The 230,686-nt window shown below is 71.2% G+C and carries 178 protein-coding genes, 2 tRNA genes, 3 rRNA genes, 7 pseudogenes and 1 riboswitch (2 of these 191 only partly in view); of the genes and pseudogenes, 84 read left to right on the top strand and 106 right to left on the bottom strand.

Features of this window, described 5'->3' with window-relative positions:
• From AC6F7H_RS17400 to AC6F7H_RS17390, 3 genes are all read left to right on the top strand, one after another.
• Positions 1-858: the 3' portion of an ABC transporter ATP-binding protein gene (locus AC6F7H_RS17400; protein ID WP_500757873.1), read on the top strand. It extends 102 nt beyond the left edge of the window; only the last 858 of its 960 coding nucleotides appear in the window; its start codon lies off the left edge, out of view; its stop codon occupies positions 856-858.
• A 99-nt stretch (positions 859-957) separates the two neighbouring features.
• Positions 958-3,234 carry a CDP-glycerol glycerophosphotransferase family protein gene (locus AC6F7H_RS17395; RefSeq protein ID WP_500757872.1) on the top strand — a complete coding sequence of 759 codons (2,277 nt, stop codon included), beginning with the start codon at positions 958-960 and terminating at the stop codon, positions 3,232-3,234.
• On the top strand, positions 3,234-4,916 hold the full coding sequence (locus tag AC6F7H_RS17390) for a glycosyltransferase family 2 protein (protein ID WP_500757871.1): 1,683 nt from the start codon (positions 3,234-3,236) through the stop codon (positions 4,914-4,916). The genes AC6F7H_RS17395 and AC6F7H_RS17390 overlap by 1 nt, the downstream gene beginning before the upstream one ends.
• Before the next feature lie 9 nt (positions 4,917-4,925).
• On the opposite strand, the gene AC6F7H_RS17385 is transcribed toward AC6F7H_RS17390, so the two are convergent.
• The 4 genes from AC6F7H_RS17385 to AC6F7H_RS17370 form a co-directional block, all read right to left on the bottom strand.
• Positions 4,926-6,476: a hypothetical protein gene (locus AC6F7H_RS17385; RefSeq protein WP_500761887.1), complete on the bottom strand. Its 1,551-nt coding sequence runs from the start codon at positions 6,474-6,476 to the stop codon at positions 4,926-4,928.
• Positions 6,477-6,655: 179 nt separating this feature from the next.
• Positions 6,656-11,581 (bottom strand): NAD-glutamate dehydrogenase, encoded by a 4,926-nt coding sequence (locus AC6F7H_RS17380; RefSeq protein WP_500757870.1) that lies wholly within the window; start codon positions 11,579-11,581, stop codon positions 6,656-6,658.
• Positions 11,582-12,052: 471 nt separating this feature from the next.
• Positions 12,053-12,718: an HAD family hydrolase gene (locus tag AC6F7H_RS17375; RefSeq protein ID WP_500757869.1), complete on the bottom strand. Its 666-nt coding sequence runs from the start codon at positions 12,716-12,718 to the stop codon at positions 12,053-12,055.
• A 215-nt stretch (positions 12,719-12,933) separates the two neighbouring features.
• On the bottom strand, positions 12,934-13,434 hold the full coding sequence (locus tag AC6F7H_RS17370) for a DUF6912 family protein (protein WP_500757868.1): 501 nt from the start codon (positions 13,432-13,434) through the stop codon (positions 12,934-12,936).
• A 351-nt stretch (positions 13,435-13,785) separates the two neighbouring features.
• Between AC6F7H_RS17370 and AC6F7H_RS17365 the strand changes: the two genes are divergently transcribed.
• A complete protein-coding gene (locus AC6F7H_RS17365; RefSeq protein ID WP_500757867.1) occupies positions 13,786-14,427 on the top strand; it encodes an Rv3235 family protein in 642 nt (213 codons plus the stop codon).
• A gap of 105 nt (positions 14,428-14,532) precedes the next feature.
• Here AC6F7H_RS17365 and secA read toward each other — a convergent pair whose 3' ends face one another.
• Positions 14,533-17,370, bottom strand: coding sequence for a preprotein translocase subunit SecA (gene secA / locus AC6F7H_RS17360; RefSeq protein ID WP_500757866.1), 2,838 nt, complete (start codon positions 17,368-17,370; stop codon positions 14,533-14,535).
• 278 nt (positions 17,371-17,648) lie between these two features.
• Between secA and AC6F7H_RS17355 the strand changes: the two genes are divergently transcribed.
• Together AC6F7H_RS17355 and AC6F7H_RS17350 are read left to right on the top strand one after the other, a co-directional pair.
• Positions 17,649-18,218, top strand: a complete 570-nt coding sequence (locus tag AC6F7H_RS17355) for a GNAT family N-acetyltransferase (protein ID WP_500757865.1) — start codon at positions 17,649-17,651, stop codon at positions 18,216-18,218.
• 86 nt (positions 18,219-18,304) lie between these two features.
• On the top strand, positions 18,305-19,492 hold the full coding sequence (locus AC6F7H_RS17350; RefSeq protein ID WP_500757864.1) for a winged helix-turn-helix domain-containing protein: 1,188 nt from the start codon (positions 18,305-18,307) through the stop codon (positions 19,490-19,492).
• Between the two features lie 2 nt (positions 19,493-19,494).
• Here the strand turns inward: AC6F7H_RS17350 and AC6F7H_RS17345 are convergent, their stop codons facing one another.
• The 7 genes from AC6F7H_RS17345 to mtnA form a co-directional block, all read right to left on the bottom strand.
• Positions 19,495-20,277, bottom strand: a complete 783-nt coding sequence (locus tag AC6F7H_RS17345) for a response regulator (RefSeq protein ID WP_500757863.1) — start codon at positions 20,275-20,277, stop codon at positions 19,495-19,497.
• Between the two features lie 209 nt (positions 20,278-20,486).
• Positions 20,487-21,179, bottom strand: a complete 693-nt coding sequence (gene hpf / locus AC6F7H_RS17340; RefSeq protein WP_109378276.1) for a ribosome hibernation-promoting factor, HPF/YfiA family — start codon at positions 21,177-21,179, stop codon at positions 20,487-20,489.
• A 312-nt stretch (positions 21,180-21,491) separates the two neighbouring features.
• Entirely contained in the window at positions 21,492-22,523 is a 1,032-nt protein-coding gene (locus AC6F7H_RS17335) for a ComF family protein (protein WP_500757862.1), read from the bottom strand.
• 88 nt (positions 22,524-22,611) lie between these two features.
• A complete protein-coding gene (locus AC6F7H_RS17330) occupies positions 22,612-24,474 on the bottom strand; it encodes an LpqB family beta-propeller domain-containing protein (protein WP_500757861.1) in 1,863 nt (620 codons plus the stop codon).
• On the bottom strand, positions 24,464-26,638 hold the full coding sequence (mtrB, locus tag AC6F7H_RS17325) for an MtrAB system histidine kinase MtrB (RefSeq protein WP_500757860.1): 2,175 nt from the start codon (positions 26,636-26,638) through the stop codon (positions 24,464-24,466). The genes AC6F7H_RS17330 and mtrB overlap by 11 nt, the downstream gene beginning before the upstream one ends.
• Position 26,639: 1 nt before the next feature.
• A complete protein-coding gene (mtrA, locus tag AC6F7H_RS17320; RefSeq protein WP_193478414.1) occupies positions 26,640-27,329 on the bottom strand; it encodes a two-component system response regulator MtrA in 690 nt (229 codons plus the stop codon).
• A 4-nt stretch (positions 27,330-27,333) separates the two neighbouring features.
• Entirely contained in the window at positions 27,334-28,482 is a 1,149-nt protein-coding gene (mtnA, locus tag AC6F7H_RS17315) for an S-methyl-5-thioribose-1-phosphate isomerase (RefSeq protein WP_500757858.1), read from the bottom strand.
• A gap of 156 nt (positions 28,483-28,638) precedes the next feature.
• On the opposite strand from mtnA, the gene AC6F7H_RS17310 reads away from it, so the two are divergent.
• The 5 genes from AC6F7H_RS17310 to AC6F7H_RS17290 are packed head-to-tail and all read left to right on the top strand — an operon-like array spanning position 28,639 to position 34,252.
• Complete coding sequence (locus AC6F7H_RS17310) at positions 28,639-29,964, top strand: DUF7847 domain-containing protein (RefSeq protein WP_500757857.1); 1,326 nt, start codon at positions 28,639-28,641, stop codon at positions 29,962-29,964.
• 4 nt (positions 29,965-29,968) lie between these two features.
• Complete coding sequence (locus tag AC6F7H_RS17305) at positions 29,969-30,757, top strand: DUF4129 domain-containing protein (protein WP_500757856.1); 789 nt, start codon at positions 29,969-29,971, stop codon at positions 30,755-30,757.
• Positions 30,754-31,953 carry a DUF4350 domain-containing protein gene (locus AC6F7H_RS17300; protein WP_500757855.1) on the top strand — a complete coding sequence of 400 codons (1,200 nt, stop codon included), beginning with the start codon at positions 30,754-30,756 and terminating at the stop codon, positions 31,951-31,953. Before AC6F7H_RS17305 ends, AC6F7H_RS17300 begins: the two co-directional genes overlap by 4 nt.
• Positions 31,953-32,942, top strand: a complete 990-nt coding sequence (locus AC6F7H_RS17295; RefSeq protein WP_500757854.1) for an AAA family ATPase — start codon at positions 31,953-31,955, stop codon at positions 32,940-32,942. Before AC6F7H_RS17300 ends, AC6F7H_RS17295 begins: the two co-directional genes overlap by 1 nt.
• Positions 32,942-34,252, top strand: coding sequence for a DUF58 domain-containing protein (locus AC6F7H_RS17290; RefSeq protein ID WP_500757853.1), 1,311 nt, complete (start codon positions 32,942-32,944; stop codon positions 34,250-34,252). Before AC6F7H_RS17295 ends, AC6F7H_RS17290 begins: the two co-directional genes overlap by 1 nt.
• A gap of 94 nt (positions 34,253-34,346) precedes the next feature.
• Here the strand turns inward: AC6F7H_RS17290 and rrf are convergent.
• The 4 genes from rrf to AC6F7H_RS17270 form a co-directional block, all read right to left on the bottom strand.
• A 5S ribosomal RNA gene (gene rrf / locus AC6F7H_RS17285) occupies positions 34,347-34,463 on the bottom strand.
• A gap of 86 nt (positions 34,464-34,549) precedes the next feature.
• Positions 34,550-37,670: ribosomal RNA gene (locus AC6F7H_RS17280) — 23S ribosomal RNA — on the bottom strand.
• Between the two features lie 321 nt (positions 37,671-37,991).
• Positions 37,992-39,519: ribosomal RNA gene (locus AC6F7H_RS17275) — 16S ribosomal RNA — on the bottom strand.
• The 16S, 23S and 5S rRNA genes sit together here, the layout of an rRNA operon.
• Positions 39,520-40,083: 564 nt before the next feature.
• The gene (locus AC6F7H_RS17270; protein WP_500757852.1) at positions 40,084-41,091 is read right to left on the bottom strand and encodes a stage II sporulation protein M; all 1,008 of its coding nucleotides are present in this window, start codon (positions 41,089-41,091) and stop codon (positions 40,084-40,086) included.
• 188 nt (positions 41,092-41,279) lie between these two features.
• Here AC6F7H_RS17270 and AC6F7H_RS17265 point away from each other — a divergent pair, with 188 nt between their 5' ends.
• Complete coding sequence (locus AC6F7H_RS17265; protein WP_500757851.1) at positions 41,280-42,200, top strand: RDD family protein; 921 nt, start codon at positions 41,280-41,282, stop codon at positions 42,198-42,200.
• Positions 42,201-42,232: 32 nt separating this feature from the next.
• On the opposite strand, the gene AC6F7H_RS17260 is transcribed toward AC6F7H_RS17265, so the two are convergent.
• The 9 genes from AC6F7H_RS17260 to AC6F7H_RS17220 form a co-directional block, all read right to left on the bottom strand.
• Positions 42,233-42,847, bottom strand: coding sequence for a hypothetical protein (locus AC6F7H_RS17260; RefSeq protein WP_500757850.1), 615 nt, complete (start codon positions 42,845-42,847; stop codon positions 42,233-42,235).
• A 152-nt stretch (positions 42,848-42,999) separates the two neighbouring features.
• Complete coding sequence (gene ahcY / locus AC6F7H_RS17255; RefSeq protein ID WP_500761885.1) at positions 43,000-44,457, bottom strand: adenosylhomocysteinase; 1,458 nt, start codon at positions 44,455-44,457, stop codon at positions 43,000-43,002.
• A gap of 277 nt (positions 44,458-44,734) precedes the next feature.
• Positions 44,735-45,709 (bottom strand): cation diffusion facilitator family transporter, encoded by a 975-nt coding sequence (locus tag AC6F7H_RS17250; RefSeq protein ID WP_500757849.1) that lies wholly within the window; start codon positions 45,707-45,709, stop codon positions 44,735-44,737.
• Positions 45,710-45,854: 145 nt separating this feature from the next.
• Entirely contained in the window at positions 45,855-47,006 is a 1,152-nt protein-coding gene (gene manA / locus AC6F7H_RS17245; RefSeq protein ID WP_500757848.1) for a mannose-6-phosphate isomerase, class I, read from the bottom strand.
• A 189-nt stretch (positions 47,007-47,195) separates the two neighbouring features.
• Positions 47,196-48,332 carry an SIS domain-containing protein gene (locus AC6F7H_RS17240; protein WP_500757847.1) on the bottom strand — a complete coding sequence of 379 codons (1,137 nt, stop codon included), beginning with the start codon at positions 48,330-48,332 and terminating at the stop codon, positions 47,196-47,198.
• A gap of 77 nt (positions 48,333-48,409) precedes the next feature.
• Positions 48,410-48,580, bottom strand: coding sequence for a Trm112 family protein (locus AC6F7H_RS17235; RefSeq protein ID WP_384206276.1), 171 nt, complete (start codon positions 48,578-48,580; stop codon positions 48,410-48,412).
• A gap of 160 nt (positions 48,581-48,740) precedes the next feature.
• Entirely contained in the window at positions 48,741-50,105 is a 1,365-nt protein-coding gene (locus AC6F7H_RS17230; protein ID WP_500757846.1) for a phosphomannomutase/phosphoglucomutase, read from the bottom strand.
• A gap of 170 nt (positions 50,106-50,275) precedes the next feature.
• Positions 50,276-51,892, bottom strand: a complete 1,617-nt coding sequence (locus AC6F7H_RS17225; protein WP_500757845.1) for an L-lactate permease — start codon at positions 51,890-51,892, stop codon at positions 50,276-50,278.
• 236 nt (positions 51,893-52,128) lie between these two features.
• Positions 52,129-52,545, bottom strand: a complete 417-nt coding sequence (locus AC6F7H_RS17220; protein WP_500757844.1) for a DUF3499 domain-containing protein — start codon at positions 52,543-52,545, stop codon at positions 52,129-52,131.
• A 321-nt stretch (positions 52,546-52,866) separates the two neighbouring features.
• On the opposite strand from AC6F7H_RS17220, the gene AC6F7H_RS17215 reads away from it, so the two are divergent.
• Entirely contained in the window at positions 52,867-53,316 is a 450-nt protein-coding gene (locus AC6F7H_RS17215; protein WP_457459472.1) for a metallopeptidase family protein, read from the top strand.
• A 34-nt stretch (positions 53,317-53,350) separates the two neighbouring features.
• On the opposite strand, the gene AC6F7H_RS17210 is transcribed toward AC6F7H_RS17215, so the two are convergent.
• The 3 genes from AC6F7H_RS17210 to AC6F7H_RS17200 all read right to left on the bottom strand — a co-directional run bounded on the left by AC6F7H_RS17210 (position 53,351) and on the right by AC6F7H_RS17200 (position 59,235).
• Positions 53,351-54,952 (bottom strand): DUF5719 family protein, encoded by a 1,602-nt coding sequence (locus tag AC6F7H_RS17210; RefSeq protein WP_500757843.1) that lies wholly within the window; start codon positions 54,950-54,952, stop codon positions 53,351-53,353.
• Complete coding sequence (locus tag AC6F7H_RS17205) at positions 54,949-58,701, bottom strand: glycosyltransferase (RefSeq protein WP_500757842.1); 3,753 nt, start codon at positions 58,699-58,701, stop codon at positions 54,949-54,951. The genes AC6F7H_RS17210 and AC6F7H_RS17205 overlap by 4 nt, the downstream gene beginning before the upstream one ends.
• A gap of 270 nt (positions 58,702-58,971) precedes the next feature.
• A complete protein-coding gene (locus AC6F7H_RS17200; RefSeq protein ID WP_500757841.1) occupies positions 58,972-59,235 on the bottom strand; it encodes a WhiB family transcriptional regulator in 264 nt (87 codons plus the stop codon).
• 770 nt (positions 59,236-60,005) lie between these two features.
• On the opposite strand from AC6F7H_RS17200, the gene AC6F7H_RS17195 reads away from it, so the two are divergent.
• The 4 genes from AC6F7H_RS17195 (at position 60,006) to AC6F7H_RS17180 (ending at position 64,274) form a co-directional block, all read left to right on the top strand.
• Positions 60,006-60,554 (top strand): cysteine dioxygenase, encoded by a 549-nt coding sequence (locus AC6F7H_RS17195; protein ID WP_500757840.1) that lies wholly within the window; start codon positions 60,006-60,008, stop codon positions 60,552-60,554.
• Positions 60,555-60,698: 144 nt separating this feature from the next.
• Entirely contained in the window at positions 60,699-61,724 is a 1,026-nt protein-coding gene (locus AC6F7H_RS17190) for a 2-phospho-L-lactate transferase (protein WP_500757839.1), read from the top strand.
• Positions 61,725-61,783: 59 nt separating this feature from the next.
• A complete protein-coding gene (locus AC6F7H_RS17185) occupies positions 61,784-63,118 on the top strand; it encodes a coenzyme F420-0:L-glutamate ligase (protein WP_500761883.1) in 1,335 nt (444 codons plus the stop codon).
• Positions 63,119-63,272: 154 nt separating this feature from the next.
• Positions 63,273-64,274 (top strand): DNA-3-methyladenine glycosylase family protein, encoded by a 1,002-nt coding sequence (locus AC6F7H_RS17180; RefSeq protein ID WP_500757838.1) that lies wholly within the window; start codon positions 63,273-63,275, stop codon positions 64,272-64,274.
• A 99-nt stretch (positions 64,275-64,373) separates the two neighbouring features.
• On the opposite strand, the gene manB is transcribed toward AC6F7H_RS17180, so the two are convergent.
• The gene (manB, locus tag AC6F7H_RS17175) at positions 64,374-65,456 is read right to left on the bottom strand and encodes a mannose-1-phosphate guanylyltransferase (protein ID WP_500757837.1); all 1,083 of its coding nucleotides are present in this window, start codon (positions 65,454-65,456) and stop codon (positions 64,374-64,376) included.
• Between the two features lie 131 nt (positions 65,457-65,587).
• Complete coding sequence (locus AC6F7H_RS17170; RefSeq protein WP_500757836.1) at positions 65,588-66,907, bottom strand: peptidoglycan recognition protein family protein; 1,320 nt, start codon at positions 66,905-66,907, stop codon at positions 65,588-65,590.
• Between the two features lie 129 nt (positions 66,908-67,036).
• On the opposite strand from AC6F7H_RS17170, the gene AC6F7H_RS17165 reads away from it, so the two are divergent.
• From AC6F7H_RS17165 to AC6F7H_RS17145, 5 genes are all read left to right on the top strand, one after another.
• Positions 67,037-67,792, top strand: coding sequence for a TIGR03089 family protein (locus tag AC6F7H_RS17165; protein ID WP_500757835.1), 756 nt, complete (start codon positions 67,037-67,039; stop codon positions 67,790-67,792).
• A gap of 212 nt (positions 67,793-68,004) precedes the next feature.
• Complete coding sequence (locus tag AC6F7H_RS17160) at positions 68,005-69,294, top strand: LCP family protein (protein WP_500757834.1); 1,290 nt, start codon at positions 68,005-68,007, stop codon at positions 69,292-69,294.
• A 239-nt stretch (positions 69,295-69,533) separates the two neighbouring features.
• Positions 69,534-71,342 (top strand): LCP family protein, encoded by a 1,809-nt coding sequence (locus AC6F7H_RS17155; protein ID WP_500757833.1) that lies wholly within the window; start codon positions 69,534-69,536, stop codon positions 71,340-71,342.
• Positions 71,343-71,623: 281 nt separating this feature from the next.
• The gene (locus tag AC6F7H_RS17150; protein ID WP_500757832.1) at positions 71,624-73,336 is read left to right on the top strand and encodes an LCP family protein; all 1,713 of its coding nucleotides are present in this window, start codon (positions 71,624-71,626) and stop codon (positions 73,334-73,336) included.
• 153 nt (positions 73,337-73,489) lie between these two features.
• A complete protein-coding gene (locus AC6F7H_RS17145) occupies positions 73,490-75,124 on the top strand; it encodes an LCP family protein (protein WP_500757831.1) in 1,635 nt (544 codons plus the stop codon).
• Between the two features lie 61 nt (positions 75,125-75,185).
• Here the strand turns inward: AC6F7H_RS17145 and AC6F7H_RS17140 are convergent, their stop codons facing one another.
• Positions 75,186-76,223 (bottom strand): glycosyltransferase family 2 protein, encoded by a 1,038-nt coding sequence (locus AC6F7H_RS17140; RefSeq protein ID WP_500757830.1) that lies wholly within the window; start codon positions 76,221-76,223, stop codon positions 75,186-75,188.
• A gap of 174 nt (positions 76,224-76,397) precedes the next feature.
• On the opposite strand from AC6F7H_RS17140, the gene AC6F7H_RS17135 reads away from it, so the two are divergent.
• The gene (locus tag AC6F7H_RS17135; protein ID WP_500757829.1) at positions 76,398-77,876 is read left to right on the top strand and encodes an LCP family protein; all 1,479 of its coding nucleotides are present in this window, start codon (positions 76,398-76,400) and stop codon (positions 77,874-77,876) included.
• A gap of 62 nt (positions 77,877-77,938) precedes the next feature.
• Here the strand turns inward: AC6F7H_RS17135 and AC6F7H_RS17130 are convergent, their stop codons facing one another.
• The gene (locus tag AC6F7H_RS17130) at positions 77,939-78,496 is read right to left on the bottom strand and encodes an acyl-CoA thioesterase (protein ID WP_500757828.1); all 558 of its coding nucleotides are present in this window, start codon (positions 78,494-78,496) and stop codon (positions 77,939-77,941) included.
• Between the two features lie 117 nt (positions 78,497-78,613).
• Here AC6F7H_RS17130 and AC6F7H_RS17125 point away from each other — a divergent pair, with 117 nt between their 5' ends.
• Positions 78,614-79,897 carry an LCP family protein gene (locus AC6F7H_RS17125; protein WP_500757827.1) on the top strand — a complete coding sequence of 428 codons (1,284 nt, stop codon included), beginning with the start codon at positions 78,614-78,616 and terminating at the stop codon, positions 79,895-79,897.
• A gap of 69 nt (positions 79,898-79,966) precedes the next feature.
• On the opposite strand, the gene AC6F7H_RS17120 is transcribed toward AC6F7H_RS17125, so the two are convergent.
• Together AC6F7H_RS17120 and AC6F7H_RS17115 are read right to left on the bottom strand one after the other, a co-directional pair.
• Positions 79,967-80,332, bottom strand: coding sequence for a four-helix bundle copper-binding protein (locus AC6F7H_RS17120; RefSeq protein ID WP_500757826.1), 366 nt, complete (start codon positions 80,330-80,332; stop codon positions 79,967-79,969).
• 96 nt (positions 80,333-80,428) lie between these two features.
• Positions 80,429-81,601: an acyl-CoA dehydrogenase family protein gene (locus tag AC6F7H_RS17115; RefSeq protein WP_500757825.1), complete on the bottom strand. Its 1,173-nt coding sequence runs from the start codon at positions 81,599-81,601 to the stop codon at positions 80,429-80,431.
• A gap of 207 nt (positions 81,602-81,808) precedes the next feature.
• On the opposite strand from AC6F7H_RS17115, the gene AC6F7H_RS17110 reads away from it, so the two are divergent.
• Positions 81,809-83,152 carry a UDP-glucose dehydrogenase family protein gene (locus AC6F7H_RS17110; RefSeq protein WP_500757824.1) on the top strand — a complete coding sequence of 448 codons (1,344 nt, stop codon included), beginning with the start codon at positions 81,809-81,811 and terminating at the stop codon, positions 83,150-83,152.
• Positions 83,153-83,270: 118 nt separating this feature from the next.
• On the opposite strand, the gene AC6F7H_RS17105 is transcribed toward AC6F7H_RS17110, so the two are convergent.
• Positions 83,271-83,786 carry a CGNR zinc finger domain-containing protein gene (locus tag AC6F7H_RS17105; RefSeq protein WP_500757823.1) on the bottom strand — a complete coding sequence of 172 codons (516 nt, stop codon included), beginning with the start codon at positions 83,784-83,786 and terminating at the stop codon, positions 83,271-83,273.
• 127 nt (positions 83,787-83,913) lie between these two features.
• Between AC6F7H_RS17105 and AC6F7H_RS17100 the strand changes: the two genes are divergently transcribed.
• Positions 83,914-84,273: a VOC family protein gene (locus AC6F7H_RS17100; protein WP_500757822.1), complete on the top strand. Its 360-nt coding sequence runs from the start codon at positions 83,914-83,916 to the stop codon at positions 84,271-84,273.
• A gap of 189 nt (positions 84,274-84,462) precedes the next feature.
• Here the strand turns inward: AC6F7H_RS17100 and AC6F7H_RS17095 are convergent, their stop codons facing one another.
• Genes AC6F7H_RS17095 through AC6F7H_RS17085 form a run of 3 tightly spaced genes read right to left on the bottom strand, consistent with a single transcriptional unit; the run spans position 84,463 to position 87,382 of the window.
• Positions 84,463-85,656, bottom strand: coding sequence for a dipeptidase (locus AC6F7H_RS17095; RefSeq protein WP_500757821.1), 1,194 nt, complete (start codon positions 85,654-85,656; stop codon positions 84,463-84,465).
• Positions 85,657-85,661: 5 nt separating this feature from the next.
• Positions 85,662-86,192 carry a 5-(carboxyamino)imidazole ribonucleotide mutase gene (purE, locus tag AC6F7H_RS17090; RefSeq protein ID WP_457459514.1) on the bottom strand — a complete coding sequence of 177 codons (531 nt, stop codon included), beginning with the start codon at positions 86,190-86,192 and terminating at the stop codon, positions 85,662-85,664.
• The gene (locus tag AC6F7H_RS17085) at positions 86,189-87,382 is read right to left on the bottom strand and encodes a 5-(carboxyamino)imidazole ribonucleotide synthase (RefSeq protein WP_500757820.1); all 1,194 of its coding nucleotides are present in this window, start codon (positions 87,380-87,382) and stop codon (positions 86,189-86,191) included. Before AC6F7H_RS17085 ends, purE begins: the two co-directional genes overlap by 4 nt.
• Positions 87,383-87,596: 214 nt before the next feature.
• Here AC6F7H_RS17085 and AC6F7H_RS17080 point away from each other — a divergent pair, with 214 nt between their 5' ends.
• Positions 87,597-88,157 (top strand): GtrA family protein, encoded by a 561-nt coding sequence (locus tag AC6F7H_RS17080; protein WP_500757819.1) that lies wholly within the window; start codon positions 87,597-87,599, stop codon positions 88,155-88,157.
• A 52-nt stretch (positions 88,158-88,209) separates the two neighbouring features.
• On the opposite strand, the gene AC6F7H_RS17075 is transcribed toward AC6F7H_RS17080, so the two are convergent.
• Positions 88,210-89,481, bottom strand: coding sequence for a sensor histidine kinase (locus tag AC6F7H_RS17075; protein ID WP_500757818.1), 1,272 nt, complete (start codon positions 89,479-89,481; stop codon positions 88,210-88,212).
• A gap of 38 nt (positions 89,482-89,519) precedes the next feature.
• A complete protein-coding gene (locus tag AC6F7H_RS17070; protein WP_109383624.1) occupies positions 89,520-90,197 on the bottom strand; it encodes a response regulator transcription factor in 678 nt (225 codons plus the stop codon).
• 512 nt (positions 90,198-90,709) lie between these two features.
• Between AC6F7H_RS17070 and AC6F7H_RS17065 the strand changes: the two genes are divergently transcribed.
• On the top strand, positions 90,710-92,206 hold the full coding sequence (locus AC6F7H_RS17065) for an oligopeptide:H+ symporter (protein WP_500757817.1): 1,497 nt from the start codon (positions 90,710-90,712) through the stop codon (positions 92,204-92,206).
• Positions 92,207-92,330: 124 nt separating this feature from the next.
• Here the strand turns inward: AC6F7H_RS17065 and AC6F7H_RS17060 are convergent, their stop codons facing one another.
• A complete protein-coding gene (locus tag AC6F7H_RS17060; RefSeq protein ID WP_500757816.1) occupies positions 92,331-92,894 on the bottom strand; it encodes an ATP-binding protein in 564 nt (187 codons plus the stop codon).
• A 308-nt stretch (positions 92,895-93,202) separates the two neighbouring features.
• Positions 93,203-93,580: an STAS domain-containing protein gene (locus AC6F7H_RS17055; RefSeq protein WP_500761881.1), complete on the bottom strand. Its 378-nt coding sequence runs from the start codon at positions 93,578-93,580 to the stop codon at positions 93,203-93,205.
• Positions 93,581-93,819: 239 nt separating this feature from the next.
• On the opposite strand from AC6F7H_RS17055, the gene AC6F7H_RS17050 reads away from it, so the two are divergent.
• Positions 93,820-94,749: an RNA polymerase sigma factor SigF gene (locus AC6F7H_RS17050; protein ID WP_500757815.1), complete on the top strand. Its 930-nt coding sequence runs from the start codon at positions 93,820-93,822 to the stop codon at positions 94,747-94,749.
• 509 nt (positions 94,750-95,258) lie between these two features.
• Positions 95,259-96,830 carry a ricin-type beta-trefoil lectin domain protein gene (locus tag AC6F7H_RS17045; RefSeq protein WP_500757814.1) on the top strand — a complete coding sequence of 524 codons (1,572 nt, stop codon included), beginning with the start codon at positions 95,259-95,261 and terminating at the stop codon, positions 96,828-96,830.
• A gap of 12 nt (positions 96,831-96,842) precedes the next feature.
• On the opposite strand, the gene hutI is transcribed toward AC6F7H_RS17045, so the two are convergent.
• From hutI to hutU, 4 genes are all read right to left on the bottom strand, one after another.
• On the bottom strand, positions 96,843-98,012 hold the full coding sequence (gene hutI, locus AC6F7H_RS17040; protein ID WP_500757813.1) for an imidazolonepropionase: 1,170 nt from the start codon (positions 98,010-98,012) through the stop codon (positions 96,843-96,845).
• A 119-nt stretch (positions 98,013-98,131) separates the two neighbouring features.
• Entirely contained in the window at positions 98,132-99,472 is a 1,341-nt protein-coding gene (locus tag AC6F7H_RS17035; RefSeq protein WP_500757812.1) for a formimidoylglutamate deiminase, read from the bottom strand.
• Positions 99,469-100,671 carry an allantoate amidohydrolase gene (locus tag AC6F7H_RS17030; protein WP_500761879.1) on the bottom strand — a complete coding sequence of 401 codons (1,203 nt, stop codon included), beginning with the start codon at positions 100,669-100,671 and terminating at the stop codon, positions 99,469-99,471. The genes AC6F7H_RS17035 and AC6F7H_RS17030 overlap by 4 nt, the downstream gene beginning before the upstream one ends.
• A 59-nt stretch (positions 100,672-100,730) precedes the next feature.
• Positions 100,731-102,455: a urocanate hydratase gene (gene hutU, locus AC6F7H_RS17025; protein WP_500757811.1), complete on the bottom strand. Its 1,725-nt coding sequence runs from the start codon at positions 102,453-102,455 to the stop codon at positions 100,731-100,733.
• Between the two features lie 137 nt (positions 102,456-102,592).
• Between hutU and AC6F7H_RS17020 the strand changes: the two genes are divergently transcribed.
• Positions 102,593-104,080, top strand: a complete 1,488-nt coding sequence (locus tag AC6F7H_RS17020; RefSeq protein WP_500757810.1) for a type III PLP-dependent enzyme domain-containing protein — start codon at positions 102,593-102,595, stop codon at positions 104,078-104,080.
• A gap of 38 nt (positions 104,081-104,118) precedes the next feature.
• On the opposite strand, the gene AC6F7H_RS17015 is transcribed toward AC6F7H_RS17020, so the two are convergent.
• Both AC6F7H_RS17015 and AC6F7H_RS17010 read right to left on the bottom strand, forming a co-directional pair.
• Positions 104,119-104,703, bottom strand: a complete 585-nt coding sequence (locus AC6F7H_RS17015; RefSeq protein WP_500757809.1) for a hypothetical protein — start codon at positions 104,701-104,703, stop codon at positions 104,119-104,121.
• A 113-nt stretch (positions 104,704-104,816) separates the two neighbouring features.
• Positions 104,817-105,659, bottom strand: a complete 843-nt coding sequence (locus AC6F7H_RS17010; protein WP_500757808.1) for a MurR/RpiR family transcriptional regulator — start codon at positions 105,657-105,659, stop codon at positions 104,817-104,819.
• 207 nt (positions 105,660-105,866) lie between these two features.
• Between AC6F7H_RS17010 and AC6F7H_RS17005 the strand changes: the two genes are divergently transcribed.
• Positions 105,867-106,304, top strand: coding sequence for a hypothetical protein (locus AC6F7H_RS17005; protein ID WP_500757807.1), 438 nt, complete (start codon positions 105,867-105,869; stop codon positions 106,302-106,304).
• 432 nt (positions 106,305-106,736) lie between these two features.
• Here AC6F7H_RS17005 and AC6F7H_RS17000 read toward each other — a convergent pair whose 3' ends face one another.
• Positions 106,737-108,125, bottom strand: coding sequence for a cystathionine beta-synthase (locus AC6F7H_RS17000; protein ID WP_109382463.1), 1,389 nt, complete (start codon positions 108,123-108,125; stop codon positions 106,737-106,739).
• Between the two features lie 176 nt (positions 108,126-108,301).
• Between AC6F7H_RS17000 and AC6F7H_RS16995 the strand changes: the two genes are divergently transcribed.
• From AC6F7H_RS16995 to AC6F7H_RS16985, 3 genes are all read left to right on the top strand, one after another.
• Positions 108,302-109,363, top strand: coding sequence for an SGNH/GDSL hydrolase family protein (locus AC6F7H_RS16995; RefSeq protein ID WP_500757806.1), 1,062 nt, complete (start codon positions 108,302-108,304; stop codon positions 109,361-109,363).
• Between the two features lie 161 nt (positions 109,364-109,524).
• Positions 109,525-110,745 carry an acetyl-CoA C-acetyltransferase gene (locus AC6F7H_RS16990; protein WP_500757805.1) on the top strand — a complete coding sequence of 407 codons (1,221 nt, stop codon included), beginning with the start codon at positions 109,525-109,527 and terminating at the stop codon, positions 110,743-110,745.
• Between the two features lie 308 nt (positions 110,746-111,053).
• Positions 111,054-111,890, top strand: coding sequence for a hypothetical protein (locus tag AC6F7H_RS16985; protein ID WP_500757804.1), 837 nt, complete (start codon positions 111,054-111,056; stop codon positions 111,888-111,890).
• A 27-nt stretch (positions 111,891-111,917) separates the two neighbouring features.
• Here the strand turns inward: AC6F7H_RS16985 and AC6F7H_RS16980 are convergent, their stop codons facing one another.
• Positions 111,918-112,229, bottom strand: a complete 312-nt coding sequence (locus tag AC6F7H_RS16980; RefSeq protein WP_500757803.1) for a hypothetical protein — start codon at positions 112,227-112,229, stop codon at positions 111,918-111,920.
• Positions 112,230-112,329: 100 nt separating this feature from the next.
• On the opposite strand from AC6F7H_RS16980, the gene AC6F7H_RS16975 reads away from it, so the two are divergent.
• Entirely contained in the window at positions 112,330-112,560 is a 231-nt protein-coding gene (locus AC6F7H_RS16975) for a DUF4287 domain-containing protein (RefSeq protein WP_073888630.1), read from the top strand.
• Between the two features lie 124 nt (positions 112,561-112,684).
• On the opposite strand, the gene AC6F7H_RS16970 is transcribed toward AC6F7H_RS16975, so the two are convergent.
• Positions 112,685-113,593 (bottom strand): Bax inhibitor-1/YccA family protein, encoded by a 909-nt coding sequence (locus tag AC6F7H_RS16970; protein WP_500757802.1) that lies wholly within the window; start codon positions 113,591-113,593, stop codon positions 112,685-112,687.
• Positions 113,594-113,869: 276 nt separating this feature from the next.
• Here AC6F7H_RS16970 and AC6F7H_RS16965 point away from each other — a divergent pair.
• Positions 113,870-113,992: pseudogene (locus AC6F7H_RS16965) on the top strand (HD domain-containing protein); the annotation flags it as partial.
• A 188-nt stretch (positions 113,993-114,180) separates the two neighbouring features.
• Here the strand turns inward: AC6F7H_RS16965 and cutA are convergent.
• Together cutA and AC6F7H_RS16955 are read right to left on the bottom strand one after the other, a co-directional pair.
• A pseudogene (cutA, locus tag AC6F7H_RS16960) lies at positions 114,181-114,441 on the bottom strand (divalent-cation tolerance protein CutA); the annotation flags it as partial.
• A 115-nt stretch (positions 114,442-114,556) separates the two neighbouring features.
• A tRNA-Leu gene (locus AC6F7H_RS16955) sits at positions 114,557-114,640 on the bottom strand.
• A 467-nt stretch (positions 114,641-115,107) separates the two neighbouring features.
• Here AC6F7H_RS16955 and AC6F7H_RS16950 point away from each other — a divergent pair.
• A complete protein-coding gene (locus AC6F7H_RS16950; protein ID WP_500757801.1) occupies positions 115,108-115,905 on the top strand; it encodes an ABC transporter ATP-binding protein in 798 nt (265 codons plus the stop codon).
• A gap of 111 nt (positions 115,906-116,016) precedes the next feature.
• Positions 116,017-118,545, top strand: a complete 2,529-nt coding sequence (locus tag AC6F7H_RS16945; protein ID WP_500757800.1) for an ABC transporter permease — start codon at positions 116,017-116,019, stop codon at positions 118,543-118,545.
• A gap of 96 nt (positions 118,546-118,641) precedes the next feature.
• Here AC6F7H_RS16945 and AC6F7H_RS16940 read toward each other — a convergent pair whose 3' ends face one another.
• The 14 genes from AC6F7H_RS16940 to AC6F7H_RS16875 form a co-directional block, all read right to left on the bottom strand.
• Positions 118,642-119,940, bottom strand: coding sequence for a class I SAM-dependent methyltransferase (locus tag AC6F7H_RS16940; RefSeq protein ID WP_500757799.1), 1,299 nt, complete (start codon positions 119,938-119,940; stop codon positions 118,642-118,644).
• Positions 119,941-120,174: 234 nt separating this feature from the next.
• Positions 120,175-121,578 (bottom strand): NAD(P)/FAD-dependent oxidoreductase, encoded by a 1,404-nt coding sequence (locus AC6F7H_RS16935; protein WP_500757798.1) that lies wholly within the window; start codon positions 121,576-121,578, stop codon positions 120,175-120,177.
• Between the two features lie 421 nt (positions 121,579-121,999).
• Positions 122,000-122,959 carry a Ppx/GppA phosphatase family protein gene (locus AC6F7H_RS16930; protein WP_500757797.1) on the bottom strand — a complete coding sequence of 320 codons (960 nt, stop codon included), beginning with the start codon at positions 122,957-122,959 and terminating at the stop codon, positions 122,000-122,002.
• A complete protein-coding gene (locus tag AC6F7H_RS16925) occupies positions 122,956-123,507 on the bottom strand; it encodes a DUF501 domain-containing protein (RefSeq protein WP_500757796.1) in 552 nt (183 codons plus the stop codon). The genes AC6F7H_RS16930 and AC6F7H_RS16925 overlap by 4 nt, the downstream gene beginning before the upstream one ends.
• 148 nt (positions 123,508-123,655) lie before the next feature.
• Complete coding sequence (locus AC6F7H_RS16920; RefSeq protein ID WP_500757795.1) at positions 123,656-124,132, bottom strand: FtsB family cell division protein; 477 nt, start codon at positions 124,130-124,132, stop codon at positions 123,656-123,658.
• Between the two features lie 98 nt (positions 124,133-124,230).
• The gene (gene eno, locus AC6F7H_RS16915; RefSeq protein ID WP_202280643.1) at positions 124,231-125,514 is read right to left on the bottom strand and encodes a phosphopyruvate hydratase; all 1,284 of its coding nucleotides are present in this window, start codon (positions 125,512-125,514) and stop codon (positions 124,231-124,233) included.
• 358 nt (positions 125,515-125,872) lie between these two features.
• Positions 125,873-126,619 (bottom strand): transglycosylase family protein, encoded by a 747-nt coding sequence (locus AC6F7H_RS16910; protein ID WP_500757794.1) that lies wholly within the window; start codon positions 126,617-126,619, stop codon positions 125,873-125,875.
• 4 nt (positions 126,620-126,623) lie between these two features.
• Positions 126,624-126,791: riboswitch (cyclic di-AMP (ydaO/yuaA leader) on the bottom strand.
• A gap of 205 nt (positions 126,792-126,996) precedes the next feature.
• Complete coding sequence (locus tag AC6F7H_RS16905) at positions 126,997-127,950, bottom strand: transglycosylase family protein (RefSeq protein WP_500757793.1); 954 nt, start codon at positions 127,948-127,950, stop codon at positions 126,997-126,999.
• Between the two features lie 401 nt (positions 127,951-128,351).
• The gene (locus AC6F7H_RS16900; RefSeq protein ID WP_500757792.1) at positions 128,352-129,632 is read right to left on the bottom strand and encodes a cytochrome P450 family protein; all 1,281 of its coding nucleotides are present in this window, start codon (positions 129,630-129,632) and stop codon (positions 128,352-128,354) included.
• Between the two features lie 54 nt (positions 129,633-129,686).
• Complete coding sequence (locus AC6F7H_RS16895; RefSeq protein ID WP_500757791.1) at positions 129,687-130,691, bottom strand: nucleoside triphosphate pyrophosphohydrolase; 1,005 nt, start codon at positions 130,689-130,691, stop codon at positions 129,687-129,689.
• 84 nt (positions 130,692-130,775) lie between these two features.
• Complete coding sequence (locus AC6F7H_RS16890; RefSeq protein WP_500757790.1) at positions 130,776-131,420, bottom strand: SurA N-terminal domain-containing protein; 645 nt, start codon at positions 131,418-131,420, stop codon at positions 130,776-130,778.
• A 220-nt stretch (positions 131,421-131,640) separates the two neighbouring features.
• Positions 131,641-133,137 carry a protein kinase domain-containing protein gene (locus AC6F7H_RS16885; protein WP_500761876.1) on the bottom strand — a complete coding sequence of 499 codons (1,497 nt, stop codon included), beginning with the start codon at positions 133,135-133,137 and terminating at the stop codon, positions 131,641-131,643.
• 38 nt (positions 133,138-133,175) lie between these two features.
• Positions 133,176-133,904 carry a hypothetical protein gene (locus AC6F7H_RS16880; protein ID WP_500757789.1) on the bottom strand — a complete coding sequence of 243 codons (729 nt, stop codon included), beginning with the start codon at positions 133,902-133,904 and terminating at the stop codon, positions 133,176-133,178.
• A 160-nt stretch (positions 133,905-134,064) separates the two neighbouring features.
• Positions 134,065-134,841, bottom strand: coding sequence for an HNH endonuclease family protein (locus AC6F7H_RS16875; protein ID WP_500761874.1), 777 nt, complete (start codon positions 134,839-134,841; stop codon positions 134,065-134,067).
• A 230-nt stretch (positions 134,842-135,071) separates the two neighbouring features.
• Here AC6F7H_RS16875 and AC6F7H_RS16870 point away from each other — a divergent pair, with 230 nt between their 5' ends.
• The gene (locus AC6F7H_RS16870) at positions 135,072-135,257 is read left to right on the top strand and encodes an antitoxin (RefSeq protein WP_500757788.1); all 186 of its coding nucleotides are present in this window, start codon (positions 135,072-135,074) and stop codon (positions 135,255-135,257) included.
• Positions 135,258-135,362: 105 nt separating this feature from the next.
• On the opposite strand, the gene mfd is transcribed toward AC6F7H_RS16870, so the two are convergent.
• From mfd to AC6F7H_RS16855, 3 genes are all read right to left on the bottom strand, one after another.
• Positions 135,363-138,896 carry a transcription-repair coupling factor gene (gene mfd, locus AC6F7H_RS16865; RefSeq protein ID WP_500757787.1) on the bottom strand — a complete coding sequence of 1,178 codons (3,534 nt, stop codon included), beginning with the start codon at positions 138,894-138,896 and terminating at the stop codon, positions 135,363-135,365.
• Positions 138,897-139,158: 262 nt separating this feature from the next.
• Complete coding sequence (locus AC6F7H_RS16860; RefSeq protein ID WP_500757786.1) at positions 139,159-141,738, bottom strand: ABC transporter permease; 2,580 nt, start codon at positions 141,736-141,738, stop codon at positions 139,159-139,161.
• A complete protein-coding gene (locus tag AC6F7H_RS16855) occupies positions 141,735-142,523 on the bottom strand; it encodes an ABC transporter ATP-binding protein (RefSeq protein WP_109382439.1) in 789 nt (262 codons plus the stop codon). The genes AC6F7H_RS16860 and AC6F7H_RS16855 overlap by 4 nt, the downstream gene beginning before the upstream one ends.
• A gap of 429 nt (positions 142,524-142,952) precedes the next feature.
• Between AC6F7H_RS16855 and AC6F7H_RS16850 the strand changes: the two genes are divergently transcribed.
• Complete coding sequence (locus AC6F7H_RS16850) at positions 142,953-143,498, top strand: GNAT family N-acetyltransferase (protein ID WP_500757785.1); 546 nt, start codon at positions 142,953-142,955, stop codon at positions 143,496-143,498.
• 111 nt (positions 143,499-143,609) lie between these two features.
• Here AC6F7H_RS16850 and AC6F7H_RS16845 read toward each other — a convergent pair whose 3' ends face one another.
• Together AC6F7H_RS16845 and AC6F7H_RS16840 are read right to left on the bottom strand one after the other, a co-directional pair.
• Positions 143,610-146,093 carry an SUKH-4 family immunity protein gene (locus AC6F7H_RS16845; RefSeq protein WP_500757784.1) on the bottom strand — a complete coding sequence of 828 codons (2,484 nt, stop codon included), beginning with the start codon at positions 146,091-146,093 and terminating at the stop codon, positions 143,610-143,612.
• 9 nt (positions 146,094-146,102) lie between these two features.
• Positions 146,103-147,092 carry an SMI1/KNR4 family protein gene (locus tag AC6F7H_RS16840; RefSeq protein WP_500757783.1) on the bottom strand — a complete coding sequence of 330 codons (990 nt, stop codon included), beginning with the start codon at positions 147,090-147,092 and terminating at the stop codon, positions 146,103-146,105.
• A 352-nt stretch (positions 147,093-147,444) separates the two neighbouring features.
• Here AC6F7H_RS16840 and AC6F7H_RS16835 point away from each other — a divergent pair, with 352 nt between their 5' ends.
• The gene (locus tag AC6F7H_RS16835) at positions 147,445-147,975 is read left to right on the top strand and encodes a YwqJ-related putative deaminase (RefSeq protein WP_500757782.1); all 531 of its coding nucleotides are present in this window, start codon (positions 147,445-147,447) and stop codon (positions 147,973-147,975) included.
• Between the two features lie 61 nt (positions 147,976-148,036).
• Positions 148,037-148,570 (top strand): SUKH-3 domain-containing protein, encoded by a 534-nt coding sequence (locus AC6F7H_RS16830; protein ID WP_500757781.1) that lies wholly within the window; start codon positions 148,037-148,039, stop codon positions 148,568-148,570.
• Positions 148,571-148,637: 67 nt separating this feature from the next.
• Here the strand turns inward: AC6F7H_RS16830 and AC6F7H_RS16825 are convergent, their stop codons facing one another.
• The 4 genes from AC6F7H_RS16825 to AC6F7H_RS16810 form a co-directional block, all read right to left on the bottom strand.
• A complete protein-coding gene (locus tag AC6F7H_RS16825) occupies positions 148,638-149,957 on the bottom strand; it encodes a sensor histidine kinase (RefSeq protein ID WP_500757780.1) in 1,320 nt (439 codons plus the stop codon).
• Positions 149,958-150,168: 211 nt separating this feature from the next.
• Positions 150,169-150,996 (bottom strand): ABC transporter permease, encoded by an 828-nt coding sequence (locus AC6F7H_RS16820; RefSeq protein WP_500757779.1) that lies wholly within the window; start codon positions 150,994-150,996, stop codon positions 150,169-150,171.
• The gene (locus AC6F7H_RS16815; protein ID WP_500757778.1) at positions 150,993-151,928 is read right to left on the bottom strand and encodes an ATP-binding cassette domain-containing protein; all 936 of its coding nucleotides are present in this window, start codon (positions 151,926-151,928) and stop codon (positions 150,993-150,995) included. The genes AC6F7H_RS16820 and AC6F7H_RS16815 overlap by 4 nt, the downstream gene beginning before the upstream one ends.
• Before the next feature lie 96 nt (positions 151,929-152,024).
• Positions 152,025-153,107 carry a lysylphosphatidylglycerol synthase transmembrane domain-containing protein gene (locus tag AC6F7H_RS16810; RefSeq protein WP_500757777.1) on the bottom strand — a complete coding sequence of 361 codons (1,083 nt, stop codon included), beginning with the start codon at positions 153,105-153,107 and terminating at the stop codon, positions 152,025-152,027.
• 368 nt (positions 153,108-153,475) lie between these two features.
• Here AC6F7H_RS16810 and AC6F7H_RS16805 point away from each other — a divergent pair.
• The 6 genes from AC6F7H_RS16805 to AC6F7H_RS16780 all read left to right on the top strand — a co-directional run bounded on the left by AC6F7H_RS16805 (position 153,476) and on the right by AC6F7H_RS16780 (position 158,433).
• Positions 153,476-153,551, top strand: a tRNA-Gln gene (locus AC6F7H_RS16805).
• Positions 153,552-153,683: 132 nt separating this feature from the next.
• Complete coding sequence (glmU, locus tag AC6F7H_RS16800) at positions 153,684-155,129, top strand: bifunctional UDP-N-acetylglucosamine diphosphorylase/glucosamine-1-phosphate N-acetyltransferase GlmU (RefSeq protein ID WP_500757776.1); 1,446 nt, start codon at positions 153,684-153,686, stop codon at positions 155,127-155,129.
• A gap of 172 nt (positions 155,130-155,301) precedes the next feature.
• Positions 155,302-156,282 carry a ribose-phosphate diphosphokinase gene (locus AC6F7H_RS16795; protein ID WP_500757775.1) on the top strand — a complete coding sequence of 327 codons (981 nt, stop codon included), beginning with the start codon at positions 155,302-155,304 and terminating at the stop codon, positions 156,280-156,282.
• Between the two features lie 209 nt (positions 156,283-156,491).
• Positions 156,492-157,073 (top strand): 50S ribosomal protein L25/general stress protein Ctc, encoded by a 582-nt coding sequence (locus AC6F7H_RS16790; protein ID WP_500757774.1) that lies wholly within the window; start codon positions 156,492-156,494, stop codon positions 157,071-157,073.
• 110 nt (positions 157,074-157,183) lie between these two features.
• Positions 157,184-157,816, top strand: a complete 633-nt coding sequence (pth, locus tag AC6F7H_RS16785) for an aminoacyl-tRNA hydrolase (protein ID WP_500757773.1) — start codon at positions 157,184-157,186, stop codon at positions 157,814-157,816.
• Between the two features lie 68 nt (positions 157,817-157,884).
• Positions 157,885-158,433, top strand: a complete 549-nt coding sequence (locus tag AC6F7H_RS16780) for a hypothetical protein (RefSeq protein WP_500757772.1) — start codon at positions 157,885-157,887, stop codon at positions 158,431-158,433.
• A 90-nt stretch (positions 158,434-158,523) separates the two neighbouring features.
• Here AC6F7H_RS16780 and ppc read toward each other — a convergent pair whose 3' ends face one another.
• Entirely contained in the window at positions 158,524-161,265 is a 2,742-nt protein-coding gene (gene ppc / locus AC6F7H_RS16775; protein WP_500757771.1) for a phosphoenolpyruvate carboxylase, read from the bottom strand.
• 289 nt (positions 161,266-161,554) lie between these two features.
• Between ppc and AC6F7H_RS16770 the strand changes: the two genes are divergently transcribed.
• Genes AC6F7H_RS16770 through AC6F7H_RS16760 form a run of 3 tightly spaced genes read left to right on the top strand, consistent with a single transcriptional unit; the run spans position 161,555 to position 163,551 of the window.
• A complete protein-coding gene (locus AC6F7H_RS16770; protein ID WP_500757770.1) occupies positions 161,555-162,592 on the top strand; it encodes an acyl-CoA desaturase in 1,038 nt (345 codons plus the stop codon).
• Positions 162,589-163,266: a TetR/AcrR family transcriptional regulator gene (locus tag AC6F7H_RS16765; protein WP_500757769.1), complete on the top strand. Its 678-nt coding sequence runs from the start codon at positions 162,589-162,591 to the stop codon at positions 163,264-163,266. The genes AC6F7H_RS16770 and AC6F7H_RS16765 overlap by 4 nt, the downstream gene beginning before the upstream one ends.
• 33 nt (positions 163,267-163,299) lie before the next feature.
• The gene (locus tag AC6F7H_RS16760) at positions 163,300-163,551 is read left to right on the top strand and encodes a type II toxin-antitoxin system prevent-host-death family antitoxin (RefSeq protein WP_500757768.1); all 252 of its coding nucleotides are present in this window, start codon (positions 163,300-163,302) and stop codon (positions 163,549-163,551) included.
• A gap of 13 nt (positions 163,552-163,564) precedes the next feature.
• Here the strand turns inward: AC6F7H_RS16760 and AC6F7H_RS16755 are convergent, their stop codons facing one another.
• The gene (locus AC6F7H_RS16755; protein ID WP_500757767.1) at positions 163,565-163,927 is read right to left on the bottom strand and encodes a VOC family protein; all 363 of its coding nucleotides are present in this window, start codon (positions 163,925-163,927) and stop codon (positions 163,565-163,567) included.
• 3 nt (positions 163,928-163,930) lie between these two features.
• The gene (locus tag AC6F7H_RS16750; protein WP_500757766.1) at positions 163,931-164,752 is read right to left on the bottom strand and encodes a trans-aconitate 2-methyltransferase; all 822 of its coding nucleotides are present in this window, start codon (positions 164,750-164,752) and stop codon (positions 163,931-163,933) included.
• Positions 164,753-164,865: 113 nt separating this feature from the next.
• Between AC6F7H_RS16750 and AC6F7H_RS16745 the strand changes: the two genes are divergently transcribed.
• Positions 164,866-165,363: a MarR family winged helix-turn-helix transcriptional regulator gene (locus tag AC6F7H_RS16745; protein WP_500757765.1), complete on the top strand. Its 498-nt coding sequence runs from the start codon at positions 164,866-164,868 to the stop codon at positions 165,361-165,363.
• Here the strand turns inward: AC6F7H_RS16745 and AC6F7H_RS16740 are convergent.
• Positions 165,322-166,101, bottom strand: a complete 780-nt coding sequence (locus AC6F7H_RS16740; protein WP_500757764.1) for a response regulator transcription factor — start codon at positions 166,099-166,101, stop codon at positions 165,322-165,324. The genes AC6F7H_RS16745 and AC6F7H_RS16740 overlap by 42 nt on opposite strands.
• A gap of 309 nt (positions 166,102-166,410) precedes the next feature.
• Between AC6F7H_RS16740 and AC6F7H_RS16735 the strand changes: the two genes are divergently transcribed.
• Entirely contained in the window at positions 166,411-166,899 is a 489-nt protein-coding gene (locus tag AC6F7H_RS16735; protein ID WP_500757763.1) for a GNAT family N-acetyltransferase, read from the top strand.
• 75 nt (positions 166,900-166,974) lie between these two features.
• On the opposite strand, the gene galK is transcribed toward AC6F7H_RS16735, so the two are convergent.
• The 7 genes from galK to AC6F7H_RS16700 form a co-directional block, all read right to left on the bottom strand.
• Positions 166,975-168,153: a galactokinase gene (gene galK / locus AC6F7H_RS16730; RefSeq protein ID WP_500757762.1), complete on the bottom strand. Its 1,179-nt coding sequence runs from the start codon at positions 168,151-168,153 to the stop codon at positions 166,975-166,977.
• A gap of 30 nt (positions 168,154-168,183) precedes the next feature.
• On the bottom strand, positions 168,184-169,155 hold the full coding sequence (gene galE / locus AC6F7H_RS16725; RefSeq protein WP_500757761.1) for a UDP-glucose 4-epimerase GalE: 972 nt from the start codon (positions 169,153-169,155) through the stop codon (positions 168,184-168,186).
• Entirely contained in the window at positions 169,152-170,216 is a 1,065-nt protein-coding gene (gene galT, locus AC6F7H_RS16720; RefSeq protein ID WP_500757760.1) for a galactose-1-phosphate uridylyltransferase, read from the bottom strand. The genes galE and galT overlap by 4 nt, the downstream gene beginning before the upstream one ends.
• Positions 170,217-170,435: 219 nt before the next feature.
• Positions 170,436-171,128, bottom strand: a complete 693-nt coding sequence (locus AC6F7H_RS16715; RefSeq protein WP_500757759.1) for a helix-turn-helix transcriptional regulator — start codon at positions 171,126-171,128, stop codon at positions 170,436-170,438.
• A gap of 232 nt (positions 171,129-171,360) precedes the next feature.
• Positions 171,361-173,334, bottom strand: coding sequence for an outer membrane protein assembly factor BamB family protein (locus AC6F7H_RS16710; protein WP_500757758.1), 1,974 nt, complete (start codon positions 173,332-173,334; stop codon positions 171,361-171,363).
• A 130-nt stretch (positions 173,335-173,464) separates the two neighbouring features.
• The gene (locus AC6F7H_RS16705; RefSeq protein ID WP_500757757.1) at positions 173,465-175,255 is read right to left on the bottom strand and encodes an outer membrane protein assembly factor BamB family protein; all 1,791 of its coding nucleotides are present in this window, start codon (positions 175,253-175,255) and stop codon (positions 173,465-173,467) included.
• Positions 175,256-175,541: 286 nt separating this feature from the next.
• On the bottom strand, positions 175,542-177,356 hold the full coding sequence (locus AC6F7H_RS16700) for an ABC-F family ATP-binding cassette domain-containing protein (RefSeq protein WP_500757756.1): 1,815 nt from the start codon (positions 177,354-177,356) through the stop codon (positions 175,542-175,544).
• 156 nt (positions 177,357-177,512) lie between these two features.
• On the opposite strand from AC6F7H_RS16700, the gene AC6F7H_RS16695 reads away from it, so the two are divergent.
• Positions 177,513-178,109: a Uma2 family endonuclease gene (locus AC6F7H_RS16695; RefSeq protein WP_500757755.1), complete on the top strand. Its 597-nt coding sequence runs from the start codon at positions 177,513-177,515 to the stop codon at positions 178,107-178,109.
• Positions 178,110-178,114: 5 nt separating this feature from the next.
• Here AC6F7H_RS16695 and AC6F7H_RS16690 read toward each other — a convergent pair whose 3' ends face one another.
• From AC6F7H_RS16690 to rsmI, 5 genes are all read right to left on the bottom strand, one after another.
• On the bottom strand, positions 178,115-179,011 hold the full coding sequence (locus AC6F7H_RS16690) for a 4-(cytidine 5'-diphospho)-2-C-methyl-D-erythritol kinase (RefSeq protein WP_500757754.1): 897 nt from the start codon (positions 179,009-179,011) through the stop codon (positions 178,115-178,117).
• A complete protein-coding gene (gene rsmA, locus AC6F7H_RS16685) occupies positions 179,008-179,904 on the bottom strand; it encodes a 16S rRNA (adenine(1518)-N(6)/adenine(1519)-N(6))-dimethyltransferase RsmA (protein ID WP_500757753.1) in 897 nt (298 codons plus the stop codon). Before rsmA ends, AC6F7H_RS16690 begins: the two co-directional genes overlap by 4 nt.
• A 34-nt stretch (positions 179,905-179,938) precedes the next feature.
• Positions 179,939-180,829, bottom strand: a complete 891-nt coding sequence (locus AC6F7H_RS16680) for a TatD family hydrolase (protein WP_500757752.1) — start codon at positions 180,827-180,829, stop codon at positions 179,939-179,941.
• 56 nt (positions 180,830-180,885) lie between these two features.
• Positions 180,886-181,233 (bottom strand): hypothetical protein, encoded by a 348-nt coding sequence (locus tag AC6F7H_RS16675; protein ID WP_500757751.1) that lies wholly within the window; start codon positions 181,231-181,233, stop codon positions 180,886-180,888.
• A gap of 176 nt (positions 181,234-181,409) precedes the next feature.
• Positions 181,410-182,258 carry a 16S rRNA (cytidine(1402)-2'-O)-methyltransferase gene (rsmI, locus tag AC6F7H_RS16670; RefSeq protein ID WP_500757750.1) on the bottom strand — a complete coding sequence of 283 codons (849 nt, stop codon included), beginning with the start codon at positions 182,256-182,258 and terminating at the stop codon, positions 181,410-181,412.
• 117 nt (positions 182,259-182,375) lie between these two features.
• Between rsmI and AC6F7H_RS16665 the strand changes: the two genes are divergently transcribed.
• Both AC6F7H_RS16665 and AC6F7H_RS16660 read left to right on the top strand, forming a co-directional pair.
• Positions 182,376-184,139 carry a dolichyl-phosphate-mannose--protein mannosyltransferase gene (locus AC6F7H_RS16665; RefSeq protein ID WP_500757749.1) on the top strand — a complete coding sequence of 588 codons (1,764 nt, stop codon included), beginning with the start codon at positions 182,376-182,378 and terminating at the stop codon, positions 184,137-184,139.
• Positions 184,140-184,344: 205 nt separating this feature from the next.
• Positions 184,345-185,328 carry a phosphotransferase family protein gene (locus tag AC6F7H_RS16660; protein WP_500757748.1) on the top strand — a complete coding sequence of 328 codons (984 nt, stop codon included), beginning with the start codon at positions 184,345-184,347 and terminating at the stop codon, positions 185,326-185,328.
• A gap of 66 nt (positions 185,329-185,394) precedes the next feature.
• Here AC6F7H_RS16660 and AC6F7H_RS16655 read toward each other — a convergent pair.
• A pseudogene (locus tag AC6F7H_RS16655) lies at positions 185,395-185,607 on the bottom strand (IS256 family transposase); the annotation flags it as partial.
• Positions 185,557-185,975: pseudogene (locus AC6F7H_RS16650) on the bottom strand (NsdA family TPR-like regulatory protein); the annotation flags it as partial. The pseudogenes AC6F7H_RS16650 and AC6F7H_RS16655, both read right to left, overlap by 51 nt.
• A gap of 352 nt (positions 185,976-186,327) precedes the next feature.
• On the opposite strand from AC6F7H_RS16650, the gene AC6F7H_RS16645 reads away from it, so the two are divergent.
• On the top strand, positions 186,328-186,507 hold the full coding sequence (locus AC6F7H_RS16645) for a hypothetical protein (RefSeq protein WP_500757747.1): 180 nt from the start codon (positions 186,328-186,330) through the stop codon (positions 186,505-186,507).
• Between the two features lie 596 nt (positions 186,508-187,103).
• Here the strand turns inward: AC6F7H_RS16645 and AC6F7H_RS16640 are convergent.
• From AC6F7H_RS16640 to AC6F7H_RS16630, 3 genes are all read right to left on the bottom strand, one after another.
• Positions 187,104-187,262 carry a hypothetical protein gene (locus AC6F7H_RS16640; RefSeq protein WP_500757746.1) on the bottom strand — a complete coding sequence of 53 codons (159 nt, stop codon included), beginning with the start codon at positions 187,260-187,262 and terminating at the stop codon, positions 187,104-187,106.
• A gap of 1,119 nt (positions 187,263-188,381) precedes the next feature.
• A complete protein-coding gene (locus AC6F7H_RS16635; protein WP_500757745.1) occupies positions 188,382-188,798 on the bottom strand; it encodes a RidA family protein in 417 nt (138 codons plus the stop codon).
• A 91-nt stretch (positions 188,799-188,889) separates the two neighbouring features.
• Positions 188,890-189,432, bottom strand: coding sequence for a GNAT family N-acetyltransferase (locus AC6F7H_RS16630; protein WP_500757744.1), 543 nt, complete (start codon positions 189,430-189,432; stop codon positions 188,890-188,892).
• Between the two features lie 490 nt (positions 189,433-189,922).
• Between AC6F7H_RS16630 and AC6F7H_RS16625 the strand changes: the two genes are divergently transcribed.
• The 15 genes and pseudogenes from AC6F7H_RS16625 to AC6F7H_RS16555 form a co-directional block, all read left to right on the top strand.
• Positions 189,923-191,851, top strand: a complete 1,929-nt coding sequence (locus AC6F7H_RS16625) for a non-ribosomal peptide synthetase (RefSeq protein ID WP_500757743.1) — start codon at positions 189,923-189,925, stop codon at positions 191,849-191,851.
• The gene (locus tag AC6F7H_RS16620; protein ID WP_500757742.1) at positions 191,848-194,919 is read left to right on the top strand and encodes a condensation domain-containing protein; all 3,072 of its coding nucleotides are present in this window, start codon (positions 191,848-191,850) and stop codon (positions 194,917-194,919) included. Before AC6F7H_RS16625 ends, AC6F7H_RS16620 begins: the two co-directional genes overlap by 4 nt.
• A complete protein-coding gene (locus AC6F7H_RS16615; RefSeq protein ID WP_500757741.1) occupies positions 194,916-195,278 on the top strand; it encodes a phosphopantetheine-binding protein in 363 nt (120 codons plus the stop codon). The genes AC6F7H_RS16620 and AC6F7H_RS16615 overlap by 4 nt, the downstream gene beginning before the upstream one ends.
• Positions 195,279-195,303: 25 nt before the next feature.
• Complete coding sequence (locus tag AC6F7H_RS16610; RefSeq protein ID WP_500757740.1) at positions 195,304-198,822, top strand: thioester reductase domain-containing protein; 3,519 nt, start codon at positions 195,304-195,306, stop codon at positions 198,820-198,822.
• Between the two features lie 47 nt (positions 198,823-198,869).
• Positions 198,870-199,742: a 3-hydroxyacyl-CoA dehydrogenase family protein gene (locus tag AC6F7H_RS16605; RefSeq protein WP_500761872.1), complete on the top strand. Its 873-nt coding sequence runs from the start codon at positions 198,870-198,872 to the stop codon at positions 199,740-199,742.
• On the top strand, positions 199,739-200,014 hold the full coding sequence (locus AC6F7H_RS16600; RefSeq protein ID WP_500757739.1) for an acyl carrier protein: 276 nt from the start codon (positions 199,739-199,741) through the stop codon (positions 200,012-200,014). The genes AC6F7H_RS16605 and AC6F7H_RS16600 overlap by 4 nt, the downstream gene beginning before the upstream one ends.
• A gap of 25 nt (positions 200,015-200,039) precedes the next feature.
• Positions 200,040-201,158: an acyl-CoA dehydrogenase family protein gene (locus AC6F7H_RS16595; RefSeq protein ID WP_500757738.1), complete on the top strand. Its 1,119-nt coding sequence runs from the start codon at positions 200,040-200,042 to the stop codon at positions 201,156-201,158.
• Between the two features lie 50 nt (positions 201,159-201,208).
• A complete protein-coding gene (locus AC6F7H_RS16590; protein WP_500757737.1) occupies positions 201,209-202,138 on the top strand; it encodes a 3-oxoacyl-[acyl-carrier-protein] synthase III C-terminal domain-containing protein in 930 nt (309 codons plus the stop codon).
• A gap of 44 nt (positions 202,139-202,182) precedes the next feature.
• Entirely contained in the window at positions 202,183-203,319 is a 1,137-nt protein-coding gene (locus AC6F7H_RS16585; protein ID WP_500757736.1) for an HAD-IIIC family phosphatase, read from the top strand.
• Positions 203,312-204,898: an amino acid adenylation domain-containing protein gene (locus AC6F7H_RS16580; protein ID WP_500757735.1), complete on the top strand. Its 1,587-nt coding sequence runs from the start codon at positions 203,312-203,314 to the stop codon at positions 204,896-204,898. The genes AC6F7H_RS16585 and AC6F7H_RS16580 overlap by 8 nt, the downstream gene beginning before the upstream one ends.
• 8 nt (positions 204,899-204,906) lie before the next feature.
• Positions 204,907-206,145 (top strand): MFS transporter, encoded by a 1,239-nt coding sequence (locus AC6F7H_RS16575; RefSeq protein WP_500757734.1) that lies wholly within the window; start codon positions 204,907-204,909, stop codon positions 206,143-206,145.
• Positions 206,146-206,189: 44 nt separating this feature from the next.
• Positions 206,190-207,251 carry a MupA/Atu3671 family FMN-dependent luciferase-like monooxygenase gene (locus tag AC6F7H_RS16570; protein WP_500757732.1) on the top strand — a complete coding sequence of 354 codons (1,062 nt, stop codon included), beginning with the start codon at positions 206,190-206,192 and terminating at the stop codon, positions 207,249-207,251.
• Positions 207,248-208,267 carry a 3-oxoacyl-ACP synthase III family protein gene (locus tag AC6F7H_RS16565; RefSeq protein WP_500757731.1) on the top strand — a complete coding sequence of 340 codons (1,020 nt, stop codon included), beginning with the start codon at positions 207,248-207,250 and terminating at the stop codon, positions 208,265-208,267. Before AC6F7H_RS16570 ends, AC6F7H_RS16565 begins: the two co-directional genes overlap by 4 nt.
• Positions 208,267-209,118, top strand: coding sequence for a thioesterase II family protein (locus AC6F7H_RS16560; RefSeq protein ID WP_500757730.1), 852 nt, complete (start codon positions 208,267-208,269; stop codon positions 209,116-209,118). Before AC6F7H_RS16565 ends, AC6F7H_RS16560 begins: the two co-directional genes overlap by 1 nt.
• 1 nt (position 209,119) lies before the next feature.
• Positions 209,120-209,212, top strand: a pseudogene (locus tag AC6F7H_RS16555) (S-adenosylmethionine synthetase N-terminal domain-containing protein); the annotation flags it as partial.
• Positions 209,213-209,247: 35 nt separating this feature from the next.
• Here the strand turns inward: AC6F7H_RS16555 and AC6F7H_RS16550 are convergent.
• Positions 209,248-210,129 carry a LuxR C-terminal-related transcriptional regulator gene (locus tag AC6F7H_RS16550; protein WP_500757729.1) on the bottom strand — a complete coding sequence of 294 codons (882 nt, stop codon included), beginning with the start codon at positions 210,127-210,129 and terminating at the stop codon, positions 209,248-209,250.
• Between the two features lie 317 nt (positions 210,130-210,446).
• Between AC6F7H_RS16550 and AC6F7H_RS16545 the strand changes: the two genes are divergently transcribed.
• Positions 210,447-211,328, top strand: a complete 882-nt coding sequence (locus AC6F7H_RS16545; RefSeq protein WP_500757728.1) for an O-methyltransferase — start codon at positions 210,447-210,449, stop codon at positions 211,326-211,328.
• Positions 211,321-211,986: a flavodoxin family protein gene (locus AC6F7H_RS16540; RefSeq protein WP_500757727.1), complete on the top strand. Its 666-nt coding sequence runs from the start codon at positions 211,321-211,323 to the stop codon at positions 211,984-211,986. The genes AC6F7H_RS16545 and AC6F7H_RS16540 overlap by 8 nt, the downstream gene beginning before the upstream one ends.
• A gap of 626 nt (positions 211,987-212,612) precedes the next feature.
• Here AC6F7H_RS16540 and AC6F7H_RS16535 read toward each other — a convergent pair.
• A pseudogene (locus AC6F7H_RS16535) lies at positions 212,613-212,669 on the bottom strand (hypothetical protein); the annotation flags it as partial.
• Between the two features lie 669 nt (positions 212,670-213,338).
• Here AC6F7H_RS16535 and AC6F7H_RS16530 point away from each other — a divergent pair.
• Together AC6F7H_RS16530 and AC6F7H_RS16525 are read left to right on the top strand one after the other, a co-directional pair.
• The gene (locus AC6F7H_RS16530; RefSeq protein ID WP_500757726.1) at positions 213,339-215,000 is read left to right on the top strand and encodes a penicillin-binding transpeptidase domain-containing protein; all 1,662 of its coding nucleotides are present in this window, start codon (positions 213,339-213,341) and stop codon (positions 214,998-215,000) included.
• Between the two features lie 155 nt (positions 215,001-215,155).
• The gene (locus tag AC6F7H_RS16525; RefSeq protein ID WP_500757725.1) at positions 215,156-216,826 is read left to right on the top strand and encodes a penicillin-binding transpeptidase domain-containing protein; all 1,671 of its coding nucleotides are present in this window, start codon (positions 215,156-215,158) and stop codon (positions 216,824-216,826) included.
• Between the two features lie 54 nt (positions 216,827-216,880).
• Here the strand turns inward: AC6F7H_RS16525 and AC6F7H_RS16520 are convergent, their stop codons facing one another.
• Positions 216,881-217,246, bottom strand: a complete 366-nt coding sequence (locus AC6F7H_RS16520) for an SsgA family sporulation/cell division regulator (RefSeq protein WP_500757724.1) — start codon at positions 217,244-217,246, stop codon at positions 216,881-216,883.
• 168 nt (positions 217,247-217,414) lie between these two features.
• Between AC6F7H_RS16520 and AC6F7H_RS16515 the strand changes: the two genes are divergently transcribed.
• The 6 genes from AC6F7H_RS16515 (at position 217,415) to AC6F7H_RS16490 (ending at position 222,418) form a co-directional block, all read left to right on the top strand.
• Complete coding sequence (locus tag AC6F7H_RS16515) at positions 217,415-218,533, top strand: energy-coupling factor ABC transporter permease (RefSeq protein WP_500757723.1); 1,119 nt, start codon at positions 217,415-217,417, stop codon at positions 218,531-218,533.
• Positions 218,534-218,548: 15 nt separating this feature from the next.
• On the top strand, positions 218,549-219,310 hold the full coding sequence (gene cbiQ, locus AC6F7H_RS16510; protein WP_500757722.1) for a cobalt ECF transporter T component CbiQ: 762 nt from the start codon (positions 218,549-218,551) through the stop codon (positions 219,308-219,310).
• 11 nt (positions 219,311-219,321) lie between these two features.
• Complete coding sequence (locus AC6F7H_RS16505) at positions 219,322-220,110, top strand: energy-coupling factor ABC transporter ATP-binding protein (RefSeq protein ID WP_500757721.1); 789 nt, start codon at positions 219,322-219,324, stop codon at positions 220,108-220,110.
• A 10-nt stretch (positions 220,111-220,120) separates the two neighbouring features.
• On the top strand, positions 220,121-220,582 hold the full coding sequence (locus AC6F7H_RS16500; protein WP_500757720.1) for a MarR family winged helix-turn-helix transcriptional regulator: 462 nt from the start codon (positions 220,121-220,123) through the stop codon (positions 220,580-220,582).
• A gap of 119 nt (positions 220,583-220,701) precedes the next feature.
• Entirely contained in the window at positions 220,702-221,157 is a 456-nt protein-coding gene (locus tag AC6F7H_RS16495; RefSeq protein ID WP_500757719.1) for an organic hydroperoxide resistance protein, read from the top strand.
• A 91-nt stretch (positions 221,158-221,248) separates the two neighbouring features.
• Positions 221,249-222,418 carry a serine hydrolase domain-containing protein gene (locus AC6F7H_RS16490; RefSeq protein WP_500761870.1) on the top strand — a complete coding sequence of 390 codons (1,170 nt, stop codon included), beginning with the start codon at positions 221,249-221,251 and terminating at the stop codon, positions 222,416-222,418.
• A gap of 1 nt (position 222,419) precedes the next feature.
• Here AC6F7H_RS16490 and AC6F7H_RS16485 read toward each other — a convergent pair whose 3' ends face one another.
• From AC6F7H_RS16485 to AC6F7H_RS16470, 4 genes and pseudogenes are all read right to left on the bottom strand, one after another.
• Complete coding sequence (locus AC6F7H_RS16485; RefSeq protein WP_500757718.1) at positions 222,420-222,704, bottom strand: DUF1876 domain-containing protein; 285 nt, start codon at positions 222,702-222,704, stop codon at positions 222,420-222,422.
• Positions 222,705-222,787: 83 nt separating this feature from the next.
• A pseudogene (locus AC6F7H_RS16480) lies at positions 222,788-223,020 on the bottom strand (EamA family transporter); the annotation flags it as partial.
• Between the two features lie 119 nt (positions 223,021-223,139).
• Positions 223,140-225,362, bottom strand: coding sequence for an MMPL family transporter (locus AC6F7H_RS16475; protein WP_500757717.1), 2,223 nt, complete (start codon positions 225,360-225,362; stop codon positions 223,140-223,142).
• A 122-nt stretch (positions 225,363-225,484) separates the two neighbouring features.
• Positions 225,485-226,084 carry a TetR/AcrR family transcriptional regulator gene (locus AC6F7H_RS16470; RefSeq protein ID WP_500757716.1) on the bottom strand — a complete coding sequence of 200 codons (600 nt, stop codon included), beginning with the start codon at positions 226,082-226,084 and terminating at the stop codon, positions 225,485-225,487.
• A gap of 182 nt (positions 226,085-226,266) precedes the next feature.
• On the opposite strand from AC6F7H_RS16470, the gene AC6F7H_RS16465 reads away from it, so the two are divergent.
• Positions 226,267-229,599 carry a S41 family peptidase gene (locus AC6F7H_RS16465; RefSeq protein WP_500757715.1) on the top strand — a complete coding sequence of 1,111 codons (3,333 nt, stop codon included), beginning with the start codon at positions 226,267-226,269 and terminating at the stop codon, positions 229,597-229,599.
• A 158-nt stretch (positions 229,600-229,757) separates the two neighbouring features.
• Here the strand turns inward: AC6F7H_RS16465 and AC6F7H_RS16460 are convergent, their stop codons facing one another.
• Both AC6F7H_RS16460 and AC6F7H_RS16455 read right to left on the bottom strand, forming a co-directional pair.
• Positions 229,758-229,940 carry a hypothetical protein gene (locus tag AC6F7H_RS16460; protein WP_500757714.1) on the bottom strand — a complete coding sequence of 61 codons (183 nt, stop codon included), beginning with the start codon at positions 229,938-229,940 and terminating at the stop codon, positions 229,758-229,760.
• A 76-nt stretch (positions 229,941-230,016) separates the two neighbouring features.
• A protein-coding gene (locus AC6F7H_RS16455; protein ID WP_500757713.1) for an SDR family oxidoreductase crosses the window boundary here: on the bottom strand, positions 230,017-230,686 show its 3' portion. 215 nt of this gene lie beyond the right edge of the window; only the last 670 of its 885 coding nucleotides appear in the window; the start codon falls outside the window, past its right edge — the gene reads right to left on this strand; it ends in the stop codon at positions 230,017-230,019.

Raw genomic sequence — 230,686 nt, 5'->3', positions numbered from 1 at the left:
GCCGCCCTCAACCGCATCGTGCGGCGCCGGAAGACCGAGCGGGCGGCCGGCGTGCGCACGGTGCACGCGGTGCGGAACGTGTCCTTCGTCGCCTACCGGGGCGAGGCCATCGGCCTGATCGGCACCAACGGATCGGGCAAGTCGACCCTGCTCAAGGCCGTCGCCGGACTGCTCCCGGTGGAGAACGGCCGGATCTACACCGGCGGCCAGCCCTCCCTGCTCGGCGTCAACGCGGCCCTGATGAACGACCTCACCGGCGAGCGCAACGTCCACCTCGGCGGCCTCGCCATGGGCATGTCCCGCGAGCAGGTCCGGGAGCGCTACCAGGAGATCGTCGACTTCTCCGGGATCAACGAGAAGGGCGACTTCATCACCCTGCCGATGCGCACCTACTCCTCCGGCATGGCCGCCCGGCTGCGCTTCTCCATCGCCGCCGCCAAGGACCACGACGTCCTCCTCATCGACGAGGCGCTGGCCACGGGCGACCGCTCCTTCCAGAAGCGCTCCGAGGACCGCATCCGGGAACTGCGCAAGGAGGCCGGGACGGTGTTCCTGGTCAGCCACAGCAACAAGTCGATCCGGGACACCTGTGACCGCGTCCTGTGGCTGGAGCGGGGCGAGCTGCGCATGGACGGGCCGACGGACGAGGTGCTCAAGGAGTACGAGAAGTTCACCGGCGGCCCGGACAAGGCCCGCAAGCCCAAACCGAAGCCCAAGCCGAAGGCCACGACCGAACCGAAGACCGCGACCGAGCCGAAGGCCGAGCCGAAGACCGCGACCGAACCGAAGACCGAGCCGAAGGCTGCGACCGGGCCCACGACGGTGACCGAACCGGAGGCCGCCACCGCTCCTTCGTGAGGCGCCGCCCGTCCGTCTCCGGGCAGCCCCTTCGCCGCATTGATGCCACTATGACCGGAGGGAACGCCCGGATCGGTGACGAGACGAAGGAGCCCCGAGATGCCCGAGCTCAGCGTCATCGTCCACGGGCCGAACACCCAGGACCACCTGACCGGCCTCCTCGACTCCCTCTGTTCCCCCGGCTCCCTCGCTGCCTTTGGAACCTCCCCCTCCCCGGACATCGAGGTCATCGTCGCCGCCGTGGGCGACTGGGCCCGGGAGACCGCCGAGCGGCACACCCCCGACGTCCAGGTGCTGCCCCTGCCCGACGGCACGTCCGACCCGGTGGCCAGGGCGGCGGGGTCGGCCCTGGCCACCGGCCGCTGGCTGCACTTCGTCCGCGCCAAGGACGGCCTGCCGTCCGGCGGTCCGCGTGTGGTCGCCGAGCACCTCGCCCGGCTCCCCGACACCGTGGACGTCCTGCTCCTGGACCACGTCCGCAGCAACTGGGACAGCTCCGGCCTGCCCTCCCCCGACGGCCCCCTGCTCGTCCGCGCGGGCCACGCCGAACTCGCCCTCGACGACTGCGCGCACCTGCTGCACCTCACCCCGCTGCTCGGCACCCGTGTCCTGCGCGCCGCCTTCTGGCGGGCCCGTCGCACCCGGCTCACCGCGGTCGGCGTCCCGGACGGCGACACGTTCGACGAACCGTACGCCGCCCGCGCCGCCCTCCTGCTCGCCGACCGCGTCGCCTGTCTGCCCCGCGTCGCCCACGAGGACCGGCGGCTGCGTCCCGCCGCTCTCCCGCCCGTCACCCCCGAGCAGCGCTACGCCCTCGTCGAGCACTACGAAGCCCTCCTCGGCCTCGCCGGCGACCGCCCCGCCGTCCACGACGCGCTGTACGGGATCATGGTCGACGACTGCCTGGGCACCTTCGTCCGCGGCGGCATGCCCGATCCGGTCGCCCGGGAGTTCTTCCGCCGCGCCTCGCTGGCCGCCGTACGCCACCGCCCCGAGGGCCACCGGCGCCCGGCCGGCCTCGAGGGCGTCCGGCGCTCGCTGCTCGAGGAGGGCGCCTACACCCGGTACCGCGCCCTCCAGGCCGCCAACCGCACCCGCCGCGCCGCCGGGTCCGCGGCGCGCACCGGCAGGCGGCAGCTCGGCGCCCTGCTCGGCGACCACCACTACCGCAGGGCCCTGCGCCGCCCCGTCGACCCGGACCTGGCGGTGTTCACGGCGTACTGGAACCGTGGTGTCGCCTGCAATCCGGCCGCGATCGCCGCCAAGCTCGCCGAACTCGCCCCGTGGATCCACCCGGTGTGGGTGGTGAACGCCCACAACGCCGCCCTGCTCCCGCCCGGCACGGACCATGTGGTGCCCGGCACCCGCCGCTACGGGGAGGTGCTCGCCACCGCGAAGTACCTCGTCAGCAACGTCAACTTCCCGAACGCCGTGGTCAAACGCCCCGACGCCGTCCACCTCCAGACACACCACGGCACCCCGCTCAAGCGCATGGGCGTGGACCAGATGCCGTTCCCGGCCGCCGCCCGGGGCCTGGACTTCCAGGCCCTGCTGGAGCGCGTCGACAAGTGGGACTACAGCCTCTCCAGCAACAGCCACACGACCCGCATGTGGCAGCGGGCGTACCCGTCCCGCCACGTCTCGCTCGACTACGGCTACCCGCGCAACGACGTCTACTACACGGCCGGCGCCGACGACATCCGCGCGATCCGCGAACGCCTCGGCGTCGCCCCCGGCCGCCGGGCCGTGCTGTACGCGCCCACGCACCGCGACTACGAGGCCGGCTGGGTCCCGCACCTGGACCTCGCCGCGCTCGCCGACCGCCTCGGCGAGGACACCGTCCTGCTGGTACGCGGCCACTACTTCCACGATGGAACCGCCGGGAGCGCCTCCCCCCTCACCTCCCCCTTCACCGCGCTGCGGCGCGGCGGCCGCAGCGCCCCCGTCGTTGATGTTTCGTCCTACGACCCGGTCGAGGACCTGTGCCTGGCCGCCGACCTGCTGGTCACCGACTACTCGTCGATCATGTTCGACTACGCCAACCTGGACCGCCCCCTGGTGATCCACGCCGACGACTGGGACGTCTACCGAAAGACGCGCGGCGTCTACTTCGACCTGACGGCCGAGGCGCCGGGCCCGGTGGCCCGTACCCAGGAGGAGCTGACCGGGATCCTCACCACCGACGCCTGGCGCGACACGAGCGCGGCGAAGGCGCGGGCCGTCTTCCGGCGCCGGTTCTGCGAGTACGACGACGGCCGCGCCGCCGAACGCGTCGTGCGCCGGGTCTTCCTCGGCCAGGGCGAGGAGTCGTTGCCGCCGGTGCTGCCCCTGGAGGAGCGCACCCCGGCGCCCGACCCCGAGGAGGCGAGCTTCTGATGAGGCCACCCCCCGGGGCGAGCGGCCTTCGAGAAGCGCTCGACGCGCCCGACGTCACCGTGACGGTCATCGTTCACAACGACGCCGAACGCCTCCCCCGCGCGGTGGAGTCGGTCCGCCGACAGACCCACCGCAACCTCGAGATCGTCATCAGCGACGACCACTCGACGGACGAAACCCCCCAGGTGGCACGGCGGTTGGCGGCCGCGGACCCGCGTATCCGGTATCTGCGCCTGCCGTCCAACAGCGGCGGCTGCAGCGCGCCCCGCAACCGCGCCATGGAGACCGCCCGCGCGCCGTATCTGATGTTCCTCGACAGCGACGACGAACTCCCCGCGAACGCCGTGGCGTTGCTGCTCACCGCCCATCGCGAACGGGACATCGACTTCGCGATGGGCGCGGTACGACGCATCCGCACCGACACCGGCCGCCGCTCCACCTGGATGCCGCATCTGGTGCGCGAGCGCCGCACCCTGGACGGCATCGAGGCCGATCCACGGCTGTTCTTCGAGCACCTGTCGACCGGCAAGATGTACTCCCGGGCCTTCCTCGACCGGCACGGCCTGCGCTTCCCCGAGGGCATCCACTACGAGGACCAGTTGTTCTCGGCGCAGGCGTACTGCCTGGCGAGAAGGTTCACGATCGTCCCGGAGCCGGTGTACCTCTGGTGCATAGCGCCCTACGCCGCCCAGGAGTCGGCGTCCATCTCCAACCAGCGGCACAAGCTGGACAACGTCCGCGACCGGGTCCGCGTCCAGCACCTCATCGACGCCTTCCTCACGGAGAGCGGGCACGCGTCGCTGCGTGCGGACAAGGACCACAAGTTCCTCAAACACGACGTCCGGATGTACACGGGCGACCTGCCCCACCGGGACGACGAGTGGCTCGCGGGCTTCGCGGACCTGCTGAACCCGTACCTGGAGACGCTGTCGCCCGGCGCGTACGCCCGCCTCCCGCGCGCCGAACGGGTCGTCCTCCGGTTGCTCCGTGACCGCCGCCTGTCCGAGGCCCGGCAGGCGGCCCGCGGCCTGGGCCACGACATCGCCCCGAGGCGGCTGACCGTGGGCCCGGACGGCCGCGCCTACTGGGGCGACCGGATTCCCGTGTCCGCCGCCGCCCGCGCCGAGCTGGACCTCTCCGACCTGGAACCGGACACCCGCCCCTTCCCCACCGCCCTGTTCCGCCACGAGATCACGGACATCGACCGGGGTCCCGGCGCCTCGGTCGAACTGACGGTGCGCACCTACGATCCGGCGCTGCGCCTCCCGCTCGGCCCGCAGCGCGCGACCCTCCTCGTCTCTCCCGGCCGGCGCCGCCTCAGCGTGCCCTTCCGCCTCTCCCCCGTCCACCCCGGTGTCTTCGAGGGCCGCGTCGGCCTCGACCTGGCGGCCGCCTCCGTCCCGGTGAGGGGGTTCGCCGGGGTGCGCCATCCGCTGCTCCACCTCACCCTCCGGGGGCAGGGCAACGCGGGTCTCCTGCTGGCGCCCCTGGCCTTCCCCTCGTTCACCGTCCGTGTTCCCTTCCGCCGTGGCGCGGCCCCGCACCGCGTCACCGTCGAACCGGAGGGCCACGGCGCGGGCCGCCTGCAGATCCGCTGGGAACCCGTGGGGGTGACGGCCCTGGTGACCCGCCCGGCGGTACGGCGTCTGGCCCGCCCGGCGGCGAACGTGCTGGGGTGGTGAGGTGCCCGGTCAGCGCACCGCGTAGAGCGTCTGGCCCTCCGGTCCCCGGGCCACGGCCCGCAGCCCGGTGTCGTGCAGGGTGCCCGTCGTGTCCACCACCCACCGCACCCCGTACGCCCGCTCGATGCCCCGGCGCACCCGTTCCGGTGTGCGCGGCGCGAAGTACTGCTCCGTGGCCGCCGCCCTGCGCTTCTCGTCCGGCAGGAAGAAGTCGGGGTAACCGGGGGCGACCGTGTAGGGCCCGTACGCGGGAATCCGGCGGGCCGGCTCCGTCTCGGCCATGACGACGTCCCCGTACTTCACCCACGGTGTCATCCAGTGGTACCCCGTCCACGGCTCCCGGTACCGGGCCTCGACCGCGGGGGGCAGCGCCTCGCGCGGGACGACGTAGCCCACCGCTCCCGCCTGCGCCCACGCGCCGACGGCCAGCGCACCGGTCAGGACGACGGCCCACCCGGCGCGCAGCGTGCGCCGCGCCGCCCCGAACGTCTCCAGCGCGGCCGCGAGCTGCGCCGGGATCAGCACGGCGGGCAGTGCGCGTCCCCACGCGTAGTGGCCGCTCAGCAGGCCCGCCGCGAAGACCAGCGCGCCCAGCGCGAAGAACAGCGCGAGCGGGTCCCACCGGTCGCGCCGCCACCGCACGGCCAACGCGGCCACACCGAGCAGCACGAGCCCGAACCGGGCCGGCAGGTCCCGGTACAGCACCCGGTGCACCGACTCCAGCCCGGCACCGGCGCCCATCAGCGCGAAGAAGTCGTAGTACGGCCAGGCCCACAGCACGAGGACGCCCAGCAGCAGCCCGGCGCCGAGCCGCGGCCACACCGCCCGCGGCAGTCGCGCGGGCCGGGCCGAGAGCACCGTGGCGAGTGCGCCGACCGTGGCCACGACGCCGGTGAACTGGTGGCACAGCAGGATCACCGCCCACAGCGTGCCCAGCCCCGCCCACGTTCCCCAGCCTGCCCGGCGGCGCAGCGCGGCCGTCAGCCGGGCCCAGAGGTGGAAGGCGAGGCCGAGGGCGAGGGTGCTCGGGTAGGACACCGTCAGCGCGAGCGAGTGGAGCCCCGGGAAGCCGCTCCACAGGAACGGGGTCGTGCCCCACAGGAACAGCAGGCTCAGCAGGGCGAGCGCGAAGACGGCCCGCCGCCCCGCCCCGTGCGCGGCCCGGGCCCCGGTCCCGCGAGCCGCCTCGCGCGCGGTCAGCGCCCGTACGTAGCGCCATACGCCCGTCACCAGCAGCACGAGTCCGGCCAGGGCTGCGAGCCGCAGCACTACGAAAACCGGCAGCCCCGTCAGCCGGCCGAGGCCGCCGAGCAGCACGGTCCACGGCGAGTAGTACGGGCTCTGCGTGTCCGCGTCGACCAGGGGGTTGCCGGGGTCGGCCAGGTCGTGCCGCAGGCGTTGCAGGGTCGCCGCGTGCATGCCGAGGTCGCCGGCCCACGGGAGCCGGACGATCACCGCGAGCAGCAGGACCAGGGCCGACCCGGCGGCGACCTGAACGGCGGCCCGGGCGATGCCCGCCGACCGGAGCGCGGCACGCGGCCCGCCGGTCCTCCCGGGCAGGGCGGACCGGGCACCGGCAGAGCGGCCGGAACGAACGGGACGAACAGTCACTCTCAGAGCCTTAACACCGCATCGGCCCCGGGGCACCCCGACGACACCACAGGGGTGCCCCGGACCGTCGTGTCCGGGGCACCCCTGGGTGTGTCAGTGCCGTGTCGCTGCCGCGTCGGCGCCGTGGCCTACGAGTGCGTGCGCAGCAGCGTCCGCATCGTCCGCATCGCCACGGACAGGTTGGCCAGGTCGAACGTCTCCGAGCTGCGGATCTCCTCCAGGGTGGTGCGGGCCCGGCCGAGGATGGCCTCGTTCTTCGCCTCCCACGCCTGGAACCGCTGCTGCGGTGTCGCCGCGCCGTTGCCCGCCGCCAGTACCTCGGCCGTCACCGCCGCGTGCGCCGCGTACAGGTCCTCGCGGATCGCCGCGCGGGCCATGGACTGCCAGCGGTCCACGCGGGGCAGCTCGCTGATCCTGTCCATCAGCTGGGTGATGCGCAGCCGGTCGGCGAGGTCGTAGTACACCTCGGCGACGTCCAGCGGCTCCTTGCCCAGGCGGTCGGCCACCGAGACGATGTCGATCGCCGCGAACGCGGAGGAGAAGCCGGCCACGCGGGTGGCGAGTTCGCCGGGGACGCCGACGCCCGTCAGCTCGTCGTGGATCTTCTGGAACCACTCCAGGTCCGCGCCGCGCAGCAGCTTGGGCAGCTGCGACCAGACCTGCTCGACGCGCTCGGCGAAGAACGTCACCGTCTCCTCGAGCTCCAGCGGCTGCGGCCGGTTGTTGAGCAGCCAGCGCGTGCCGCGCTCCACCAGCCGCCGCGAGTGCAGCCGGATCCGGGTCTGGACGTCCGCGTCGACCTTGTTGTCGAGCTCCTCGACGCCGTCCCACACCAGGGCGGAACGGAAGATCGCGCGGGCCGCGGTCTGGGCCCGGACGATCTCCTCCAGCGACGCGCCCGTCTCCTCGCGCATCCGGTGCAGGTACGTCGTACCGCCCGTGTTGACCGTGTCGTTGACCAGGACGGTCGTGGTGATCTCGCGGCGCAGCGGGTGGTTGTCGATCCGGTCGAGGAACTGCTCGCGCAGCGGGGTCGGGAAGTACGCGTGCAGCAGGGTCTTGAGGTACGGGTCGTCGGGCAGCGAGGTGCTCAGCAGCTCCTCGGCGACCGTGATCTTCGTGTACGCCAGCAGGACGGCCGTCTCCGGGCCGGTCAGGCCCTGCCCGGCGGCCAGCCGCTCGCGGATCTGGCGGTCGGTGGGCAGGAACTCCAGGGCCCGGTCGAGACGGCCCTCGCGCACCAGGTGCTTCAGGAAGCGCTGCTGGGCGTGGAGCATGTCCTTGGACTGGGCCAGGGCGTTGGCGATGGCGGTGTTCTGCGCGTAGTTGGTGCGCAGCACCAGTCGGCCGACCTCGTCGGTCATCGAGGCGAGCAGCTTGTTGCGCTGCTTGACCGTCATGTCGCCGTCCGCGACCAGGCCGTTGAGCAGGATCTTGATGTTCACCTCGTGGTCGGAGGTGTCCACGCCCGCGCTGTTGTCGATGGCGTCGGTGTTGATCCGGCTGCCGTGCAGCGCGACCTCGATCCGGCCGAGCTGGGTCATGCCCAGGTTGCCGCCCTCGCCGACGACGGCGACCCGCAGGTCCTTGCCGTCGACGCGGATCGCGTCGTTGGCCTTGTCCCCGACGTCCGCGTTGGACTCGGTGGACGCCTTGACGTACGTACCGATGCCGCCGTTCCACAGCAGGTCCACCGGCGCCCTGAGGATCGCCTTCATCAGGTCGGCCGGGGTCGCCTTGGTGACGTTCTCGTCGAGGCCGAGGGCCTCGCGGATCTGGGCGTTGACCGGGATGGACTTGGCGCTGCGCGGGAACACCCCGCCGCCGGCCGACAGCAGATCGGTGTCGTAGTCCGCCCAGGAGCTGCGCGGCAGCTCGAACAGGCGGCGGCGCTCGGCGTAGCCGACGGCCGCGTCCGGGTTCGGGTCGATGAAGATGTGCCGGTGGTCGAAGGCGGCGACCAGCCGGATGTGTTCGCTGCGCAGCATGCCGTTGCCGAACACGTCACCGGACATGTCGCCGATGCCGACGGCCGTGAACTCCTGGCTCTGGGTGTCCACGCCCAGCTCCCGGAAGTGCCGCTTGACGGACTCCCAGGCGCCGCGGGCGGTGATGCCCATGCCCTTGTGGTCGTATCCGGCGCTGCCACCGGAGGCGAAGGCGTCGCCGAGCCAGAAGTCGTAGGACTCGGCGACCTCGTTGGCAATGTCCGAGAACCGCGCGGTGCCCTTGTCGGCCGCGACGACGAGGTAGTTGTCGTCCCCGTCGTGCCGGACGACGTCCACCGGGGGCACGACCTGGCCGGCCACCATGTTGTCGGTGATGTCGAGCAGCGCCGAGATGAACGTCTTGTAGGAGGCGACGCCCTCGGCCATCCAGGCGTCACGGTCCACGGACGGGTCGGGCAGCTGCTTGGCGACGAAACCGCCCTTGGCGCCGACCGGCACGATGACGGTGTTCTTCACCATCTGCGCCTTGACCAGGCCGAGGATCTCGGTGCGGAAGTCCTCCCGGCGGTCCGACCAGCGCAGGCCGCCGCGCGCGACCTTGCCGAACCGCAGGTGCACGCCCTCGACCCGCGGCGAGTACACCCAGATCTCGAACGCCGGACGCGGCGCCGGCAGGTCGGGGATGGCCTGCGGGTCGAACTTCATGGAGACGTAGTCGTGCGGGCGGCCGCCGCTCGCCTCCTGGAAGAAGTTGGTGCGCAGCGTCGCCTTGATCACGGTGAGGAAGGAGCGCAGGATGCGGTCCTCGTCGAGCGAGGCGACCTGGTCGAGGGCTGCGTCGATCTCCTCCAGCAGGGCGTCCAGCAGCTCGAACCCGGCGCCCTGCCGCTCCGGCGACATCCGCGCCTCGAACAGGGAGACGAGCAGCCGGGTGGTGTGGACGTTGTCGCGGAGGGTGTCCTCCATGTAGTCCTGGCTGAACGTGGAGCCGGCCTGGCGCAGGTACTTGGCGTACGCGCGCAGCACCGTCGCCTGCCGCCAGTCCAGTCCGGCGCTCAGCACGAGGGCGTTGAAGCCGTCGTTCTCCGCCTTGCCGGTCCAGGTCGCGGCGAAGGCGTCCTGGAACCGCTCACGGGCGTCGTCCCCGAGGTGCTCGGCGCCGGACACCTTGGGCATCCGCAGCCCGAAGTCGTAGATCCAGGCGACGCTGCGGTCGGCGCGGCGCAGCTCGTAGGGCCGCTCGTCGACGACCTCGACTCCGAGCCGCTGGAGCACGGGCAGCACGGCGGACAGGGAGACGGCCTCGCCCTGGCGGTAGATCTTGAAGCGGCGCTCCTCGGGGGCCGCGCCCACCGGCTCGTACAGGCTGAGCTCGAAGTTCTTCTCCTCGTCGAGCTGTTCCAGCCGGACGATGTCGGCGACGGCGCTGCGAGGGGGGTGGTCGGCCTTGTAGCCCTCGGTGAAGGCGCCCGCGTAGCGGCGCAGCAGTTCGGCGGCGCGCTCCTCGCCCAGCTCGGCGGTGAGTGCCTCGCCGAAGCCGTCGGCCCAGGAGCGGGCGGCCTCGACCAGGCGGGCCTCGATGCGCTCCTTGTCGGTGTCGGACAGCTGGAGCAGCTCGGTGCCCTGCGGGACACGGACCACGAAGTGCAGCCGGGAGAGGATCGACTCGGTGTTCCAGGCGGTGAAGTCGACGCTGACGCCGCCGAGCTCCTCCTTGAGGATGTCGATGATCCTCAGGCGCACCCCGGTGGTGTAGCGGTCGCGCGGGAGGTAGACGAGGGCGGAGTAGTAGCGCCCGTACTCGTCCTGGCGCAGGTAGAGCCGCAGGCGGCGGCGCTCCTGGAGGTAGAGCACCGAGGTGGCGATGGCCTGGAGCTCGCCGACCGGGGTCTGGAAGATATCGTCGCGCGGGTAGGTCTCCAGGATCTGCAGCAGGTCGCGCCCGTCGTGGCTGTGCGGCGAGAAGCCGGCCCGCTCGAGGACCTCCTCGACCTTGCGGCGGATCACCGGGACCCGGCGGACGGACTCGGTGTAGGCGGCGGAGGAGAACAGTCCGAGGAAGCGGCGCTCACCGACGACGTTGCCGTCGGCGTCGAACTTCTTGACGCCGATGTAGTCCAGGTACGAAGGCCGGTGCACGGTGGCCCGGCTGTTGGCCTTGGTCAGCACGAGCAGCTTGTGCTCGCGCGCCTTGGCGCGGGCGTCGGCGGGCAGCCGCTCGAAGGACGGGCTGACCGGGTGACCCTCCGGGGTGGCGTGGTGCGGGTCGGCACGCAGGATGCCCAGACCGGTGCCGGGGAGGGCGCCGAGGGAGTCGTCGTCGCGCAGTTGGTACTCGCGGTAGCCGAGGAAGGTGAAGTGGTCGTCGGCGAGCCAGCGCAGCAGCTCCCGGGCCTCCTCGACCTGCTGCCCCGGCACGTCCCCGGGGACGGGTTCGTCGGGCAGCCCCTCGGCCAGTTCGATGGCGGCCTGCCGCATCTTGCCCCAGTCCTCGACGGTCTCGCGGACGTCGGACAGGACACGCAGCAGGTCGGCGGTGATCTGCTTGAGGTCGCCGCGGTCGGTCTCGCGGTCGATCTCGACGTGGATCCAGGACTCGGTGTGGGCGTCGTGCGGGAGGTCGTCGGCGGGCGGGGTGGCAAGCACCTCGATCAGCTGCCCGGTGAGGTCGCGGCGGACCACGATCTGCGGGTGGATGACGACGTGGATGCCCCGGCCCTGACGGGTCAGCTCGTTGGTGACGGAGTCCACGAGGAAGGGCATGTCGTCGGTGACCACCTCGACGACGGAGTGGCTGCAGGTCCAGCCGTTCTCCTCGACGGTCGGGGTGTGGACCTTGACGTTGGCCGTGCCCTGGGGACGGTTCTCGGCCAGCCGGAAGTGCGCGACGGCGGCTCCGAAGACGTCGACCGGGTCGCGGCCGAGGAGGTCCTCCGGGGCGGTGTGCAGGTAGTAGCGCTGGAGGAACGCGAGCACGGTGTCCCGGTCGGGCATGCCCTTGTCCGTCGTCCCGGTCGGCAGTTTCCCGCCGGCCGGGCTGTTCTCAGCTACCCGGGCGGCCTTTTCGAGCAGCTCGGCCTTTGCTTCGTCCAGCTTGGTCTGCATTGTCCTCTGACTCCTGTCGCGCGCCATTGCGTGACGTAGAAGGAAGTACGGTCTCCGCGCTTGCGGTGCGGTGGTACGACGCGGGGTGTCCGGTCCGTTCCGACGCTATGCCGCAAGATGAGACGAACGGGGGCTTCTCTGCCAACTTCGACGCGCCCGCCGGGTGTGACGCTGCTCTCTTCCGCGTCCGCACCCGAGGAGTGCCGCGCGCCCCTGGAACCCTTCGGGTCCTCTCCCGCCCGCGAGGACCAGCGAGCTCCGCCCGGCCACGGCTGTCGTCCGTGCTCTCCGGGCGCACGGCGGGGACGGCGAGGCCCCCGCGAGCTATCGCGCTGATCACGCCACCCAGGCTATCGCCCTCCGCGGGGGGCCCGTCATGAGCCGTATGTGTACAAAACACAGAGTGGAACTTGGACGTTCTGCACAGTGCGTGCCCGCGGTGCCCGGTGCTGCGTGTGCGAGGCCCGGTGGTCAGCCGGCCAGGCGTTCCGCTTCCGCGACGGCCTCCGCCAGCGTGTCCACCACCGGCACCCCGACCGCTTCGAGGCTGGCCCGACTGTGCGAGCCGCCGGTGTAGAGCACGGCTCTCGCCCCCACGTGCCGGGCGGCCAGCGCGTCGTCGGCGGCGTCCCCGATCACCACCGTACGCGCCGGGTCGACGTCGGTCAGCGCGCGGAGGTGGCGCACCATGTGCTCCGACTTGCCTCCGCCGGACGGCCCGGACCGCCCGTCGACGCGTATGAAGTGCGGCTCGATGCCGAAGCCCCGGACCAGCGGCACGAGGTCGTCGTGCCCGTACATGCTGAGGATGGACTGGCTGCGCCCCGCCTCCGACCACTGCGCCAGCAGCTCGGCCGCGCCCTCGGCGAGTGCGCACCGCACCCGGTGTTCGGAGTAGTACCGGTGGAAGGTCGCGTCCATCAGCTCCCACTCGGCCCCGCTCGGCAGCCGCCCCATCAGCCGCTCGTAGAACTTCGGCACCGGCACGCAGTACAGCTCCCGGTACCGCTCCAGCGTGAGCGGCTCCAGGCCCAGCTCGGCGAAGGCCGCGTTCGTCGCGCCGATGACCGCGTCGACGTCGTGGAACAGCGTGCCGTTCCAGTCCCAGACGATGTGCGCGTCCGTGTGCATCCCCATGGAAGAAAAAGTACCCGCCGGCACTGACAACCGGGCCGCCGACTCGGACCTCAGGGCCTGTCCGACGGCTCATGCCGCAGACGCGGGGGCCGGGCACGCCCTCCCCCAGGCTCTTCGGGCAGGGGCCCCAGCGGCGTTGTCGTCACTCTCGGCCGCGCTCATCCGTGCCGACAAGGCACCGCCGGTTTCCTGCGACCCGATCCGCCGGACGGGCCCTAAGCCGTCGGGCCCAGCAGGTTCGGGATCTCCTGGGTGGCGTACCACAGCAGTTCGTGGTCCTCCGCCCCGTCCACGGCGGACCGGGCGTTCCCGTCCCCGCCGTCCGCGGCCGGCAGCGCGTCCACGGCCGACGCCACGTCCGCCTCCGCGTCCTGAGCGTCCACGTGCACCGCCGCCGCCCTGTCCAGCCGGACGGGTCCGTCGACCCGCACCGCACCGGGGCCGGGGACCGGATCGGCCGAGACCGCCCGGTCGGGTACGTCCACGGCGACCACGACCCGGCGCCGCGGCGCCGCGGTGTCCGCCGCCAGCAGCCGCAACGAGGCCAGCGCGGCACCGCCCAGTGCCGCGTACTCCAGCTCCTCGACGTCGTCGGAGCGGTACCACTCGCGCAGCGCGGGCGTCACACCGTGGGCGGCGAGCGGTCCCGCGCCCAGCTCACCCGTCCGGTACGCCTCGGCGAGGCCCGGGATGGTGAGGGGGACGTAGACGCGCATGTCGGCCGCTTTCGTGGTCGGAGGTCCGCCGGCGTTCCGTCGAGGGGTGGTCGCACCCGGCCGGCTGGGCCTTCAGGATACGTGCGGGCGTCCCCCATCGGGTCCCTGCCCACCTCCTGGGCCGCGTCCACCCCGAGCCCGGAATTCACCCGGTGCGCCCGCTCCAGTACTGGGCCGAGGGGCCGTCATTCACTCGGATAAGTGAATTCCGCCGCCGCCCCGACACGACTCACGGCGCCTTGCCGCCGCACTCCACCGCCCCGTACAAGATCCCCAACCCCGAAGTTACTGCCTGGTATCGCCTCGGTCCCCCCGGTCGACGGCGACTCCCGGCCCGTCGAACGGAGTCCCTTGAACAAGGTCATGACCAGGGCTCAGCACCGCACCGGCACCCGCCCTCCCGGCCGCCGCGACACGCGCCGCCCCACCGGCGGTACCGTCCCGCCGCGCACCCCCGCGGGAGGCACCGCCCCCGCCCCGTCACCCGGCGGGGGCCGCCCCTCTCCCGTACCCGCCCCGGCGTCCACGCGTCCCGCCGACAACCGCCCGCCGTCCTTCACGCCGACGGCCAGGGCCACGGCCACTGCCGCGGCCCTGCTGCGACAGCGCCCGGCTCTCCCGGCCCCCGCGCCCCGGCCTCCCCGGCCGGCACAGCCCCGTCCCACCGACCGCTTCGCCGAGCTGCTGCTCGCCGTCCTGAGCGGTCAGCGGCCCGTCCACTCGATGCTCCGGCACACCGCGGGCCGCGCCTACGACGAACTGGCGGACCTCGCCGAGCGCGGTCCGCTGCGCACCCGTGGCACCCGCCCGGTGGTGCGGGACATCGGCTACTACGTCCCCCGCGAGGGCGCGCTCGAGGTGTTCGCCCGGATCGGTGCCGGCGACCGGCTGCGGGCCATGGCCTTCCGCCTGGAACAGGGCCAGGACCTGCGCTGGCGCTGCACCGCCGTGGAACTGGGCGGCACCCGCCCGCCCCGCTCCCACGAGCGCTGACGCCGGAGGGCCGGGCGACCCTGGGGTCTGCCCGGCCCTCCGCCTGCTCTCACGGCTCCGTACGGAGCCTCACCGCTCGCTCGGCTCAGAAGCCTCGCGGCCCGCTCACTTCTTGCGGCGGCGACCGCCCCGCGCCTGCTTGCGGCGCTCGGCGCGGGTGAGGCCGTCGGCCTCGGAGCGCACCGGCTCGTCCTCGGCGAACTCGCCCTCGACGGTGCCGCCCGCGCCGTCCACGGTCGGCGCGGAGAAGTGCAGGTTCCGCCGCTGCGGGGCGTCGAGCCCCTTGGCACGGATCTCCGGCCGGGCACCCGCCTGCGCGGGCACCGCGTCCTGCACCACCGGCTCCGGCTTGGCCTCCTCGACCGGGACCTCCTCGACCTGCTGCTCGACCTGGACCTCCAGGTTGAACAGGTAGCCGACGGACTCCTCCTTGATGCCGTCCATCATCGCGGTGAACATGTCGAAGCCCTCGCGCTGGTACTCGACCAGCGGGTCCTTCTGCGCCATCGCGCGCAGGCCGATGCCCTCCTGGAGGTAGTCCATCTCGTAGAGGTGCTCGCGCCACTTGCGGTCCAGGACCGACAGCACGACCCGGCGCTCCAGCTCACGCATGATCTCGGAGCCGAGCTGCGCCTCACGCTCCTCGTACTGCTTGCGGACGTCCTCCTTGATGGAGTCGCCGATGAACTCGGCCGTCAGCCCGGCGCGGTCGCCGGCCTCCTCCTCCAGCTCCTCCACCGTGACCTTCGCCGGGTAGAGCTGCTTGAAGGCGCCCCACAGCCGCTCCAGGTCCCAGTCCTCGGGGAAGCCCTCGGACGTCTCGGCCTGGACGTAGGCGTCGATGGTGTCGTCCATGAAGTGGTGGATCTGCTCGTGCAGGTCCTCGCCCTCCAGGACGCGGCGCCGCTCGCCGTAGATGACCTCGCGCTGCCGGTTCATGACTTCGTCGTACTTCAGGACGTTCTTACGGGTCTCGAAGTTCTGCGTCTCGACCTGCGACTGGGCCGACGCGATCGCGCGCGTGACCATCTTGTTCTCGATCGGCACGTCGTCCGGAACGTTCGCCATGGACATCACACGCTCGACCATCTGGGCCTTGAACAGGCGCATCAGGTCGTCGCCGAGCGAGAGGTAGAAGCGGGACTCGCCGGGGTCGCCCTGACGGCCGGAACGACCGCGCAGCTGGTTGTCGATCCGCCGCGACTCGTGCCGCTCGGTGCCGAGCACATAGAGCCCGCCGAGCCGCTCGACCTCGTCCTTCTCCGCCTTGACGGCGTCCTCGGCCCGCGCGAGGGCGTCCGGCAGGGCGTGCGCCCACTGCTCGATGTGCTCCTCGGGGTCGAGCCCGTGCTGGCGCAGCTCCGCCTCGGCGAGGTCCTCGGGGTTGCCGCCGAGCTTGATGTCCGTACCACGGCCGGCCATGTTGGTGGCCACCGTCACGGAGCCCCTGCGGCCCGCCTGGGCGACGATCGTCGCCTCGCGCTCGTGGTGCTTGGCGTTCAGCACCTCGTGCTGGATGCCGCGCTTGCTGAGCTGCTGGGAGAGGTACTCGGACTTCTCCACCGAGGTGGTGCCCACGAGGATCGGCTGACCCTTGGCGTGCTTCTCCTCGATGTCGTCGACGACGGCCTCGAACTTGGCGACCTCGGTGCGGTAGATCAGGTCCGACTGGTCCATGCGGACCATGGGCCGGTTGGTCGGGATGGGCACCACACCGAGCTTGTAGATCTGGTGGAACTCGGCGGCCTCGGTCATCGCCGTACCGGTCATGCCGGACAGACCGGGCTGCTCCTTGCCGTTGTGGTCGCTGCGCTTGTAGAGGCGGAAGAAGTTCTGGAGGGTGATCGTGGCGAGCGTCTGGTTCTCGTCCTTGATCGGCACCGACTCCTTCGCCTCGATCGCCTGGTGCATGCCCTCGTTGTAGCGGCGGCCGGCGAGGATACGGCCGGTGTGCTCGTCGACGATCATGACCTCTTCGTCGATGATCACGTAGTCCTTGTCGCGCTTGAAGAGCTCCTTGGCCTTGATGGCGTTGTTCAGGTAGCCCACCAGCGGGGTGTTGACCGACTCGTAGAGGTTGTCGATCCCCAGCCAGTCCTCGACCTTGGCGACCCCGGACTCGTGGATGGCGACCGTGCGCTTCTTCTCGTCGACCTCGTAGTCGCCGGTCTCCTCGATGCCCTTGAGCTGGTTGCCGGCCTCACCGCGCTTGAGGCGCTTGACCAGCTTGGCGAAGTCGCCGTACCACTTGGTGGCCTGGTCGGCCGGGCCGGAGATGATCAGCGGCGTACGGGCCTCGTCGATGAGGATGGAGTCGACCTCGTCGACGACGGCGAAGTTGTGGCCGCGCTGGACGAGCTCGTCCTTGGACCACGCCATGTTGTCGCGCAGGTAGTCGAAACCGAACTCGTTGTTCGTGCCGTAGGTGATGTCGCAGTTGTACTGCTCGCGGCGCTGGGCCGGCGTCATGTTGGCCAGGATGCAGCCGACCTCGAGGCCCAGGAACTTGTGGACGCGGCCCATCAGCTCGGAGTCGCGCTCGGCCAGGTAGTCGTTGACCGTGATGATGTGGACGCCCTTGCCGGACAGGGCGTTCAGATACGCGGGCAGGGTGCCGACGAGGGTCTTGCCCTCACCGGTCTTCATCTCGGCGACGTAACCCATGTGAAGGGCGGCGCCGCCCATGATCTGCACGTCGTAGTGGCGCTGGCCCAGGACGCGCTTGGCGGCCTCGCGGACGGTGGCGAAGGCCTCGGGGAGCAGGTCGTCCAGGCTCTCGCCGTCGGCGTACCGCTCCTTGTACTCATCGGTGAGGGCACGCAGCTCGGCGTCGGAGAGGTCGACGAAGTCCTCTTCGATGGAGTTGACCTGGCCCGCGATGCGGTGCAGTTTGCGCAGGATCTTGCCTTCGCCTGCACGCATGATCTTCGAGAGGACGGACACGGGGGGTGGTCTCCTTGCCGGTCGGGCCTGGGACGGTCGGTTTCCATTTCATTGCTGAGCAACGGCCATCGTATGCGAGGACCCCACCACGTCGGGAGGCCTGCCGCGACGGTGACCACGCACGGCTCCATATCTGTTTCACGGCTGCTTCGAAGAGAACAACGTCCGGAGCCCACGGATGGTGCCGCTTCGCCCATCGAATTGTGCGAAGGGTGACCATTTCCTCACGTACGGCAAAGGGTTGGCGCCGATCACTCCCCCACGAGCAGAATCGGCCGATGGAACCCGTCACGCTCACCACCGACCGCCTTCTGCTGCGCACGGTCGGCCCTCAGGACACCGACGCGGTGTACGCCGCCTGCCAGGACGCCGACATCCAGCGCTGGACCACGGTCCCCTCCCCGTATCTCCTCGAGCACGCGCGGGGCTTCACGGAACAGATGTGTCCGGACGGCTGGGCGAACGGTTCGATGTTCACCTTCGGTGTCTTCCTCCTCTCCGGGGAGCTCACGGGCATGCTCGGCGTCACGATGCGTTCCCTGGGGGTGGGCGAGATCGGCTACTGGGGCGTCGAGGAACACCGCGGCAACGGCTACATGACCGAGGCCGTCGTCACCGTCTCCCGCTGGGCCTTCACGAAGATGTCGATCGACCGGGTGGAATGGCGCGCCGAGGTGGGCAACCGGGCCTCCCGCGCGGTGGCGGAACGGGCGGGCTTCGTCATCGAGGGCACCCTGCGCTCCGCGATCAACAACAAGGGCACGCTGCGGGACTGCTGGGTGGGCTCTCTGCTGCCGTCCGACCTGGGACTCGCCTCCACGGCGCCGTACCTGCCCGCCGGGAAGTAGCGGGTGAGGGGCGGTAGCGGAAGGAGGGGTCGGCGTCCGTCCGGACCCGGGGCCGGTGTCAGTGCCGCCCCCTATCGTGCGGACGTATGACGACTCTCCCGCGTCCGGCCACGGACCTTTCGGCGGCGGAGGCCCGCCGCATCGCCCTGCGCGCCCAGGGCTTCCTGGGCGCCCCCGACCGCCGTTCCGGCATCCGGGGGGTCCTGCGTCACCTGGGCGCGGTGCAGCTCGACACCATCTCCGTCCTCGCCCGCTCCCACGAGCTCATCCCCTACGCCCGCCTCGGCGCCGTGGGCCGGGAAACGGTCGAGGCCGCGTACTGGAAGGCAGGCGCCCAGCCGCCGCGCGCGTTCGAGTACTGGTCGCACGCGGCCTGCATCCTGCCCGTCGAGGAGTGGCCGCACTTCGCCTTCCGCCGCCGCGCCTACCGCGGCCGCCCGCACTGGAACCACGAACTCCCCGACGGCGCCTACGACCAGGTCGTCAAGCAGCTCCGCGCCCAGGGCCCACTCACGGCCACGGAGTTGGGCGGCGCGAAACGCACCAGCGAGTGGTGGGACTGGTCCGGTGCCAAGGTCGCCGTCGAGCGGGCCCTGATGTACGGCGAGGTGGTGTGCGTCGAGCGTCGCGGCTGGAAGCGGGTCTACGACCTCGCCGAACGCGCGATCCCCGACGCCCTGCTGCACGACGAGCTGGACGACGCCGAGTGCCTGCGCCGTCTGGTCCGCCTGGCCGGCCGGTCCCTCGGCGTCGGGACCCGCGCGGACCTCGCCGACTACCACCGCCTCAAGGGCGAGCAGGTCGACGCGGTGATCGCCGACTCGGGCCTGGTGCCGGTCACGGTCGAGGGCTGGTCCAAGCCTGCCTGGGCCGATCCGGAGGCCCTCGCCGCACCTCCGCGCGGACGTCACCGTACGACGCTGCTGTCCCCGTTCGACTCCCTGGTGTGGGAACGGGCACGCACCGAGCGGATCTTCGGCTTCACTCACCGCCTGGAGGCCTACGTGCCGAAACAGAAGCGGGTGCACGGCTACTTCGCGATGCCCGTACTCGCCGGTGGCCGGCTGGTCGGCCGCGTCGACCCGGCACGCGAGGGCCGCACGCTGGTGGCCAGGCAGATCACACTGGACGGCCCCAAGGCGGTCCCCGCCGTCGCGCAGGCCCTGGTCGAGGCGGCGAGCTGGGTGGACTGCACGAACGTCCGCGTGGAGCGCGTCGACGCGCCCGAACTGCGCGAACGGCTCACCCGGGAGCTGACCCGCGCCCTCGCCTGAGGTCACCGGATCTCGAGGATCTTCTCCCGCATCGCGTAGACCACCGCCTCCATCCTGGAGTGCAGCTGCAGCTTCTCCAGGATGTTGCGCACGTGGTTCTTCACGGTGTTCTCGGAGATGAACAGCTCCTTGGCGATGTCGCGGTTGTTCATCCCCGTGGCGACGAGCTTGAGCACTTCGAGTTCACGGTCCGTCAGCCGGGGCGCGGGCACCAGCCGACGCTCGTCGGTGCGCTGGATCATCGACTTGAACTCGGTGAGCAGCTTCGACGCCATGGAGGGGCTGATCTGCGACTGTCCGTCGGCCACCGCGCGAATGGCGGTGGCCACCTCGTCCGTGGAGATCTCCTTGAGGAGGTAGCCGGTCGCACCCGCCTTGATGGCGTCGTAGAGGTCGGCCTCCTCGTCACTGATCGTCAGCATGATGATCTTCGCACTGGGAGCCACCTCCTTGATGGAGGTGCACGCCTCGATGCCGCCCCGCTTGGGCATCCGCACATCCATCAGGACGATGTCCGGCAGCAGGTCCGCGGCCTTCTCCACGGCCTCGGCGCCGTCCCCCGCCTCGCCGACGACCTGGATGTCCTCCTCGGCCGCGAGGACGATCTCCAGTCCCCGGCGGAACAGCGCGTGGTCGTCCACCACCAGGACCCTGATCGGCTCCTTGCCCGCCTCCTCGGCCGGTCCACCGGCCGGCTCCTGGTACCCGGAGCCTGCGTGCGGGCTCCTGCCGGTGACGCCGTCGTCGGAGTCCTCTCCACGCATCGGGCCGAAGCTGTCCGCCATCGTTCCTCCCCCTGAAGGCTGTGGCCGTGGTCGTGAGCCATCGCCAACCCAAGGCAACGGCCCACCGATTGGGCCGTTGCCGCCATGATTCCATGCCCGGACGGCACCGGGGTGCCGACGTGGGATGCGAAGTGGTCGCACACCGGTGCCCCCGGGGGCGCACACGCGCGCACCCGGGGGCACCGGTTCAGCCACTGTCGCCCGCCGGGTCAGCCGCCGAGAGGCCCGCCCGCCTCGGGAGCATGCGGCTGCGTGACCATGGTGTCCGTACTGAGGTGGATCACGCCGTAGTCGTAGGCGTGCCGTCGGTAGACGACACTGGGTTCCTTCGTCTCGGAGTCGACGAACAGATAGAAGTCGTGCCCGACCAGCTCCATCTCGTAGAGGGCCTGATCGAGGGTCATGGGGGCGGCCACGTGGGTCTTCTCACGGACGACGAGGGGTCCGTCACCCTGTACTTCCAGTGTGCCGATCTTCTTGGTGGGGACTGCGTCCTGCCCCTCTTCGGGGGAATGCGCGCCCGTCCCGTTGAGCGTCGCCGCGCCCGGGACGTGGTCGGGGACCTCCGCTGCCGAGATCCTGCGCGCGCCGCGCCGTGAATAGCGCTTGTCGTGCTGCTTGCGCAGCCGGGCGTCCAGCTTCTCCGCTGCCAGGTCGAGCGCCGCGTACGGGTCGCTCGCCGCTGCCTCCGCCCGGATCACCGGACCGCGGGAATGGAGCGTGATCTCCACTCGGGCGCTGCGGTCGGCCTGCCGGGGGTTGGGCTCCTTGGACACCTCGACGTCGAGGCTGATCACCTTGCCGTCGAGCTTCTGGATCCTCTCCAGCTTCAGCTTCTCGGCCACGTGCTTCCGGAACCGCTCGGGCACCTCGATCTTGCGGCCCTTGACGACGATGTCCACGCAGAACTCCGTTCCCGGATCGCTCCGCCTCGGTGCGGAGCGTCTCCCTTTTGCACCAGGCCCCGGTCGACCCCGGAACCTCGGACTCGGTGACTTCCACCTCCATCCCCCATGGACGAGATCTCCAGTCCACCAGCCCGGGTGATAACAGAAAACCCGTGGCACGGCATTCGGATTCGAGAGGTGCGGCCTGCGGCTTTCCCTCTCAACCGAACATATCTCGCCCGGACGGATGTCGTCACCCTCTACTGCCGCGTACCTCCGTTCAGGTGAATTCACCCTCTCACTACCTGCAACGATGCAAGTTCCCAGTCAGTTCCGGTTTATTTCGAAAGAATCTGGTGAAGCCGCAACAACCGCCGCGCACTTCACGTCAATGGGTCGATCGGCCCCATCCGCACCCGCCACCAGGGCCGAGCGGCCGGGTCCTTGATCCGCACTCTCGTGAGTCGATCCGTTTCGCCGTTCCCGTTGTTCTCGTCGTGCCCGTCGTTCTTGTCCTTCCTCTCGTGCCCCTCTCCTTTCCCATGTCTCCCCCCTGTACACGGACGCGGACGCCGAAACACTCGAATCAGGCCCGACATCCACCTCCATGCGCGCCCCTCGCGCCCCCCACGCCCCCACGAGCGCTCCCGCACGCGGCTCGGTGTGCAACGCGAGACGCACCGCGCGCGCGGCCTCCGCCAGCGACGCCCCGGTCGTCATCAGGTCATCGACGAGTACGACGGAGCCGTCGCGCAGCAGCCGGTCACAGCCCGGCGCCACCGCCAGCGCGCCGGCGAGATTGGCCAGCCGCCGCCGGGCGTCGAGCCCCGACTGGTCGGCCACGTTCCGCCGATGCCGCAACGCGGGCAGCACCGAAACGGGTAGCCCCTGGCGCCGCAGCGCACCCGCCGCCGCCCGTGCGATCCGCAGCGCCGGGTCGTGCCCACGGGCCCGCACGGCCCGCCGCGCGGACGGCACGGGCACCAGCAAGACCGCCCCGCGGTGGCCGCGCACCGCCTCCGGAACCCCACCGGGGCCCGACCGCGCCGCCTCCGGCAGACCCGTCTCCCGCAGACCCGCGCGCACCGCTTTCGCCAGGGCCTCGCCCAGCGGCCGGGAGAGGGCCAGGGCGCCCCGCTCCTTGTGGGCCAGCAGCGCGGCGCGCACCTCGTCCGCGTAGGGTGCGGCAGCGTGCACGACCGGCAGCCCGGCCGGCCGCGGCGCCGGGCACACCTCGCGTGGTGCGGCGCCGCTCAGTGCCGTACGACACCGCTCGCAGAGCACCGCACGAGGTCTGCCGCACCCGCCGCACTCGGCCGGGAGCACCAGGTCGCTCAGGTCCTGCCACCAGCCCCGCATGGCCCCACTGTGCCAACGCCCGCGGCCTCCGGCCACCCCTGTGGAAAACTCCGCACGGCCCGCAGACCGGTCACCCCGGACAGACCGGTCACCCCGGATAGACCGGCGCGGTCCCCTCCGTCACCTGCTGCCACTGCGCACCCGACGACAGCCGCACGATCCCGTCCACCGAGTACGCCACCAGCGGTACCCGTTCGTCGGGGGAGGCGGTCACCGCCTTGACACCGGTCAGGGCGGCGGGCTGAGGCACCTCGGGTACGGAGCCGTCGACCTCGACGTACCGCATCTGCTCCACACCCCCTTCCTCCCGCCCGACCACCACGAGACGGCTGTCCCCGGTCCAGGACATGGCGGTGACCTTCTCCAACTCCGGCGTCGCGGGCCGCAGTTCCAGCACGGTGACGGTCGGCTGCTCGCCCGTGGTCCGTTCCTGCCCGTCCGGGCCGTCCCGCTCGATCCGCCCGATCATCAGGGACCGCCGGTCGCCCTTGGCCACGACGAGCGCGACCCTGACCCCGTCGGCGGCGACCCGGACCGCCTGGATCCGCCCGTCCAGGCCCGGTGTGCGCACTTCCAGCGGCTCGCCCCCGCCCTCCTCCAGCAGGAGCAGCCGGGGGTTTTCCGGGTCCTGGTCGGCCACCCACAGGCCGCCGTGCGCGTCCCAGCTGGGCGCGGTCAGCCGGTCGCCCTCGGACTTGCCCGCGCTGGTCAACACGGGCTCCCCGAGCGAACCGCCCGGCACCAGCGATCCGACGTACAGCGACTTCCCGTCGAACGCGACCCCGGCCGCGGTGCGCTCGTCCCGCGAGACCGCCACCGACCGCAACGGCGCCGCGCCCTCGCCGAGCGGCCCCGGCACCGGCACCGGATCCGGCTGGGTGGCGCCTTCGTCTGCGACGATCCGTACCAGCTGGTGCTCCTCGTCGATGAAGTACAGGTAGTCGGGGTGGTTCAGCGACCCCCGGTCGGCCACGGTCTCGGTGGCCTTCTGGGCCAGCGAGCACAGCTTCTTCCCGGCGGCCCGCAGCTCGACCTCGTCCACGGCGGGGCTGAGGTTGCGCAGCGTGAACAGCAGCTGAGCCGCCATCTCCCTGCACCTCTTGGCACCGACTTCGGCCGCCTTGTCGTTGAGCGGCACGGTCAGCCTGCCCTGGTCGTCCGCTGTCAGCGGACCGGCGCCCTTGCGCAGCGCCGTGCCCGCGGGGAAGCTCGACCTGACGGCCGGGTCCAGCCAGTTCGTGGGCCCGCCCAGGAGGGAGCGGACCATCTGGGTGGTGGGCTCCACGTGACTGCGCACGTAGACCGGGTCGGCGACCGCCATCGGCGGCCCGTCCGCATCGGACCCACCGGCTCCCGCGGTGTTCGAGGCGAAGTAGTACTTGCTGACGGACATGTAGTTGCGCTGGAAGTCCGACTTGCCCATGACGACGCCCTGTGGCACCCCGTCGATGCGCCACTGGCGGGTCTTCACGTCCTGTGTGAGATGCACGAGCTGGTCGTACGGCCCGGAGTCGGCCGTGTACGCCTGCTGCGCGTCCACGGTGGCGACCTTGTCGCCGGTCAGCTTGAAGGAGAGCTCCCCGGCGTCCTCGCGGCCCGGTGGGCCGGGCTGGGCGCCCGGCCCGTCCGCCAGCACCGTGGTGGACAGCTCCGGCTTCCACACCTCCGCCGCCTCGGCGGTCAGATACTGGCGCGCGGTGCTGTAGTCCGGATCGTCGCTGGTCAGCGCCTCCAGGAAGCCCTGCACGATCTGGGGCGGCGACGCGTCCTCACTCGGCGGCATCGCGAACACCCGCACCTGCGCGTCCTGGCGGGGCGTGGAGTCCACGCCCCGCACATCCCCGCTGTCGGGCATCGAGGCGCACCCGGCCAGCAGTACGACACCGCTGGTGGCGCACGCCACCACTCGTGCCGGTGCCGTCCTGCCGCGCCCTGCGCGCTCACCGCCCACGCGAAGCCTCCCCTTGCCTGTCCGCCTGCCGGTCCCCGGACCGGTCCTCGGGTTCGTTCTCTCGCCGGTCCGGGGCCGTCGTCCCGTTCTCCCCGCCGGGGCCGCCGAAGTCGGCGCCCGCATCGGCGTCGGCCTGCTCCCCGGTCCCCGCCGGGTCTCCCTGCCGCGACCCGTCCCCCGACGGCCGCGACACCACGCGCGCGCCGTTGCCGGGCAGTGCCGTCGGGTCGGCCGTGGGGGCCACGGTGGCCGACAGCGTCGCGAGCGGATCGCGGGCCGCGCGGGCCGATCCGTCGGTGTCCCCGGACCGCGCGGGCACGGTGGACTGTTTTTCGCCGTCCCCGCCGTCCCCGCCGCCCTGCGGCTCCCCGGCGCCGCCGAGTCCGCTGTTGCGTCGTGAGTCCCTGGGCTCCAGGGGGATCGGGGAGCCCCGCAGCGGCTCGTCGGCCGTCCTGGGCAGCGTCAGCCGGAACTGCGAGCCGCCGCCCGGCTCGCCCCATGCCTGGAGCCAGCCGCCGTGCAGCCGCGCGTCCTCCAGGGCGATGGACAGCCCCAGTCCCGTACCGCCGGTGGTCCGCGCGCGTGCCGGGTCCGCCCGCCAGAAGCGGCTGAAGACCCGGGTCGCCTCACCGGGTTTGAGCCCGACACCGTAGTCCCGCACCGCGACCGCGACCGCCCCTCCCGCCGCGGCGAGCTTGACGACGACGTCCTTGCCGTCGCCGTGCTCCACGGCGTTGACGACGAGGTTGCGCAGGACGCGCTCCACGCGCCGCGCGTCGGCCTCGGCGACGACGGGCTGCTGGTCGCCGACGATCCTGATCGGCGTGCCCTTGCGCTCGGCGAGCGGCTCGGCCCCGCTGACCACGCGCCGTACGACTTCACGCAGGTCTATCGGCTCCGCCTCGAGCGCCGCCGCGCCCGCGTCGAAGCGGCTGATCTCCAGCAGGTCCGAAAGCAGCGACTCGAACCGGTCGATCTGGTCCGCGAGCAGTTCGGCCGACCGCGCGGTGACCGGGTCGAAGTCCTCACGCGCCTCATGGATGACGTCCGCGGCCATCCGTACGGTCGTCAGCGGCGTCCGCAGTTCGTGGGAGACGTCCGACACGAAGCGGCGCTGCATCCGCGACAGTTCCTCGAGCTGGTTGATCTTCAGCTGGAGGTTCTGCGCCATCTTGTTGAAGGCCTCGCCGAGCCGCGCGATGTCGTCCTCACCGGTGACCTTCATCCGTTCCTGAAGACGCCCGGCGGACAACCGCTCCGCGATCCCGGCGGCCATCCGCACCGGCGTCACGACCTGCCGCACCACGAGCCAGGCGATCGCCCCGAGGAGGACGACGACGAACAACCCCGCGGTCGCCAGAGTGCCCTTGATCAGGCTCAGCGACTTCTCCTCCTGCGTGAGCGGGAAGAGGTAGTACAGCTGGTACGGATCACCGTTGGGGTCGTTGACCTGCTTGCCGATGACCAGGCCGGGCTGCGATTCCGCGCCGTTGCTGTAGACGATCCGCGTGTACCGCTGCGCCGCCGCGGTGTTGGCGTCGATCCTGTCCCGCAGGTTCCCGGGCACGCTCTGCGACGGATCGACGTGCCCCGAGGCACGCGGGCCGCGCCCGCCGCCGCTCTCGTCGCCCATGGGCAGGGTGACCACGTCGAAGGCTCCCTGGCCGCCGCTGGAGAGCGACTCCACGAGGTCACTCATCCACTGGATGACGCTCCGCGAGGACCGGTCGCCCACCGCGACCGTGTCCTCACCGGTGCCGCTCGAGGCCTCGTCGGCCTGCTGCTTGGCCACCGCGAACCCGCCGGTGGCCTGGCTCTGCGACGCCTTCACCTTGGCGTCCAGCAGACCGTTGCGTACCTGGCCGATGACGACGAAGCCCAGCAGCAGGACCACGCCCAGCGACATCAGCAGCGTGGTGACGACTACCTTCAGCTGGATGTTCCGCCGCCACAGCCGCATGACGGGCAACAACGGCCGGCGCACCCAGCGGACGAACAGGCGGATCACCGGGCTGCCCTGGACTCCGCCCTGCAGCAGTCCGTCCTGGAGCAGGCGCCCCCAGCGGGAGCGCCCTGATGCCCGGCTGCCGGACGATCGGCCGACAGGCCGCTCCGACGGGTCCCCGGACCGGCCGGGCGCCGAAGCGGCACTGTCCTCGGACATATCAGCTAGGTCCTGCCTTGTACCCGACGCCACGGACGGTCACCACGATCTCCGGCTTCTCCGGGTCCTTCTCGACCTTGGAGCGCAGCCGCTGGACATGGACGTTCACCAGCCGGGTGTCGGCCGCGTGACGGTACCCCCAGACCTGTTCCAGCAGCACCTCCCGCGTGAACACCTGCCACGGCTTGCGGGCCAGCGCGACCAGCAGGTCGAACTCCAGCGGGGTCAGCGCGATCGACTGTCCCTCCCGCTTCACGGAGTGTCCGGCCACGTCGATCACCAGGTCGCCGATGGCGAGCTGTTCCGGCGCCGGCTCCTCCGACCTGCGCAGCCGCGCCCGGATCCGGGCGACCAGCTCCTTCGGCTTGAACGGCTTGACGATGTAGTCGTCGGCGCCGGACTCCAGGCCCACCACGACATCGACGGTGTCGCTCTTCGCCGTGAGCATCACGATCGGCACCCCGGACTCCGCCCTGATCAGGCGGCACACCTCGATACCGTCCCGGCCGGGCAACATCAGATCGAGCAGCACCAGGTCGGGCTTGGCCTCACGGAAAGCGGCCAGCGCCTTGTCGCCGTCGGCTACGAAAGACGGTTCAAAACCTTCACCACGCAGCACAATGCCGAGCATCTCGGCCAGTGCGGTGTCGTCGTCGACGACAAGGACTCGTCCCTTCATAAACGACATCATCCCATTAGCTCATCGTGACCTGGCGTGACCTGGCGCACAGCTCGGCCAGGGCCTCGGCCGTCACGGGTGAGACGGCGCCTTCCTCCGTGACGATCGCCGTCACCAGTTCCGGTGGTGTCACGTCGAACGCCGGGTTGTACGCCTGGGTCCCCAGGGGTGCCACAAGAATCCCGCCTCCCGCTTCGGTTCCGGCCACCGGCACCTGCGGTGCGGTGACCTCGGTCACTTCATGGCCGGGGCGCTGCTCGACCTCGATGGACGCACCGTCCGGCGTCTGCGGATCCACCGTCGTCACCGGGGCCACGACGATGAACGGCACATGGTGGTACCGCGCCAGCACCGCGAGCGGATAGCTCCCCACCTTGTTCGCCACCGAGCCGTCGGCCGCGATGCGGTCCGCCCCTATGAGTACCGCGTCCACCTCACCGGCCGCGAACAGCGATCCCGCCGCGCTGTCGGTGAGCAGGGTGTACGCCATCTCACTGCGGGCCGCCTCGTACGCCGTCAGGCGAGCACCTTGCAGCAACGGGCGCGTTTCGTCCACCCACAGCCGCCTGAGCCGGCCCGCCCGGTGCGCCGCCAGCGCCACCGCGAACGCAGTTCCCTCGCCGCCCGACACCAGTGAGCCGGTGTTGCAGTGGGTGAGGATCCGGTGCCCGCCACCGGGCAGCAACTCGTCCAGCAGCGCCAGTCCGTGCTCGGCCATCCGCGCGCTGGCCTCGGCGTCCTCGCGGTGCAGTCGCCGCGCCGCGGCCAGCGCGGCCACCGCCGCCTCCCGGTCGTCGCCGCCCCGGGCGAGAACGCCCTGGTGGGCGGAGAGGGCCCGGCGCACTCCCACCGCGAGGTTCACCGCGGTGGGCCGGGCGCCCTCCAGCGCGGCCGCGGCGTCGTCCACGTCGAAGCCCCGTGCGGCGGCGAGTGCGACGCCGTACGCACCGGCGACGCCCAGCAGGGGCGCACCGCGCACGACCAGCGAGCGGATCGCCTCCACCAGCGCGGGTGCGTCCGTGCAGACCAGCTCGACCTCCTCGGCCGGCAGTCTCGTCTGGTCGAGAAGGATCAGAACGGGCCCTTCGGGTGGCTCTTCCCAGCGGAGCGCAGGGATCTCGGTCGGCCGCTTGTTGTCGCCGCCGTGTGCGTACTGATCAGCCATGCGGTCAGTCTGCCCCCTGCGGCACGGACAATTGAAGGTGCAGCCCGTCCCTCGGCAGATCCGACAGGTCCGGCAGGTCCGTTGGCGAACACCCCATGGCACGATGGCTGCGAACCTGCCGCCGCGACCGCGGACGGGCACCGTGAAGGAGCGATGATGAACGACACTCCGGGCTGGGCCTCGCCCGGATCCGCCCCGTCCGACGGACAGGAGCCGGGTCAGGACACGCCCCAGGGCCCGGGCGTCAAGTGGTCGAAGGAGCAGCCGCCGCCCAGCCAGTGGTCCGCGCCCACCGGCCCGCCCGGCGCCACGGGCCCCGGCCAGGCTCCCCCGCCCGCACCGCCCGGCCCGGGATGGGGCACCCCGCCCCCCGGCGGCCCCGCGGGGGGCGGAGGATACGGCGGCCCCGGTGGCTACGGCGGTGGTCACGGCGGCCCCGGTGGCTACGGCGGTCCCGGTGGTTACGGAGCCTGGGGAGGCGGCTGGGGAGGCCCCCCACCCGCCGCAAAGCCCGGTGTGATCCCGCTCCGCCCGCTCGGTGTGGGCGAGATCCTCGACGGCGCGGTCTCCACCATGCGCACCCACTGGCGCACGGTCCTCGGCATCTCGCTGACCGTCGCCGTCCTCATCCGGATCGTCGTCGTCCTCGTCCAGGGACTCTTCCTGAACAGCTCCAGCGCCGCGGTACTCAACGACCCGAGCGCCACCCTCGACGAGCTCACCGGCGCCATGGGCGTCTCCCTGCTCAACAGCGGGGTGGTCTCCGTGATCACCCTGGTCGGCACCGTCGCCGCCACCGCCCTGCTCACGGCGGTCACCAGCCGTGCCGTGCTCGGCACGTCGGTCACCGCCGCCGAGGCCTGGCGCGACGCCCGCCCCCAGGTCCTGAAGCTGTTCGGCCTGATCTGCCTGCTGCTGCTCATCACCGTCGTCGTCATCGCCCTGGGCGCGCTGCCCGGCATCCTCGTGGCCGTCACGGTCGGCGGCCCGGGGGGCGTGGCACTCACGGTCCTGGGCGTCATCGGCGGCGGCATCGTCGCCATGTGGCTGTGGGTCCGCTTCTCGCTGTCTGCGCCCGCGCTGATGCTGGAGAAGCAGGGCGTCATGAAGGCGCTGAGCCGGTCCGCGAAGCTGGTGCGCGGCTCCTGGTGGCGGATCCTCGGCATCCAGCTGCTCGCGTCGATCATCGCGGGCATCGTCGCGTCGATCATCGTCATCCCCTTCGCCGTCCTCGCCACGGCGTTCAACGGTGACGGCGTCTCCGGTTTCCTCAACAGCGCCGGCGGCGACATCGGCTGGGCGTTCCTCATCATCAGCGGGATCGGCGCGGTCATCGGCTCCACGATCACGTTCCCGATCACGGCCGGCGTCGCCGTACTCCTCTACGTCGACCAGCGCATCCGCCGCGAGGCCCTCGACCTCGAACTGGGCCGCGCCGCCGGCGTCCAGGGCTACGGCCCCGGCACCACCCCGGGGAGCTGAGGGGGTGCACACCACGGGGGGAGTTCTCACTTCGGCGCGGGCGCTGCCCGAGGCCGTCGGCGGCGCCGTGCACACGCTGCTGCGCGGCGACGGCGAGCCGCCCGTCACCCTCCCGCGCGATCCCGCGCGGGAGGCGGCCCGGCGCGAGCTGTCCAAGCAGATGTACCACGAGAACGATCCCAGCTGGTTCCAGCGGGCCCTGGACGCCTTCTGGGAGTGGGTCGGCAAGCTGTTCGACACCGCCGCCACCGCGACGCCCGGCGGTGCGCTCGGACTGATCGTCGTCATCGCCGCCGTGATCGCCGTCCTGGGCGCCCTGTGGTGGCGGCTGGGCACCCCGCGACGCCGGCCGGCCTCCGCGCCCGCGCTGTTCGACGACCGGCCCCGCAGCGCCGCCGAACACCGCGCGGCCGCGGAGGCACACGCCGCCCAGGGCCACTGGAGCCAGGCCGTGCAGGAACGCATGCGCGCCGTCGTCCGCGCCCTGGAGGAACGCGCCCTGCTCGACATCCGCCCGGGCCGCACCGCCGACGAGGCGGCAGCCGAGGCGGGCCGCGCCCTGCCCGCCCACACCGACCGGCTGCACACCGCCGCGCGGAGCTTCGACGACGTCACATACGGCGGCCGGACCGCGACGGAACAGTCGTACCGGTACCTCACCGCACTCGACCGTGACCTGGAACGCAGCAAACCCCAGCTCGCGAGCACCGCTGCCGGCGACGGCAACGGCACGAACACCAGCGACCGCAGCGACAACACGGGCGGCAGCGCCCGCCAGGGAGCCGCCGGATGACGACCGAGGTCACGCTCCCCTCCACCTCGGCCTCGCCCACCGCCCGCCAGGTGTGGACCCGCGCGCGAGGTGTAGTCCTCGCGCTCGTCCTGCTGATCGTGGCGGCAGTCGTCATCGCCGTGGTCCGCTCCGACGCCCGACACGGCGAACTCGACCCGCGCTCCGCCGACCCCTACGGCAGCCGCGCCGTCGCCGAACTCCTCGCCGACCGCGGTGTGGACACACGCGTGGTCACCACCCTGCACGAGGCGTCCGCCGCCGCGAACCCCGACACGACCCTCCTGGTCGCCGTCCCCGACCGCCTGACCCACCACCAGCAGTCGAGGCTGCACGCCGCGGTCGCCGACTCCGGCGGCCGCACCGTCCTGGTCTCCTCCGGCAGCGCGTCCGTCGACCGGCTCGCCCCGGGTGTCGTCGCCGACCCGGTCACCAGCTTCGGCTCCACCCTCTCCCCCCGCTGCTCCCTGCCCGCCGCCCGCAACGCGGGCACCGCCGACACGGGCGGCATCCGGTACACCACCACCCATCTCGACGCCGACGAGTGCTACCCCAGCGAGCGCCTGGCCACCCTGCTGCGCATCCCCGCGGCCACCGGCGGCGGCGACACCGTCCTCATCGGTGCCCCCGACATCCTCCTCAACGACCGTCTCGACGAGCACGGCAACGCCTCGCTCGCCCTCCAACTCCTCGGCTCCCGCCCCCATCTGGTCTGGTACCTCCCCTCACTCTCCGACGCCTCCGCCGCCTCGGAGGACGGCGAGCGCGGCTTCTTCGACCTGCTCCCCTCCGGCTGGCTCTGGGGCACCCTGCAGCTCTTCATCGCCGCAGCCCTGGCCGCCCTGTGGCGGGCACGCCGACTCGGCCCCCTCGTGCCCGAAAGACTTCCCGTCGCGATCCGCGCCTCCGAAACCGTCGAAGGCCGCGCCCGCCTCTACCGCAAGGCGAACGCCCGGGACCGCGCGGCCGCCGCTCTTCGCTCCACCACGCGCACCCGCCTCGCCCCCCTCGTAGGCGTCCCCGCTTCCCAGGCACACGCGCCCGAGGCCCTGCTGCCCGCCCTGTCCGCCCGCCTTCACGGCGACGGACAGCCGTCCCCGCACGATCTCCTGTTCGGCCCGCCGCCCGGCGACGACGCAGCCCTGACCTCCCTCGCCGACCGACTCGACGCCCTCGAAAGAGAGGTACGCCGTCCATGATGGACCCGACCACTGACAACGCCGCGCACACCGGGGATCCGGCCGCCGCCAGGGCCTCCCTGGAAGCCCTGCGCGCCGAGATCGCCAAAGCCGTGGTCGGCCAGGACCCCGCTGTCACCGGCCTCGCCGTCGCCTTGCTGTGCCGCGGCCACGTGCTCCTCGAAGGCGTTCCCGGCGTCGCCAAGACACTGCTCGTCCGCACCCTCGCCGCTGCTCTGGAACTCGACACCAAACGCGTCCAGTTCACCCCCGACCTGATGCCGAGCGACGTCACCGGCTCCCTGGTCTACGACGCCCGCACCGCGGAGTTCTCCTTCCAGCCCGGCCCCGTCTTCACCAACCTCTTCCTCGCCGACGAGATCAACCGCACGCCCCCGAAGACCCAGGCGTCGCTCCTGGAGGCCATGGAGGAACGGCAGGTCACCGTCGACGGCACCCCCCGCGCCCTCCCGGAGCCCTTCCTGGTCGCCGCCACCCAGAACCCCGTGGAGTACGAGGGCACCTACCCCCTCCCCGAGGCACAGCTCGACCGCTTCCTCCTCAAGCTCACCATCCCCCTCCCGTCCCGCCAGGACGAGATCGATGTCCTCACCCGCCACACCGAGGGCTTCGACCCCCGCGACCTGCGCGCCGCCGGCGTACGCCCCGTCGCGGGCGCCGCCGACCTGGAAGCGGCCCGCGCCGCGGTCGCCAGGACGACGGTCTCCCCCGAGATCACCGCCTACGTCGTCGACATCGTCCGCGCCACACGCGAATCGCCGTCCCTCACCCTGGGCGTCTCCCCCCGAGGAGCCACCGCCCTCCTGTCCACCGCCCGCGCCTGGGCCTGGCTGACCGGACGCGACTACGTCATCCCCGACGACGTCAAGGCCCTCGCCCTCCCCACCCTCCGCCACCGCGTACAGCTCCGGCCGGAGGCCGAGATGGAAGGCGTCACGACCGACTCGGTCATCAACGCCATCCTCGCCCACGTCCCCGTCCCCCGCTGATGGCCCTCACCGGACGCGCCGCCCTCCTCGCGGCACTCGGCTCTCTCCCCGTCGGCATCTGGGAACCCGGCTGGACGGGCATCCTCGCCGTCAACGCTCCCCTGGCGGTGGCCTGTGCCTGCGACTTCGCCCTGGCCGCCCCCGTAGGCCGGCTCGGCCTGAGCCGCTCCGGGGACACCTCGGTACGGCTGGGCGACAGCGCGGACGTCACTCTGACGCTCACCAACACGTCCCGCCGTCCGCTCCGTGCCCGCATCCGTGACGCCTGGCCTCCCAGCAGCTGGCAGCCCGGCACCGAGGTGGCGGCCTCCCGCCACCGCCTGTCGGTCCCCGCCGGTGAGCGCCGACGCATCACCACCCGGCTGCGTCCCACCCGCCGGGGCGACCGCCAGGCCGACCGCGTCACCATCCGCTCCTACGGCCCGCTCGGTCTCTTCGCCCGCCAGGGCACGCACCAGGTCCCCTGGACGGTACGGGTGCTGCCGCCGTTCACCAGCCGCAAGCACCTGCCGTCCAAACTGGCCCGCCTGCGCGAACTGGACGGCCGCACCAGCGTCCTGACCCGCGGTGAGGGCACGGAGTTCGACAGCCTGCGCGAGTACGTTCCCGGCGACGACACCCGCTCCATCGACTGGCGTGCCACAGCCCGCCAGTCCGCCGTGGCGGTACGCACCTGGCGCCCCGAGCGAGACCGCCACATCCTGCTCGTCCTCGACACCGGCCGCACCTCCGCGGGCCGTGTCGGCGACATCCCCCGCCTCGACGCCTCCATGGACGCGGCCCTGCTCCTCGCGGCGCTCGCCTCCAGGGCCGGCGACCGCGTGGACCTCCTCGCCCACGACCGCCGCCTCCGCGCCCTCGTACAGGGCCGGTCTGCAGGCGATGTCCTCCCGTCCCTGGTCAACGCCATGGCCACGCTCGAACCGGAGCTCGTGGAAACCGACGCCCGGAGCCTCACGGCCACGGCCCTGCGGACGGCCCCCCGCCGTTCTCTGATCGTCCTGTTCACCACACTCGACGCGGCCCCCATCGAGGAGGGTCTGCTTCCCGTACTGGCCCAACTCACCCAGCGGCACACAGTCCTGCTCGCATCGGTCGCGGACCCACACCTGGCCCAGATGTCGAAGGCCCGCGGAAACGCCGATGCGGTGTACGAGGCAGCGGCAGCGGCCCAGGCCCAGACCGAACGCGACCGGACAACGGAGCAGCTCCGCCGCCACGGCGTCACCGTCGTCGACGCCACCCCGGACAGCCTGGCGCCGGCACTGGCCGACGCCTATCTGGCGCTGAAAGCAGCGGGCCGCCTCTGACAAAGAACCCGGTGACCAGAAAAGGCGGGTGGAGGGCCCGCCCCTGAAACGCAGAAAGCCCCGCACCTGTCGGTGCGGGGCTCTCCCACGATTTGTTCGGCGGCGTCCTACTCTCCCACAGGGTCCCCCCTGCAGTACCATCGGCGCTGTAAGGCTTAGCTTCCGGGTTCGGAATGTAACCGGGCGTTTCCCCCACGCTATGACCACCGAAACACTATGAAACACTCAACCGCACCACACCCAACGGGCGCGGGGTCGTTCGTGGTTTCAGAACCAACACAGTGGACGCGAGCAACTGAGGACAAGCCCTCGGCCTATTAGTACCGGTCACCTCCACCCCTTACGAGGCTTCCAGATCCGGCCTATCAACCCAGTCGTCTACTGGGAGCCTTACCCCATCAAGTGGGTGGGAACACTCATCTCGAAGCAGGCTTCCCGCTTAGATGCTTTCAGCGGTTATCCCTCCCGAACGTAGCCAACCAGCCATGCCCTTGGCAGAACAACTGGCACACCAGAGGTTCGTCCGTCCCGGTCCTCTCGTACTAGGGACAGCCCTTCTCAATGTTCCTGCGCGCGCAGCGGATAGGGACCGAACTGTCTCACGACGTTCTAAACCCAGCTCGCGTACCGCTTTAATGGGCGAACAGCCCAACCCTTGGGACCGACTCCAGCCCCAGGATGCGACGAGCCGACATCGAGGTGCCAAACCATCCCGTCGATATGGACTCTTGGGGAAGATCAGCCTGTTATCCCCGGGGTACCTTTTATCCGTTGAGCGACGGCGCTTCCACAAGCCACCGCCGGATCACTAGTCCCGACTTTCGTCCCTGCTCGACCCGTCGGTCTCACAGTCAAGCTCCCTTGTGCACTTACACTCACCACCTGATTGCCAACCAGGCTGAGGGAACCTTTGGGCGCCTCCGTTACCCTTTAGGAGGCAACCGCCCCAGTTAAACTACCCATCAGACACTGTCCCTGATCCGGATCACGGACCCAGGTTAGACATCCAGCACGACCAGACTGGTATTTCAACGACGACTCCACCACCACTGGCGTGGCGGCTTCACGGTCTCCCAGCTATCCTACACAAGCCGAACCGAACACCAATATCAAACTGTAGTAAAGGTCCCGGGGTCTTTCCGTCCTGCTGCGCGAAACGAGCATCTTTACTCGTAATGCAATTTCACCGGGCCTATGGTTGAGACAGTCGAGAAGTCGTTACGCCATTCGTGCAGGTCGGAACTTACCCGACAAGGAATTTCGCTACCTTAGGATGGTTATAGTTACCACCGCCGTTTACTGGCGCTTAAGTTCTCAGCTTCGCCAGGACGAATCCTGACTGACCGGTCCCCTTAACGTTCCAGCACCGGGCAGGCGTCAGTCCGTATACCTCGCCTTACGGCTTCGCACGGACCTGTGTTTTTAGTAAACAGTCGCTTCTCGCTGGTCTCTGCGGCCACCCCCAGCTCACCGAGTAAATCGGATCACCGGGCGTGGCCCCCCTTCTCCCGAAGTTACGGGGGCATTTTGCCGAGTTCCTTAACCATAGTTCACCCGAACGCCTCGGTATTCTCTACCTGACCACCTGAGTCGGTTTGGGGTACGGGCCGCCATGAAACTCGCTAGAGGCTTTTCTCGACAGCATAGGATCATCCACTTCACCGCAATCGGCTCGGCATCGGGTCTCAGACACATGTCAGGCGGATTTGCCTGCCTGACGTCCTACACCCTTACCCCGGGACAACCACCGCCCGGGCTGGACTACCTTCCTGCGTCACCCCATCACTCACCTACTACAGGTCTGGTCCGTCGGCTCCACCACTCCCCTTCACCCGAAGGATCCGGGGCGGCTTCACGGACTTAGCATCGCCTGGTTCGATGTCTGTCGCTTCACAGCGGGTACCGGAATATCAACCGGTTGTCCATCGACTACGCCTGTCGGCCTCGCCTTAGGTCCCGACTTACCCTGGGCAGATCAGCTTGACCCAGGAACCCTTGGTCAATCGGCGCACACGTTTCTCACGTGTGAATCGCTACTCATGCCTGCATTCTCACTCGTGAACCGTCCACAACTCGCTTCCGCGGCTGCTTCACCCGGCACACGACGCTCCCCTACCCATCACGATCCCCGTTGGGGGTACATATCGCAATGACACGACTTCGGCGGTACGCTTGAGCCCCGCTACATTGTCGGCGCGGAATCACTAGACCAGTGAGCTATTACGCACTCTTTCAAGGATGGCTGCTTCTAAGCCAACCTCCTGGTTGTCTGTGCGACTCCACATCCTTTCCCACTTAGCGTACGCTTGGGGGCCTTAGTCGATGCTCTGGGCTGTTTCCCTCTCGACCATGGAGCTTATCCCCCACGGTCTCACTGCCGCGCTCTCACTTGCCGGCATTCGGAGTTTGGCTAAGGTCAGTAACCCGGTAGGGCCCATCGCCTATCCAGTGCTCTACCTCCGGCAAGAAACACGCGACGCTGCACCTAAATGCATTTCGGGGAGAACCAGCTATCACGGAGTTTGATTGGCCTTTCACCCCTAACCACAGGTCATCCCCCAGGTTTTCAACCCTGGTGGGTTCGGTCCTCCACGACCTCTTACAGCCGCTTCAACCTGCCCATGGCTAGATCACTCCGCTTCGGGTCTTGAGCGTGCTACTGAAACGCCCTGTTCGGACTCGCTTTCGCTACGGCTTCCCCACCCGGGTTAACCTCGCAACACACCGCAAACTCGCAGGCTCATTCTTCAAAAGGCACGCAGTCACGACATGCAGGCAAGCCTGCATGCGACGCTCCCACGGCTTGTAGGCACACGGTTTCAGGTACTATTTCACTCCCCTCCCGGGGTACTTTTCACCATTCCCTCACGGTACTGTCCGCTATCGGTCACCAGGGAATATTTAGGCTTGGCGGGTGGTCCCGCCGGATTCACACGGGATTTCTCGGGCCCCGTGCTACTTGGGTGTCTCTCCAACGAGCCGTACAGATTTCGGCTACGGGGGTCTTACCCTCTGCGCCGGACCTTTCGCATGTCCTTCGCCTATCCATACGGTTTCTGACTCGTCCCACGGCCGGCAGACCGTGGAAGAGAGATCCCACAACCCCGCATGCGCAACCCCTGCCGGGTCTCACACGCCTGCGGTTTGGCCTCGTCCGGTTTCGCTCGCCACTACTCCCGGAATCACGGTTGTTTTCTCTTCCTGCGGGTACTGAGATGTTTCACTTCCCCGCGTTCCCTCCGCATACCCTATGTGTTCAGGTATGGGTGACAGCCCATGACGACTGCCGGGTTTCCCCATTCGGAAACCCCCGGATCACAGCCTGGTTGACGGCTCCCCGGGGACTATCGTGGCCTCCCACGTCCTTCATCGGTTCCTGGTGCCAAGGCATCCACCGTGCGCCCTTAAAAACTTGGCCACAGATGCTCGCGTCCACTGTGCAGTTCTCAAACAACGACCGACCACCCGTCACCCCGAGCCGAGGCTCGGGTGCACCGGGGCCGGCACCGAAGGCTTCCCGGCCGTGCGGCCGTGCCCTCAGACACCCAACAGCGTGCCCGGCCGGCGTCCGTCCGGAGATCATGCGTTCCACGCTCCGGGGAGCGGTACTTGCAGTCTCCGGCCCGAGACGGCCGGCCGAATAATCAACGTTCCACCCATGAGCAACCAGCATCGGACGTTCGCCGATGTACTGGCCCCTGACCTCACCCCGAGGGGATCGGTGAGAAGTGCTCCTTAGAAAGGAGGTGATCCAGCCGCACCTTCCGGTACGGCTACCTTGTTACGACTTCGTCCCAATCGCCAGTCCCACCTTCGACGGCTCCCTCCCACGAGGGGTTGGGCCACCGGCTTCGGGTGTTACCGACTTTCGTGACGTGACGGGCGGTGTGTACAAGGCCCGGGAACGTATTCACCGCAGCAATGCTGATCTGCGATTACTAGCAACTCCGACTTCATGGGGTCGAGTTGCAGACCCCAATCCGAACTGAGACCGGCTTTTTGAGATTCGCTCCACCTCGCGGTATCGCAGCTCATTGTACCGGCCATTGTAGCACGTGTGCAGCCCAAGACATAAGGGGCATGATGACTTGACGTCGTCCCCACCTTCCTCCGAGTTGACCCCGGCGGTCTCCCGTGAGTCCCCAGCACCCCCGGAGGGGCCTGCTGGCAACACGGGACAAGGGTTGCGCTCGTTGCGGGACTTAACCCAACATCTCACGACACGAGCTGACGACAGCCATGCACCACCTGTACACCGACCACAAGGGGGACCCTGTCTCCAGGGTTTTCCGGTGTATGTCAAGCCTTGGTAAGGTTCTTCGCGTTGCGTCGAATTAAGCCACATGCTCCGCTGCTTGTGCGGGCCCCCGTCAATTCCTTTGAGTTTTAGCCTTGCGGCCGTACTCCCCAGGCGGGGCACTTAATGCGTTAGCTGCGGCACCGACGACGTGGAATGTCGCCAACACCTAGTGCCCACCGTTTACGGCGTGGACTACCAGGGTATCTAATCCTGTTCGCTCCCCACGCTTTCGCTCCTCAGCGTCAGTATCGGCCCAGAGATCCGCCTTCGCCACCGGTGTTCCTCCTGATATCTGCGCATTTCACCGCTACACCAGGAATTCCGATCTCCCCTACCGAACTCTAGCCTGCCCGTATCGACTGCAGACCCGGGGTTGAGCCCCGGGCTTTCACAACCGACGCGACAGGCCGCCTACGAGCTCTTTACGCCCAATAATTCCGGACAACGCTCGCGCCCTACGTATTACCGCGGCTGCTGGCACGTAGTTAGCCGGCGCTTCTTCTGCAGGTACCGTCACTTGCGCTTCTTCCCTGCTGAAAGAGGTTTACAACCCGAAGGCCGTCGTCCCTCACGCGGCGTCGCTGCATCAGGCTTGCGCCCATTGTGCAATATTCCCCACTGCTGCCTCCCGTAGGAGTCTGGGCCGTGTCTCAGTCCCAGTGTGGCCGGTCGCCCTCTCAGGCCGGCTACCCGTCGTCGCCTTGGTGAGCCGTTACCTCACCAACCAGCTGATAGGCCGCGGGCTCATCCTCCACCGCCGGAGCTTTCGACCCCCGCCCATGCGGGCGGGGGTGGTATCCGGTATTAGACCCCGTTTCCAGGGCTTGTCCCGAAGTGGAGGGCAGATTGCCCACGTGTTACTCACCCGTTCGCCACTAATCCCCACCGAAGTGGTTCATCGTTCGACTTGCATGTGTTAAGCACGCCGCCAGCGTTCGTCCTGAGCCAGGATCAAACTCTCCGTGAATGCTTCCGGGATGTCCCGGTGACACACACGAGAGCGGAACCACCGGAGGAATAGTCCGGCGGTTCACAGCGTCCTCGCTGTGATTCTTCAAAGGAACCTCGTCCCGGCCTGATGACCGGAGACGGGGTATCAACATATCTGGCGTTGATTTTTGGCACGCTGTTGAGTTCTCAAGGAACGGACGCTTCCTTCGTACTCACCCCTGCGGGTTTTCCTCCGGGCGCTTCCCTTCGGTCTTGCGTTTCCGACTCTATCAGATCTTTCCGATCCGATTTCCTCGGGTTTCGCCTTCCGGGTTCCCGCTTTCCGCGTTTCCCTTTCCGGCGGATCCGACTCTATCAGAAGTTTCGCGCCGGATTGACCGGCCGTAGCTTTCTGATTCATCGGGAGGGGCTTCGTCGAAAGTTTGAATTATCGAGAAGCAGTCAGATGCTCACAGTTACCGCTGCGGATCCAGGGACCCTGCTCCAGGCAACTGTTCAAATCTACCTCCCCACACGGTCCGTGTCAACGGCTCCTGCGGGGCGAAGAGGAGACTAGCAGCTCAGCCGACCGGTCCGCACATCAGGCGGCTGTGGGCACGACCGCGCTGCGCTCGGCGGCCTCCAGGTCACCGGTCTCTCCGGCCCGCGCCGCGCGTCCGCCCACGACATAGACGTAGATGAGGAAGAGCAGCTCCGCGACGACGCCGATGCTGATGCGGGTCCAGGTGGGAAGGCCCGAGGGGGTGACGAAGCCTTCGATCGCGCCGGAGACGAAGAGGACCAGCGCGAGGCCTATCGCCATGGCCAGTGCTGCTCGGCCCTCCTCCGCGAGGGCCCTGCGTCGGGGCCTCGGGCCGGGGTCGACAAGGGTCCAGCCGAGGCGCAGACCGGTGCCGGCGGCGACGAAGACCGCGGTCAGTTCCAGGAGGCCGTGGGGCAGCACGAGTCCGAGGAAGGTGTCGAGTCGGCCGGCGGAGGCCATCAGGCCGAAGCCGATCCCCAGGTTGAGCATGTTCTGGAAGAGGATCCAGATCACCGGCAGGCCCAGGAAAACGCCCAGGATCAGGCAGAGGGCGGCGGCCCACGCGTTGTTCGTCCAGACCTGGGCGGCGAAGGAGGCCGCGGGGTTGCTGGAGTAGTACGTCTCGTACTGGCCGCCGGGGCGGGTGAGCTCGCGCAGTTCGCTGGGGGCGGCGATGGACGCCTGGACCTCGGGGTGGGTACCTATCCACCAGCCGAGGAGGGCCGCGACGGCGGTGGAGAGGAGTGCGGTGGGCACCCACCAGTGGCGCGCTCGGTAGACGGCGGCCGGGAAGCTGTGGGAGAGGAAGTGTGTGACGTCCCGCCAGGATGCGCGGCGGGCTCCTGTCACGGCGCCGCGCGCGCGTGCCACCAGCTGGCTGAGCCTGCCGGTGAGCTGCGGGTCGGGAGCCGCGGACTGGATCAGCGACAGGTGGGTGGCCGTGCGCTGGTAGAGCACGACGAGTTCGTCGGCCTCGGCGCCGGTCAGGCGGCGCTGGCGCCGGAGCAGGGTGTCGAGGCGGTCCCACTCCGCTCGGTGGGCGGAGACGAAGACGTCGAGGTCCATCGGTGTGCCTGCTCCTCGGCTGTTCGTCGGCTCTGGGCCGAAGGCTCGTCGTCGGTCGTGCGGGGCGGCCTCATCGGTCGTACGGCATGAGTCGTACGACATGATCAGCTGGTCGTACCGCGGTGCGATGTGTCATCAGCTTGGCAGACTGGCGGTGTTCGGGGCAGGCAGGGGAAGGACGTGCGGACATGAGTGAGCTGGTGACGGGCGAGGCGGTGGCGCTGGAGTTGCGCCCCGCGAAGGTGCCCAGCAGGGCGCTGGCCGTGCTGCTCGACCTGGCCGCGGCCTTGACGGTGTACGTCGTGGCGACCATCGCGCTGGTGGCCGCCACGGCCTCCCTGGACGAGGCGGCGCAGGCCGCGATCTTCATCGCGATGTTCGTGTTGTTGCTGGTGGGCGGGCCGATCGCGGTCGAGACGCTCAGTCACGGGCGGTCACTCGGGAAGATGGCGTGCGGGCTGCGGGTCGTACGCGACGACGGTGGGCCGATCCGCTTCCGGCACGCGCTGGTACGGGGCTTGATCGGTGTGATCGAGATCCTCATGACGATGGGCGTCATCGCGTGCATCGCCTCGCTGGCGTCGTCGCGGGGGCGGCGGCTCGGGGATGTCTTCGCGGGGACCCTGGTCGTGCGGGAGAGGCTGCCGGTCGGGCCGATGGGGTTCGTACCGCCGCCTCCGCCCTGGCTGGCCGGTCGTTTCTCCGGGCTCGATCTGTCCGCGGTGCCCGACGGTCTGTGGCTCGCCGTCCGCCAGTACCTGACGCGGATGCGGCAGCTGGACCCGCAGGTGGGCCGGGCGATGGCGGAGCGGTTGGCCGCGGACCTGGCGGACCGGACCGGGGCGCCGGTGCCGCAGGGCGTGCCGGCGGCGGCGTATCTGGCGGCGGTGGTGCAGGAGCGGCAGGCTCGGGAGGCGCGGCGTGCCTTCGGGCAGGCCGCGGCCGCGGGGGGCGGGCCGGTCGGTGCCGTCGGCCCGGCGGGTGCTTACGGACCGCCCGCGCACCATGCGGCTCCGCCGTCCCCGTACCCGTCCGCTCCCGCCGCGCCCCCCACGCCCGCCACGCCGCCGGCCGAGGGCCCCTCGACCGGGTTCGCGCCACCGGCGTAGACCGGTTGCGGGTCGGTCGCTCGCGTCTTCGGTCAGTCGAAGGACGAGGGCGGCGATTCGAGGTCCTCGAGTTCGATGCCGGGGGCCGCGAGGACCACGTCCCCGGCGAGGTGCATAGCGTGCTGCTCGCCCGTGTCCAGGGCTGTGACCTGGTATTCGTCCACGATCAGGGGGCCGTTGTCAGTGGCGTGTGCTTCTCTTCTCACCAAGGCCCAGGACTGGTCCACGGTGCGCGGGGCGAGCACCGGATCGGTGAGGGCGACGAGGCGTACGCGGGTGGCTGACGTGGAGGGGGTGAGGCGCAGCAGACGAGCGGTGGCGACGAGAAACGCCGGGGACGAGCCGGTGAAGGCGTGGGCGCGCACATTGCCTTCGGTGGCGTGGGTTCCGGTCGGGTCGGTACGGACCCAGGTGACGCCGTCGAGAGCGGCGCCGCGGACCTGCCAGCTCGCGGCGTGCAGTTCGAGTCGGATGGGGCGGCCGAGTTCGTCGAGGGCGAGGTCGACCGAGCCCAGGTGATCGCCGGAGGGGGCGGTGAGCTGGGAGACGTAGCGCCAGCCGGAGGGGCCGGGGGCGCACTGGAAGTGCTCTTCGGCGAGGGGGGTGTGATCGTGCGGATCGTGGAGCGAATAACGGCCGCGGGGCATGGGGGGTCCTGGATCTTGACGGGCTGGGCCGGTCACCGGCCGACCCATGGGACAGGCCCCCGACACGGGGGTGCGGGGGCCTGTCTCGGGTGGGTCAGCTGCCGGGGAGCGCGCCGGTGGACCGGTGTGCTCCCCACGGCGGGTGCGTGGGCTCAGTAGCGGTAGTGGTCCGACTTGTACGGGCCCTCGACCGTCACACCGATGTACTCGGCCTGCTCGGGGCGGAGCGTGGTCAGCTTCACGCCGAGCGCGTCGAGGTGCAGGCGGGCGACCTTCTCGTCCAGGTGCTTGGGCAGCACGTAGACGCCGGTCGGGTACGCGTCGGGCTTGGTGAACAGCTCGATCTGGGCCAGGGTCTGGTCCGCGAAGGAGTTGGACATCACGAACGACGGGTGACCGGTGGCATTGCCCAGGTTCAGCAGGCGGCCCTCGGAGAGGACGATGAGCACCCTCCCGTCGGGGAAGGTCCAGGTGTGGACCTGCGGCTTGACCTCGTCCTTGACGATGCCGGGGATCTGGGCGAGGCCGGCCATGTCGATCTCGTTGTCGAAGTGGCCGATGTTGCCGACGATGGCCTGGTGCTTCATCTTGGCCATGTCGGCGGCCATGATGATGTCCTTGTTGCCGGTCGTGGTGACGAAGATGTCGGCCTTGTCGACGACCTCGTCCAGCGTCGTGACCTGGTAGCCGTCCATCGCCGCCTGCAGGGCGCAGATCGGGTCGATCTCGGTGATGATCACACGGGCGCCCTGGCCCCGGAGGGACTCCGCGCAGCCCTTGCCGACATCGCCGTAGCCGCAGACGACGGCGGTCTTGCCGCCGATCAGGGTGTCGGTGGCGCGGTTGATGCCGTCGATCAGGGAGTGGCGGCAGCCGTACTTGTTGTCGAACTTCGACTTGGTGACGGCGTCGTTCACGTTGATCGCCGGGAACAGCAGGGTGCCGTCGCGGTGCATCTCGTACAGGCGGTGGACGCCGGTGGTGGTCTCCTCGGTCACGCCGCGGATCTCGGACGCCAGCTGGGTCCACTTCTGCGGCGACTCGGCCACCGTGCGGGTGAGGAGTTCGAGGATGACGCGGTGCTCGTCGGACTCGGCGGTGTCGGGCGAGGGGACCTTGCCGTCCTTCTCGTACTCGACGCCCTTGTGGACCAGGAGGGTGGCGTCACCGCCGTCGTCCAGGATCATGTTCGGACCGCCGGTGGGGGTGTCCGGCCAGGACAGCGCCTGCTCCGTGCACCACCAGTACTCCTCCAGCGTCTCGCCCTTCCAGGCGAAGACCGGGACGCCCTGCGGGTTCTCGGGCGTGCCGTTCGGGCCGACGGCGATGGCGGCCGCGGCGTGGTCCTGGGTGGAGAAGATGTTGCAGGACGCCCAGCGGACCTGGGCGCCGAGGGCGGTCAGGGTCTCGATGAGGACGGCGGTCTGCACCGTCATGTGCAGGGAACCGGTGACACGGGCGCCGGCCAGGGGCTGCGCCTCGGCGTACTCCTTGCGGATCGCCATCAGGCCGGGCATCTCGTGCTCGGCGAGGGTGATCTCCTTGCGGCCGAAGGCGGCCAGGGAGAGGTCGGCGACCTTGAAGTCCTGTCGGTTGGCGACAGTCGTCATGGAGAGCTGCTCCTCGGGGTGTGGGTCGAGGTGGGTACGGCTGGTCTGCGCGGCGGCGGACACAAGGGTGCCCGAGGAGGACACAGTCATGCCCGCGTGCGGCGCAGCGCAGTCCGTCGGAGGCCCTCTCTCCCTCGGCCGGTCCGCAGGGACCGCCCGACCGCCATCAGCAGCGACGTCTGGCTCCGTCCCAAGCTACACCGACAAGCCCGGTCATCCCCAGTGAGTCACCGAACACATCAGACCGCACGCCGCACGCCGACGGCCGGGGCCGAGATCAGTGTTCCGTCCGGGCCGGGCCGCCGGGGGTGGCCTCGGCGTCGGCACCCCTGGCGGATTCGGCCTCGCTGTAGATGTCGGGCTCCAGGTAGATCACACGGGCGATCGGGACGGCTTCGCGGATGCGGGACTCGGCGGCGTCGATGGCGGCGGCGACCTCCGCGGCCGTGTCGTCGTGCCGTACGGCGATCTTCGCGGCGACCAGGAGTTCCTCGGGGCCGAGGTGGAGGGTGCGCATGTGGATGACGCGGGTGACGGTGTCGCCGTCGACGACGGCGGCCTCGATCTTCCGGGTCTCCTCGGCGCCCGCGGCCTCGCCGAGCAGCAGCGACTTCGTCTCGACGGCGAGGATCAGGGCGATCAGGACGAGCAGGACGCCGATGCAGAGGGTGCCGATGCCGTCCCAGACGCTGTCGCCGGTCAGCAGGGCGAGCCCGACACCGCCGAGGGCGAGGACGAGGCCGACGAGGGCACCGAGGTCCTCCAGGAGGACGACCGGCAGCTCGGGTGCCTTGGCGTGGCGGACGAACTCCTTCCAGGAGCGCTTGCCCCGCAGGGCGTTGGACTCCTTGATGGCGGTGCGGAAGGAGAAGGCCTCGGCGATGATCGCGAAGACGAGGACGCCGACCGGCCAGTACCAGTGCTCGAGCTCGTGCGGGTTCTTGATCTTCTCGTAGCCCTCGTAGAGGGCGAACATGCCACCGAGCGAGAACAGCACGATGGAGACGAGGAAGGCGTAGATGTAGCGCTCGCGGCCGTAGCCGAAGGGGTGTTGCGGGGTGGCCTGCCGCTGCGCCCGCTTGCCGCCGACCAGCAGCAGGGCCTGGTTGCCGGAGTCGGCCACGGAGTGCACCGATTCGGCGAGCATCGACGAGGAGCCGCTGAAGAGGAACGCCACGAACTTCGCTACCGCGATCGCGGCGTTGGCGGCGAGTGCCGCAACGATCGCCTTGGTGCCGCCTGACGCGCTCATGTGTCCGCGTTGTCCCTTCGTACGCCGTTCACGGGCCCGGGCGGACGTCTTCGTACGCCGCCCGGGGCTCCGGCTGCCCTTTGACGGGGGGACATTGTTGCAGTCCGATGGAACGACGTCGTGTCAGAACGTCGTCATCGGGCGGTCAGGCGACGACAGTTGCCCTGAACAATGTTCCGGTACCGGAGACTTCGGCCTTTTCGCCCGCCGGTACGAACACCGAGGCACCCGGGGACAGCTCGTGCTCACCGGCCCGCACCGAACCGGCCGTGCAGAGCAGGATCTGCGGGGTGGCCAGCGTGAGGTCGTGGGTGGTGCCGCCCGCCGGGAGGACGTAGCGGGAGAGCCGGAACTCGTCGGTGGGGGTTTCGTAGAGTTCCTCGCCGTCCGGTGCGGCCTCCGGGCGCAGCACGCCGGGGTCGCGGGGCTCGAAGCGGACGATGCGCAGGAGTTCGGGGACGTCGACGTGCTTGGGGGTCAGCCCGCAGCGCAGGACGTTGTCGGAGTTGGCCATGATCTCGACGCCGAGGCCGTTCAGGTAGGCGTGCGGGACGCCGGCGCCGAGGTAGAGGGCCTCGCCGGGCTGGAGCCGGACGTGGTTGAGGAGCATGGCGGCGATGACGCCGGGGTCGCCCGGGTAGTGGCGGGCGATCTCGGCGTACGGGGCGTGGTCGCCGCCGAGGCGTTCGCAGGCGGAGGCCGCTTCGGTGACGGTGAGGGCCATTTCGTCGCGGTCGGCGGTGAGGATCGCCGTGAGGACCTCGCGCAGGGCCGCGTCCTCGGGGCGGGCGCGCAGCAGGTCGACGTACGGCTTGAGGGAGTCCACGCCGAGGGCGTCGAGCAGTTCGGCGGCGTGCCGCGGGTCGCGGAAGCCGCACAGGCCGTCGAAGTCGGTGAGTGCGCAGACCAGTTCGGGCTTGTGGTTGGCGTCCTTGTAGTTGCGGTGCGGGGCGCTGACGGGGACACCGCGTCGCTCCTCGTCCGCGTAGCCCGCCTTCGCCTGCTCCAGGTCGGGGTGGACCTGGAGGGAGAGGGGCGCTCCGGCGGCGAGGAGTTTGAGGAGGAAGGGCAGGCGCGGGCCGAACTTCGCGACCGAGGCCGCGCCGAGTTCCCGCTCCGGGTCGGTGTCGATGACCTCGGCGAGCGTGCCCCGGTCGGTGCGCGAGGGCGCGCCGGGGTGGGCGCCCAGCCACATCTCCGCCTGCGGCTCGCCGGTCGGTTCGACGCCGAGCAGTTCGGCGATGGCGGTGGTGGAACCCCAGGCGTAGGGGCGGATGGTGTTGTCGAGGCGATCCATCGGGTTCTCTCTGGGTCCTTCGGCAGGTTCTCGTACGGAGGGCGGGGCGCCCGTGCCGGGCCGCCCGACACGGTTCGTCCGCGTCGGGGCTTGCGCGCCCGGACGTCCACTTCTGGCCGTCCGGGCGGGCCGTCCCGGGTCAGGCCCTCCCGGGTCAGGCCGTCCCGGGTCAGGCCGTCCCGGGCATGATCAGGCTCCCGAGGTGAGCGCCAGGTAAACGGCGGCGAAATCCGTGACGGCGATCAGTTCGGCGAGGGTCTCCAGTTCGCCGCCCTCCCCCGGTTCCAGTTCGCTGATCGGCGTGTCGTGGCTGAGGGCCAGCTCGCGGGCGGCCGGGGCGGCGGTGAGGCCGCCGATCGGGCGGTCCCGGAGCAGCACCACGCGCGCGTGCAGGGCGGGCGGCTCCTCCACGCGGTCACGGAAGAAGTCGTCCGGGTTGGCGCGGGCGGCGAGCGGGCCGGCCAGCAGGGCGCTGTGCACGCCGAGCGCCTCGGGGAGGTCGGCGACGACGGCGGGGGTGCCGGACAGCTCCGCGAGCGCGGCAGCGAAGCGGCGGCCCGCCGGGCCGGCCGAGGTGCCCTCGGTCCATACGACGGGAAGCGCGTCGGCGAGTTCGGCGGCCAGGTTCTTGGCGGGGTTGTTGTAGAGGGCGATGGCCGGGCCGCAGCGTTCGGCGACGTGGTCGAGCCGGTCGGCGACCTTCTCCAGGGCGTCCGGCGGGGCGGTGAGCAGGCCAGTGCGGTCCAGCAGCGCGAGCAGCGGGGTGAGCAGCGCCCACAGGGCTCCGGGGGCGGAGGAGGCGAGCGGTTCCTCCTGCTCGTCCTGCTCGTAGGGCGCGGTCGCCATGGGGACGAACAGGCCGTGGGAGCCGTTGACCGCGTCGGCGAGCGGGGTGCGGGCGGGGGCCACGGCGACGACGGTGCAGCCGCGCCGGTAGGCCTGTTCGGAGAGCAGGGACAGGCCCGGTTCGGTGCCGTCCGGGGTGGCGATCAGGAGCAGGTCCACGGAGCCGGCCCAGCCGGGCAGCTCCCAGCGCAGCGCGCCCGCGGCGGGGGCCACGCCGGTGGGCGCGAGCCGGGTGACGGGGCTGCCCGCGCCGGCGAGGGTGCCGAGGAGGTCGGCGGTCTGGGTGGCGGCGGCGCCGGGGCCCGCGATCAGGACGGCGCGGGGACGGCCGTCGGGCTTGAGGTCGTGGACGCCGGCCTCGGCGGCGTACCGGGCGGCGGTGCGGACTCGGGCGCCTGCTTCGGCGGCGCCGCGGAGCAGCCCGCGGTGGTCGGCCTCGGCGAGGCCCTCCGGTGAGTCGAGCAGCGATTCGTCGATCATGGGCGGCAGCCTTCGAACGGCGGGGCGTCGGTACGCGGGCGGCGGGTCGCTGGTGCGCAGGGTCGCCGGGTCGTCGGTTACCCGGGGCGGCGGGCCTCGTCGACGAGGAGGACGGGGATGCCGTCGCGGATCGGGTACGCCAGACCGCATTCCTGGCCGGTGCAGATCAGCTCACTGTCCTGCTCCTTGAGGGGGGAGTGGCAGGCCGGGCAGGCGAGGATCTCCAGGAGGCCGGTTTCCAGCGGCATGGGGGTTCCCTTCGGGGCGGGCGTATGCGGATGCGCCTGGTCAGGGTACCGCCGGTGGCGCCGGTACGGGCGGGCAGCGGCTGTCGGGCCGACACCCGGCCCGCCCGGACGCCCCGGGGACGCCGGGCGGCCACCCGCGCGGGACGGGTGCCGTGGGGCTTCAGCCTCGGATGATGTCCAGGGCCTCGTCGCGGATCCTGGTCATGGTGGCCTCGTCGCGGGCCTCCGCGTTCAGCCGCAGGAGGGGCTCCGTGTTGGAGGGGCGGACGTTGAACCACCAGTCGGCGGCGGTGACGGTGAGGCCGTCCAGTTCGTCCAGGGTGATGCCCTCGCGGCCCCCGTACGCGGCCCTGATCGCGGCGAGGCGGGCCGCCTGGTCGTCGACCGTGGAGTTGATCTCGCCCGAGCCTGCGTAGCGGTCGTACTGGGCGACCAGGTCGGACAGGGTGCCCTGCTGGCCGCCGAGGGCGGCGAGGACGTGCAGGGCGGCCAGCATGCCCGTGTCGGCGTTCCAGAAGTCGCGGAAGTAGTAGTGCGCCGAGTGCTCCCCGCCGAAGATCGCGCCGTGCGTGGCCATCTCGGCCTTGATGAAGGAGTGGCCCACGCGCGTGCGTACCGGTGTGCCGCCGTTCTCCTCGACGACCTCCGGCACCGACCAGGAGGTGATCAGGTTGTGGATGATCGTGCCCTTGCCGCCGTTGCGGGCCAGTTCACGGGCGGCGACCAGGGCGGTGATCGCGGACGGGGAGACCGGTTCGCCCCGCTCGTCGACGACGAAGCAGCGGTCGGCGTCGCCGTCGAAGGCGAGGCCGAGGTCGGCGCCCTCCTCGCGGACCCGCTGCCGCAGATCGACGAGGTTGGCCGGGTCGAGCGGGTTGGCCTCGTGGTTGGGGAAGGTGCCGTCGAGTTCGAAGTACATCGGGACGACGGTGAGCGGCAGGTCCGCCAGTACCGTGGGAACGGTGTGCCCGCCCATGCCGTTGCCCGCGTCGACGACGACCTTCAGGGGGCGGCCGGCGGTCAGGTCGACGAGGGAGCGCAGATGTGCCGCGTAGTCGCCCAGCGTGTCCCGCCGGGTGATCTCTCCTATCGGGCCGACCGGCTCCGGGGGACCCGACTCGCTCCATTTCTCGACGAGTTCGCGGATCTCCGCCAGCCCGGTGTCCTGGCCGACCGGGGCGGCGCCCGCGCGGCACAGCTTGATGCCGTTGTACCGGGCCGGGTTGTGCGAGGCGGTGAACATCGCACCGGGCAGGTTCAGCGCGCCCGAGGCGTAGTAGAGCTGGTCCGTGGAGCAGAGGCCGATCTCGGTCACGTCGACGCCGTGGGCCGCGGCCCCGCGGGCGAAGGAGCCCGACAGGCCGGGCGAGGAGGGCCGCATGTCGTGGCCGATGACGATGGCGCTCGCGTCGGTCACCCGGGCGAAGGCCGCGCCGAAGAGCTCGGCCAGGGACTCGTCCCACTGGTCGGGGACGATCCCACGTACGTCGTACGCCTTCACGATCTGTGACAGATCAGCAGCCACGGCCAACCCTTCCGAAAGTCCTGTGGTCACCACAAACTACCCGCAGCGGATGACACTCCGCTGCGGGCGGTTCGCTGTGGTCCGATCGGGCTCACGGGACGTCGTCCCGGGTGCCCTCGTCAGTGTCGTCCCGGGTGTCCTCCCTGATGTCGTTCCAGGTGGGTCTCGGGTCAGGGCAGCATCCACCCCAGCACCGCGGTGCTCTGGCCCACCACGACCAGGCACATCACGAGCAGCAGGCCGAGGCTCCAGGGCAGCACCTTGCGCAGCAGGTCTCCCTCCTTGCCCGCCAGCCCGACGGCGGCGCAGGCGATGGTGAGGTTCTGCGGCGAGATCATCTTGCCGAGGACACCGCCCGAACTGTTCGCGGCCGCCAGCAGGTCGGGCGACAGCCCGGACTCCCGGGCGGCGGTCACTTGGAGGGCGCCGAAGAGGGCGTTGGCCGAGGTGTCCGACCCGGTGACGGCGACGCCGAACCAGCCCAGCACGGGCGACAGGAAGGCCAGTCCGGCACCGGCGGCGGCCACGAAGTAGCCGATCGTCGCCGCCTGGCCGGAGAGGTTCATGACGTAGGCGAGCGCCAGCACGGAGGTCACCGTGAGGATGGCGAAGCGCAGTTCGTACACGGTCGCCGCCCATTCCTTGACCGCCACGCGCGCGTGCACACCGAGCACGACCGCGGTGGCCACCCCGGCGAACAGGACGAGGGTGCCGCCGGTCGAGACGATCGGCCAGGTGAACACGTTGGCGCCGACCGGCTCCCCGTTCGGCGCGGCGACGTCGAGGAAGGGCCAGTCGGTCTTCCGGGTCGCCCCGGCCAGCCAGTCCTTGATCACCGGGATCTGCGCGACGGAGAAGACCACCACGATCAGCGCGTACGGGGCGTACGCCCGCAGGACCTCGCCGCGCGGGTCCTCCTCGTCCAGTTCCTCGCTGCGTACGCCGGTCAGTACGGAGGTGCGTACGGCCTCGGAGGCCGGCACGCGCGAATGCGGTACGGCGACCAGGGCGCCCGCGCCCGCCATGGCCGCGGCGATGTCGGCGAGTTGCGCGGAGACGTAGTTGGACGCGACGAACTGGGCGATGGCGAAGGCGACTCCGCACACCACCGCGGGCACCCAGGTGTCCCGCAGCCCGCGCCGCCCGTCCACCAGCCAGACCAGCACCAGCGGCACCACGAGGGCCAGCAGCGGGGTCTGGCGTCCGACGACGGACGCCACCGAGTCCAGCGGCAGTCCGGTGACCTGGGCGAGCGTGACCACCGGTGTTCCCATGGCGCCGAACGCCACCGGCGCGGTGTTGGCGACCAGCGCGACGATCGCGGCACGCACCGGATCGAAGCCGAGCGCCACGAGCATCACGGCGGAGATCGCGACGGGGGCGCCGAAACCGGCGAGCGCCTCCAGCAGCGCCCCGAAGCAGAAGGCGACGACCAGGGCCTGGATCCGCGGGTCGTCGGAGAGCCGGCCGAAGGAGCGGCGCAGGATGTCGAAGTGCCGGGTGCGGACCGTCATCCGGTACACCCACAGCGCGTTGACGACGATCCACATGATGGGGAAGAGGCCGAAGACGGCTCCCTGGAGGGCGCTGGAAGCCGCCTGGCCCCACGGCATGCCGTACGCCAGGCAGGCCACCAGTACGGCGCCCAGCAGTCCGATCAGGCCCGCCAGGTGCGCCTTCATGCGGAGGCCGCCGAGCAGGACGAGGACGATCACGAGGGGTAATGCCGCCACGAGGGCGGAGAGACCGAGTGAGCCGGCGACTGGTTCCAGTTCCTGGACGTACACGGACGCGCCTCCTGAATTCCGCAATGCGAAAGAGGTTTCTCGCTACGTGCCCGGAATGGTCGTGTCCCCGACAAGCGCGCGTCAATGGGTGTGCGGCACCTTACTGACGGGGCAGGTGGGGCAGGAGGAAAGAGAGGGAAGAAAGCGAGGGAGCGGGGAGAGCGGGGAGCGACGAATCCCGGCCGTCGACGCGGCCGCGCTCAGGGGGCGGCGGTCGGCCGCGGTCAGTCGTGCGGTCAGTTGTCGGGAGAGCGGAGCACGCGCAGATGGCCGCGGCGGGCGACCTCCATCGGGTCCGCGCCGCGCCCCGCGCCGCCGGCCGCTCGCTCCTGGGGGCGGGCGGCTTCGCGCACCGCGTCCGCGAGCGCTTCCAGATCGTCCCCGCTGGGCTGCGCGGGAGCCGAACCGTCGAGCAGGCGGACGACCTCCCAGCCGCGCGGCGCGGTGAGGCGCTCGGAGTGCTCGGCGCACAGGTCGTAGCAGTGGGGTTCGGCGTAGGTGGCGAGCGGGCCGAGGACCGCGGTCGAGTCGGCGTAGACGTACGTCAGCGTCGCGACGGCGGGACGGCCGCAAGCGGTGCGCGAACAGCGACGTACAGGGCTCACGATGTTGGACGGTACCGCACTCTTGAGCGGGTCGCGAAGACTACCCACCCCGGCATTCCCTCGTGTCGTGGCCTGAAACACCTCACCCACCCCCTCGGGCACACGCCGTTGACCTGCCCCGACGCCCGTGTTCGAGGCACCCGCGCCCCCTGTTCCGGTCATCAGTTGGTACAAACACCGTCAAATACCTTGAGATCACCGGCCCGCGAAAGATATCGAATCGAGCCGAACCTTGGCCGGAATGGTCATGTGACGACATGCCGTTCCGGGCGGACCGACACCGCGGTCCGACTCCATGCGGGTGTCGCGGCCCCGAGGCCGTGTGGGGGGCCGGGCACGCCGGACCGGCGGAGACTACCCTTCACCCTGATGGACACCCCTGTGACTCCCCGTGCCGCCGACCGCGGGCCCCGCCGCCGTGATCGCCACGGCCGGGGCATGCGCGGGCCGATCGCACCGCCCCAGGTGCCGCTCGCCGCCAGCCGCGCGGAGACCTTCGCCGATCTCGTGCAGGACTCCGTGGAGCGGCTGGAGCGGCGCTGGCCGCAGCTGACCGACATCGATTTCCTCGTCCTGGAGGTTCCGCGGCTGGACGGGCCCGGACTTCAGTGGAGCGACGAGGCGGTGCCGCTGGGCGGCACCGTGCCGGGCCGGGAGGGGCACCCCGCGCGGGTCGTGATCTATCGCCGGCCGGTGGAGATCCGCACCAAGGGACGCGACGAGCGGGCGGCGCTGGTCCACGAGGTCGTCGTGGAGCAGGTCGCCGAGTTGCTGGGGCTGACGCCGGAGACCGTCGACCCCCGGTACGGGGAGGACTGAGCGGCGGCTCCGGCGCCCGCTCCGTGAAGAGCCCCTACCTCTGCAGGACCGACAGGTTCTCCTCCGCCTTCGGTACCGCCACCAGGCCCCGGTCATCGGGAAGGGTCTGGACGGTGAAGGCCGGGAGGCCGTCGTCGGTGACGGCGAGGGTCCGGGACGCGTACACGGGGGTGCCGTCCGACTCGGGTTCGACCGTCAGGGCGTATGTGCCCTTGACACCCTCGGGGGCCGGGAGCTCGATGTGCTGGGTGGTACCGGCCTTGATCGTGTACGTCTCGGACACCGGGTCACCTCCCTCACTGCCCGCGGACGCGGTGACCTTGACCTTGGCGGCACCCTCGGGCGCGGTCACGGCGAGGGTGCTGCCCTTGGCCGTGTTGCCGGCGGCCGTGGCGCGCAGGCCGACCGGGCGGGCTGCCGGGACGAAGGCCGACTCCTGGTTGCCGTCCTTGCCGCGCAGCACCCGGACCGCCGCCACGACCGGCACCGAGCGGTCCGTCGGCGTGAGGACCAGGGAGCCCGCCTCTCCGCGCATGACGTCGCCGAGTTCGACGGCGGTCGTCCTGCCGCCCTTCACGTGCACCGTCTCGTTGCCGGCCGGTGTGATCAGCCCGGAGGGCGAGGCGAGCCGCACCTTCAGGTCGGCGTCCACACCGCCGGGGGTGAAGGCGACCAGGCGCACGGCGATGGCGTCCTCGGGGATGCCGGGCAGGACCAGGCTGCCCGCCGGGTCGGCCGACGCGGCCAGCCAGTCACCGCCGAGCGTGGCGTCCAGGGCCTGCACGGCCGCGCCGATCCGCCCGCTGCGGACGACGACGTGCACGGTCACATTCGTCTGCTGCTCGTCGGTGAGCGTGGACAGCAGCACCGGTTCGGCGGAGTGCGGCTGGACCGTGATGCCCTCCCCCGCCTCCGTCTCGAGGGCGCCGTCCTCGCCGTAGACCTCGATGTCCACGACGGCCGCGGAGTCGTCGGGGTTGGTGAGGTGGACGTAGTCGGTGCGCTCGAGCGCGGTGCTCGCGCCGGGGAACCAGAACTCCGTGTCGGGGGCGGCGCAGTTGACGCCCTGCAGACCCCGGCCGGTGCCCGCGGCGACCTCGGTCGTCTGCTGCACGGTCCACCCCGGGGCGAGGCGGCCCTCGGCGGTGCCGACGAGGGCCGGCTCCTCGCCCCCGGAGACGTCCGCGACGACCGGCTTGCCGGGCTCCTTGGGCTCGAGAACCGGCTTCTCGGCCTTCTTGCCGTCGGCGGCCTTCTCGCCGTCGGCAGTCTTCTCGCCGTCGGCGGCCTTCTCTCCGTCCTCGGCGGTCTCTTCGCCGTCGGTGTCCTTCGCGCCGTCGCCGTCCTTCGCGTCCTCCGCCGCGGACCGCCCCTCGACGGCCGACCGGAGTTCGGCCCTGCCCTCGCTCTCCGCGCCCTTCGTGACGGGCGTGAAGGACGTGTACGTCGTCTCGGCGAGGTCGGATGTGCTGGGCGTCGGGCACAGCAGGCTGGTGCGTTCCACTGGCAGGTGCGCCGCGGCGGCCTCGACGCCGTCCTCCCCGGCCGTGGGGTCCGGCGCGGACAGCACCGCGAAGCCGGTGACGGCGGCGAGTGCGGTGGCTCCCGCGATCAGGGACAGGGTGGTGCGGTTCACTGCTGGCTCCCGTCGGAACGCTCACTGCCCGGCTGAGGGCGGTGCGGCTGCTCGGGGTCGTACGACGTGTCGTAGCCCTGCGCGTAGGTCTGGTCGTGGCCCTCGTGGCCCTCGTAGCCCTGCCCGTACGTCGCGGGGTCGTACGGCGGCTGCTGCTGGGGCGTGCCGTCGTAGCCGTACGGGTCGTACTGGCCGTCCTGGTACTGATCCGCGGGGTACGTCCGGCCGTAGTCGTCCGTCACGTACTGCTGTTGCTGCTGGTACTGCTCGGCGGGGTAGGCGCCGTCGTACTCGGGGGCCGGGTAGCTCGCCGCGTCCCACTCGTCGTAGGACCGCTGTTGCGGAACGGCCGCGGGAACCGGCTCCGGCGGGGTGTCGAACCCGTCGTCCTGCGTGCCCGTGTCCTCCGTGCCCGCCTCCTCACCCGCTTCCCCGTGCGTGCCCGTCTCCTCGGCGGCGGCCTCCGCCTCGGCCTGGGCGCGCAGGCGGCGGGCACGGCGGCCGTCACCGGCGAGCGCCTCGGCTGCGACGGCCGGTTCCTCGGGCAGGTCGTCGTCGATGTCGCGGCGCCGGCCGGGCAGGGCGAGGACGACGAGGACGACGGCGAGCAGACCCTGCGCCCACAGCCAAGCGGTGTGGGTGAACGGGTCGTCGTAGGTGACGTCCAGTCGTCCGCCGGTGGCGGGCAGTTCGAAGCCCTGGGCCCAGCCGTCGACCGTGGTGGGGGTCAGCGGCTTGCCGTCGAGGGTGGCGGCCCAGCCCTCGGCCGCGGAGTCGGCCAGACGCAGGACACGCCCCTCGGAGCCGTTCGGGATCTTCGTGTGGATCTCGACGGGTCCCGCGGCCACGGGCTGCGACTCGCCCTCACTCCCCTTGCCGGGGATGATGCTCGCGCGGGCCACGTCCTGGTCGACGCGCCACAGCGCGCCGCCCGCCTGCTGGCTGAGCCGGGTCAGGCCGGGAGTGGCGTCTAGGACGCGGGTCACGTCGCGGGGCGCGCCCGGGTGGACGAGGACGTAGCGCACCGCGAATCCGTCGAGCTGGTCGGCCTGGTCGGCGCCCGAGCCGGCGACGAGGTTGGCGACGACCTTGTCGAGCCCGCTGTTCCCGCTGTTCGAGGCGGCGATCTCGGCGTCGCCCATGCGGGCGCCGGAGCCGCGGACCAGTACGTAGTCGACGTGGGCGGCGGAGTCGCTGTCGAGGACGAGGGTGCGGGCCTGGTCGCGGGTGCCGCTCTCCTCGGCGACGAACGCGGGCACCTGCACGGGGTCGCGCCGCTGCAACGGTCCGTCGGCGCCGCGGATCACCCAGCCGGCGGCGGCCAGCAGCGGGCCGACCGCGCAGGCGAGGGCGATCAGGACGGCGACCGGCTGACGCCAGCCGAAGCTCTGCTCGGCGACACGCGCGCGTGCCCCGTCGGCGCCGAGGGCGGCGGCGGCCAGCAGGGCGATGCCGTAGACGAGGGTCGCGGGCCCCGCCCAGGTGGAGCCGTTGGACAGGACCGCGAAGACGAGTCCCACCAGGGCGGCCGTCCAGGCGGCGCGGATGGCGAGAGTCCGCTCGGAGCGGAGCAGGGCGGCGAGGGCCGCGAGCACGATGCCGATGAGCACCGCCCCGCCGACCGCGCCGGGCCCGCCGGGGCTCGCGCCGAGCAGGTCGAGGGCGGAGGCGGCGGAGGGGCCGTACTCCAGGCCCGCCTCCTGGAAGAAGCCGAACGGGAGCAGCGACAGCGACCAGGGGGCCAGGACCAGCAGCGGCGTGCCGAGCTGGGCGAGGAAGCGGAGCCCGTACGCCGGGAGGTCGGACCTGCGCAGGGCGAGGACGCCGAGGCCGAGGACCAGGGCGATGGGCCACACGATCGGGGTGAACGCGATGGTGACGGTGAGCAGCAGCGCGTACGCCCAGGTCGCGCGCCAACTACCGCGGACGTCAGGGGGGTTCGTGAGTCCGCTCGCGGCGATGCCCGCGCGGGCGATCAGCGGCAGCAGCACAGCGAGGACGGCGGTGCCGATCCGGCCGCCGGCCAGGGCGCCGGCGACGGCGGGCAGGAAGGCGTAGGCGACGGCGGCCCACGCGCGCAGCAGCCGGGACTCGACGAGCGGGCGGGAGGCGAAGTACGCGCTGAAGCCGGCCAGTGGCACCGAGCCGACGAGCAGGATCGTCACGGCGACCCCGGGGGAGCCGAGCAGCAGGGTGCCCAGCGCCGCCACGACGGCGAGGTAGGGCGGCGCGGACCCGGTGCCGCCGGCGCCCACCGCGTGCCAGGTGTCGGTGTACCGCGCCCAGAGGTCGGCGGAGTCGGCGGGGACGGGGAGCAGTGCGCCGCCCGCGAGCGCACCGCCGCCGAGGAGTTCGCGGCAGGCCGCGAGGGAGATGAACAGCAGGGCCAGGAAGAGCACGGGGCCGGGCTTGCGGGCGATCCGCTTGAGCCGGGCGAACTGCTCGACCTGCAGGAAGTCGGCGTCGTCCCCGCCGGGTCCGGACTCGACGGCGCCGCCGTGCCGTCCGGCGCCGGAGGTGGCTTCGGGGTCGGAGCGGCCGACGAGACTGCTCGCGGCCTGCTCGACGGTCACGCGGATGGTCGCGCCGGGGGGCGGGAACAGCGGCCGCAGTTCGCCCTTGTCGACCTGCGGGCTGCCGCGGCGGCGCCGTCCGGCGAGGATGCGCTCGGGCCGCAGCAGGGTGCCCATGAGGCCGCGGATCTCGTCGACGGCCTGCCCGGGGACCTTGCCGACCAGGTAGGCGAGGGTCCGCAGCAGGGTGCCGAGGACGACCCGCAGCAGTACCCAGGGCAGGGCCGCGGTGCGGGTGTTGACGAGCAGGGTGTGGACGGCGCCCGCCTTGTCCACCTTGTGCGGGGAGGCGGCGGTGCGGCCCACGCAGTCGACGGCGCGGCGCTCGCGGGAGGCCGCCTCGGCGTGCCGCACGACCGCGTCGGGGGCTATGAGCACCCGGTACCCCGCCGTGTGCGCGCGCCAGCACAGGTCGACGTCGTCACGCATCAGGGGCAGGTGCCGGTCGAAGCCGCCGAGTTGGTCGAAGACGTCGCGGCGGACCAGCATGCCGGCGGTGGACACCGACAGCACGGACCGGACCTGGTCGTGCTGGCCCTGGTCCTGTTCGCGGCGGTCCAGGCCGGTCCAGCGGCGGCCGGAGTTGGCGATGGAGACGCCGACCTCCAGCAGTTGCCGGCGGTCGTACCAGCCGCGCAGCTTGGGGCCGACGGCGGCGACGTCGTCACGGCCGAGCTCGTACTCGTTGTCCACGACGCTCAGCAGCCGGGCCAGCGCGTCGGGTTCGGGGGCGCAGTCGTCGTGCAGCAGCCACAGCCACTGCACCGGCTCGCCGTGCGGGAGGTCGGGCAGGTCGTACGCGTCGTCGTGCCAGCTGCGCGTGACCGGGTCCCAGCCGCTCGGCCGCTTCAGGTAGGGCAGGTCGTCCGGGGTGAGGTGCGGCGCGGCGTGGTTGCACTCCTCGACGGCCTGGCCGAAGCCGGTGCGCCGGGCGAGGTGCAGGACGTGGTCGTCGCCGAGGGCTTCGGTGACCAGTCGGGCGGAGTCGTCACCGCTGCCGGTGTCGGCACCCATGGCGAACTGGACGGGGCGTTCCTGGCCGAGTAGCCCGGCGAGCGCGTCGGGCAGCCAGCGGGCTCCGTCGTGGGAGACGAGGACCGCGGTCACCACATGACGCGGGAACTCTGGAGCGGCAGCTACGTCTTGACGGGCTGCCGGGTGACTGTGCACGGACATCGAGGTACGGGCCCCGGTTCGGTGGACTGTGGGGGACGCCCGTGCCCGGTGGGGGCGGCGTGACGTCTCGGACGAGCGCCCACACTATCGGCTGGGCGGCAAGGCGGCCCGCCGCCTGTGGACAACCCGCCCGCGACGGACCGCACCCGACACATGCACAACATGTACATATACAGAACATCTGACATATGCACGGACATGGCGCGCATACGGATGTGACTCCCTGGATGCGGCACACCGGATGTGACGCTCCGTTCACCGACGGCGCCCTCAGACCACCGCCTTCTTCAGCCGACGCCGCTCCCGCTCGGACAGGCCGCCCCAGATACCGAAGCGCTCATCGTTGGCGAGGGCGTATTCGAGGCACTCGGAGCGGACCTCACAGGCGAGACAGACCTTCTTGGCCTCCCGGGTGGAACCGCCCTTCTCGGGAAAGAACGACTCGGGGTCGGTCTGGGCGCACAGCGCGCGCTCCTGCCAGCCGAGTTCCTCATCCACGTCATCGACCAGCAGTTGCTGCACCAGCTCCGTCATGTGCGCCCCTCGTCTGTCTTTCGTGTCCCCGTGACGCTGCCGTTACCTGTCCTGGCCAAACGACACGAGTGAAATTACAAGTGTGCTGCTCCGGGCGAGTCAAGCTGAGATCTGCTATTGGCGCCCTTATTCACTCTGCAGAACCAAGCCCAAGCCGAAAGTGTTCAAATCGCCATAAACGTTGACACACCGACGACTCCGACAGAGCTTCCCGCCCCGTGCTGAACCTCCACAAGGGGAGACGCCCGATCGGCCGACCCCGTTGTCGCACCGGCACCACAGCAAGCCGGATCACATTCGGATCACAGGATCGCAACGGCACTTGTGTGCCCGGCCGTGCGCACCTTGTGTCCCCGGAATCACGCGAACAAACCTTTCGTCCCGCAGGTGAACCGGATGGAGTGAACCGTGTCCCACGATCCGGGCGTCGAGTTGACACTGGAGGTGTGAACCGCTGTCCTTGTGGGCATGCTCGCGAACTTGGCACTCACCTCGACCCGCTCCGCCGGGTTCCTCGGTGCTGCCCGCGCTCGCTGTAGCTGTCACTGTTCCGGTTGTTGAGCCCAACGCGCTCCGACCCTTCGAGTCACCCTCGACTCGAGGCCAGTTCCCTCCACTCCAGTTCCTTCCGCTCCCACCGGGGCACTCCTCGCCGCCGTCCGCGACCCGGACGCACGCGACAGCACACGCTGCAGCCCCCCCCCTCTCCTGCCCCTGCCTTCCCGCTCACCGCTCACCAAGCGCTTCTCCGCCGAGGAACACCGCATCCCATGAACAGCGACAGCGACCTCCAGATCGCCGGCGACATCCTCGAAGTCCCACACCTGCTGCAGACCCCGCGCGAGCACCCGGCGACCGTCGCCGAGTTCGTCGGGCTGGCCCGCTCCCTCGCCGCCGACCGCTCCTCGTGGGAGCACCTGGTGCGGTACGACGCGACCAGCCGCTGGTACCACCGGCTGCGCACCCTCCCCCCAGGCCTCGGCTCCGCTCGAGCCGGAAAGACCCCGGTCGGCTACGAGGTGTGGCTGCTGTCCTGGGTTCCCGGCCAGGGCAGCGGACCGCACGGCCACGGCCCCTCCTCCGGAGTCATGACCGTCCTGGACGGCGCCCTCACCGAGCGCACCGGGCGCGGCACGCGTGCGTTGACGGCGGGTACGGAGCGGGTGTTCCCACCCGGCTATGTGCACGAGGTCGTCAACGACACACTGGAGTCGGCGGTCAGCCTGCACGTGTACTACCCGGGCCTGACCGAGATGCCGATGCGCCCCCTCGCCCCGCACTGCGAGGCGCGGCCGGTGCCCGGGGCCCTGTCCGTCTGAGACGGTGAGGATGGTCGTGTTCCGCACGGGGCCGTGGCCTGACCCGGTCTGCGACTGACCAAGGTGTCCTGAGCGCCGATCTGTCGGTCACGGTTCCGTGCGGGGCTTGCTGCCGCCGGCCCGGCGGCTGAGACACTGTTTCCCATGCGCATTGTGGTTCTGGCAGGCGGCATCGGCGGTGCCCGTTTCCTGCGCGGTCTGAAGCGGGCCGCGCCGGACTCGGACATCACGGTCATCGGCAACACCGGGGACGACATTCACCTCTTCGGGCTGAAGGTCTGCCCGGACCTCGACACGGTGATGTACACGCTCGGTGGCGGCATCGACGAGGAGCGGGGCTGGGGGCGGACCGACGAGAGCTTCCGCCTCAAGGAGGAGCTCGCGGCGTACGGCGTCGGCCCGGGGTGGTTCGGGCTCGGCGACCGGGACTTCGCCACCCACATCGTGCGGACGCAGATGCTCGCCGCCGGGTATCCGCTGAGCGCGGTGACCGAGGCGCTCTGCGACCGCTGGCAGCCGGGGGTCCGGCTGATCCCGATGACCGACGACCGCGTCGAGACCCACGTCGCCGTCACCCTGCCCGCCGACGACTCGGCGGGGGCCACGGCGGGCTCGACCACCTCGACGACGGGGCCGGCGGAGGGAGCCGGCGAGCGCAGGGCGATCCACTTCCAGGAGTACTGGGTACGGCTGCGGGCGTCGGTCCCGGCCGAGGCGGTCGTGCCGGTCGGCGCGGAGCAGGCCAAGCCGGCGCCGGGCGTGCTGGAGGCGATCGCCGGGGCAGACGTGATCCTCTTCCCGCCGTCCAACCCGGTCGTCTCCATCGGCACGATCCTCGCCGTCCCCGGCATCCGTGAGGCGATCGCCGACGCTGGCGTGCCGGTGGTCGGCCTGTCGCCGATCGTCGGGGACGCGCCCGTGCGCGGCATGGCCGACAAGGTGCTCGCGGCGGTCGGCGTCGAGTCCACCGCACCGGCGGTGGCCGAGCACTACGGCTCGGGCCTGCTGGACGGCTGGCTGGTCGACACGGTCGACGCGGCCTGTGTGGAGCGTGTCGAGGAGGCCGGGATCCGCTGCCGGGCGGTGCCGCTGATGATGACCGACGTCGACGCGACCACCCGGATGGCGCGGGAGGCGCTGGCGCTGGCGGAGGAGGTGCGGTCGGTTTGAACGACTTCACCCACGTGAACGGCTTGAACGGCTTGAACAACGACGTGAACGCCGCACGCGTGCGCGACGACCCGCACGCGGGCGGCGCGGCGTCCACGGGGTACCGGGTGTGGGCCGTCGCGGGCCTCCCCGAGGTCCGTCGGGGGGACGACCTGGCCAAACTGATCGCGGCCGCGGAGCCGGGGCTGGCCGACGGTGACGTGCTGCTCGTCACCTCCAAGATCGTCTCCAAGGCGGAGGGCCGGATGCTGGAGGCGTCCGACCGGGAGGCCGCGATCGACGCGGAGACGGTACGGGTGGTGGCCCGGCGCGGCGCCCTGCGCATCGTGGAGAACCGGCAGGGCCTGGTCATGGCCGCGGCCGGGGTCGACGCGTCCAACACCCCGGCCGGCACGGTGCTGTTGCTGCCCGAGGACCCGGACGGGTCCGCGCGGGCGATCCGCGAGGGCCTGCGCGACGCCCTGGGGGTCACGGTCGGCGTGCTGGTCACCGACACCTTCGGGCGCCCCTGGCGCGCGGGGCTGACGGACGTCGCGATCGGCGCCGCGGGCGTGCGCGTACTGGACGACCTGCGCGGCGGCACGGACGCGCACGGCAATCCGCTCGGCGCCACCGTCGTCGCCACCGCCGACGAACTCGCCGCGGCGGGCGACCTGGTCAAGGGCAAGGCCGCCGGCCTGCCGGTGGCCGTCGTCCGCGGGCTGCCCGGCCTGGTCACGGCCGACGACGACCACGGCGACGGCGCACGGGCCCTGGTTCGCGACTCCCGCGACGACATGTTCCGGCTCGGCACGTCGGAGGCGATACGGCAGGCGGTGACCCGGCGCCGCACGGTACGGGCCTTCACCGACGAGCCCGTCGACCCGGGGTCGGTGCGCCGCGCGGTGGCCGCGGCCGTGACGGCTCCGGCACCGCACCACACCACACCGTGGCGTTTCGTCCTGCTGGAGTCCCCGGAGTCCCGTCTCCGCCTGCTGGACGCCATGCGGGACGCCTGGATCGCGGACCTGCGCCGGGACGGAAAGACGGAGGAGTCCATCGCCAAGCGCGTCCGCCGCGGCGACGTCCTGCGCAACGCGCCCTGTCTGGTCGTGCCCTGCCTGGTCATGGACGGCTCGCACACCTACGGGGACGCGCGGCGGGACGCCGCCGAGCGGGAGATGTTCGTGGTCGCGACGGGCGCCGGCGTGCAGAACTTCCTGGTCGCCCTGGCCGGTGAGCGACTGGGCTCGGCCTGGGTGTCGTCGACGATGTTCTGCCGGGACGTGGTCCGCGAGGTCCTGGACCTGCCCGCGGACTGGGACCCGATGGGCGCGGTGGCGGTCGGCCATCCCGCCGAGGACCCCCGGCCACGACCGGAGCGGGACGCGGGCGCGTTCATCGAGGTGCGGTGAGCCGGACGCGCGGGACGCCTACCCTCGTAGGAGCCGCCGCCCGCCGGCCGGGCGGAGCCCCACTCCGGTGGGGCTTCCCTCGCTCTCCCTTCCCTTTCCCGCATCTTCCGCCCCTCCCCCGTCTCCCGCTTCCCCACTCCCCGGAATCCTCTCTGTGGCAGGACGTTTCGCTCCCCGGCCCGCTCGCACGACCGTGCGAGGCGGACGGACCGCCGTACCCACGGGGGTGCCCCGCCAGGCACCGGTCCCGGCCCTGGTGCGGAGCTGGGTGCCGGACGGGCCGCTGGACCTCGGTCTGGTCCTCGCTCCGCTGCGGCGCGGGCCCGGGGACCCGACGTTCCGCGCGCTGCCGGACGGCTCCTTCTGGCGGGCGAGCCTGACGCCCACCGGGCCGGGGACGCTGCGGGTGACGCGGCACGGCGGCGAGGTGCGGGGCGAGGCCTGGGGCCCCGGCGCCGACTGGCTCCTGGAGCGGCTGCCGGACCTGCTCGGGGCCGCGGACGAACCGGCGGCGTTCGTCCCCCGGCACAAGGTGCTGGCGCTCACTCGGCACCGGCGTCCGGGACTGCGGCTGCTGCGGACCGGGCTGGTGCTGGAGTCGTTGATCCCGTCGGTCCTGGAGCAGAAGGTCACCACCGATGAGGCGTACCGGGCGTGGCGGCTGCTGGTACGGAAGTACGGGGAGCCGGCACCCGGGCCCGCGCCCGAACGGATGTCGGTGATGCCGTCACCCCGGACCTGGGCGCTGATCCCCTCCTGGGAGTGGCACCGGGCCGGCGTCGACGACAAGCGGGCGTCCACGGTCCTGCGGGCGGTGCGCGTCGCCGCGCGGCTGGAGGAGGCCGCCGGGATGGCTCCGGCGGCGGCGCGGGCGCGGCTGGAGCTGGTGCCGGGCATCGGTCCGTGGACGTCCACGGAGACGGTGCAGCGCAGTCACGGCTCGGCGGACGAGGTGACCGTGGGGGACCTGCACCTGCCGGGCATCGTGGGATGGGCCCTCGCCGGGGACCGGGACGCGGACGACGCGGTGATGCTCGAACTGCTGGAGCCGTATGCCGGGCAACGGCACCGGGCGGCCCGGCTGATCCTGCTGAGCGGAAGAACGCCGGCTCGGCGGGCCCCGAAGAGGCCGCACTGGGACATCGGACGGCTGTGAGGCCCGAGCCCCCAGCAGCCCGAGCCCCCAGCCGTCCAAGCCTTCAACCGCCTGAGCCCTCAACCGCCCCGGCCCCACCCCGGGCCGGTACACGGCCGGCTACTCGTCCGAGGAGAACCGCACCGCCCCCGCCGGTATCCGCGCGTCGCACCACACCCGCGCCCCGTCCCGGAGTTCGTTGCGGGCGCCGATGACCGCGCCGTCGCCTATGACCGTCCCGGTGAGGACCGACCGCTCCCCCACCCGCGCGCGCGTGCCGATCAGCGAGTCGGTGACGACCGCGCCGGGTTCGATGACCGCACCCGGCAGGATCGTGCTGCCGAAGACGCGCGCGCCCTCCGCCACGAACGCGCCCTCGCCCACCACCGTCCCGCCCGCCAGCTTGGCGTCCGGTGCCACCGTCGCCGTCGGCAGGACCAGCCGGTCGCCGCAGCGGCCGGGGACCGCCGGAGACGGGGCGCGGCCCAGCACCAGGTCCGCGGAGCCGCGGACGAAGGCGGCCGGGGTACCGAGGTCCAGCCAGTACGTGGAGTCGACCAGACCCTGGAGGTGCGCCCCCGCCGACAGCAGGCCCGGGAACGTCTCCCGCTCCACCGACACCGGCCGGCCCGTCGGGATCGTGTCGATGACCGAGCGGCGGAACACGTACGCCCCCGCGTTGATCTGGTCGGTGACGATCTCCTCGGGCGTCTGCGGCTTCTCCAGGAACGCCAGGACCCTGCCCGTGTCGTCCGTGGGCACCAGTCCGTACGCCCGCGGGTCGGTCACCTTCGTCAGGTGCAGCGAGACGTCCGCGCCCGTCGTCTCGTGGGTGCGCACCAGCGCCCGGATGTCCAGGCCCGTGAGGATGTCGCCGTTGAAGATCAGCACGGGTTCGTCCGGGCCGGAGTGCAGCCGGGAGGCGACGTTGCGGATCGCGCCGCCGGTGCCGAGCGGCTCCACCTCCGTCACGTACTCGATGTGGAGCCCCAGCGACGACCCGTCGCCGAAGTACGGTTCGAAGACCTCGGCCAGATAGGACGTGGCCAGGACGATGTGCTCGACGCCCGCCGCTCTCGCTCTCGCCAGCTGGTGCGTGAGGAAGGGCACCCCGGCAGCCCGGACCATGGGCTTCGGTGTGTGCACCGTGAGCGGGCGCAACCGCGTGCCCTTGCCGCCGACCAGGAGGATCGCTTCTGTCACCTGTCGTCTCTGCTTCCTGCCGGGACCGGCCGAACTGTCTTTCGGCCGGCCAGTTTATGCAGACCGTTCCACAGCGCTTTCGACGGTGTGTCTCCGGCAGGAAGGGACCCGGCCCGGCGGCTCCGCGCAGCTCAGCGGCCCTGGTAACCGGCCGCCGTGGAGCGGGTGGTGCCGAGCCGGTCGTAGAGCTTCCCCCCTGGGCACAGGGTGTTGAACCCGTCCCGGTGACCGGAGATCACGTTCAGTCGTACCTTCGTGCCCTTTGCGTAGAGATTGCCACCGCCGGACGTCAGATATGTCTCCGCGTTCGGATCCACGCCGTACAGCCCGAGCTTCCACGCGGTGAGCCGGGCGACGCCCTTCACCGCCGAGTCCGACGGTTCCGTGGAGTCGTACGTGCCGAGAACCGCCACCCCCATGGTGTCGGAGTTGAACCCCAGAGTGTGGGCGCCCAGGACCGGCTCCGCCACTCCCCCGGCACGGCCCTCGTAGACCTTTCCGCACTTGTCGACGAGGAAGTTGTAGCCGATGTCCCGCCAGCCCATGCTCTCCGTGTGGTAGCGGTAGATACCACGGATGAGCGAGGGTGCCTCCTCGCACGTGTAGTCGTTGCCGGAGGCGGTGTGGTGCACGAAGGCCGCATCGACCTCGTCCGTGTAGACGAACCCCTCCGCCCGCAGGCTCTCGTCCGCCCCCCAGTCGGCCCGCGTGACGATGTCGGGACGCGGGCCGATGTACGGATTCGCCCGCTGCCGCGCGACCGTTCCCTTCCGCTGCGCGCCGGTGCCGCCTGCGGTGCCGTCCGCGGACGGGGTGCCCTCGCCGGGGTCGACGAGTTCGAGGCGCATCCCGGACGGCAGCGGCAGGGCTGTGTTCTCGGCGTTCTCGGCGTTCTCGGTGCTCCCCGCGTTCTCGGCGTTCTCGTCAGCCGTACCGGTGCGCCCCGGGCCTCCGGACTCCGCCAGGACCCTGATCTCCACGCCGTCCGAGTCGCCCACCCACAGCGGTGCGGTGGCGCCGCGGACCCGACCCGAGGCGCGTTCCCCGTCGTCGGAGGTGCCGGGGTCGGCCGCGTGGTCGGCGTTGTGGGCCTCGACGTCCCGCCAGTCGGACCAGGAGCCGGTGCGGGCCGCGCGGGTGCGGACCTGGACCTGACCCTGGAATTCGGCGGCGGGGTCGTCCCAGACGACGCCGAGGAGGGAGAAGTTCCTCACGGACCGGGGAGTCAGGCCGAACGTGGCGGCGCCGGAGGCACGGTCGGGGTCGAGGGGTTGCAGGGGCAGCGACTCGGTGCTGCCCGTGGTACCGGACTCGGCCGTCACCGCCGCATGCGGAGCCGCCCGGGTCGGCTGCCCCGGCCCCGCGGTCGCCGCGCCGGCGGACGGCGCAAGGGGGAGCGCGAGAGCGGTCGCGCAGGTGACACCGATGACGGAAGCAGGAATTCTACGCATGCCCCCGATCTTGGACATAATCATACAAATATGTCCATCGGGGAATTGACGGGCTGTCGGGGTCCGCTCCACCGAACCGGTGCCCCCGCCACCCGGTGCGCACAGCCTCGTCCGCGTACGCTTGCGCGGGTGAACGCCACCGACCGCACCCCCGCCGACCTGCTGGGTTCCGCGCTCGCCGCGGACCCGGGCCGCCCCCTGGTGACCTTCTACGACGACGCCACGGGCGAACGCGTCGAATTGTCCGTGGCCACCTTCGCCAACTGGGTGGCCAAGACCGCGAACCTGCTCCAGGACGAACTGTCCGCCGAGCCGGGCGACCGCGTGTCCCTCCTGCTGCCCGCGCACTGGCAGACGGCCGTGTGGCTGCTGGCATGCGCGTCGGTGGGCGCGGTCGCGGACATGTCCGGCGACCCGGCGGCCGCCGACGTCGTGGTGAGCGGGCCGGACTCGCTGGAGGCCGCGCGGGCGTGCTCGGGCGCGCGGATCGCGCTGGCGCTCAGGCCGCTCGGGGGACGCTTCCCGCAGCCTCCGGAAGGCTTCGCCGACTACGCCGTGGAGGTGCCGGGGCAGGGCGACCGGTTCGCGCCGTACGCGCCGGTCGACCCCGAGGCTCCGGCGCTGATCGCGGCGGGACGGGAGTTCACCGGGGCCGAGGTGGTGGAACGAGCCCGCGCGGAGGCGACGGACCTCGGGCTGACCGGACCGGGCTCGCGCATCCTGTCGGGCCTGTCGTACGACACGTGGGAGGGACTGCACGCGGGCCTGTACGGGCCGCTGGCGACCGGCGGTTCGGTGGTGCTGTGCCGCAACCTGGACCGGCTCGGGGACGAGGCCCTGGACAAGCGCGTCGAAAGCGAACGGGTCACGGTCATCTCCCGCTAGCGGGCGGCTCCGCCGCGGCCCGGCCCCGCTCGACGCGGACGGACTCGTCCAAACCGAACCCGCCGGGCCGTACCCCGTTCGCCGCGCTCCGTCCCCCGTACGGCTCAGCAGTGCCCGCCTCCGCCCCGCATCCGGGTCATCGTCGTATCAGCGGCACGCACGGCACGTACGGCCTCCACCGCACGCCGTACGCAGTGAGGGGTGGACCGGTCATGAGCGACACCGCAGGCACGTCCCCCGCGGGCGCGGGGGACGGACGTGCCCTCGGGCCGGGGACGGGAGCCTCGGCGAGCGGGAGGGGGCTGGCGCGGCGCAGGCGGCGACGGTGGGTGCGGGGCACCGGGCTCGGTATCGCCACGCTGCTCGCCCTGGCCGCCGGAGCCGGGTGGGCGGTGTACGTGAAGCTCGACGGGAACATCACGCCGGACGAGGCGGCCGCGGCCGAACTCACACGGTTCGAGAAGGAACGGCCCACCGCGCTGGTCAGGGAGGCCCGGAACATCCTGCTGATCGGCTCGGACTCGCGCTCCGGGGACGACAACCGCCACTACGGCCGGGACTCGGGGACGGAGCGGTCCGACACCGCGATCCTGCTGCATCTGTCGGCGGGCCGGCGCAGCGCCACCGCCGTGTCCCTGCCCCGTGACCTGATGGTGGCCGTGCCGGGCTGCCTGCGCGGGGACGGCACCCGTGCCGAGCCCGTGTTCGCGATGTTCAACCAGGCCTTCCAGCGGGGTGGTTCGGCCTGCGCCATCCGCACCGTCGAGAAACTCACCGGCATTCGCGTGGACCATCACATCGTCGTGGACTTCCACGGCTTCAAGGAGATGGTCGAGGCGGTCGACGGCGTCGAGGTGTGCCTGCGCGAGCCCATCGACGACAAGGCGGCGAAACTGAGACTGCCCGCGGGCCGGGTGACGCTGAACGGGGAACAGGCCCTCGGTTATGTCCGCGCCCGCAAGTCGCTCGGCGACGGCAGCGACACGCACCGTATGGAACGCCAGCAGCGGTTCCTCGGGGCGCTCGTCAACAAGGTCCGCGGCAATGACGTTCTGCTGAATCCGGTGAAGCTGTATCCCGTTCTGGACGCGGCCACTTCGGCGCTGACGACCGACCCGGAACTGGCGAGTCTGCGCGGTTTGTACGAACTCGTCCGCGGGCTGCGCGAGATCCCCACGGGACGCGTGCAATTCCTCACCGTCCCACGAGAGCCGTATGCCGCCGACGCCAATCGGGACCGACTCGCCCAGCCCGAGGCGGAGGCGCTGTTCGCACGGTTGCGCAGGGACGCCTCGGTGACGGTCGCACAGGAGACGGCACAGGACCTCGGCATTGGAGTCGACTCCGGAACCGACTCCGGCACACTGTCCGGGAATTCGGACGACGGCAGCACGGACAGTGACGGAAAGGTCACTCAAAAGGAATCCGTGGAACCGTCCGGGACCCCTTCCCCCACTCCCACATTCTCCGGAAACACGGCCGCCGAGGACAGCTGCGCGTAAAGCCGGCACACAGGTGACTCCAAGGCCGTGAAGTCATGTCAAGGGATATGTGCGAATTGCCCAGTTGTAGGAACATGGAATGTGCCACCGGCGTCGCCGGAAGTCATTCCGTGCCGTTAGTGTGAGCGCTCCGGTGCGCGCGCACCCGAGGTTCGTCCTGCAGTCGCGCACTGCGTGACCGACCGGGCGCCCAGGAGGGGAAGGGTGCCGCGTGGCACCGACGGAGGACGCAAACGACCGTGGACGCGCAAGGCCGTGGGCGGGGCAACGACATGGACCCCGCAGACCAGTGGGTACTCAACCCGGACACCGGTGATTACGAACTGCGGCTGAACGATTCCGCACCGCAGTCACCGATCCCCTCTCCCCGTGGACCGCGCCCCTCCGGCGCGGGTGGCGGCACGAGTGCGGGCAAGGGCACCGGCGCCGGTGCGCCGCGCGGCCGCACCGATGCGCCCGGGCGCACGGCGGAGCGCCCCGCCGGCCGCAGGACGGCCGAGCGCGGGACGGCCGAACATGAGGCACCGCCGTCGCGCAGGCGCCGGGGTGCGCCGGAGGAGCCGCCGCCGGGCCGGCGCGGACGCCGGCCGGTGAAGAAGAAGTCGAAGGCGAAGAAGGTCCTGCTCTGGACGGTCGGGACGATGGCGTTCGTGGTGCTCGCCACCGGCACGGCCGGCTACCTGTATCTGGAACACCTCAACGACAACATCGACTCCATCTCCGACGACGGCGCGAGCACCGGTGGCTTCCAGAAGGACAAGGCCATCAACATCCTGCTGATCGGCACCGACAAGCGCACCGGCTCCGGCAACGAGGGCTACGGCGACAAGGGCAGCGCCGGGCACGCCGACACCACGCTGCTGCTGCACGTCTCCAAGGACCGCACCAACGCCACCGCGCTCAGCATCCCGCGCGACCTCATCGTCGACATCCCCGACTGCCCCACGACGCTGGAGGACGGGACGGAGAAGGTGATCCCGGGCTCCAGGAACCGCTTCAACACCAGCCTCGGCCAGAACGAACGCACGCCGAGCTGCACCATGCGGACCGTCACCGAGCTGACCGGGATCACGCCGGACAACTTCATGGTGGCGGACTTCAACGCGATCAAGACGCTCACCACAGCGGTCGGCGGGGTCGAGGTCTGTGTCGCCGAGGACGTCGACGACCCGTACTCCAAGCTCCAACTGACCGCCGGCCCCAACACCATCGAGGGCGAGCAGGCTCTGGCGTTCGTCCGCACCCGGCACGCGTGGGGCAATCAGGGCGACCTCGACCGCATCAAGGTGCAGCAGCAGTTCCTCGGCGCGCTGATGCGGCAGCTGAAGTCCAACGACACCCTCACCAGCCCGACGAAGATGGTCAAGCTCGCGGAGGCGGGCACCGAGGCACTCACCGTCGACACCCAGTTGAAAGACATCAGCAAGCTGAAGGACCTCGGTCTGGAGCTGGGCAAGCTCAACATCAAGAACCTGACCTTCACCACGGTCCCGGTGAAGGACAACCCCGCGGAGGCGGTGAAGGCGACCGTCGTCCCCCAGGAGCCCAAAGCGACGCAGGTGTTCGACCTGATCAAGAACGACGTGTCGTTCACCGAGGTCAAGCAGCAGGAGAAGAAGGAGAAGGCCGCCGTCGCCGCCCGCCTCAAGGGCCCCAAGGCAGAGGCCTCCGAGGTCCGGGTGCGGGTCTTCAACGGCGGTGCCCCGGCGGGCAGCGCCCAGGACATGCTCAACTGGCTCCAGCTCAATGAGGGCGTCAGCAAGTCGGAGAACGCCGGCAACGCCCCGAAGACGCTGAAGAAGACCACCCTCGAGTACGCGCCCGACCAGGCCGACCAGGCCCGCCGCCTCGCCGACATCCTCGGCCTGTCCGGCTCGGGGATGAAGCCCGGCGAGAGCGCCACCAACGCCCAGGGACTGCCCACGATGACACTGACCCTCGGCGAGGACTTCAAGGGTGCGGGCACATCCTTGACGACTCCGTCCAAGGCGCCGGACGACGTCGTCAAGGACACGTCCACGGCGGACAAGGTCGAGTGCGCCAAGTGACCTGCCGGGCAGGCCACCGGGTGCCCCTGTAGGGCGGGTCCCACGGCAGGCAGGGAGCCGGCAGCACCATTTCCCCACCCAATAGGGCGGTTTGCCCCGTTCCGGGGACGAGGAATTCGTCACTGAAGCCACTCCTCGCTCAGGCGGGCGGCTAATGTGAACGCTCCAGTGCCCCGGCCGCGAGGACCGTCCTGGCGTCGCGCACGGTGGTGACCAGTACGCGCGGACACCTTCTGGAGGGGGAGGATGCCGCGTGGCCCGGACGGAGGATTCGGACGAGCGTGGACGCGCAGAGCCGTGGGCGGGCGGACAACGTCGACCCCGCAGACCAATGGATACTCAACCCGGCCACCGGTGAATACGAACTGCGACTGGGCCCCTCCGCACCGCAGTCACCCGTCCCGGGCCCCCGCCACAGCGGCCACCACGCGTACGGTGCCGCGCCCGGCCGCACCCGGGCGCCCGGCCGTGAGGTCCCCCCGCCGCGGCGGCGCGGTGCCCCCGCTGCGCCGCCCGGACGGCGCGGCGACCGGCCGGCGCAGCGGGGGCCGAGGGCGAGGAAGGCCCTGCTGTGGGCGGGCGGGACGATGGCGTTCGTGGTGCTCGCCACCGGCACGGCCGGCTACGTCTATCTGAAGCACCTCGAGGGCAACGTCCACACGACCGACGTCGGCGACGCGGGCTCGGGCGACTTCAGCAAGGACGAGGCCTTCAACATCCTGGTCCTCGGCACCGACAAGCGCACCGGCTCCGGCAACGAGGGCTACGGCGACAAGAACAGCGCCGGGCACGCGGACACCACGATCCTGCTGCACGTCTCCAAGGACCGCACCAACGCCACCGCGCTCAGCATCCCGCGCGACCTCATCGTCGACGTCCCCGACTGCCCGACGAAGCTGGAGGACGGGACGGAGAAAGTGATCCCGGGGCTGCAGGGCGCCCGGTTCAACCGCAGCCTCGGCGAGGGCGGCCGGGACCCGGGCTGCACGATGCGCACCGTGGAGGAGGCCACCGGCATCTCCGTCGACCACTTCATGATGGCCGACTTCAACGCGGTCAAGACCCTCACCACGGCGGTCGAAGGCGTCAAGGTGTGCCTGGAGCACGCGGTCGACGACAAGCAGTCGAAGCTGAGGCTGCCGGCGGGCGAGTCGACGGTGGCGGGCGAGGACGCCCTCGCCTTCGTCCGTACCCGGCACAGCTTCGGCAACGAGGGCGACCTCGACCGGATCAAGGTGCAGCAGCACTTCCTGGCCTCGCTGATGCGCAAGATGTCCTCCAGCGACACCCTGACCAGCCCCACCAGGCTCGTGAAGCTGGCCGATGCCGCCACCAAGGCGCTGACCGTGGACACCGGTATCGGCAAGGTCAGCACGCTCAAGGACGTCGCCCTGGAGCTGAAGAAGGTACCGACGAAGAACATCTCCTTCACCACGGTCCCGGTGAAGGACAACCCCGCGGAGACGGTGAAGGCGACCGTCGTCCTCGACGAGGCCAAGGCACCCCAGCTCTTCGCGGCGATCGCGAACGACGTGTCGCTGACCGAGGTCGAGCAGCAGGAGAAGAAGGAGAAGAAGACCGCCGTCGCCGCCCGCCTCAAGGGCCCCAAGGCAGAGGCCTCCGAGGTCCGGGTGCGGGTCTTCAACGGCGGTGCCCCGGCGGGCAGCGCCCAGGACATGCTCAACCGGCTCCAGCTCGAGGAGGGCGTCAGCAAGTCGGAGAACGCCGGCAACGCCCCGAAGACGCTGAAGAAGACCACCCTCGAGTACGCGCCCGACCAGGCCGACCAGGCCCGCCGCCTCGCCGACATCCTCGGCCTGTCCGGCTCGGGGATGAAGCCCGGCGAGAGCGCCACCAACGCCCAGGGACTGCCCACGATGACACTGACCCTCGGCGAGGACTTCACGGACGCCGGGGCACAGCTCGACGGCTCCGCGGCCGGGGCGCCGGACGTGGAGAAGTCCACGGCCGACAAGGTGGAGTGCGCGAGCTGACGTTCAGCCGAGCACGTGCGAAACCCTCACCAAAAGTTGTTGAATCGGTTGCGTTCCGCGCGCAACTGACGGCCCCGTCGTGCGTCTAACACAACGCAGGACGGGCCTTGTTCCATGACGCGAGGAGTACCAGGGGTGGGGAGGACGGCGGCAGTGACGCAGAGCGCCGCACGGAGGACACTCCGCGACGACCGGCGTGAACCGGACGACGGCCCGGCCGGCGGCGCGGCCGACGGCCCGGCCGACAAAGCGTCCGACGGCGACGGCGGGGACATACCGGCGTCCGGTGCGGACGGCGGCCACCGCCCGCGGCGCCGGATGCTCAAGTGGTGCGCGGCGGTCCTCGCGTTGCTCCTCGTCGGCTCGGCCGGAGCCGGCTACGTCTACTACCGGCACCTGAACGACAACATCAAGCAGAACCCGCTGAACCTGGGCGACCACAAGGTCGCCGAGCCGACGCCGAACGCCGCCGGACAGACCCCGCTGAACATCCTGCTGATCGGCTCCGACGCCCGGGACAGCGAGGAGAACCAGCAACTCGGCGGCGCCCGCGAGACGTTCGGCTCGACACCGCTGGCCGATGTGCAGATGCTGCTGCACCTGTCCGCCGACCGGACCAACATGTCCGTGATCAGCATGCCCCGCGACACCCTCGTCCAGATCCCCAAGTGCACCGACCCCGACGACGGGACCGTGTACGAGGCGAGCAACGGGCGGACCATGACCAACCAGAGCCTCGGGCACGGCGGTCCGGGCTGCACCGTGGCCACCTGGCAGGAGCTCACCGGCATCCACATCGACCACTTCGTCATGGTCGACTTCGCCGGCGTGGTCGCCATGGCGGACGCCGTCGGCGGCGTCCCGGTGTGCGTGGACGCCAACATCCTCTCCCGCGACAGCAAGGGCCACGGCTCCGGGCTGAAGCTGCGCGAGGGCACCCACCCGGTCAAGGGCAAGCAGGCCCTGCAGTGGCTGCGTACGCGCTACGGCTTCGAGGACGGCAGCGACCTCGCCCGCGCCAAGGCCCAGCACATGTACATGAACTCACTGGTCCGCGAGCTGCGGGAGAACGCCACCCTGAGCAGCCCCAACAAGCTGCGCAGGCTGGCCGAGGAGGCCACCCGGGCGCTCACCGTCGACCCCGGCCTCGACACCGTCAAGAAGCTGTACGACCTCAGCAACGAGCTGCGCAAGGTGGAGCCGGAGCGCGTCACCATGACCACGATGCCGAACCGGTACGTGGGCGCCCGGGTGGAGCCGACCGAGGACGCCGAGCAGCTCTTCCGGCTGGTCCGCGAGGACATCGCGCTGGACGGCAAGGACGAGAAGCCGACGGAGGCCGAGGAGAAGGCCACGTCCACCGAACCGGCCGCCCCCGACGCCCAGATCGCGGTCCAGGTCGTCAACGGCACCCGCACCGACGCCCTGGCCGCGGCGTCCGGCCGCGCGAGCACCGTGACCGGAATCCTGCGGGAGAAGGGCTTCACCAGCGCGTTCGCCAACACCGCCGATTCCCTCAGCAGGGAGCGGACGGTGGTGCGGTACCCGAGCGCCGACCTGGAAGGCGACGCGCATCGCGTCGCCGAGGTCCTGGGGATTCCGGAGAGTTCGGTGCGGCGGTCCACCGACGTCTCCGGGGTCACGCTCGTCGTGGGCGCCGACTGGCGTGAGGGGACGACGTACGAGGCCCCCGAACAGGACGACACCACCCCCGAGTCGGCCGAGGCCCTCAACGGCGCGGACGACACGGCCTGCATGAAGGTCAACCCGGCCTTCACCTGGTCCTGACACGGCAGGGCCCCTTCCCGCGCTCGGGAAGGGGCCCTGCGGTGTCCGCGGTGAAGGCGGGTCAGGTGGCAGGGGCGTCCGCGTGGACCGCGGGCCGCCGGGAGGCGATGACCTTCTTCGCGAGCGAGCGCGGGCTGGTCAGGAAGCCCCAGCCCCACGACATGTGCATGGTGCCCAGCGCCACCGGTATCCGCAGCCGCGCCTTCAGCGACAGCCCCTTGCCGGCGGGTACGGAGCCCAGCACGATCGCCGCGAGGTACCCGCCGGGCACCACGAAGCCCCACGGCGTGAGCGCCGCGCCCACCACGGTTCCGGCCGCGATCGCGCACACCGCGGCCGGCGGGGCCAGATACCGCAGGTTGATGGAACCGGAGTGGTAACGGGCGACGACGTGCCGCCAACGGCCGTAGTCCTTGTACTGCTTGGCCAGCGCCCGCACGCTCGGCCGGGGCCGGTACGACACCTTCAGCTCCGGCGAGAACCAGACCAGCCCGCCGGCCTCGCGGATGCGGAAGTTCAGCTCCCAGTCCTGGGCGCGGATGAACTCCACGTTGTAGCCGCCCTGCCGCTCCAGCGCCTCGCGCCGGAACACCCCGAGGTAGACGGTCTCGGCGGGGCCCGCCGCGCCACCGGTGTGGAAGGCCGCGTTGCCGACGCCTATCCGCGAGGTCATCGCGGCGGCGACCGCGTGCTCCCAGTCGTTCTCCCCCTCGGCGTGCATGATGCCGCCGACGTTCTGCGCGCCGGTCTCCTCGAGGAGTCGTACCGCGGTGGTGATGTAGCCCGGCGAGAGCATCCCGTGCCCGTCGACGCGGACCACGATCGGATAGCGCGAGGCCTTGATCGCCGCGTTGAGGGCGGCCGGGGTGCGGCCGGTCGGGTTGGGCACGGTACGCACCCGCGGGTCCTCGGCCACGAGTTCGGCGGCGATCTCGTCCGTGCGGTCCGTGGACGGACCGAGGGCGATCACGACCTCCATCTCGCCGGCGTACTCCTGGGCGAGGATCGCGTGGACGGCGCCACGCAGATACCTTTCCTCATTGAGGACGGGCATGATCACGGAAACGGCGGGGTGCCGCACGTCGGGATTGGCGTTCATAGGGGCCTCACGTTACCGCGAACGGGGGACAGCGGTGCGCGCGCCGGGTGCGGCTGCGCCGGGCCGCAGATCGTATCGGCCTACGGTGCTCGGGATCCCGGGCACGGCTCCGTACGGCCCCGTAGTACGGTCCCGCGGCCCTCGTACGGCCCTCGTTACGGAGGTGTCCTCCTTTTGCCCCCGCAGCCACCGTCCCCCCGCACCCGCACCCGCACCGGGCCACAGCGCCGCCCGCGACCGCCCGGCCGGGGCGGTCCGAGACCGGTGGGACGCCGGAAACCTCGCTGGGGCATGCGGGCGGTGACCACGCTGTCGGTCGTGGTGCTCGCCTCCGCCGGGATCGGGCACGCGGTGGTCACCAGCCTCGAATCGGGGATCGACCGGGTCGACCCGTTCCGGGACATGAAGAACCGTCCCGAAGCGGGCCACGGCATGAACGTCCTGCTCGTCGGCACGGACGGCCGCGAGAAGCTCGACAAGGAGCAGCGGCGGAAGTACCGGCTCGGCGGGGCGCCCTGCAACTGCACCGACACCATCATGATCGTGCACATCTCGGAGGACCGGGAGCGGGCCAGCGTCGTCAGCCTGCCGCGCGACTCGTACGCCATGACGCCCCCGCACACCGACCGGGTGAGCGGCGAGGAGCACGAGGGGCACCCGGTCAAACTGAACGCGGCGTACGCGGAGGGCGGGCCGCAGCTGACCGTGCGCACGGTGGAGAAGATGACCCGGGTGAAGATCGACCACTACCTGGAGCTCGATTTCACCAGCTTCATGAAGACCGTCGACGTGGTCGGCGGTGTCGAGCTGTGCACCACCGAACCGCTGAAGGACAGCCACACCGGCCTCGACCTGCCCGCCGGCCGGCACACCCTGCGGGGCGGCGAGGCCCTGCAGTACGTACGCGCCCGCTACGTCGACGGCGCCGCCGACCTCGGCCGGATGAAACGCCAGCAGCGCTTCATGGCGGCGCTGGTGGACCGGGCCACGTCCTCCGGGGTCCTGCTGAACCCGATGAAGTTCCGGGACGTGACCCGCGCGGTGCTCGGTTCGGTCCGCGCCGACAAGGGCTTCGGCACCGACGAACTGCTGGACCTGGGGCGGGCGATGCGGAACTTCTCGCCCTCCTCCTCCGAGTTCACCACCGTGCCGCTCGCGAGGACGGGAGTCGCGGTCAAGGGCCTCGGCTCGACCCTGAAGTGGCACCCCGAGAAGTCGAAGCACATCTTCGAGGCGCTGCGCGAGGACAAGCCGCTCTCCACGCACTCCTCGCCCGACGCGGCGCTGCGCGTCCCGGTGGACCCTCGGCACATCCACGTCCAGGTCGAGAACGGCACCGGGATCCAGGGGCTCGGCCGTCGCGTGGACGCGGCCCTCGCGGCGACCGGCTTCAACACCACCCGTGCCCCCGTCAACGCGGCGGACCGCTCCGTACGGCGGACCGTCGTCGCCCACGATCCCCGCTGGGACCGCTCCGCGAAGTCCCTCGCCGCCGCCCTGCCGGGCAGTGAACTGCGGGCGGTGAAGGGCCAGGGCGCCACCCTGAAGGTGATCGCCGGCAGCGACTTCGAGAAGGTCCGCAAGGTCCGGGCCGAGGACCCGGGGAAGGACGAGTTCGGAGTGGTGCGGGGCGACGAGGTGGGGTGCTCGTAGGCCCGCGACAGAGGTGCGCGGGGCCGCGGGAAGCGGGCACGCGGAACGTGGGGTCGGTCGGGTCAGCCTTCGATTCCGTCCGCCGCCCGCTTCTCGCGCAGCTCCATGATGGCGCGGCGGCGGGCCAGGCGGTGGGCGCGGCGGATCTGGGCCTCCTGGCTGCGGCGCCGGTCCCGCTCGGTCTCCGGTATCACCGGCGGCACCCGGCGCGGCTTGCCGTCGGCGTCGACGGCCGCGAAGACGAGGTAGGCGGAGCCGACCTGGGTGGGCGGGGCGGACTCGTTCCAGCGCTCGGCCAGGACCCGCACGCCGACCTCCATGGACGTCCGGCCGGTCCAGTTGACCTGGGCCTTCACATGGACCAGGTCGCCGACGCGGACCGGCTCCAGGAAGGCCATCTCGTCCATGGAGGCGGTGACGGCGGGTCCTCCGGAGTGGCGGCCGGCGACCGCGCCCGCCGCGTCGTCGACCAGTTTCATGATCACGCCGCCGTGCACCGTACCCAGCAGGTTGGTGTCGTTGTGGGTCATGATGTGGCTGAGGGTCGTCCGCGACGCCGAGGTGGGCTTGCCCGGGATGTCGGGACTCTCCGTGGGTGCGGCTGGAGCCTGATCTGTCATGGCCTCCACCTTATGCCGAGGTCACATCCGGGGAATTTGTGTCAGCTTGGCAACAGCGCTGCTGTTATTTCCCGGTGACTGGTACGGCACGCGGCCCGGACCTGCACACTGTTGCGCATGACTAACTGGCCCGAGGCATGGCCCCAGGACGACCGCGGCGCCCGCTACGGACGCGGAAGCGGGAGCGCGCAGCCCGAGAGCGCCCGCGTCATGCGACAGGTCCGCCGCGGCTCGGCGGTCCCGCCCGGCCAGGGGGCGTACGGCGGCGGGGTGCCGCAGCAGCCGTCGTACGTGGACGGCCGCGGCCACGGCGGCCACGGCGACTATGAAAGCGACCACAACACCGGCCAGGTCTACGGGTCCCCCGCCGGGGGCGGCTACGGCGGACCGGGCGACGACGGCCGTTACGCGCGGGGTCCCGCGCCGGACTGGCGCCGTCGCATCAAGCTGACGGCGATCACGGTCGCGACGCTGCTGGTCGTGACGACCGTCGGCACCTACTTCTGGGCCGACTCCAAGCTCAACCGCGAGGTCGACCTGTCCATCGTCATCGACCGGCCGGAGGCGGGCGAGGGCACGAACTACCTGATCGTCGGCTCCGACAGCCGGGCCGGGCTGACCGACGAGCAGAAGAAGAAGCTGCGCACCGGGTCCGCCGAGGGCAAGCGCACGGACTCGATGATGATCCTGCACACCGGCAGCAACGGTCCCACCCTGATCTCGCTGCCCCGCGACTCGAACGTGGAGATACCCACCTTCAAGGGCTCCGAGTCCGGCAAGACGTTCCAGGGCACGGGCCGGCAGGTGAAGCTGAACGCCGCGTACGCGGAGGACGGCCCCGAACTCCTGGTCCGCACGGTCGAGTTCAACACGGGCCTGCACATCGACCACTATGTGGAGATCGGCTTCGCCGGCTTCGCGAACATCGTGGACGCGGTCGGCGGCGTGGAGATGGACATACCGCAGGACATCAAGGACACCAAGTCCGGCGCCGACTTCAAGAAGGGCAAGCAGACCCTGAACGGCGAGGAGGCCCTCGCCTTCGTCCGCACCCGGTACGCGCTGGCCGGCTCCGACCTGGACCGTACGAAGAACCAGCAGAAGTTCCTCTCCGCCCTCTCGAACCAGGTGGCGACGCCGGGCACGGTCCTGAACCCGTTCAAGCTGTACCCGACCATGGGCGCGGGCCTGGACTCCCTGATCGTCGACGAGGAGATGGGCCTGTTCGACCTGGCCGGCATGTTCTGGGCGATGAAGGGCGTCAGCGGCGGTGACGGCACCTCCATGAACATGCCCATCGCGGGTTCCTCCGGCGGCAACCTGCTCTGGGACAAGGCGAAGGTCAAGCAGCTGGTGACCCAGCTGAACAACGACGAGAAGGTCACCGTCAAGGGCAACTGACCCCACGACGGGCCGAGGGCACCGGCGAACGGCGCCCTCGGCTGTGTCCGGCGGCTGTGCCGGGCGGTGTCACATCGTGGCGCCCGCCATGGCACGGCAGGACTCGGCACAACGGCGACAGGACTCCGCGCAGCGCGTCATCCGCTCGTCGTCCGGCATGGACATGCACGCCTCGGCGCACAGGTCACAGGCCGTGGCGCACATCGCGCACATCTCGGCGGCGAGCGGCGAGCGGCGCATCATCATGTCGGCGCACATGCGGGTCATCTCGGCGCAGTCCATGAGCGCCCGCATGATCCGTGTGGGGGCCTGGTCGGTCATCTGCAGACAGGAGCTCATGGTCTCCTCGCAGATGCTGTGGCAGGACATGCACGCGTTGACGCAGTCCTGCATCTCCTTGCTCATCGGGGTCGTGGCGGCAGACTGCTGGGTCATGATTCCTCCCGGGGCGGCGAGGGCCGGATTTCTCCCCCGCCCCTCCGTCCTACGCCCGCCGCCCCATGAGCACCACAGGAGGGGCGCAACCCGCCGTCACGGCAGGTTGCGGGCCATGACGATGCGCTGGACCTGGTTGGTGCCCTCGTAGATCTGCGTGATCTTCGCGTCGCGCATCATCCGCTCGACCGGGTAGTCGCGGGTGTAGCCGTAGCCGCCGAGGAGCTGGACGGCGTCCGTGGTGACCTCCATGGCCACGTCGGAGGCGAAGCACTTGGCGGCGGCGCCCTGGAAGGTCAGGCCCCCCTCTCCACCTCCGGCGGCGACGCGCTCGGACCTGGCGGCGGCCGCGTAGGTCAGCTGGCGGGCGGCCTCGATCTTCATGGCCATGTCGGCCAGCATGAACTGCACGCCCTGGAAGTCGGCGATCGGCCGGCCGAACTGCTTGCGCTCCCTGACGTAGCCCTGGGCGTAGTCGAGGGCGCCCTGGGCGATGCCCAGGGCCTGGGCGGCGATGGTGACGCGGGTGTGGTCCAGGGTGCGCATCGCGGTGGCGAAGCCGGTGCCCTCGGCGCCGATCATCCGGTCCGCCGGGATGCGGACCTGGTCCAGGTAGACCTCGCGGGTGGGCGAGCCCTTGATGCCGAGCTTCTTCTCCGGGGCGCCGAAGGAGACGCCCGCATCCGACTTCTCCACGACGAAGGCGGAGATGCCCTGGGAGCGGCGGGCGGGGTCGGTGACCGCCATCACCGTGTAGAACTCGGAGACGCCCGCGTTGGTGATCCAGCGCTTGACGCCGCTCAGGACGTAACTGTCGCCGTCGCGGACCGCCTTGGTCTTCATGCCGGCCGCGTCGGAGCCGGCGTCCGGCTCGGACAGGCAGTAGGAGAACATCGCCCGGCCCTGGGCGAGCGGGGTCAGGTACTTCTTCTTCAGCTCCTCGGAGCCGGCGAGGAGCACCGGCAGCGAGCCCAGCTTGTTCACCGCGGGGATCAGGGAGGACGAGGCGCAGACCCGGGCGACCTCCTCGATCACGATGACGGTGGCGAGCGCGTCCGCGCCCGCGCCGCCGTACTGGTCGGGCACGTGCACGGCGTGCAGGTCGTTCGCGACCAGCGCGTCCAGGGCCTCCTGGGGGAAGCGGGCGTCCTCGTCCACCTCGGCGGCGTACGGCGCGATCTTCGCCTCGGCCAGCGAGCGGACGGCGTCACGGAGCATGTCGTGCTCCTCGGACGGGCGGTACAGGTCGAAGTCAGCCGATCCGGCCAAGGTCTCTCACTCCAAAGACGACGAGGGCGACGAGGGCGACGCTCTGATGACGCTAACTACCGTTAAGTAACCCCCATAGTAGAACTCCCGCCCGTACGGGCGTACGTGAGTTTGCCGACAACGGGCCGGATCTCCCGCTGCGGCGCGCTCTCCGCCCCCGGTTATGCTCGGGCCCGCACCACCTGCCGTATACCCCTTGGAGCACGCATGGCCCTCAGGATCACCGTGATCGGCACCGGTTATCTCGGTGCGACACACGCCGCGGCCATGGCGGAGCTCGGGTTCGAGGTACTGGGCCTCGACGTCGTGCCGGAGAAGATCGAGATGCTCCGGCGGGGCGAGGTCCCGATGTACGAGCCGGGGCTCGATGAGCTGCTGCGCCGGCACGTGGCGGGGATCGAGGGGTCCACCGGCAGGCTGCGGTTCACCATGGACTGGGCCGAGGTCGGGGCGTTCGGCGACGTCCACTTCGTCTGCGTGAACACCCCGCAGCGGCACGGTGAGTACGCCTGCGACATGTCGTACGTCGACTCCGCGTTCGCCTCGCTGGCCCCGCACCTGACCGGCCCCGTGCTGGTCGTCGGCAAGTCGACCGTGCCGGTGGGCTCCGCCGACCGGCTGGCCGCCTACCTGGCCGAGCACGCCCCGGCCGGCGCGGACGCCGAGCTGGCCTGGAACCCGGAGTTCCTGCGCGAGGGCTTCGCGGTCCAGGACACGCTGCACCCGGACCGGATCGTGGCGGGCGTGCGCAGCGAGCGGGCGGAGAAGCTGCTGCGGGAGGTGTACGCCACACCGGTCGGCGAGGGCACCCCGTTCGTGGCGACCGACTTCCCGACCGCGGAGCTGGTGAAGACCTCCGCGAACTCCTTCCTGGCCACCAAGATCTCGTTCATCAACGCCATGGCCGAGCTGTGCGAGGCCACGGGCGGCGACGTGGCCAGGCTGGCGGAGGCCATCGGGTACGACGACCGGATCGGCCCGAAGTTCCTGCGGGCCGGGATCGGTTTCGGCGGCGGGTGCCTGCCGAAGGACATCCGGGCCTTCATGGCACGCGCCGGTGAGCTGGGCGCGGACCAGGCGCTGACCTTCCTGCGGGAGATCGACTCGATCAACATGCGCCAGCGCGGCCGGATGGTGGAGCTGACCCGGCAGGAGCTGGGTGGCGGGGCGTTCCTGGGCAAGCGGGTCGCGGTGCTGGGTGCCACCTTCAAGCCGGACTCGGACGACGTACGGGACTCGCCGGCGCTGAACGTCGCCGGCCAGATACACCTCCAGGGCGGTCAGGTCACCGTGTACGACCCGAAGGGCATGGACAACGCCCGGCGCCTCTTCCCGACCCTCGGGTACGCGGACTCGGCGCTCGACGCGGTGCGGGGCGCGGACGTGGTGCTGCACCTGACGGAGTGGCGGGAGTTCCGTGAGCTGGACCCGGCGGCGCTGGGCGAGGTCGCGGCCCAGCGGCTGGTCCTCGACGGGCGCAACGCCCTGGACGCCGAGGCGTGGCGCGGGGCCGGCTGGCGCTACCGCGCGATGGGCCGGCCCACCGCCTGACGGAGCGAAGGACGCCGGTTCGGCCGAGGCTCAGTCGGCCGAACCGGCGTCCGACTGCATTCTGCACCACGGGGTGGGCCGGGTGGGGCTCCCGGGGCCCGCCGTGCGCCCTCCCTCTTCAGGCTCCCTTCGCGCGGTAACGGCGCATCTTGGCGCGGGCCCCGCACACCTGCATGGAACACCAGCGGCCGCGTCCGGCGGGGCTGCGGTCGTAGTACGCCCAGTGGCAGTCGGCGGCCTCGCAGGCCTTCAGCCTGCTCCAGGTGCCCGCCGTGACCGCTTCCGCCACGGCCGCCGCGATCCGTGAGAGCAGGGGCCCCTCGTCGACGGGGGCGAGGGCGGCGGAGCCGTCCGCCGGGTCGACGGTGACCACCAGCGGGGCGCGCGCGAGCAGCGCGCCGAGCGGGACGACCTCGCGGTGCGGCGGATGGCCGGCGTGGGCGAGCAGGGTCGCGCGCAGCGCCTCGCGCAGCTCGCGTGCCGCCTCGACGCCTGCCGCGTCGTCCTCCGTGAGCCCGAAGCGGACGCGGCCGTCCGCCGTGTCCAGCGCGTCGGCGCCCGTCTCCAGGTCGAGCGTGTTGACGAGGCCCTCGACCAGGGCCAGTCCACCGGGCGCAGCCGATCTCTCACTCATGTCCGGACGGTACCTCTCGCGTCCCCGTGCTTTTCCCCTTGCGACGTTACCTCCTGTGCGGCAGCATGCAGTAACGGTTACTGGTTATCCGCCCCTATGGGTAACCGAGGGATTCGAGGAGGAAGTCATGTCCGTTGCCAAGGTGGGCTCCGTCGTCCTGGACTGCCCCGATCCGCGTGCGCTGGCCGGTTTCTACGCCGAGGTGGTGGGCGGCACGATCGTGGACGAGGGCGACTGGGTGGACCTCCAGGTGCCCGGCGGGCCCACACTCGCGTTCCAGGCGGCCCCCGGACACGTACCGCCCCGGTGGCCGGCGCCCGACCACTCGCAGCAGTTCCACCTGGACCTGACCGTCGAGGACCTGGACGCCGCGGAGAAGGAGGTGCTGGCGCTCGGCGCGAAGCCGCTGGAAACGGAGGACCGCTCACGGACCTTCCGGGTGTACGCGGACCCGGCGGGGCATCCGTTCTGCCTGTGCGCCTGCTGAGCCGGAGGGGTTCCGAGAAGCGCGCAGAGAAGGGCTTTTGGGTGTACGCCGACCCGGCGGGGCATCCGTTCTGCCTGTGCCGGATCGAACAGCCCTGACCGGGCAACACCGGCCGAGCGGGGACGGGAAACGGGGGTGGAGGGCGGGTACGTACCCGCCCTCCACCCCCGTTCAGGTGCGCCGGTGTGCTCAGCCGTCGAGTGACTCGATGGTCGCGTGGGACGGTCCGCGGGTCGCCCGGAGCTCCCGGGCCGTGTCCTCGGCGGCGCCCAGTACCCGTACCGCGTTCTGCCAGGTCAGCTTGGCCAGGTCGGACCTGGACCAGCCGCGGTCGTGCAGCTCGGCGATCAGGTTCGGGTAGCCGGAGACGTCGTTCAGGCCGTCCGGGGTGAAGGCGGTGCCGTCGTAGTCGCCGCCGATGCCGAGGTGGTCGACGCCGGCCACCTCACGCATGTGGTCCAGGTGGTCGGCCACCGTGGCGACCGTGGCGACCGGGCGCGGGCGGCGCTCCTCGAAGGCGGCGTGCACCTTCATCGCCTCCGCGGTGGTCTCCAGGTGATGGAAACCGTGGGCGCGCATGTTCTCGTCGGCCTCGGCCGTCCAGTCGACCGCCGCCTGGAGCACGAACTTCGGTACGAACGTCACCATCGCGACACCGCCGTTGGCGGGCAGCCGCTCCAGTACGTCGTCCGGGATGTTGCGCGGGTGGTCGCAGACCGCGCGGGCGGAGGAGTGGGAGAAGATCACCGGCGCGGACGTGGCGTCCAGCGCGTCCCGCATGGTCGTGGCGGCGACGTGCGAGAGGTCGACCAGCATGCCGAGCCGGTTCATCTCGCGGACCACCTCACGGCCGAACGCCGACAGGCCGCCCACTCCGGGCTCGTCCGTCGCCGAGTCCGCCCAGTCCACGTTGTAGTTGTGGGTGAGGGTCAGGTAGCGCACGCCGAGGTCGTACAACCCGCGCAGGGTGCCGAGGGAGTTGGCGATGGAGTGGCCGCCCTCCGCCCCCATGAGCGAGGCGATGCGGCCCTGTCCGCGCGCGGCCTCCATGTCGGCGGCGGTCAGCGCGGGCGCCAGGTCCTCCGGGTGGCGGGCCAGCAACTGCCGTACGCAGTCGATCTGTTCCAGAGTGGCCGGCACCGCGTCGGGCAGGTCCGCGCGGACGTACACCGACCAGAACTGGGCGCCCACGCCGCCCGCGCGCAGCCGGGGGATGTCGGTGTGCAGGTGCGCGGCCTGGTCGTCGGCGATGTTCCGGGCGTCGAGGTCGTAGCGGACCTGTTCGCGCAGTGCCCAGGGCAGGTCGTTGTGTCCGTCCACGACGGGGAAGTCGGCGAGGAGGGAGCGGGCGGCGTCGAGTGAGGAACCGTCAGCAGTGGTCACGGGGCTCACTTCCCGAAGCCGAAGCCGTTGCCGGAGCCTTCGGCCCTGGCGCGCAGGCGCTTGCCCTTCTCCGTGGCCTGGTCGTTGAGGTCCTGCTGGAACTCCCGCATCCGGCCGAGGAGTTCCTCGTCGTGGGCGGCGAGCATGCGAACCGCCAGCAGGCCCGCGTTGCGGGCGCCGGCCACCGAGACGGTGGCGACCGGGACACCGGCCGGCATCTGCACGATGGAGAGCAGGCTGTCCATGCCGTCGAGGTGCTTCAGCGGCACCGGGACGCCGATGACGGGCAGCGGCGTGACCGAGGCGAGCATGCCGGGCAGATGGGCCGCGCCGCCCGCACCCGCGATGATCACCTTCAGCCCCCGGTCCGCGGCCTGCTCGCCGTAGGCGATCATCTCGCGGGGCATGCGGTGCGCGGAGACGACGTCGACCTCGTGGTCGATCTCGAACTCGTCGAGGGCCTTGGCCGCGGCCTCCATGACGGGCCAGTCGGAGTCCGATCCCATGACGATGCCGACTACGGGGCTGGGGCTCATTCGGTGATCGTGCCTCTCAGGTAGCCGGCTGCGTGACGGGCGCGTTCCAGCACGTCGTCCAGGTCGTCGCCGTAGGTGTTGACGTGGCCGACCTTGCGGCCGGGCTTCACGTCCTTGCCGTACATGTGGATCTTCAGCTGGGGGTCGCGGGCCATGCAGTGCAGGTACGCGGAGTACATGTCGGGGTAGTCGCCGCCGAGGACGTTGGCCATGACCGTCCACCTGGCGCGCGGGCGCGGGTCGCCGAGCGGGAGGTCGAGGACGGCGCGGACGTGGTTGGCGAACTGGGAGGTGATCGCGCCGTCCATGGACCAGTGCCCGGAGTTGTGCGGACGCATCGCGAGTTCGTTGACGAGGACGCGCCCGTCGCGGGTCTGGAACAGCTCCACGGCGAGATGGCCGACGACGCCGAGTTCCTTGGCTATGTTCAGCGCCATCTCCTCGGCGCGCAGCGCGAGGGCCTCGTCGAGGTCGGGGGCGGGGGCGATCACCGTGTCGCAGACGCCGTCGACCTGCTGGGACTCTACGACCGGGTAGGCGACGGCCTGGCCGTGCGGGGAGCGGACCACGTTGGCGGCCAGCTCGCGCACGAAGTCGACCTTCTCCTCGGCCAGCACCGGGACGCCGGCCTTGAAGGGCTCGGCGGCCTCCGCGGCGGAGTCGACGACCCACACGCCCTTGCCGTCGTAGCCGCCGCGGACGGTCTTGAGGACCACCGGGAAACCGCCCGCCCGTCGCCCACCGCCACCCTTGCCGGAGGGCACTTCGTGCCCGCCCCTTTCGAGCTCCGCCGCGAAGGCGGCGACGTCCTCCGGATCGGTGACGATGCGGTGCCGCGGACAGGGCACGCCCATCGCGTCGAGCTTCGCGCGCATCACGCCCTTGTCCTGGGCGTGCACCAGCGCGTCGGGGCCGGGGCGGACGGGGATGCCGTCCGCCTCCAGGGCCCTGAGGTGCTCGGTGGGCACGTGCTCGTGGTCGAAGGTGATCACGTCGCAGCCGCGCGCGAAGGCGCGCAGCGTGTCCAGGTCGCGGTAGTCGCCGACGACGACATCGCTGACGACCTGCGCCGCGGAATCCTGCGGAGTGTCACTGAGGAGCTTGAACCTGATGCCGAGCGGGATGCCCGCCTCGTGTGTCATACGAGCGAGCTGCCCCCCGCCGACCATGCCGACTACCGGGAACGTCACACCCCCAGGGTATCGGTCGAGCCGCGGTGGCCGATTCCACGGCGGTTTCCGGCCCCCTTGGTGATCAGCCCGTGCCCTCCGGCCTTTCACCGGTCATTCCCGGACGGTCCGCGGCCGAGAGGACCGTCCGCAGGAAGATCACGAGAAGGGGTGGTTAGCATGGTGTGGTTGACGCCACTCTGACGCCACACTACGGACGGGGGCCGGCACGACCATGGGACGCGGTTCCTCGGGGCCTTCGACAGCCCCGGCCCCGCGCGGCACCGTGCGACAGCGCCTCGATCAGCTCGTCCGTGAGGTCGTGAAGTTCGGCGCGGTGGGCGGAGCCGGGCTGCTGGTCAATCTCCTCGTGTTCAACCTGGTCCGGCAGGTGACCGACCTCCAGGTGGTGCGAGCGAGCGTCATCGCGACCGTCGTCGCGATCATCTTCAACTACCTGGGCTTCCGCTACTTCACCTACCGGGACCGCGACAGATCCGGACGCACCAAGGAGATGTCGCTGTTCCTGCTGTTCAGCGTGGTCGGGCTGGTGATCGAGAACGGCCTGCTGTACACGGCGACGTACGGGTTCGGCTGGGACAGCCGGCTGCAGAGCAACATCTTCAAGTTCCTCGGCATCGGTGTCGCCACCCTGTTCCGCTTCTGGTCCTACCGCACCTGGGTGTTCCGCGCGCTGCCGGCCCGCGAGCCGGGCACCGGGAGCGCGGCGGGAGTGGGCGCGGGTCCCGTCGCCGAGGGCGGGGCGAGGCCACCTGCCCGGCAGCGCGTGCCGTAGGCGCCGACGGCCCCGCCTGCCCTCTGGCCCCCCGGACCGCCCGCTCCGTCCGCTACCTGACCGTGCGGCGGTCGTCGTCCCGGGACTTCCGCGGCGGGGTACGGGACAGGAACAGGCCGAAGACCGGGGGCTTGGCCTGGAGCATCTCCAGTCGGCCGCCGTCCGCCTCCGCGAGGTCCCGGGCGACCGCGAGGCCGATGCCGGTGGAGTTGTGGCCGCTGATCGCCCGTTCGAAGATGCGGGCGCCCAGGTCGGCGGGCACCCCGGGGCCCTCGTCCGTCACCTCCACGACGACCTGGTTGCCGGTGACCCGGGTGCGCAGGGCGACCGTGCCGCCACCGTGCATGAGCGAGTTCTCGATCAGGGCGGCCAGCACCTGGGCGACCGCGCCCGGTGTGCCCACCGCCCGCAGGTTCCGCTTGCCGGAGCTGACGACGGCGCGGCCGACACTGCGGTAGGCGGGACGCCACTCGGCGAGCTGCTGCTGGATCACCTCGTCGAGTTCGAAGGTGACCGCGGAGCCGTTGCGCGGGTCGCGGGCGTTGGTCAGCAGCCGTTCCACCACGTCCGTGAGGCGTTCCACCTGCGTCAGCGCGATGGCCGCCTCCTCCTTCACCGTGTCCGGGTCGTCGGTGAGGGTGATCTCCTCGAGGCGCATGGACAGGGCGGTGAGGGGGGTGCGCAGCTGGTGGGAGGCGTCGGCGGCCAGTCGCCGTTCCGCGGTCAGCATGCGGGCGATGCGCTCGGCGGAGGAGTCCAGCACATCCGCGACCCGGTCCAGCTCGGGGACGCCGTACCGCCGGTGGCGGGGGCGCGGGTCGCCCGAGCCGAGGCGCTCGGCGGTCTCCGCGAGGTCGGTCAGCGGGGAGGCGAGCCGGTTGGCCTGGCGGACCGCCAGCAGCACCGCGGCGATCACCGCCAGCAGCGCCACCAGCCCGATGATCAGCAGCGTACGGCCGACCTCCCGGGTCACCGAGGAGCGCGGCTCCTGGACCGTGACCGTCTCGCCCTCCTCGCCCGGGGCCGTGGCGCTGATGACGTCGCCCTCCGGTTTGTCGCCCACCTCGATGGGCGCCCTGCCGGGGATGCGGATGACGGCGTAGCGGTCCTCGGTGATCTGGTCACTCAGGACCTCGGCGGTGACCTTCTCCTCGACGAGCAGTCGGCTGTCGACGATGCTGGCCAGCCGTACGGCCTCGGACTCGACCCGTTCCCTGGCGGTGTCGCTGATGGTGCGGGTCTCCACGATCACCAGGGACACGCCGAAGACGGCGATCACGACGAGCACCACGGCGAGCGTGGACTGGATCAGTCGGCGGCGCATGACCTCTTACCTGAAAGAACCCCCTGCGGTGGCGGGGTTCAGCTCTTCTCGAAGCGGAAACCCACGCCCCGGACGGTCGCGATGTAGCGGGGGTTGGCCGCGTCGTCACCGAGTTTCTTGCGCAGCCAGGAGATGTGCATGTCGAGGGTCTTGGTGGACGACCACCAGGTGGTGTCCCAGACCTCGCGCATCAGCTGGTCACGGGTGACGACCCGGCCCGCGTCCCGGACCAGGACCCGTAGCAGGTCGAACTCCTTGGCGGTGAGCTGGAGTTCCTCCTCGCCCATCCACGCCCGGTGCGACTCGACGTCGATGCGCACGCCGTGGGTCGCGGGCGGCTGCTGCGGCTCGGTGGCACCGCGCCGCAGCAGGGCCCGTACCCGGGCGAGCAGTTCGGCGAGCCGGAACGGCTTGGTGACGTAGTCGTCGGCGCCGGCGTCCAGACCGACGACGGTGTCCACCTCGTCGGCGCGCGCGGTCAGGATCAGGATGGGAACCGTGTGGCCGTCGGAACGCAGCCGGCGGGCGACCTCCAGACCGTCCATGCCGGGCAGCCCGAGGTCCAGCACCACCAGGTCGATGCCGCCCTGCAGGCCTGCGTCGAGCGCGCTGGGTCCGTCCTCACGCACCTCCACCTCGTAGCCCTCCCGGCGCAGGGCACGGGCCAGCGGCTCCGAGATGGACGCGTCGTCCTCGGCGAGCAGTACACGGGTCATGCACTGATGGTAGTCCCGCCGCGACACGGTCCGGGGTGTGATCACGGCGGCCGGTTCCTACCGCGCGCACACCTGTTCCTCACCTCGGGGGCTCGCGAGAGGGACCTGGAACTGTGGGGTGCGATCCTGAGAAGAACCTTCGAATGAGTGATCACGGTTCCCCCGGAACCTGTGATCCCTGTCTCAAGTCCTTCCATATCAGGCACTGTCCTGCCGTATGGTGAACCAACGCCTGTTGCACCACGGGGACCTTTGGCGCAGTTGCCGCTGAAGGTCTCTTTTGCGTGCCGGTCGGCTTCCCGCCGGCCTCGTAAGCAATGACCTATGGCCGGGCCGCTACGCGCATCGACGCGCGTAGCGGCGTGGATCCCGGTGGTCGCCGTCCCCCGCTCCGTGCTCCGGAGCGGACTCCCCAGGGGCGTGGGGTGGACGGCACGGCCCGCCGGTGCCGGCCGCCCCCCACCGGGCGCGTACCCGCTTGCGCTACGCGTCCCGACCAGCAAGGAACGACCATGGCGTCCAGCCTGACGAAGGACTCGGTCTCACCCGGCACCCCCGGCTCCGAGAAGACCTTCTTCGGCCACCCCCGCGGACTGGCCACTCTCTTCATGACCGAGATGTGGGAGCGGTTCTCCTACTACGGCATGCGAGCTCTGCTCCCGCTGTACCTCGTCGCCCCGGGCGGCATGGGCCTGAACGTCGGCACGGCGACGGCCATCTACTCGGTGTACGTGTCGCTGGTGTACCTGCTCACGATGCCGGGCGGCTGGTTCGGCGACCGCGTTCTGGGCCCGCGCAAGACCGTCGCCGTCGCCGGCGCGGTCATCATGCTCGGCCACCTGACGCTGGCCCTGCCGTCCGCCGGCACCTTCTACGCGGGCCTCGGCCTGGTCGCCCTCGGCTCCGGTCTACTGAAGGCCAACATCTCCACGATGGTCGGCCAGCTCTACGACGGTCCGGACGACCCGCGTCGTGACGGCGGCTTCACCATCTTCTACATGGGCATCAACCTCGGTGCCTTCTTCTCGCCGCTGATCATCGGCACCGTCGGTGAGAGCGTCAACTGGCACCTGGGCTTCGCGCTCGCCGCGGTCGGCATGGGGCTCGGCGTGCTCCAGTTCCTGCTGGGCAGCCGTCACCTCGCCGCGCACTCCAGCGTCGTGCCCAAGCCGCTGTCCGCCGCGGAGAAGTCCTCCACGCTGCGCAAGGCCGCCCTCTGGGCCGGCATCGCCGTCGTCGCCTACGCCATCGTCGGCTTCTCCGGCAACTACACGCTGAACTGGGTCCTGGTCCCGCTGACGCTGCTCGGCCTGATCATCCCGGTGCTGGTGCTGGTCCGGATCAAGCGCGACCGGAGCCTGGACCAGGCCGAGCAGTCGAAGATGTCCGCGTACATCTGGTTCTTCGTGGCCGCGGCCGTCTTCTGGATGATCTACGACCAGGGCGGCTCGACCCTGGCGATCTTCGCCGACTCGTCGGCCGAGAACAGCGTCCTCGGCTGGGAGTTCCCGGTCTCCTGGTACCAGTCGGTCAACCCGGTCCTGATCATGGCGCTGGCCCCGGTCTTCGCCTGGTTCTGGCTGGCGCTGAACCGGCGCGGCAAGGAGCCCAGCACGATCGTGAAGTTCGGCTCCGGTCTGGTGCTGGTCGGCGCGTCCTTCTTCCTGTTCCTCGCCCCGCTGTCCATCGCCGAGGGCGGTCACAAGGCGGCGGCGATGTGGCTGGTGGCGATCTACTTCACGCAGACCGTCGGTGAGCTGCTGCTCTCCCCGGTCGGCCTGTCGGTCACCACGAAGATGGCGCCCGTGAAGTACGCCTCGCAGATGATGGGCGTGTGGTTCCTGGCCGTCACCGCCGGTGACGCCACGACCGGCCTGCTCTCCATCGCCGGCGTCGACCTGAACGGGTCGGGGGTCGTCGCGATGGAGGCCACCCTCGCCGTGGTCGCCGGTGTCGCGGTGTGGATGTACCGCAGCAAGGTCAAGTCGCTCATGGGCGACATCCGCTGACCCGCTGAGCCCGGCCGGCTCGCCGGCCACCGTCTCGCGACGGAGGGCCCCGCGTCCACGTACCTGTGGATGCGGGGCCCTCCGGGCGTTCGCACGGCGGGCGGCGCGGGGCGCCGCCGTCCGGTCAGGCGGGTGCCCCGAGTTCCGCCCACACGGTCTTGCCCGTGATGCCCGGGGTGCGTACGACCCCCCAGTCGAGGCAGAGCCGCTGGACGATGAACATGCCGTGGCCACCGGGCCGGCCCGACCGGTGCGGGGTGCGCGGGGCCGGCTGGCCGGTGCCCCGGTCGGTGACCTCGAGCCGGATCATCTTGTTGTCGTAGACGATGCCCAACCGGTCGGGCCCCTCGGCGTGCAGGCAGGCGTTGGTGACCAGTTCGGACACGACGAGCAGGACGTCCTCGGCGGCGGCCCGCCGGTCGGCGGTGGCGGCGGGCAGCCAGCCCCACGCGTGCAGCGCCTGGCGGGTGAAGTCACGGGCGAGGGGCACGACACCGCTCTGGTCGTCGAAGCTCAGCCGACGGACCTGACGCCCTCCCGGCGAACCCGGCGACCCGGACGACGGCCCCGCCGGCCCGGACGACACGGCCACCTCTCCGGACGCGCTCGCCGTCGGCGCGCCGCCCCCGGGAGCGCCGCTGGGCTCCGGACCGCGGTCGCCCGGCGGGTAGGGCCGGGTGGTGCTCATCAGCGCTTCACCTCACCGATTCACCAGTTCATGGTTTCAAAGAATCCGTATTCAGTCAGTCGCACGGTGCGGGATCGTCCGGTTCTCGGTATCCCCGCGACCATGGCAGCGGACACATCCAGCTTGTCTCCTGCCCCGGGCGCCCCGGGGAACACTTCCGCGTTCGCACGAGGAAGGCGCGACGGCAGGGAGGTGAGACGGAGGGTGGTGCGGGGAGGGACACGTCGCGGGACGGGAAGAAAAACGCGCCGGAGGGAGAACGCCGGTCCCGGGACCCGCCCCGGGGTGGCGCCGGCCTGTCCGCGCGGTCATCCGGAATCGTCGGCGAGGGCCGCCTCGAGGCTGTCATGAAGGGTGAACACCGCTTCCGCCCCGGTGATCTCGAACACGCGTGCGACCATGGATCGCATCCCCGCGAGGTGCACCCCGCCCCCTGCGGCGTCCGCCTTCAGCCGGGCACCGAGCAGTACGTTGAGCCCGGTGGAGTCGCAGAACTCCAGCCGGGAGCAGTCGATGACAAGCCGGTTGAATCCCTTGGCGAGGCAGTCCTCCAGTGGCTCACGCAACAGATCGGCGGTGTGGTGATCCAACTCACCCGCCGGGGTCACGACGGCACTGGGGCCTTCTTCTCGCACCTCGACCAGAAGCCGGCCCGACTGTGCGCTGCCGACCGTCCCGCGGTCCATGCCGACCCTCTCTCCCATCGGTCGTGACTGCTGCTGACGCTGTCGAACATTACGCCCTACCGCCACGCTCCGACAGCCGAACAATCAGCCGTAAGCGGACATATGGCAACAGAACTCACTTGCGATGAGCTCGTGGAAACGGGTAGGGCTAGTAAGGACACGTACCCGACACGGCCGGCTTTGGAGGCGCCGCACACCGCAGTGCACGTAACGGCATCGGCAGCCATACGCCGAGAACGATGGAGGACATCATGTCACCCCGGCTCGACGAATCGCGTACCCAGAAAGCGACGTCGACACTCCCTCCGGAACATCTGGCTCCCATCGAGCAGGACGACATGGGTGTCGTCCCGGACGACGGCCTCCTCGCCGGCCTCCCGGAGATCCCCCCTTATGACGAGGTGGACCCGGTCGACGCGCGGGCGTTGTCCAAGAGCCTCTTCGAGCGGCTGGAATCGCTGGAGGAAGGCACCCACGAATATTCGTACGTACGCAACACGCTCGTCGAACTGAACCTGGCCCTGGTCAAGTTCGCCGCCTCCCGGTTCCGCTCGCGCAGCGAGCCGATGGAGGACATCATCCAGGTCGGCACCATCGGTCTGATCAAGGCGATCGACCGCTTCGAGCTTTCGCGCGGTGTGGAGTTCCCCACCTTCGCGATGCCGACCATCATCGGCGAGATCAAGCGTTTCTTCCGTGACACCTCGTGGTCCGTGCGCGTACCGCGCCGGCTGCAGGAACTCCGGCTCGACCTGGCCAAGGCCGGCGACGAGCTGGCCCAGCAGCTCGACCGGTCCCCGACCGTGGCCGAACTGGCCGAGCACCTGGGCATCTCCAAGGACGAGGTCGTCGAGGGCATGGCGGCGTCGAACGCCTACACCGCCTCCTCGCTGGACGCGCAGCAGGAGGAGAACGACGTCGAGGGCGCGTTGGCGGACCGGATCGGTTACGAGGACCACGGACTCGAAGGCATCGAGTACGTCGAGTCGTTGAAGCCGCTGATCGCCGAACTGCCGCCGCGCGACCGCACAATCCTCTCGCTGCGCTTCGTCGCCGGAATGACCCAGTCGGAGATCGGCGAGGAGCTGGGCATCTCACAGATGCACGTCTCCCGGCTGCTGTCGCGCACGCTGGTGCGGCTGCGCAAGGGGCTGACCGTGGAGGAATGACGGTCGGGGACCGACGGGGCCGCGCCCCGTGCCCTGTCGGCGCCGGACGCCCCCCGCGGGCACCGGGCGCCGACAGGGCGCGGGGCGCGACGCGTTACCTGCGGTCACCCCTTTCCCCGCGGGCCTTCTTCCTCCACTATGGGCACGCCCAGACCGGCTGGTATGTCAGGACGACGGGTCCGCCGGACAGGGCTGGGGCCTGTCCGGCGGATCAGGTCGCAGGAAATCGACGGTGCCTTGTCGACGCGGGTGAGCGGGGGCGATGGGGGTCCCTCCCGCTCGTGGGGGTCCCTCCCGCTCGTGGGGGTCCCTCCCGCTCGAGCGAAGCCGAGAGTGGGGGAGAAGCCGAGAGTGGGGGAGAAGTCGAGAGTGGGGGAGCGTCCAGCTGCAAGGCCGAGGAGGGCGTCGACGCGATGGGGGTCCCCCCTGCTCGAAGAGCTCGGGGGAGGGCGTGCCGGCCCCCGTGGCTGCGGCATGACCCGACGAACAGGCCCTCTAGGAGGCGGTGCATGGATCGGGGCAAGGAGGCCGTCAATGGTGACGGGCTCGGCGACGGACACCCGGGTGCGCACGCGGGCGCGTCCGACATCCGGCTGACCGAATCGCTGCGCGCCGACACCTCGGCCGCGTACTCGGCGCTTCAGGAACTCCGCGCCCGGCACGGCCCGTCCGTGCTCGCCTACGCCCGCCAGTGCACCACGGGCGACTCCGGCGCGCGTCAACTCGCCGCGCAGGCCTTCACGGACGCCGCCCGCGAGACCGCCCGCGGTACCGATCCCGGCGGCCCCCTGCGCCACCGGCTCCTGCTGCTGACCGCCCGGGTGGCGGCGACCTGGGCCACCGACGGGCGGGCCGGCGGGCTCGACGCCGGCCTGCACCTCGTACTGAGTTCGTCCGGTCCCGACGGCCCGGTCCCGTCCATGCTCGCCGCCTTCCGGACACTGCCGTACCGGGCGCAGGGCCTCATCTGGTACGGCATCGTGGAACAGGAACCCGCGGACCGTACGGCGACGTTCCTCGGCCTCACCCCCCAGGACGTGGCCTACGGCACCCGGCCCGCGCTGGAGTCGCTGGGCCGGGCCTGTCTGCGGTCCCGCCTGGCCGCCTCGGACGATCCCCGGTGCGTCGGCTTCCGCCGGCTCATCGAGGAGTCGGTACGGTCCGACGGCCCCCGCGCCAGCGCCGACCTGAACACCCACATGGCCCGCTGCGGGCACTGCGCCGCGGCCTACGAGGAACAGCGCGCCCTGCGGGAGGCACCGCGCACCACCCTGGCCGAGGGGCTGCTGCCGTGGGCGGGCACGTCGTACGCCGCCCCCCTGCCGGGGCCCGCCGAGCCGTCCGCCGGCCCCGGTGCCTCGGTCGGGACGTGGCCGCTGTCCCGGCGTCTGGTGCTGGCCTCGACGGCACTCGGCGTGGCCGTGGTGCCGCTGCTGCTCCTGCTGTTGTCACCGGCCGGCACGCCAGCCGAGCACGCCTCACAACCGGGCCCCACCCTGGCGATCCCGCCACCCGTCACCGTGACCGCCACCCCCTCACCGCCCCCCACCGCGTCCGCGACGCGCTCCCCCGCACCGTCCCCCACGAAGACGACCGGGAAGCCCAGCCCGCCGGACACACCGCACCCCACGCCGTCCCCGACACCGCCCCCCACGCCGTCCGCCACACCCACGTACCCGCCGCCGGGCGGCGCGTACGCGCAGGTGGTGAATCTGGCGTCGGACCTGTGCCTGGACATCGACGGTGACCTGGAGAACCGCACGGACGTGGTCACGGCACCCTGTGACTCCTCCCGCTCCCAGCGGTGGCGGGTCGACGCGGAGCGCGGTGTGCTGCAGTCCTACGCCGACTCCGACTACTGCCTGGACAGCCGTGGCGCGGTGGACCGGGGGGTCGGCATCTGGGAGTGCGACTCGGTGGACGGGCGCAACGGACAGAACCTGCGCTTCGCCGTCGACGCCCGTGGGGTGATCCGCCCGGCCATCGCGCCGGACCATGCGGTGACGCCGACCGGAGGCGACTCGGTGTCCCTGGCCGGGGAGGCGGGGCGGGCGGATCAGCGGTGGCGGGCCGGGGCCTGAGCGGCCCGCTGGTCAGAGCACGCGGACGCCGCGCCGCCACACTCCGCCGACCAGCGGGACGCCGGGGCGGTAGGCCAGGTGGACATGGCTCGGGGCGTCGAGGAGGACGAGGTCGGCGCGGGCGCCGGGGGTGAGACGGCCGATGTCGGTGCGCCGCAGGGCCGCGGCGCCGCCCGCGGTGGCCGACCAGAGGGCCTCGTCGGGCGTCATCCCCATGTCCCGCACGGCGAGCGCGACGCAGAACGGCACCGAGGACGTGAAGGACGACCCCGGGTTGCAGTCCGTGGACAGCGCGACGGTGACGCCCGCGTCGAGCAGCCGGCGGGCGTCCGGCCACTCGGCCCGGGTGGAGAACTCGGCGCCCGGCAGCAGGGTCGCCACCGTGCGGCTGTTGGCCAGGGCATCGACGTCCGGGTCGGTGAGGTGGGTGCAGTGGTCGGCGCTGGCCGCGTCGAGTTCGACGGCGAGTTGGACGCCGGGACCGTGGGAGAGCTGGTTGGCGTGGACGCGTGGGTGCAGGCCCTTCGTCCTGCCCGCGGTGAGGATCGCGCGCGCCTGGTCGCCGTCGAAGGCGCCCTTCTCGCAGAAGACGTCGATCCAGCGGGCGTGCGGCGCGCAGGCGTCCAGCATCGCGCCGGTGACCAGGGCGACGTAGCCGGCCGGGTCGTCGGCGTACTCGGGGGCGACGATGTGGGCGCCGAGGTAGGTGACCTCGTCGGTGTGGCGGGCGGCCAACCGCAGGGCGCGGGCCTCGTCCTCGGCGGTGAGGCCGTAGCCCGACTTGGTCTCGAGGGTGGTGGTGCCCTGGCGGAGCGCCTCGGTGAGGAGGCGCGTCAGGTTCGCCTCCAGTTCCGCGTCGCTCGCGGCCCGGGTGGCGGCGACGGTGGTGCGGATACCGCCCGCACTGTAGGGGCGGCCGGACATCCGGGCGTTGAACTCGTCGGTGCGGTCGCCCGCGAAGACCAGGTGGGAGTGCGAGTCGACGAAGCCCGGGATCACCGCCCGGCCCCCGGCGTCGACCCGATTGTCAGTGGCGGGTGCTTTGCTCGTTTCACCGGTCCACACGATGCGGTCGCCGTCCATGACGACGGCCGCGTCCCGGACCGGACCGAGGGGAGAGTCGCCGAGGGAGGGGTCGTTGGTGACCAGCGTGGCGATGTTGACGATGGCGGTGCTGCTCATGGCGTCCTCGTGGGTGGCGGCGGTTGCGGGGCCGGGGGGCGTCCTCAGGCGCTCGATGGCCAGGCGCTCGATGTTCAGGCGCTCGATGGCCAGGCGCTCGATGTTCAGGCGCTCGTTGTTCAGTCGCTCAGTGACTCGATCGCCTGCGCGAGGGCGTGCGGCACATCGGGGACGAGGGTGTGCACCCCGTCGCGTACGACGTGCCGGCCTGCCACGATCGTGTGCCGTACGTCGGCCGCCGTCGCGGCGAATACGGCCGTCTCGGCGCCGAGTCGGGGCGGTGGCCCGGCAGTTCTGACCGACTCCAGCGTGAGGGTGGTCAGGTCGGCGAGCGCTCCGGGCTCGATGGTGCCCGCCCGTTCCCAGCCGAGTGCGGCGTGGCCGTCGGCGGTGGCCGCCCGCAGCAGGGCGTTCGCCGTCCAGTGGCCGCGGGTGCGGGTGCGCAGGCGCTCGTTGAGCTCCAGGGCGCGTGCCTCCTCCAGCAGGTCGATGACGGCGTGGCTGTCCGAGCCGAGGGAGAGCGGAGAGCCCCGGCGCTGGAGGGAGGCGGCGGGGCCGATGCCGTCGCCGAGGTCGCGTTCGGTGGTGGGGCACATGCAGGTGCCGGTGCCGCTGCCACCGATCAGCGTCATGTCCTGGTCGGTGAGGTGCGTGTTGTGGATGCCGGTGGTGCGCGGTCCGAGCACTCCGTGGTCGGCGAGGAGGCGGGCCGGGGTGCGGCCGTGCGCCTCCTGACAGGCCTCGTTCTCGGCGGTCTGCTCCGACAGGTGCACATGCAGCGGGGCCCGCCGCTCCTCGGCCCAGCGTGCCACGGTCGCCAGCTGACGGGCGGGCACGGCCCGTACGGAGTGGATGGCGGCACCGATCCGCGCGTGATCCCGTTCCTTGAGAACCGAACAGCGTTCCGCCCAGGCCTCGGCGGTGCCGTCGGAGAAGCGGAGTTGGTGGGTGCCCGGCGGCTCGCCGAAGCCGGCGGACAGATAGGCGGCGTCGAGGAGGGTGATGCGGATGCCGGCCTCGGCGGCGGCCGCGATGAGGGCCTCGCCCATGGCGTTGGGGTCGGCGTAGCGGGTGCCGCCGGGCGCGTGGTGGACGTAGTGGAACTCGCCGACGGCGGTGATGCCGGCGAGGGCCATCTCGGCGTACACGGCGCGGGCGAGCCGGTGGTAGTTCTCGGGGGTGAGCCGGTCGGCGACCGAGTACATGACCTCGCGCCAGGTCCAGAAAGTTCCGGAGCCCACCTGGACGGTGCCGCGCAGCGCGCGGTGGAAGGCATGGCTGTGGGCGTTGGCCAGACCGGGGAGCGTCAGGCCGCGCAGCACCTCGGCGCCGTGCGGCGGGGCGGGTGTCCCCGGGCGGACGGCGGTGATGCGCCCGTCCGCGACCTCGACGCCGACGCCCGACTCGACGTAGGTGCCGAGCCAGGCGTGCTCCAGCCAGTACGTCCGCGGGGTGGTCACGTGCGAGCCAGTCCTTCCAGTACGTCGGCGAGGGCGAGCACCCCGGCCACGCAGTCGTCCTCGTCGGCGTGCTCGGCCGGGGAGTGCGAGACGCCTGTGGGGTTGCGCACGAACATCATGGCGGTCGGGATGCTCGCGGAGAGGATTCCGGCGTCGTGTCCGGCACCGGTGCCGAGGACGGGGACGGGCGCCGCGCGGTCGCGGCCCAGGATGCGGGCGAGTTCGTCACGCAGGGCGTGGTCGAACTCGACGACGGGTGTGCGGGACTCGCGGACCACGTCCAGCTCCACGCCGTGGGCGGCGGCGTGCTCGCGGGCCTCCTTCTCCACCGCGTCGACCACGGTGTCCAGGCTCGGCTGGTCGACGGCGCGGGAGTCGAGCCAGCCGCGCACCAGGGAGGGGATGGCGTTGACACCGTTCGGTTCCACGGCGATCTTGCCGAAGGTGGCGACGGCACCGGCGAGTTCGGCCTCGCGGCGGGCGGCCAGGACGGTCTCGGCGTACGGCAGCATGGGGTCGCGGCGGTCGGCGAGGCGGGTGGTGCCGGCGTGGTTGGCCTCCCCGCGGAAGTCGAACCGCCAGCGGCCGTGCGGCCAGATGGCGCCGGCGATGCCGACCCGGTCGCCGGACAGGTCGAGGGCCCGGCCCTGTTCGACATGCAGTTCGACGAAGGCGCCGATGCGGGCGAGCCGTTCGGGATCGGGGCCGATGGCGTCGGGATCGTGTCCGGCGGCCTCCATCGCCCGGGGCAGGGTGGTCCCGTCGCCGTCGGTGAGGCGGTGCGCCTGCGCGCGGGTGAGCAGGCCGGCGGTGAGCCGCGAGCCGACGCAGGCGAGCCCGAAGCGGGCGCCCTCCTCGTCACCGAAGTTGACGATGCCGAGGGGTCGGCTGAACGACGTTCCTCTCCGGCGCAGTTCATCGAGGGCGGCGAAGGCGGAGACGACTCCGAGGGGCCCGTCGAAGGCGCCGCCGTCCGGCACGGAGTCCAGGTGGGACCCGGTGACCACGGCGTCCCCGTCGGCGGGGTCGCCCAGCCAGGCCCACTGGTTCCCGTTCCGGTCCACTTCGTGGCGCAGCCCCCGCAGTTCGGCCTGGGTGGCGAACCAGGCCCGGCATTCGGCGTCGGCGCCGGTCCAGGCGTATCGCCGGTAGCCGCCGGTGCCGGGGCGGCGACCGAGGGGGAGCAGTTCGCGCCACATCGCCTGGAAGGTGGCCGGTGGGGCCGGTGCAGTGCCGTGGGTCCCGCTCTCGTCGTGGGTCACGCGCTCTCGTCCTCACCCTCGCGACCCTCGTGGTCTTCGCGACCCTCGTGGTCTTCGTGCCCTTCTCGGCCTTCGCGCATCGGCACACGCACCCCTCGCTCCGACGCCACCGAGTCCGCGATGTCGTATCCGGCGTCCACGTGCCGGATGACGCCCGTTCCGGGGTCGTTGGTGAGCACGCGCCGGATCTTCTCGCCGGCCAGACGGGTGCCGTCGGCGACCGTCACCTGGCCGGCGTGCAGGGAGCGGCCCATGCCGACGCCGCCGCCGTGGTGGACGGACACCCAGGACGCCCCGGACGCCACGTTCACCATCGCGTTGAGCAGGGGCCAGTCGGCGATCGCGTCGGACCCGTCGAGCATGGCCTCGGTCTCGCGGTACGGGGAGGCGACGGAGCCGCAGTCGAGGTGGTCGCGGCCGATGACCACGGGGGCGGACAGCTCGCCGCTCGCGACCATCTCGTTGAACCGCTCGCCGGCCTTGTCCCGCTCGCCGTATCCGAGCCAGCAGATGCGCGCGGGCAGGCCCTGGAAGTGGACGCGTTCACCGGCCAGTCGGATCCAGCGGGCCAGGGACTCATTCTCCGGGAACAGCTCGAGGACGGCCCGGTCGGTCTTCGCGATGTCGGCGGGGTCGCCGGACAGGGCGGCCCAGCGGAAGGGGCCCCTGCCCTCGCAGAACAGCGGGCGGATGTAGGCGGGGACGAAGCCGGGGAAGGCGAAGGCCCGCTCGTATCCGGCGAGTTCGGCCTCGCCCCGGATGGAGTTGCCGTAGTCGAAGACCTCGGCCCCGGCGTCCATGAAGCCGACCATCGCCTCGACGTGCCGGGCCATGGACCGGCGGGCGCGGGTGGTGAAGCCGGCCGGGTCCTTGGCGGCGGCGTCGGCCATGTCCTCGAAGGCGACCCCGGCGGGCAGGTAGGCCAGCGGGTCGTGGGCGGAGGTCTGGTCGGTGACGATGTCGACGGGAGCGCCCAGGGCGAGGAGCTGCGGGAGCACCTCGGCGGCGTTGCCGAGGACGCCGATCGACAGCGGTCGGCGGGCGTCGCGGGCCTCGGTGGCCAGCCGCAGGGCGTGGTCGAGGGAGTCGGCCCGCACGTCCAGGTACCGGTGCTCGATGCGGCGGTCGATGGCGCGGGGGTCGCAGTCGACGCAGATCGCGACGCCGTCGTTCATGGTGACGGCGAGCGGCTGGGCGCCGCCCATGCCGCCGAGGCCGGCGGTCAGGGTGATGGTCCCGGCGAGGGTGCCGCCGAACTTCTTGGCGGCGACGGCGGCGAACGTCTCGTAGGTGCCCTGGAGGATGCCCTGGGTGCCGATGTAGATCCAGGAGCCGGCGGTCATCTGCCCGTACATGGTCAGGCCGAGGGCCTCCAGGCGGCGGAACTCCTCCCAGTTGGCCCAGTCGCCGACGAGGTTGGAGTTGGCGATGAGGACGCGCGGGGCCCATTCGTGGGTCTGCATGACGCCGACGGGACGGCCGGACTGGACGAGCATCGTCTCGTCCTGCTTCAGGGTCCGGAGGGTGCGGACCATGGCGTCGAAGGAGCGCCAGTCGCGGGCCGCCTTCCCGGTGCCGCCGTAGACGACGAGCTGGTCGGGGTGTTCGGCGACCTCCGGGTCGAGGTTGTTCTGCAGCATGCGCAGAGCGGCTTCCTGGGGCCAGCCCAGGGCACTCGGTTCGGTGCCGCGCGGCGCTCGGACGACTCGGGGTCCTGACATGGTCCGCCTCCTGGTGACGTGCTCCCGCCCTTACCGCAGATATTCACACATTCGCAGCCTGAATAGAGCTAGTCAATACGGCCGGTGTGCCGGTGCGGGCGGCCGGGCGGTGTTTGGCTGGGCGTGTGGGTACTGGCATGGAGAACACCGAGAACCCCGAGAAGACCATGAACGCCGAGGAGGCGAGGGAAGCGGTGGCTCATGACGAGGGCGGGCCGGGCGACGAGGGCGGCCCGGACAGCGGGACCGAGCCGGGAGCCGGGCGGGCGACCCGGCGGGACGAGGCGGTGCGGGCCGCGGTGGAACAGGGGCTGCTCGGCCCCGGCCGCCCCCTGACGGCCCTGCTCGACGTCACCGGCATCCGGGAGTCTGCGGCCGAGCTGCGGGCGGCCTTCGCGGCGGTGACACCGCCCGGCACACCCGTGCTGCACGCCTTCGCCGTGAAGGCGACCCCGCTGGTGCCGGTGCTGCGGCTGCTGCACACGGAGGGCATCGGGGCTGAGGTGGCGAGCCCCGGTGAGCTGGCGCTGGCGCGGGCGGCGGGCGTGCCCCCGGAGCGGACGGTGCTGGACTCACCCGCCAAGACACCGGCCGAGCTGCGGGAGGCACTGGCGCTGGGCATCGCCGTCAACGCGGACAACCCGCAGGAGCTGGCGCGTGTCGACGCCCTGCTGGCCGACGCCCCGGCGCGGCCGGCCGGTCTCCGCTCCTCCCACGCCCCCCGTTCCTCCCCCTCCTCCTTTGGCATTCGGGTGAACCCGCAGGTCGGCGGTGGCGCCATCGAGGCGCTGTCCACCGCCACGGCGACCTCGAAGTTCGGGGTGGCGCTGCGCGACGAGGGAGCGCGGGAGTGGGTCGTGCGGGCCTACCTGGACCGGCCGTGGCTGACCCGGCTGCACACGCACACCGGCTCCCAGGGCATCGCGCTGCCCCTGATGGCGAGGGGTGTGGCGGAGACGTACGCGCTGGCGGAGGAGATCAACCGGCGCGCGGGGCGGCAGCAGGTCGACACCGTCGACATCGGCGGCGGCCTGCCGGTGAACTTCGCCTCCGACGCGACCGACCCGACGTACGCGCGGTACGCGCGGCTGCTGAAGGAGACCGTGCCCGGACTGTTCGACGGGCGGTACGGGCTGGTCACCGAGTTCGGACGGTCACTGCTGGCCAAGCACGGCACGGTCGTCGCCCGGGTGGAGTACGCCAAGAGCGCCGGCGGGCGTCCGGTCGCGGTGACGCACGCGGGCGTGCAGGTGGCGACCCGGACGGTGTACGCGCCGGCCGCGTGGCCGCTCAGGATCGCCGCGTACGACGCCAAGGGGTTGCCGAAGGAGGGCCCCGCGGTGGTGCAGGACGTGGCGGGGCCGGCCTGCTTCGCGGGCGACCTGCTCGCCCAGGGACAGGCGCTGCCCCTGCTGGAGCAGGGGGACTACGCGGCGGCGCTGGACACGGGCGCGTACTACTTCGCCCACCACTACGCGTACAACTCGCTCCCCCGCCCGGCCGTCCACGGTTTCACCGCCGACGGCCCCGGCCGGGTCACGTTCGCGCTCGTACGCCCGGCCCAGAGCGTCGAGGAGATCGTGGCCGAATCGGGCGGTGCCCACGTGGACGCCCTGATCTCCTGACCACCCGACACCCGACCACCCGGACCGCCCGACCCGGGTCAGGCCAGGGCCGAGGCGCGGCGGCGGGCCCCGCCCGGGGTCGCGTCGCCCGCCGCGATGCCGGTGGTGCGGTACGCCTTGACCGCCTTGCCGGCCGGGCTGCCCGCGCCCGCGCGCAGCCAGTCGACGCGGACCCACAGCAGGCTCTGCTCGGCCTCCTCCAGGCGGCCGATCCAGGACGCCTTCCACCACAGGCCGGCCCCGCACCCGGCGAGCAGCAGACCGCCCGCCGCGGGCAGCGCGAACGAGCCGCCCAGGGCGGCGAGGAAGGCGAGCAGCAGCCACCAGCGGTGGCCGCGACGCCAGTTGCGCACGCTGACCGCACGGCCCTGGAGCACATCGTGCTTGCCCGCCCGGACCGCCGGCCGGGCCAGCGCGCGGTACCGCCCCCGCCGCGTGCACGCCACCGCGGCCATGGCCACGAGGAACAGCGCGGCCCCCGCCAGCACACCGATCCGGCGGCCGGTCAGCCCCGGCACCAGCACCCCGATGCCCGCCGCGAACACGCCCAGCCACCACAGCGGGGCGGCCCCGGCCCGTACGACGACGGCCACCCGAGCCAGCCCCTGTCCTCCGCGCATCACGTCCAGCCTCCCGTCCCACGTCAGTGGAGCGTCCGTATGGTCCCGGGGCGCAGGGTAGTGAACCGAGGTGAGAGAAGTCTGAGACACCACCCCTGCCCGCCCCGCCCCCGCCGTCACTCCACGAACAGACCGCGGGCCGCCGCCTTCGTGTCGAACTCCTCCAACCGGGCCTGTGCGTCGGGCAGGTCGTCGCACATCGCCTCCAGCAGCACCCGGCCCAGCAGCATCGGCGCGCACGCCGTGTCGAAGGCGAGCCCGGTGCCGACGGCGGCGGGCAGCAGCAGGTCGGAGACCTTGGCGACCGGCGCGAAGGCGGAGTCGGCGACGGTGACGACGGTCAGCCCCGTCTCCCTGGCGTGCGTGAGGGCGTCGACGACCTCGCGGGGATGCCGGGGCAGCGCGAAACACAGCAGGGCCCCGGCCCCGGCCCCGGCAGCGGCGTCGATGCGGTCGTGCAGCAGGGTGCCGCCCTCGTTGAGCAGCCGCACGTCGGGGTGGACCTTGGCGGCGAAGTAGGCGAAGCCGTGGGCCTGCGCCGCCGCCGCGCGCAGCCCGAGCACGGGCAGCGGCCTGCTGTCCGCGAGGATCCGTCCCGCCCGCCGCACGGGCTCCGGATCGGCCAGCACCTCCGCGAGGTGCCGCAGGTTCTCGATCTCGGCCTCGACGGCCTGCTGGTACTCGTTGTACGGGCCGGTCTCCGGCGTGGGCCCGGTGGGCGCGACCTCGCGCAGATGCCGCCGCAGCGCGGGGTAGCCGTCGAAGCCCAGGGCGACGGCGAACCGGGTCACGGAGGGCTGGCTGACCCCGGCCAGATCGGCCAGTTCCACGCTGGACAGGAACGGGACGTCGGCGGCGCGCCGCACCATGCTGTGCGCGATGCGCCGCTGCGTGGGCGTCAGCCGGTGCCCCTCGAAGAGCGCCTGCAGGCGCGCGCCCGGGCCCTCGGTGACGCTCATGACGTGGCTCCCCCTCGACCTGTTCCTCGGCCTGATCCTCTGCCTATTCACACACCGCGATTCCTGCATGCCGTTATACAGGCGAACGGAGGGCGAGCACGACCGGGAGCGGGCCCCGAAGCGGGCGCCGGGCCCCTGCGGGCCCCCGGCCGGCAACGGGGGCTACCCCCAGTGTCATGGGCCGTCGGCCTGCCTACCGTGGTCGGCATGAGCGGAACGGACGCGCGGGACGCCGAGCTGAAGAAGGAACTCGACGCCACCCTGCAGGCCCGCAGGGAACTGGGCGACGAGTACGACTCCGCGCTGGTCGACTCGTTCCTGGAGAAGGTCGACCAGCGCATCGACGGCACGGTGGAGCGCCTGGTGCGCCGGCAGCTCGCCGAGCAGCAGATGACGGTGGCCCGGGAGTCCCGGGCGTCGAAGGCCACGGACAGCTGGGGCGAGCGTTTCGGCTTCGGGATCGTCTCCCTGGTCCTGGCGATGCCGCTGTCCGCGATCGGCGGAGGTGTGGGCCACCTGCCCGGCCTGGTGGTCGCCTGGCTGGGCATCGTCGGCGTGAACGTCGTCCAGGCCGCACGCGTCGACCCGGCCCTGTTCGGCGGCCGCCGCCGACGGCAGGAGCCGGACGACGCCTGGAAGGACTGAGCGGACGGGACAGCCGCCGAGGGCGGCCGCGGGAGGGCGGTACGCGGGGACCACCGCACCCCCGTCACCGGGGGGCGGGACGACGGCGGTCCCCGCGCGGGGACGCGGGCCGGCCGGGCCGCGCGTCCTGGCGTCCATGGATGTCCGGGAGCCGCTCCGGAGGCCCTTGACGCCGTTCCCTGTCGGCCGGGAAGGGGATCCTCCCCCGGCGCCGAACGCCTGGGATGTGCCCCGCCTTCCCGCCGACACCCCTCACTCTGCCGGACCGGTGTTAAGCGCGTGCTGCGCGCACATGACGCCCGCGTACCACTTCCGCGAAGTCCACGAAGATCACGTGCGGAGATCGCATACGGCTCTGCTCCACGGCGTGCACGGCTGGTTCACCGGTGCTTCGCCGAAGGCCGCCACCGGCCGTCCGTCGGTTCCCGTCCGTCAGCTCCCGTCCTTGGCGAGGAAGGACAGCAGGTCCTGGCGGCCGACCACACCGGTCGGCTTGCCCTCGACCAGCACGATCGCCGCGTCCGCCTTGCCCAGCACGGCCATCAGGTCCGCGACGGGCTCACCGGAGCCGACCTGCGGCAGCGGGGCCGACATGTGCTTCTCCAGCGGGTCCTCGAGCGAGGCGTGCTTGCTGAACAGCGCGTCCAGCAGCTCCCGCTCCACCACCGAGCCGACGACCTCTGCGGCCATCACGTCCGGGTGGCCGGCGCCCGGCTTGACGACCGGCATCTGCGAGACGCCGTACTCGCGCAGGACCTCGATGGCCTGCCCGACCGTCTCGTCGGGGTGCATGTGCACGAGGGACGGGATGTGCCCGCCCTCCTTGTGGTCGAGGACGGCACCGACGCGGGCGCTCGGGCCGGCGTCCTCGAGGAAGCCGTAGTCGGCCATCCACTCGTCGTTGAAGATCTTGCTGAGGTAGCCGCGCCCGCTGTCCGGGAGCAGCACCACCACGACGTCGTCCTCGCCGAGCCGCTCGGCCACCCGCAGCGCCGCCACGACGGCCATGCCGCACGATCCGCCGACGAGCAGGCCCTCCTCCTTGGCGAGGCGCCGGGTCATCTGGAAGGAGTCCTTGTCGGACACGGGGACGATCTCGTCCGCTACGGTCCGGTCGTACGCGGTGGGCCAGAAGTCCTCGCCCACGCCCTCCACCAGGTACGGCCGCCCGGAGCCGCCCGAGTAGACGGAGCCCTCGGGGTCGGCGCCGACGACCTTGACGCGGCCGTCGCTGACCTCCTTCAGGTAGCGCCCGGTCCCGGAGATGGTGCCGCCGGTGCCGACTCCGGCCACGAAGTGGGTGATCTTCCCCTCGGTCTGCTCCCACAGCTCCGGGCCGGTGGACTCGTAGTGGCTGAGCGGGTTGTTGGGGTTGGAGTACTGGTCCGGCTTCCAGGCCCCCGGCGTCTCACGGACCAGCCGGTCGGAGACGTTGTAGTAGGAGTCGGGGTGCTCGGGGTCGACGGCGGTCGGGCAGACGACCACTTCCGCCCCGTACGCCCGCAGCACGTTGATCTTGTCCAGGGAGACCTTGTCGGGGCAGACGAAGATGCACTTGTAGCCCTTCTGCTGGGCCACGATGGCAAGACCGACCCCGGTGTTGCCACTGGTCGGTTCGACGATGGTGCCGCCCGGCTGCAGCTCTCCGCTCTTCTCCGCCGCCTCGATCATGCGCAGGGCGATGCGGTCCTTCACCGATCCGCCGGGGTTGAAGTACTCCACCTTGGCCAGGACAGTCGCCCCGATGCCCTTGGTGACGTTGTTGAGCCTCACGAGCGGGGTGTCGCCGACAAGGCTGATCATCGAGTCGTGGAATTGCACCGTTGTCTCCGGATGCTGCAAAAGGTGTGGTTGTCGTGGTGCTGCCAGCCTAGAGCCTGCTCCTGAGCCGCTGTCCGCCACGACCCGGCCGGGTCGTTCACCCACCGTCGAGATTGGACCACGGTCCGTACGGGGCAAGCACTGGGTGTACGGCTTCGAGGAGGTGGCGGCGAGGCATGACACGCATGTCGAGGGCGAGAGTGGCCCGGCGGATCGCGGCGGGCGCGGCGTACGGCGGCGGGGGCGTCGGGCTGGCCGGTGCGGCCGCCGTCGGGCTGCTGCTGGCCGAGGCCCAGCTGGCGCGGCGGCGGGTGGGCAACGGCGCGACTCCTCACGTACCGAACGCGGACGGCCTGTACGGCGCCGCCTACACGGTGCCCGGTGAACCGGCGCTGCGGCTGACGATGCTGGGCGACTCCACGGCCGCCGGCCAGGGGGTGCACCGGGCCGGGCAGACCCCGGGCGCGCTGCTGGCGTCGGGCGTCGCGGCGATCGCGGAACGGCCCGTGGGACTGAGCACGGTGGCGGTGCCCGGAGCCCGCTCCGACGACCTGGACCGGCAGGTGAGCCGGGCCCTGGCCGATCCGGCCCGGGTGCCCGACATCTGCGTGATCATGATCGGGGCGAACGACGTCACGCACCGCCTGTCGCCCGCCCTCTCCGTCCGTCACCTGGCCTCGGCGGTACGCCGGCTGCGGACGGCCGGAGCGGAGGTCGTCGTCGGCACCTGCCCGGACCTGGGCACGATCGAGCCGGTTTGGCAGCCCCTGCGCTGGCTGGCCCGGCGGGCCTCCCGGCAACTGGCGGCGGCCCAGACGATCGGCACGGTCGAACAGGGCGGGCGCACGGTGTCACTGGGCGATCTGCTGGGCCCCGAGTTCGCGGCGAACCCCCGCGAGCTCTTCGGCCCCGACAACTATCACCCCTCCACCGAGGGGTACGCCACGGCCGCCATGGCCGTCCTGCCGACCGTCTGCGCCGCGCTCGGACTGTGGCCCGCGCTGGAGGAGCGTCCCGACTCGGCCCGCCGCGAGGGCTTCCTCCCCGTCGCCCGGGCGGCGGCCGAGGCCGCTTCGGAGGCGGGCACCGAGGTCACGGCGGCCGCGCCGACGGGCCTCCGGGGTCCCTGGGCCCTCCTCAAGCGCCGCAAGCGCCGCCGGGTGCCGGAACCGGAGCTCGAGCCGGAATCCGCTCCGGTGGCGGATTCCGGGGGATCCCAGACCAAAGCAAGCGCTTAGTAAACTGCGGCCAGAGTCACACCGCGCCCCTCGTGACCCCGCCACTACGGCCGGGTAGCTTCCCAAGCAGCCCACCCGTCGCCCGACCACCACCCCTCAACGAGGCGCTACGCGCCGCCCCTTCCGCCCCGTCGCCCGACCACCACCCCTCAGGAGCCGTGATGCCCGAAGCCGTGATCGTCTCAGCCGCCCGCTCCCCCATCGGCCGCGCCTTCAAGGGCTCCCTGAAGGACGTGCGCCCGGACGACCTGACCGCCTCGATCATCCAGGCCGCCCTCGCCAAGGTCCCCGAGCTGGACCCGAAGGACATCGACGACCTGATGCTCGGCTGCGGCCTGCCCGGCGGCGAGCAGGGCAACAACCTCGGCCGCATCGTCGCCGTGCAGATGGGGATGGACCACCTCCCCGGCTGCACCGTCACCCGCTACTGCTCGTCGTCCCTGCAGACCTCCCGCATGGCGCTGCACGCCATCAAGGCCGGGGAGGGCGACGTCTTCATCTCGGCCGGCGTCGAGACGGTTTCCCGGTTCGCCAAGGGCAACTCCGACAGCCTTCCCGACACCCGCAACCCGTTCTTCGCCAAGGCCGAGGCCCGTACCGCCGCCGTCGCGGAGCAGGAGGGCACCACCTGGCACGACCCGCGCGAGGACGGTCTCGTCCCGGACGCCTACATCGCGATGGGCCAGACCGCCGAGAACCTGGCGCGCGCCAAGGGCGTCACCCGCCAGGAGATGGACGAGTTCGGCGTCCGCTCGCAGAACCTCGCCGAGGAAGCCATCAAGAACGGCTTCTGGGAGCGCGAGATCACTCCGGTGACGCTGCCCGACGGCACGGTCGTCGCCAAGGACGACGGCCCGCGCGCCGGAGTCACCATGGAGGGCGTCTCCGGCCTCAAGCCCGTCTTCCGCCCCGACGGCCTGGTCACCGCCGGCAACTGCTGCCCGCTCAACGACGGTGCCGCCGCGCTGGTCGTCATGAGCGACACCAAGGCCCGCGAGCTCGGCCTGACCCCGCTCGCCCGGATCGTCTCCACCGGCGTCTCCGGCCTCTCCCCGGAGATCATGGGCCTCGGCCCGGTCGAGGCGAGCAGGCAGGCCCTGTCCCGCGCCGGTCTCACCATCGACGACATCGACCTGGTCGAGATCAACGAGGCGTTCGCCGCCCAGGTGATCCCCTCCTACCGCGAGCTCGGCATCCCGCTGGAGAAGCTGAACGTCAACGGCGGCGCCATCGCCGTCGGCCACCCCTTCGGCATGACCGGCGCCCGCATCACCGCCACGCTCATCAACTCCCTGCAGTTCCACGACAAGCAGTTCGGCCTGGAGACGATGTGCGTCGGCGGCGGCCAGGGCATGGCCATGGTCATCGAGCGCCTCAGCTGATCGACTCGACCGACCGCCGCGGGCGACCGCCGCGGCGAGCCGCAAAGTAGCCGGAGCGGCACGGTCGGTGAGACGACGGCCCGGAACCCCTGAACCACCGGGGTTCCGGGCCGTTCCGTGATCCAATCGCCCCCAGGATGTGACCTATCTCCCTCGCCGAGGAGATTCACGCAGGTCAGAGCCCTGCCCTCAGCCGGCCCGGAAACCACACCCTGTCCGTTTCGTGACGTCACGCACTGACAGATGGTTAGTCCGCCCTTCAAGCTGATGTAGGAAGTCGGGGTCGACTTTGAACCGGGAGTACGTCAGTGAGCGCCATGCCGATCGCCCTGCTGGTCACCACGGCCGCCACCGGCGCCGTGGGCGTCGCTGTCCTGCGCAGCATCTTGGTGCTGCGCCGACAGGTCGCGGCTCTGCACACCGAGCTGGCCAGGAACAACGCCGCCGCCCTGCGCGCGCTGCTGCCCACCGCCCGCGCGGCCCACGCCGACGAGATACGCGCGGCCGTGGCCGAGGCGCTCGCGGAGGAACGGGAGCGGGAGCTCGCCGAGGCGCGGGCGTTCTGGGCCGCCCAGGAGGCCCGTGACATCTCCGACGCGCCGACCCTGCTGGGCCTGGCCGACAGTGAGCTGTTCCTGCCGCGGCAGGCCGATTTCGTCGGTCTGGAACCGGTGACCGAGCCGGGTGCCGACGCCGACACGTACGCCCCCAAGGACTCCAAGGACTTCAGGGACCCCAAGGACCTCGTCCAGGGCGGCACCCCCGCGGACTCCCCCGAGCTGGCCGCGGCCCGCCGGCGGCACCCCTCGCACCCGGACTTCGTGCCCCACCCGGCCCCTGCCGTCGCCGACGACGAGCGCACCGTGTCCACGCTGGAGGAGCTGGCCGCCTCCGAGGTGGAGCTGACCGACGTCCGCCCCGGCCCGCTGGGCACGCTGGACGTCTACGTCTTCGCCGACGGCACGACGCTGTGCATGACACCGGGGCACCGCGAGACCGCGGAGCGCCTGGCCGCGGCCCTGCGCGAGGGCGAGACCCCGTTCCTGCTCGGCGGCTCCGGCGTCTCGGGCGCGTACACGCTGACCTTCGCCTGCGGCGAGGAGAACGTCTACATCCTGGCGGACCGCGTCATCGCGTCCCTCTGACCCGGGGCGGCTCCCCCGCGGGCCCGCCTACACCCCGGCGCGTTTCTGCGCCTCCTCCACGAGCCACACCGCCTCCTCGACCTCCCCCTCGTTCTTCAGTACGAGGGCCAGGTCGTGGCCGGCGACGGAGATCTGGTCCGCGGCGGCGAACATGCCCGCGTCGGGCATCTCCCGGGGCTCGGTGCCCGGCTCCTCGACGCGCTGGGTCCACCGCGCCAACTCCCTGGCCAGAGCCAGTGCCTCGGCAGCGGCTCCCCGCTGCAGCCGGCTCTGCGGCGCGGCCCGCAGACGGTCGGCGAAATGGTCCACGGCACGGATGAGGGGCGTCGTATCAAGCACGCGGTGAGCGTACGCGGCCCGGCAGGGCTGTTGCCAACGGACGAACACTCAGGCACGGTGACCTGAAGGACCGGCTCACACCCCTGCGCTGGAGGCGCCGATGTCCCAAGTCTTCTCCGAGGAGACCCACCGCAACCTGCTCGCCCGTATCCCGCACTGCACCGGTCGTGAGATCTCCGACTGGCTGCGCACCGTCGAAGAAGGCCCGTCTCTCTTCCGCTTCGAGGAGAAGGTCAGCTGGCTCCGCCACGAATACGACCTGGCGTACGGCCACGCCAAGGCGATCGTCCACGAGTACGACCTGAGAAGGGCCGCGCGCAAGCTGCTCTAGGCACGCGCGCGCCACTCCCGGTCGGCACTTCCCACTCCACCATTCACCCGTCCGCACCACGGCGAAGGGCCCCGGGGAGAACCCGGGGCCCTTCGCCTGCACGTGCCACTGCCGTGGCGCGGCGTCAGTCGCTGCTGTTGAGGATCGAGATGAGCCTCAGGAACTCCAGGTAGATCCACACCAGCGTCAGCGTGAGGCCGAAGGCCGCGAACCAGGCCTCCTCGCGCGGGGCACCGTAGGCGAGGCCGTCCTCGACCTGCTTGAAGTCCAGGGCGAGGAAGCAGGCACCGAGGATGATGCCGACGACGCCGAAGACGATGCCGAGCGGGCCGCTGCGGAAGCCGAGGCCGTCACCGCCGCCGAACACCGCGAACAGCAGGTTCACGCCCATCAGCAGGATGAAGCCGAGCGCGGCCGCCATCACGAAGCCGTAGAAACGGCGGTTGACGCGGATCCAGCCCGCCTTGTACGCCACCAGCACGGCGGCGAAGACCGCCATGGTGCCGAGCACGGCCTGCATGGCCGCACCGTTGGCGACGTGGGTGTCGACGATGTTGGAGATGACGCCGAGGAAGACACCCTCGACGGCGGCATACGTCAGGATCAGCGCGGGCGAGGCCTTGCGCTTGAACGACTGCACGAGCGCAAGGACCATGCCGAGCAGCGCGGCGCCGATGCCGATGCCGTAGGACCGGCTGATGTTGGCCTCGTCGACGGGCAGCAGGGCCCAGGAGAGGGCCGCGGCGACGATGAGCAGGCCGAGCGTGCTCGCCGTGCGCATGATGACGTCGTCGATGGTCATCCGGCCGGTCGCGGCCGGCGCCTGCGGCGGCGCACCGTGCTGCAGATCCTGCTGTCCGTGCGGGTTCTGCGCGTAGGGGTTCTGCGCGTACGGGTTGCCGGTGGGCTGCGCGTACGGGTTGCCCTGCGTGGCGACAGCGGGACCCCCGGCCTGCGGCGCGGTGTTGAAGCCCGCGTAGCCGTTGTCGCGGCTGAACCCCCGTCGCGAGAAGACCGGGTTTCTGCTCCTCATTGCACTCCTCCATGGCCACACAGCATGGCCTTGGGCTCAAGAGTAATGGGTAGGCAAAGGAATGACCCCCCTACCTCGGGAGGATCTTTCCCCTGTCGTGCTGCGCAACACGCTACGCGGCCGCGTGATTCCCCTCACCGCAGGGGCCCGAACCATGACAGATCCGGAACCTGTCCGGAACCGGCCGGAGATCATCCCCAGCCGGTCGCCCCCACGGCGCCCTCGGTTCCTTCGGAGGCACCCTCGACGATCATGTGCCGGCCGAAGACCCCGAGAAACGCTCAGCGGTGGATCGACGACAGCCGCGGCCGGCTCGTCACCAAGAGCGGTCGAGCCCTCGCAGACGCCGCGCTCGAGACCGGTTCACTCGACTGGCTCCGCACGGCTCCCGGCGAGAAGCAGGACCGAGGAGTCCGTAAGCCGCCCTGCGCGGCGGGGGAGCGGCCCGGCAGCCCGAAGGAATCACCCCACCCACACGAGAACGCCCCGGCCGTACGAAACGTACTGGAGCACACCGGCGTCCAGGACTCCTCGGGGCGCACGTTGTCCTTGGTCCGATCCGGGCAGCGGGGCGCCCCCGAAATCGGCGTGGCGATCAGCTCCGGATCGTCCCAGGGGTGCGCGTCCGACAGGTGCCGCTCCAGCTCCGGGCACCGCTCGCCGGTCGCCGTGAGGAGCAGCCGCCGCTCCTCACCCTCACCGAACTCCCCGAGGTGCCGGAACACCGACGTGACGGGACCGATGATCTGCGAACCCGCAGCAAGCCGCGCCTTGACCGCTCCTTGGGCCAGGCCGGCAGCTTGCTCACGGGCGGGCGTGGCGGTCGAGACCTGCACGTAGTCGGTCATGGCCGGGAGGCCAACGGCCCCTCACCCCCGGCGAGCACTACCCGCAGGACTGACCCGCCGGCCGCAGGCAGGGCGCCTGCAGCCGTGCGTGCTTCAGACGCCGTGGAAGCGGAAGTGCCCGGAGCCGGACTTGAACCGGCACGCCCGCGAAGGGGCAGCGAGGTTTAAGCTCGCCGTGTCTGCATTCCACCATCCGGGCAGGCCATGGGCTCCGCGTCGGGCACACGCCGAGCCTATCGGGACCCCTCTCTCCCACAACGGGGTGGTGACCCCATGTTGTCTTATTTTATTGGCGCCTGAGGGTGCATCAGGTCAAGGAAAACGCCATCAGCACTTGCCACCAGCCTTGCGGGCGGGGGCCGGCCGCGCATGCGGAATGACGGAATTTCACCGTCTCAACAAGGGCGCTCCACCTGTTCTGACGATGTCCGCCGCTCGGACCGTCTCCCCCTGGGGTCAGGGCGGGCCGTCATCCCCAGGTATGACAGCGGCCCCGGTGGTCAGCCCCGAGTCGCCCCCCACAACCGGAGCAGCGGGTGACTACACGGCGGTGAGCGCGCGAAACGATGGAGCACGTTCCCGTTCCCGCGCAACGCGTCGTCGCACCACACCTCGTCGCGAAAGACGTCGTCGCGAAACAGTCGTCCCGACAGGAGTGCCCATCCCGTGACCACCGCACCCTCCCCCGGACTCCGTCCGGGGGGACCCTCAGCCGACCGGACCACCGCCGTGGCCGCGCGCGCCACGGACCTGTCGAAGATCTACGGCCAGGGCGAGACCCAGGTGGTCGCCCTCGACCAGGTCTCCGTCGGCTTCCGGCAGGCGGAGTTCACCGCGATCATGGGCCCGTCGGGGTCCGGCAAGTCCACGCTCATGCACTGCGTCGCCGGTCTCGACACGTTCTCGTCCGGTTCCGTGCGCATCGGTGACACCGAGCTGGGCTCCCTGAAGGACAAGCAGCTGACCAAACTGCGCCGGGACAAGATCGGGTTCATCTTCCAGGCGTTCAACCTGCTGCCGACCCTCACGGCCCTGGAGAACATCACCCTTCCGATGGACATCGCGGGGCGCAGGCCGGACAAGGAGTGGCTGGACACGGTGATCCGGATGGTCGGCCTGTCCGACCGGCTGAGCCACCGGCCCGCCCAGCTGTCCGGCGGCCAGCAGCAGCGGGTCGCCGTGGCACGGGCGTTGGCCTCCCGGCCCGACATCATCTTCGGCGACGAGCCCACCGGCAACCTCGACTCCCGTTCCGGCGCCGAGGTGCTCGGCTTCCTGCGCAACTCCGTGCGCGAGCTGGGGCAGACGGTGGTCATGGTGACCCACGACCCGGTCGCCGCGGCCTACGCGGACCGGGTGGTGTTCCTCGCGGACGGCAGGATCGTGGACGAGATGCACGGGCCGACGGCCGACTCGGTGCTCGACCGCATGAAGGAGTTCGACGCCAAGGGCCGCACCAGCTGAGGCAGCGTCATGCCCGCCGCCGACTGAGGACCCGTCACCGGCCGACGCTCCGCCGCACGCCCCGCACCCCCTCCTCCCGCCCTCGTACCTCTGGACCCGAGAAGACACCCAATGTTCCGTACCGCCTTGCGCAATGTGCTCGCGCACAAGGCCCGGCTCCTGATGACCGTGCTCGCCGTGATGCTCGGCGTGGCCTTCGTGTCGGGGACCCTGGTCTTCACCAACACCATCTCCAACGCTCTCCAGAAGCAGTCCGCCAAGGGCTTCGACCACATCGACGTCGCCGTCACCGCCGAGTGGAAGGAGCCCGAGGGCGACAAGGTCGGCGAGTACCACGAGCTGACCCCGGCCATGGTCGACGACAGCGCCGGGGTGCCGGGTGCCGCGCGGGCCATCGGGGTCGTCCAGGGGTTCACCGCACTCGCCGACAAGGACGGCAAGCTGGTCGGCGACGGCTTCCAGTCGCAGGGCGGCAACTACTGGGGCGACGACGACCCCCGCTACCCGCTGACCGACGGGCGCGCGCCCAAGGGCGCCGACGAGATCCTCATCGACTCCGAGACCGCGAGGCGCACCGGCTACCGGGTCGGTGACACCGTACGGATGTCGGTCGACGGTCCCGTGCTGGAGCCGGTCGTCACCGGTGTCTTCACCACGGACGACGGCAATGTCGCGGCCGGCGGAAGCCTCACCCTGTTCGACACCGCGACCGCGCAGAGGCTGTTCGGCAAGGCGGGCACGTTCGACGAGATCGCCGTCAAGGCGAAGGACGGCGTCTCCGAGGCCGCGCTGCGCTCGCAGCTGGAGAAGGCGTTGCCCGCCGGTGCCGTCAGCACCAGGACCGGCGGCGAACTCGCCGACGAACAGGCGGAGATGATCGCCTCGTCGATGAGCGGTATGAAGCAGGGCCTGCTGGTGTTCGCCGGTATCGCGCTGTTCGTCGGTACGTTCATCATCGCCAACACCTTCACCATGCTGGTCGCCCAGCGCACCAGGGAACTGGCGCTGATGCGCGCGGTCGGCGCCTCCCGCCGGCAGGTCACGCGGTCGGTGCTGATCGAGGCGTTCCTGGTGGGGGCGGTCGCCGCCGTGGTCGGGCTGCTCACCGGTGTCGGCATCGGCGCCGGGCTGCGTTCCCTGGTGGGGTCGCTGGGCGCGACCATGCCCGACGGCCCCTTGGTGATCACGCCGGGCACCGTCGGCACCGCGTTCGCGGTCGGCATCCTGATCACCATGCTCGCCGCCTGGCTGCCCGGCCGCCGGGCCGCGAAGATCCCGCCGGTGGCGGCGATGAGCTCGGTGCACGCCCAGGCGACGACCAAGTCGCTGGTGCTGCGCAACACGCTGGGCGCGCTCTTCGCGGGGGCCGGTGTCGCGGTGGTCCTGGTGGCCACGACGATGGACGGCTCGGACGGCCAGGCCCCCATGGGGCTCGGCGCGGTGCTGCTGATCATCGGTGTGTTCGTCCTGACACCCCTGCTGTCCCTCCCGCTGATCGCCGCCGCGGCTCCGGTGCTCCGCGTCTTCGGGGTGTCCGGGAAGCTGGCCCGGCAGAACTCGGTGCGCAATCCGCGCCGTACCGCCGCGACCGCGTCCGCGCTGATGATCGGACTCACCCTGATCACCGGTATGACGGTGGTGGCGGGCAGCCTGCAGAAGTCCATCGACAAGATGGCGGCCTCCTCGATCGAGGCCGACTACGTGGTGTCCATGGCGAACGGCCACGGGCTGAAGCCGGACGTGGGGCGCACGCTGCGGGAGGCCGACGGCGTCACCGCCGCCAGCCCCATGCGCAACGCGGCGGCCCGCATCGGCGGGGAGACCGCCTTCCTGACCGGCGTCGACGGCGCCGCGATCGGCGAGCTGACCGAGTTCCCGGTCCGGGAGGGCGCCTTCGAGGTGGGCGGCACGCGGATCGTCGTCGACCACGAAACGGCCGAACGCCGCGGTTGGAAGGCCGGTTCCGACCTCACCGTCGCCTACGAGGACGGCGAGAAGCAGAAGCTGACGGTCGCCGGTGTCTACGAGGGCAACGAGATGTTCCGCGGCATCATGCTCGACACCGCGACGCTCGCCCCGCACCAGTCGGACCCGGGCGACATGCTGGTCCTGGTGAAGACCTCCGGCGGCGCCTCCGACACCGCGAAGGACAACCTGGAGAAGGCCCTCGGCACCAACCCCGCGATCAAGGTCCAGGACAAGCAGGACCTCTCCGACGAGTTGGCGCAGATGTTCACCCTGATACTGAACATGGTCTACGGGCTGCTGGCCATGGCCGTGCTCGTCGCGGTGATCGGGGTCATCAACACCCTGGCCATGTCGGTGTTCGAGCGGTCCCAGGAGATCGGCATGCTCCGCGCGGTCGGCCTGGACCGCAGGGGCGTCAAGCGGATGGTCCGCCTGGAGTCCCTGGTGATCTCCCTGTTCGGCGGGGTGCTCGGCATCGGGCTGGGCGTGTTCTTCGGCTGGGCGGCCGGTGAGCTCCTGGGGACCAGGATGTCGACGTACGAACTGGTCCTGCCCTGGGACCGGTTGGCGGTCTTCCTGCTGCTGGCCGGTGTCGTGGGCGTCCTGGCGGCGCTGTGGCCGGCCCGGCGGGCGGCACGGCTGAACATGCTGCAGGCGATCAAGACCGAGTAGCCGAGCAGCACGCGCGGGCGGGCCCCGTCGCGGTGACCGACGACCGGTCACCGCGACGGGGCCCGTCCCTTCGTGTCGGGACCCGGGGTGAGCGGGTCAGTTCCAGGTGCGGGTGCGCAGGGGGAGGCCGGAGGTGCCGGAGTCGGGGGTCTTCACGGCCAGCACCTGGTTGACGCCGATGCGGCCGCGTTCGAAGGCGAGCGCGGAGGCGGCCATGTACAGCAGCCAGACTCGGGCGCGTCCCGGGCCGGCGAGCGTGACGGCCCGGCCCCACCCCGCCTCCAGGTTCGCCACCCAGCGGCGCAGGGTGAGTGCGTAGTGCTCGCGGATCGACTCGACGTCACGCGTCTCGAAGCCGGCCCGCTCCAGCAGGGACACCGTGGTGCCCACGGGGGCGAGTTCACCGTCGGGGAAGACGTAGGCGTCCATGAACGGGTCCAGGCGGTACGCCGATTCGTCCCGCTGCGGGCGGCGTGCGATCTGGTGGTTCAGCAGCCGTCCGCCGGGCTTCAGGAGGCGGTGCAGGGCCGTGGCGTACTCCAGGTACCGCTGGGCGCCGACGTGTTCGGCCATGCCGATCGAGGAGATCGCGTCGTAGGGGCCGTCCGGGACGTCACGGTAGTCCTGGACCCTGATCTCGACGCGGTCGGTGAGCCCTTCGCCGGCGACACGCTTACGGGCGTGGGCGGCCTGCTCCTGGGAGAGGGTGATGCCGACGACGCTCACGCCGTGCTCGCGGGCGGCGTGGATCGCCATGGAGCCCCAGCCGCAGCCGACGTCCAGCAGGCGCCGGCCCGGCGTCAGGGCGAGCTTGCGGCAGACGAGTTCCAGCTTGTCGCGCTGGGCCTCCTCGAGGGTGCCCTGCGGCGGCGGGGCGGGCCAGTAGGCGCAGGAGTACACCATGGACGGGCCGAGGACGATCTCGTAGAAGTCGTTGCCGACGTCGTAGTGGTGGCTGATGGCGTGTCGGTCGCTGCGCTTGGTGTGCAGGCCGCGGCGGGGCCTGCGGACCTCCTCCGGCGGCGGGCCGGGCGGCAGCGGCGGGCCCGCCAGCCCGAGGAGGCCGCGGACGGCGGAGCGGACCTCGGGGTCGCGCAGCGACCGGGCCAGGGTGGGGGCGTCCTCACCGCGCTCCCAGACGAGGCCGGAGAGCAGGTCGAGGGCGGTGTAGAGGTCACCGTCGATGCCGAGGTCACCGGTCACCCAGGCGCGGGCGAGGCCGAGTTCGCCCGGCTTCCACAGCAGGTGGCGCACGGCCCGGCGGTTGCGTACGACGAGGGTCGGTGCGCCCGGGGGGCCTGCTTGTGATCCGTCCCAGGCGCGGATGCGCAGTGGGACGGGTGTGCCCAGCAACTGTTCGACGAGGCCCTTCAGCCGCGGAGCGGCGTCTCTCATGGTGTACACCTCCGCTAGGTGCGTCCCCTGCTCGAGCGAGTTCGAGAGCTCGGGGAAGGCGATCCCGGAATGTCCTCACCACGTAAGCACCTGCGGGCCGCCGGACAGTACCCGGCGCGCGTCAGGACCGGGCAAAAGCACCGAAGGGGCCGCCCGCACCACGGATGGCGGGCGACCCCTTCGGGTGACCGATGGCCCTGAGACCGGACGGGACCGGACCTGGAGACCGGCGGGTCAGGAAGCCTTGGCCTCGGCCTTCTCGGCCTTCTCGGTCTTCACCGGCTCGGCGGCCGCGGGCACCGGGACCGGCTTCGCGGCCTCGTAGAACTCCTCGCGCGGGGACTGGATCGCGCCCAGCGAGACGACCTCGCGCCGGAGGAACATGGCGAGCGTCCAGTCGGCGAAGACCCGGATCTTGCGGTTCCACGTCGGCATCGCCATGCCGTGGTAGCTCCGGTGCATGTACCAGGCGAGACGGCCCTTGAGCTTGATCTTCATCTTGCCGACGACGATCATCGCGACGCCCTTGTGCAGGCCGAGGCCCGCCACCGCGCCCTTGTTGGCGTGGCTGTACTCCTTCTGCGGGAAGCCCCGCATGGCGGAGACCACGTTGTCGCCGAGCACCTTGGCCTGGCGCAGCGCGTGCTGGGCGTTCGGCGGGCACCAGGCGTTCTCGTTGCCGGCCTTGCGGCCCACGAGGTCCGGCACCTGGGCGTTGTCGCCCGCGGCCCAGATGTAGTCGCTGCCGGTGACCTGGAGGGTCGGCTGGGTGTCGACATGGCCGCGCGGACCCAGCGGGAGGCCGAAGCGGGCCAGGGCCGGGTTCGGCTTGACGCCCGCCGTCCACACGATGGTGTTGGAGTCGACCTCGAGGCCGTTCTTCAGCACGACGTGGCCGTCGACGCAGGAGTCCATGGAGGTGGAGAGGTAGACCTCGACGCCGCGGCCCTCGAGGTGCTCCTTGCCGTACTTGCCGAGCTTCGGACCCACCTCGGGGAGGATCTTGTCGGCGGCGTCGACGAGGATGAAGCGCATGTCCTCACGGGACACGTTCTTGTAGTACTTGGCCGCGTCCCGGGCCAGGTCCTCGACCTCACCGATGGTTTCCGCGCCCGCGAAGCCACCGCCGACGAAGACGAAGGTGAGCGCCTTGCGGCGGATCTCCTCGTCCGTGGTGGAGTCGGCCTTGTCGAGCTGCTCGAGGACGTGGTTGCGCAGGCCGATGGCCTCCTCGATGCCCTTCATGCCGATGCCCTGCTCGGCGAGGCCGGGGATCGGGAAGGTGCGGGAGACCGCGCCGAGCGCGATCACCAGGTAGTCGAAGGGCAGTTCGTAGGCCTCGCCGACCAGCGGCGCGACCGTGGCGACCTTGCGGTCCTGGTCGATGGTGGTGACCCGGCCGGTGAGGACCTCCGCCTTGGGGAGCACGCGTCGCAGGGGGACGACGACGTGCCGCGGGGAGATGTTGCCGGCGGCGGCTTCGGGCAGGAAGGGCTGGTAGGTCATGTACGACCGCGGGTCGACGACGGTGACGGTCGCCTCGCCGTAACGCATCTTCTTCTGGATGCGCCGAGCTGCGTACAGGCCTACGTACCCACCGCCTACTACGAGGATCCTGGGACGCTCCGTGGTGCTCATGCCATCGAGTATCCACCCGCCCTCGGGGGTGGGCTCGTGCGCCCCTTCACAAGCTCGACCAGTGCCCGTGTTACACTTCCCGGCTTTTGTGATCAAGCCCATGCCGGGGAACGGGAACGAGTGCTCGATGTGACCCGTTGTCAATACCGCGTGAGCTGCCCCTCTTCGGATTTCGGGACACCACGAGGCTACGGACAGGACTTCCGCGACGACCGACCCGAGGGCACCCACCTGCACCTTCTGAACGTGTTCAAAGGGGGTCTGGGGGCCCGAAAGGGTCAACCGGGCCCTCTTCTTCGGCCCACCGGGGCCGATTCCTTGTGAAGAACTTCACGAACTTTCCCGCCGACACCCGCCGGGAGGGGCCCATCGGCCCCTTCCGATCACCGCTCAACCGGTATCCGCACTGCCCAGCAGAGTGCTACTCGCCGGCGGCGACGGACCACGCGATGCCGTCAAGGATGTCGTGCTCGCTGACCACGACCTCCTTCGCGTCGATCCGTTCCATGATCGAGAGGAGGACGAGAGCGCCCGCGCCGATCACGTCGACACGGCCCGGGTGCATGGACGGGACCGCCGCGCGCTCGGCGTGGGTGGCACGCAGCAGCCACTCGGTGATCTCGCGGACGCGCTCCCGGGAGACCCGGGAGTGATGGATGGCCGTCGAGTCGTACGCGGGAAGCTCCTGGGCGATCGCCGACACCGTCGTGACCGATCCGGCCAGGCCGACCAGGGTGCGCGCCTCGCGCAGCGGGACCGTCCCCTCGGCCCGGTCGAGGGCGGCCTCGATGTCGGCGCGCATCGCCGCGATCTGCCGCTCGGTCGGCGGGTCCGCCACCGCCCCGTCCCGCACCAGGTGCCGCTCGGTCATCCGCACACAGCCCACGTCGACGGACCGGGCCCCGCGCACGCGGTCGTCGCCGACGACGAACTCGGTGGAGCCGCCGCCGATGTCCACGACCAGGAACGGGCGACGCAGGTCCGCACGCCCCGTCAGTTCCTTGGTGGCGCCGGTGAAGGAGAACTCGGCCTCCTGGTCGCCGGAGATGACCTCGGGCTCCACCCCCAGGATGTCCAGCACCCCGCGCACGAACACGTCCCGGTTCCCGGCGTCGCGCGAGGCGGAGGTGGCCACGAAGCGCAGACGCTTCGCACCGTGCTTCTCGATGATCTCCGCGTACTCGCGGCAGGCGGCGAACGTCCGCTCCAGCGCCTCGGGGGCGAGCCGGCCCGTGCGGTCGACGTCCTGGCCGAGCCGGACGATCGTCATGCGCCGGTCCAGGTCGGTCAGTTCACCGGTCGCCGGGTCGGCGTCGGCCACCAGGAGCCGGATGGAGTTCGTACCGCAGTCGATGGCGGCCACCCGGGACCCCGCGCTCACTGCGTGTCCTCCTTCGGGTCGGCCGGCGCGTCGCCGGGCAGGGTCACGCACGGGCCCTTGCGCCACCACTGGGGCAGCATCGCGAGCGCCTCGTCGCCCAGCGGGTTGACGCCGGGGCCGGCGGCCAGCGAGTGGGCGACCAGGACGTGCAGGCACTTCACCCGGTCCGGCATTCCGCCGGCGCTCGGGAAGTTCTTCAGTTCCTCGATCTCGTCACGGCGCCGGATGTAGTCCTCGTGCGCCGCGCGGTAGGCGGCCGCCAGCTCCGGGTCCGCCGCCAGCCGCTCCGTCATCTCCTTCATCACGCCGTTCGCCTCCAGCGTGCCGATCGCGGAGTTCGCCTTCGGGCACGTCAGGTAGTACAGCGTCGGGAAGGGGGTGCCGTCGGGCAGCCTGGGTGCGGTCTCGACGACGTCGGGCTGTCCGCAGGGACAGCGGTGCGCGATGGCGCGCAGCCCGCGCGGGGGCCGCCCGAGCTGCTGCTTGAAGGCCTCGACGTCCGCGTCGGTCGGCTCGGTGCGCGGGGTCGGGGGCGGGAGGGTGTCCATACGTGTCTTCCTGCGGGTCTCTGTACGGGGCGTGCGGCCTTTTCCGCACTCCTGAAGGGCTTCAGGGGGCCCAGCGGGCTCCGGAAAGGGTTCCGGGAGGTGGTGGCCCGGAACGACGGCTGAGGGTAGTAAGGCTAAACCCGGGGGCTCACCGCGCGGCGGCGTCGGACTTGTCGACCCCGTCCCAGACGTTCGCGTACCAGGGGCGGTCGGCCGCTCCGAGGTCGGTGCGCGACTTCTCGGCCGTGCCCGGGTCGATCACGATGTAGCCGGTCTCGCCGGGCATGACGTGGTGCAGCCGCTCGCGGGCCTGCTGCTCGGCGTAGGCGTCGTCCTGCCAGCGCGCCTTGAGGTCGCGCAGCTGCTCGACCCGTCGGCGGGCCTCGTCCTGCTCCTGCTGGAGGTCGGCGACCTCGGCGCGCTGGGACACGTACTGCCGCATGGGGTAGGCCAGCGCCACGATCAGCGAGCAGACCACCAGGGCGAGCAGCGCGGCCCGGCCGGTCAGCCGGGAGCGGCGGGCCTGGCGTCTGGTCTGCGAGCGGTAGACCCGGGCCGCGGTCTGCTCACCGATCAGCCGGATCCTGGTCGCGGTGGAGAAGCGGTCCCGGTCCTTCACGGCCATGTCCCCGTCTCCCGTTCACATTTCATACGCGCGTACGTCCCCGGACACGGTACGGGACCGTGTCCGGGGACGTACGGACGACTGGCGGAGCCGCGTCGTCAGGCGTTGCGGAACCGCGGGAAGGCGCTGCGGCCCGCGTACACCGCGGCGTCGTCGAGGATCTCCTCGATGCGCAGCAGCTGGTTGTACTTGGCCACGCGCTCGGAGCGGGCCGGGGCGCCGGTCTTGATCTGGCCGCAGTTGGTGGCGACGGCCAGGTCGGCGATGGTGACGTCCTCGGTCTCGCCGGAGCGGTGCGACATCATGCACTTGAAGCCGTTGCGCTGGGCCAGCTCGACGGCGTCCAGGGTCTCGGTCAGCGAGCCGATCTGGTTCACCTTCACCAGCAGCGCGTTGGCGGCGCCGTCCTCGATGCCGCGGGCCAGGCGCTCCGGGTTGGTGACGAACAGGTCGTCGCCGACGATCTGGACCTTGTCGCCGAGCTTGTCCGTGAGGGCCTTCCAGCCGGCCCAGTCGTCCTCGAACAGCGGGTCCTCGATGGAGACGAGCGGGTAGTCCGCGACGAGCCCCTCGTAGTACTCCGTCATCTCGGCGGCGGAGCGCTCCTTGCCCTCGAAGAGGTACGAGCCGTCCTTGTAGAACTCGGAGGCGGCGACGTCGAGCGCGAGGGCGATCTGCTCGCCCGGGGCGTAACCGGCTTCCTTGATGGCCTCGAGGATGAGGTCGAGGGCCTCGCGGTTGGAGCCGAGGTTCGGGGCGAAGCCGCCCTCGTCACCGAGGCCGGTGGACAGGCCGCGGCTCTTCAGCACCTTCTTCAGGGTGTGGTAGACCTCGGTGCCCCAGCGCAGGGCCTCGGAGAAGGACTCCGCGCCGATCGGGGCGATCATGAACTCCTGGATGTCCACATTGGAGTCCGCGTGCGAGCCGCCGTTGAGGATGTTCATCATCGGCACCGGCAGCAGGTGCGCGTTGGGTCCGCCCAGGTAGCGGAAGAGGGGCAGGTCGCTGGCCTCGGAGGCGGCGTGGGCGACGGCCAGGGAGACACCGAGGATGGCGTTGGCGCCGAGGGAGCCCTTGTTGTCGGTGGCGTCCAGGTCGAACATCGCCTGGTCGATCAGGCGCTGCTCGGTGGCGTCGTAGCCGACGAGCTCCGGGCCGATCTGCTCGATGACGGCCAGGACGGCCTTCTCCACTCCCTTGCCCTGGTAACGGTCGGGGTCGCCGTCACGGAGTTCGATGGCCTCGAAGGCGCCGGTGGAGGCGCCGGACGGGACGGCGGCACGACCCGTGCTGCCGTCGTCGAGGCCGACCTCGACCTCGACGGTGGGGTTGCCTCGGGAGTCCAGGATTTCCCGGGCTACGACGACGTCGATGGACGGCACGAGCATCTCCTTCATGGATGTGACGTGGATCAGCCGGGCCGCGGGGGCCCTGCGGGACGAGCCTATCCGGCTCCGGCCGATCGGCCATCCGGTCGGCCGCCCCTCGGGCGGAACCGAGAGTAAATTGTTTCCGAACGGAACAAAGACGGGCCCGGAAACCCGGACCACCCTCGCGCCCTCCGGTCGGCCCCGAGCGCCGAACACCGGAAAGATCCCGCCATGTACGGAAAAGCCCCGCCCCGGTGCGTACGGGGAACACGCACCGGGGCGGGGAAGCCCCCGCGTGGGGACGGGGGAGGCCCCGCGGGGACGGGGAGGGGCTCCGTGGGGACGGAGCCCCGAGCCTGCGGCCGCCGCCTTACTTCAGGTGCAGCTGCTGGCCCGGGTAGATGAGGTCGGCGTCCTCGACGATGTCGCCGTTCAGCTCGAACAGCTTGTTCCAGCCGCCCTTGACACCGTGCTCCCCGGCGATCGAGCTGAGGGTGTCGCCCTTGACGACCTTGTACTCGCCGTCGCCCTTCTCGACCTTCTCGCCGGTCGGGGTGGTGACGGTCTTCTGCTCGGCGACCGGACGCTCGTCGGAGCGGGAGGCCTTCTGCTCGGTGGAGCGCTCGGGGGCGGAGCCGGTGTTCTGCTCCTGGGTGTTCTGCTTCTGGGTGTTCTGCTGAGTGCTCTGCGAGGAACCGCTGTTCTGGTTGCCGGTGCCCCCGGTCGAGCCGCCGCCGGTGTAGGCGGCGTTGGACAGGCCCTTGCCGCAGACCGGCCAGGCGCCCTTGCCCTGGCCCGCGAGGACCTTCTCGGCTATCTCGATCTGCTGGGCCTTGCCGGCCCGGTCGGCGGTGGCGGCGTACTGCGTGCCGCCGTAGCCGGCCCAGGTGGAGGCGGAGAACTGCAGACCGCCGTAGTAGCCGTTGCCGGTGTTGATGGACCAGTTGCCGCCGGACTCGCACTGGGCGACGGTGTCCCACTCGGAGGCGGTGGCGGCGGAAGCGTTGCCGGCCGCCATCAGCGGGGCGGCGACGGCGGCACCGGTGACGCCGGCGACGGCGATGACCCGGGTGGCCTTGGACGGACGACGGTGCTTGCCCTTGCCGGAAAACAGCATGGAAGGATCCCCTCACCGACGCCTACGAGGTGAGCTGTCGGGTTCGGGCCGGTTGAGTTGCCCGGCCGCGTCCCTCACGGGACGCGACTTCACCCCTAGCCGATCCGGCGTCAATCACCGGACACGGCGCCTACCTTGGTTCCCCCGCTCCTGCCTACGGCGCATGACGCGACGACTGTTCCCGTGCTGCCACTGGCAGGATTCGGCGTGGCGGCAGCCGGGGCCCGCGGTGGCGAGCGGTCCTGACGGTAGACACGCGCCCTGCGGATAATCAAAGACGATCAGGGCTTCTGAGACCTATCTCTCATCGCCTTTATAACGGACATTCAGCGCGAAATGTGACCTCAACTGCCGTCACCGCCGCACCTTTTCGGATGTCAGCCTTCGTCCGATCCGAACCCGAACGCAAGCGTCTGACCGGGAAGGATGAGGCCGGAACCCGCCGCACCCGCACCCTCGCCGCCCCCGCCGTACTGGGCGAGCCATCCACCGCCGAGCGCAAGGGAGTCGACGGCGGCCGAGGAGCCGCTTCCGTCGTCCACGGGGACCCTGTCGGCCGGGGACGAGACGTCGAGGCCGCGCGAGAAGCCGAGGCCGCCGCGCGAGGCGTGCCGGCCGGAGGCTCCGGACTCACGGTCCTCGCGCACCTCCTCCTCGGCGCTGACGCCGCGGTGGCGACCGGTGGGGGCCTCACTCGCGGACGCGTCCGAAGAACCCGCCTTCTGCCCCGATTTGTCCGAGTCGCCCCCCTTGGCGGAGGCCGAGGCCGAGGCGGAGGGGGAAGCGGAAGCGGAGGGAGAAGTGCCGGGTTCGACGTCCGAACCATCGGACTTGGACGTTTCGCCCGCCTTCTCCCCCTTGGCACCCTCAACAACCTTGTCGCCCTTGTCGCCCTTGTTGTCACTGTTGTCCGACGAGGCCCCGGAGGACTGCGACGGCGACGGAGTGGCGGAGCTTTCGGTGCCGGACGAGTCGTAAGACGAGCCGCCGTCCACGCCGGTGTCGATGACGGACTTGCCCGAATCGGTGTTCAGGCCCGACAGCAGGCCGCAGGCCTGCCACGCGCCGACCCCCTGGTCGGCGAGGATCTTCTCGGCCACGGCTATCTGCTGGCCGCGGCTGGCCTGGTCGGCGCTGGACGCGTAGTCGAGGCCGCCGTACTTCTCCCAGTCCTCCTGGGTCAACTGCAGGCCGCCGTAGTAGCCGTTGCCGGAGTTCTGACTCCATGAGCCACCGGACTCGCACTCCGCGACCCTGTTCCAGGTCGAGCCCTCGGCCGCACTGGCGCCGCTGGCCCCGAGAAGCGGAATCGCGATGGCTGAGCCGGTCACTCCGGCAGCGACGACGAGAGCCGGAGCCTGGCGGGGGCGACGGTGACGACCGTTCCCGGAGAGCATGCGGAGACCTTTCGCAGGACAACAGTTACCCGCACGGCGAGTCGAACTGCGGAGCTGTGCAACCGAGGCACCGTGCTTGATGGGTGAACGTAGCCGCAGACAATCACTTGTCACAAGTTCATGCCGCGCAGATCACACGAAGATCACAGAGTTGAGCGGGCGTCATGTCCGCGCCGCTCCGCCGAGGATGCGACGGACCGTGTCCATAGGGGTCCGGCCGGTCACTTCGGAGGCGTACGGAGGCCGCACAAAGGCCACTTCGGCGGCAATCCGGCGGCCGTCACGGGTCCGTCCGGCGGGTCGCTTCGGCAGATGTTCGGCGGCCGTGCGGTGGGTCACTTCGGCCCTGGGCTGAATTCCACCGGCAGGGTCCGCAGTCCGCGCATGATGAGCCCGCCGCGCCAGCGCAGTTCGGCCGGATCCGACGCGAGCCTGAGGTCCGGCAACCGGGTCAGCAGCGTGGCGAGCGCGGTCTGGCCCTCCAGCCGGGCCAGCGGGGCGCCCAGGCAGTAGTGGATGCCGTGGCCGTACCCCAGATGCTGGTTGTCCCGGCGTGCGAGGTCGAGCACGTCGGGATCGGCGAACCGCTCCGGGTCGCGGTCCGCGGCGGCCAGGACGACGAGGACCGGGTCGCCGGCCGCGATGTGCTGCCCGCCGAGGGTGAGCGCCTCGGTGGCGAACCGCCAGGTGGCCAGCTCCACGGGCCCGTCGTAGCGCAGGAGTTCCTCCACTCCGGTCTCCAGCAGCCCGCGCTCCCCGGCGGCCAGGGACCTCTGCAGCCGGTCGCGCTGCTCGGGATGGGTGAGCAGGGCGTAGGTGCCGTTGCCGATGAGGTTGACGGTGGTCTCGAAACCGGCGAACAGGAGGATGAACGCCATGGCGGCGGCCTCGTTCTCGGTGAGGTGCTCGCCGTGGTCGGAGGCGCGGATCAGGCCGGAGATGAGGTCCTCGCCGGGGGCGGGTTCGGCGGGCAGAGCCTCACGCTTGCGGTGGATCAGGTCGGCGAGATAGCCGCGCATCTTCTTCACCGACCGGGCGACCCCGCCCCTGGGGCCGCCCTGATGCCGGATCATCATGCCCGCCCAGTCGCGGAAGTCGTCCTGGTCCTCCCGGGGGACGCCGAGCAGGTCGCAGATGGCGTAGATGGGGAGCGGGAAGGCGAACTCGTGGATGAGGTCGGCGGAGCCGCGGTCCGCGAACCGGTCGATGAGCCCGTCGGTGAGTTCCTGCACCCTGGACTCGAACTCGGCGACGCGGCGCGGTGTGAACGCCTTGCTGACCAGTCTGCGCAGCCGGGTGTGGTCCGGCGGGTCGATGTTGAGCAGGTGCGTCATCAGCTCGGCCTTGCGCTCACCGGGGATGCCGGTCTTCCCCTTGGCGTGGGCGGGCTCGTCGTGGTGCGCCGGGTTCTTGGAGAGGCGGGGGTCGGCGAGGGTCTGCCTGGCGTCGGCGTACCGGGTGACCAGCCAGGCCTCCACCCCGCTGGGCAGCCGCGTCCGGTGCACGGGCGCGTGCTCGCGCAGCCAGGCGTAGGCGGGGTAGGGGTCGCTCGCGAACTCCCAGGTGAAGAGTTCGGGGGCGGTGTTCTCGGGCTGGGGCTGGTGCTGGTCGGTCACGCCCCGACCGTATCTGCCCCCTGTCTGCCCTCTCCTCCCCCGACGGCCCTCCCGTTACTTTCCGCTCGTCTCCTCGCCGGCTCCTTCCACGGCCCGTATCGCGTCCCGGTACGCGCGGGACGCCGCGCGCAGGGCCGCCTCCGGGTCGACGCCCTCCGCCTCGGCCCGCACCGCCAGGGCGAGCAGTTCGTAGCCGATGCCCTCCACCTGAGGCAGGGGGACGTCCAGGCCCGCCGTGCGGACGCGGGACGCCAGCTTGGCGGCGAGGGCCAGGCCGGGCTGGCCGAGCGGGACGCCCTCGGTGACCGAGGTGCGCCGCTTCTCGACGGCCTTGGTGCGCAGCCAGTGCGCCTTGACCTCCTCGGGGGTGGTCGCCGTCTCGTCGCCGAAGACATGGGGATGGCGGTGGATGAGCTTGGCGACGATGCCGCCGGCCACGTCGTCGACGGAGAAGGGCTCCTCCGGGTGCTCCTCGGCGATCCGGGCGTGGAAGACCACCTGGAGGAGAACGTCGCCCAGTTCCTCGCGCAGTTCGTCCCGGTCGCCCTCCTCGATCGCCTCGACGAGTTCGTACGCCTCCTCGATGCCGTACTTGGCCAGGCCCTTGTGGGTCTGCAGTGAGGACCAGGGGCACTCGGCCCGGATGCGGTCCATGACCTGGACGAGGTCGAGCAGGCGGGCGCCCGGCAGGTCGTAGGAGGCGGGGAGCAGTTCCAGCTCCGGCATCCGGACGCGGCCGGTGCCCGCGAGGCGGGCCAGGCCGTCGGTCAGGGCGGGTTCGCCCTCGCCCGTCGCCACGACGACCACGGTCCGCCCGCCGGCGCAGGCCTCGACCAGGTCCTGGGCGGCCGGTGCCGCCTCCTCGACGGCTATCCCCGCCTCCCGCAGGTACGGCAGCTGCGGATGGGCGCCGTCCGCGCACAGCACCCGGTCGGCCGCGTGCAGGGCCTGCCAGGCGGGCCAGGACAGCAGGCCGGGCGCGACACGGTGGCTGGTGGTGAGCAGGACGACGCGGCCGGGCGGTGCGGCGGAGGGGGCTGCGGGACTGGTTGCGTTCACGATCCGAAACTAACCCACGGCGCCGCCGGCCCCCGAAAGTCGTCCACAGGGGGACCGGCTCGGTGTGACGGTATGCCTGGCGCGTCAGGCGATCGGCTGGACTCCGTCCACCGTGACGTCCCGGACCCACGGGGTCCTGGCGTCGACGCGGCTGCTCTTCTCGTCGTCCCAGGTGCCGTAGCGCGGGTTGAGGTCGACGTCGAGCTTCCTGCTCGCCTCGGACAGGGCCTGCCAGAACTCGGGCCGGCTGGTGTCGGTGCCGAGCCGCTGGGCGAGCTTCTGCGCCTGGACCTGGAGGCGGAGGTTGTCGTCGAGGCGCTGCGGCGGGATGCCGTACTGCTGCAGCCAGGCCGTCTCCAGCGCCTCGGCTCCGCCGGCCTGCTGCTCCAGGCCGGCTCGCATCCCCTGGACCTCCTTGGGGGTGACGGTCACCCCGGCGTCGCGTGCGGCGCGCTCCAGCACACGGTCCAGGACCATGCCGTGCAGGGTGTCGCGGGTGAGGCTGCCGGTGCGGGCGATGACCTGCTCGTACTGGGCGTCCGGCACCGCCTCCTGCTGGGCCGCGCGGATCTCGCCGACCCGGTTCTCCAGCTGCGACACCGTGATCCGCTGGCCGCCCACGACGGCCGCCGCGCCGGGATGCGCGTCGTTCCCGCAGGCGGTGAGCAGGGGGGCCGCTGCCGTGAGGGCGGCGGTGAGGAGGAGCGCGGTGCGACGACGGCGGTGCAAGGAAACCTCCTGAGGAGAGCTTGTGCGGCGGTGCACAAAGTCCTGCGGTGATCGATAGTAGGCAGCGGCCGGGCTCTGGCCAACCCATTCGACCAACGATTCACCGGGACTTCCGGCACCGTCGCGCCCTCACCACCCCGGCCGCACCCGGATCAGACCCTCTGGCCCGCTCCGGTCCGCCGCAATCTGCTTCAGTACGCTTCGGCCTGCTTCGATCAGGTCATCCGCGCATCTGCCCCAACCAGCCCAGCGTGCGGCGGATGTCGGCGGCGAGCGGGTGGCCGGGGCCCTGGGCGCGCTCCACGTCGTGCAGCAGCCGGACCAGGGTCTCGTGCGCGGCGGGGCGGTCGCCGAGGGCGAGCAGGAGGTGGCCGATGCGGCGGCGGACGTCGTGGGCGAGCTGCGGGTCGCCCGCGGCCACGTACCGGTTCTCGTAGTACGGCAGCAGTGCCCGGTACTCGGCGAGCGCCGCCACCGGGTCGCCGAGCTGCTCCAGGCACTGGGCGGCCTCGTAGCGGTGGCGCAGGGACTCCGGGTCGGCCTGGCCCGCCTCGGCGGCGCGTTCGGAGGCGAGGCGGCGCAGTTCGGGCAGCGCGCGCCGGTACTGGCCGTCGTCCAGGAGGGTGGCCGCGTACTGCTTGCGCAGGGTGCGCACGACCGGGGAACGCTCCCCGTGCTGTTCCGCGGCGACCGGCAGGATCCCGCCGAGGATGTCCACGGCCTGGGTGATGCGACCCTCGCCGAGCAGCCGCTTGACCTCGTCCACTGCGGCGGCGACATCGGCCTTCTCCGCGACGGGTGCGGGCGGTGCGGCGGGGGCGGGTTGGGGCGCGGGCGTGCGCGCGAGGTCCGGCCAGGGGGCGTGCGGGCGCAGGAAGGGGCGCGTGGGGTCGAGGGGTGCCCCGGTGGGCGTGCCCCGTGACGGCAGCAGCAGCGTCAGGTGCTCGTAGACCTCCTGGGCGGAGGCGGGACGGTGCTGCGGGTCCTTGGCGAGCAGGCGCAGCACCAGCGCCTCCAGGGCCTCGGGGACCTCCTGGCGGATCTGCCGCACCGGCCGCGGTGCCTCGTAGAGGTGCCGGTGCAGCACACCGAGCGCCGTCGAGCCCGCGAAGGGCACGTCGCCGCTGAGCAGTTCGTGCAGCAGCACACCCAGTGCGTACAGGTCCGTGTAGGGGCCGACCGCGCCGCCCATCGCCTGCTCGGGGGCCATGTAGGCGGGTGAGCCGATGGGTGAACCGGTGTGGGTCAGGCGGGTGGTGTCGCTGTCCATCACGGAGGCGACCCCCAGGTCGAGCACGGTGACCGTGCCGTCCTGCTTCACCATCACGTTGCGCGGCTTGAGGTCGCGGTGGACGATCGGCACGGCGTGCACCGCGCTCAGCGCGGCACACAGCTGCGCGGCCACCGCCACCGCCCACTGCCACGGGTACGGGTTGTGTTCGGCGAGGTGGTCGCCGAGGTCGGCGCCGTCGACGTACTGCATGACGAGGAACAGTTCCTCGCCCGCGTTGCCCGCGTCGTGCACGGTCACCAGGCCCGGGTGGTCGACCTGGGCGGTCACCCGGCACTCGCGCACGAAGCGGCGGCGCAGTTCGTCGGCCTCCTGCCCGGCCACCTTGTCCGGGCGCAGCAGTTTCACCGCCACCCGCCGGTCCAGCCGCTTGTCGTAGGCCGTCCAGACCTGTCCCATTCCGCCCTGCCCGATGAGCGTGGACAGTTCATAGCGGCCGGCGATGACACGCCCCGCCGTCACACTCACCGTCCACCGTGGCCGTGGCCGTGGCCCTGGTCGCCGCCCTCGTGCCCGTCGCTTCTGCGCAGGTAGTCGCTGAGCTCGTCGAGTTCGGCGCGCACCCGGTCGATACGGGCCGGCTGCCCGGGACGCTGCTGCGGCACCGGGGGCACGGGGGTGGACGGCGCGGGGTGGTGCGGTCCGGGCGCGGGATGCGGTGCGGACGGCGCGGGGTGGTGCGGTCCGGGCGCGGGATGCGGTGCGGACGGCCCGGGTGTCCCGGGCATCTGCGCCTGGGGCCGCGGTACGGGTGTGGGCGCGTACGGCGAAGCGGGCTGCGGGTAGCCGTACGGGGAGGGGGCACCGGTGCCCGACGCGTGCATCGTCGTGGCGTGGGGCGACGGCGGGCCGTGCACCCCGTACTGGCGCAGCCTGTGGTGGAAGCGGATGTCCACGGTCAGGTAGTACGCGGCGGCGCCGGTGCCGAGGAGCATGAGTACGGCCAGGGCGACATCGGTGCGGGTGTCCGACTCCGGCAGCGTACCGATCACCATCAGCAGGACGATGGACACGGGCAGGCTCGCCCAGGCCGCCACCCAGTCGGCGACGCGTCCCCGCAGGAGCGCGACCCGGAACAGCGGCACGCAGGCCAGCAGCCCGCAGGACAGGAAACCGGCGGCGACGAACAGCACGCGCAGGGTGATGACCGTTGCCGTGCTGCGGGTGGGCGGTGCCACGCCGTGGCCGTACATGACTGCTCCTGGACCGGTTTGGCCGATGGGACGGGGGTGAGTCCGCGCGGGGCGGAACTCGGGTGGGACTCCGAGCGTATAGGCCACCGGGGACAACCGGTCCGGGTTGTACCGAACCGTTGTCGTACCGATCGCTTCGCCGCCCCTCACAGTGCGGCGGTCAGCCGCCGCACTGCTCCAGCATCATGCGCTTGTCGGCCGTGGTCACCGGCATCTCGTACTTGACGGCGACCTGGGCGAAGCGGACCGCGTACGCGCACCGTACGGGCTTGCTCGGCGGGAGCCAGGCGGCGGGTCCGGAGTCGCTCTTGGCGGAGTTGGCGCGGCCCTCGACCGGGATGAGGTTGAGGGGGTCGTTCGCCAGCTGCTCCCGTTTCCCCTTCGACCAGCGGGAGGAGCCCATCTGCCAGCTGTAGGAGAGCGGGACCACGTGGTCGATCTGGACCTCGGACGCGTTCTCCTTGCGCCACTCGATGGTCTTGCCGGTGTACGGGTCGGCCAGGGTCATGGCCACCACCACGCAGTTGGAACCGGAGCGGAAGCGCACCTCCTGCCCGTCGCGCTGGAGGAGGTCGTTCCGGGTGTCGCAGCCGTTTCGCGCGAGGGGTACGCCGTCGGCGGTGTCCTTCCAGGCGTAGCCGAACTCGTCGCGGCCGTAACCCGTCTTCGGTCCGCGGCCCTTGGTGGTCACCTTCTCGATGAGTGCGAGGCCCGCCGCCCGGTCCGTCTCCCCGGTCAGCGGCGCGAGGCCCGGCTCGGTGCCGTCCGGGTTGTCCAGGGGGCTGACGGCGTGTCCGTCCACTGCCGCCGGGCTGTCCCCGGCGGGGGAACCGGTGTCCACCACACCCTCGCAGCCGGCGAGGAGCGCCACGGCGGCCAGCGCCGACACCGCGGTCCCCGTACGGCGCGAAAGCCCCGGTCCGCCGCCGCGGCGTATTCGCCCGCCGGCCCGCTCCGCACGCTCCGCCCCGTCCCACGTCGAGTACCGCGCCACGGTGCCCCTCCCTTGCTGTTCTGTACGTTCTTCCTACCCGCCCCTGAACGGCCGGTATCGCATCGGGTCTCACCGTAGCCAGCGAGAGGTCCAGACCTCATCCCCACAAAAGGGGCATTACTCGCACGTCGCGCGTAGGGTCGGTGCTGAGTCACCCTCGGAAGGAGCTCCGGATGGGCATCTTCGACAAGTTCAAGAGCAGCAGGTCGGCCCAGGAGAAGGCCAGGAAGGCCTCCGACGCCGCCGAGAAGAAGCTCAACGAGCGGACCGGCGGAAAGTACGAGGACCAGATCGACGCCGGACAGCGGGAGGCCGAGGAACGGCTCGGTATGAAGCGCGACCGCCCCGATCAGCCGTAGGCGCGAGTCCGGGCCGGAAGCCGCCCACGGAATCCCCTGCCGTGGGCGGCTTCGCTCATGCCCCGTGTGCCCCGCGCGTCCGGGCCGGCCGGCGGGACCCCCCGGTCACGACCCCAGGACCGACGTCAGGAACTCCCCGACCCACGCCAGCAACTCCCGGCCGACCAAAGGCTTTCCGCCCACCTTCGCCGTCTTCGGCCGGGGCACCAGCGCCTGGTGGACGGCCGGCTTGAGGACCGTGCCCGGGTAGAGCCGCTTGAGGCGCAGTTCCTGGGACTCGCGCAACTCCACCGGGGCGAACCGGATGTTGTTGCCCTGCAGGACGATCTCCCCGACGCCGCACGCGCGCGCCAGCATGCGCAGGCCCGCCACCAGCAGCAGGTTCTCCACCGGCTCCGGCAACTTGCCGTAGCGGTCGACGAGTTCCTCGCGCACTCCCTTGACGTCCTCCTCCGAGTTGGCGGAGGCGATCGCCCGGTACGCCTGAAGGCGCAGCCGCTCACCGGGCGCGTAGTCGTGCGGGACGTGCGCGTCGACGGGCAGCTCGATCTTGACCTCGAGCGGCGGCTCCTCCTGGATCTCGCCGGTCTCCAGCTGGCGCCGGTAGTCCGCGACGGCCTCGCCGACCATCCGGACGTACAGGTCGAAGCCGACGCCCGCGATGTGGCCGGACTGCTCGCCGCCGAGCAGGTTTCCGGCGCCGCGGATCTCCAGGTCCTTCATCGCCACGTACATGCCCGCGCCCATCTCGGTGTGCTGGGCGATCGTCGCGAGCCGCTCGTGCGCGGTCTCCGTCAGCGGCTTCTCCGGCGGGTACAGGAAGTAGGCGTAACCGCGCTCGCGGCCTCGTCCCACCCGGCCGCGCAGCTGGTGCAGCTGGCTGAGGCCGAAGTTGTCGCCGCGCTCCACGATCAGGGTGTTGGCGTTGGAGATGTCGATGCCGGACTCGACGATCGTCGTCGACACCAGCACGTCGTACTTCTTCTCCCAGAAGTCGACGACGACCTGCTCCAGCGCCGACTCCGACATCTGCCCGTGCGCGGTCGCGATCCGCGCCTCGGGCACGATGTCCCGCAGCCGGGCCGCCGCGCGGTCGATCGACTCGACCCGGTTGTGGATGTAGAAGACCTGCCCCTCCCGCAGCAGTTCACGGCGGACGGCCGCGCCGATCTGCTTCTCCTCGTAGGGACCGACGAAGGTGAGCACCGGGTGGCGCTCCTCCGGCGGCGTGGTGATCGTCGACATCTCACGGATGCCGGTGACCGCCATCTCCAGGGTGCGCGGGATGGGGGTGGCGGACATGGTCAGCACGTCGACGTTGGCGCGCAGCTTCTTCAGCTGCTCCTTGTGCTCGACGCCGAAGCGCTGCTCCTCGTCGACGATGACCAGTCCCAGGTCCTTGAACTTGGTCTCGGAGGAGAACAGCCGGTGGGTGCCGATGACGACGTCCACCGACCCCTCCTGCAGGCCCTCCAGGACCGCCTTCGCCTCCGTGTCGGTCTGGAACCGGGACAGCGCCCGCACGTTCACCGGGAACTGCGCGTACCGGTCGCCGAACGTCCCGAAGTGCTGCTGCACCAGCAGCGTGGTGGGGACGAGGACGGCGACCTGCTTGCCGTCCTGGACGGCCTTGAACGCGGCGCGCACCGCGATCTCCGTCTTGCCGTAGCCGACGTCGCCGCAGATCAGCCGGTCCATCGGGACCGACTTCTCCATGTCCTCCTTGACCTCGGCGATCGTGGTCAGCTGATCGGGCGTCTCCGTGTACGGGAAGGCGTCCTCCAGCTCGCGCTGCCAGGGTGTGTCGCCGCCGAAGGCGTGCCCGGGTGCCGCCATGCGCGCGCTGTACAGCTTGATCAGGTCGGCGGCGATCTCCTTGACGGCCTTCTTCGCCCGCGCCTTCGTCTTGGTCCAGTCGGCGCCGCCGAGCCGGTGCAGGGTGGGTGCCTCGCCGCCGACGTACTTGGTGATCTGCTCCAGCTGGTCGGTGGGGATGTAGAGGCGGTCGCCGGGCTGGCCGCGCTTGGCGGGGGCGTACTCCACCACCAGGTACTCGCGGGTCGCGCCCTGCACGGTGCGCTGCACCATCTCGATGTAGCGGCCGACGCCGTGCTGCTCGTGGACGATGTGGTCGCCCGGCTCCAGGGTGAGCGGGTCGATGGTCTTGCGGCGCCGGGTCGGCATCCGGGCGCCCTCGCGGCCGGACGCCTTCTGGCCGGTCAGGTCGGTCTCGGTGAGCACGGCGAGCTTGAGCGCCGGGTCGACGAAGCCGTGGTCGACGCCGCCGCAGGCGACGTGCACGACGGACGGGGCGATCGCGCCGAGGTCCGCCTCCAGCCGGGCCGCGATGCCCTCGCCGCCCAGCACCTCCACCGTGCGGGAGGCCGGGCCGTGGCCCTCGGTGACGAACACCGTGCGCCAGCCGTCGGCGAGCCAGCCCTTGGTGTCGGCGAGCGCCCGCGCGGTGTCCCCGCGGTAGGTCTCGGGGGCGTGCATGCCGAGTTTGAGGGTGTCTCCGTCCAGCTGTTCGTCGGCGGCGAACGGCGACACCGACCACCACATCATGTCCAGCTCGCGCGCCCGGTCGCGGACGTCCGCGATGGACCACAGGGAGGCCGCGCCGACGTCGATGGGCGCCTCCCCGCCGCCGGCGGTTGCCGCCCAGGACGCCTGCAGGAACTCCTGCGAGGTCGCCACCAGGTCGGCGGCCCGCGTACGCACCCGCTCCGGGTCGCAGACGACGGCCATGGCACCCTCGGGCAGCACGTCCAGCAACAGCTCCATGTCGTCGACGAGGACGGGGGCCAGGGACTCCATGCCCTCGACCGCGATCCCCTCGGCGATTTTGCCGAGCAGCTCGCCCAGCTCGGGGTGCTGTTCGGCGAGGACCCGCGCGCGCTCCCGCACCTCGTCGGTGAGCAGCAGCTCCCGACAGGGCGGGGCCCACAGGCCGTGGTCGGCGATCTCCAGGGAGCGCTGGTCGGCGACCTTGAAGTAGCGGATCTCCTCGACGTCGTCGCCCCAGAACTCGACGCGCAGGGGGTGTTCCTCGGTGGGCGGGAACACGTCGAGGATGCCGCCGCGCACCGCGAACTCGCCGCGCTTCTCGACCAGCTCCACGCGTGCGTACGCGGCGGCGGCGAGCGCCTCGACGGTCTCGTTCAGGTCGGCGGTCTGTCCCGTCCGCAGCGCGACGGGCTCCAGCTCGCCCAGGCCTTTGACCTGCGGCTGGAGCACGGAACGCACGGGCGCGACGACGACGGAGACGGGACCGGTCTCGGGGTCGTCCGACCGGGGGTGGGCCAGTCGGCGCAGGACCGCCAGGCGGCGTCCGACGGTGTCGCTGCGGGGGCTGAGCCGCTCGTGCGGCAGCGTCTCCCAGGACGGGTACTCCACGACCCCCTCCGGCGGGAGGACGGAGCGCAGGGCCGCCGCCAGGTCCTCCGCCTCACGGCCGGTCGCCGTCACGGCCAGCACGGTACGGCCGGTGTCCCGGGCCAGGGCCGCGACCGCGAAGGGGCGGGCGGCCGGGGGGCCGACCAGGTCGACGTGCATCCGGTTGCCGTCGGCGGCCGCCGAGATCGCTTCCGCGAGGGCGGTGTCCTTGACGACGGCGTCCAGCAGACCGTGCAGGCTCATTCGAGGCGCTTCCATCCGGGGGTGTGCATCACGAGAGGCCCGACACGCGCCGCGGGCCGGGGGTGTCCAGCGTACGACGCCGCGCCCGCGGACACCGGAAGCCTGTGGACAACGCCCGGTGCCCGTGGCCGGTGCCGGCCCACCGCCCGATCCGGTCGGCCGGAAGTCCGGGCACCGACGGGCCCGGCGCCGGAAAGCCCCTCAGGACTTCCCGGCGCCGGGCGCTCCCCCGCCGCCCCCGTGGGCGGTGGCCGGGCGGTCGCTATTCGGTGGCGATCGCGTTCAGGACGTTCATCCGGCCCGCCCGGAACGCCGGGATCAGGGCCGCGACCAGTCCCACGAACGCCGAGCCGACGAACACGACGATGATCGTCAGCCACGGGATCTCGAGGACCTTCAGGCCCTCCAGCGCGAGGAGCTGCTGGGCGGTGGCGCCCCAGCCCATGCCCAGCCCCAGGCCCAGCAGGGCACCGAAGAGGGCGATGACGACCGACTCCAGGCGGATCATCCGGCGCAGCTGGCGGCGCGAGAGGCCGATGGCCCGCATCAGGCCGATCTCCCTCGTCCGCTCGACCACCGACAGGGCCAGGGTGTTGACCACACCCAGGATCGCGACGACGATCGCCAGGGCCAGCAGACCGTAGATCATGTTCAGCAGCTGGCCGATCTGGTCCTTGAGCGCTTCCTTGTAGTCGGTCTGGTCGCGCACGGTGTACTGCGGGTAGTCGTGCAGCGACTCCTTCAGCGCCGTGTACGCGGCGTCCTGCTGGCCGTCCTTCGCCGAGACGAAGAGCAGCATGTCCAACGGCATCCTGTCGGCCGGGACGTACTTGGCCATGGTGTCGATCGACGTGTACATCGCACCCGCGTCGACCACGGCGTCGCTGCTGGTGATCGCCCGGACGGTCAGGCCGGCGGTCGACCCGTCCTTGAACGCGACGTCGATCTTCGATCCGAGGCCGATGCCGTGGTCCTTTGCGAACTTCTCGTGGACGGACATCGAGTCGGGCCGGTAGGCGTCCGCGAGCTGTCCCTCGACCGTCTCGACCCGCAGGTCGGTGGCGTACGTCGGGTCGGCCGCCGTGATCGCCGTGTTCTTGAGCGTCTTGCCGTCGGGCGTGGTGAAGTCGGCCTCGGTCCACTTGTACTCGGTGACCCGCTCCACCTGCGGGGCGTCCTGCACGGCCTTGACCGCCTGCGGAGTGATCAGCTGGCCGCTGTCGGACTGGATGATGAAGTCCGTGCCGACGCTCTTGTCCAGCTCGTCGGTCGCCGAGGCCACCATGGAGGCGCCGACCACCGACAGGCACGCCACCAGGGCGAGCCCGATCATCAGCGCGGCGCCCGTGGCACCGGTGCGGCGCGGGTTGCGCAGGGCGTTGCGCTCGGCCATCCGCCCCACGGGGCCGAAGACCCGCAGCACGACGACGCCGAGGACACGGACCACACCGCCGGCGAGCAGCGGACCGATGAGGACGAAGCCGATCAGCGACAGCACCACACCGAGGCCCAGCCACATCGAGCCCTCCGCGGCCTTCTCCGCGGACCCCGCGAGATACAGGGCGAACGCGCCGACCGCGGTCAGCAGCGTGCCGACGCCGCCCCGGATCCAGCCGGCCCTGGCGTCCGCGGGGGCACCCGCGTCACGCAGTGCGGCCATCGGGGAGATCTTGCCGGCCCGCCGGGCCGGCAGATAGGCGGCCAGGACGGTGACGAGGACACCGAGGAGCAGTCCGATCGCCGGGGTCGTCCAGGCGACGGTGAGGTCGTCCGTGGACAGGTCCATGCCCGCCATGCCCATGAGCTTCATCAGCCCGACGGCGAGGCCGACGCCCGCGCCCACACCGAGCACCGAACCGACGACGCCGAGGAGCAGCGCCTCGATCAGCACCGAGCGGTTGACCTGCTTGCGGGAGGAGCCGATGGCCCGCATCAGGCCGATCTCCCTCGTCCGCTGGGCGACCAGCATGGAGAAGGTGTTGATGATCAGGAAGATGCCGACGAGGAACGCGATCCCGGCGAAGCCGAGCATCGCGTACTTCAGGACGCTCATGAAGCCCTCGACGTCCTTCTGGCCCGCCTCCGCGCTCTCCTCGGCGGTCATCACCTTGTGGTCGCCGCCGAGTGCCGCCAGGAGGTTCTTCTTCAGCTGCGCGTCGCTGACGCCGTCGGCCGCGGTGACGTTGAGGTAGGTGTAGACGTCGCTCTCACCGATCAGCACCTGCTGAGCGGTCTTGATGTCCAGGTAGAAGATCGCGGCACCGGGGTTGGTGACGGTGAAGTCGGCGATGCCGGAGAGCTTCGCGTTGTGCGTGCCGACCACCGAGATCACGCCGATCTCGTCACCGAGCTTCAGGCCGTGCTTGGCGGCGGTGTCGGCGTCGACCATCACCTGGTCGGAGCCCTGGGGCGCCGCACCGGAAATGACCTTCATGGTGCGGGCGTCGTTCTCGCTCCAGCTGCCGACGATGGTCGGGGCGCCGCTGGTGGGCGAGAGGCTCTTCTTGTCGCCGTCGACGACGGTCACCGAGGTGGAGTGCACCGTCCCCTCGGCCGACTGCACGCCGTCCACCCGCTGCACATCGGCGAGCACGGAGGCCGGGATGACCGGCGGCTTGCCGTTGCCGGAGGTCGTCTCGCCGGAGTCGGAGGCGCCCTTGGCGCTCACCGTGACGTCCGACGACGTGGCCGCGAACAGTTTGTCGAACGTCGTGGACATCGTGTCGGTGAACACGAGGGTCCCGCACACGAACGCCACGGACAGCAGCACCGCCACCGCCGACAGCGCCATCCGCCCCTTGTGCGCGAGGAAGTTGCGCATCGAGGTCTTCAGCACGGTCATGACGTGCGCCCCCGGGCGTCGAAGTCCTTCATCCGGTCCAGGACCTGTTCGGCCGTCGGCTGGTGCATCTCGTCGACGATGCGGCCGTCGGCGAGGTACAGCACACGGTCCGCGTAGGAGGCGGCGACCGGGTCGTGGGTGACCATCACGATGGTCTGGCCCAGGTCGTCGACCGAACGGCGCAGGAAGCCGAGGACCTCGGCGCCGGCGCGCGAGTCGAGGTTTCCGGTCGGCTCGTCACCGAAGATGATCTCGGGCCGGGCCGCCAGCGCCCGCGCCACGGCGACGCGCTGCTGCTGACCGCCGGACAGCTGGGTGGGCCGGTGCTTCAGCCGCCCGGCGAGCCCCACGGTCTCCACGACCCGGTCCAGCCACTCCTGGTCGGGCTTGCGACCGGCGATGTCCATGGGCAGCGTGATGTTCTCGAGCGCGTTCAGCGTCGGGAGCAGGTTGAACGCCTGGAAGATGAACCCGATCCGGTCCCGGCGCAGCTGCGTGAGCTTCTTGTCCTTCAGGCCGGTGATCTCGGTCTCGTCCAGATGGATCTGCCCGCTGGTCACGGTGTCGAGCCCGGCCAGACAGTGCATCAGTGTGGACTTGCCGGACCCCGAGGGACCCATGATCGCGGTGAACTGGCCGCGGGCGATGTCCACGTCGACGTGGTCGAGCGCGACGACGCGGGTCTCACCGGCCCCGTACGCCTTCACGACCTGCCGCGCCCGCGCGGCAACGGCCGTACGCCCTCCAGTACCCCCGTGCCTGGGAATGGTCACAGCCGATGTCACGGTAATTCTCCTATGTCGGTAAGCAATGGGGTCAGCGGTGCCCGGCGCGACCGCCGTCGTGCCCGACGGCCGCTTCGTGCGTGTTCGTTCGACGTGGTTCAGTCTGGCGGCGGGGAGGATCGTGCGCCCTGGTGCCCGGCGCAGTCTTCTCCTGAGGAAAACCCCACCCCCGGTGGTGTGCCTTGCCGCCCCCCAGCGGCGTAAAACCAGATTAAGGACCGCCCCCGCCCCGTCTCGTCATCCGTCGGTACGAACCCTCCCCGAGCCGTAGTACGGAGGTACCCCTAAGGGCTCTCCCCCGACAGGCGGAGCGCATCTCAGGGTTGCCTCCTCCCGACGGCCCACTCAGCCTCCGCCCTTCCGCCACGTCAGGGTCAAGCCGTGAAAACCCCGATGCTCCGGAAGCGGTCCCCCGCATACCGTTCCGGCATGCCGATCCTGGAACGCCTCCGCGCGGAGCACGCGCCCGCACTGCTGGCCTTCGAGCACGACAACCGCGCCTACTTCGCCCGCTCGGTACCGGACCGGGGGGACGCGTACTTCACGCCGTCCGGCTTCGCCGCCCGCCACGCCTCGCTCCTGGCCGAACAGGAGGCGGGCACCTGCCACTTCCATGTCGTCCTGGACGAGGACGGGAGTGTCGTCGGCCGGGTGAACCTGATCGACGTCGCGGACGGCTCGGCCGAACTCGGCTACCGCGTGGGGGAACACGCGGCGGGCCGCGGTGTGGCGACGGCAGCGGTGGCCCAGGCCTGCCGCCTGGCAGCGCGGCCGTACGGTCTCACGACGTTGACCGCGGTCACCACGTCGGACAACCTCGCGTCGATGACCGTCCTCACCCGCAACGGCTTCACACGCGTGCGGGACATCACGGTCGACGGCCGCCCGGGGGCGGGCTACGTCCGCCGGGACCTCGGAGACCGACACGACCGACACGGCGGAAACCACCCCACCAGAACCGGGGACGCGCCCTGAGATGCCTCGAAGATGCCGCACGACCGGGGCGGACACGCACGGGGCCGGGCCCGGTCGTCACATCCGACCGGGCCCGGCTCCCACCTGTTCGCCGCCCTCAGCGGCGAGGGGTCACAGCAGGCCGTCCCACATCTGCTCCAGCAGGACCGACCACCAGCTGTCCGGCGAACCGAGTGCCGCCGGGTCCAGTGCCGCCAGTTGCATCTGGAAGTCGACGGTCCAGCGGCCCGCCTGCTCCGGGTTCAGCCCGAACCGCAGCCGCCACATCCGCCCCAGCAACGCCAGGCAGCGCGCGAACTCCGGCAGACCGGTGTTCACGAACTGCGGCGGTACGGGCGCACCGCCCGGCCCCGCCTCCACCGGCACCGCGACGATGTTCGCCGTGCCGTACTGCACACAGATCGCCTTGCCGAAGTCGCTGCCCATCACCAGGTACGAACCCGCGTCCGAGGCCGGCTGCACGCCCCGCTCCACGGCCAGCTCCGCCAGCGTGGGCACCGGACGACCCGGCTGGGCCTGCGCCCAGAAGAACGGGCCCATGTCCAGCGGCAGTCCGGCCACCACCAGCGTGTGCGCCACTATCGGCGGCACCCCCTGCCGGGACACCGCGGCCTGCTCGAACCGGAACACACCCGGCCCGAACGCCCCCGCCAGTTCCTGCCCGATGACCTCCGGCGGAACCGGCGGCGCCGGCGGAACCGGCGGCAACGGCGCGCGCACCGGAGCCGGCCGGGCAGGACCGTCCGCCACCTGATGCAACTCACCCTGATGCTCGAGCAGTTGCTGCATGCCTTGCTGCCGGCTCGCGTGATCCGTGCCGTACGGGGCGATGTTCGTGATCCGCGCCTGCGGCCACTGCTCCCGGATCATCCGGGCACAGTACGCACCCGGCAGCTCACACGACTCCAACTCCGTGTGCAGCTCAAGCACTTGGTTCGGCGGCACGTTCATCGCACGCAGCTCGTGGAAGATCTGCCACTCCGGGTGCGGCGTGCCCGGCGCCGAACGCCGGATCAGCTGCTGCTCGGAACCGTCCTGCGCGCGGTAGCGCAGAACCGCCTGATAGCCGGGGCCGACCGTCGGCTGTCCGACGGGCTGCGGCGGATAGCCGTACGCCGGAGGCACCGCACCGGGCACACCGCCGGGAACGCCGGGGGGCACGGGAGGCGGCGGCGTCCCGGGGACACCGGGCGGCGGAGGTACGCCGGGGCCGCCGACCGGAGGACCGGCCAGCATGGTCTCGGCGTGGTGCACGGGACCACGCCCTCCCGGGGCGCCCGGAGCACCCGGGGGCTGCGGCGCGCCGGGGACACCGGGCGGGCCGGGAGGCTGCGGCGCACCCTTGCCGGACCCCGGCCGACCGGGGTCGGCGAACACCGTCGCGGCGTGGTACACCCCGCCGGGCGGCGTACCACCGGACGCCGGCGGCGCCCCGGGCGGAGGCGGAGTACCCGGCGGCGGCGTCGCGACGCCGGGCGGCGGGGTCGGGGTGCCGGCCGCCGGCCGGCCGCCCTGGGCGCCTCCCGGGCCCTCCGGGCCCTCGAAACCGCTGAGTCCGTCGGACCCCAGCGACGACATCATCTGCGTCGGTACGTACCCACCCGCCGGACCCCCCGGCGTGCCGGGACCCGACGGGGGCGCGGACGGCGGCGGAGGCGTGGCCCCCGCCCGCGCGCCCGGCGTGCCCGGGGCGCCCGGCGGCGGAGGCGTCGTCGAGCCCGAACCACGGCGCGGCGGCGGCGCCTTGCTGGTCGCGGCGTCGGCGATGTCCCCGGCGTCCTGCGCCGCCGGATACGCCGGCGCACCCGGCGGAACCTGCGCGTTCGGGGCCTGGAGCGCCGGGCTCACCGCCGTCGGCGGCAGCCGGCTGCCGCCCGACATCAGCGCCGTCTGCGCGTCCGCCGCCGCCGCCGCCGGCGGCGGCGTGTCGTCGTCGGACCGGCTCAGCGGCGGAGCGAACACGGTCTCCGGCAGCGGCACGGAACGGTCCTCACCGGTATCGGCGTTCGTGTCCGTACCGGCCCACGGCGTCGCCCCGGCCGGCTCACCCGACGCACCGGAACCGGCACCGGTACCGACTCCGGCGGCCCCCGCCGGGGAGTCGCCCCCACCGGCAGCAGGCCAGGCGGCACCGGAGGAACCGGCCCCCGCCCCCGCCGCCGCGGCGGCACCACCGGTACCGGCCGCCCCCGCCGCACCGCCCGACGTCTCCCCCCGACGATCCGGAATCCCCAGCCGGTCCGCGGCCTCCTGCAACCATTCCGGCGGACTCAACAGGAACGACGTCTGGTTCAGATCCACCCGCGCCGCGGGCGCCGGCTCCGGCACCGCCTCCGCACGGCCGTACTCCTCCTCGTACCGGCGGATCACCTCACCCACCGCCAGCGCGGGCCACAACGAGGCCTCACCACTGTCCCGGGCGATCACCAGCCGCTGCGCGCCGCCGTCCGAACGCGGCCCGTCCGCACGGTCCTCCGCCCACACCACGAACCCGAGACCGAACTCCCGCACCCGCACCTCACGGTGCTGATACGACGGCACATCCCCGTTGATCCACTCTTCCGCACGCTCCTGCGCCTGCGCGAACGTCACCATCGCCAGACCTCACTCCCCCGCGGAGGAAACCGGAACGACCTGCGCGAAGCCGCCGTCCACCATCAGATTCGCCACCGTCTCCAACTCGGGCGGCGACCCCGCCAACCGTGCCAGAAACGCGTCGAAGTCGTCCCCGCACGGCAGCAGCAGCCGCTCCACCCGCTCCGCCGGCGTCCATGACGGGTCCACGTCCCGCGCGTCGTCGTACGCGCAGAACCACACCGAACCCACCCGGTCGCCCTTCACCTTCACCGCCAGCAGACCGCCCTGGACGAAAGCGACTCCCAGGTAGTCCTTGGTGAGGTGATCACGCAGACACTTGTTGACGTACACCAGGTCATTGACCGCGGCCTCGTCCCGCACCGTGAAGAACGGCTGGTCGACCAGCAGCCCCAGCTCCGCGTCCAGCGCCGTCCCCACCGGGGCACAACCACCCGCCACCTTCAGGAACGACCGGTACGCGCCCGGCAGCCGGTACCCGAGGTCCTCCTCGACCCCCAGCACCTGCGCCTCGGTCACCGCGAGCCCCGACTTCGGCAGCCCGAAATGCGCCGGACGCGTCTCCTGCAACGGCCGCGTCCCCCGCTTCTCCTGGTCCACGCCCGACGTCACCACACCACCGTGGTGCCGCAGCAACGCCTTCACCTCGACCGGCACCAGCTCCAGCCGCCGCGACGCCACCACGTGGTGCCACGTCCAGCCGTGCGGCGTCGCCACCGCCGGCACCGTGTCCCACAGCTCATGACCGGTCGCCGCCAGCGCCGCGTTCGCCGACACGTAGTCGGTCAGCCGCAGCTCGTCGACACCGAAACCCTCCGGCGGCTCCGCGATCTCCGCGGCCGCACGCGCGTACGGCGAGAAATCGGGGTAACCACGCTCGTCCACCCGTACCCCTCTCGGGTGACGGGCCGCCCGCACCGGATCCGGGAAGTGCACGACCTGCCCGGCATAGGCCGCATTCGGCGGCACGGTTTTCTGCCCGAGCCGACCTGTCGTCATGGCGGTTGCCCCCTGCGGCACTCTGTACGCCCCGCACCGACCACCCTCGGGCCGTTACGGAACGTATTCGACTGTCACGTCTGTTTCGACTGCTTACCGCCGCTTCCCGCCGTTGCCCCGCACGCCATCCGCGCGGATCACCGCAGGAATCGCGGTGCCGACAGCCTATGCGGTACGACGGCACCGGTCACCGGGCACCGGCCGCTCGCCCCTCCGGTTCCGTGACCAACCGTCACCCTCCCGTGACAGTCAGCCCAAACCTGGGCGTGTCACCCCGCCCCAGCTTCCCCATCAGCCACGCCATTTGGCACTCTGTGACCTTCCGGGGGATGCGCGGGAGGAAAAGACGATCATGAATATGACGCAAACAGGGACCCACCAGGGGACCCACACAGGTCGACCCGGCGCCCCCCGCACCGGCGACCCCCGCGTCGGCTGGAGCGCCGCCGACGCCGCCCACACCCCCCTCCTCCACCACCGCCGCGACGGCATCCTGCCCACCATCGCCGCCGCCCTCTCCATCCGCGGCGCCACCCTCACCGGCACCGCCGCCCGCGGCGACACACCCCCCGACCTGCACCCCCTCGTCCAGGACTTCCTCGACGCCCTCACCAGCGGCCAACGCGACCGCTTCACCGGCCGCTGCGCCGAAACCATCCTCATCTCCCGGCACATCACCGCCGCCGACAACGCCCGCAGCAAACGCGCCGCACGCAAACCCATGACCAACGGCGAAGCGCGCAAAGCGCTCAAACAAGCCAAACTCACCGCCCGTCACATCCGCGAGGACGGCGACCCCCTCCACGGAGGCTTCGCCGCCCCCTGTCGCGCCTGCACCGCCCTCACCGCCCACTTCGGAGTCCGCGTCGTCGACCCCGGATAACCCCCGCCCCCACCTCCCCCGGCACCGACCGGCCACCACCACGACGACGGACGAACGGCAGATGCACACCGACCGCACCCCCGCCCCCCACCACCCGGCCCCACCCGAGCCAGGGGGAACCCCACCGCGCTTCCCCGACCCCGTCGACGCCGCCCTGCGCACCGCCGGCTGGCGACCGGGCCGCTGGGACATCAAGCAGGCCGAGATCTGGGCCGACACCCTGCGCGAGCACACCTCACCCGCCGGACACCGCCACGCCGTCTTCCCCTCCGCCGTCGAAGTCTGGGCCGAATTCGGCGGCCTCCACATCACCCCCACCGGCACCGGCCGCCAACTCGCCCCCGCCGCCCTCCACCTCGACCCCCTGCACGGCCTCCACATGGCCCGCACCCTCGGCGACCTCGGCCGCGCCCTCGACACCGAGGTCTGCCCCGTCGGCGCCGAAACCGACACCCACACCCTCCTCGCCATCGACGCCCAGGGCCGCGTCTACGCCCTCGACCACACCGGCGACTGGTACCTCGGCCACCACATCGACCAGGCCCTCACCGCCCTCGTCACCGGCACCCGGCCCACCCGCCTCACCACCGGCTGACCACGCCGCCGGGCCCACGGGCCCGGCCCCGGCTCTCGGCTCTCGGCTCTCGGCTCTCGGCTCTCGGCTACGACGCCGGAATCACCGCCGACACCCGGAAACCCCCCGCGTCCGTCGGCCCCGACACGAACACCCCACCCAGCGCCGACACCCGCTCCTTCATCCCCACCAGACCGTTCCCACCCGACGGCAACCGCGCCGACGCCCCCGCCTCCGGCGGCGACTCGTTCTCCACCTGCATCGCGATCTCCGACACCCGATGCGCGAGCCGCACATACGTCTTCGCCCCCGGCGCATGCTTGTGGACGTTCGTCAACGCCTCCTGCACCACCCGATACGCCGTCGACTCCACCTCCCCCGCATACGACCGGCCCTCACCCTCCACCGACAGGTCCACCACCACCCCCGCAGCCGCCGACTGCTCCACCAACTCGCCGATCTCCGCCAGCCTCGGCCCCTCGCCCCCCGCACCCCGAGCCTCGTCCACCGCCCGCGACGCGGCCGCGGCCGCCGCCACACCCACCGCCACCAACGGCACCGCGTCCCCGGTGCCCCGGCTTCCACCGCCCCCGCCGGACCGCAGCACCCCGAGCATCTCCCGCAACTCCGTCAACGCCTGCCGGCCCATGTCCCCCACCAGCGCGGCGTTCTTCACCGCCTTCTCCGGATCCTTCCGCGCCACCGCCTGCAACGCCGCCGCATGCACCACCATCAGACTCACCCGGTGCGCGACCACGTCATGCATCTCCCGCGCGATCCGCGTCCGCTCCTCGTTACGCGCCCACTCGGCCCGCTCCTCGGCCCGCTCCGCCAGCAACTGGAGCTCCCGCTCCAGACTGTCCGCCCGCTCCCGCAGACTCTCCATCAACCGCCGCCGCGCCCCCACGTACAGCCCCAGCAGCAACGGCGGCGCGGTCAGCCCCAGCGACGTCGTGATCGACGCGAACGGAACGAACCAGTCCCCCAGGGTCAGCTCCCCGCGCGCCATGTCCTGCCGCACCCGCACGAACGTCACGATGAGCGTCCCCACCAGCGACATCCCCGCCAGCGACCCGATGATCCGGCGCGGCAACTCCGACGCGGCCAGCGTGTACAGGCCGACCAGGCCCATCAGAAAGCCCATCTGGGCCGGCGTGATGGCGATCACCACCAGCACCACGGCGATCGGCCAGTGCCGCCGCACCACCAGCACGGAACCCGCCAGCAGCCCGAAGACCACCCCCGCGGCCACCGGGATCCCCGCGTCCCGCGCGAACGGGATCCCCTCCAGCCCGCACTCCAGCGCGGACACCGCCGCAAGGCTCACATCCAGCGCGGCACTCCGCCGCCTGCCCCACCACCACGGCCCTCCGCCGGCCGCCACGTGGTCTTCCCCCGTCGTGGTCATGCCCTCCAGCCTACGGGCGCGCGGTGCCGGTTTTCCGGGCAGTTTCCCCGCCCCACCCCCAGCACGCTCCGTGACCGTTCGGATGCGGCATCGCCCGACATCCCTCGAACTGTTGAATCGCACATCCTTCGACCCCGGAAGCCCGCATTCCGCCCGGACGGTACGCGTATGGCACACGCACCAGGCAGATACGCGGTCGCAGAACGCCCTCTCACACCGCCTTGCGATAGAGCCATACGCCCAGCGGTGCGAACGCCAGCACAATGCCCGCGTCCCAGGCGAGCGCCTGCCACACGTCCTGTGCGGTCGGCCCCCCGAGGACCAGGTCGCGGACCGCTTCGGCGGTCCTTGACACCGGCTGGTGCCGGGCGAACGCCTGCAGCCATCCGGGCATGGTGTCGACGGGGACGAACGCCGCGGACGCGAAGACCAGGGGGGCCAGGACGGGAAATGCCGCGGCCTGGGCCGTCTCCGGATCACCGACCGCCATACCGACCACCGCGAAGATCCATGACATCGCGAACCCGAAGGCCAGCACCAGCAGAATCCCGCCGAGCAGCGCCCACACACCGGCGTGAATGCGGAAACCGATGGCGAACCCCACCCCCGTCATCAGCGCCACCACGAAGACGTGGCGCCCGAGATCCGCCGTGGTTCGCCCCACCAGCACCGCGGACCTGGCCATCGGCAGCGACCTGAATCGCTCCATCAGGCCGGTCTGCATGTCCGTGGCCAGGCCGATCGCCGTGTTCATGGCCCCGAAGACCGCCGTTTGCACGAAAATGCCCGGAATCAGGAAGTCGACGTAACTGACTCCGTGGAGGGCCGGCGCGACGACACCTCCGAAGACGTACCGGAACATCAGCACGAAGACCAGTGGCTGGATGGTCGAGAACACCAGCAGCCGCGGTATTCGTCGCAAGGCCGTCAGATTCCGCCATGCGACGGTCAGACCGTCCCCGGCGGTCCGCACGAGCCGTGTCCCGGGCCGGGCGAGCGGTCCCGGGCGCCGGGCGGGTCCGGTGGCGGCACGGGTCATGACCGGTCCCCGGTCAGTTGCAGGAACACGTCGTCCAGGCTGGCTTCCCGTACGGCGACGGTGCTGGGCACCAGGCCGTGCGCGTCCAGGAGCCGGAGGCCGTCCAACAACTGGCGTGATCCGTCGCGTGAGGCCAGGCGGACCCGGGACGCGTCGACGCGGGGCGACTCCGCGAAGCGCGCCCGCAGCAGTTCGGCCGCCGACCGGGCCCGCCCGGCTTCTCCCATGTCGAACTCGATGACGGTGTCGCCCAGATGCGCTTTGAGACGGGCCGGGGTGTCGTCGGCGATCACCCGTCCCCGGTCGATGACGACCACCCGATGTGCGAGTCGGTCGGCCTCGTCCAGGTACTGAGTGGTCAGCAGCACGGTCGTACCGTCGTCGACGAGGTGTCGGATCAGGTCCCACAGCGCGTTGCGGCTGTGCGGGTCGAGGCCCGTGGTGGGCTCGTCGAGAAAGAGAACCGGCGCGCCGGGAACGAGCGCGGCGGCGACGTCCAGGCGTCTGCGCATGCCGCCGGAGTAAGTCCGCACGAGACGCTCGCCCGCGGTGGTGAGGTCGAACCGTTCCAGCAGTTCAGCCGCGCGGACCCGGATCCGGGAGCGCCGCACGTGGGTGAGCCGCCCGATCATGCGCAGGTTCTCCCGGCCGGTGAGGTTGCCGTCCACCGCCGCGTACTGCCCGGCCAGACCGATCAGACCCCGGACGGTCGCCGCTTCGCGGACCACGTCGTGCCCGAGGATCTCGGCGTGGCCCGCGCTCGGGCGCACGATCGTCGTCAGAATCCGAATCGCCGTGCTCTTACCCGCACCGTTGGGCCCCAGCAGGCCGAGGACGGTACCGGGCCGGACTTCGAAGTCGACCGAGTCCAGTGCCGTCACCGTCCCGAACCGCTTGCTGAGACCGGTAACACTGATCGCCGCCTGGCCCACCTGCCCACCTCTCGGTGCAGCGGAGAACCTGTCCCGTCCATTCTCACCCCGCGGCCGGGAAGCGCCCACAGAAAAGGGCCACGGCGACGGCACGCGTCACGTCCCCGACTCTTCGCGTTCGGTGTGGGCCCGCCGGTGTGAGGCGATCGTGAGGCCGAGCCAGCTCGTCCAGCCGACCGCCTGCGGGGCCCAGTAACTCGCGATCCGGTACAGGAGTGTCAGTGCGATGGCCTGGTCGACGCGCAGTCCGTAGAGCACCAGGAGCGCGGCAAGGCTGGTTTCCACGATTCCGAGGCCGCCGGGCGTGAGCCGCAGGGCCCCCGCCATCTGGGTGAGGACGTAGGCGACCAGCGTCCCCGGCCAGGGCAGCGCGATACCCAGCCCCCACGCGCAGGCTCCGAGGCAGGCCACGTCGAGAACCCAGTTGGAAAGGGCCAGGGCGAACGGCGTCAGCCATGGGCGTACACCAGGCCGCTTCGCTCTCACGTGCCGGACGAGGTGGGAGAGCCCGCTTTCGATGCTCCACATGCGGGGGGAACGGACCCCGATCCGCCGCCACGCGCGCCAGACCCGGCGCCGCACGGGCGGGAAACGCGCCAGGGCGACCGTCCCGGCGGTGACGAGAACGAGGGCCGCCGTCAGCCAGAGCACCGCAGCGCGCAGGCCGACGGCAACGCCTGCTCCTCCACCGGCCAGAACGCCGGCCACCAGCAGTGAGAACAGGGCGAGACCGGAGAACACGCCGGACACCGCGAGGACGGCGCCCGCGAGCACCTGCGACACACGGCAGCGCCGCAACTGTCGGAACAGCCAGGCAGCGGCGAACGCCGCCCCGGCGGGGAGCGCCCCGGCCACCGCGTTGGCGGCCAGGATCATCACCGCCACACGGCCGAACCTCAGACGGGCGTCACCCGCCCTCAGCAGCCACCATTGCATCGCCGCCACACAGGCCAGGGACAGCGCCTCGAGAAGGGCGGCGAGTCCCAGCCGTCCCGGTGGGACCGCCCCCATCAGACGCAGGGCCAGGACCAGGTCGTGGCGCCGGTTCAACGCGACGACCGCGGCTGCCGACACGATGACGGCCGACACCAGCCACCACCCAGGACGCAGGATCCGTGCAGCCGTCGGACGGGACACCGGATCCCCGGCGACTTCCGGTCCGCCCGCGTCATCCGCCATACAGGCCACGTTACGGGGGAGCTCGCCACCGGCACGGCAGGCTGTGGGCTGCGGGCCGGCCGGCGCGACGCCCGCTCGGTCCGTCCCGGAGACCGGCTCCCGCCGGACCCGCCGGCCCCGCGCGGGATAGCAGGACGGCGGTGAGGGCGATTCCCGAAAGCGGGCGCGGCGCGTTCCGAGACCACACAGGGGTGCGGCCGGCGGACGGCACCGGCAGACCACCGGCCTCCGCGTCCGCCGACGTGCGACCGCGGGTGTCCCGTCCTCACCGTGCGACAGAGCAGTGGGCCGTACCGTCGCACCGAGGGCCGGTGGGGCGCCATCGTGACCCACGCGGGGGTATGTCTCCGGTAAGGTCTGAGGCGCTGTCCCCCGTGGTGTAACTGGCAGCACACTAGATTTTGGATCTAGTAGGACAAGGTTCGAATCCTTGCGGGGGAGCCACAGCACAGCAAGACCCCAGTTCGGGTCCTGACCGGTCGAACCCCCGGTCAGGACCCGCACTCATGTCCCCCCACAAACGCCCCGGTATCCTGCGGTTGTCCACCCCCACCCCATACAGCCGAAGGGCATCCCGTGAGCGTCAACCGCCCGGCAGCCGTCGTCGTACTCGCAGCGGGTGAGGGCACCCGTATGAAGTCGGCCACTCCGAAGGTCCTGCACGACATCTGTGGCCGCTCCCTGGTGGGCCATGTGCTCGCCGCCGCCGGTGAGCTGGAGCCGGAGAACCTGGTCGTCGTCGTGGGCCACGCCCGCGAGCAGGTGACCGCGCACCTCGCCGAGGTCGCCCCCGCCGTCCGCACCGCCGTGCAGGAGGAGCAGAACGGCACCGGTCACGCCGTGCGGATGGGCCTGGAGGCGCTGGGCGGTGTCGTCGAGGGGACCGTGGTCGTGGTCTGCGGGGACACGCCCCTCCTGACCGCCGGGACGCTTCGGGACCTCGCCGCCACACACTCTGCCGACGGCAACGCGGTGACCGTGCTGACGGCCGAGGTGCCGGACGCGACCGGGTACGGCCGGATCGTGCGGGACGACACGGGTGCCGTGACGGCGATCGTGGAGCACAAGGACGCCACCGATGTGCAGCGGGCGATCCGGGAGATCAACTCCGGGGTGTTCGCGTTCGACGGGCAGCTCCTGGCGGACGCCCTGGGCAAGGTGCGGACGGACAACAGCCAGGGTGAGGAGTACCTGACCGATGTGCTGGGCATCCTGCGTGCGGCCGGGCACCGGGTGGGTGCGTCGGTGGCGGGTGATCACCGGGAGATCGCGGGGATCAACAACCGGGTGCAGCTCGCCGAGGCGCGGCGGATCCTCAACGACCGGCTGCTGACGGAGGCCATGCTGGCCGGGGTGACGATGGTCGATCCGGCGACGACGTGGGTGGATGTGACGGTGACGTTCGAGCAGGACGTGATCGTGCATCCGGGGACGCAGTTGCAGGGTGCGACGCATCTCGCCGAGGGGTGCGAGGTGGGCCCGAACACGCGGTTGGCGGACACGCGGGTGGGGGCCGGCGCGCGGGTGGACAACACGGTGTCGGCGGGTGCCGAGATCGGGCCGGAGGCGACCGTCGGGCCGTACGCGTATCTGCGTCCGGGGACGCGGCTCGGGCGCAAGGGCAAGATCGGTACGTACGTGGAGACGAAGAACGCGTCGATCGGTGAGGGGACGAAGGTTCCGCATCTGTCGTATGTGGGGGATGCCACGATCGGCGAGTTCTCGAACATCGGTGCGGCGAGCGTGTTCGTGAACTACGACGGACAGGACAAACATCACACGACGGTCGGGTCGCACTGCAAGACGGGGTCGGACAACATGTTTGTGGCACCTGTCACTGTCGGGGACGGTGCTTACACGGCTGCCGGCTCCGTGATCACGAAGGACGTGCCGCCCGGTTCACTGGCCGTGGCCCGTGGCCAGCAGCGGAATATCGAGGGTTGGGTGGCTCGTAAGCGTCCGGGGAGTGCTTCCGCGAAGGCGGCGGAGGCGGCTTCGCCGGGGGCGGCCGAGGAGGGGTGACCGAAAAGCGGCGCGCCCGATTCGGCGTACCGTGATAAATGCACACCCGCACCCCACCTGCCGAGACGGCTCCTCGCGTACGGACCGAGAGGCCGCTCGCGATCGAGCCGCGTACCCCCTCGCCACCCGCGAGTCCCCGCGATACCTGCGAAACCTCTGAGGAGAAAGTGCTGTGACCGGGATCAAGACGACCGGCCAGAAGAAGATGATGTTCTTCTCCGGCCGCGCCCACCCCGAGCTTGCCGAGGACGTCGCCCGCCAGCTGGGGGTCGAGGTCGTCCCGACGAAGGCCTTCGACTTCGCCAATGGCGAGATCTACGTGCGGTACGAGGAGTCGGCCCGTGGTGCCGACTGCTTCCTGATCCAGAGCCACACGGCACCGATCAACAAGTGGATCATGGAGCAGTTGATCATGATCGACGCGTTGAAGCGTGCGTCGGCCAGGTCCATCACGGTCATCGTGCCGTTCTACGGTTACGCGCGGCAGGACAAGAAGCACCGGGGCCGTGAACCGATCTCGGCGCGTCTGATCGCGGACCTGATGAAGACGGCGGGTGCGACCCGGGTGCTGACGGTGGATCTGCACACGGATCAGATCCAGGGCTTCTTCGACGGTCCCGTCGACCACCTCTTCGCGTTGCCGCTGCTCGCGGACTACGTGGGGGCGAAGGTGGACCGGGAGAAGCTGACCGTGGTCTCGCCGGACGCGGGCCGGGTGCGGGTGGCGGACCGCTGGTGCGACCGGCTGGGCGCGCCGCTGGCGATCGTGCACAAGCGGCGGGACAAGGATGTGGCGAATCAGGTCACGGTCCACGAGGTGGTCGGTGAGGTGAAGGGCCGCGTGTGCGTCCTGGTGGACGACATGATCGACACGGGCGGCACGATCTGTGCGGCGGCGGACGCGTTGTTCGCGCACGGTGCGGAGGACGTCATCGTGACGGCGACGCACGGTGTGCTGTCGGGTCCGGCTGCGGACCGGCTGAAGAACTCGCGGGTGAGTGAGTTCGTGTTCACGGACACGCTGCCGACTCCGCACGAGCTCAGTGCCGACCTGGACAAGATCAAGGTGCTGTCGATCGCGCCGACGATCGCGCGTGCGATGCGCGAGGTGTTCGAGGACGGTTCGGTGACGAGCCTGTTCGACGAGCAGTAAGGGTTCTGCGGCCCGGCCCCCTGGTGGTCCGGGTGATCGTTTTGGGTACGGCCTCCCCGTCCGAGTAGACTGCTGCAGTTGCTCGGCGAGGGAGGCCGTACCGCTTCGTGTGGAGCGGGGTACGGCGGTCCGTAATCGACGCGCTCTTCGTAGCAGGCCGTTCGTGGCCGGGTGACCACGTCCGTAACTGACTTCGAGGAGTGATGAACATGGCCGACGTGAAGCTGCACGCCGAGACCCGTACCGAGTTCGGCAAGGGTGCCGCGCGTCGTGTCCGCCGTGACAACAAGGTCCCGGGTGTGGTGTACGAGCACGGTCTCGAGCCGCTGCACCTGACGTTCCCGGGTCACGAGCTGCTGCTGGCGCTGCGTACGCCGAACGTGCTGATCGATCTGGTCATCGACGGTGAGGGCAGCCAGCTGGCGATCCCGAAGGCGGTGCAGCGTGACCCGCTGCGCGGTGACCTGGTGCACGTTGACCTGCTGAAGGTGAAGCGGGGCGAGCGGGTCACCGTCGAGATCCCCGTGCTCGCCGAGGGTGAACTGGCCCCGGGCGGCAACCTGCTGGAGCACGTCCTCTCCGCGCTGCCGGTCGAGGCGGAGGCGACGAACATCCCGGACGGCGTGACCGTCTCGGTGCAGGGTCTGGAGGCCGGTGCCGCGGTCCTCGCCAAGGACCTGGTGCTGCCGGAGGGTGTGAAGCTGGCGGTCGAGGAGGACACCGTCGTGCTGCAGGTCCTGGCCGCGCAGGCCGAGGAGGTCTCGGAGGGCGAGGAGGAGGCCGAGGCCTGATCGTCCTCGCGGGCTTCGCCGCCCGCGGAGGCTTCGTATTCTTCGATGCGCGTCGGCCGCTGTTCCCGTGCGGGGCAGCGGCCGACGCGTATGGGGACACGGATGCGCGGATGCGTGAACACGTGAATGAGGGAGACACGGACGTGACGACCGATGACGCGGCGGCGCCCTGGCTGATCGCGGGGCTGGGCAACCCGGGGCCGGAGTACGCGATGAACCGGCACAACGTGGGGTTCATGGTGGCGGACCTGCTGGCGGAGCGGGTCGGGGGCCGGTTCAAGCGGGCCGGGAAGGCCCAGGCGCAGGTGGTGGAGGGGCGGATCGGGCCGCCGGGTCCGGCGAGCCGGCGGGTGATCGTGGCGAAGCCGATGTCGTTCATGAACCTGTCGGGCGGTCCGGTGAACGCGCTGCGGGAGTTCTACAAGGTGCCGGTGGCCCATGTGGTGGCGGTCCACGACGAGCTGGACATCGACTACGGGACGCTGCGGCTGAAGCTGGGTGGCGGGGACAACGGTCACAACGGGTTGAAGTCGATGACGAAGGCGTTCGGGCGGGACTACCACCGGGCGCGGTTCGGGATCGGGCGGCCGCCGGGGCGGATGCAGGTGGCGGACTTCGTGCTGCGGGACTTCTCGTCGGCGGAGCGCAAGGAGCTGGACTACTTCGTGGACCGGGCGGCGGACGCGGTGGAGTGTCTGGTGATCGAGGGGCTGGAGCGGGCGCAGGGCACGTACAACTCGTGAGCCGGATCCGGTGCCCCGCATCCGGCCGAGGTTGACCGACCGCAAAGGCATGGCCAAGGATCTCGGCCATGCCTTCTGCCGTCTCCTCCTCCCGGGGCTCCTCCCGGGGCTCCTCCCGGGGCTCCTCCCGGGGCTCCTCCCGGGGATCTTCCCGAGGTTCCTCCGCCGCGCTGCGGTTCGGCCGGCTCGCGGCGATGGGCACGGTCACCGTGCTGATCCTGATCGCGGGGGTGTGGGCGTCGTGGGGTACGGCGCAGTACGCGATGCTGACGAAGGGTCGGGAGCGGGGCACGGTCACCGTGGCGTCGTGCGGTGCGGGGACCTGCAAGGGGGCGTACGCGCCGTTGTCGCCGGGGTCGCAGCCGCGGGCTGAGGTCGTGCTGGAGGACACGGTGGCGGTGGCGGAGGGACGGACGTACACGGTGGTGGTGAAGCCGGACGGGACCGAGGTGGTGCGTTCGGGTCCGACGGGGGTGCTCCACGCGTGGGTCCCGCTGGGCGGGGCGCTGATGCTGGCGTCGGTGGTGGTGGCGGGCGGGTTGCTGCGGACGCGGCCTGCGTGGGTGATGGGGTTGTCGGGCGTGGCGCTGGTGACGGCGGCGTTCCTGGTGAGGTGAGGGCGGGCCCGTGCGCGGTCCGGTGGACGACGGACGACGGTGCCCCCGGGCCGGTGTGCGGCTCGGGGGCACCGTCGTGTGCCGTGGGGGTCAGCCGGTGTTGCGCAGGCCGGCGGCGACTCCGTTGACGGTGAGCAGGAGGGCTCGGGCGAGCAGGGGGTCGGGCTCCGTGCCGGCGGTGGCGGCGTCGCGCTGGCGCTTGAGCAGGGCCACCTGGAGGTAGGAGATGGGGTCGAGGTAGGCGTCGCGGATGGCGAAGGTCTGCTTGAGCACCGGTTCGGCGTCCAGGAGTTCGCTCTCGCCGGTGACGCGGAGCACCTCGGCGACGGTGAGTTCGTGTTCGACGCGGATGGTGTCGAACACGTGCTTGAGGTGGTCGGGGACGAGGGTGTCGACGTAGTGCCGGGCGATGCGCAGGTCGGTCTTGGCGAGGGTCATCTCGACGTTGGAGATGAAGTTGCGGAAGAAGTGCCACTGCTCGTGCATCTCGTCGAGCACCGTGTCCAGGCCGCTCTCGCGCAGGGCCTTCAGGCCGGAGCCGACGCCGTACCAGCCGGGGACGATCTGCCGGGACTGGGTCCAGCCGAACACCCAGGGGATGGCGCGCAGGCCGTCCAGTCCGGCGCCGGAGTCGGGGCGGCGGGAGGGCCGGGAGCCGAGGTGGAGGTCGGCGAGCTGGTCGACGGGGGTGGAGGCGAAGAAGTAGGCGGGCAGGTCGGGGTCCTCGACGAGCCGGCGGTAGGCGGCGTGGGCGGCGCCGCTGACGACGTCCATGGCGGCGTCCCAGCGGGCGAGCGCGTCGTCGGACTGCCGGGGCGCGGTGTGCAGGGCGGATGCCTGGAGGGTGGCGGCGACGGTCAGTTCCAGGTTCTCCCGGGCGAGCGAGGGGATGAGGTACTTGTCGGAGATGACCTCGCCCTGTTCGGTGACCTTGATCTCGCCCTCGAGGGTGCCCCAGGGCTGGGCGAGGATGGCGTCGTGGGTGGGGCCGCCGCCGCGGCCGACGGTGCCGCCGCGGCCGTGGAAGAGGCGCAGGCGGACGCCGTAGCGGTGGGCGACGTCGCGCAGTCGGCGCTGGGCGCGGTGGATCTCCCACTGGCTGGTGGTGATGCCGCCGAACTTGGAGGAGTCGGAGTAGCCGAGCATGACCTCCTGGACGTCGCCGCGCAGGGCGACCAGGCGCCGGTAGGAGGGGTCGGCGAGCATGTCCTCGAGGATGGTGTCGGCGGCCTTCAGCTCGTCGGTGGTTTCGAGGAGCGGGACGATGCCGATCTTCGCCCAGCCGGCGTGCAGGTCGATGAGTCCGGCCTCGCGGGCGAGGACGGTGGCGGCGAAGACGTCGTCGGCGCCCTGGCACATGGAGATGATGTAGGACTCGATGACCTCGGGGCCGAAGATCTCCAGGGCCCGCTTGACGGTCTGGAAGACGCCGAGGGTCTTCTCGCCGGCCGCGTCGACGGGTGCGGGGGTGGGGGCGAGGGGGCGGCGCGACCGCAGTTCCTTGGCGAGGAGCTTGGTGCGGTAGTCGCGGGGCATGTCGGTGTAGCGCCAGGATTCCTCGCCGAGCCGGTCGAACAGCTGGCCGAGGGCGTGGTGGTGGGCGTCGGCGTGCTCGCGTACGTCCATGGTGGCGAGCTGGAGGCCGAAGGCGGCGAGGGTGCGGATGGTGCGGGCGAGCCGGCCGTCGGCGAAGAGGCCGCCGCGGTGCTCGCGCAGTGAGGCCTGGATGATCCGCAGGTCGGCGAGGAGCTCGCCGGTGCCCAGGTAGTCGTGGCCGGGCTGGTGCGGGGTGTCCTTGGCGAGGCGCTGCTTGGTGTTCTCGAGCTTCTGCCGGATGCAGGTGGCCTTGAGCCGGTAGGGCTCCTCTGCGTTGAGGCGCTTGTAGCGGGGGCTGATCTCGGGGAGGGCGTCGAGGTCGGCCTTCAGGGAGGTCAGCAGTTCCTCGGTGGCTCCGGCGTAGCGGATGGAGTTGGAGAGGAATCCGCGGAGCTCGTCGATCGTCTCCAGGGCGTCGTTGATGCCGTGTTCGTGCTGGAGGATGAGGACGTCCCAGGTCACCTGGGGGGTGACGTTGGGGTTGCCGTCGCGGTCGCCGCCGATCCAGGTGCCGAAGGTGAGGGGGCGGGTGTCGTCGGGGAGCTTGACGCCGGCGCGTTCGAGTTCCGCGGTGAGGTCCTCGAGGACGTCGCCGACGGCGCCGGCGTGGAGCTCGTCGAGGTAGTAGATGGCGTTGCGGGCCTCGTCGGCGGGTTCGGGGCGGACCACGCGCAGTTCGTCGGTCTGCCAGACGAGGTCGATGTTCTCGGCGAGGCGGATGTCGAGGCGGCGCCGGTCGGAGGCGATGACGGGGGTGTCGAGGAGTGCGGCGATGCGGCGCAGCTTGTTGAGGACGGAGCGGCGTGCGGCCTCGGTGGGGTGAGCGGTGAAGACGGGGCGGACGTTGAGGTGCCGCACGGTTTCCCGCAGGTGTTCGGGGTCGGCGTCCTTGAGGCGGTCGGCGGTGCGGGAGAGCAGTCCGCCCTCGGTGGCGCGCCGGGCGCGCAGCTCGCGGCCTCGGTGGACCTGTTCGGTGACGTTGGCCAGGTGGAAGTAGGTGGAGAAGGCGCGGACCAGCTTGGCGGCGGTTTCGAGTTCGGTGCCGCGCAGCAGTTCGGCTGCGGCCTCGCCGTCCTCGCGGGTGAGGCGGCGGACCTTTTCGACGAGGTCGAGGAGTTCGGGGCCGTCCTGGCGGACGAGGGTTTCTCCGAGGAGATCACCCAATCGGCGGATGTCGGCCCGCAGTTCGCTGCTCGTGGTCGCCGTGGACACGTTCTGGTCGTCGGCACTGCTCACAGGTGCGGCTCCTTGCAGTGTTGAAGCTGGTCTGGAGGAATCCCGGACGGCGTCTCGGGCGGCTGGTGCCGCATACGGGCCGGGCATCCGGGAAGGAATCAGAGCGGACCGCGCTGTCCGACCGGCTTCCAGGATAGGTGTCGGCCGGGACGCGCAGGCTCGTGGGCTCGTGCCGCCGGGCCGCGCACTGCCATACTTACGTTGCCGTAGGTTACGGGACCGTAGGGAGTGTCGCGTGGTTCCGCTGCCCGGCATCACCCTCGACCCTCATACCTCACAGGGGACACGCATGACCTCAGGCCCCGATGTCATCGACGAAGCCTCCAAGAGGCCCGCGCCCGACTCCCGCTCCGACGCCGCCGCCGTCCCGTCCGCCACGCTGGGTGGCGAGCGCAAGCGCTCCATCGAGCAGATCACTCTGCTGCTCTTCATCATCGTGCCGTTCCTGGCGCTGCTGGCGGCGGTGCCGCTGGGGTGGGGCCGGGGGGTGAGCTGGCTGGATCTCGGGCTGCTGGTGTTCTTCTACTTCCTCGGCTGCCACGGCATCACCATCGGTTTCCACCGTCACTTCACTCATGGTTCGTTCAAGGCGAAGCGGCCGTTGAAGATCGCGCTGGCGGTGGCGGGTTCGATGGCGGTGGAGGGGCCGCTGGTGCGCTGGGTGGCGGACCACCGCAAGCACCACAAGTTCTCGGACGCGGAGGGCGACCCGCATTCGCCGTGGCGGTACGGGGAGTCGGTGCCGGCGCTGCTGAAGGGGCTGTGGTGGGCTCATCTCGGCTGGATGTTCGACGAGGAGCAGACCCCGCAGGACAAGTACGCACCGGATCTGATCAAGGACCCGACGCTGCGTGCGATCTCCCGCCAGTTCATTCTGTGGACGGCGTTGTCGCTGGCGCTGCCCGCGCTGATCGGCGGTCTGGTGACGATGTCGTGGTGGGGCGCGTTCACCGGCTTCTTCTGGGGTTCACTCGTTCGGGTGGCTTTGTTGCACCATGTGACGTGGTCGATCAACTCGATCTGTCACGCGGTGGGCAAGCGGCCCTTCAGGTCGCGGGACCGTTCGGGCAACGTGTGGTGGCTGGCGGTCCTGTCCTGCGGTGAGTCCTGGCACAACCTGCACCACGCCGACCCGACGTCCGCGCGGCACGGGGTGGAGCGGGGGCAGCTGGACTCCTCGGCCCGGCTGATCCGCTGGTTCGAGCAACTGGGCTGGGCGTACGACGTGCGGTGGCCGTCACGCTCGCGTATCGATTCGCGCCGTCACCCCCGTAATACCGGGGTGGGCGGTTCCCGGCGCGGGCGGGAGACGGCTGAGGCGGCATGATGGTCGTTGTGGCGACCGACTCCAGCAACACCTCGAGCAACGACAAGCCGCGGCGGACGCGCCGCACCCGGATGACCGGTGCGGAGCGCCGTCAGCAGCTGCTGGAGATCGGCCGTACGTTGTTCGCGGCGAAGGGTTTCGAGGCCACGTCGGTGGAGGAGATCGCGGCGAAGGCCGGAGTCTCCAAGCCGGTGGTGTACGAGCACTTCGGCGGCAAGGAGGGCCTGTACGCGGTGGTGGTGGACCGCGAGATGCGGCGCCTGCTGGACATGGTGACGGGTTCGCTGACCGCGGGGCATCCGCGGGAGCTGTGCGAGCAGGCGGCGTTCGCACTGCTGGACTACATCGAGGAGTACACGGACGGTTTCCGCATCCTGGTCCGCGATTCCCCGATCCCGCAGTCGACGGGGTCCTTCGCCTCCCTCATCTCGGACATCGCCACCCAGGTGGAGGACATCCTGGGCCGCGAGTTCAAGAGCCGCGGCTTCGACCCCAAGCTGGCTCCGCTGTACGCGCAGGCGCTGGTGGGGATGGTCGCGCTGACCGGCCAGTGGTGGCTGGACGTCCGCAAGCCGAAGAAGGCGGAGGTGGCCGCGCACCTGGTGAACCTGGCCTGGCACGGCCTGGACGGCCTGGAGCCCAAGCCTCGGCTGATCGGACACCGGAAGAACTGAATCCCCGGTCCAGGCACGTGGCATCGTGTGCCCGTGACCGAGATGACGATCAGCGAGGCCGCCTCCCAGCTGGAGGATCTGGTCCACCGGCTGGGTGGCGACCGCGAGCCCATCGCTCTCACCGACGGGAACGGCGTGACCGCGCTCCTCGTCGCTCCCCGGGTGATCGAGGATCTGGAAGACGCCCTGGCCATCGCCGAGTACCGGCGCCGGAAAGCCGAGGGGACCCTCGAAGAGGGCATCCCGCACGCGGAGGTCGGACGCCTGCTGGGCCTGCGTCCGTGAGCCGACGGGAACGTCAGCCGACCGGCTCCAGGAACTCCAGCCGGTTGCCCACCGGGTCCTCGGAGTAGAAGCGCCTGTGGCCGGGGAGGTCGTCGTCCCAGATGACCGGGGCCCCGTGGCACGCCAGGCGGGCGGCGTACGCCTCGATGCCGGTCACCCTCAGGCCGGGGTGGGCCTTCCCGGCGGGCCGGAAGTCGTCCTCGATGCCCAGATGGAGCTGTACGCCTCCCGCCCGGAACCAGCAGCCGCCGCGCACGGCCAGAGCAGGCGGCTTCGGCACCTCGGTCATGCCGAGGACATCGGCGTAGTACGCGCGGAGGCGGCCCTCGGAGCCGGGCGGTGCGGCGAGCTGCACATGGTCGACGGCGGCGAGCACCCTTCACACCTCCTTGACGGCGACCGCGAAGACGCGGCGGAAGGGGAACGGGGTGCCGTGCGGGCCCGTCGGGTAGGCGGCGCGCAGGGCGGTGCGGTACTCCTCGACGAAGGCGTCCCGTGCCTCGGGATCGTCGGCGAGGGCGGTGAGGACGGGCCGCAGGCCGGTGCCCCTGACCCAGTCCAGGACGGGGTCCGGCCCGTGCAGCAGGTGGATGTACGTCGTCTCCCACACGTCGACCGCGCAGCCGGCGCCGGTGAGGCGGTCCAGGTAGGCGGCGGGGGTGAGGACGGCGTCGGCGTGGCGCAGGGTGCCGGAGAGACGGGTCCGCCAGCGCGGGGAGTGGGCGAGTTCGCGCATGAGGGTGTGGCTGGGGGCGTCGAAGTTGCCGGGCACCTGGAAGGCGAGGGTGCCGCCGGGGGTGAGTGAGGCGATCCAGTCGGTGAACCGGTCCGGGTGCCCGGGGACCCACTGCAGGGTGGCGTTGCTGACGATCAGGTCGTACGGCCGGTCGGGCGTCCAGGTGCGGACGTCGGCGCGGGCGAAGTCCAGTCGGCCGCCGCCCGGGGTCGGGCCCTGGTGGTCGACGTGGGCTTTGTCGAGCATCTCGGGCGAGTTGTCGTAGCCGGTGATACGGGCGGCCGGCCAGCGGTCGGCGAGCAGGGCGGTGACGTTTCCGGCGCCGCAGCCGAGGTCGGCGATGCGGGGCGGGTCGCCGGGGAGCTCGGGGACGCGGGCGAGGAGGTCGAGGAAGGGGCGGGTGCGCGGACCGGCGTGACGCAGGTACTGGACGGGGTCCCAGGTGGGATCGGTGACCGCGGGCATGGAGCCTCCTGGAGTCGGCCGACGGGTACCCAGCGTCCCGCACGTATTGTCTCGTCGTCAAGAAACTCGACCTCAAGAGACTTCACATCGACACAACCACTACACTGATCGCCATGGAGGACGAGGTCGATCGACTGGTCGCAGCATGGCGCCGGGAGCGCCCGGACCTCGACGTGGAACCGCTCGAGGTCCTCAGCCGGGTGAGCAGGCTCGCCCGGCATCTGGACCGGGCCCGCAGGCTCGCGTTCTCCGAGCACGGCCTGGAGCCCTGGGAGTTCGACGTACTGACCGCACTGCGCCGCGCGGGCGCCCCCTACCAGCTCTCGCCGGGACAGCTGCTCACCCAGACGCTGGTCACCTCGGGCACGATGACCAACCGCATCGACCGCCTGACCAAGAAGGGCCTGGTCGCGCGGCTGCCCGATCCCAACGACCGGCGCGGCGTCCTGGTCCGCCTCACGGACGAGGGCCGCGACCGCGCCGACCAGGCACTGGCCGGACTGCTGGCGCAGGAGCGGGCGATCCTCGCCGAGCTCTCCCACACCCAGCGCGGCGAACTGGCGGGCCTGCTACGCCGGTTGACCGCCCCGTTCGACAACATCCCGGGCTGAGGTCTGCCCCAGGTCGACGGGCCCCACACCCGCCCGCCGGGCAAGGGCGACGGCGGCGAGCGTGGAGTGCACGCCCAGCTTGCCGAGCACGTTCTGCATGTGCGTGCGGACGGTGTGCGGGGACAGATACAGGCGCTCGGCGACGGCCTTGCGCCCCAGGCCCGCGACCATGCACCGCAGCACCTCCCGTTCCCGCGGGGTCAGGGTCTCCACGAGCCGTTCGCTCTCCGTGCGGTGCTTGCGCGCGGCGGTCAGTTCGCGCAGGACGCCGGTGAGCAGGGCGGGCGGCAGATGCGTCTCGTCGCGCAGTACGCCCCGGACGACGGTGAGCAGCCGGCTCAGCGAGCAGTCCTTGGCCACCCAGCCGCCGGCGCCGGCCTGCAGGGCGAGCGCGGCGCGGCGCGGGTCGTCCTTCTCCGCGAGCACCACGATCCGTACCTGCGGGTGGACCGAACGCACCCCGGTGACCAGGGACATCCCGTCGACGAGGCCGTCCTCGTCGGCCGCCTGCACCGGTAGGGCCGGACGGACGCCCGCCACCTTGCCGCCCAGGTCGGCGTCGACGAGGATCACGTCGAACCGCCGCCCCTCGCCGACGGCGCGCTCCAGGCAGCGCAGCGCGGCCGGGCCGCTGCCCGCCGCGGACACCTCGACGTCGGGCTCCGCGGCCAGGGCCGCGGCGAGCGACTCGGCGAAGATGCGATGGTCGTCGACGACCAGGACTCGGATACGTTGCACAAAACCCCCTTCCCCGAGCTCTCTGCAGAGCTGGGGACTACCCCATGGTCAAAGGACGACACCCGTCCCGGCGCGGGTGCGAACCCGAAGCCGGGTCCCGGACTCACGGGACCGGCCTCGACCGGACCCGGGACGGGCCGCTCGGCACCGCCCGGCCGCCGCCGTGCGCCCCCGCCGCCCCGCCCCGGGCTTCGTACCCGAGTGCCTCGCCCCCTGAACGGCGCCGGCCCCCACCGGCGCTGTTCATCAGAGTACGGGCGGGGGCGGCCGGCGGAAGGTTATTTGCAGAACTGGCGGCCTTGCGCGTTTATGGTGAGCCGCATGTTTCGTCTTGAGACAGAAGTCGACAGAGCCCGACGTGATCTGCTCCGCAGGCGGCTGCGGGACACGAACACGGCTGCCTCACCGGTGCTGCGCGCCCTGCGCGGAACCCCCGACGAACGCGAGTCCCCTTTGCACGTGTGGGCCTCGGACCCGGCCGGTGCCCTGGCGGGCGGCCTGGTCGGCCACACCTGGACGACCTGGCTGCACGTGACGTACCTGTGGGTCGACGAACGCCACCGGGGAGCGGGCCTCGGCACCCTCCTCCTGTCCACGGCGGAACGCGTCGCCGCCGACCGGCGCGGCTGCCGCTCCTCCCGCGTGGAGACCTGGGACTTCCAGGCCCCGGATTTCTACCGCCGCCACGGCTACGAGGTGGTCTGCGCCATCCCCGACTACCCCCCGGGCATCACGGAGTACACCCTGACCAAGCCCCTGGAGCCGACCACCGGAACCCGCCGACCACGCCGAAGGTGACATCGCCCCGCCACCACATCACGCCATTCGGCGCCCGAGCACTTCTCCCGCTGCGCGGCACGGTGCGTCCGGTGCTCAGCGGAGTCGTCGTGCCCCCGCCGAAGGCACCGCCTCGAAGATCCGGGGGGTCTCGAAGCCGGCCGTCGTGAAGGCCTTCTGTATCGCCTCGGTGATGGGGGCCGTGTCCGTCGCCTCGGCCAGGACGATGGCGGAGCCGCCGAAGCCGCCGCCGGTCATGCGGGCGCCGAGGGCGCCGGAGGCGAGGGCCGTGTCGACGACCAGGTCGAGTTCGGGGCAGGAGACGCGGAAGTCGTCCCGGAGGGAGGCGTGGCCGGCGGTGAGGACCGGGCCGATGGCGCGGGTGTCGCCCGACTCCAGCAGGGCGATCACCCGTTCCACCCGCTCGTTCTCGGTCACGACGTGGCGGACCAGGCGGCGGACCTCCTCCTCGTCGCCCAGCAGGGCCAGTGCCGCGTCCAGGTCCGCGTGGGCCACGTCGCGCAGGGCGTCGACGCCCAGCAGGGCGGCGCCCTTCTCGCAACCTGCCCGGCGTCTGCCGTACTCGCCCTCGCTGTGGCTGTGCTCGACGCGGGTGTCGACGACCAGCAGGCGCATGCCCTCGGCGGCCAGGTCGAAGGGTATCTGCCGCTGGGAGAGGTCGCGGGTGTCGAGGAACAGGGCGTGGCCGCTCTCGCAGCAGGCGGACGCCGTCTGGTCCATGATGCCGACGGGGGCGCCGACGTAGACGTTCTCCGCGCGCTGGCACAGGCGGGCCGACTGCCAGCCGCGCAGGCCCAGTTCGTACAGGTCGTTCAGGGCCAGGGCGACGACGACCTCCAGGGCCGCCGAGGAGGACAGGCCGGCGCCGGCCGGGACCGTGGAGGCGAGGTGGACGTCCGCGCCGGTCACCGCGTGGCCGGCCTCGCGCAGGGCCCATACGACGCCCGCCGGGTAGGCGGTCCAGTTCCTGTCCGTACCGGGGGCGAGGGAGTCCACCGTCAGTTCCACGACGGGCGCGTCCACGTCCGCGGAGTGCAGGCGCAGGACGCCGTCGTCGCGCCGGGAGACCGCCGCGACCGCGGTGTGCGGCAGGGCGAACGGCATGACGAAGCCGTCGTTGTAGTCGGTGTGCTCGCCGATGAGGTTGACCCGGCCCGGCGCCGCCCAGACGCCGTGCGGTGCGGCTCCGTACAGTTCCCGGAACCGCTCGCCGGCCGTTCTCGCGGCCGTCTCGTAGGCGTCGGACTCGCTCATACCCTGCCCCTGACCCTTCGTCACGTACTGCTAAACGCCTTGCCCGGTGTGCCGCTGCGCGAACTCCCACGCGTCCGCGACGATGTCCTTGAGGTCGGCGCGGGACGGCTTCCAGCCCAGTTTCTCGCGGGCCGTGGCGGCCGACGCCACCAGGACCGCCGGGTCGCCGCCCCGGCGGGGGGCCACGACCTCGGGGATCGGGTGGCCGGTGACCTGACGGACCGTCTCGACGACCTCGCGGACGGAGAAGCCGTTGCCGTTGCCGAGGTTGCAGATCAGGTGTTCGCCCGGGGCCGCCGCCTTCAGCGCCAGCAGGTGCGCCTCGGCCAGGTCGGCGACGTGGATGTAGTCGCGTACGCAGGTGCCGTCCGGCGTCGGGTAGTCGTCGCCGTAGACGCTGATCGCCTCGCGCCTTCCCTGGGCGACCTGGAGGACGAGCGGGATCAGGTGGGACTCGGGGTCGTGCCGCTCGCCGAAGTGGCCGTACGCGCCGGCCACGTTGAAGTAGCGCAGCGAGACCGCGCCCAGGCCGTGCGCCGCCGCCTCGCCGGTGATCATGTGGTCGACGGCGAGCTTGGAGGCGCCGTAGGGGTTGGTGGGCCGGGTCGGGGCGGATTCGAGGATCGGGACCTGTTCGGGCTCGCCGTAGGTCGCCGCGGTGGAGGAGAAGACCAGTCGGCGCACGCCCGCCGAACGCATCGCGTCCAGCAGCGCCATGGTGCCGCCGACGTTGTTCTCCCAGTACTTCTCGGGCCGCACGACCGACTCGCCGACCTGGGAGAACGCGGCGAAGTGCAGGACGCCGTCGAAGGAGGGGTCCAGCCAGGTGGCGGCGGAGCGGATGTCGCCCTCGATGAAGGACGCACCGGCCGGGACGGCCTCGCGCAGTCCGGTGGAGAGGTCGTCGAGGACGACGACCTCGTGGCCGGCTTCCAGCAGATGCTGGGCCACGACACTTCCGACATAGCCCGCGCCACCAGTAACCAAGTACTTCCCGCTCATGGACTCGCTACCTCCCGCAGTCGCTCGGCCGCGCGTTCCGGCGGCACGTCGTTGATGAACACGTTCATACCGGACTCGGAACCCGCGAGGAACTTCAGCTTGCCGGGTGTGCGGCGGATGGTGAAAAGTTCGAGGTGGAGCGCGAGGTCGTCGCGCGTGACCCCGTCGAACTCCGCCGGCGTGCCGAACGGGGCCTGGTGCCAGGCCGCGATGTACGGCGTCGAAGACTCGCCCTCCGCGTCGAAGATCCGGTCGAACCGCCGCAACAGTTCCAGGTAGACCCGGGGAAACTCCGTGCGTGCCGCCTCGTCGAGCCCGAGCAGGTCGGGCACCCTGCGCTTCGGGTACAGGTGGACCTCGTAGGGCCAGTGCGCCGCGTACGGCACGAAGGCGGCCCAGTGTTCACCCTCCAGGACGACCCGCTCGCCCGCGAGTTCCTCCGCCAGGACGGCGTCGAACAGATTTCCCCCTCCGGTCGCCTCCTTGTGTGCGGCCACCTGGCGCAGCATCAGGGCGGTGCGGGGGGTGGTGAACGGGTAGGCGTAGATCTGCCCGTGCGGGTGCTGGAGGGTGACGCCGATCTCGGCCCCCCGGTTCTCGAAGCAGAACACCTGCTCGACGGAGGGCAGGTGAGACAGCTCCGACGTCCTGTCCGTCCAGGCGTCCAGGACCAACCGGGCCTGCCGCTCGCTCAGGTCGGCGAAGGAGGCGTGGTGGTCGGAGGTGAAGCAGACGACCTCGCAGCGGCCCGAGGCGCCGGCCAGTGAGGGGAAGCGGTTCTCGAAGACCACGACGTCGTACGAGGAGTCCGGGACCTCGCTGAGCCGGTCGCCCTCGGAGGGGCACAGGGGGCATTCGTCGGCCGGGGGGTGATAGGTGCGGCCCTGGCGGTGGGAGGCGATGGCGACACGGTCGCCGAGCAGCGGGTCGCGGCGGATCTCGGACGTCGTGACGGTGGCGGCCAGTGGGCGGCGGTCGGCCGCGTCGCGCACGGTGTCGTCACGCAGGTCGTAGTAGATGAGTTCGCGACCGTCGGCCAGCCGGGTCGAGGTCTTCTTCACTCCGGACGCTCCATTCGAGCCGTTCACCGCACGGCTTTCCGCACAGCGCCGTTTTCCGCACAGCACTGTTTTCACACTCTTCCAACAGAACCCAACACACCAAAACACAACACACCACGGCCGTCAATGTCACCCTCCCGGGCATCGCGCCGGAGGGACAGGGAAAGCAGAGGTGGGGGTGCCCGGCACCGCGGGCACCCCCACCTCTGCTCCCTGCTCCTACTGCCCGGAGCGCGCCGACCCCCGCACCGGCCCCACCCGGTCCAGCAGTCCCGTCCGGGCCGCCAGTGCCGCCGCCTCCAGCCTGGAGCCCACACCCAGTTTCATCAGCACGCGCTGCACATGCGTCCGCGCCGTGGACGGCGCTATGTCCATGCCCGCCGCGATCAGCCGGGTGTCCTCACCGTCGGCCACCCGGACCAGGACCTCCACCTCGCGCGGGGTCAGCATCCGCAGCAGCCGCTGCCCCTCGTCGTCCGGTTGCGCCGCCGGATTCAGCAGCTCACCGAACGCCCCCTGCAGCAACTGCGGCGCCACCGCGGCCTCGCCTGCCCGCGCCTTCATGATCGCCCGTTCCACGCCCTCGATACGCTCGTCGTGCCGCACATAGCCGGACGCCCCCGCCGCGAACGCCGCCGCGATCCCGCGAGGGCTGGGCACCGGGCCCAGCACCAGCACCGCCACCTGCGGCCGCTCCCGCTTGATCTTCACCACCGGATCGAAGATGCCGGGCTCCGCCGGTGCCGCCGTCCCCAGCAGGCACACCTCCGGCGCCCTGCTGATCACCAGATCCGCCGCCCCCGCCACCGGTGCCGCCGCGGCCAGCACCCGGTGTCCCCGCAGCTTCAACGCCGAGGCCAGCGCCTCGGCGAGCAGCCGGTGGTCGTCGACCACCATCAACCGCACGCCCATGTATCAACCCCCCATACCGCGAGCGCACCCCCGTGCGCCGCCTCCCCGTCCGGTCCCGGAAGCTACACGCTTGTTCGACGTCGCGCTCCCCCTACCGGCGAGAATCGCCCCGGATCACCGAAATTCTCGCATTCGGTGGCGATGGGCACCTGCTGAGCGGTACGCGTACGGCCCCGCCCCCTGCTGGGTGGATTCCAGGGGGCGGGGCCGTACGCACGGGTCGGCGAAGCGGTCAGCCGCCGGTACCGAAGGCGATCGCCAGGTACTCCTCCCGTTCCGAAGCGAAATCGCTGGCGTACACCTCCGACATGTACAGGCGCCCCTGCGAGAACAGCACCTCGGAGTTCGTGGGCGACATCCCCGCCTCCACGTCCCGCACCGCTTCCGTCGCCGGGTTCTCCAGCAGTTTGGTCTGCTTGAAGGTGCCGCCGTCGATGCTCACGATCTGCCCGCCCTTGTCGTAGGGCGGCTCCTTGTACGCCAGGAGGTCGCCGCCGTCCATGCGCAGCGGGATGATCGTGTAGCCGTCGCCGGCGTCGGCGCGCTGGCCGGTCTGCTTGCCGGTGGCCAGGTCGAAGGCGACGACCTCGTTGGTCCTGGTGTACTCGCCCGTGCCCTCGTGTTCCTCGGTCGGGATGTACAGCCGGTCGTTGCCGACCGCCAGCCCGCTGCAGTGCTCGATCCTGGTGATGCCGTCGCAGTCGGCCGCGAACTCGTCACCGGGCGCGGAGATGCGGGTACGCAGCTTGCCGGTCTTGTTGTCGATGGAGAAGAAGTCCGAGATGCCGCTGCCGTCACCGGCGGAGTCGCCGACGTCGGCGGCCACGACCAGCGGGTCGGTGGACACGACCGCGGCGTACTCGATGCCCTCGGTCATCCTGTACTCGGAGATCACCTTGCCGGACTTCGGGTCGACGGTCTGGATGTGCAGCTGACGCTGGTCGTACGAACCGCACTTGCGCACCGCGACCAGCTTCGGCCCGCCGCCGTACCCGGAGTCGTAACAGGAGTCGGACGTCTTGGGCGACCACAGGAGCTTGCCGGAGGCTATGTCCCAGGCGGCGCCGCCGCTGGTGCTGGCCGCCGCGACGGTGTTCCCGCTGACGGTGACGTTGTTGAAGCTGATCTCCTGGGTGCCGGACCTGGCCGTCTCGGACCACAGCTTCTCACCCGTGGCGAGGTCGAAGGCCGCGACCTGCGTGCACCGCTGCGGATCGTTCTTGGTCGGCATCTTCGGCTTGTAGACGATCGCCGTCCTGCCGTCCTCGGTGACGTGGTCGCTGGCCTCGCACACCGGCCCGGGCAGGTCGAGCGTCCACACCTTGCTGCCCTTGACGGCGTCGTAGCCGACGACCTCGGCGACGCCGCTCTTGGCGTACACCGTGTCGGTCAGCCAGGAACCGGAGACGCCGACGCTCGAGCTGTCCTTCGGGGACTTCGGCGACGGGATCTGGAAGAGGACCTTGGCGGCGGGGTCGGCCGGAACCTTCTCCTTGCCGCCGGCGGAGGTGCCACCGCCGTTCTCGTCGTCCTTCTTGCCGCCCTCGGTGCCGCCCGAGTCGGCGGTGGTCTCCTTGTCGCCGCCGGAGGAGGACGAGGACGAGTACCAGACGCCGGCGCCGACGATCAGGGCGATGGCCACGACCGCCGAGACGATGATGGCCAGCTGGGCGTTGATCTTCCGCCCGCCGCCGGACCCGACGCCGCCGCCAGGGTGTGGCGGCATCGGCACGGTCGGGTGCGCATAGCCGTAACCGGGCTGGCCGTACGGCTGCTGCGGGTGTCCGTACGCACCGGGCTGGCCGTACGGCTGCTGCGGCTGTCCGTACGGGCCCGGCTGGCCCGGGTAGCCGTAACCGGCCGGGGGCTGCTGCGGGTAGCCGTACCCGGGCGGCGGCGTCGGGCCCGTCGGCGTGGGCGGGGTCTGCGGGGCGGCCTGCGGCGACTGCTGCGGGGCCTGCGGGGCTTGCGGGGCCTGCGGGGCCTGCGGGGCCTGCGGGGCCTGCGGGGCCTGCGGGGCCTGCGGGTAGCCGTATCCCGGCTCCGGGGCCTTGTTGAGGTCCGGCCCGCCCGGGGCGGACGGCGGCTGCTGGGCCGGCGGCTGCGACGGCTCGGTCGGCGGACCGAAGCCCGGCGGCGGAGCCGGCGTGGCCGGCTGCTCGGGCTGCCGCGGGGGCTGGTTGGGCGGCTGGGGCGGCTGCGTCATGACGTGTAGACCTCGAAAGGATCGAAGAACTCGAAGAACTCGAAGGAGGGGAAGGACGGCGGGGAAGTGGCCGGACGGAGCGAGGGCGCCGGCCGTACCCGGCCGACGCGCCTCACCCCTGCTGCGCGCCTCACTTGCCGTAGGCGAGCATCAGCTTCTCCTTCGAATCGTCATTGCCGGACAGCCGGGTCGTCGAGATGTAGAAACGGCCGTCGACCCAGTCGATCGCCTTGCTGAAGAAACCGTTCTCGATCCTCGCGACGCCCTGCGGGTTCTGCATCAGCGTGACCGGCTCGTGGCTGCTGCCGGTGGTCGGGACGGAGACGACCCGGCCGCCCGCGTCGTACGACGGCTCCACGTAGGCGATGAGCTTGTCGCCCTCGACCTTCATGGGCACCATCGAGTCCGCCGCCGGGGACTTCACCCGCCACTTCTCCTCGCCGGTGGCGAGGCTGATCGCGACGATCTCGTTGGCCCCGGTGGTCGCCTTGGTGGGCAGGTAGAGGGTGTCCGCGTCGGCGGCGACGCCCGCGCAGCCCTGGAGGTCTCGGGCGAGGATGGCCCAGCCGCACTCGGCGGCGAAGTCCTCGTCGACGGCGACCTGGGAGCGGATCGAGCCGTCGGCGCCGAGCGTGGAGATGTTCCACGCCTTCTTGTCCTTGTTGGTGCTGTAGATGACCACCGGTTCGACGGAGTAGGCGCGCTCGACGCGCCAGCCCTTGTCGAACTTCCGGGTCCACTTCACCTTGCCGGTCTTCGGGTCGAGCTCCTGGACCTCGTCGCGCGCGTTGTCGCCGCCGGCGCCGCAGGAGGCGACCTGGATCAGCCGCTCGCCGCCCGCGAACCCGGCGGGGAAGCAGGCGTCGCCGTACTTCTTCTTGTCGTACATCTTGTCGCCGGAGGTGACGTCGAAGGCCGTGCCGGACTGCGAACGGCCCACCATCAGCGTGTTGCCGCTGAGGGTCATCTCGATGGAGATCGCGGAGTCGAACAGCCCGCCGTCCTCGACCTTCTGCGTCCAGCCCTTCTCGCCGGTGTCGAGGTCGACGAGCTGGAGCTGGTTGCACTTGGCCCGGTCGCTGCTGCCGCTCATGTAAGCGACGACGACCTTGTCGTCGGACGTCTTCTCCGGGGTGACCGCGCAGATCTCCTCGGGGAAGGTGAGGGGCTCCCAGGTCGGCTTGCCGTCGGCGACGTTGTAGGCGGAGAGCTCCTTGTAGGCCGCCTTCACCGCCGTCCTGTCGGTGATCCACATGCCGGGGGCGTCGGCTCCGGAACGGGGCGCGTCGGGCGCCTCCTTGTACCAGAGCACCTTGGACTCGCCGGACTTGCGGCCCTCGTTGAGGTCCTCCGGGCCCGAGTTGCCGTCGCCGCTGCCGTCGCCCGGGTTGACGGGGGCGCCGGAGGTCTCGGGCTCGGGGTCGTCGCTCTTCTGGGCGACGGGCTTCTCGTCCTGCTTCCCGTCGTCGCCGGAGACCGCCCACACGGTGCCGCCGACCACCAGCAGCGCCGTCACCACGGCGGCACCGATGATCATGGCGGGCTTGCCCTTGAAGGGGTTGCGGGAGCCGGGCCCCGGCTGCGGGGCGCCGGGCGCGCCCGGGTACTGCGGCTGCGGGTGGCCGTAGCCCGGCTGCCCGTACGGGCCGGGCTGCTGCGGCTGGCCGTAGGGCCCGGAAGCGTACGGGCCGGAGGCGTACGGCCCCGGCTGCTGGTTGTACGGACCCGGCTGCTGGCCGTACGGGCCCGACTGCTGGGGCGGTGCCTGCTGCGGGTAGCCGTACCCCGGCTGCGGCGGCACACCGGACGGCGGACCCTGCGGGGGCGGCGGGGTCGGAGCCCCGAAGCCGCCACCCGAGGCGGACGGATCCTGTGGTGCTCCGAAGCCGCCCTGCGGCGGCTGGTCGGGCGGCTGAGCCATCAGCGCGTCCCCCCTTGCTCACTGATTTTTTAGCCACACCCTGAGGTACGTGGCGCTCCCAGAGTCGTCTTGAGGTGGTCCTTACAGTTCTCAGACGGGGTCTTTCTATCACCCGGCACCGACGGGCCACCGGGCCGCGTCCACCCCTGTTCCCAAGGGAGGACCGGCCTGTGATGCCCTCGTTACGCGCCCCCACGCGCCTCCACACGCCCTTCACGCAACGCGCGCCCCGCGCACGGACCTGTGCGCGGGGCGGTGCGGGGCGATACGGACTCCGGTGCGGGCGTCAGGCGTCCTCGGCGAGTTCCAGCCACCGCGTTTCCAGCGCCTCGCGCTGACCGGCCGTCTCGCGCAGCTCCGCGTCGAGTTCGGCCACCTTCGCGAAGTCGGTGGCGTGCTCGGCGATGGCGGCGTGCAGCGTGGACTCCTTCTCGGAGAGCTTGTCCAGCTGCCGCTCGATCTTCTGCAGTTCCTTCTTGGCGGCGCGCACGTCGGAGGCGCTCTTCTCGGGGACGTCCGGGGCCGGCTTCGCCGCGGGGCCGGTGGCGGCGGCCGCAGCGACCTCTTCCATCCGCTTGCGCCGCTCCAGGTACTCGTCGATGCCACGCGGCAGCATCCGCAGGGTGCCGTCGCCGAGCAGGGCGAACACCCGGTCGGTGGTGCGCTCGACGAAGAACCGGTCGTGGGAGATGACGATCATCGAGCCGGGCCAGCCGTCGAGGACGTCCTCGAGCTGGGTGAGGGTCTCGATGTCGAGGTCGTTGGTGGGCTCGTCGAGGAAGAGGACGTTGGGTTCGTCCATGAGCAGCCGCAGCAGCTGGAGCCGCCTCCGCTCACCGCCGGACAGGTCGCCGACCGGTGTCCACTGCTTGTCCTTGTTGAAGCCGAACGTCTCGCACAACTGCCCGGCGGTCATCTCCCGCCCCTTGCCGAGGTCGACGCGCTCCCGCACCGCCTGTACGGCCTGGAGCACCCGCCAGGTGGGGTCGAGTTCGGCGACCTCCTGGGAGAGGTAGGCCAGCTTGACCGTACGGCCGACGCCGATCCGGCCCGCCGCGGGCTGCGTCTCGCCCTCGGTGCGGGCCGCCTCGGTCAGGGCCCGCAGCAGGGACGTCTTGCCGGCGCCGTTGACCCCGACCAGGCCGATCCGGTCGCCGGGGCCGAGCTGCCAGGTGACGTGCTTGAGCAGCACCTTGGGCCCCGCCTGGACGGTGACGTCCTCCAGGTCGAACACCGTCTTGCCGAGCCGCGAGGAGGCGAACTTCATCAGCTCGCTGCTGTCCCGGGGCGGGGGGACGTCCTTGATCAGCTCGTTGGCGGCCTCCACGCGGAAGCGCGGCTTGGACGTCCGCGCGGGCGCCCCGCGGCGCAGCCAGGCCAGCTCCTTGCGGACCAGGTTCTGCCGCTTGGTCTCCTCGGTGGCGGCGATGCGCTCGCGTTCGGCACGGGCGAAGACGTAGTCGGAGTAGCCGCCCTCGTACTCGTACACGGCACCGCGCTGCACGTCCCACATGCGGGTGCAGACCTGGTCGAGGAACCAGCGGTCGTGGGTGACGCAGACGAGCGCGGAGCGCCGCTCCCGCAGGTGCCGGGCGAGCCAGGCGATGCCCTCGACGTCGAGGTGGTTGGTGGGCTCGTCGAGGACGATCAGGTCCTGTTCCTCGATGAGCAGCTTGGCGAGCGCGATCCGGCGCCGCTCGCCACCGGACAGCGGTCCGATGACGGTGTCCAGGCCCTTGGGGAACCCGGGCAGGTCCAGCCCGCCGAACAGCCCGGTCAGCACGTCGCGGACCTTGGCGTTGCCCGCCCACTCGTGGTCGGCCATGTCGCCGATGACCTCGTGCCGGACGGTGGCGACGGGGTCGAGGGAGTCGTGTTGGGTGAGCACGCCGAGGCGGAGCCCGCCGGAGTGCGTGACCCGCCCGGTGTCCGCCTCCTCCAGTTTGGCGAGCATCCGGATGAGGGTGGTCTTGCCGTCGCCGTTGCGCCCGACGACACCGATGCGGTCCCCCTCCGAGACACCGAGGGAGATGCCGTCGAGGAGGGCACGGGTTCCGTACACCTTGCTGACGTTCTCGACATTGACCAGATTGACGGCCATTTCTCTCCTGCCTGGGGGTTCGATCAGCTTTCCAGCGTAGGGCGTCCCCGGGGGCGGTCGGGGCGCGAGGGGGTAGTCACCCTTTGTGATGACGTGATCGGAAACAGGCGGCTACCTTGGAGGGCAGGCAGCAGGATCCCGTCCATGGGAGGAACCATGACCGCCGAGTCCGTAGAGCACCGCCGTCACTGGCCGGTGCCGCCCGTGGACGGCTACACCGTGGACGACCTGTTCACCCTGCCGGATCTCCCGCCGCACACTGAGCTGATCGACGGGAGCCTGGTTTTCGTGAGTCCGCAGCGACGCTTCCATTTCCTTGTGATCGACCTGTTGGTCAACGGGCTGCGTAGCTCTCTCGGCCCGGAGTTCAGTGTCGAGCGGGAGATGACCGTCATCCTTGACAAGCGCAACGGCCCCGAACCCGATGTCAGCGTGGTTCGAGCCGACGCGGTCACAGGGCTGGACCAGACCAAGTTTCGGGCCAAGGACGTCCTGCTCGCCGTGGAGGTCGTCTCCACCGACTCGGAATCCCGCGACCGTACGACCAAACCGCACAAGTACGCCACTGCGGGAATCCCGAACTACTGGCGTGTCGAACAGGACGGAACCACCGGCCGGCCCCTCATCCATGTCTACGAGCTCGACCCCATGACGCGGTCCTACGTGCACATGGGTATGCAGCGCGATCGGATCAAGGTCGACAAACCTGCCGCCATCGCCATCGACCTGGGCACGGTCGAAACGCGGTCCTGAATCCCTCAGACGACCGTCGCCCCCGGCACCGGCCCAGCCGCCGTACGCACCGTCCGGCAGGTGCCGGAGGCCCCCAGCGCGTCCACGATCGCCTCCGCCGCTTCCGCGTCCCGGGCGAGGAACGCCGTGGTCGGCCCCGACCCCGAGACCAGCGAAGCCAGTGCCCCGGCCGCACGCCCCGCCGCCAGCGTGTCCGCCAGCTCCGGGAACAGCGACAGCGCCGCCGGCTGGAGATCGTTGGAGACCGTGGCGGCCAGCGCGTCCGGGTCGCCCTTGGCGAGCGCGTCCAGCAGGTCCTGCGAGGCCGCCGGCTCGGGGATGTCCCGGCCCTCCGCCAGCCGGTCGAACTCCCGGAAGACCGCCGGGGTCGACAGCCCGCGCCCGGCCATCGCGAACACCCAGTGGAAGGTGCCGCCCACCTCCAGCTCGGTCAGCCTCTCGCCCCGCCCGGTGCCCAGCGCCGCCCCGCCGACCAGCGCGAACGGCACGTCGCTGCCCAGCTCGGCGCAGATGTCGAGCAGTTCCGCCCTCGAGGCGCCGGTCCCCCACAGCGCGTCGCAGGCCAACAGCGCGCCCGCGCCGTCCGCACTGCCGCCCGCCATGCCGCCGGCGACGGGGATGTCCTTGGCGATGTGGATGTGCACGTCGGCGTCCCGGCCGTACCGCCCGGCGAGCGCGAGGGCCGCGCGGGCGGCGAGGTTCGTACGGTCCAGGGGCACCTCGGCGGCGTCCGGGCCCGCGCAGGTGACGCGCAGCCCGTCCGGCGACGGGGCCACGGTGATCTCGTCGTGGAGGCCGACCGCGAGGAAGACGTTGGCCAGGTCGTGGAAGCCGTCGGGGCGGGCCGCACCGACCGCGAGCTGGACGTTGACCTTGGCGGGCACGCGGACGGTGACGCTCACGCGGCGGACTCCTTGGACTGCTCGGGCTGCTTGGGCTGCTTGTGTTCGGCGATGCGCGCGAACTCCTCGACGGTCAGGGACTCGCCGCGCGCCTGCGGGGACACTCCGGCGGCGACGAGGGCGGTCTCGGCCGCCGCCGCCGAGCCGGCCCAACCGGCGAGGGCCGCCCGCAGGGTCTTGCGACGCTGGGCGAAGGCCGCGTCGACGACGGCGAAGACCTCGCGCCGGGAGGCGGTGGTCTTCAGCGGCTCGCTCCGGCGGACGAGGGAGACCAGCCCGCTGTCGACGTTGGGAGCCGGCCAGAACACCTTCCGTCCGATGGCGCCGGCCCGCTTGACCTCCGCGTACCAGTTGGCCTTGACCGAGGGCACGCCGTACACCTTCGAACCGGGCGCGGCGGCGAGCCGGTCGGCGACCTCCGACTGGACCATGACGAGGGTGCGCTCGATGCTCGGGAAGGTCTCCAGCATGTGCAGCAGCACCGGGACGGCCACGTTGTAGGGCAGGTTGGCGACCAGCGCGGTCGGGGCGGGGCCGGGCAGCTCGGTGACGTGCATCGCGTCGGAGTGGACCAGCGCGAACCGCTCGGCGCGCTCCGGCATGCGGGCCGCGACGGTCGCGGGCAGCGCGGCGGCCAGCACCTCGTCGATCTCGACGGCGGTGACCCGGTCGGCGGCCTCCAGCAGCGCCAGGGTGAGCGAGCCGAGCCCCGGACCGACCTCGACGACCACGTCGTCGGGGCGGACCTCGGCGGTGCGGACGATCCGGCGGACCGTGTTCGCGTCGATCACGAAGTTCTGGCCGCGCTGCTTGGTGGGCCGCACGCCGAGGGCGGTCGCGAGTTCGCGGACGTCGGCGGGGCCCAGGAGGGCGTCGGGGGTGGGGCTGGTCACGGGACAAGGGTACGGGGCACGGGCACCCCGCAGGTCACGCCTGTGGATAACCGAAAGCACGGGCCGTGTTCGCCGCGAGCGCGGTGGCGAGGGTGTCCTCGTCGACACCGCGTACGGCCGCCATGGCACGCACCGTGACCGGCACCAGATACGGGGCGTTGGGCCGGCCGCGGTACGGCGCCGGCGTCAGGAAGGGGGCGTCGGTCTCCACCAGGAGCAGCTCCGGCGGGGCCACGGCGAGCGCGTCGCGCAGGTTCTGGGCGTTCTTGAAGGTGACGTTGCCGGCGAACGACATGAAGTACCCGGCGCGGGCGCAGATCTCCGCCATCTCGGCGTCGCCCGAGTAGCAGTGGAAGACGGTGCGCTCCGGTGCGCCCTCCTCCTTGAGGACGCGCAGCACGTCGGCGTGGGCGTCGCGGTCGTGGATCACCAGGGCCTTTCCGTGCCGTTTGGCGATCTCGATGTGGGCGCGGAAGGACCGCTCCTGCGCATCCTTGCCCTCCGGCCCGGTGCGGAAGTAGTCCAGGCCGGTCTCGCCGACGCCCTTGACCTGGGGCAGCGCGGCCAGCCGGTCGATCTCGGCGAGCGCCTCGTCCAGGGCGGCGTCCCCGCCCGGCTCCCGCGCCCCCTGCCGCGACCAGCCGTCGGGATCGCCGAGCACGATGCGCGGGGCCTCGTTCGGGTGCAGCGCGACCGTCGCGTGGACGGCGTCGTACGCCGCCGCCGTCTCCGCCGCCCACCGGGACCCCGCGATGTCGCAGCCGACCTGCACCACCGTCGTCACGCCCACCGACGCGGCCTTGGCGAGCCCTTCCTCCACCGTGCCGGACTGCATGTCGAGGTGGGTGTGCGAATCCGCGACCGGTACCCGCAGGGGCTCCGGGAGCGGCGGGGCGGCGTTCTTGTCGGGGGTGTTCGAAGGCATGCCCCCGATCCTACGGATCGCGCGGAAGGTGCCTTCCCCCCTGGGGCACCTGCTCGTCAGCCCGCCCTGCGGAAGGAGGGCAGCAGGTCGGACAGGCGCCAGTGGTGACCGTGGTGCTCGCGGTGCTCCCTGTGGGCCGCGCTCCGTGCGGAGGCGACCCGGCCGGGCCGCATGATCCGCACGACGTGGCCGTCACAGTTGAGGCACGTCGGACGGCTCAGCGGGGAGGGCACGACCCCGCCGTCCGCCACGTAGCGCACGGCGTCATGGCCGTCGGTGTCCGTGTGGTGCTCTATCTCGTACGACTGCTCCCAGCCGTACCCGCAGCGCATGCAGGCGAACGAGTACGACTCCCTGACGACGCCGTCGGCGCGGTGTCCGGCCCTTCCTGCGATCTCGGTCATCCTGACTCCTGTCGGTCCACGGCGGGACGGGCCGGTGCGGCCCGTCCCGCCTTCCAGTGGACTCCTCCCAGGACGCGAAAGCAGTAGGGGCGGCGGAGTATTGGAGCCGTTTTGGGCGTTTCGTTGCCGAAGGCTCCCAAACGCTTTGCAGACGTCCGGGCCGCCCCGGCCCCCGCTCACCCCGCGGGGTGTTTCGCCGCCACCACCGCGTCGAAGACCTCCCGCTTGGGCACCCCCGCCTCCACCGCGACCGCCGCGATCGCCTCCTTGCGCCGCTCCCCCGCCTCCTCCCGCACGCGCACCCTGCGCGCCAGCTCGGCGGCGTCCACCTCCTCGGGGCCCCGGTCCGGCGCGCCCTCGACCACGACGGTGATCTCCCCGCGCACCCCCTCGGCCGCCCACTCGACCAGCTCGGCGAGCGAGCCCCGCCTGACCTCCTCGTACGTCTTGGTCAGCTCGCGGCAGACGGCGGCCCGGCGCTCCGCGCCGAACACCTCGGCCATCGCGGCGAGCGTGTCGTCGAGCCGGTGCGGGGACTCGAAGTAGACGAGGGTGCGCCGTTCCCCGGCCACCTCCCGCAGCCGTCCGAGCCGCTCCCCGGCCTTGCGGGGCGGGAAGCCCTCGAAGCAGAACCGGTCGACGGGCAGCCCGGACAGGGCGAGCGCGGTGAGCACGGCGGACGGTCCGGGCACCGCGGTGACCTTGATGTCCCGCTCGACGGCGGCCGCGACCAGCCGGTACCCGGGGTCGGACACGGAGGGCATCCCGGCGTCCGTCACCAGCAGCACGCGCGCGCCGCCGGCCAGTTCCTCGACCAGTTCGGGCGTACGGGCGGACTCGTTGCCCTCGAAGTACGACACCACCCGGCCCTTGGGGGTGACGCCGAGCGCCTGGGCCAGCCGCCGCAGCCGCCGGGTGTCCTCGGCGGCGATGACGTCGGCGCCGGCCAGCTCCTCGGCGAGCCGGGGCGGGGCGTCGGAGACGTCGCCGATGGGGGTGCCTGCGAGTACGAGGGTTCCGGTCACTCCCCCATCCTCCCAGGACCGGACGGGCCGGAGGGCCCGGGCGGACCGGCCTCGTCCGGAACCGGGCATACCACCCATGCACGGGACTCCCGCAGCGCCGTTCCCTACGATGGCGCGGTGACCAGTACCGCGTCCTCCACGGACACCCGGCAGGACCAGTCGCCGCAGGAGCGTCAACCGTCGTGGCAGCAGCGGCTGCGCCGCTTCGGCCACCCGGCGGCGGGGACCGGAGGCGGCGCCCCCGGGGTTCCCGACATCCGTGACCGCCTGGTCCCGCCGTACACCGAGCCGTCCGGCAGGCTGTGGAACACGCTCGGGGTGCCGCCGGTGCTCGCCGACCGGATCACCCGCTGGTCGGCGTGGGGCGGCCCGCTGCTGGTCACCCTGTTCGCGGGAGTCCTGCGGTTCTGGAACCTGGGCAGCCCCAAGGGGGTGATATTCGACGAGACGTACTACGCCAAGGACGCGTGGGCGCTCGTCCACCGCGGCTTCGAGGTCAACTGGGACAAGAACGCCAACGACCTGATCCTCTCCAGGGGCGGTGACGTCCCCGTCCCGATCGAAGCGGCGTACGTCGTGCATCCGCCGGTCGGCAAGTACGTCATCGGGCTGGGCGAGCTGATGTTCGGGTTCGACCCGTTCGGCTGGCGGTTCATGACGGCTCTGCTCGGGACGCTCTCCGTCCTGATGCTGTGCCGCATCGGTCGGCGCCTGTTCCGTTCCACGTTCCTGGGCTGCCTCGCGGGCGCGCTGATGGCGGTGGACGGGCTGCACTTCGTGATGAGCCGCACCGCGCTGCTCGACGGGGTGCTGATGTTCTTCGTGCTCGCTGCCTTCGGGTGCCTGCTCGTCGACCGGGACCGGGCCAGGGCGCGGCTCGCCGCCGCGCTGCCCGTGGGCCCCGACGGCCGGACCCTGCCGGACCCGGACATCGCCGAGAACACCCGGTTGGGCCTTCGGCCCTGGCGGCTTGCGGCGGGGCTGATGCTGGGCCTGGCGTTCGCCACGAAGTGGAACGGGCTGTACGTCATGGCCGCGCTCTGCGTGATGGCGGTGCTGTGGGACGTCGGCGCGCGCCGGACCGCCGGTGCCCGCCGCCCCTACCGGGCGGTGCTGCGGCGCGACCTGGGCCGGGCGTTCCTCTCCACCGTCCCGGTCGCGCTCGCGACGTACGTCACCTCGTGGCTCGGCTGGTTCCTCTCCGCCGACGACGGCAGCGGCGGCTACTACCGCGACTGGGCGGTGACCGACGGCAAGGACAGCAGCTGGTCCTGGCTGTTCCCCGACTGGTGGCGCAGCTTCTGGCACTACGAGAACCAGGTGTACGACTTCCACGTCGGCCTGTCCTCGCCGCACACCTACGAGTCCAACCCGTGGAGTTGGATCGTCACCGGCCGCCCGGTCTCCTACTTCTACGAGTCCCCGGCGCCCGGCACGGACGGCTGCCCGGCCGACGCGGGCGAGAAGTGCGCCCGTGAGGTGCTGGCCCTGGGCACGCCCATGCTGTGGTGGGTGGCCTGCTTCGCGCTCCTCTACGTCCTGTGGCGCTGGTTCTTCCGCCGTGACTGGCGGGCGGGCGCCATCGCCTGCGGCGTCGCGGCCGGCTATCTGCCGTGGTTCCTGTACCAGGAGCGCACGATCTTCTTCTTCTACTCCATCGTCTTCCTTCCGTTCCTGTGCCTGGCGGTGGCGATGCTCCTGGGCGCGCTCGTCGGCCCGCCCCGCTCCAGCGACACCCGCAGGGTCGCGGGCGCGACGGCGACAGGCGTCCTGGTCCTCCTGATCGCCTGGAACTTCATCTACTTCTGGCCCATCTACACCGGCACCTCCATCCCCATCGACGACTGGCGCTCCCGGATGTGGCTGGACACCTGGGTCTAGCCGGGCGGACACACCATGAGGGCGCGACTGTGAGTCGCGCCCTCATGGTCGTTGGTGGTCGTTGGTGGTCGTTACTGGCCGTCGCCGGTCACCGTCAGACGGCCCCGAGACAGCCCCACGGCAGATTCACAGGAGTAATTGTCAAGAGTTGTGGGCGTGGGAACCAAATGCGTACGTCGATGAGAGAGATCGATAGCCTGCCTCCATGGTTGCGGACGAGGGGGCCGAGCACATCGGTACCTATCTTGAGGACCAGGGCTGGGACGCGACGCGTGCCTGGGTGGAGAAGGGGCTGTCCGAGACAGAACGCATCGAGGATGTCGCGCGGTTGCGTGGCGGCTGGACGTCGGAAATGCGCCGGCTGGACATCTGCGGGCGGGGTGGTCGACGGTCGCTGGTCCTGCGGTCTTTCGTCAAGCCCTTCTACGTTCGGCACGCGGAGGGCCTGCTGACCCGCGAGGCAGCCGTTCTGCGCCTGCTCGGCGGCACGGATGTGCCCGCGGCCAGGTTGGTGGCCGTGGACGCCACAGCGCAGTACTGCGACCATCCGTCCTTGCTGATGTCCCTGTTGCCCGGAACCGTGTGCCTGGGCGATGAGGGGGCCGACCGGCGTGCCGAACTGCTGGCTCACCAGTTGCTGCGCATCCACCGGCTGCCAGTGACCGCCGAGGCACGGCCGCGCGCGTATCAGGCGTGGACCTCTGCGGAGCGGGTGAGCCCGCCCGAGGACACCGATCAGCCCGAGCTGTGGCAACGGGCCGTGGACGTGATCCGCCGCGAGCCCCCGGAGTACCAAGCCTGCTTCCTGCACCGGGACTTCCATCCCGGCAATGTCCTCTTCACGGGCGACGGCGACGGTCTGCGGATCAGCGGCGTCGTCGACTGGGTGGAGACCTCCTGGGGACCGGCCGACCTGGACGTGGCCCACTGCTCGACGGCCCTGGCTCTGCTGCACGGGGTTTCCGCGGGCATGCACTTCGCCGACCGCTATGTTGCGGCAGGAGGGACGCTGGCCGAAAAGCGCGCCGCTCATCTCTACTGGCGCCTGCTGGACGCCTTGGCCTTCGCTCCGGACGCCGAGAAGGTCGCCGTCCCGTGGCGCGAGGTGGGCCGTGCCGATCTGACCCCCACCCGGCTGACCAGGCGGCTGGAGGGATACCTCCAGGCCCTTTTCGCGCGCTACGCCTGAAGCCGGATCGACGGCCTGCGAGCAAGGAGGCCCTGGCTGGCGGGCCTGTCGTGCTGCGAGTTGTTCGGGGCGTTCGACGAGCCGGCCGCGTTCGAAGCGCGCCCCGGCGCGGACGAGGGCGACGAGGTGAGGCGCGTTCACGGCCCGCCACCGCTGCTGGGCGGACTCGACGAGTTTGAAGACCATGGCCAGGGCAGCGGTGCGGGAGCCGGCACCGCGAGTGACCTTGGTCCGCCAGAGGGTCTCGGCGTGTGAGGTGAAGGTTGCGGGCGACGTCGTTGGCGGCGAGCGCGTCGGCGGGGCGGCCCATGTGCCGGTACATGGCGCCGGCATGACTCCAGATACGGAACTTGATCGACTGGTCGTCGGACATCTCGGCGAGGGCTCGGGCTTCGCGCATGTGCGCCTTGGCGATGTGGTATCGGCGGCCATCGATGGCCGCCCACATCGCGGAGGAGCGGGAAGGCCGCTGCGGAGGCGTAGAGGCTGCTGCGTACGCGCTGGGTGGCACTGCCCGCGCTCTGGAGGTCCAGCGCCTCGTCGGCGAGCGCGGCAGCCTGCTGCTCGATGCCGAGTTGTCCGCCGTGGCGGTGGTCGCTGGCGATGATCTCGGCGAAGCGCTTGTTCAGGCGGTTGACGTCGCTCATGCCGATACGGCGCGGCGATGCGCTGCCGGGCGCGGCTGCTGCTGCGGCGGGGGTCTAGCTGGGCAGACACCTCATGAGGGCGCGGCAGAGTGCCGCGCCCTCATGATCGTCGGTGGTCCTCGTCGGCCCCCTCGGACGGCCCCAGAACGGCCGGGCCCTGACTCCCGACAGATTCACAGCCCCCTCGAGATCACTCGTTCATGCCTGGTCCGACCAGCAGGGATGTGCCTCCAACGTTCGAGATGCCGACTTCTCGTCCACGTCTCGTCCAGAGCCGACCACCGCCCTGGCTCTGCTGCGGTCCGCGCTGGAGCGGAGGAGCATGGAAGGCAGGCGACCAAGGAGGCCTGTCATGAAAACCGGAGACACTGGAGACTCGGCCTACGAACCGTGGCTGTACTCCCACACGCCCTCGCAGGCCGAAGGCGAGCGTGACGATCCCGCCGAACGCGCGGCCATGCACCCGGACGTCCCCAGGACCGAGCCGTCCCAGGCGGAGGGCGAGCAGGCGGACGACACCGGGACGGCATGACCTGAAAAGGCTGAGCCGGCAGATTTGCAGCGGGCTCCCCTCAACTCTGCTCACCTGCGGCTTCTCCATTGATAGGCACCCCGGGGGCATACCCGGGGGAGGAGGTCCCAAGAACACGCTTCAGGAGTTCGACCCCGCCCCGGCGTGGCCGCGGTTCACCGTGCACACGGGTACTGCATCTGGCTGCTGGTTGTCACCGCTGTCCGTGGTTGTTGATGTCAGCAGAACAGCTCCGGTACAGGGCAGGCCTCCAACGGCTCGTCTGGCCGGTCGGCCCAGCCCCACCAGACATGCCGACCGTGACACTTCCATAGCGATCGGCAGGTCCGCCGGCCATCGTCCTCCCGCGCGGAGAGCACGAGGCCGCCGGACCTCATGGGCTGGCCACACTCGGGACAGTCCGGGGGGTCGTTGGTCGCACGGCGCACCCCAACGGAGCGACTGCTTCGTCCCGAAGTAACTTGGGTAAGGGCTCTGCCTGGGACTGGCCCAGCTCTCACCTGTGCAGATGGTCCGCAGACGTCCGCACTTGTTCGCCGTTGTGCGTGGGCGTTGTCACTCAGCCAGACACTCACACAGCGGACGCGGCACAAGCTTCAGTCGCCCGCGAACCACAAGTAACTTCCTGGGGTGGCCGCGCACTCTTCCAGCATCGTTGTGAGGTCGTCCAGTGCGGCGAGTTGGCGTTCATCGCCGCATCTCCGCCTCAGACCGTGGATCTCCCGGAGGGCGGCTGCGGCCTCCTGCTCGTTCATCAACGCATCCCCGTACGGATCGACGGCAGTGAGCCTCCCCGGTACTCCAAGGAGCTGAAGTGAGCCGAGCGCATCAGCCAGCGCGTCGCCGTGCCTGCAGGAGCTCCGCAGGAGTGTCACGCGGGACTTGCGCCAGTTGTTGCGAGCCGGCCGTGATGAGTGCAGCTCCAGATCAATCCCCATGATTCATGATGCACACGCTGTGCCGCTGGACAGCTGCCCGTGACCTGCGGCCACTCACGTGGTCACGGCCCCTCGCTCGCAGGTGTTTTCTTGCCCTGGGTCTTGCCAGGGATCTTGGTGAGCTGGGTTTTCGCTGCTCAGGGGCGGTGGGCTCGTTCGCTTGGTGGTCGTCGTTGGTCGTCATTGGCCGCTGTCGAGCGACCTCGGACGGCCCAGAGACGGCCCAGCTTCGGCGCGCTCAGCTGGCGGCCGGCACCGTGATGCGGCCCGTCTGAACCTCAGCCGACGACAGTCAGCCACGACGGCGGGGATCGCCGACCGACCACGCACGCGTGTGCCTCGCTGCCCCTCACCGGCCTCAGCTACGCTGCCAATGCCGTCGACCAGAGCAAGCCGCGGCGGCCGGCCCACCACGACGAAGCCTGAGCTCTCAGCTTGGGAAGCGACGGCGCTTGCGTGGCCGTGTGGCCGCCGACCTGGGCAGATTTGTTGTGCCGCGGCAGGCATGAGGGCCTGGTGGCAATGCTGTTGACCGTGGTCGTCCGCTCTGAAGGGCACGCCATGGGCACGACACTGCGAGGCGGACGAGTACTGCGCCTGCGTCGCCATCTCCATGCTCGGGTCTCGTCGGTGCACAGGTCGACCGAACGGAGTCGTCGCGACTGCACATGGACGACTGGCCTCTGTACTGGTTCGGAAGATCACAGGAAGCCTCATTCGTGAGGCTGACTTTGATCTCCACAGCGGGCAGCTCGGTGCGCGTGCCGCTCCGCCAGGTGCGAGCGCTCCTGCTTGAGCTTCCCCCGTTGTCCATGACCCGGGGGAACTTCGAAGCGCACCGGGCCCCAGGCCCGGTGGAAGTGAGTGGCGCCCTGTGGACATCGGCTCGTGCCGAGGAGGGCCGTGCCGGGCGGAGGGTGCGTTCGGGGTGGTGCCCTACGCCGGGAGGACTGCCAACGCCTCCACCTCTAGGAGCAGTTCGGGCCGGAAGAGGGCGGCTACCTGAACCGCGGTACTGGCAGGTGGCCGTTCGACGTCGATGTACTGGTCCCGCACCTCCCGCACAGCGGGCAGGAAGGCCACGTCAGTCACGTAGTAGGTGAACTTGGCGACGTTCTCGAAACCGGCGCCGGCCGAGGCCAGGCAACGGCGGAGGTTCTCGAAGACCTGGCGGGCCTGTGCGGCGGGGTCGCCTTCTCCGACCAGCTTGCCGTCCGCATCGAACGAGACCTGTCCTGACACGGCGACCAGTCGGCCGGTCCCCATGACCACATGGGTATAGCCCGTTGCCGGGGCGACGCCGTCCGGGACGTCCAGGTGAGTGAGCGGGGAGGTGTCCTGTGTGGGTTCCATGCCCCGCATTCTGGACCGCGCGCCGCTGTCCCGGCCAGGGGGACCGGGACAGCGGCGCGCGGAGAGGGAACCGAAGCTCCCGACGGTCACGTCAGCCCGCGGGTCGATCGTTCGCCAGGTCACTGGAGAGGAGTGCCCAGATCTCCAGGTCCTGGCGCACCCCGTTGAAGGGGAAGACCTCTCGGAGGGTGCCCTCGTGACACATTCCAAGGCGCTTGGCGACGGCGATGCTCCGCGTGTTCGCGGGGGTGACCCGCCACTCCACACGGGCCATTCCCCGCTCTCGCAGCGCCCAGTCGGCGAGGTGGCCGGCCGCCCGGGTCACCAGCCCCTTTCCCTGCGCCTCGGGGGAGAGCCAGACGCCGAGTTCGCACACCCCGGACTGGGTGTCGAAGATTCGGAACAGGGCGCCGCCCTCGAGTTCTCCGTCCAACCAGATTCCGAATATCCGGCCACCGCCCCTGGCTTGCTCGTCTGCGTACCGCTGGAGGAACTGGCGTGACGATTCGGTGTCGGTGATGGTATGGGCCCAGGGCAGCCAGGGCGCCAGGTGGGGGCGCACCCGATCGACGTAGGCGGAGAATTCCGCGGCCTGCCAGGGTTCCAGTGCGCGCAACTCCGCATTTTCGGTCAAGTGGTGACTGGAAAGTGCCACAGTATGCCTCCCGCAGTGTGATTTCTGGGCTTGGTCGCCGCGCGTCCCCAGCGTAGGCCCCAATGCCCGAAATGCGATGGGCGATGTCCGGGCATGTCGGAAAAATGCGCCTCGCGCGATCGTGTGGTGCGCGGACATGCAGGCCAAAGCCGTTGCATGGTTTTCAAGTGACTCAGCAAAATCGCGTATTGGGCTGATCGCCTTATCGATGTACCTGTTCACCAGGGGGCCAGAACGTGAGCAAAGTACTTTCCAAGTTACTTGGTACGGCAGTCGTCGTCGTATTCGGTGCTGCTTTATTCGCTGTTTCTCCGCAATCCGGTGTGGGGCAATTCGAATCCGGAACCGCTGATACCAAAGTGCTCGCCGACCACGGATGGGGACCGTGACGCCGTAATGGCGGCAGTGGCTTGCGAGCTTTCGATCCTTCCAGGTCCAGAAGTCCAGTGCAGGAAGGGGGCGGGCTGTGATGGCAGCTTCCAGTGTGCATGACATCGTGGCGCAGCAGGTCGAGGAGCGACTCCATGACTGTGCCGTGCGTGATCCAGCAGAAGGATACGGGCTTTCCTACAGGGAGCTCTGGGAACGGGCCGGGTGGCTTGCCGCGGAGCTGGCGCGGCGCGGAGTCCGCCGGGGTGATCTGGTCGCGGTCCCCCAGGACCGGTCCGTCGACCTCGTGGTGACCTTTCTCGGCATCCTGCGTTGTGGTGCCGCCTACCTGCCGCTCGACGGGCTCGCCCCGAAGGACCGGCTGGCCGGCATCGTCGCCGAGTCGGGCACGCGCTGGGCCGTCCACTCGCCTCGCCAGGACACGCTCGCCGGGCCGGCCAGCCGCTGGGCGGACCTCACCTCCTGGCTGCCGTCCGGGGTGGAGCAGCTCCCCGTGCCCTACGAGGATCCGGGACATCTGGTGCCCGACCCGGGGAGCGAACGGGACGACCCCGCGTACGTGTCCTTCACCTCCGGCTCGACGGGGCGGCCCAAGGGCGTCGTGGTCCCGCACCGCGCGGTGCTGCGGCTGGCCCTGCGGTCCAGGTTCTGCACCGTCGAGCCCGGCGACCAGGTGGCCGGCGCCGCCAATCCCGCCTTCGACGCCACCACCTTCGAACTGTGGAACGCTCTCACCGCCGGCGGCACAGTGGTCGTCTTCCCTTCGGCCACCGACCTGCCCCTGGACGACTGGACGGCACTGATCCGCGGTGAGCGGATCGACGCGATGTTCCTGACCACCTCCCTGTTCCACACGGTGGCCAGGGAGCGTCCGGACGCTTTCGGCACGCTGCGCACCCTTGTCGTCGGCGGCGAGCAGCTGGAGATGGCGGCCGTACGCAAGGTGCTGGCGGCCGGGCCGCCGGGCCGGCTGGTCAACGGGTACGGGCCGACGGAGACCACGACGTTCGCCGCCTACTTCGACTGCACCGAGGACAGTCTCGCCGGCCTGGAGCGCATCCCCGTCGGATACCCGCTCCAGGACACCACGCTCCACCTGCTGGACCGAGAACTGAACCCGGTCCGGCCCGGCGACACCGGCGAGCTGTGTGTGGGTGGCCCCGGTGTGGCCCTCGGCTACCTGGGACGCGAGGAGCTGACGGCCCAACGGTTCGTCGTCCACCCGGCGACCGGCGACCGGCTCTACCGGACCGGTGACACCGGGCGGCAGCTGCCCGGCGGAGCGATCGAACTCTTCGGCCGCAGCGACCGTCAGGTGAAACTACGCGGCTTCCGTATCGAGCTGGAGGAGATCGAACGAGCCGCCCTGGCATGCGGGCTGGCCGACTCCGCCTTCGTGGAGAAGGTCGGCGAGGGCCCGGCCGCGTCGCTGGTCGGATTCGTTCTGCCATCCGCGGACGGACTCGCCGAAGCAGCGGCAGAGTCGGGTGCCGACGCCGCCGCGGGCGCACTGCCCGCTCTGCTGAACGCCCGGCTGGAGCGGACCTTGCCCAGCTACATGCTGCCCGCCCGCTGGCTGGTGCTGGACCGGGTTCCGCTCGGCTCCACCGGCAAGGCCGACCGGGCACGGCTGCTGGAGCTGCTCTCCGCCGAGCACCCCGCCGCGGGCCCGGCCCTCACCGCCCCCACGGCGGGAGCCGACCCGGAGGTGCGGCCCGCTGACCGGGAACCGGTGACCCTGCTCGGTGACATCTGGCGTGAGGTGCTGGCCGTCGAGCAGGTGCTCCCTGAGCACAACTTCCTTGAACTGGGTGGTAATTCGATCCTGGCCATGCAGGTGGCGGCCAGGGCCCGGCAGCGGCTCGGCGTACCCGTCGACGCGGGCGCTGTGCTGCTGTGCGACACCCTGGGCGAGCTGGCGGCCCACGTGGCCGACGTCTGTGCGGCCGAAAGCCCCGCGGTCGGTTCCGAGTCGGCCGACGCGCTGCGGGAGGTGGCGGCACCGTGACGACCGGAGCCGACGTGGGGGGCGCCGCGGCGCGGACCGAACCGCCGGTGTTCCCGCTGTCCTTCGCGCAGGAGCGGTTGTGGATCGTGGACGCCGCGGCCCCGGGCAACGCCACCTACAACGTCCCGCTGCTGTTCCGCTCCCACCAGCCTCTGGACGTCGCGGCACTGGCCCATGCCCTGAGAGCGGTCACGGTGCGGCACGCACCGCTGCGGACCGTCTTCGCGCTGGCCGAGGGCCGGCCGGTGCAAAGGGTGCTGGAGCCGCGTCCCGTCGAGGTGGAGGTCGTCGACATCGCGGGTGCGGCGGACTCCGAGGACCGCGTGCGAACGGAGGCCGTCGCGCGCGGTCGCCTGCCCTTCGACCTGGCCGACGGGCCGCTGGTGCGGTGCACGGTGTGGCGGCGGCTGCCGGAGGGCGGGGACGCCATCCTGCTGACCATCCATCACATAGCCGTGGACGGCTGGTCGCTCGCCCCGCTCTTCGACGACCTGGCGGCGGCGTACGAGGCGGCTGTGGACGGCCGCGACACCGTGCTGCCCGCCCTGCCGACCACCTACCCGAGCTTCGCCGCGCGCGAGCGCGCGGCGGCGGACGCCCCCTCCTTCCGGCAGCACATCGAGGGCCGGGCCGCCGAGCTGCTGCGGGTCCCCGTGGGAATGGAGTTGGCCGGATGCGCGCCGCACGGCGCGGCTCCGGACGGCTCCCGCCCCGGTCGACAGGTCACTCGTCCCGTGGTGGAGAAGGTCCGTGAGGGCGTGGCACAGCTGGCACGCTCGCTGCGGGTGACTCCGTACGTGGTGCTGGCCGCGGCGTTCCAGACGGTGCTGCACCGCTGGTCGGGACGGAGCGAGTTCCTGCTCGCGACGATGACCGCCAACCGGACGCACGCCGACCTGGAGCAGGCGGTGGGGTTCTTCGTCAACACGGTGCCGCTGCGCTGCCGGGTCGACCCGGAGGAGTCCTTCGCCGAGCTGTGCGCCGCCGTGCGGAGTGAGGCGTTCCACTCCCTGACCTACCAGAGCATCCCGTTCGACCGGCTCACCGCGGTCGCCACGGCGGCGCTCGGGGAGGGACGGCGGCCCCTGGCCGACATCGGGTTCGTCTACCAGAACATGTCCGCGCCACGGTCGGTGCCCACCAGATGGACGCCTCCCGAGGTGCTGTGCACCGGTACCGCCAAGTTCGATCTGCTGCTGATCGTCGACGAGGCCGAGGACGGGCTCGCCGTCACGGTCGAGTACGACACGGACCGCTACACCGCCCAGACGGCCGAGGCCGTGGCGGACGGCGTGGCGGTGCTCCTGGAGCGGGTCGTCGAGGATCCCTCGGCAGCCCTGTGCGAGCTGGCCGCGCTCCCGGGTCAGCCGTCCGCCGCCTCCTTCCCCGAGACGTCCCGGAGCCGCGCGGCACAGCCCGTGGCGGCCCGGCCCCCCAGGCTTGCCGAGCGGTCTGAGCGGTCTGAGCGGCCTGAGACCGAGCGTCGCGCGGCAGAACTCTTCGCCGCCGCACTCGCCGGCTCCGGCAGCGCTGCCGATCCGGCCGCGCTGCCGCCCGCCGCGAACTTCTTCGTGCTCGGCGGCCACTCGCTGCTCGCCGTGACGATGCTCGCGGACGCCCAGCGCCGATACGGTGCGACCCTCTCGCCCCGGGACTTCCTCACCGACCCCACGGTCGCGGGCCTCGGCCGGTTGCTCGCGGCCGGGACGACGGGGGACCGCCAAGGCGCTCCGGCCGGTGTGGTCCCTGTGGTCCCCGACGAGCAGCGGTACCCGGCGTCTCCCATCCAGCAGCGGTTCTGGTTCCTGGACCGACTGCCCTCGCTGCGCGCGGCGTACCTCATCCCCACCGTCGTGGAGTACACCGGCATGGTGGACCGGGACGCGCTGCGCGGCGCGGTGGACACGGTGCTCGCCCGGCATCCCGCGCTGCGGTCCCGGTTCGTCCTCGACCGTCGCAAACGGCAGGTGTGCTACAGCACTGACGGCGGACCCGCCGTCACGGTGGTCACAGACGCCTCCGACTGGAACTCCGCACGGCTGCGCGAGCACCTGTCCCGGCTCTGCTGGGCGCCGATGGACCTGGCGCGGGGCACCCTCGCCCGGGCGGAGATCGTGATCGCCGAGGAACGCACGCTGCTGATGCTCGTGGTGCACCACATCGTCGCCGACGGCTGGTCGCGCGACCTGCTGATGGCCGAGATCGCCGAGGTGTACCGGGCCCGCACCACCGGGCGCGAGCCGGAGCTGCGGGACCCCGTGCACCCTTCGCTGCTCGACGCCGATGACGGGCGCACCGACGGGGACGTCGCCGCGCAGACCGCGGCGCTACTGGAGCACCTGCGCGGTGCACCGGTGGACGTCGCCCTGCCGCACGACCGGCCGCGCGGTGAGTTGCAGACCACCGAAGCCGGCCTGTGCACCACCCGGATCGGCGGCGAACTGGTCACCGGGCTGCGCGCGGTCGCCGGAGACGCCCTCGGCTGCACGATGTTCATGACGAGTGCCGCACTGCTCGCGGTCACCCTGGCCCGGCGCGGCGGCCAGCGGGACTTCCTCTTCGCCTTTCCCTGGGCGGGCCGAGAGGCCCGCGGCAGCGCCGACGCGGTCGGCATGCTCGTCAACACCCTGGTGCTGCGGGTGGATCTGCGCCACAGCACCACCTGGACCGATCTGCTGGTCCGGGTCAGGGAAAGCTGTATGACCTCCTACCGCAACGCCCACGTCTCGCTGGACGCGCTTGCCGCCGAACTGCACCCGGACCGCGACCTGAGCCGTCCGGCCCTCACGCCGGTCTACCTCAGCCACCAGAGCAGCGCACCGGTGCCGGACGCACTCGCCCCCGGCATCACCGGCCGCCATCTGCCGCCCGAACCGCTGCACCTGAAGTACGAGATCGAACTCGTGGTGACGGAGCACCGGGCGCAGGACGTGGAACTGGCCTTCTCCTACACCACCGGCCTGTTCGGCGAGGACACCGTGCGCGGGCTGCTCGCCGACCTGGCGGTGACAGCCGCGGACCTGGTCGCCGACCCGCATTCGAATCCACTCGTGAGGAGCATGTCGTGAATGACGCCATGGCCGGACAGGCACCGGCCCCGAACCAGACGGAACTTCTCCTCAAGGTCCGGCAGGCCTGGGCCGACGTGCTCGACCTGGACAGCGCGGACCAGGTGCCCGGCGATGTCAAATTTTTGGAAGCGGGCGGGAGTTCACTGCTTCTGATCATGCTCTGGGAGGAGCTCCACCCGCTCGCCTCCCGTCCTCTGAGGGTCTCCGACCTCTTTCAGCACAGCACCGTCCATGCGCAGGTCTCCCTGCTGGCCGGCACCGAGGAGACCGATGAGGAACCGGTCGCCCGGCTGGGCGCCCACAACCGCGAAGGTCTGCTGAGCCGGGCGCGACGAAGCCAGCTCATATCCGAGTGACGGCGAACGGAACGGAAACGCATCCATGACGAACAGCACGGACATCGCGGTCGTCGGTGTCGGCCTCCGTTACCCGGACGCCACCACCCCGCAGGAGTTCTGGCGGAACATCGACCGCGGCGTCATCTCCATGCGGGAGATGCCGACGGACCGACTGAAGGCCGCTGGGATCACCGACGACGTGCTCGCCGACCCCGGCTTCGTACGCGTGGCCACCTCACTGCCGGGGGTCGAGGAATTCGCCTCCGAGTTCTTCGGTTACCCACCGCGCGAGGCGGAGACGATCGACCCCCAGCAGCGGCTCTTCCTGGAGGCGTGCTGGGAGGCCCTGGAGGTCGCGGGCCACCCGGCACGCAAGGACGGCCCTGTGATCGGCGTCTTCGCCGGCAGTGCCGCGGGAAACTACTCGGCTGCCCTGCTTGCCGCCAAGGCCCGGCAGCAGGGACTGCGTGCCGCGGTGGACGACCTGGAACTCACCGTCGGCGGACAGGCCGACTTCATGACCTCCCGCGTCGCCTACAAGCTGGGCCTGAGAGGACCGGCCCTCAGTATCCAGACCGGCTGCTCCTCCTCCTTGTACGGGGTGCACTACGCCACCCTGAGCCTGCTGTCGGGCGAGTGCGACATCGCGCTGGCCGGCGGTGCCACGGTGCTGGAGCCCTTCCGCGGCTACCGCCATCAGCCCGGCGGGGTGCTCTCCGAGGACGGCTACTGCCGCTCCTTCGACGCGAGTTCCACCGGCACCACCTACAGCTCCGGCATCGGTGTCGTCGCTCTGCGCCGCCTTCAGGACGCGCTCGCCGACGGCGACGAGGTGGTGGCGGTGGTGCGCGGCAGCGCGGTCGGCAACGACGGGGGGGACCGTCTCGGCTTCGTCGCCCCCAGCCCCAACGGTGTCGCCGACGTGATCGCCGCCGCGCTGCGCACCGCCGACGTCCCCGCCGACCTGATGCGGTACGTCGAGGCCCACGGCACCGCCACCCCCGTGGGTGACAACATCGAGCTCATCGCCCTGACGAAGGCGTTCCGCGCCACCACGGCCAAGAGCGCTTACTGCGGCCTCGGTTCGGTCATGTCCAACATCGGACACACCGGTCCGGCCGCCGGTATCGCGGGCTTCATCAAGGCGATGCACGTGGCGCGTACGGGCAAAATCCCGCCGCACCCGACCTTCGAGCGGCCACGCGACCCGGGCATCCTGGAGGAGAGCCCGTTCTTCGTCACCACCGCGCCCGGGAGTTGCGTGGAGCCCGAGCGCCATGTGCTGGTGAACTCCATGGGCGTCGGCGGCACCAACGCAGCTGTGGTGCTGGCCCCGCCACCCGATCCCGTACGGCCCGCCGCGCCGCAGCGGCCCACGGTGCGGCTCGTGCTGTCCGCCCGTACCCGTGCCGAGCTGGACCAGCAGTCCCGCAGGCTGGCCGACGTCCTGGACGAGGGCGGGCTGCCCGCCGCGGATGTCGCCCACACCCTGCGGGTCGGCCGGGCCGCCTTCGACGAGCGGCGGGTGATCACCGCTCCGGCACACCGTCTGGCGGCTGCGCTGAGGCTGCCGCGCCCGCCCGCCGTACGGACCGAACGCATCGACGGTGTGCAGCCCGCGCTGGTGGTGCTGCCGCCGGCCGGGGCACCGCAACCGCCCGCCGCGCTGACGGCGGGGCTCAAGGCGGTGCTGCCGGCGGGCACCGAGGTGGTGACCGGGCCCCTGAAGACGGCGCCCGAGGGCCGGTTCACGCTGTTGGCCGGGCACGGCGAACCGGCCCGGGACCGCCATGTGATCAGCGCGGAGTCCTGCGCGGACGCAGACGAGGACACCGTGGCCGAGCTCCTGGACGAGGCCGCGACGGCGGCCTGGCTGCACGGCGTCGAGGTGGACTGGCGGGTGCTGGCGGGTGGGACGGGCCGCCGGGTGACGCTGCCGACGTACCCGTTCACCCGTAAGCGGCACTGGGCCCTGGACCGGCTGGCCGGGTTCGACCAGCCCGTCCAGCAGTCGGCGGCCGCCGGGACCACTGCCGGCGGGACCGGTTCCACGACCGGCCCCCAGGGCCCGGCGACCCCCGCGCCCGGCACGCTGGAGGCGCAGCTGACCGCGCTGTGGCAGGAGCTCTTCGGTCTCGACACCATTGGCCTCGACGACGAGTTCGGAGCCCTGGGGGGCACTTCCCTGCTTTCCGTCCAGATGGTCCTGGAGATCCAGCAGCGGCACGGCGTACTGATCAACATCCACCGGGCGGGCGGCAGCCAGGCCACCATCCGCCGGCTCGCGCAGATCGTCGCCGGACTGCAGAACGGGGCCGGACTGGGCGACGCGGAGGTGGACCCCGCCGCCGACGGTGACGGGGCCCTGGTCGACGCGGACCTCCAGATCGCGCTGGAACCACTGGCCAAGCAGTCGGCTCCCGGCCGGGACGTGCTGCTCACCGGCGCCACCGGCTACCTCGGCGCCTTCCTCCTCGACGCGCTGCTCGCCGCCTCCGACGCGTCCAAGGGCCGCGTCTACTGCCTCGTACGGGCCGTGGACGAAGCCGAGGGCATGGACCGGCTGAGGGCCACCGCGGCCAAGTTCGGGCTGCCGGAGCCGGACCCGGAGCGGGTGCACGCGGTCCCCGGGGACCTGCGGGACGTCGGCACCGTGTGCCGCGAGTACCGGGGCGGCGAACTGACCACGCGCATCGGGCAGGTGTTGCACTGCGCGGCCAAGGTCGTATTCACCGAGCCGTACCGGGCACTGCGCGAGGACAACGTGCTGCCGCTGGTCGGACTGCTCAACTGGATGCGGCCCCTGGGCATCCGCGACATCAGCTTCATCTCCACGGTCGCCGCCACGGCGCCCACCGGACCCGGCGGGCAGCTGATGGAGACCCGCGACCAGCCGTTGGACCCGCAACTGGGCGGGTACGGCGTGAGCAAGTGGGTCGGCGAACGCATCCTGGACCGCGCCGACCAGGACGGCATGCGGGTCCGGGTCTTCCGGCCCGGGCTGATCATGGCCTCGACCACGTCCGGTGCCTGCAACGACAAGGACCTGATCTGGTTCCTGCTCGCCAGCGGCCTGGTGGTGGGGGCACGCCCGGTCGACGACCGCGGCATGCCGGTCTCGCCGGTGGACGTACTGTCCCGCGCGGTCGCCGAACTCGCGCTGTCTCCCAAGTCCGTGGGCCGTGCCTATCACCTGGTGGACAAGGCCTCACCCAGCCTGGAGGACCTGTTCGCCACCCTGGAGGAGGCCGGACTGCCCACGCGCACGGTGCCGCTGACCGAATGGCAGCGACTGGTCGCCGAGCAGGCCCAGGCCACCGGTAGCAAGGTGCTCTCGGCCACGGCCCTGTACGAGATGGAGGGCCACGAACTCGACGAGGCCGGTGTCCAGGCGAAGGGCTGGCAGCCCTGGCTGCGCCACGCCGGACTGTCCCCCGTCGTCAGTGGCGGCCAACTGCGCCGGGGCCTGGCGTTCCTGGCCCACCGCACGGAGGACATCGGCTCTTTGCTGCCCGAGCTGGCGGCCGAGGGCGCGCTGATGGCCGCGGAGGAGGAGAAGTGAGCAGCACCGGCAGCCAGGAGACCCCCGACACCGGCCCCGCACAGGGCCTGGACTCCCACGTGGAGGGATCGGCCCACCGCCTCGCGGTGATCGGTGCCGGCGTCATGGGCACCGGCATCAGTGCTCTGGCCGTCGGCCACGGCCTGCCCGTCGTTCTGGTCGACATCGACGAGACGGCCCTCGACAAGGCGCGTGAGAATGTCGCGGGTCAGCTGCGGCTGGCCAGGATGATGGGCAAGCTGCCCCGGGAGGGTGCCACCGGTGACCTGGTCACCACCACCCGTCTGGAGGACATCACCGGGGCCACCGCCGTGATCGAGGCGGTCACCGAACTCGCCCCGCTGAAGGCCAAGGTGCTGGCCGAGGTGTCCGCACTGGTCGCCCCGGGAACCCTGCTGGTCTCCAACACCTCCGCGGTCCCCATCGACGAGCAGGCGGACGCGGTGCGGCGGCCGGACGACCTGGTCGGCATCCACTTCATGAACCCGCCGTACATGATTCACACGGTGGAGCTGATCCGTGGGCCGCGCTCCGGGGAGCACGCCGTCGCCGCGGCCCGCGCCCTGCTCCGGGCGCTGGGGCAGAACGGCATCGAGGTCGGGGACGGCCCGGGCTTCGTGATCAACCGGATCCTGCAGCGCATGATCAACGAAGCGGCCCGCATCGTGGCCGACGGCACTGCCGATCCGGCGTCCGTCGACGCCGCCTTCGAGGGCTGCCTGGGCCACACCACCGGCCCGCTCGCCACCGCCGACCTGATCGGCCTCGACAACGTGGTCGACTCACTGCGCGTGCTGCACGAGCGCACCGGCGACGCGGGTTACGAGCCCTGCGCCCTGCTGCTGGACAAGGTCGCCGCGGGCGACTTTGGCCGCAAGACCGGCCGCGGATTCTTCGAGCACGGAGGTAGCACGTCATGACCACCCCCATCGATCAGGCACGGACAACCGAGTCGATCCGCGAGAACCTGACCGAGTTCCTGCAGCGGCGCACCAGGACAGACGTAGCCCCTGACATGGACCTCTTCGCCTCCGGCCTGGTCACCTCGCTCTTCGCCATGGAGCTGCTGGTCCACGTGGAGAGCGCCTTCGGGGTGCAGGTGAGCGGCCCGCACCTCAACATGGACAACTTCCGCAGTGTGAACCGAATGACCGAGCTCGTCCTGTCTCTGCGGGGCGGTACGGATGAGTGAGTCCCGGGTCCAGGAAAGACCCCCCGTGCCGGCCCCGGACACGGTGCGGTCGGAGCTGGAGCTGCTGGCCACCGATCTGGTCGCCGACCGTGCCGACGCCTGGGACCTGGCCGGGGAACTGCCCCGCGATCTGCTGCGCGAGATGGGCGGCAAGGGCCTGCTGGCCGCCCAGGTTCCGGCGGCGTACGGCGGCCCGGGTCTGAGCAGCGTCGAGAGCGGTGAGCTCACCGCTCACATCGGGTCCCTGTGCTCCTCCGTGCGCAGCGTGATGACGTCCCAGGGCATGGCCGCCTGGACCGTGGAGCGCTTCGGCGACATGGAGCAGAAGGCCACCCACCTCAGCGCGCTGACGTCCGGTCGGCTGGCCGGCGTCGCCTTCAGCGAGCCCGGCGCCGGCAGCGACCTCGCGGCCATGGCCACCACCATCCGGCGGGACGGCGGCACCGTCGTCGTGGATGGCCGCAAAGCGTGGATCACCGTCGGCGCATACGCCGATCTCCTGGTGGTCTTCGGCCGGTACGGCACGGGAGCGGCTGTCGTCGTCGTACCCACGGACGCCCCGGGCGTCACCGTGGAGCGGGTGACCGATCCGATGGGCTGCCGGGCCGCCGGCCACGCCGACATCCGGCTCGAAGAGGTGCGGCTGCCCGCCGACAGCCTGCTCGGCGGCACCGGCCTGCCCACCGACTGGCTGGTGACCTCGGCACTGACCTACGGACGGATCTCGGTGGCCTGGGGCTGCGTCGGCATCCTGCGCGCCTGCCTGCGGGCGGCCTGCGGGCACGCCGCCACCCGCGAACAGTTCGGTGCCCCGCTGGCCCAGCACCAGTTGGTCGCCCGGCATCTCGCGGAACTCCACGTGGCCCAGGAGGCCGCCACCCTCTGCTGCGAGCACGCCAGCCGCTACTGGGACGAGGGGAACCCCCGACTGGTGACCGCCGCCGTGACCGCCAAGCACCTGGCGGCCGGACAGGCGGCGCGTGGTGCCGCCACGGCGGTGCAGGTGATGGCCTCCGCCGGGGCCCACGACGGCGGCCCGGTGGCCCGCGCCTACCGCGACGCGAAACTCATGGAGATCATCGAGGGCAGCAACGAGATCAGCCAGTTGCTGCTGGGCAAGCACGCTCTGGCGGTGTGGTCGTGACCATCGGAATCGGCGCCGTCCACTGTGTGCTCCCAACGGAGCTCACACGCGTGCAGGACCTCCCCGAGTACCCCGAACTCGGTCATGAGGAAGCCGAGTTCGTCCAAAACAGTGGGATCGCCACGGTCGGCGTCGTTCAGGACCGCACTGCCGGGGACCTGGCGGTCGACGCCGTCCGAGGTCTGCTGACCCGGCTGGACGAGGGCGCGCCCGGCGCTCCGCAGCGGCCGGACACCCTGATGCTGGTCGGCCCGCGCGCACCGGACGTGCTGCTCGGCTCCGACGCGTGCCGCGTCCAAGCCGACACCAAGCTCGACGGGTCCTTCGCGTTCACCCTGGACGGGCTCGGCTGCACCGGCTCCAGCGCGGCCTGGGCACTCGCCCGCGACCTGCTGCTGGCCGATCCTTCCCGGCAGAGCGTGCTGATCGCCCACGGCAGCCGCCCCACCGGCTTGGACCGGGTCCGCCACCCGGTCACCGTGATCGGCGACGGCGCCTGCGCCATGACCCTGGTGCGCGGAGGGCGTCCGTTGCTGCGTGCCCATCGCATGGAGACCGACGGCTCCTTCCACGACCTGTTCCGGGTCGACTACAAGAACGTGCCGTACTACGAGTGGCGTGAGGAGTGCCGATCCCCGGACCGCTACCGCTTCGACATGGCCCTGCACAGCCGGATGCGGCTGGGCCGGATGGTGGACGAGGTCCTCGCCGAGGCGGGCATCGCCAAGGAGGACGTCGCCGCGACCCTCATGCAGAACGTGACGGCGAGTGCCTACCGGTTCTACGAGTCCCTCCTCGGCCTGCCCGTCCACCCGGTCTGCAACGAGCACCTCGCCGCATACGGACATCTGGGCGCCATGGACGTCGTGCTCAACCTCGACCGGCTGCTGGCGCGCGGCGAGCTGAGCCGGGGCGACCTCGTGCTGGTCCTGAACAACAGCCCGGTCGCCGCCTGGGCCGTGACGCTGTGGGAGGTCTGACCGTGCCGGTGACGGAAACCGGGAGCAGGACGGAGAAGGACGGGATGGACGCAACGGGCGCTTTCGCCCCGACGGGCACGGCCAAGGCGGTCAAGTGCCTGGTGTGGGACCTGGACAACACCCTGTGGGACGGGACCCTCCTGGAGGACGGCGAGGTCACGCTGTCCGAGCGGATACGCGAGGTCGTCGAGGTCCTCGACGAGCGCGGCATCCTCCAGGCGGTGGCCAGCAAGAACGACCACGACCACGCCTGGGAGCGGTTGGAGAAGCTGGGGATCACCGAGTACTTCGTCCTTCCGCACATCGGCTGGGGCCCCAAGTCCGAGTCCGTGCGGCGGATCGCCGACCAGCTGGGCTTCGCGCTCGACACGATCGCCTTCGTCGACGACCAGCCCGCCGAGCGGGCCGAGGTGGCACACCACCTGCCCGTGGTGCGGTGCTACCCGGCGGAACAGGCGGCGGAGCTGGCCTCGTTGCCGGAGTTCAGTCCCGTCGCCACCGTCGACTCCCGGCGCCGCCGCGAGATGTACCAGGCCGGCTTCCGTCGGGAGGCGGCACGTGAGGAGTTCGCCGGGCCGGACGAGGAGTTTCTGCGCACCCTCGGCCTGGAGATGACCATCCGCCGGGCCACCGAGCCCGACCTGGCCCGGGTCGAGGAACTGACACTGCGCACCAGTCAGATGAACGCCACGGGTGTTCACTACGGCCACGAGCAACTGCGTGCCCTGTTGACCGACCCGACGCACGAGGTTCTCGTGGTCCGGCTGTGCGACCGGTTCGGCGATCACGGGGCCGTCGGCATCGTGTTGCTGGAGCGGCATCCCGGCGCCTGGCTGCTCAGACTGCTCGCCACGTCCTGCCGAGTGGTCTCCTTCGGCGCGGGCGCGGTGCTGCTGCGTTGGCTCATCGACGAGGCGGCCCGTTCCGGGGTGCGGCTCTTCGCGGACTTCCGCCGCACCGAACGCAACCGGATGATGGAGATCGCCTATCGCTTCGCCGGGTTCACCCCGTACGAAGGCGAGCGCTCCGGCGTCCTGCCCGGCGAGGCCGGCACCGCGGACCACGAGGGCGTCGAGCTGCTGCACATCGAGCCCGTACGGCAGGACCCGCCCACCACCATGCGCCTCGACGCGCCCGACCTGGAAACCTCCGAGACAGTCGAGGAGCCGGGTAGTGGCTGAGACGCTGACGATGTACGAGTGGTTCGAGCGGTCCGCCGCCCGCCACCACGACCTGCCGGCCCTGGAGGCGGGCGGCGAACGGCTCACCTACGGGGAGCTGCGCACCGCCGCCGAGGCGGTCGCCGGCCGCCTCCTCCAAGAGCACGGCGAGGCACCCGCCCGGGTCTCCGTGATGGCGACCCGCAGTGTGGTCTCCCTGGTCGGCTACCTGGCGGCCCTGCGCCTGGGCGCCACGGTCACCCCGGTCAACCCCGCCTTCCCGGCCTCGCGCAACCGCATGATCTGTGAGCTGGCCGGCAGCGAGGTGCTGATCGCGGACGCCGCCGACGCGGCCCAGCTCGACGAGGGGCTGGGCATCGGCGTACCGGCCCAGCTGCGACTGACCTCGGACGAGGTGGCGGCTGCCGGGCGCGAGGGCACCGGGCCCGCATGCCCGCTGCCCGCGCCGGCCTCCTCCCCGGACGACGTGGCGTATGTGCTGTTCACCTCGGGGTCGACAGGGCGGCCCAAGGGGGTGCCCATCCGGCACCGCAACGTCTCGCCGTACCTCGCGCACAACATCGCACGCTTCGGCGTCGGGCCGGGCTGCCGGATGTCACACACCTTCGACCTCACCTTCGACCCGTCGGTGTTCGACCTGTTCGTCACCTGGGGCGGTGGTGCGACCCTCGTCGTGCCCGGCCGGGCCGAACTGCTGTCTCCGGTCGACTACGTGGTGGACAACGGGATCACGCACTGGTTCTCGGTGCCGTCCGTGGTCTCGGTCGGCGCGGAACTGGGCAATCTGCCGGCCGGGCGGGCGACCGGGCTGCGGATGAGCGTCTTCATCGGCGAGCAGTTTTCGTACGACCAGGCCGCAGCCTGGCACGTGGTGGCACCCGGGGCGACGCTGGTGAACGTCTACGGCCCCACCGAACTCACCGTCGCCTGCACGGAGTACACCCTGCCGGCCAAGGTCGGCGAGTGGCCGAAGACGTCCAACGACACCGTGCCCGTCGGATCCGTCTACGGCTTCCTGGAGCACCTGGTGCTCGACGAGCGGGGCCGCCCCGCAGAGGAGGGCGAGCTGGTGGTGCGCGGCTCACAGCGCTTCGACGGCTACCTTGACCCGGCCGACAACAGCGGGCGGTTCCTGCGGTGCGGCGGGGACGGCGTCACCGTGTACGACGGCGAGGGTGAACTGACGGCGGAGCACTACTACCGCACCGGTGACCGGGTGCGGTGGGAGGACGGACGCCTCGTTCACCTGGGCCGACTGGACAACCAGGTGAAGGTGCGCGGCTACCGCATCGAACTCGGCGAGATCGAGGCGGCCCTGCGCCGGCACCCCGCCGTGCGCCAGGCCGTCGTGGTCGCGCTGCGCCACGGGGACGACACCGAGCTCGTGGGCTGCTACACCGGTGAGCCGGCCGAGCGGGGCGTCCTCGTCCGGGCCCTGCGCAAGCAACTGCCCGTCCACATGGTGCCGCGCCGCTTCCGGCGCCTGGAGGCGATGCCGCTCAACGCCAACGGGAAGATCGACCGAGCCCGCATCACAGCCGATCTGATGTCACCCTGTCCGGCACCCACGGTCAGCTAGGAGATCCCGTGTCGTTCCTCGAGAACATCGTTCCGCCCAAAGGCGTGGTGCGCACCCTGTGTCTGAGCAACCTGGCCAAGACGGCGGGCCATGGCATTCTCATGTCGGTCAGCGTGCTGTTTTTCATCCGGACCGTGGGCATCCCCGCCGAACGGGTCGGTCTGGCCATGACGATCGGCGCTGCACTGGGGATGACCGCCAGCATTCCGGCAGGCCGGCTGGCCGATCGGACCGGGCCGCGCAACGCCACGGTGGGCTTCCTGCTGCTGCTCGGCGTGTTCGTCACGGGTTACGGCTTCGTGGACAGCTTCGTCGCCCTGGTGGCCGTTACCAGCCTGGCGTTGATGGCGGAGTCCTCGACGGACGCGGCCCGCGGCGCGCTGATCGCCGGGCTGATCCCGCACAAGGAGCGGGTCCGCGCCTGGTCCTACATGCGGGCGGTCAGCAATCTGGGCGTGTCGCTGGGCGCCGCGGCGGGGGCGGTCGCCCTGTACTTCGACAACCGCGGCGGCTATGTCGGCCTGCTGATCACGGGCGGCGCGATGTTCGTGGTCGCCGGGCTGGCCTACCTGAGGGTTCCTCAGGTGGATCCGGTGCCCAAGGAGAGGTCCGGGCCGAAGTGGGTGGTGCTGCGTGACGCTCCCTATGCCGTGGTGGCACTGCTCAACTCGGTCCTCGTGATGAACGTCGCCATCCTCACCGTGGCGCTGCCCGTCTGGCTGACGGACCGGACGGCGGCGCCCGAGTGGCTGTACTCGGCGATCATCGTCCTCAACACCGTCGTGGTCGTGCTGTTCCAGGTGCGGGCGAGCAAGGGCAGTGACGACGTGCCGGGCGGGGCGCGGACGCTGCGCAGGTCGGGAGTCCTGCTCGCGGTGTGCTGTCTGCTCTTCGCCCTGGCGGCGGACCGACCGGTCTGGCTCGCCGTGCTGATCCTGCTGGCGGGCGCTCTCGTCCACGTGGTCGGCGAGATGTTCTACAGCGCCGGCTCCTGGTCGCTGGCCTTCGGGCTGGCCCCGGACCACGCCCAGGGCCAGTACCAGGGGATGTTCGGCATGTCCGTCCAACTCGGCACCGTGGTGACCCCGGCGCTGGCCACCGCGCTCCTCACCCGTCTGGGCATGGGCGGCTGGCTGGTTTTCTCGGTCCTGCTGCTCACCGCCGGCCTGGTGGCCCCGGCGGTGGCGTCCTGGGCCGCCGGAACCCGCCAGCCGCTGTCGTCTGCCGCCGAAGAATCCGTCGCCTAGTCCGTCCACCGAACGTCCCGGTCCCGGCAGCCTGAGGAATCACTGTGGATTTCAGCCTCTTCTACTTCGCCAACGACAGCACCGAGAAGGAGAAGGATCGCTACGAACTCTTGCTGGAGGGCGCCCGCTTCGCGGACCGCAACGGCTTTTCGGCCGTGTGGACGCCGGAACGGCACTTCCACCCCTTCGGAGGCCTGTACCCGAACCCGTCGGTGACCGCGGCGGCGGTGGCGGCGGTCACCGAGCGCGTCGGGGTCCGGGCAGGCAGCGTGGTGGCACCGCTGCACCATCCGCTGCGGATCGCCGAGGAGTGGTCGGTCGTGGACAACCTGTCCAACGGCCGGGTCGGACTGTCCTTCGCCTCCGGTTGGCACGCCACCGACTTCGCGCTCTGCCCGGAGAACTACGACAACCGCCGACAGCTCCTGCTGGAGCGCGTCGAGCAGGTGCGGGCGCTGTGGCGGGGCGAGAAGCTGTCGGTGACCGACGGCGTCGGGACCACGCAGCAGCTCGGCGTCTTCCCGCCGCCGGTGCAACGGGAGCTGCCCGTCTGGGTCACCAGCGCCGGAGGTGTGGAGACCTTCCGCAACGCGGGGCGGCTCGGTGCCGGGGTGCTGACCCACCTTCTCGGCCAGGACCTGGACGACCTGGCCCTGAAGATCACCGAGTACCGCAAGGCGGTCACGGAGCGGGGCGGGACCGACGGATGGACCGGTCATGTCGCCCTCATGGTGCACACCTGCCTCGGGGAGGACGAGGACGTCGTTCGCGAGGCGGTCCGCGGGCCGCTGAACGACTACCTGCGCAGCTCGCTGGGGCTGCTCCTGGGCTCCCAGCTGGACGGCCGCCGGATCGACGCCTCGCGGCTCACTCCACAGGACGTGGAGTTCGTCGTCAACCGCTCCTTCGACCGCTACTACGACAGCGGGGGTCTGCTCGGCACGGTGGACAAGGTGCGCAGCAGCGTGGCCCGCTTCCGGGAGATCGGTGTGGACGAGGTGGCCTGCCTCGTCGACTTCGGACTGCCGACGCCGTCCGTCCTGGACGGACTCACCCACCTGAACCGGCTGCGTCTGCTCGTCTCAGGAGAAGAGGAGGCGCGGTGAGCGGCCGTACGCCGACGGGTGGACCGGGCCCCGACGACACGACGACGGAGAGGACCATGGGCGGCATAGTCGACTTCGAGGTGCGCTTTCCGGCTTCCCGCGCGGACGTGCACCGCATGCACGCGGAATCCGGCGTGCCGGTCGGTGACATCCTCGCGATCACGCACACCGAGCAGTTCCCCGCCCTGGGGGACCAGGAGCAGGCGTGGGAACTGGCGGCCGAGGCCGCACGGGCGGTGCTGGAGCGCAACGCGGTGTCGCCCGACGAGGTCAGCCACGTCATCTACGCCGGCTCGGGCGAGTGGGACCTGCCCTTCTGGTCGCCGGCGGCCCGGGTCGCGCACGAACTGGGCATCTCCCGGGCGCATTGCTTCGAGGTGGCCAACTTCTGCAACGGCGGCATGGCCGCCGTACGCACCGGCCTAAACGAACTCGCCCTGGGTGCAGGCCCGTTCGCTCTCGTGATCATCGGCGACCGGCTCAGCCGGCTCGTCGACCACGAGGACCCCGACTCCAAGGCGCTGTTCAACTTCGGCGACGCCCCCGCGGCGGTTCTCCTCGGCCGGCGCGACTGCGCCTTCGAGGTGCTGACGTCGTCGATGCGCACGGACCCGTCCTGGGCGGACTACTACTCCGGTGACGTCGAGGACGACCGGATCCTGATGCGTCGGCGTGGCCGCCGCCCCGGCCTCGCCGACGCCTACCTGGAGAACTTCCCGGCCCGGGTCCGGGACGTGCTGGACGAGCTGGGCAAGGACCTTTCCGATGTCGCGTACTTCCTGATCAACCAGGGCGACAAGGGAATGCACGAACGGCTTCTGGAGAAACTGGGCATCCCGGCCGAGAACAGCGTCTTCAACTACGACCGGCTCGGCCACATGGGCGGTTCCGACCTGCTGATCGCCCTGCGGGACCTGCTGGACGGCAAGCGGCTCGCCGAGGGCGACCTCCTGCTGCTCGCCAGCAGCGGCATGGGGTTCACCTGGGCCGTCACGGCCGTGGAGTACCGGGGCTGATGAACATGACCTTCGGGGCCGGGGTGAAGGACCTGCGGCGTCTGCTGGCGCTGGTGCCCGTTCCGGACGGGGTGGGCACCAGTGCCGGCACCGCACCCTTCACCCTGGTGTTCCTGCACCACGCCGGGGGGTCGGCGGCGTCCTTCGCCCCCTTCGCCCGGTGGCTCCCCGCGGACTGGAACCTGTGGTCCGTCGACCTGCCGGGACGGCTGATGGCCACCGGGGAACGGGCCTGCCGCACCTCCGCCCAGGCCGTCGCCTACGTGGTGCCCGAGCTCCGCTCCCTACGACCCGGTCCCTACGCGATCTTCGGGCACAGCATGGGCGCGCTGGTCGCCTTCGACGCTGCCCGGGAACTGTCCGCGCAGGGCCTCACTCCGGAGTGGGTGGGGCTCTCCGGGGCGCCCGCGCCCGGACACCGTCCCGACCGGACACAGCGTCACCTGTGGCCGAAAGAGCGGCTGATCGCCTTCATGCGAGGCCTGGGGGGCACCCCCGAGCAGGTCTTCGAGATGCCCGATGTGCTGGAGCTCATGGTGGAGGTGCTCCGTGGCGACCTGTCGATCGTGGACACCTACCGGGTGCGCCCCGGCCCGCCGTTTCAGACCCCGCTCACGGTCTTCACGGGCGAGGACGACCCCGTGGCCGGGCCGCGGATCGCCGCTCCCTGGGGCGAGCACACCACGGCCCGGACCACTGCCCATTCCTGGCCGGGCGGCCACTTCTACCTGTTCGACCACGTGGAAGAGGTGTGCGCCGCCATCCGCGACGAGGTCGCCGCCGTGCCTCCCGCGAGCGCCCGTGTCTCCCCCTGCCGTCCCTCTGGACTCCCGTCCTTCTGGAGCATGTGACATGTCCCGTCGTCTGTTCACCTCGGAGTCCGTGACCGAGGGCCACCCCGACAAGATCGCTGACCGGATCGGCGACACCGTTCTCGACGCGCTGCGCGGGGCTGTGGACCGGTGAGGGAGCGATGGGGCCTACGGAGGGCCGTCACCCGTCGCCTCGTCGTCGGGGAGGGCGGCGGGGTCGGCGAGCACCTGGTCGGGGATCAGACCACGGGCGGCGATGAGATAGCCGAGCTGCGCCCTGCTGATGCTGCCGAGCTGACGCGAGATACGGCTGATGTACTCGGACACCGTGCGCCGGCTGATGCCCAGCCCGCGGGCGATCTTCTCGTCGGTCTGACCGGCGACGAGGAAGCGGATGATGCTCTGCTCGATCTCGGAGACGACGACGCGCGGGCGGCTCTTCATGTTCGGGTCGACCGAGGTGCCCCGTGCCCAGGCGTACTCGAACACGTTGGTGAGGAACCAGACGATCGCCGGGTCGCGGACCTCCAGCGCCTCTTCGGCGTAGTCCGGGCTCGTGGGGATGTACGCCACCTCCCGGTCGCAGATGATGAGCCGGTCGAACATCTCGTCCACCGTCCGTATTTCTCCGCCGGCCGCCGCGACTTTCTTGATGTATTCGACGGTCGGCGGGTGCGACCACACCGAGTGCTGGTAAAGGGTTCGCTGGTGTATTCCTTTCGCCAGGAGTGCGAGATTGCGTTCCGCCGCTGCTTCCAGTATTTCCGGGGGCCGGCGGCCCCGGGGCTGCGCGGTGAGCAGTTGGGACCGGCAGGCGGCCACCGAGGCGTCCACCGTGCGGGCGATGAGTTCACCGCCGCGCAGGACCGTGACGCTGGGCAGGTCCCCTCTGCGCGCCGCGGCGAACACCTCTTCCGCGGAGTGGAAGGACTCCGCGAGATGGACGAGTCGGCGGCGGCTGGTCGCCAGCTCCTCCTGAACGGGGGTCATCGCCCGGTGGGCGGCCACGGAGGGAGGCAGGGGAGCCAGGCGTCCAAGGGTGTTCACCATCGGCTCCAGCAGGCCAAGGGCGATGACACAGTGTTCGGCCGCCCCTTCGGCGACCGAACCGGCCGATGTCGCCTCCCGGTACCGGCGCAACCCGGCCTCGCAGAGCTCCGCTCCACAATTCGCCCGATCGCATCTGCTTTGCCCGGAAACATTCCTTGAATGGTCGTGTGACATGCATGCATATTAAGACTGGACCTTGAAATCGGACAGTCTTCCTGGGGGTGGTGAAAGAACTCGACTTGAGTATCACGGTATTTCCCTGCAGTTTTTATCGAGGCCATTCAGTTGGCCTGTCCGACGCAGAGCAAGGACGGGATATGACCCAGAGAGTTCACACCGAGGAGTTCCGCAAGGCGGTGGCCGGGCTGAGCGTCCCCGGCATGGGCACCGAAGTCGTGGGCCCACTGCTTGCGAACCTGATCCAGCTGCTGCGGCCCGAACGCGTCCTGGAAGTGGGGATGGGGTACACCACGCCCTTTCTCGCCGCCGCCCTCGCGGACGCGGACGGCGCCGTGCGACACGAGTCCGGGGCGCTCGCTGCAAAGACCCGGGAGCACCTCGCCCGGGGAGCGGACCTGGACGACGCGTGGCTACTGGCCGACCCTCCGCTGGTGACTCCCTCGCACCACCTGGAGCCCTACCGGCCGCGCCTGGTGGCCGTGGACAACCTCTCCATCGCCGACTCCTCCGCCGACCGCGTCCAGGAGGTCCTGCGCGAGCTGGACCTCGACAGCCGGGTCACGGTGGTGAACGCCGACCTCAAGGACGCCGCCGAGCGCATCCCCGAGGACTTCACACCCATCGACTTCGCCTGGGTCGATGCCTGGGAGTGCCTTTACTTCTTCGACCACTTCTGGGAGTTGATCAACCCGGACGGCGGCCTCGTGGTCATGCACTACCTGATGACCTATCCGGAGGGCGAAGCCCTGCTGCGCTACATCGAGAAGTTCCAGCAGGCCAACCCCGGCGAGCTGGAGGTGGTGAACCTTCTGGAGTCGCAGAAGCTGATGCAGAACAGCATCACCGTGCTGCGCCGCACCAGCGGGGCGCGCGCCCGCCGCTACGCCGGACGGGGCGGCGTGGTCCGGTACACCGAGGAACTGCGCCAGGACGCCGAGCGTCACGTCGGCCTCGTGGCCCAGGCCGACGCCTCCGGCTTCAACACCGGCACCGGTGCGGACGTACCGGCCCATGGCTGAGACCGGGCAGGAAAGGGCGGCGGGCCGGACGTTCGATCAGGACCGTCCGCGGAGCTTCGCCTTCATGCTGGGCAGTCCGCGTCCGGACAGCGCCTCCGAGCGGCTGGCCCGACGTGCGGCCGGGGGGCTCCCCCCGGAGACCGAGCGAAGCTGGCTGTCGCTGAGCGGGCTGCCCCTTTCCGGGGCGGAAGCCTTCGGCCCGTCCTTCGCCGCCCCGGCGGAGGACGGCCGGCCAGGCGTGGAAGGGCACGAGAAACTGCTGCTGGACGCGACCCTGGAGCACACGGACATCGTGGTGGTGTCCCCGCTCTACTGGTACAGCGTCTCCGCACAGACCAAGCTCTACCTGGACTACTGGGCCCGGTGGATGAACCGCCCCGAACTGAACTTCCGCAGCCGAATGCGCGGCAAGACCCTGTGGGCCGTCAGCACCTTCGCCCGTGGCCACGCCCGCGATGCCGAGCCCTTGGTGGGCATGCTCCGGCGTACTGCCCGCTACCTGGACACGGGCTGGGGCGGTGCCCTGATTCAGCAGGTTCGCAGCACCGGCGAACCGGCTGACCCCGACGCCGCGCACCACATCATGACCTTCTTCACTCCTGCCCACGGGTACCCCGGCTGCGCTGAGACGCGGTCCCGGACCGCCGCGGAGCCGTGACGCCGCCACTGTCCGGGTTCAGCTGCGATTCCACGCTGTTACCCGTTCGGTCCGGTGCGGTCGTGATGCGATACGCGCCCACCGGTCTGGACAACAAAGAACCCCCGGGCCTCTGGCCTGGGGGCATCTCTGGAGCGGGTGACGAGAATCGAACTAGCGCTCTCAGCTTGGGAAGCTGCGGCTCTTTGAGGTCGGGTCGGTCGCTGAGCTGGGCCAACGGCCGGGGCGCCGTCCCGTCGGGCCTGGCTGCTTTCACCGTGATTCCCCGCCGTTCACCGCCCGATCTGGTGCGCTTGTGGTGCGCCCATGCGTTATCCCTGTTTCGGCCGTACCTATCGCTTCTGCGCCCTGTAGTGCTTCATCAGCGCGGTGATCCGTGCAGGGTCCGCCTGGCCGTTCAGCTCGGCCACGAGATTGTCAGGACACAACTCGTATAGATCCCCCCACCATCGACGCCCTCGGTTGTCCCAGACTCGGTATCCACCTGGCACACCCCGGGCTACGTAGCGTCTGGGGCGGGTGCTGGGCGGCACCCGCAGCTTCTCGTACGGCGTGAACCCGGAGGCCGCCCGCGTGTCGCGCGCCCGCTTCCGGAACGCGACATGGGGCTTGTCCGTCAGCCGGGAGGCGAGTTCGATGCCGAGGTCGTCGAAACCGCCGTCGTTGAGGCGCAGATCGAGCACGAGGCCGTGCCAGCCGTCCTGTTCCTCGAGATCGCGGACGGGCAGCCGGGCGGCTCCTCGAGCCGGTTCATGCGGATGTGTCCGGCCGACCCCGGTTCCCGCACGGCCAGTCGGCCTCCCTGCCTGCGGACGACCAGCTCGACCTCACCGTCCTCACCGAAGGACGTCGCATCGCCGTCGCGGCCCACCGGTACCGACGAGTCCCCGCCGAGGCAGCTCGCCGCTGTCCGGTCGTAGGAGGTGAGCCGCGTCCTCCCCGCACCGTCCCGGGCGATGTCGAAGACGTAGCCGTACCCGGCGCTCTGCCATGTCCCTTCGATCGCCGCGGTCCGGTCGCCAGGGGCGCGGTCCGGACCCGAGCAAGCGGTCAGCACCGCGGCGATCCCCACCCGCAGCCGTCGTCTCCGCGCCATGATCGTGAACGTACCGCAAGAACCCCGAACAACCCGAACAAAAGGGCCGTCCCCGGTCGCCGGAGGGTGTCGAGCCGGGCGGGCCGGAGAAGGTGGGAGTCGGCCTTCGGGCCCCCCTGACCACCCGTCTCCGTTCGGACAACAATCGGAAACAGCCGTCCCGGTCGTCACTCCTTGTGCGTAGAGTGCTCACTCGCCGAACGTCCTGAACACGTTCAGAAGGCGTGGGGGGTCCGGCGGGGAGGGGAAAAGCCCGATGGGCAAGGGGGTCAAGGCCACCGTCATCGGTGGTGTGTTCACCGTCATGGTGATCGGGGCCGGGTACGGGGTCTACAACATCGTGTCGGCGGTGAACGACGGCGGGGGAGGCGGCGGTTCGGACGCGGCCGTGACCAAGAAGTCCGGGCCGCCGGACGAGGAGGAGGTCACGAAGGCGAGCGGGGCGTTCTTCGCGGCCTGGGAGAAGGCGCAGGCGGAGCAGGCCGCGTCGTACACGAACGACGCCGGGGAGGCGGGCCCGTTACTGGCTGCCTACGGCGAGGACGCCCACCTGACCGACGTCGAGATCACGCCGGGCACGGCCACCGGCACCACCGTGCCGTTCCGGGTGAAGGCGACCGTCTCCTACGGCGGGAAGTCCGAACCGCTCAGCTACAAGAGCGAGTTGACCGTCGTGCGCGGGGAGACCACCGGGCGCGCGCTGGTCGACTGGCAGCCGTCCGTCGTCCACCCGGATCTGAAGGACGGCGACACCCTGGTCACCGGGGAGGCGGCGCAGCCGCCGATCGAGGCCCTGGGCCGGGACGGCACGGTGCTCACCGAGGAGGAGTACCCCTCCCTCGGCCCGATCCTGGACACCCTGCGCGAGAAGTACGGCGACGAGGCGGGCGGCACCCCCGGCGTCGAGCTGGTGATCCGGCACGCCGACGGGACCGCGGACGGCAGCGCGGGCGAGGGCGCCGGCGACACGACGCTGCTGACCCTCGCCAAGGGCAAACCCGGCCAACTGCGTACGACGCTCAGCGCGGGGGTGCAGGCCGCGGCCGAGAAGGCGGTGAAGGAGTTCGCCGAGTCGTCGGTGGCGGCGGTGCGGCCGAGCACCGGCGAGGTGCTGGCGGTCGCCAACCACCGCGAGGACGGGTTCAACGCGGCGTTCCAGGGCCGGGTCGCCCCCGGTTCCACCATGAAGATCGTCACCGCGGCCATGCTCATCGACAACGGCGTGGCCTCGATGAACGGCCCGGCGCCCTGCCCTCCCACCGCCACCTGGCAGAGCCAGACGTTCAAGAACCTCACCGACATGGAGCCGAACGACAACGCCACCCTCGCCAACAGCTTCCTGCGTTCCTGCAACACCGCCTTCATCAAGCTCATCGACGAGAAGCCGCTCACGGACGCCTCACTCACCCAGGAGGCCCAGGAGCGGTTCGGGCTGGGCCGGGACGACTGGAAGACCGGCATCGTCTCCTTCGACGGCAGTGTTCCCGCCGTCGCGGGTCCGGACCGTGCCGCCGGCGCCATCGGCCAGGGCCAGGTGCAGATGAACCCGCTGAACATGGCGTCGGTGACGGCGACCGCGATCACCGGTGCCTTCCGCCAGCCGTACCTGGTCTCCCCGGAGCTCGACGGCCGGCAGCTGGCGCAGGCGAAGGGCCTTCCGGCGGGCACCGCCGCCCAGTTGAAGCAGATGATGCGGCTCACCGCCACCCAGGGCACCGCCCAGGAGGCCATGGCCGGGCTCGGCGGCGACATCGGCGCGAAGACCGGTTCCGCCGAGGTCGACGGCAACGCCACCTCCGACAGTTGGTTCACCGGTTTCCGGGGCGACGTCGCGGCGGCGGCCATGACCCAGCAGGGCGGCCACGGCGGGGACGCGGCCGGTCCGATTGTCGCAGCCGTGCTACGAGCGGGTGGCTGAGGGCGACGCGCGGGAGGGGGGACTCTAGGCTGGTGGCCGTCGTTGGCATGTGAGCGCCATGGCGGGTGAGAGCCATGGCGGATGAGCGCCACGAGGGCAGCGTGCGGGCATCGGGGGAGCCCGGCGGACTTTTTCTGCGGAGGATCGGACAAGCAGTGGGCAACAGGAAGCGCGTCGCCGAGCGACGGAAGACCCCGCCCGCCGTGCTCGGCGGGGTGATCGCCGTCGTCGTCGGCGGTGCCGGGCTCGGCGCCTACGCGCTGTTCGGGGGTGGGGGCGGGGACGACACCCGGACCTCCTCCACCCAGCAGGCCAAGGAGGCCAGGACCGGCCCGTTGTCCCCCGCCGAGGTCACCGCCGCGGCCGACCGTTTCCTCACCGCCTGGCAGCAGGGCAAGGTGAGCGAGGCCGCCGAGGCCACCGACGACCCGGAGGCGGCCACCGCCCTGCTCACCGGCTACACCAAGGACGCCCGCGTCGAGGACGTCACCCTCACCGCCGGCGCCCGCACCGGCGACAAGGTCCCGTTCTCCGTCAAGGGCACGGTGGCGTACGGGGACTTCACCGAGCCGCTCGCCTACGACAGCGCGCTGACCGTCGTGCGCCGGGACGGGGACGGCGAACCGCAGGTCGCGTGGGCGCCCTCCGTCGTGCACCCCGACCTCAAGGACGGCGACAGGCTGGTCACCGGGGAGGCGGGTACCCCGCCGGTCAAGGCGCTGGACCGGGACGGCGGCGAACTGACCACCGCCACCTACCCGTCCATCGGGCTGATACTGGACGGGCTGCGCGAGAAGTACGGCAAGACGGCGGGCGGCGAGGCCGGCATCGAACTGCGCGTGGTCCGCGGCAAGGAGTCCAAGAAGGCGGAGGCCTCCGACAAGACCGTGCTGGAGCTGAGCAAGGGCACCCCCGGCACGGTGCGGACCACGCTGGATCCGGCCCTCCAGGCCGCGGCCGAGGAGCAGGTGGCCAAGAAGGCCAAGTCGTCGGTGGTGGTGCTGCGGGCGTCGACCGGTGAGATCCTCGCCGCCGCGAACGCCTCGCGCGGCTTCAACACCGCGTTCCAGGGTTCGCTGGCCCCCGGCTCGACGATGAAGGTGCTCACCGCCTCGATGCTGATCGAGAAGGGCCTCGCGTCCATCGACGAGAAGCACCCGTGCCCGAAGTACTTCAGCTACGGCGGCTGGAAGTTCCAGAACCTCGACAAGTTCGACATCAAGGGCGGAACGTTCCAGGACAGTTTCGGCGCCTCCTGTAACACCGCCTTCATCAGCCAGGCGCCCGAGTTGGCGGACGACGACCTGACCAAGCACGCGCAGCAGGTCTTCGGGCTCGCGAAGAACGACTGGCAGGTCGGGGTGTCCTCCTTCGACGGCGCGGTGCCGGTGCAGAAGGACGCCCCCATGGCGGCTTCCCTGATCGGTCAGGGCGGGGTGCGGATGAACCCGCTGAACATGGCGTCGGTGTCGGCGACCGTCAAGGCGGGCGTGTTCCACCAGCCGTACCTGGTGTCGCCGGAGGTGGACAACCGCGAGCTGGCCACCGCCTCGCGCACCATGTCGCCAAAAACGCTGTCGCAGTTGCGGGAGTTGATGTCGTACACGGCGACCAGCGGCACGGCGGCGACGGCGATGGCCGGGGTGAGCGGTGACAAGGGCGCGAAGACCGGGTCGGCCGAGGTCGACGGTCAGAAGAAGCCCAACGGCTGGTTCACCGCGTACCGCGGGGACCTGGCGGCGGCGGGCGTCGTGCAGTCGGCCGGCCACGGCGGCAAGACGGCGGGCCCGATCGTGGCGAGCCTGCTGAAGCTCGGCGGCGGCTGACCCGGGCGTGGGCGGCGGTTCACCCACCGCCGCCCGTCAGCGCGGTCAGCGCGGTCAGCGCGAAACCGGTTCGGCGGCCGCCACGTACGTGCGCCGCAGGAACCGCGTCAGGGCCTTCGTCTCGAACTGCACCACCGACACCCCCTGCGCGAAGTGGAACTCCACGACGGTCTGCACCCGGCCGCACGGCCACACCTGCACGCCGCCACTTCCCACGGGGGTGCGCAGCCCTTGTTCGAGCAGCGCACGGGGGACGGGCCACTCGCGATTCCCGGGGCCGGGCATCCGCACCGTCACGGTGCGGGGGTCGTCCTCGGCGTCGTAGCACAGCGTCACGGGCACCGCCTCGTGGTCCGCGGCCTGCGGAGCGTCCGCGTCCGTGACGATCTGCGCGCGTGCGTACTGCTCGACTGCGTTCATGGGTGGCCCCTCACGGTGCTCTACCTGTACGAAAGCCGCATACCCGCTCGTACTTACAATGTCGCACACATTCCGGAATCCCACTCTCCGTGCGGGCTCGGTCACGGATACGTCAAGGCCACCCCCTCGCTCTTGCGAGTGAATTGCAAGAGCGCGCATCATCGAACAGTGCATGTCCCTGACGGATTCATCAACGCCCCCGTGTCCGCCACCACCGCCGTGGTCGCCGCCGGCGCCGTGGCCATGAGCCTGCGCGGCGCGCGCCGCGAACTCGGGGACGAGCGGGCGGCACCGCTGGCGGGGCTGGTGGCGGCGTTCATCTTCGCCGTGCAGATGCTGAACTTCCCGGTCGCGGGAGGCACCAGCGGCCATCTGCTCGGCGGTGCGCTGGCCGCGATACTCGTGGGCCCCTGTACGGGGGTGCTGTGTGTCTCGGTCGTCCTGCTGATGCAGGCCGTCCTCTTCGCCGACGGCGGCCTGAGCGCGCTCGGCGTGAACATCACCTGCATGGCGCTCGTCACGACGGTCGTCGCGTACGCGCTGTTCCGCGGACTGGTGAAGGTGCTGCCGCGCACCCGCCGGTCGGTGACCGCGGCGTCCTTCGTCGCCGCCCTGGTCTCGGTCCCGGCCTCCGCGCTCGCCTTCACCCTGATCTACGCGATCGGCGGCACCACGGACGTCGCGATCGGCAAGGTCGCCACCGCCATGGTGGGCGTCCACCTCCTGATCGGCCTCGGGGAGGCCGTGATCACGGCCCTGACCGTCGGTGCCGTCCTCGCCGTCCGCCCGGACCTGGTGTACGGGGCGCGCGGACTGGGGCAAAGGCTCAAGCTGCGGGTGAACGGCGAGCTGGTCGACGCCCCGGAGCCCGAACCATCCGCCGCCCCGGCCACCGCCCGGTCCCCGCGCGGGGTCTGGATCGCCGGCCTGGTCGCCTCGCTGGTCCTCGCCGGAGGCGTCAGCTTCTACGCCTCCGCCTATCCGGACGGACTGGAGAAGGTCGCCGCCGACCACGGCATCGACGAGAAGGCCGAGGAGCACGACGCCGCCGACTCCCCCCTCGCCGACTACGGCGTCAAGGACGTCGAGAACGCCCGGCTCTCCGGCGGCCTCGCGGGCGTGATCGGCGTCGGTGTCACGGTCGTCGCGGGAACCGGGGTCTTCTGGGTGGTCCGCAGGCGCCGCGCGGGCGACGGGACGGATGCGTCCTCACCGACGGACACGCACGCGAACACCGGCGCAAACAATGGCACAAACACCAGCACAAACAACGGCACGAGCGTCTGATCATGGGCGTCTGACATGGGCGGCGTCCACACCCACCGGCTGTACCGGCACGGACACTCCCCCGTGCACGCCCTGCCGCCGCACACCAAGCTCACCGCGGTCCTCGCCTTCGTGCTGATCGTGGTGGCCACCCCGCGCGAGGCCGTGTGGGCGTTCGGGGCGTACGCGGTACTGCTGGGCCTCGTCGCGTACGCGGCCCGGGTCCCGGCCGGGTTCGTCCTGGGGCGGCTGCTGATCGAGGTGCCGTTCGTCGCCTTCGCGGTGCTCATGCCGTTCGTGGCCGAGGGCGAGCGGATCGACGTCCTCGGACTGTCCCTGAGCGTGAACGGGCTGTGGGGTGCCTGGAACGTGCTGGCCAAGGGCACCCTGGGCGTCGCCGCCTCTGTCCTGCTGGCCGCCACGACCGAACTGCGCGAGCTGCTGCTGGGCCTGCAACGTCTGCGGCTCCCGCCGCTGCTGGTGCAGATCGCCTCGTTCATGATCCGCTACGGCGACGTGATCACCGACGAGATGCGGCGCATGCGGATCGCCCGTGAGTCGCGCGGCTTCGAGGCGCGCGGTGTCCGGCACTGGGGTGTACTGGCGAAGTCGGCGGGCGCGCTGTTCATCCGCTCCTACGAACGCGGCGAGCGGGTGCACCTGGCCATGCTCAGCCGCGGCTACTCCGGTGCGATGCCGCTCGTCGACGAGGTGGCCGTGGACCGGTCGCAGTGGTCCTACGCGCTGTCCCTCCCGGCCGCCGCCCTCGTCGTCTGCGTGCTGGGCCGGGTGTTGTGACGGGAGTCGTGATGAGTACTGGTACGGGTGCGTTGACGGCCTCCCTCGAGGTCTCCGGTCTCGCCTTCGCCTATCCGGACGGCCAACAGGCCCTGTTCGGCGTCGACTTCTCGATCGCGCGCGGCGAGCGGGTCGCGCTGCTCGGCCCCAACGGCGCCGGCAAGACGACCCTGGTACTGCACCTCAACGGCATCCTGTCCGGCGGCACCGGCACGGTCACCGTCGCCGGGCTGCCCGTCGGCAAGCGGCACATGGCCGAGATCCGGCGCCGGGTCGGCATCGTCTTCCAGGACCCGGACGACCAGCTGTTCATGCCGACCGTGCGGGAGGACGTGGCGTTCGGTCCGGCGGCGGCCGGGCTCAGGGGCCCGGAGCTGGAGGAACGGGTGGACCGGGCGCTGGCCCGGGTCGGCATGGCCGCCTTCAAGGACCGGCCCCCGCACCACCTCTCCTTCGGCCAGCGGCGACGGGTGGCCGTGGCGACGGTGCTGGCGACAGAGCCGGAGATCCTGGTCCTGGACGAGCCGTCCTCCAACCTGGACCCCGCCTCCCGCCGCGAACTCGCCGACGTGCTGCGCTCGCTGGACGTGACCGTCCTGATGGTCACCCACGATCTGCCGTACGCCCTGGAACTGTGCCCCCGCTCGCTGATCCTCAGCGACGGGGTGATCGCGGCGGACGGCCCCACCGCCGACCTGCTCGCCGACGACGCCCTGATGCGCGCGCACCGCCTGGAGCTGCCGTACGGCTTCGACCCCCGGTCGGTACCGGCCGTGTCGGGCGCGCCCGGCCGTCCGTGACAATGGGCGTGTGACGAACGAGGAGACCGAGGGCTCACTGCTGCTGGACGAGCAGTTGTGCTTCGCGCTGTACGCCGCCCAGCGCGCGGTGACGGCCGCGTACCGTCCGCTTCTCGACGAGCTCGGGCTGACCTACCCGCAGTATCTGGTGCTGCTGGTGCTGTGGGAGCGGGGGGAGACGACGGTCAAGGAGCTGGCGTCGGCCCTGCGCCTCGACTACGGCACGATGTCGCCGCTGCTGAAACGACTGGAGGGCGCGGGCCTGGTCCGCCGGGAGCGGGCGGCGCACGACGAGCGCTCAGTGCTGGTCGCGTGCACCGGGCGCGGGAAGGAGCTGCGGGAGCGGGCGGCGCGGGTGCCCGGCGCGCTGCTCACGACGACCGGGCTCACAGGTGCCGAGGTGGCAAGGCTGCGCGAGGAGCTGTGGCAGTTGGCCCGGAGGGCGGACGCGGCGGCGGAGCGGTCGGACTGACCACGCGCACCGACCACGCATTACCCGTAGTTACTCCCCCCTGGTGGCGGCAACTTACTACCCGCCAGTACCTTGTGCACGATGTATTTACGCACGCCTGATTCCGGGAAGGTCCAGCCATGACCGAGGGCACTGCTGTCACCGCCGCCGACACCCGTCCGACAAAGATCATGTACGTCGCCGAGGCCACCGCGCACGGCGGCCGGGACGGCTACGTCACCACCCAGGACGGTCGTCTGGACCTGAAGGTCGCGATGCCTCCCGCGCTGGGGGGCGACGGCAACGGCACCAACCCCGAGCAACTGTTCGCGGCCGGCTTCAGTTCCTGTTTCCACAACGCCCTGATCCTGGTGGGCAACCGGGCCGGCTACGACCTCACCGGCTCCACCGTCGCCGCGAAGGTCGGCATCGGCCCCAACAAGCAGCGCGGCTACGGGCTCGCGGTCGCCCTGAGCGTCTCCCTCCCGGTCCTGGACGCCGACCTCGCGGCCGGGCTGGTGGACGCGGCCCACTCGGTCTGCCCGTACTCCAACGCCACCCGCGGCAACATCGATGTGACGATCGTGCTGGGCTGACCCAGGCTCCCCCAAGGAATCACAGGCGGACGGCAGCGGTTGCACCCGCTGTCGCAGGCATGTGAAAAGGAAGGGGCCGACGGACGTGGGTGTGGATGTGCACGGCACAGTGACCGAGGGCTTCGAGCCGGTGCGGGAGGCGTTCGCCCGGAACTTCGAGACGCTCGGGGACCGGGGCGCGGCGGTCGCCGTCTACCGGGACGGGCGCCGGGTCGTCGACCTGTGGGCCGGCACCAAAGACGTAAACGGCACCGACGGCACCGAGCCCTGGCGGCGGGGCACGGCCCAGATCGTGCGCTCGGCGACCAAGGGCGTCGCCGCCGCCGTACCCCTGCTGCTGCACCAGTACGGCGAACTGGACCTGGACGCACCGGTCGGCCACTACTGGCCGGAGTTCAAGGCCCACGGCAAGGAGCGGGTGCTGGTCCGGCACCTGCTGAACCACCGGGCCGGACTCCCGTTCCTCGACCGCCCGCTCACCCCGGCGGAGGCGCTCGACCCGCTGCGGGGCGCCGAGGCGCTCGCCGCCCAGGCACCCGTGTGGGAGCCGGGCACCGACCACGGCTACCACGCCCTCACCTACGGCTGGCTGCTCGACGAACTGGTCCGGCGCGTGACGGGCCGGGGAGCCGGCCAGTGGATCGCGGACCGGATCGCCGCTCCGCTGGGGCTCGACTTCTGGCTGGGGCTGCCCGAGGCGGAGGCCGACCGGGTTGGGCGGGTCGGCCCGGTCGAGGGGCCCGAGCCGTCCGGCGCGCTGCGTGCCCGCCCCAAGCGCTCGGTCACCGCGGCCTACGCCGACCCCGCCTCCGTCACCCGCCGGGCCTTCGCCGCGATCAGCCCGTCCCCGGACCCGAACGACCCGGCGTTTCGCGCACTGGCCCAGCCCGCCGCCAACGGCATCACGACGGCGGACGGACTCGCCCGCTTCTACGCCTCACTGATCGGCCGGGTCGACGGCGTACGCCTCTTCGAGGCGGCCACCGTCGAACGCGCCCGCGCCGAGGAGTCGGCGGGCCCGGACCGCGTCCTGATCGTCGGCACCCGTTTCGGCCTCGGTTACATGCTGCACGGCAGCGCGTCGCCGTTCCTGGCCCCGGGCTCCTTCGGCCACCCCGGCCGCGGCGGCTCCCTGGGCTTCGCCGACCCGGAGTCGGGCATCGCCTTCGGCTACGTCACCAACGGTTTCCGCACCACGGTGACCTCCGACCCCCGCGCCCAGGCCCTGGTACGGGCGGTGCGCTCGGCCCTGGGCGGCTAGCTCATACGTGGATCGGGTGCGAGGTCCGGCCGGACACTTCGTCGATCTCGTTGTGCGCCTTGGTCAGCAGCTGCATCGCGAGTTCGTTCAACGCGCGTGCGCCGGCGACCTCCTCTCCGACCCTGGGCTGGTTCGCGTCGATGTGGTGCCGGCTCGCGTGCCCGTGGGCCCGTACCTCGGTCCCGTCGGGCAGCCTGAGCAGCGCCGCCGCGCGCGTGTGCTGGTCGTCCTCCATGAACTCCATCTCGACGTGCCACCCGACCGTGGTGCGCATCGTGCTCGTCATGACGGTCACCTCCGGAAGTCCTGCTTCCAGGGTGCCCCTCCCCCCGCCCGCTCGCACCCCATCACGCCCGGCCGCCGCCGCTGTCCGGCGCGCAGCATCAGTCCGATCCCGACGACCAGCAGCCCGGCCGCGGCGACGCGCGGAGCGCCGAAGCGCTCCCGGAAGAACAGCACCCCGATACCGGCTCCCACGATGACCGACGATTCCCGCAGGGTCGCGACCGGGGCGAGGGGGCGCGGGTCTGGGCCCACAGGACGAGGGCGTGCGCGGCGACGGAGAGGGCCGCGCCGAGCAGGCCGAGGGCCGTGTACGGGCGCGGCGGGCGCGGAACGAGGAAGCCGGTGAGGGCTCCCCGTCCCCACGGGGCCCTCACCGGCTGGTACTGGGGACCGCAGGAGCCGATGTCCTGCGGTCCGGTGCGGTCATCCGCCGCTGTCAGGCACGGACCAGTTCCCGGTCCTCGCCCTCCTTGTCGTTCCTGTCGTCCTGCGTGCGCAGGCCCTCGCCCTCGACGTCCACGTTGGGCAGGACGCGGTCCAGCCACTTCGGGAGCCACCAGGCCTTCTTGCCCAGCAGTGCCAGCACCGCCGGGACGATCGCCATGCGGACGACGAACGCGTCGAAGAGGACGGCGACGGCGAGGCCGAAGCCGATCATCTTGACCATCGCCTCGCTGGAGCCGATGAAGCCGGAGAAGACGGCCATCATGATCACCGCTGCGGCGGTCACGACCCGGGCGCTGTACCGGAAGCCGGTCACCACGGCCTGGCTGGGGTTCTCCCCGTGGACGAAGGCCTCCCGCATCCGGGTCACGAGGAACACCTCGTAGTCCATGGCCAGTCCGAAGACCACGCCGACCATGAAGATCGGCATCATCGACATGACCGGACCGGTCTCCTCCACGCCCATCAGTCCGGACAGCCAGCCCCACTGGAAGACCGCGACCACTGCGCCCAGGGCGGCCAGCACGGAGAGCAGGAAGCCGAGGGCCGCCTTCAGCGGGACCAGGATCGACCGGAAGACCACGATCAGCAGCAGGAACGCCAGCCCGACCACCAGGGTCAGATACGGCACCAGCGCGTCGTTGAGCTTCTGCGACACGTCGATGTTCATCGCCGTGGCACCGGTGACCAGGATGTCGGCGCCGGCGTCGGCCTTGACGTCCGCTCCGGCGTCCCGGATGTCGTGCACCAGGTCCTCGGTCGCCACGGAGGACGGTTTGGAGTCCGGGATGACGGTGATCGTGGCCGTGTCGCCGGCCTCGTTGGGTGCCGCCGGGGCCACCGTGACGACGCCGTCGAGGCCCTTGATGTCGTCGCCGGTCCGCTGGAAGACGGCCTGCGGGTCGTCGCTGTCCTTGGCGTCGACCACGACGACCAGCGGACCGTTGAAGCCGGGGCCGAAGCCCTCGGACAGCAGGTCGTAGGCGCGGCGCTGGGTGGTGGACGTCGGCTGCGAACCGTCGTCGGGCAGGCCCAGTTCCAAGGAGCCCGCCGGGACGGCGGCCGCACCGAGGCCGACGACGCCGAGCAGGAGGACGGCCACGGGACGGCGTACGACGAAGCTCGCCCAGCGGGTGCCCATGTTCGGGCGCTGCGCCTTGTCCGCACCCTTGCCGCGGCCGCCGCCGAGCAGCTTGCTCTTCTCGCCGGCCGGGCGGACCCTGCGGCCCGCGTAGCCGAGCAGCGCCGGGACCATGGTGAGCGCGATGAGGACGGCGATGGCGACGGTGCCCGCGGCGGCGATGCCCATCTTGGTCAGCATCGGGATGTTGACCACCGACAGGCCGACGAGGGCGATGACGACCGTGAGTCCGGCGAAGACGACCGCGGAGCCCGCGGTGCCGACGGCACGGCCCGCCGCCTCCTCGCGCTCCCTGCCCTCGGCCAGTTCGGCGCGGTAGCGGGAGACGATGAACAGCGCGTAGTCGATGCCGACGGCGAGGCCGATCATCGTGGCCAGGATGGATGTGGTGGAGCCGAGGTCCAGGGTGGCGGCCAGCGCGGAGATGCTCGCGACGCCGATGCCGACGCCGATGATCGCGGTGAGCAGCGGCAGGCCGGCCGCGATCAGCGAGCCGAAGGTGATGACCAGGACGACCGCGGCGACACCGATACCGATGATCTCGGCGGCGCCGGTCTCCGGGACGGCCTGCAGCGCGTCACCGCCGATCTCCACGGTCAGTCCGGTGTCACGGGCGTCCTCGGCGGTGGCCTCCAGGGCCTCGCGCGAGGAGTCCTCCAGTTCCATGCCGGAGACCTTGTAGCTCACCGACGCGTAGGCGACCGTGCCGTCCCGGCTGACGCCTCCGCCCTGGTACGGGTCGGTGACGAGGGCGACCTGGGAGTCGCCGGAGAGCTCCTTGACGGTCTTCTGGACGGTCGCCTTGTTGCCGGCGTCGGTCATCTTCTCGCCGGCGGGCGCCTTGAAGACGACGCGTGCGGTCGCTCCGTCGGCGCTGGCGCCGGGGAAGCGTTCTTCCAGCACGTCGAAGGCCTTCTGGGCCTCGGTGCCGGGGATGGAGAACGAGGTGTTGCCGGCCGCGGGAGCGCCGGCCGCGCCGACGCCGGCGAGGGCCAGCAGCGCCACCCAGAACAGGGCGGTGAAGTGTCGTCGCCTGAAGGCGAAGCGTCCGAGTCGATAGAGGAATGTGGCCACGAGGGAGTACTCCCGGTCAGGTCGTGGATTCTCAGGGCAGGGGGGTCCAGCCCGACGACGTGAGCGGTGGCGTCCGTCAGGTGGTGAGGGTGGTGATGGGGGGAGAGAGCCGACCGGGGCGGTCAGCGGGGGGACACGCCGAGGGCGGGGAGGACCACGGCGTCGACGTACGAGGTGAGGAAGTCCCGCGTGGGCGGCCGGTCGTCGATCAGCGTCCGCGTGACGAACGCGCCGACGAGCATGTGCACCATGTAGTCCAGCGCCGGGTTGTCCGGGCGGACCTCCCCGCGCTCGACCGCGCGCCGGACGATCCCCCGGAACTCGTCGACCTCGGGCTCCACGAACAGGTCTCTGAAGGCGCGCCGCAGGTCGTCGTTGGTGTGGACCGCCATGGCGAGCGCCCGCATCAGGGCGGCGTTCTGCTCCATGCCGCAGTCGTCCTCGCGGCCGATGAGACCGTGCAGGTCGCCCCGGAGGGAACCGGTGTCGATGTCACCGATGCTGCCCGGCTTCTGGTACCGCATGGCCCTCACCACCAGCTCGGCCTTGCCGCCCCACTGGCGGTAGAGGGTGGCCTTGCTGGACCGGGTGCGGGCGGCCACGGCGTCCATGGTGAGGGCGTCGTACCCGACCTCGCGAAGCAGGTCGAGCACGGCCGCGTAGATCTCGGCCTCGCGCTCCGGGGTGATCCGGCTGCGCCGCGCCGTCGCGGCCTCGGTCATCCCGCTCACCTCTTCTCGCTCCGGATCCCATCGCGCCGAACGACACGGTTTCGTACACGACGAATGTACCGCAGCCCCTAGAGGAACGAAACCGTTTCGTACGTGCGCTGGGTCACGTCGGGAGAGCCGCCGCCGCTCCGCACGAGTTGCTGCGGTCCGTCACCGGGAAAAGCATGGGAAGAGTGAGTTACCTGCGCCTGCCCCACCTCAACGGCGACCTGCTGTGCTTCGTGACCGAGGACGACCTCTGGCTCGCCCCCCTCGACGCCCCGAGCCGGGCCTGGCGGCTCACCGTCGACCGCACCAAGCTCGGCCACCCCCGCTTCTCCCCCGACGGCCGCCACATCGCGTACACGAGCTGGCGCAGCCTCGACCCCGAGGTCCATCTGGTGCCGGTGGACGGCGGGCCGGGCCGCCGGCTGACCTACTGGGGCAGCCCCGACACCCGGGTCTGCGGCTGGACGCCCCAAAACGGCGACGAGAGCCCCGAGATCCTCGCCGTCGCCTCGCACGGCCAGCCGTTCTCGTACTTCACCTGGTCCTACAAGCTCTCCGCCGACGGCGACCCGGGCCGCAAACTGCCCTGGGGGCCGGTGAGCGACATCCAGGTCGCCGAGATCGACGGGGAACGGAAGACTCTGCTGCTCACCGGCACCCCGCCGCACGAGCCGGCCAGCTGGAAGCGGTACCGGGGCGGGGCGACGGGCAGGCTGTGGCTGCACGGACGACGCCTGCTCGACGGGCTCGACGGGTCCGCCAAGGTCGACGGGCATCTGCACTCCCCGATGTTCGTCGGCGGCCGGGTCGCCTTCCTCTCCGACCACGAGGGCGTCGGCAACCTGTACTCCTGCGCGTACGACGGCTCCGATCTGCGCCGCCACACCGACCACGGCGTGTTCTACGCCCGGCACGCGTCCAGCGACGGCACCCGGGTCGTGTACCAGTGCGCCGGTGACCTGTGGATCGTCGACGACCTGTCCCCGGACTCCGTGCCGCACCGGCTGGACATCACGCTGAGCGGGCCGCGCGCCGGGCGGCGCCGTTACCAGGTACCCGCCGCGCACCACCTGGACGGCGTCTCGGTGGATGAGACGGGCCGGGCCAGCGCCGTCGTCGTACGCGGCAGCCTGTACTGGCTCACCCACCGCGACGGCCCCGCGCGCACCCTCGCCGACACCCCCGGCGTGCGGGTGCGGCTGCCGGAGATGCTCGGCGCGAGCGGGCGGGTGGCGTATGTGACGGACGCCGAGGGCGAGGACGCGATCGAGATCGTCTCCCTGCCCCGGGCGAGCGGCCGCCGCCCCACCCGGCGGCTGGCCCCGGGGAGGCTGGGCCGGGTGCTGGAGATGGTGGCCGACCCGGACGGCGAACGCCTGGCCGTCGCCTCCCACGACGGCCGCCTGCTGCTCATCGACACCGGCGAGGCCGGCACCGGCGAGGCCGACGAGGGCCAGGGCTCCGCCACCGCCCCCGCCCCCGACTCCGACCCCGAAAACCCGGTCACCGAGCTGATCCGTTCCCTCAACGGGCCCGTGCGCGACCTCGCGTTCTCGCCCGACGGCGGGTGGCTCACCTGGTCGCATCCCGGTATCGGGCGGACGCTGCGGCAGATCAAACTGGCCCGGATCAAGGACCGGTTCGTCATCGACGTCACCAACGGCCGCTTCGAGGACGAGAACCCGGTCTTCACCCGGGACGGCCGCTATCTCGCCTTCCTGTCCTGGCGCGGCTTCGACCCGGTCTACGACGTGCACACCGGTGACCTGTCCTTCCCGCTGGGCTGCCGCCCGTACCTGGTGCCGCTGTCCTCGGCGACCCTCTCCCCGTTCGCCCTCACCCCCGAGGGCCGGCCGGCCGCCGGGGGCCTGGACCCGGTGGAGGCCGAGGAGGAGGACCTCGGCGACAGCGGTGGCGCGGTGACCGTCGAGACCGAGGGCCTGGAGAGCAGGGTCACCCCCTTCCCGGTCACCGCCTCCAAGTACTCGGCGCTGCACCCGGTCGCGGGCGGCGGGCTGGTCTGGCTGCGCTGGCCGATCTCGGGCGCGCTCGGCGAGACGTTCGCGAACCCGGACGACACCAGCGGTCGGCCGACCCTCGAGCACTTCAACATCAGCAAGGCGAAGAGGTCCGAACTCGTCGACCACCTGGACCTCTTCGCGGTCAGCGGCGACGGGACGCGGCTGGTCGTGGCCGACGAGGGCGAGCCGCGCGCGGTGCCCGCGACCGAGCCGGGCGACAGCGACTCCACCGTCTGGATCGACGTCCGCCGCATCCTGCACGAGGCCGACCCGGTGGCCGAGTGGCGGCAGTCGTACGAGGAGGCCGGGCGGCTGATCCGGGCCTACTTCTGGGAACCCGGCATGTGCGGCATCGACTGGGACGCGGCGCTCGACCAGTACCGCCCGCTGATCGAACGGGTCGCCTCCCCCGACGAGTTCGCGGACCTGTTGCGTGAACTGCTGGGCGAACTCGGTACATCCCACGCCTACGTCACCGCCGCCCGCCGCAACGAGGGCCCCCCGCACTACCAGCGCCGCCAGGGCTTCCTAGGCGCCAACTTCGTACCTCGGGAAGGCGGTTGGACAGTCAAACGCATTCTGCCCGGTGACTCCTCCGACTCTCGCGCGCGTTCGCCGCTGGCCGGCACCGGCATCCGTGAGGGCGCGGTCCTCACCCATGTCCACGGCCGCCCGGTGGACCCGGTCGCCGGGCCCTATCCGCTGCTCGCGGGGGCGGGCGGTACGACGGTGGAGCTGACGTTCGCCCCGGCCGAGGGCACCGGCCCGCCCCGCAGGGTCGCCGTCGTCCCGCTGATCGACGAACGCCCCCTGCGCTACCAGGACTGGGTGGCCAAACGCCGCGAGGTGGTGAGGGAGTTGAGCGGCGGCCGGTGCGGCTATCTGCACATCCCCGACATGGGCGGCTCGGGCTGGGCCCAGTTCAACCGCGATCTGCGCATGGAGGTGTCCCGTCCGGCGCTGATCGTCGACGTGCGCGGCAACGCGGGCGGCCACATCAGCGAACTCGTCGTCGAGACGCTGACCCGCACCATCCTGGGCTGGGACCTCACCCGCGACGCCCAGCCGGTGTCGTACGCGGCCAACGCCCCGCGCGGGCCGGTGGTCGCCCTCGCGGACGAGGCGACGAGCTCCGACGGCGACATGATCACGGCCGCGTTCAAGCTGCTGAAGCTGGGCCCGGTGGTCGGGCAGCGCACCTGGGGCGGGGTGGTCGGCATGACCGGCCGGCACCGGCTGGGGGACGGCACGGTGATCACGGTGCCGATGAACGCGGCCTGGTTCGACGCGTACGGCTGGTCGGTGGAGAACAGGGGCGTCGCCCCCGACCTCGAGGCGCTGCGCACTCCGTTGGACTGGGCGGAGGGCCGGTACCCGGTGCTCGACGACGCGGTCCGACTGGCCCTGGAACTCCTGGAGACGGAACCCCCGGCCACTCCCCCGACCTACAGCGACGTCCCCGACCGCTCCCGCCCGAAGCTGCCACCGAGGACGTGAAGGGGCCAGGGATGCAAGGAATTTACGGGATGTGCGGGATGCGAGGGACATGAGGAACTTGGAAACGGGAGAAGGGGCGCCCCTGCGGAGGCGCCCCTTCCCGCTTCAGCAAACGGCCTTCAACGGCCGTGCCGAGCAGCGGCGTTCAGCACACGACGTCAGGCGTCGTAGTCCCGGTCGTAACGCTCCTCGGACTCCTTCCGCCCGCGCTGCGGGTTGTTCGGGTCCTCTTCGCGACGGCGACCGCGATTCTGGATCTGCTCCTTGGCCTGGCCGGCCTTCTGCTTGGCCTGCTGCTGCATCTGCTCGGACTTCTCCTGAAACTGATCCTTCATGCCCATGTGGGTTCACTCCCGTTGGGGTGTGGGGGATCTTGCCCGATCAGATTCACACAGGCGGTCACCCCTCGCATGTCGATCAGTCACGCACCGTAGTCCGGTGCTGTTCGTCGGCGTCGCCGCCGGCCCCGACCAGGCCCGTGCGCATGCCGGTGAGGCGGTCCGCGAACCGCCGCATCTCCCGCTGCCCGACGGCCCCGACCACGCCGGGCAGGCATCCGCGCACGCCCTGCATCCCGCGCAGCCACCACTGCCCGTACACATGGCTCGAGCGCCGCTCGATCCCGGCCACGATCCGGTCCACCGCGGGTCCCGGCGGATACGTCCTGTTCGTCGGCCAGGGCAGCCGCTGCCTGAGTTCCCGCATCACCTCGTCCTGGTCGGCCCCGCGCACCATGTCCGTGTCGGTCCAGGAGAGATAGCCGACGCCGACCCGCACCCCCCGGTGGCCGACCTCGGCCCGCAGACAGTGCGCGTACGCCTCCACACCGGACTTGGAGGCGCAGTACGCGGTCATCAACGGCGCCGGGGTGATCGCGGCGAGCGAGGCGATCTGGAGCAGATAGCCTCGGCTCGCGATCAGCAGGGGCAGGAACGCGCGGGCGGTGACCGCCGATCCGATCAGGTTGACCTCGACGACCCGCCGCCAGACCTGCGGATCGGAGTCGGCGAACGGACCGCCGTGGGCCACACCTGCGTTGGCGACCACGATGTCGACCCGCCCGAACCGCTCCTCGACCTCCCCCGCG

The organism is Streptomyces sp. MMS24-W38 (assembly GCF_059889265.1).
The sequence above is the reverse complement of the archived record's forward strand: the minus strand, read 5'-3'. Positions and strand labels throughout refer to the sequence as shown.

Excerpts from the sequence above, each read along its gene's own strand:
- AC6F7H_RS17140 (WP_500757830.1), bottom strand. The coding sequence starts at position 76,223 with ATGAACGCCAATCCCGACGTGCGGCACCCCGCCGTTTCCGTGATCATG.
- AC6F7H_RS16935 (WP_500757798.1), bottom strand. The coding sequence starts at position 121,578 with ATGAGCACCACGGAGCGTCCCAGGATCCTCGTAGTAGGCGGTGGGTAC.
- AC6F7H_RS17010 (WP_500757808.1), bottom strand. The coding sequence starts at position 105,659 with ATGAGCGTCACCGAGGGCCCGGGCGCGCGCCTGCAGGCGCTCTTCGAG.
- AC6F7H_RS17380 (WP_500757870.1), bottom strand. The coding sequence starts at position 11,581 with ATGCAGACCAAGCTGGACGAAGCAAAGGCCGAGCTGCTCGAAAAGGCC.
- AC6F7H_RS16715 (WP_500757759.1), bottom strand. The coding sequence starts at position 171,128 with ATGGGCGTGCGGTTGATGGTGGTCGACGACCACCGGCTGCTCGCCGAG.
- AC6F7H_RS16710 (WP_500757758.1), bottom strand. The coding sequence starts at position 173,334 with ATGACGCAGCCGCCCCAGCCGCCCAACCAGCCCCCGCGGCAGCCCGAG.
- AC6F7H_RS17350 (WP_500757864.1), top strand. The coding sequence starts at position 18,305 with ATGACGACTCTCCCGCGTCCGGCCACGGACCTTTCGGCGGCGGAGGCC.
- AC6F7H_RS16830 (WP_500757781.1), top strand. The coding sequence starts at position 148,037 with ATGCACACCGACCGCACCCCCGCCCCCCACCACCCGGCCCCACCCGAG.
- AC6F7H_RS17290 (WP_500757853.1), top strand. The coding sequence starts at position 32,942 with ATGGCCCTCACCGGACGCGCCGCCCTCCTCGCGGCACTCGGCTCTCTC.
- AC6F7H_RS17055 (WP_500761881.1), bottom strand. The coding sequence starts at position 93,580 with ATGGACCGCGGGACGGTCGGCAGCGCACAGTCGGGCCGGCTTCTGGTC.
- mfd (WP_500757787.1), bottom strand. The coding sequence starts at position 138,896 with ATGAGCCTGCACGGTCTGCTGGACGCCGTCGTCAAGGACACCGCCCTC.
- AC6F7H_RS16660 (WP_500757748.1), top strand. The coding sequence starts at position 184,345 with ATGGTTGCGGACGAGGGGGCCGAGCACATCGGTACCTATCTTGAGGAC.
- AC6F7H_RS16610 (WP_500757740.1), top strand. The coding sequence starts at position 195,304 with ATGACGAACAGCACGGACATCGCGGTCGTCGGTGTCGGCCTCCGTTAC.
- AC6F7H_RS17190 (WP_500757839.1), top strand. The coding sequence starts at position 60,699 with ATGCGCATTGTGGTTCTGGCAGGCGGCATCGGCGGTGCCCGTTTCCTG.
- AC6F7H_RS17195 (WP_500757840.1), top strand. The coding sequence starts at position 60,006 with ATGAACAGCGACAGCGACCTCCAGATCGCCGGCGACATCCTCGAAGTC.
- AC6F7H_RS16825 (WP_500757780.1), bottom strand. The coding sequence starts at position 149,957 with ATGACCACGACGGGGGAAGACCACGTGGCGGCCGGCGGAGGGCCGTGG.
- AC6F7H_RS17105 (WP_500757823.1), bottom strand. The coding sequence starts at position 83,786 with ATGAGTGAGAGATCGGCTGCGCCCGGTGGACTGGCCCTGGTCGAGGGC.
- AC6F7H_RS17045 (WP_500757814.1), top strand. The coding sequence starts at position 95,259 with ATGGATCGGGGCAAGGAGGCCGTCAATGGTGACGGGCTCGGCGACGGA.
- AC6F7H_RS16880 (WP_500757789.1), bottom strand. The coding sequence starts at position 133,904 with ATGTACGGCCACGGCGTGGCACCGCCCACCCGCAGCACGGCAACGGTC.
- AC6F7H_RS16870 (WP_500757788.1), top strand. The coding sequence starts at position 135,072 with ATGGGCATCTTCGACAAGTTCAAGAGCAGCAGGTCGGCCCAGGAGAAG.
- AC6F7H_RS16945 (WP_500757800.1), top strand. The coding sequence starts at position 116,017 with ATGTTCCGTACCGCCTTGCGCAATGTGCTCGCGCACAAGGCCCGGCTC.
- AC6F7H_RS16925 (WP_500757796.1), bottom strand. The coding sequence starts at position 123,507 with ATGGACACCCTCCCGCCCCCGACCCCGCGCACCGAGCCGACCGACGCG.
- AC6F7H_RS17065 (WP_500757817.1), top strand. The coding sequence starts at position 90,710 with ATGGCGTCCAGCCTGACGAAGGACTCGGTCTCACCCGGCACCCCCGGC.
- AC6F7H_RS17260 (WP_500757850.1), bottom strand. The coding sequence starts at position 42,847 with ATGCCCCGCGGCCGTTATTCGCTCCACGATCCGCACGATCACACCCCC.
- hutU (WP_500757811.1), bottom strand. The coding sequence starts at position 102,455 with ATGTCAGGACCCCGAGTCGTCCGAGCGCCGCGCGGCACCGAACCGAGT.
- AC6F7H_RS16750 (WP_500757766.1), bottom strand. The coding sequence starts at position 164,752 with ATGCCCGCGGTCACCGATCCCACCTGGGACCCCGTCCAGTACCTGCGT.
- AC6F7H_RS16675 (WP_500757751.1), bottom strand. The coding sequence starts at position 181,233 with ATGACCGAGATCGCAGGAAGGGCCGGACACCGCGCCGACGGCGTCGTC.
- galE (WP_500757761.1), bottom strand. The coding sequence starts at position 169,155 with ATGAGCGGGAAGTACTTGGTTACTGGTGGCGCGGGCTATGTCGGAAGT.
- AC6F7H_RS17110 (WP_500757824.1), top strand. The coding sequence starts at position 81,809 with ATGGCCCTCAGGATCACCGTGATCGGCACCGGTTATCTCGGTGCGACA.
- AC6F7H_RS16495 (WP_500757719.1), top strand. The coding sequence starts at position 220,702 with ATGACCGAGGGCACTGCTGTCACCGCCGCCGACACCCGTCCGACAAAG.
- AC6F7H_RS17355 (WP_500757865.1), top strand. The coding sequence starts at position 17,649 with ATGGAACCCGTCACGCTCACCACCGACCGCCTTCTGCTGCGCACGGTC.
- AC6F7H_RS17265 (WP_500757851.1), top strand. The coding sequence starts at position 41,280 with ATGAGTGAGCTGGTGACGGGCGAGGCGGTGGCGCTGGAGTTGCGCCCC.
- AC6F7H_RS17020 (WP_500757810.1), top strand. The coding sequence starts at position 102,593 with ATGGAGAACACCGAGAACCCCGAGAAGACCATGAACGCCGAGGAGGCG.
- AC6F7H_RS16765 (WP_500757769.1), top strand. The coding sequence starts at position 162,589 with ATGATGGTCGTTGTGGCGACCGACTCCAGCAACACCTCGAGCAACGAC.
- AC6F7H_RS17310 (WP_500757857.1), top strand. The coding sequence starts at position 28,639 with ATGAACGACACTCCGGGCTGGGCCTCGCCCGGATCCGCCCCGTCCGAC.
- AC6F7H_RS16780 (WP_500757772.1), top strand. The coding sequence starts at position 157,885 with ATGCCTTCTGCCGTCTCCTCCTCCCGGGGCTCCTCCCGGGGCTCCTCC.
- AC6F7H_RS17030 (WP_500761879.1), bottom strand. The coding sequence starts at position 100,671 with ATGTGGCGCGAACTGCTCCCCCTCGGTCGCCGCCCCGGCACCGGCGGC.
- AC6F7H_RS16470 (WP_500757716.1), bottom strand. The coding sequence starts at position 226,084 with ATGACCGAGGCCGCGACGGCGCGGCGCAGCCGGATCACCCCGGAGCGC.
- mtrB (WP_500757860.1), bottom strand. The coding sequence starts at position 26,638 with ATGTCCGAGGACAGTGCCGCTTCGGCGCCCGGCCGGTCCGGGGACCCG.
- galK (WP_500757762.1), bottom strand. The coding sequence starts at position 168,153 with ATGAGCGAGTCCGACGCCTACGAGACGGCCGCGAGAACGGCCGGCGAG.
- AC6F7H_RS17050 (WP_500757815.1), top strand. The coding sequence starts at position 93,820 with ATGGAGGACATCATGTCACCCCGGCTCGACGAATCGCGTACCCAGAAA.
- AC6F7H_RS16530 (WP_500757726.1), top strand. The coding sequence starts at position 213,339 with ATGGGCAAGGGGGTCAAGGCCACCGTCATCGGTGGTGTGTTCACCGTC.
- AC6F7H_RS16850 (WP_500757785.1), top strand. The coding sequence starts at position 142,953 with ATGCCGATCCTGGAACGCCTCCGCGCGGAGCACGCGCCCGCACTGCTG.
- AC6F7H_RS17075 (WP_500757818.1), bottom strand. The coding sequence starts at position 89,481 with ATGCGCCGCCGACTGATCCAGTCCACGCTCGCCGTGGTGCTCGTCGTG.
- AC6F7H_RS16770 (WP_500757770.1), top strand. The coding sequence starts at position 161,555 with ATGACCTCAGGCCCCGATGTCATCGACGAAGCCTCCAAGAGGCCCGCG.
- AC6F7H_RS16735 (WP_500757763.1), top strand. The coding sequence starts at position 166,411 with ATGGTGAGCCGCATGTTTCGTCTTGAGACAGAAGTCGACAGAGCCCGA.
- hutI (WP_500757813.1), bottom strand. The coding sequence starts at position 98,012 with ATGAGCAGCACCGCCATCGTCAACATCGCCACGCTGGTCACCAACGAC.
- mtrA (WP_193478414.1), bottom strand. The coding sequence starts at position 27,329 with ATGATGTCGTTTATGAAGGGACGAGTCCTTGTCGTCGACGACGACACC.
- cbiQ (WP_500757722.1), top strand. The coding sequence starts at position 218,549 with ATGGGCGGCGTCCACACCCACCGGCTGTACCGGCACGGACACTCCCCC.
- AC6F7H_RS17125 (WP_500757827.1), top strand. The coding sequence starts at position 78,614 with ATGACTAACTGGCCCGAGGCATGGCCCCAGGACGACCGCGGCGCCCGC.
- AC6F7H_RS16520 (WP_500757724.1), bottom strand. The coding sequence starts at position 217,246 with ATGAACGCAGTCGAGCAGTACGCACGCGCGCAGATCGTCACGGACGCG.
- AC6F7H_RS16940 (WP_500757799.1), bottom strand. The coding sequence starts at position 119,940 with ATGAGAGACGCCGCTCCGCGGCTGAAGGGCCTCGTCGAACAGTTGCTG.
- AC6F7H_RS16645 (WP_500757747.1), top strand. The coding sequence starts at position 186,328 with ATGAAAACCGGAGACACTGGAGACTCGGCCTACGAACCGTGGCTGTAC.
- AC6F7H_RS16680 (WP_500757752.1), bottom strand. The coding sequence starts at position 180,829 with ATGCCTTCGAACACCCCCGACAAGAACGCCGCCCCGCCGCTCCCGGAG.
- AC6F7H_RS16635 (WP_500757745.1), bottom strand. The coding sequence starts at position 188,798 with ATGGAACCCACACAGGACACCTCCCCGCTCACTCACCTGGACGTCCCG.
- AC6F7H_RS16545 (WP_500757728.1), top strand. The coding sequence starts at position 210,447 with ATGACCCAGAGAGTTCACACCGAGGAGTTCCGCAAGGCGGTGGCCGGG.
- AC6F7H_RS17370 (WP_500757868.1), bottom strand. The coding sequence starts at position 13,434 with ATGCGCGTCTACGTCCCCCTCACCATCCCGGGCCTCGCCGAGGCGTAC.
- AC6F7H_RS17005 (WP_500757807.1), top strand. The coding sequence starts at position 105,867 with ATGAGCGGAACGGACGCGCGGGACGCCGAGCTGAAGAAGGAACTCGAC.
- AC6F7H_RS16700 (WP_500757756.1), bottom strand. The coding sequence starts at position 177,356 with ATGGCCGTCAATCTGGTCAATGTCGAGAACGTCAGCAAGGTGTACGGA.
- AC6F7H_RS16505 (WP_500757721.1), top strand. The coding sequence starts at position 219,322 with ATGAGTACTGGTACGGGTGCGTTGACGGCCTCCCTCGAGGTCTCCGGT.
- AC6F7H_RS17270 (WP_500757852.1), bottom strand. The coding sequence starts at position 41,091 with ATGGACCTCGACGTCTTCGTCTCCGCCCACCGAGCGGAGTGGGACCGC.
- AC6F7H_RS17335 (WP_500757862.1), bottom strand. The coding sequence starts at position 22,523 with ATGCGGGGCTGGTGGCAGGACCTGAGCGACCTGGTGCTCCCGGCCGAG.
- AC6F7H_RS16810 (WP_500757777.1), bottom strand. The coding sequence starts at position 153,107 with ATGGCGGATGACGCGGGCGGACCGGAAGTCGCCGGGGATCCGGTGTCC.
- AC6F7H_RS17130 (WP_500757828.1), bottom strand. The coding sequence starts at position 78,496 with ATGACAGATCAGGCTCCAGCCGCACCCACGGAGAGTCCCGACATCCCG.
- AC6F7H_RS17170 (WP_500757836.1), bottom strand. The coding sequence starts at position 66,907 with ATGCGTAGAATTCCTGCTTCCGTCATCGGTGTCACCTGCGCGACCGCT.
- AC6F7H_RS17200 (WP_500757841.1), bottom strand. The coding sequence starts at position 59,235 with ATGACGGAGCTGGTGCAGCAACTGCTGGTCGATGACGTGGATGAGGAA.
- AC6F7H_RS16990 (WP_500757805.1), top strand. The coding sequence starts at position 109,525 with ATGCCCGAAGCCGTGATCGTCTCAGCCGCCCGCTCCCCCATCGGCCGC.
- mtnA (WP_500757858.1), bottom strand. The coding sequence starts at position 28,482 with ATGGCTGATCAGTACGCACACGGCGGCGACAACAAGCGGCCGACCGAG.
- AC6F7H_RS16745 (WP_500757765.1), top strand. The coding sequence starts at position 164,866 with ATGGAGGACGAGGTCGATCGACTGGTCGCAGCATGGCGCCGGGAGCGC.
- AC6F7H_RS16550 (WP_500757729.1), bottom strand. The coding sequence starts at position 210,129 with ATGGTGAACACCCTTGGACGCCTGGCTCCCCTGCCTCCCTCCGTGGCC.
- AC6F7H_RS16845 (WP_500757784.1), bottom strand. The coding sequence starts at position 146,093 with ATGGTGACGTTCGCGCAGGCGCAGGAGCGTGCGGAAGAGTGGATCAAC.
- AC6F7H_RS17160 (WP_500757834.1), top strand. The coding sequence starts at position 68,005 with ATGAGCGACACCGCAGGCACGTCCCCCGCGGGCGCGGGGGACGGACGT.
- AC6F7H_RS17395 (WP_500757872.1), top strand. The coding sequence starts at position 958 with ATGCCCGAGCTCAGCGTCATCGTCCACGGGCCGAACACCCAGGACCAC.
- AC6F7H_RS16600 (WP_500757739.1), top strand. The coding sequence starts at position 199,739 with ATGACCACCCCCATCGATCAGGCACGGACAACCGAGTCGATCCGCGAG.
- AC6F7H_RS17215 (WP_457459472.1), top strand. The coding sequence starts at position 52,867 with ATGGACACCCCTGTGACTCCCCGTGCCGCCGACCGCGGGCCCCGCCGC.
- AC6F7H_RS17250 (WP_500757849.1), bottom strand. The coding sequence starts at position 45,709 with ATGAGCGCGTCAGGCGGCACCAAGGCGATCGTTGCGGCACTCGCCGCC.
- AC6F7H_RS16860 (WP_500757786.1), bottom strand. The coding sequence starts at position 141,738 with ATGACCGTGCTGAAGACCTCGATGCGCAACTTCCTCGCGCACAAGGGG.
- AC6F7H_RS17205 (WP_500757842.1), bottom strand. The coding sequence starts at position 58,701 with ATGTCCGTGCACAGTCACCCGGCAGCCCGTCAAGACGTAGCTGCCGCT.
- AC6F7H_RS17080 (WP_500757819.1), top strand. The coding sequence starts at position 87,597 with ATGGGACGCGGTTCCTCGGGGCCTTCGACAGCCCCGGCCCCGCGCGGC.
- ahcY (WP_500761885.1), bottom strand. The coding sequence starts at position 44,457 with ATGACGACTGTCGCCAACCGACAGGACTTCAAGGTCGCCGACCTCTCC.
- AC6F7H_RS16840 (WP_500757783.1), bottom strand. The coding sequence starts at position 147,092 with ATGACGACAGGTCGGCTCGGGCAGAAAACCGTGCCGCCGAATGCGGCC.
- manA (WP_500757848.1), bottom strand. The coding sequence starts at position 47,006 with ATGGATCGCCTCGACAACACCATCCGCCCCTACGCCTGGGGTTCCACC.
- AC6F7H_RS16970 (WP_500757802.1), bottom strand. The coding sequence starts at position 113,593 with ATGAGGAGCAGAAACCCGGTCTTCTCGCGACGGGGGTTCAGCCGCGAC.
- AC6F7H_RS16835 (WP_500757782.1), top strand. The coding sequence starts at position 147,445 with ATGAATATGACGCAAACAGGGACCCACCAGGGGACCCACACAGGTCGA.
- AC6F7H_RS17375 (WP_500757869.1), bottom strand. The coding sequence starts at position 12,718 with ATGGGGATGCACACGGACGCGCACATCGTCTGGGACTGGAACGGCACG.
- AC6F7H_RS16975 (WP_073888630.1), top strand. The coding sequence starts at position 112,330 with ATGTCCCAAGTCTTCTCCGAGGAGACCCACCGCAACCTGCTCGCCCGT.
- AC6F7H_RS16695 (WP_500757755.1), top strand. The coding sequence starts at position 177,513 with ATGACCGCCGAGTCCGTAGAGCACCGCCGTCACTGGCCGGTGCCGCCC.
- AC6F7H_RS16485 (WP_500757718.1), bottom strand. The coding sequence starts at position 222,704 with ATGACGAGCACGATGCGCACCACGGTCGGGTGGCACGTCGAGATGGAG.
- AC6F7H_RS16460 (WP_500757714.1), bottom strand. The coding sequence starts at position 229,940 with ATGGGCATGAAGGATCAGTTTCAGGAGAAGTCCGAGCAGATGCAGCAG.
- AC6F7H_RS16640 (WP_500757746.1), bottom strand. The coding sequence starts at position 187,262 with ATGAACGAGCAGGAGGCCGCAGCCGCCCTCCGGGAGATCCACGGTCTG.
- AC6F7H_RS17235 (WP_384206276.1), bottom strand. The coding sequence starts at position 48,580 with ATGCCGCTGGAAACCGGCCTCCTGGAGATCCTCGCCTGCCCGGCCTGC.
- AC6F7H_RS17300 (WP_500757855.1), top strand. The coding sequence starts at position 30,754 with ATGACGACCGAGGTCACGCTCCCCTCCACCTCGGCCTCGCCCACCGCC.
- AC6F7H_RS17295 (WP_500757854.1), top strand. The coding sequence starts at position 31,953 with ATGGACCCGACCACTGACAACGCCGCGCACACCGGGGATCCGGCCGCC.
- AC6F7H_RS16790 (WP_500757774.1), top strand. The coding sequence starts at position 156,492 with ATGGCCGACGTGAAGCTGCACGCCGAGACCCGTACCGAGTTCGGCAAG.
- AC6F7H_RS17060 (WP_500757816.1), bottom strand. The coding sequence starts at position 92,894 with ATGAGCACCACCCGGCCCTACCCGCCGGGCGACCGCGGTCCGGAGCCC.
- AC6F7H_RS17120 (WP_500757826.1), bottom strand. The coding sequence starts at position 80,332 with ATGACCCAGCAGTCTGCCGCCACGACCCCGATGAGCAAGGAGATGCAG.
- AC6F7H_RS16585 (WP_500757736.1), top strand. The coding sequence starts at position 202,183 with ATGGACGCAACGGGCGCTTTCGCCCCGACGGGCACGGCCAAGGCGGTC.
- pth (WP_500757773.1), top strand. The coding sequence starts at position 157,184 with ATGCGTGAACACGTGAATGAGGGAGACACGGACGTGACGACCGATGAC.
- AC6F7H_RS16995 (WP_500757806.1), top strand. The coding sequence starts at position 108,302 with ATGACACGCATGTCGAGGGCGAGAGTGGCCCGGCGGATCGCGGCGGGC.
- AC6F7H_RS16820 (WP_500757779.1), bottom strand. The coding sequence starts at position 150,996 with ATGACCCGTGCCGCCACCGGACCCGCCCGGCGCCCGGGACCGCTCGCC.
- AC6F7H_RS16560 (WP_500757730.1), top strand. The coding sequence starts at position 208,267 with ATGAACATGACCTTCGGGGCCGGGGTGAAGGACCTGCGGCGTCTGCTG.
- purE (WP_457459514.1), bottom strand. The coding sequence starts at position 86,192 with ATGAGCCCCAGCCCCGTAGTCGGCATCGTCATGGGATCGGACTCCGAC.
- AC6F7H_RS17390 (WP_500757871.1), top strand. The coding sequence starts at position 3,234 with ATGAGGCCACCCCCCGGGGCGAGCGGCCTTCGAGAAGCGCTCGACGCG.
- AC6F7H_RS17240 (WP_500757847.1), bottom strand. The coding sequence starts at position 48,332 with ATGATCGACGAATCGCTGCTCGACTCACCGGAGGGCCTCGCCGAGGCC.
- AC6F7H_RS16705 (WP_500757757.1), bottom strand. The coding sequence starts at position 175,255 with ATGGCTCAGCCGCCCGACCAGCCGCCGCAGGGCGGCTTCGGAGCACCA.
- AC6F7H_RS17100 (WP_500757822.1), top strand. The coding sequence starts at position 83,914 with ATGTCCGTTGCCAAGGTGGGCTCCGTCGTCCTGGACTGCCCCGATCCG.
- AC6F7H_RS16910 (WP_500757794.1), bottom strand. The coding sequence starts at position 126,619 with ATGCTGTTTTCCGGCAAGGGCAAGCACCGTCGTCCGTCCAAGGCCACC.
- AC6F7H_RS17345 (WP_500757863.1), bottom strand. The coding sequence starts at position 20,277 with ATGGCGGACAGCTTCGGCCCGATGCGTGGAGAGGACTCCGACGACGGC.
- AC6F7H_RS16920 (WP_500757795.1), bottom strand. The coding sequence starts at position 124,132 with ATGGCCGTGAAGGACCGGGACCGCTTCTCCACCGCGACCAGGATCCGG.
- AC6F7H_RS16540 (WP_500757727.1), top strand. The coding sequence starts at position 211,321 with ATGGCTGAGACCGGGCAGGAAAGGGCGGCGGGCCGGACGTTCGATCAG.
- AC6F7H_RS17070 (WP_109383624.1), bottom strand. The coding sequence starts at position 90,197 with ATGACCCGTGTACTGCTCGCCGAGGACGACGCGTCCATCTCGGAGCCG.
- AC6F7H_RS16625 (WP_500757743.1), top strand. The coding sequence starts at position 189,923 with ATGGCAGCTTCCAGTGTGCATGACATCGTGGCGCAGCAGGTCGAGGAG.